205 protein-coding genes, 4 tRNA genes and 2 pseudogenes (2 of these 211 cut by a window edge) are annotated in these 230,686 nt (G+C 69.7%); 109 read left to right on the top strand and 102 right to left on the bottom strand.

Features of this window, described 5'->3' with window-relative positions:
• The 3 genes from F8566_RS33055 to F8566_RS33045 form a co-directional block, all read right to left on the bottom strand.
• Window positions 1-234, bottom strand: partial view of an endonuclease/exonuclease/phosphatase family protein gene (locus F8566_RS33055; protein ID WP_151565769.1) — the 5' portion only. 771 nt of this gene lie to the left of the window's left edge; 234 of the gene's 1,005 nt are visible here — the first part of the coding sequence; it begins with the start codon at window positions 232-234; its stop codon lies off the left edge, out of view.
• A 294-nt stretch (window positions 235-528) separates the two neighbouring features.
• The gene (locus F8566_RS33050; RefSeq protein WP_151565768.1) at window positions 529-2,814 is read right to left on the bottom strand and encodes a protein kinase domain-containing protein; all 2,286 of its coding nucleotides are present in this window, start codon (window positions 2,812-2,814) and stop codon (window positions 529-531) included.
• 19 nt (window positions 2,815-2,833) lie between these two features.
• A complete protein-coding gene (locus tag F8566_RS33045) occupies window positions 2,834-4,888 on the bottom strand; it encodes an outer membrane protein assembly factor BamB family protein (RefSeq protein ID WP_151565767.1) in 2,055 nt (684 codons plus the stop codon).
• Window positions 4,889-4,932: 44 nt separating this feature from the next.
• Here F8566_RS33045 and F8566_RS33040 point away from each other — a divergent pair, with 44 nt between their 5' ends.
• Entirely contained in the window at window positions 4,933-5,337 is a 405-nt protein-coding gene (locus F8566_RS33040; RefSeq protein WP_151565766.1) for a hypothetical protein, read from the top strand.
• A 143-nt stretch (window positions 5,338-5,480) separates the two neighbouring features.
• Here F8566_RS33040 and F8566_RS33035 read toward each other — a convergent pair.
• Both F8566_RS33035 and F8566_RS33030 read right to left on the bottom strand, forming a co-directional pair.
• A pseudogene (locus F8566_RS33035) lies at window positions 5,481-5,768 on the bottom strand (IS701 family transposase); the annotation flags it as partial.
• 738 nt (window positions 5,769-6,506) lie between these two features.
• Window positions 6,507-6,719 (bottom strand): hypothetical protein, encoded by a 213-nt coding sequence (locus F8566_RS33030; protein ID WP_151565764.1) that lies wholly within the window; start codon window positions 6,717-6,719, stop codon window positions 6,507-6,509.
• 1,496 nt (window positions 6,720-8,215) lie between these two features.
• Here F8566_RS33030 and F8566_RS33025 point away from each other — a divergent pair.
• Complete coding sequence (locus tag F8566_RS33025; protein WP_151565763.1) at window positions 8,216-8,530, top strand: hypothetical protein; 315 nt, start codon at window positions 8,216-8,218, stop codon at window positions 8,528-8,530.
• 317 nt (window positions 8,531-8,847) lie between these two features.
• Window positions 8,848-9,192: a hypothetical protein gene (locus F8566_RS33020; RefSeq protein WP_151565762.1), complete on the top strand. Its 345-nt coding sequence runs from the start codon at window positions 8,848-8,850 to the stop codon at window positions 9,190-9,192.
• A 122-nt stretch (window positions 9,193-9,314) separates the two neighbouring features.
• Here the strand turns inward: F8566_RS33020 and F8566_RS33015 are convergent, their stop codons facing one another.
• Window positions 9,315-10,148 (bottom strand): M23 family metallopeptidase, encoded by an 834-nt coding sequence (locus tag F8566_RS33015; RefSeq protein WP_151565761.1) that lies wholly within the window; start codon window positions 10,146-10,148, stop codon window positions 9,315-9,317.
• Between the two features lie 145 nt (window positions 10,149-10,293).
• Here F8566_RS33015 and F8566_RS33010 point away from each other — a divergent pair.
• Window positions 10,294-10,970: pseudogene (locus F8566_RS33010) on the top strand (IS5 family transposase).
• Between the two features lie 603 nt (window positions 10,971-11,573).
• Here F8566_RS33010 and F8566_RS33005 read toward each other — a convergent pair.
• The 5 genes from F8566_RS33005 to F8566_RS50280 all read right to left on the bottom strand — a co-directional run bounded on the left by F8566_RS33005 (window position 11,574) and on the right by F8566_RS50280 (window position 17,447).
• Window positions 11,574-13,028 carry an outer membrane protein assembly factor BamB family protein gene (locus F8566_RS33005; protein ID WP_151565760.1) on the bottom strand — a complete coding sequence of 485 codons (1,455 nt, stop codon included), beginning with the start codon at window positions 13,026-13,028 and terminating at the stop codon, window positions 11,574-11,576.
• A gap of 912 nt (window positions 13,029-13,940) precedes the next feature.
• Window positions 13,941-14,246, bottom strand: a complete 306-nt coding sequence (locus F8566_RS33000) for a hypothetical protein (protein ID WP_151565759.1) — start codon at window positions 14,244-14,246, stop codon at window positions 13,941-13,943.
• Window positions 14,240-14,383 (bottom strand): hypothetical protein, encoded by a 144-nt coding sequence (locus tag F8566_RS50285; RefSeq protein WP_192809980.1) that lies wholly within the window; start codon window positions 14,381-14,383, stop codon window positions 14,240-14,242. The genes F8566_RS33000 and F8566_RS50285 overlap by 7 nt, the downstream gene beginning before the upstream one ends.
• 508 nt (window positions 14,384-14,891) lie before the next feature.
• Entirely contained in the window at window positions 14,892-16,169 is a 1,278-nt protein-coding gene (locus tag F8566_RS32995) for a hypothetical protein (RefSeq protein WP_151565758.1), read from the bottom strand.
• Between the two features lie 45 nt (window positions 16,170-16,214).
• On the bottom strand, window positions 16,215-17,447 hold the full coding sequence (locus F8566_RS50280) for a hypothetical protein (protein ID WP_192809979.1): 1,233 nt from the start codon (window positions 17,445-17,447) through the stop codon (window positions 16,215-16,217).
• Window positions 17,448-19,017: 1,570 nt separating this feature from the next.
• On the opposite strand from F8566_RS50280, the gene F8566_RS32985 reads away from it, so the two are divergent.
• Window positions 19,018-21,297: a serine/threonine protein kinase gene (locus F8566_RS32985; protein WP_192809978.1), complete on the top strand. Its 2,280-nt coding sequence runs from the start codon at window positions 19,018-19,020 to the stop codon at window positions 21,295-21,297.
• On the opposite strand, the gene F8566_RS32980 is transcribed toward F8566_RS32985, so the two are convergent.
• Window positions 21,257-22,051 carry a serine/threonine protein kinase gene (locus F8566_RS32980; RefSeq protein ID WP_151565756.1) on the bottom strand — a complete coding sequence of 265 codons (795 nt, stop codon included), beginning with the start codon at window positions 22,049-22,051 and terminating at the stop codon, window positions 21,257-21,259. The two genes, F8566_RS32985 and F8566_RS32980, sit on opposite strands and share 41 nt — an antisense overlap.
• A 114-nt stretch (window positions 22,052-22,165) precedes the next feature.
• On the opposite strand from F8566_RS32980, the gene F8566_RS32975 reads away from it, so the two are divergent.
• The 6 genes from F8566_RS32975 (at window position 22,166) to F8566_RS51710 (ending at window position 27,792) form a co-directional block, all read left to right on the top strand.
• Window positions 22,166-23,722, top strand: a complete 1,557-nt coding sequence (locus tag F8566_RS32975; protein ID WP_225993722.1) for an AfsR/SARP family transcriptional regulator — start codon at window positions 22,166-22,168, stop codon at window positions 23,720-23,722.
• Between the two features lie 458 nt (window positions 23,723-24,180).
• A complete protein-coding gene (locus tag F8566_RS32970; protein WP_151565755.1) occupies window positions 24,181-24,798 on the top strand; it encodes an RNA polymerase sigma factor in 618 nt (205 codons plus the stop codon).
• Complete coding sequence (locus F8566_RS32965) at window positions 24,791-25,909, top strand: CU044_5270 family protein (protein ID WP_151565754.1); 1,119 nt, start codon at window positions 24,791-24,793, stop codon at window positions 25,907-25,909. Before F8566_RS32970 ends, F8566_RS32965 begins: the two co-directional genes overlap by 8 nt.
• Window positions 25,910-26,467: 558 nt before the next feature.
• A complete protein-coding gene (locus tag F8566_RS32960; RefSeq protein ID WP_151565753.1) occupies window positions 26,468-27,112 on the top strand; it encodes an Lsr2 family DNA-binding protein in 645 nt (214 codons plus the stop codon).
• A gap of 222 nt (window positions 27,113-27,334) precedes the next feature.
• Window positions 27,335-27,661: a nitroreductase family deazaflavin-dependent oxidoreductase gene (locus tag F8566_RS51715; RefSeq protein ID WP_264159483.1), complete on the top strand. Its 327-nt coding sequence runs from the start codon at window positions 27,335-27,337 to the stop codon at window positions 27,659-27,661.
• Window positions 27,658-27,792: a nitroreductase/quinone reductase family protein gene (locus F8566_RS51710; protein WP_225993721.1), complete on the top strand. Its 135-nt coding sequence runs from the start codon at window positions 27,658-27,660 to the stop codon at window positions 27,790-27,792. Before F8566_RS51715 ends, F8566_RS51710 begins: the two co-directional genes overlap by 4 nt.
• Here the strand turns inward: F8566_RS51710 and F8566_RS52430 are convergent.
• On the bottom strand, window positions 27,779-27,901 hold the full coding sequence (locus F8566_RS52430) for a hypothetical protein (protein ID WP_264159487.1): 123 nt from the start codon (window positions 27,899-27,901) through the stop codon (window positions 27,779-27,781). The two genes, F8566_RS51710 and F8566_RS52430, sit on opposite strands and share 14 nt — an antisense overlap.
• Window positions 27,902-28,405: 504 nt before the next feature.
• Here F8566_RS52430 and F8566_RS52720 point away from each other — a divergent pair.
• Complete coding sequence (locus F8566_RS52720; RefSeq protein WP_318836452.1) at window positions 28,406-28,552, top strand: hypothetical protein; 147 nt, start codon at window positions 28,406-28,408, stop codon at window positions 28,550-28,552.
• 151 nt (window positions 28,553-28,703) lie between these two features.
• Here the strand turns inward: F8566_RS52720 and F8566_RS32940 are convergent.
• Window positions 28,704-28,776 (bottom strand) — tRNA-Arg (locus F8566_RS32940).
• 581 nt (window positions 28,777-29,357) lie between these two features.
• Between F8566_RS32940 and F8566_RS32935 the strand changes: the two genes are divergently transcribed.
• A complete protein-coding gene (locus tag F8566_RS32935) occupies window positions 29,358-30,386 on the top strand; it encodes a D-alanyl-D-alanine carboxypeptidase family protein (protein ID WP_151565752.1) in 1,029 nt (342 codons plus the stop codon).
• Here F8566_RS32935 and F8566_RS32930 read toward each other — a convergent pair.
• The 5 genes from F8566_RS32930 to F8566_RS32910 all read right to left on the bottom strand — a co-directional run bounded on the left by F8566_RS32930 (window position 30,383) and on the right by F8566_RS32910 (window position 35,366).
• Window positions 30,383-30,799, bottom strand: a complete 417-nt coding sequence (locus tag F8566_RS32930) for an MscL family protein (protein ID WP_151565751.1) — start codon at window positions 30,797-30,799, stop codon at window positions 30,383-30,385. The genes F8566_RS32935 and F8566_RS32930 overlap by 4 nt on opposite strands.
• A gap of 412 nt (window positions 30,800-31,211) precedes the next feature.
• Window positions 31,212-31,613: a large conductance mechanosensitive channel protein MscL gene (gene mscL / locus F8566_RS32925; RefSeq protein ID WP_151565750.1), complete on the bottom strand. Its 402-nt coding sequence runs from the start codon at window positions 31,611-31,613 to the stop codon at window positions 31,212-31,214.
• Between the two features lie 35 nt (window positions 31,614-31,648).
• Window positions 31,649-32,260, bottom strand: a complete 612-nt coding sequence (gene cpaB / locus F8566_RS32920; protein ID WP_151565749.1) for a Flp pilus assembly protein CpaB — start codon at window positions 32,258-32,260, stop codon at window positions 31,649-31,651.
• Complete coding sequence (locus F8566_RS32915; RefSeq protein WP_151565748.1) at window positions 32,257-33,081, bottom strand: S-methyl-5'-thioadenosine phosphorylase; 825 nt, start codon at window positions 33,079-33,081, stop codon at window positions 32,257-32,259. The genes cpaB and F8566_RS32915 overlap by 4 nt, the downstream gene beginning before the upstream one ends.
• Before the next feature lie 221 nt (window positions 33,082-33,302).
• Window positions 33,303-35,366: an MMPL family transporter gene (locus tag F8566_RS32910; protein ID WP_225993720.1), complete on the bottom strand. Its 2,064-nt coding sequence runs from the start codon at window positions 35,364-35,366 to the stop codon at window positions 33,303-33,305.
• A 1,311-nt stretch (window positions 35,367-36,677) separates the two neighbouring features.
• On the opposite strand from F8566_RS32910, the gene F8566_RS52715 reads away from it, so the two are divergent.
• Complete coding sequence (locus tag F8566_RS52715) at window positions 36,678-36,878, top strand: hypothetical protein (RefSeq protein ID WP_318836454.1); 201 nt, start codon at window positions 36,678-36,680, stop codon at window positions 36,876-36,878.
• A gap of 353 nt (window positions 36,879-37,231) precedes the next feature.
• Here the strand turns inward: F8566_RS52715 and F8566_RS32900 are convergent, their stop codons facing one another.
• From F8566_RS32900 to F8566_RS32890, 3 genes are all read right to left on the bottom strand, one after another.
• Window positions 37,232-38,719: a potassium/proton antiporter gene (locus tag F8566_RS32900; RefSeq protein WP_151565745.1), complete on the bottom strand. Its 1,488-nt coding sequence runs from the start codon at window positions 38,717-38,719 to the stop codon at window positions 37,232-37,234.
• 114 nt (window positions 38,720-38,833) lie between these two features.
• Window positions 38,834-39,835: an NAD(P)-dependent oxidoreductase gene (locus tag F8566_RS32895; protein ID WP_151565744.1), complete on the bottom strand. Its 1,002-nt coding sequence runs from the start codon at window positions 39,833-39,835 to the stop codon at window positions 38,834-38,836.
• Between the two features lie 60 nt (window positions 39,836-39,895).
• Complete coding sequence (locus F8566_RS32890; protein WP_151565743.1) at window positions 39,896-40,465, bottom strand: 5-formyltetrahydrofolate cyclo-ligase; 570 nt, start codon at window positions 40,463-40,465, stop codon at window positions 39,896-39,898.
• A gap of 15 nt (window positions 40,466-40,480) precedes the next feature.
• On the opposite strand from F8566_RS32890, the gene F8566_RS50275 reads away from it, so the two are divergent.
• From F8566_RS50275 to F8566_RS32830, 13 genes are all read left to right on the top strand, one after another.
• Window positions 40,481-40,627 carry a hypothetical protein gene (locus tag F8566_RS50275; RefSeq protein WP_192809977.1) on the top strand — a complete coding sequence of 49 codons (147 nt, stop codon included), beginning with the start codon at window positions 40,481-40,483 and terminating at the stop codon, window positions 40,625-40,627.
• Between the two features lie 75 nt (window positions 40,628-40,702).
• A complete protein-coding gene (galU, locus tag F8566_RS32885) occupies window positions 40,703-41,611 on the top strand; it encodes a UTP--glucose-1-phosphate uridylyltransferase GalU (RefSeq protein ID WP_151565742.1) in 909 nt (302 codons plus the stop codon).
• Between the two features lie 113 nt (window positions 41,612-41,724).
• Window positions 41,725-42,948 carry a molybdotransferase-like divisome protein Glp gene (glp, locus tag F8566_RS32880; protein ID WP_151565741.1) on the top strand — a complete coding sequence of 408 codons (1,224 nt, stop codon included), beginning with the start codon at window positions 41,725-41,727 and terminating at the stop codon, window positions 42,946-42,948.
• Window positions 42,949-42,953: 5 nt separating this feature from the next.
• The gene (gene moaC, locus F8566_RS32875) at window positions 42,954-43,442 is read left to right on the top strand and encodes a cyclic pyranopterin monophosphate synthase MoaC (RefSeq protein ID WP_151565800.1); all 489 of its coding nucleotides are present in this window, start codon (window positions 42,954-42,956) and stop codon (window positions 43,440-43,442) included.
• 55 nt (window positions 43,443-43,497) lie between these two features.
• Window positions 43,498-44,010: a MogA/MoaB family molybdenum cofactor biosynthesis protein gene (locus F8566_RS32870; RefSeq protein ID WP_151565740.1), complete on the top strand. Its 513-nt coding sequence runs from the start codon at window positions 43,498-43,500 to the stop codon at window positions 44,008-44,010.
• Between the two features lie 573 nt (window positions 44,011-44,583).
• Window positions 44,584-46,032, top strand: coding sequence for an N-acetylglucosamine-6-phosphate deacetylase (gene nagA / locus F8566_RS32865; protein WP_151565739.1), 1,449 nt, complete (start codon window positions 44,584-44,586; stop codon window positions 46,030-46,032).
• Between the two features lie 162 nt (window positions 46,033-46,194).
• Entirely contained in the window at window positions 46,195-46,833 is a 639-nt protein-coding gene (locus tag F8566_RS32860) for a GNAT family N-acetyltransferase (RefSeq protein WP_192809976.1), read from the top strand.
• A 229-nt stretch (window positions 46,834-47,062) separates the two neighbouring features.
• Complete coding sequence (sepX, locus tag F8566_RS32855) at window positions 47,063-47,623, top strand: divisome protein SepX/GlpR (RefSeq protein ID WP_151565738.1); 561 nt, start codon at window positions 47,063-47,065, stop codon at window positions 47,621-47,623.
• A gap of 56 nt (window positions 47,624-47,679) precedes the next feature.
• Window positions 47,680-47,753, top strand: a tRNA-Ala gene (locus F8566_RS32850).
• Between the two features lie 115 nt (window positions 47,754-47,868).
• Complete coding sequence (locus F8566_RS32845; RefSeq protein WP_151565737.1) at window positions 47,869-48,108, top strand: hypothetical protein; 240 nt, start codon at window positions 47,869-47,871, stop codon at window positions 48,106-48,108.
• A 300-nt stretch (window positions 48,109-48,408) separates the two neighbouring features.
• On the top strand, window positions 48,409-49,917 hold the full coding sequence (locus F8566_RS32840; protein ID WP_151565736.1) for an FAD-dependent oxidoreductase: 1,509 nt from the start codon (window positions 48,409-48,411) through the stop codon (window positions 49,915-49,917).
• A gap of 15 nt (window positions 49,918-49,932) precedes the next feature.
• Window positions 49,933-51,060, top strand: a complete 1,128-nt coding sequence (locus F8566_RS32835; protein ID WP_151565735.1) for a hypothetical protein — start codon at window positions 49,933-49,935, stop codon at window positions 51,058-51,060.
• Between the two features lie 4 nt (window positions 51,061-51,064).
• The gene (locus F8566_RS32830) at window positions 51,065-51,688 is read left to right on the top strand and encodes a TetR/AcrR family transcriptional regulator (RefSeq protein ID WP_151565734.1); all 624 of its coding nucleotides are present in this window, start codon (window positions 51,065-51,067) and stop codon (window positions 51,686-51,688) included.
• 143 nt (window positions 51,689-51,831) lie between these two features.
• On the opposite strand, the gene F8566_RS32825 is transcribed toward F8566_RS32830, so the two are convergent.
• Together F8566_RS32825 and F8566_RS32820 are read right to left on the bottom strand one after the other, a co-directional pair.
• Window positions 51,832-52,269: an STAS domain-containing protein gene (locus F8566_RS32825; RefSeq protein WP_151565733.1), complete on the bottom strand. Its 438-nt coding sequence runs from the start codon at window positions 52,267-52,269 to the stop codon at window positions 51,832-51,834.
• 131 nt (window positions 52,270-52,400) lie between these two features.
• Window positions 52,401-53,405 (bottom strand): helix-turn-helix domain-containing protein, encoded by a 1,005-nt coding sequence (locus F8566_RS32820; protein WP_151565732.1) that lies wholly within the window; start codon window positions 53,403-53,405, stop codon window positions 52,401-52,403.
• A 117-nt stretch (window positions 53,406-53,522) separates the two neighbouring features.
• Between F8566_RS32820 and F8566_RS32815 the strand changes: the two genes are divergently transcribed.
• Window positions 53,523-54,275, top strand: coding sequence for a class I SAM-dependent methyltransferase (locus tag F8566_RS32815; protein WP_151565731.1), 753 nt, complete (start codon window positions 53,523-53,525; stop codon window positions 54,273-54,275).
• Window positions 54,276-54,311: 36 nt separating this feature from the next.
• Here F8566_RS32815 and F8566_RS32810 read toward each other — a convergent pair whose 3' ends face one another.
• Window positions 54,312-54,968: a response regulator transcription factor gene (locus F8566_RS32810; RefSeq protein WP_151565730.1), complete on the bottom strand. Its 657-nt coding sequence runs from the start codon at window positions 54,966-54,968 to the stop codon at window positions 54,312-54,314.
• Complete coding sequence (locus F8566_RS32805; RefSeq protein WP_151565729.1) at window positions 54,959-56,089, bottom strand: sensor histidine kinase; 1,131 nt, start codon at window positions 56,087-56,089, stop codon at window positions 54,959-54,961. The genes F8566_RS32810 and F8566_RS32805 overlap by 10 nt, the downstream gene beginning before the upstream one ends.
• A gap of 137 nt (window positions 56,090-56,226) precedes the next feature.
• Between F8566_RS32805 and F8566_RS32800 the strand changes: the two genes are divergently transcribed.
• On the top strand, window positions 56,227-57,750 hold the full coding sequence (locus F8566_RS32800) for an alpha/beta hydrolase (RefSeq protein ID WP_151565728.1): 1,524 nt from the start codon (window positions 56,227-56,229) through the stop codon (window positions 57,748-57,750).
• 350 nt (window positions 57,751-58,100) lie between these two features.
• Here the strand turns inward: F8566_RS32800 and F8566_RS50270 are convergent, their stop codons facing one another.
• Both F8566_RS50270 and F8566_RS32795 read right to left on the bottom strand, forming a co-directional pair.
• Complete coding sequence (locus F8566_RS50270) at window positions 58,101-58,274, bottom strand: hypothetical protein (protein ID WP_192809975.1); 174 nt, start codon at window positions 58,272-58,274, stop codon at window positions 58,101-58,103.
• 101 nt (window positions 58,275-58,375) lie between these two features.
• Window positions 58,376-58,831: an Lrp/AsnC family transcriptional regulator gene (locus F8566_RS32795; protein ID WP_151565727.1), complete on the bottom strand. Its 456-nt coding sequence runs from the start codon at window positions 58,829-58,831 to the stop codon at window positions 58,376-58,378.
• A gap of 123 nt (window positions 58,832-58,954) precedes the next feature.
• Between F8566_RS32795 and F8566_RS32790 the strand changes: the two genes are divergently transcribed.
• Window positions 58,955-59,503 (top strand): RBBP9/YdeN family alpha/beta hydrolase, encoded by a 549-nt coding sequence (locus F8566_RS32790; RefSeq protein WP_151565726.1) that lies wholly within the window; start codon window positions 58,955-58,957, stop codon window positions 59,501-59,503.
• A 24-nt stretch (window positions 59,504-59,527) separates the two neighbouring features.
• Here F8566_RS32790 and F8566_RS51705 read toward each other — a convergent pair whose 3' ends face one another.
• Window positions 59,528-59,782, bottom strand: a complete 255-nt coding sequence (locus tag F8566_RS51705) for a hypothetical protein (RefSeq protein WP_225993719.1) — start codon at window positions 59,780-59,782, stop codon at window positions 59,528-59,530.
• A gap of 46 nt (window positions 59,783-59,828) precedes the next feature.
• A complete protein-coding gene (locus F8566_RS32780; RefSeq protein ID WP_225993718.1) occupies window positions 59,829-60,188 on the bottom strand; it encodes a sigma factor-like helix-turn-helix DNA-binding protein in 360 nt (119 codons plus the stop codon).
• Window positions 60,189-60,688: 500 nt separating this feature from the next.
• Between F8566_RS32780 and F8566_RS32775 the strand changes: the two genes are divergently transcribed.
• Together F8566_RS32775 and F8566_RS32770 are read left to right on the top strand one after the other, a co-directional pair.
• Window positions 60,689-61,051, top strand: a complete 363-nt coding sequence (locus F8566_RS32775) for a YciI family protein (RefSeq protein ID WP_151565725.1) — start codon at window positions 60,689-60,691, stop codon at window positions 61,049-61,051.
• A complete protein-coding gene (locus tag F8566_RS32770; RefSeq protein WP_151565724.1) occupies window positions 61,048-62,253 on the top strand; it encodes an RNA polymerase sigma factor in 1,206 nt (401 codons plus the stop codon). Before F8566_RS32775 ends, F8566_RS32770 begins: the two co-directional genes overlap by 4 nt.
• Before the next feature lie 125 nt (window positions 62,254-62,378).
• Here F8566_RS32770 and F8566_RS32765 read toward each other — a convergent pair whose 3' ends face one another.
• A complete protein-coding gene (locus F8566_RS32765; protein ID WP_151565723.1) occupies window positions 62,379-63,221 on the bottom strand; it encodes an alpha/beta fold hydrolase in 843 nt (280 codons plus the stop codon).
• A 111-nt stretch (window positions 63,222-63,332) separates the two neighbouring features.
• Between F8566_RS32765 and F8566_RS32760 the strand changes: the two genes are divergently transcribed.
• The gene (locus tag F8566_RS32760; protein WP_151565722.1) at window positions 63,333-63,794 is read left to right on the top strand and encodes a MarR family winged helix-turn-helix transcriptional regulator; all 462 of its coding nucleotides are present in this window, start codon (window positions 63,333-63,335) and stop codon (window positions 63,792-63,794) included.
• Between the two features lie 28 nt (window positions 63,795-63,822).
• Here the strand turns inward: F8566_RS32760 and F8566_RS32755 are convergent, their stop codons facing one another.
• The 3 genes from F8566_RS32755 to F8566_RS32745 are packed head-to-tail and all read right to left on the bottom strand — an operon-like array spanning window position 63,823 to window position 65,396.
• Window positions 63,823-64,107: a DUF6510 family protein gene (locus F8566_RS32755; protein WP_151565721.1), complete on the bottom strand. Its 285-nt coding sequence runs from the start codon at window positions 64,105-64,107 to the stop codon at window positions 63,823-63,825.
• A 1-nt stretch (window position 64,108) separates the two neighbouring features.
• Window positions 64,109-64,804, bottom strand: a complete 696-nt coding sequence (locus F8566_RS32750) for a ferredoxin reductase (protein WP_151565720.1) — start codon at window positions 64,802-64,804, stop codon at window positions 64,109-64,111.
• Window positions 64,797-65,396 carry a sulfite oxidase-like oxidoreductase gene (locus tag F8566_RS32745; protein WP_151565719.1) on the bottom strand — a complete coding sequence of 200 codons (600 nt, stop codon included), beginning with the start codon at window positions 65,394-65,396 and terminating at the stop codon, window positions 64,797-64,799. Before F8566_RS32745 ends, F8566_RS32750 begins: the two co-directional genes overlap by 8 nt.
• A 184-nt stretch (window positions 65,397-65,580) precedes the next feature.
• Between F8566_RS32745 and F8566_RS32740 the strand changes: the two genes are divergently transcribed.
• Together F8566_RS32740 and F8566_RS32735 are read left to right on the top strand one after the other, a co-directional pair.
• On the top strand, window positions 65,581-65,985 hold the full coding sequence (locus F8566_RS32740; RefSeq protein WP_151565718.1) for a VOC family protein: 405 nt from the start codon (window positions 65,581-65,583) through the stop codon (window positions 65,983-65,985).
• 185 nt (window positions 65,986-66,170) lie between these two features.
• Complete coding sequence (locus F8566_RS32735; protein WP_151565717.1) at window positions 66,171-66,419, top strand: SCO4226 family nickel-binding protein; 249 nt, start codon at window positions 66,171-66,173, stop codon at window positions 66,417-66,419.
• A gap of 95 nt (window positions 66,420-66,514) precedes the next feature.
• On the opposite strand, the gene F8566_RS32730 is transcribed toward F8566_RS32735, so the two are convergent.
• Window positions 66,515-67,339: an SAM-dependent methyltransferase gene (locus F8566_RS32730; RefSeq protein WP_151565716.1), complete on the bottom strand. Its 825-nt coding sequence runs from the start codon at window positions 67,337-67,339 to the stop codon at window positions 66,515-66,517.
• Between the two features lie 181 nt (window positions 67,340-67,520).
• Window positions 67,521-68,951 (bottom strand): argininosuccinate synthase, encoded by a 1,431-nt coding sequence (gene argG / locus F8566_RS32725; RefSeq protein WP_151565715.1) that lies wholly within the window; start codon window positions 68,949-68,951, stop codon window positions 67,521-67,523.
• A gap of 202 nt (window positions 68,952-69,153) precedes the next feature.
• Here argG and F8566_RS32720 point away from each other — a divergent pair, with 202 nt between their 5' ends.
• From F8566_RS32720 to F8566_RS32700, 5 genes are all read left to right on the top strand, one after another.
• Window positions 69,154-69,798, top strand: a complete 645-nt coding sequence (locus F8566_RS32720) for a class I SAM-dependent methyltransferase (protein WP_151565714.1) — start codon at window positions 69,154-69,156, stop codon at window positions 69,796-69,798.
• Window positions 69,799-69,903: 105 nt separating this feature from the next.
• The gene (locus F8566_RS32715; RefSeq protein ID WP_192809974.1) at window positions 69,904-71,193 is read left to right on the top strand and encodes an alkaline phosphatase family protein; all 1,290 of its coding nucleotides are present in this window, start codon (window positions 69,904-69,906) and stop codon (window positions 71,191-71,193) included.
• Window positions 71,194-71,324: 131 nt separating this feature from the next.
• Window positions 71,325-71,747, top strand: coding sequence for a YciI family protein (locus tag F8566_RS32710; RefSeq protein WP_151565712.1), 423 nt, complete (start codon window positions 71,325-71,327; stop codon window positions 71,745-71,747).
• Window positions 71,748-71,755: 8 nt separating this feature from the next.
• Window positions 71,756-73,012, top strand: a complete 1,257-nt coding sequence (locus F8566_RS32705) for an RNA polymerase sigma factor (RefSeq protein ID WP_151565711.1) — start codon at window positions 71,756-71,758, stop codon at window positions 73,010-73,012.
• Between the two features lie 106 nt (window positions 73,013-73,118).
• Entirely contained in the window at window positions 73,119-73,934 is an 816-nt protein-coding gene (locus tag F8566_RS32700) for a class I SAM-dependent methyltransferase (protein WP_151565710.1), read from the top strand.
• Between the two features lie 9 nt (window positions 73,935-73,943).
• Here F8566_RS32700 and F8566_RS32695 read toward each other — a convergent pair whose 3' ends face one another.
• The 5 genes from F8566_RS32695 to F8566_RS32680 form a co-directional block, all read right to left on the bottom strand.
• Window positions 73,944-75,281, bottom strand: coding sequence for a sensor histidine kinase (locus tag F8566_RS32695; RefSeq protein WP_151565709.1), 1,338 nt, complete (start codon window positions 75,279-75,281; stop codon window positions 73,944-73,946).
• A gap of 127 nt (window positions 75,282-75,408) precedes the next feature.
• Complete coding sequence (locus tag F8566_RS50265; protein ID WP_192809973.1) at window positions 75,409-75,654, bottom strand: hypothetical protein; 246 nt, start codon at window positions 75,652-75,654, stop codon at window positions 75,409-75,411.
• A 17-nt stretch (window positions 75,655-75,671) separates the two neighbouring features.
• Window positions 75,672-76,229 (bottom strand): pentapeptide repeat-containing protein, encoded by a 558-nt coding sequence (locus tag F8566_RS50260; protein ID WP_192809972.1) that lies wholly within the window; start codon window positions 76,227-76,229, stop codon window positions 75,672-75,674.
• A gap of 43 nt (window positions 76,230-76,272) precedes the next feature.
• Window positions 76,273-77,124, bottom strand: a complete 852-nt coding sequence (locus F8566_RS32685) for an NAD(P)H-binding protein (protein WP_151565708.1) — start codon at window positions 77,122-77,124, stop codon at window positions 76,273-76,275.
• Window positions 77,121-78,143 carry a saccharopine dehydrogenase NADP-binding domain-containing protein gene (locus F8566_RS32680; RefSeq protein WP_151565707.1) on the bottom strand — a complete coding sequence of 341 codons (1,023 nt, stop codon included), beginning with the start codon at window positions 78,141-78,143 and terminating at the stop codon, window positions 77,121-77,123. The genes F8566_RS32685 and F8566_RS32680 overlap by 4 nt, the downstream gene beginning before the upstream one ends.
• 156 nt (window positions 78,144-78,299) lie before the next feature.
• On the opposite strand from F8566_RS32680, the gene F8566_RS32675 reads away from it, so the two are divergent.
• On the top strand, window positions 78,300-78,902 hold the full coding sequence (locus F8566_RS32675; protein ID WP_151565706.1) for a TetR/AcrR family transcriptional regulator: 603 nt from the start codon (window positions 78,300-78,302) through the stop codon (window positions 78,900-78,902).
• Between the two features lie 47 nt (window positions 78,903-78,949).
• On the opposite strand, the gene F8566_RS32670 is transcribed toward F8566_RS32675, so the two are convergent.
• The 10 genes from F8566_RS32670 to F8566_RS32625 form a co-directional block, all read right to left on the bottom strand.
• Window positions 78,950-80,206: an ADP-ribosylglycohydrolase family protein gene (locus tag F8566_RS32670; RefSeq protein WP_151565705.1), complete on the bottom strand. Its 1,257-nt coding sequence runs from the start codon at window positions 80,204-80,206 to the stop codon at window positions 78,950-78,952.
• Between the two features lie 56 nt (window positions 80,207-80,262).
• Window positions 80,263-80,586 (bottom strand): PGPGW domain-containing protein, encoded by a 324-nt coding sequence (locus F8566_RS32665; protein WP_151565704.1) that lies wholly within the window; start codon window positions 80,584-80,586, stop codon window positions 80,263-80,265.
• Complete coding sequence (locus tag F8566_RS32660; RefSeq protein WP_151565703.1) at window positions 80,519-81,349, bottom strand: phosphatase PAP2 family protein; 831 nt, start codon at window positions 81,347-81,349, stop codon at window positions 80,519-80,521. Before F8566_RS32660 ends, F8566_RS32665 begins: the two co-directional genes overlap by 68 nt.
• Window positions 81,350-81,843: 494 nt before the next feature.
• Window positions 81,844-83,469 carry a toprim domain-containing protein gene (locus F8566_RS32655; protein WP_192809971.1) on the bottom strand — a complete coding sequence of 542 codons (1,626 nt, stop codon included), beginning with the start codon at window positions 83,467-83,469 and terminating at the stop codon, window positions 81,844-81,846.
• A gap of 51 nt (window positions 83,470-83,520) precedes the next feature.
• Window positions 83,521-86,184: an AAA family ATPase gene (locus tag F8566_RS32650; RefSeq protein ID WP_151565701.1), complete on the bottom strand. Its 2,664-nt coding sequence runs from the start codon at window positions 86,182-86,184 to the stop codon at window positions 83,521-83,523.
• 111 nt (window positions 86,185-86,295) lie between these two features.
• Window positions 86,296-87,738 (bottom strand): RDD family protein, encoded by a 1,443-nt coding sequence (locus tag F8566_RS32645; RefSeq protein WP_151565700.1) that lies wholly within the window; start codon window positions 87,736-87,738, stop codon window positions 86,296-86,298.
• 22 nt (window positions 87,739-87,760) lie between these two features.
• Entirely contained in the window at window positions 87,761-89,338 is a 1,578-nt protein-coding gene (locus F8566_RS32640) for a serine/threonine-protein kinase (protein WP_192809970.1), read from the bottom strand.
• Window positions 89,335-90,912: a serine/threonine-protein kinase gene (locus F8566_RS51695; RefSeq protein WP_151565698.1), complete on the bottom strand. Its 1,578-nt coding sequence runs from the start codon at window positions 90,910-90,912 to the stop codon at window positions 89,335-89,337. The genes F8566_RS32640 and F8566_RS51695 overlap by 4 nt, the downstream gene beginning before the upstream one ends.
• Window positions 90,913-90,982: 70 nt before the next feature.
• The gene (locus tag F8566_RS32630; RefSeq protein ID WP_151565697.1) at window positions 90,983-91,900 is read right to left on the bottom strand and encodes a serine hydrolase; all 918 of its coding nucleotides are present in this window, start codon (window positions 91,898-91,900) and stop codon (window positions 90,983-90,985) included.
• Complete coding sequence (locus F8566_RS32625; RefSeq protein WP_151565696.1) at window positions 91,897-92,853, bottom strand: LysR family transcriptional regulator; 957 nt, start codon at window positions 92,851-92,853, stop codon at window positions 91,897-91,899. The genes F8566_RS32630 and F8566_RS32625 overlap by 4 nt, the downstream gene beginning before the upstream one ends.
• A 123-nt stretch (window positions 92,854-92,976) precedes the next feature.
• Here F8566_RS32625 and F8566_RS32620 point away from each other — a divergent pair, with 123 nt between their 5' ends.
• On the top strand, window positions 92,977-94,626 hold the full coding sequence (locus F8566_RS32620; RefSeq protein ID WP_151565695.1) for a penicillin-binding transpeptidase domain-containing protein: 1,650 nt from the start codon (window positions 92,977-92,979) through the stop codon (window positions 94,624-94,626).
• A gap of 60 nt (window positions 94,627-94,686) precedes the next feature.
• Here the strand turns inward: F8566_RS32620 and F8566_RS32615 are convergent, their stop codons facing one another.
• Together F8566_RS32615 and F8566_RS32610 are read right to left on the bottom strand one after the other, a co-directional pair.
• Window positions 94,687-95,745, bottom strand: a complete 1,059-nt coding sequence (locus F8566_RS32615; RefSeq protein ID WP_151565694.1) for a magnesium transporter CorA family protein — start codon at window positions 95,743-95,745, stop codon at window positions 94,687-94,689.
• Between the two features lie 29 nt (window positions 95,746-95,774).
• Window positions 95,775-96,791 (bottom strand): LacI family DNA-binding transcriptional regulator, encoded by a 1,017-nt coding sequence (locus tag F8566_RS32610; RefSeq protein WP_151565693.1) that lies wholly within the window; start codon window positions 96,789-96,791, stop codon window positions 95,775-95,777.
• A gap of 78 nt (window positions 96,792-96,869) precedes the next feature.
• Here F8566_RS32610 and F8566_RS32605 point away from each other — a divergent pair, with 78 nt between their 5' ends.
• Window positions 96,870-98,078 carry an MFS transporter gene (locus F8566_RS32605; protein WP_151565692.1) on the top strand — a complete coding sequence of 403 codons (1,209 nt, stop codon included), beginning with the start codon at window positions 96,870-96,872 and terminating at the stop codon, window positions 98,076-98,078.
• 6 nt (window positions 98,079-98,084) lie between these two features.
• On the opposite strand, the gene F8566_RS32600 is transcribed toward F8566_RS32605, so the two are convergent.
• Window positions 98,085-99,719, bottom strand: a complete 1,635-nt coding sequence (locus tag F8566_RS32600) for a dolichyl-phosphate-mannose--protein mannosyltransferase (RefSeq protein WP_151565691.1) — start codon at window positions 99,717-99,719, stop codon at window positions 98,085-98,087.
• A 116-nt stretch (window positions 99,720-99,835) separates the two neighbouring features.
• On the opposite strand from F8566_RS32600, the gene rsmI reads away from it, so the two are divergent.
• Together rsmI and F8566_RS32590 are read left to right on the top strand one after the other, a co-directional pair.
• Window positions 99,836-100,699 carry a 16S rRNA (cytidine(1402)-2'-O)-methyltransferase gene (gene rsmI / locus F8566_RS32595; RefSeq protein WP_151565690.1) on the top strand — a complete coding sequence of 288 codons (864 nt, stop codon included), beginning with the start codon at window positions 99,836-99,838 and terminating at the stop codon, window positions 100,697-100,699.
• A gap of 58 nt (window positions 100,700-100,757) precedes the next feature.
• A complete protein-coding gene (locus F8566_RS32590; protein WP_151565689.1) occupies window positions 100,758-101,087 on the top strand; it encodes a hypothetical protein in 330 nt (109 codons plus the stop codon).
• On the opposite strand, the gene F8566_RS32585 is transcribed toward F8566_RS32590, so the two are convergent.
• From F8566_RS32585 to F8566_RS32575, 3 genes are read right to left on the bottom strand one after another with little or no spacing between them, the layout of a single operon-like run.
• Entirely contained in the window at window positions 101,046-102,524 is a 1,479-nt protein-coding gene (locus F8566_RS32585; RefSeq protein ID WP_151565688.1) for a phospholipid carrier-dependent glycosyltransferase, read from the bottom strand. The two genes, F8566_RS32590 and F8566_RS32585, sit on opposite strands and share 42 nt — an antisense overlap.
• Window positions 102,521-104,068, bottom strand: a complete 1,548-nt coding sequence (locus F8566_RS32580) for a hypothetical protein (protein ID WP_225993716.1) — start codon at window positions 104,066-104,068, stop codon at window positions 102,521-102,523. The genes F8566_RS32585 and F8566_RS32580 overlap by 4 nt, the downstream gene beginning before the upstream one ends.
• Before the next feature lie 11 nt (window positions 104,069-104,079).
• On the bottom strand, window positions 104,080-105,663 hold the full coding sequence (locus tag F8566_RS32575; RefSeq protein WP_151565687.1) for a phospholipid carrier-dependent glycosyltransferase: 1,584 nt from the start codon (window positions 105,661-105,663) through the stop codon (window positions 104,080-104,082).
• Window positions 105,664-105,909: 246 nt separating this feature from the next.
• On the opposite strand from F8566_RS32575, the gene F8566_RS32570 reads away from it, so the two are divergent.
• The 3 genes from F8566_RS32570 to F8566_RS32560 are packed head-to-tail and all read left to right on the top strand — an operon-like array spanning window position 105,910 to window position 109,992.
• Complete coding sequence (locus tag F8566_RS32570) at window positions 105,910-107,223, top strand: glycosyltransferase family 2 protein (RefSeq protein ID WP_151565686.1); 1,314 nt, start codon at window positions 105,910-105,912, stop codon at window positions 107,221-107,223.
• Window positions 107,224-107,236: 13 nt separating this feature from the next.
• The gene (locus F8566_RS32565; RefSeq protein WP_151565685.1) at window positions 107,237-108,532 is read left to right on the top strand and encodes a glycosyltransferase family 87 protein; all 1,296 of its coding nucleotides are present in this window, start codon (window positions 107,237-107,239) and stop codon (window positions 108,530-108,532) included.
• Window positions 108,529-109,992 (top strand): hypothetical protein, encoded by a 1,464-nt coding sequence (locus F8566_RS32560; RefSeq protein WP_151565684.1) that lies wholly within the window; start codon window positions 108,529-108,531, stop codon window positions 109,990-109,992. Before F8566_RS32565 ends, F8566_RS32560 begins: the two co-directional genes overlap by 4 nt.
• Here F8566_RS32560 and F8566_RS32555 read toward each other — a convergent pair.
• Window positions 109,989-111,698, bottom strand: coding sequence for an ArnT family glycosyltransferase (locus F8566_RS32555; protein WP_151565683.1), 1,710 nt, complete (start codon window positions 111,696-111,698; stop codon window positions 109,989-109,991). The genes F8566_RS32560 and F8566_RS32555 overlap by 4 nt on opposite strands.
• A gap of 198 nt (window positions 111,699-111,896) precedes the next feature.
• Between F8566_RS32555 and metG the strand changes: the two genes are divergently transcribed.
• Together metG and F8566_RS32545 are read left to right on the top strand one after the other, a co-directional pair.
• A complete protein-coding gene (gene metG, locus F8566_RS32550) occupies window positions 111,897-113,690 on the top strand; it encodes a methionine--tRNA ligase (RefSeq protein WP_151565682.1) in 1,794 nt (597 codons plus the stop codon).
• On the top strand, window positions 113,687-114,514 hold the full coding sequence (locus F8566_RS32545) for a TatD family hydrolase (RefSeq protein ID WP_151565681.1): 828 nt from the start codon (window positions 113,687-113,689) through the stop codon (window positions 114,512-114,514). Before metG ends, F8566_RS32545 begins: the two co-directional genes overlap by 4 nt.
• 16 nt (window positions 114,515-114,530) lie before the next feature.
• Here F8566_RS32545 and F8566_RS32540 read toward each other — a convergent pair whose 3' ends face one another.
• Together F8566_RS32540 and F8566_RS32535 are read right to left on the bottom strand one after the other, a co-directional pair.
• A complete protein-coding gene (locus F8566_RS32540) occupies window positions 114,531-115,367 on the bottom strand; it encodes an MOSC domain-containing protein (protein WP_151565680.1) in 837 nt (278 codons plus the stop codon).
• 35 nt (window positions 115,368-115,402) lie between these two features.
• Window positions 115,403-115,846 (bottom strand): MarR family winged helix-turn-helix transcriptional regulator, encoded by a 444-nt coding sequence (locus F8566_RS32535; protein ID WP_151565797.1) that lies wholly within the window; start codon window positions 115,844-115,846, stop codon window positions 115,403-115,405.
• A 112-nt stretch (window positions 115,847-115,958) separates the two neighbouring features.
• Between F8566_RS32535 and F8566_RS32530 the strand changes: the two genes are divergently transcribed.
• The gene (locus tag F8566_RS32530; protein WP_225993715.1) at window positions 115,959-116,933 is read left to right on the top strand and encodes an SMP-30/gluconolactonase/LRE family protein; all 975 of its coding nucleotides are present in this window, start codon (window positions 115,959-115,961) and stop codon (window positions 116,931-116,933) included.
• A 67-nt stretch (window positions 116,934-117,000) separates the two neighbouring features.
• Here the strand turns inward: F8566_RS32530 and F8566_RS51690 are convergent, their stop codons facing one another.
• Entirely contained in the window at window positions 117,001-117,795 is a 795-nt protein-coding gene (locus F8566_RS51690; protein WP_225993714.1) for a VOC family protein, read from the bottom strand.
• Window positions 117,796-118,027: 232 nt separating this feature from the next.
• Here F8566_RS51690 and F8566_RS32515 point away from each other — a divergent pair, with 232 nt between their 5' ends.
• The 6 genes from F8566_RS32515 (at window position 118,028) to F8566_RS32485 (ending at window position 124,776) form a co-directional block, all read left to right on the top strand.
• A complete protein-coding gene (locus F8566_RS32515; protein ID WP_225993713.1) occupies window positions 118,028-118,831 on the top strand; it encodes a resuscitation-promoting factor in 804 nt (267 codons plus the stop codon).
• A 42-nt stretch (window positions 118,832-118,873) separates the two neighbouring features.
• Window positions 118,874-119,983, top strand: coding sequence for a 16S rRNA (adenine(1518)-N(6)/adenine(1519)-N(6))-dimethyltransferase RsmA (gene rsmA, locus F8566_RS32510; RefSeq protein WP_151565679.1), 1,110 nt, complete (start codon window positions 118,874-118,876; stop codon window positions 119,981-119,983).
• Window positions 119,913-120,995, top strand: a complete 1,083-nt coding sequence (locus F8566_RS32505) for a glycoside hydrolase family 26 protein (RefSeq protein WP_225993725.1) — start codon at window positions 119,913-119,915, stop codon at window positions 120,993-120,995. The genes rsmA and F8566_RS32505 overlap by 71 nt, the downstream gene beginning before the upstream one ends.
• A gap of 57 nt (window positions 120,996-121,052) precedes the next feature.
• Entirely contained in the window at window positions 121,053-121,973 is a 921-nt protein-coding gene (locus tag F8566_RS32500) for a 4-(cytidine 5'-diphospho)-2-C-methyl-D-erythritol kinase (RefSeq protein ID WP_225993724.1), read from the top strand.
• Between the two features lie 59 nt (window positions 121,974-122,032).
• On the top strand, window positions 122,033-122,527 hold the full coding sequence (locus F8566_RS50250; RefSeq protein ID WP_192809969.1) for a hypothetical protein: 495 nt from the start codon (window positions 122,033-122,035) through the stop codon (window positions 122,525-122,527).
• 467 nt (window positions 122,528-122,994) lie between these two features.
• A complete protein-coding gene (locus F8566_RS32485) occupies window positions 122,995-124,776 on the top strand; it encodes an ABC-F family ATP-binding cassette domain-containing protein (protein WP_151565676.1) in 1,782 nt (593 codons plus the stop codon).
• 1 nt (window position 124,777) lies between these two features.
• Here F8566_RS32485 and F8566_RS32480 read toward each other — a convergent pair whose 3' ends face one another.
• Complete coding sequence (locus F8566_RS32480) at window positions 124,778-125,278, bottom strand: MarR family winged helix-turn-helix transcriptional regulator (RefSeq protein ID WP_151565675.1); 501 nt, start codon at window positions 125,276-125,278, stop codon at window positions 124,778-124,780.
• 77 nt (window positions 125,279-125,355) lie between these two features.
• Here F8566_RS32480 and F8566_RS32475 point away from each other — a divergent pair, with 77 nt between their 5' ends.
• Window positions 125,356-126,141 carry a trans-aconitate 2-methyltransferase gene (locus tag F8566_RS32475; RefSeq protein WP_151565674.1) on the top strand — a complete coding sequence of 262 codons (786 nt, stop codon included), beginning with the start codon at window positions 125,356-125,358 and terminating at the stop codon, window positions 126,139-126,141.
• Between the two features lie 199 nt (window positions 126,142-126,340).
• Here the strand turns inward: F8566_RS32475 and F8566_RS32470 are convergent, their stop codons facing one another.
• The 3 genes from F8566_RS32470 to F8566_RS32460 form a co-directional block, all read right to left on the bottom strand.
• Window positions 126,341-126,658, bottom strand: coding sequence for a hypothetical protein (locus F8566_RS32470; RefSeq protein WP_151565673.1), 318 nt, complete (start codon window positions 126,656-126,658; stop codon window positions 126,341-126,343).
• Between the two features lie 120 nt (window positions 126,659-126,778).
• A complete protein-coding gene (locus tag F8566_RS32465; protein WP_151565672.1) occupies window positions 126,779-127,588 on the bottom strand; it encodes a TetR/AcrR family transcriptional regulator in 810 nt (269 codons plus the stop codon).
• Between the two features lie 17 nt (window positions 127,589-127,605).
• Window positions 127,606-128,562, bottom strand: a complete 957-nt coding sequence (locus tag F8566_RS32460) for an acyl-CoA desaturase (protein ID WP_151565671.1) — start codon at window positions 128,560-128,562, stop codon at window positions 127,606-127,608.
• A gap of 486 nt (window positions 128,563-129,048) precedes the next feature.
• Here F8566_RS32460 and F8566_RS32455 point away from each other — a divergent pair.
• The 11 genes from F8566_RS32455 (at window position 129,049) to F8566_RS32405 (ending at window position 141,124) form a co-directional block, all read left to right on the top strand.
• Window positions 129,049-129,123 (top strand) — tRNA-Gln (locus F8566_RS32455).
• Between the two features lie 185 nt (window positions 129,124-129,308).
• Window positions 129,309-130,829, top strand: coding sequence for a bifunctional UDP-N-acetylglucosamine diphosphorylase/glucosamine-1-phosphate N-acetyltransferase GlmU (gene glmU, locus F8566_RS32450; protein WP_225993712.1), 1,521 nt, complete (start codon window positions 129,309-129,311; stop codon window positions 130,827-130,829).
• A 183-nt stretch (window positions 130,830-131,012) separates the two neighbouring features.
• Window positions 131,013-131,993, top strand: a complete 981-nt coding sequence (locus F8566_RS32445) for a ribose-phosphate diphosphokinase (RefSeq protein ID WP_151565669.1) — start codon at window positions 131,013-131,015, stop codon at window positions 131,991-131,993.
• 392 nt (window positions 131,994-132,385) lie between these two features.
• Window positions 132,386-133,009 carry a 50S ribosomal protein L25/general stress protein Ctc gene (locus F8566_RS32440; RefSeq protein ID WP_151565668.1) on the top strand — a complete coding sequence of 208 codons (624 nt, stop codon included), beginning with the start codon at window positions 132,386-132,388 and terminating at the stop codon, window positions 133,007-133,009.
• 161 nt (window positions 133,010-133,170) lie between these two features.
• Entirely contained in the window at window positions 133,171-133,746 is a 576-nt protein-coding gene (gene pth, locus F8566_RS32435) for an aminoacyl-tRNA hydrolase (protein ID WP_151565667.1), read from the top strand.
• Window positions 133,747-134,018: 272 nt separating this feature from the next.
• Entirely contained in the window at window positions 134,019-135,533 is a 1,515-nt protein-coding gene (locus tag F8566_RS32430) for a sugar transferase (protein WP_151565666.1), read from the top strand.
• Window positions 135,534-135,702: 169 nt separating this feature from the next.
• Complete coding sequence (locus tag F8566_RS32425; protein WP_192809968.1) at window positions 135,703-136,575, top strand: 3'(2'),5'-bisphosphate nucleotidase CysQ; 873 nt, start codon at window positions 135,703-135,705, stop codon at window positions 136,573-136,575.
• A gap of 85 nt (window positions 136,576-136,660) precedes the next feature.
• Window positions 136,661-137,575 (top strand): sulfate adenylyltransferase subunit CysD, encoded by a 915-nt coding sequence (gene cysD / locus F8566_RS32420; protein ID WP_151565665.1) that lies wholly within the window; start codon window positions 136,661-136,663, stop codon window positions 137,573-137,575.
• A 17-nt stretch (window positions 137,576-137,592) separates the two neighbouring features.
• Window positions 137,593-138,855, top strand: coding sequence for a sulfate adenylyltransferase subunit 1 (locus tag F8566_RS32415; protein WP_151565791.1), 1,263 nt, complete (start codon window positions 137,593-137,595; stop codon window positions 138,853-138,855).
• A gap of 96 nt (window positions 138,856-138,951) precedes the next feature.
• The gene (gene rfbB / locus F8566_RS32410) at window positions 138,952-139,932 is read left to right on the top strand and encodes a dTDP-glucose 4,6-dehydratase (protein ID WP_151565790.1); all 981 of its coding nucleotides are present in this window, start codon (window positions 138,952-138,954) and stop codon (window positions 139,930-139,932) included.
• A gap of 46 nt (window positions 139,933-139,978) precedes the next feature.
• Window positions 139,979-141,124 (top strand): glycosyl hydrolase, encoded by a 1,146-nt coding sequence (locus F8566_RS32405; protein WP_151565664.1) that lies wholly within the window; start codon window positions 139,979-139,981, stop codon window positions 141,122-141,124.
• Here F8566_RS32405 and F8566_RS32400 read toward each other — a convergent pair.
• Both F8566_RS32400 and pssD read right to left on the bottom strand, forming a co-directional pair.
• On the bottom strand, window positions 141,103-141,651 hold the full coding sequence (locus F8566_RS32400) for a glycosyltransferase (RefSeq protein ID WP_151565663.1): 549 nt from the start codon (window positions 141,649-141,651) through the stop codon (window positions 141,103-141,105). The genes F8566_RS32405 and F8566_RS32400 overlap by 22 nt on opposite strands.
• Window positions 141,648-142,118, bottom strand: a complete 471-nt coding sequence (pssD, locus tag F8566_RS32395) for a PssD/Cps14F family polysaccharide biosynthesis glycosyltransferase (protein WP_225993711.1) — start codon at window positions 142,116-142,118, stop codon at window positions 141,648-141,650. The genes F8566_RS32400 and pssD overlap by 4 nt, the downstream gene beginning before the upstream one ends.
• Window positions 142,119-142,287: 169 nt before the next feature.
• On the opposite strand from pssD, the gene F8566_RS32390 reads away from it, so the two are divergent.
• A complete protein-coding gene (locus F8566_RS32390; RefSeq protein ID WP_151565662.1) occupies window positions 142,288-143,184 on the top strand; it encodes a glycosyltransferase family 2 protein in 897 nt (298 codons plus the stop codon).
• A 71-nt stretch (window positions 143,185-143,255) separates the two neighbouring features.
• Here F8566_RS32390 and F8566_RS32385 read toward each other — a convergent pair whose 3' ends face one another.
• On the bottom strand, window positions 143,256-145,172 hold the full coding sequence (locus F8566_RS32385; protein ID WP_151565661.1) for a tyrosine-protein kinase domain-containing protein: 1,917 nt from the start codon (window positions 145,170-145,172) through the stop codon (window positions 143,256-143,258).
• A 156-nt stretch (window positions 145,173-145,328) separates the two neighbouring features.
• Window positions 145,329-146,432 carry a right-handed parallel beta-helix repeat-containing protein gene (locus tag F8566_RS32380; protein ID WP_151565660.1) on the bottom strand — a complete coding sequence of 368 codons (1,104 nt, stop codon included), beginning with the start codon at window positions 146,430-146,432 and terminating at the stop codon, window positions 145,329-145,331.
• Window positions 146,433-146,719: 287 nt separating this feature from the next.
• Between F8566_RS32380 and F8566_RS50245 the strand changes: the two genes are divergently transcribed.
• The 4 genes from F8566_RS50245 (at window position 146,720) to F8566_RS32365 (ending at window position 153,175) form a co-directional block, all read left to right on the top strand.
• Entirely contained in the window at window positions 146,720-148,096 is a 1,377-nt protein-coding gene (locus F8566_RS50245; protein ID WP_192809967.1) for an O-antigen ligase family protein, read from the top strand.
• A complete protein-coding gene (locus F8566_RS32375) occupies window positions 148,093-149,685 on the top strand; it encodes a lipopolysaccharide biosynthesis protein (protein ID WP_192809966.1) in 1,593 nt (530 codons plus the stop codon). Before F8566_RS50245 ends, F8566_RS32375 begins: the two co-directional genes overlap by 4 nt.
• The gene (locus F8566_RS32370; RefSeq protein WP_225993710.1) at window positions 149,682-150,581 is read left to right on the top strand and encodes a sulfotransferase domain-containing protein; all 900 of its coding nucleotides are present in this window, start codon (window positions 149,682-149,684) and stop codon (window positions 150,579-150,581) included. Before F8566_RS32375 ends, F8566_RS32370 begins: the two co-directional genes overlap by 4 nt.
• Before the next feature lie 209 nt (window positions 150,582-150,790).
• A complete protein-coding gene (locus F8566_RS32365) occupies window positions 150,791-153,175 on the top strand; it encodes a fibrinogen-like YCDxxxxGGGW domain-containing protein (RefSeq protein ID WP_151565658.1) in 2,385 nt (794 codons plus the stop codon).
• A gap of 123 nt (window positions 153,176-153,298) precedes the next feature.
• Here F8566_RS32365 and F8566_RS32360 read toward each other — a convergent pair whose 3' ends face one another.
• Entirely contained in the window at window positions 153,299-154,234 is a 936-nt protein-coding gene (locus tag F8566_RS32360) for a hypothetical protein (protein ID WP_151565657.1), read from the bottom strand.
• 322 nt (window positions 154,235-154,556) lie between these two features.
• Window positions 154,557-155,378: a phosphatase PAP2 family protein gene (locus tag F8566_RS32355; protein ID WP_151565656.1), complete on the bottom strand. Its 822-nt coding sequence runs from the start codon at window positions 155,376-155,378 to the stop codon at window positions 154,557-154,559.
• Between the two features lie 156 nt (window positions 155,379-155,534).
• On the opposite strand from F8566_RS32355, the gene F8566_RS32350 reads away from it, so the two are divergent.
• The gene (locus F8566_RS32350) at window positions 155,535-156,068 is read left to right on the top strand and encodes a hypothetical protein (protein ID WP_151565655.1); all 534 of its coding nucleotides are present in this window, start codon (window positions 155,535-155,537) and stop codon (window positions 156,066-156,068) included.
• A gap of 176 nt (window positions 156,069-156,244) precedes the next feature.
• On the opposite strand, the gene F8566_RS32345 is transcribed toward F8566_RS32350, so the two are convergent.
• The 5 genes from F8566_RS32345 to F8566_RS32320 all read right to left on the bottom strand — a co-directional run bounded on the left by F8566_RS32345 (window position 156,245) and on the right by F8566_RS32320 (window position 162,031).
• The gene (locus F8566_RS32345; protein ID WP_151565654.1) at window positions 156,245-157,237 is read right to left on the bottom strand and encodes a sulfite exporter TauE/SafE family protein; all 993 of its coding nucleotides are present in this window, start codon (window positions 157,235-157,237) and stop codon (window positions 156,245-156,247) included.
• Window positions 157,238-157,332: 95 nt separating this feature from the next.
• On the bottom strand, window positions 157,333-158,805 hold the full coding sequence (gene cysC, locus F8566_RS32340) for an adenylyl-sulfate kinase (protein WP_151565653.1): 1,473 nt from the start codon (window positions 158,803-158,805) through the stop codon (window positions 157,333-157,335).
• Between the two features lie 155 nt (window positions 158,806-158,960).
• Entirely contained in the window at window positions 158,961-159,803 is an 843-nt protein-coding gene (locus F8566_RS51685; RefSeq protein WP_225993709.1) for a class I SAM-dependent methyltransferase, read from the bottom strand.
• A 105-nt stretch (window positions 159,804-159,908) separates the two neighbouring features.
• Window positions 159,909-161,465, bottom strand: a complete 1,557-nt coding sequence (locus tag F8566_RS32325; RefSeq protein ID WP_151565652.1) for an MFS transporter — start codon at window positions 161,463-161,465, stop codon at window positions 159,909-159,911.
• Window positions 161,462-162,031 (bottom strand): TetR/AcrR family transcriptional regulator, encoded by a 570-nt coding sequence (locus tag F8566_RS32320; RefSeq protein WP_151565651.1) that lies wholly within the window; start codon window positions 162,029-162,031, stop codon window positions 161,462-161,464. The genes F8566_RS32325 and F8566_RS32320 overlap by 4 nt, the downstream gene beginning before the upstream one ends.
• 220 nt (window positions 162,032-162,251) lie before the next feature.
• Between F8566_RS32320 and mfd the strand changes: the two genes are divergently transcribed.
• The 6 genes from mfd (at window position 162,252) to F8566_RS32285 (ending at window position 171,689) form a co-directional block, all read left to right on the top strand.
• Complete coding sequence (gene mfd, locus F8566_RS32315) at window positions 162,252-165,785, top strand: transcription-repair coupling factor (RefSeq protein WP_151565787.1); 3,534 nt, start codon at window positions 162,252-162,254, stop codon at window positions 165,783-165,785.
• Between the two features lie 159 nt (window positions 165,786-165,944).
• The gene (locus F8566_RS32305; protein WP_151565650.1) at window positions 165,945-166,592 is read left to right on the top strand and encodes a SurA N-terminal domain-containing protein; all 648 of its coding nucleotides are present in this window, start codon (window positions 165,945-165,947) and stop codon (window positions 166,590-166,592) included.
• 42 nt (window positions 166,593-166,634) lie between these two features.
• The gene (locus F8566_RS32300) at window positions 166,635-167,612 is read left to right on the top strand and encodes a MazG family protein (protein WP_151565649.1); all 978 of its coding nucleotides are present in this window, start codon (window positions 166,635-166,637) and stop codon (window positions 167,610-167,612) included.
• Window positions 167,613-167,766: 154 nt separating this feature from the next.
• Entirely contained in the window at window positions 167,767-170,130 is a 2,364-nt protein-coding gene (locus tag F8566_RS32295; protein WP_192809965.1) for a transglycosylase domain-containing protein, read from the top strand.
• A 105-nt stretch (window positions 170,131-170,235) separates the two neighbouring features.
• Complete coding sequence (locus tag F8566_RS32290; protein ID WP_151565648.1) at window positions 170,236-171,192, top strand: NADP-dependent oxidoreductase; 957 nt, start codon at window positions 170,236-170,238, stop codon at window positions 171,190-171,192.
• A gap of 140 nt (window positions 171,193-171,332) precedes the next feature.
• Window positions 171,333-171,689, top strand: a complete 357-nt coding sequence (locus tag F8566_RS32285; RefSeq protein ID WP_151565785.1) for a tetratricopeptide repeat protein — start codon at window positions 171,333-171,335, stop codon at window positions 171,687-171,689.
• A gap of 27 nt (window positions 171,690-171,716) precedes the next feature.
• Here F8566_RS32285 and F8566_RS32280 read toward each other — a convergent pair whose 3' ends face one another.
• From F8566_RS32280 to F8566_RS32265, 4 genes are all read right to left on the bottom strand, one after another.
• Entirely contained in the window at window positions 171,717-173,075 is a 1,359-nt protein-coding gene (locus tag F8566_RS32280; protein WP_151565647.1) for a sensor histidine kinase, read from the bottom strand.
• 78 nt (window positions 173,076-173,153) lie between these two features.
• Window positions 173,154-174,029 (bottom strand): ABC transporter permease, encoded by an 876-nt coding sequence (locus tag F8566_RS32275; protein WP_151565646.1) that lies wholly within the window; start codon window positions 174,027-174,029, stop codon window positions 173,154-173,156.
• A complete protein-coding gene (locus F8566_RS32270; protein ID WP_151565645.1) occupies window positions 174,019-174,861 on the bottom strand; it encodes an ABC transporter ATP-binding protein in 843 nt (280 codons plus the stop codon). Before F8566_RS32270 ends, F8566_RS32275 begins: the two co-directional genes overlap by 11 nt.
• On the bottom strand, window positions 174,858-175,898 hold the full coding sequence (locus tag F8566_RS32265) for an ABC transporter substrate-binding protein (protein ID WP_151565644.1): 1,041 nt from the start codon (window positions 175,896-175,898) through the stop codon (window positions 174,858-174,860). Before F8566_RS32265 ends, F8566_RS32270 begins: the two co-directional genes overlap by 4 nt.
• A gap of 178 nt (window positions 175,899-176,076) precedes the next feature.
• Between F8566_RS32265 and eno the strand changes: the two genes are divergently transcribed.
• From eno to F8566_RS32245, 4 genes are read left to right on the top strand one after another with little or no spacing between them, the layout of a single operon-like run.
• Window positions 176,077-177,360, top strand: coding sequence for a phosphopyruvate hydratase (gene eno, locus F8566_RS32260; RefSeq protein ID WP_151565643.1), 1,284 nt, complete (start codon window positions 176,077-176,079; stop codon window positions 177,358-177,360).
• A gap of 32 nt (window positions 177,361-177,392) precedes the next feature.
• On the top strand, window positions 177,393-177,836 hold the full coding sequence (locus tag F8566_RS32255; RefSeq protein ID WP_225993708.1) for an FtsB family cell division protein: 444 nt from the start codon (window positions 177,393-177,395) through the stop codon (window positions 177,834-177,836).
• A gap of 51 nt (window positions 177,837-177,887) precedes the next feature.
• Window positions 177,888-178,403: a DUF501 domain-containing protein gene (locus tag F8566_RS32250; RefSeq protein WP_151565642.1), complete on the top strand. Its 516-nt coding sequence runs from the start codon at window positions 177,888-177,890 to the stop codon at window positions 178,401-178,403.
• Window positions 178,400-179,341: a Ppx/GppA phosphatase family protein gene (locus tag F8566_RS32245; protein ID WP_151565641.1), complete on the top strand. Its 942-nt coding sequence runs from the start codon at window positions 178,400-178,402 to the stop codon at window positions 179,339-179,341. Before F8566_RS32250 ends, F8566_RS32245 begins: the two co-directional genes overlap by 4 nt.
• A 28-nt stretch (window positions 179,342-179,369) precedes the next feature.
• On the opposite strand, the gene F8566_RS32240 is transcribed toward F8566_RS32245, so the two are convergent.
• Window positions 179,370-180,101, bottom strand: coding sequence for a DUF2510 domain-containing protein (locus F8566_RS32240; protein WP_192809964.1), 732 nt, complete (start codon window positions 180,099-180,101; stop codon window positions 179,370-179,372).
• A 196-nt stretch (window positions 180,102-180,297) separates the two neighbouring features.
• Between F8566_RS32240 and F8566_RS32235 the strand changes: the two genes are divergently transcribed.
• The 7 genes from F8566_RS32235 (at window position 180,298) to F8566_RS32205 (ending at window position 186,600) form a co-directional block, all read left to right on the top strand.
• Complete coding sequence (locus tag F8566_RS32235; protein ID WP_151565639.1) at window positions 180,298-180,633, top strand: PadR family transcriptional regulator; 336 nt, start codon at window positions 180,298-180,300, stop codon at window positions 180,631-180,633.
• Entirely contained in the window at window positions 180,630-181,631 is a 1,002-nt protein-coding gene (locus F8566_RS52425) for an HAAS signaling domain-containing protein (RefSeq protein ID WP_151565638.1), read from the top strand. The genes F8566_RS32235 and F8566_RS52425 overlap by 4 nt, the downstream gene beginning before the upstream one ends.
• A gap of 27 nt (window positions 181,632-181,658) precedes the next feature.
• Entirely contained in the window at window positions 181,659-182,477 is an 819-nt protein-coding gene (locus F8566_RS32225) for a uracil-DNA glycosylase (protein ID WP_151565637.1), read from the top strand.
• A gap of 299 nt (window positions 182,478-182,776) precedes the next feature.
• Window positions 182,777-184,135 carry an NAD(P)/FAD-dependent oxidoreductase gene (locus tag F8566_RS32220; RefSeq protein ID WP_151565636.1) on the top strand — a complete coding sequence of 453 codons (1,359 nt, stop codon included), beginning with the start codon at window positions 182,777-182,779 and terminating at the stop codon, window positions 184,133-184,135.
• A gap of 27 nt (window positions 184,136-184,162) precedes the next feature.
• Window positions 184,163-185,446: a class I SAM-dependent methyltransferase gene (locus F8566_RS32215; protein WP_151565635.1), complete on the top strand. Its 1,284-nt coding sequence runs from the start codon at window positions 184,163-184,165 to the stop codon at window positions 185,444-185,446.
• A 143-nt stretch (window positions 185,447-185,589) separates the two neighbouring features.
• Window positions 185,590-185,666 (top strand) — tRNA-Leu (locus F8566_RS32210).
• A gap of 148 nt (window positions 185,667-185,814) precedes the next feature.
• Complete coding sequence (locus F8566_RS32205) at window positions 185,815-186,600, top strand: Bax inhibitor-1/YccA family protein (RefSeq protein WP_151565634.1); 786 nt, start codon at window positions 185,815-185,817, stop codon at window positions 186,598-186,600.
• A gap of 184 nt (window positions 186,601-186,784) precedes the next feature.
• On the opposite strand, the gene F8566_RS32200 is transcribed toward F8566_RS32205, so the two are convergent.
• The 4 genes from F8566_RS32200 to F8566_RS32185 form a co-directional block, all read right to left on the bottom strand.
• On the bottom strand, window positions 186,785-187,012 hold the full coding sequence (locus F8566_RS32200) for a DUF4287 domain-containing protein (RefSeq protein WP_151565633.1): 228 nt from the start codon (window positions 187,010-187,012) through the stop codon (window positions 186,785-186,787).
• 182 nt (window positions 187,013-187,194) lie between these two features.
• Window positions 187,195-188,415, bottom strand: coding sequence for an acetyl-CoA C-acetyltransferase (locus tag F8566_RS32195; RefSeq protein ID WP_151565632.1), 1,221 nt, complete (start codon window positions 188,413-188,415; stop codon window positions 187,195-187,197).
• A 166-nt stretch (window positions 188,416-188,581) separates the two neighbouring features.
• A complete protein-coding gene (locus tag F8566_RS32190) occupies window positions 188,582-189,958 on the bottom strand; it encodes an outer membrane protein assembly factor BamB family protein (protein WP_151565631.1) in 1,377 nt (458 codons plus the stop codon).
• Between the two features lie 164 nt (window positions 189,959-190,122).
• Entirely contained in the window at window positions 190,123-191,157 is a 1,035-nt protein-coding gene (locus tag F8566_RS32185; protein WP_151565630.1) for an SGNH/GDSL hydrolase family protein, read from the bottom strand.
• A gap of 188 nt (window positions 191,158-191,345) precedes the next feature.
• On the opposite strand from F8566_RS32185, the gene F8566_RS32180 reads away from it, so the two are divergent.
• The gene (locus tag F8566_RS32180; protein ID WP_151565629.1) at window positions 191,346-192,722 is read left to right on the top strand and encodes a cystathionine beta-synthase; all 1,377 of its coding nucleotides are present in this window, start codon (window positions 191,346-191,348) and stop codon (window positions 192,720-192,722) included.
• Window positions 192,723-192,923: 201 nt separating this feature from the next.
• On the opposite strand, the gene F8566_RS32175 is transcribed toward F8566_RS32180, so the two are convergent.
• Complete coding sequence (locus tag F8566_RS32175) at window positions 192,924-195,092, bottom strand: MMPL family transporter (RefSeq protein ID WP_151565628.1); 2,169 nt, start codon at window positions 195,090-195,092, stop codon at window positions 192,924-192,926.
• Window positions 195,093-195,287: 195 nt separating this feature from the next.
• Window positions 195,288-197,444, bottom strand: a complete 2,157-nt coding sequence (locus tag F8566_RS32170) for an MMPL family transporter (RefSeq protein ID WP_151565627.1) — start codon at window positions 197,442-197,444, stop codon at window positions 195,288-195,290.
• A gap of 159 nt (window positions 197,445-197,603) precedes the next feature.
• On the opposite strand from F8566_RS32170, the gene F8566_RS32165 reads away from it, so the two are divergent.
• The gene (locus F8566_RS32165; protein ID WP_151565626.1) at window positions 197,604-198,752 is read left to right on the top strand and encodes a cystathionine gamma-synthase; all 1,149 of its coding nucleotides are present in this window, start codon (window positions 197,604-197,606) and stop codon (window positions 198,750-198,752) included.
• A 109-nt stretch (window positions 198,753-198,861) separates the two neighbouring features.
• A complete protein-coding gene (locus F8566_RS32160) occupies window positions 198,862-199,998 on the top strand; it encodes an alpha/beta hydrolase (RefSeq protein ID WP_225993707.1) in 1,137 nt (378 codons plus the stop codon).
• Window positions 199,999-200,042: 44 nt separating this feature from the next.
• Here the strand turns inward: F8566_RS32160 and F8566_RS32155 are convergent, their stop codons facing one another.
• The 3 genes from F8566_RS32155 to F8566_RS32145 are packed head-to-tail and all read right to left on the bottom strand — an operon-like array spanning window position 200,043 to window position 204,042.
• Window positions 200,043-200,597, bottom strand: a complete 555-nt coding sequence (locus tag F8566_RS32155) for a hypothetical protein (RefSeq protein ID WP_151565625.1) — start codon at window positions 200,595-200,597, stop codon at window positions 200,043-200,045.
• A 9-nt stretch (window positions 200,598-200,606) separates the two neighbouring features.
• Entirely contained in the window at window positions 200,607-202,616 is a 2,010-nt protein-coding gene (locus tag F8566_RS32150) for a vWA domain-containing protein (protein ID WP_151565624.1), read from the bottom strand.
• Window positions 202,617-202,629: 13 nt separating this feature from the next.
• Window positions 202,630-204,042 (bottom strand): sigma 54-interacting transcriptional regulator, encoded by a 1,413-nt coding sequence (locus F8566_RS32145; protein ID WP_151565623.1) that lies wholly within the window; start codon window positions 204,040-204,042, stop codon window positions 202,630-202,632.
• A 229-nt stretch (window positions 204,043-204,271) separates the two neighbouring features.
• Between F8566_RS32145 and F8566_RS32140 the strand changes: the two genes are divergently transcribed.
• The 3 genes from F8566_RS32140 to ilvA all read left to right on the top strand — a co-directional run bounded on the left by F8566_RS32140 (window position 204,272) and on the right by ilvA (window position 207,710).
• A complete protein-coding gene (locus tag F8566_RS32140; protein WP_151565622.1) occupies window positions 204,272-205,456 on the top strand; it encodes an FIST signal transduction protein in 1,185 nt (394 codons plus the stop codon).
• Complete coding sequence (locus tag F8566_RS32135) at window positions 205,449-206,414, top strand: ROK family protein (RefSeq protein WP_151565621.1); 966 nt, start codon at window positions 205,449-205,451, stop codon at window positions 206,412-206,414. The genes F8566_RS32140 and F8566_RS32135 overlap by 8 nt, the downstream gene beginning before the upstream one ends.
• Before the next feature lie 72 nt (window positions 206,415-206,486).
• The gene (gene ilvA / locus F8566_RS32130; protein ID WP_151565620.1) at window positions 206,487-207,710 is read left to right on the top strand and encodes a threonine ammonia-lyase; all 1,224 of its coding nucleotides are present in this window, start codon (window positions 206,487-206,489) and stop codon (window positions 207,708-207,710) included.
• A 22-nt stretch (window positions 207,711-207,732) separates the two neighbouring features.
• On the opposite strand, the gene F8566_RS32125 is transcribed toward ilvA, so the two are convergent.
• The 7 genes from F8566_RS32125 to hppD all read right to left on the bottom strand — a co-directional run bounded on the left by F8566_RS32125 (window position 207,733) and on the right by hppD (window position 216,733).
• On the bottom strand, window positions 207,733-209,157 hold the full coding sequence (locus tag F8566_RS32125; protein WP_151565619.1) for a M1 family metallopeptidase: 1,425 nt from the start codon (window positions 209,155-209,157) through the stop codon (window positions 207,733-207,735).
• A gap of 159 nt (window positions 209,158-209,316) precedes the next feature.
• Window positions 209,317-210,768 (bottom strand): M1 family metallopeptidase, encoded by a 1,452-nt coding sequence (locus F8566_RS32120; protein ID WP_225993706.1) that lies wholly within the window; start codon window positions 210,766-210,768, stop codon window positions 209,317-209,319.
• Complete coding sequence (locus F8566_RS32115; protein WP_151565617.1) at window positions 210,765-212,216, bottom strand: M1 family metallopeptidase; 1,452 nt, start codon at window positions 212,214-212,216, stop codon at window positions 210,765-210,767. Before F8566_RS32115 ends, F8566_RS32120 begins: the two co-directional genes overlap by 4 nt.
• 349 nt (window positions 212,217-212,565) lie before the next feature.
• On the bottom strand, window positions 212,566-214,134 hold the full coding sequence (locus F8566_RS32110) for a M1 family metallopeptidase (RefSeq protein WP_225993705.1): 1,569 nt from the start codon (window positions 214,132-214,134) through the stop codon (window positions 212,566-212,568).
• Between the two features lie 60 nt (window positions 214,135-214,194).
• The gene (locus F8566_RS32105) at window positions 214,195-214,761 is read right to left on the bottom strand and encodes an RDD family protein (protein ID WP_151565616.1); all 567 of its coding nucleotides are present in this window, start codon (window positions 214,759-214,761) and stop codon (window positions 214,195-214,197) included.
• 61 nt (window positions 214,762-214,822) lie between these two features.
• Window positions 214,823-215,446, bottom strand: coding sequence for a DUF4190 domain-containing protein (locus F8566_RS32100; RefSeq protein WP_151565615.1), 624 nt, complete (start codon window positions 215,444-215,446; stop codon window positions 214,823-214,825).
• A gap of 192 nt (window positions 215,447-215,638) precedes the next feature.
• Complete coding sequence (gene hppD / locus F8566_RS32095; protein ID WP_151565614.1) at window positions 215,639-216,733, bottom strand: 4-hydroxyphenylpyruvate dioxygenase; 1,095 nt, start codon at window positions 216,731-216,733, stop codon at window positions 215,639-215,641.
• Window positions 216,734-216,855: 122 nt separating this feature from the next.
• On the opposite strand from hppD, the gene F8566_RS32090 reads away from it, so the two are divergent.
• The gene (locus F8566_RS32090; protein WP_151565613.1) at window positions 216,856-217,374 is read left to right on the top strand and encodes an Lrp/AsnC family transcriptional regulator; all 519 of its coding nucleotides are present in this window, start codon (window positions 216,856-216,858) and stop codon (window positions 217,372-217,374) included.
• Between the two features lie 99 nt (window positions 217,375-217,473).
• Here F8566_RS32090 and greA read toward each other — a convergent pair whose 3' ends face one another.
• A complete protein-coding gene (greA, locus tag F8566_RS32085; RefSeq protein ID WP_151565612.1) occupies window positions 217,474-217,974 on the bottom strand; it encodes a transcription elongation factor GreA in 501 nt (166 codons plus the stop codon).
• Window positions 217,975-218,101: 127 nt separating this feature from the next.
• Window positions 218,102-218,482 (bottom strand): DUF4307 domain-containing protein, encoded by a 381-nt coding sequence (locus tag F8566_RS32080; RefSeq protein WP_151565611.1) that lies wholly within the window; start codon window positions 218,480-218,482, stop codon window positions 218,102-218,104.
• 124 nt (window positions 218,483-218,606) lie between these two features.
• On the opposite strand from F8566_RS32080, the gene mca reads away from it, so the two are divergent.
• Entirely contained in the window at window positions 218,607-219,482 is an 876-nt protein-coding gene (gene mca / locus F8566_RS32075) for a mycothiol conjugate amidase Mca (protein ID WP_151565781.1), read from the top strand.
• Window positions 219,482-219,742 (top strand): hypothetical protein, encoded by a 261-nt coding sequence (locus tag F8566_RS32070; protein WP_225993704.1) that lies wholly within the window; start codon window positions 219,482-219,484, stop codon window positions 219,740-219,742. The genes mca and F8566_RS32070 overlap by 1 nt, the downstream gene beginning before the upstream one ends.
• A gap of 57 nt (window positions 219,743-219,799) precedes the next feature.
• Here the strand turns inward: F8566_RS32070 and F8566_RS32065 are convergent, their stop codons facing one another.
• On the bottom strand, window positions 219,800-220,276 hold the full coding sequence (locus F8566_RS32065) for a pyridoxamine 5'-phosphate oxidase family protein (RefSeq protein WP_151565610.1): 477 nt from the start codon (window positions 220,274-220,276) through the stop codon (window positions 219,800-219,802).
• Between the two features lie 103 nt (window positions 220,277-220,379).
• Here F8566_RS32065 and F8566_RS32060 point away from each other — a divergent pair, with 103 nt between their 5' ends.
• The 4 genes from F8566_RS32060 to F8566_RS32045 all read left to right on the top strand — a co-directional run bounded on the left by F8566_RS32060 (window position 220,380) and on the right by F8566_RS32045 (window position 225,686).
• Window positions 220,380-221,315 (top strand): ribonuclease Z, encoded by a 936-nt coding sequence (locus F8566_RS32060; protein ID WP_151565609.1) that lies wholly within the window; start codon window positions 220,380-220,382, stop codon window positions 221,313-221,315.
• A 291-nt stretch (window positions 221,316-221,606) separates the two neighbouring features.
• On the top strand, window positions 221,607-222,236 hold the full coding sequence (locus F8566_RS32055; protein WP_192809963.1) for a glycoside hydrolase family 16 protein: 630 nt from the start codon (window positions 221,607-221,609) through the stop codon (window positions 222,234-222,236).
• A 119-nt stretch (window positions 222,237-222,355) separates the two neighbouring features.
• On the top strand, window positions 222,356-224,347 hold the full coding sequence (locus tag F8566_RS32050; protein WP_151565607.1) for a thioredoxin domain-containing protein: 1,992 nt from the start codon (window positions 222,356-222,358) through the stop codon (window positions 224,345-224,347).
• Window positions 224,348-224,510: 163 nt separating this feature from the next.
• A complete protein-coding gene (locus tag F8566_RS32045; RefSeq protein ID WP_151565606.1) occupies window positions 224,511-225,686 on the top strand; it encodes a C40 family peptidase in 1,176 nt (391 codons plus the stop codon).
• Window positions 225,687-225,743: 57 nt separating this feature from the next.
• Here F8566_RS32045 and F8566_RS32040 read toward each other — a convergent pair whose 3' ends face one another.
• Window positions 225,744-226,385, bottom strand: coding sequence for an acyl-CoA-like ligand-binding transcription factor (locus F8566_RS32040; RefSeq protein ID WP_151565605.1), 642 nt, complete (start codon window positions 226,383-226,385; stop codon window positions 225,744-225,746).
• Complete coding sequence (locus F8566_RS32035) at window positions 226,366-227,898, bottom strand: DHA2 family efflux MFS transporter permease subunit (RefSeq protein ID WP_151565604.1); 1,533 nt, start codon at window positions 227,896-227,898, stop codon at window positions 226,366-226,368. Before F8566_RS32035 ends, F8566_RS32040 begins: the two co-directional genes overlap by 20 nt.
• 115 nt (window positions 227,899-228,013) lie before the next feature.
• Between F8566_RS32035 and F8566_RS32030 the strand changes: the two genes are divergently transcribed.
• From F8566_RS32030 to F8566_RS32015, 4 genes are all read left to right on the top strand, one after another.
• On the top strand, window positions 228,014-228,535 hold the full coding sequence (locus F8566_RS32030; RefSeq protein WP_151565603.1) for a hypothetical protein: 522 nt from the start codon (window positions 228,014-228,016) through the stop codon (window positions 228,533-228,535).
• Between the two features lie 88 nt (window positions 228,536-228,623).
• Window positions 228,624-229,181 carry a hypothetical protein gene (locus F8566_RS32025; protein ID WP_151565602.1) on the top strand — a complete coding sequence of 186 codons (558 nt, stop codon included), beginning with the start codon at window positions 228,624-228,626 and terminating at the stop codon, window positions 229,179-229,181.
• Between the two features lie 130 nt (window positions 229,182-229,311).
• Window positions 229,312-230,130, top strand: coding sequence for an isoprenyl transferase (locus F8566_RS32020; protein ID WP_151565601.1), 819 nt, complete (start codon window positions 229,312-229,314; stop codon window positions 230,128-230,130).
• Window positions 230,131-230,258: 128 nt separating this feature from the next.
• Window positions 230,259-230,686: the 5' end (the start) of a PhoH family protein gene (locus tag F8566_RS32015; protein ID WP_151565600.1), read on the top strand. 922 nt of this gene lie beyond the right edge of the window; the window shows 428 of its 1,350 coding nt (coding positions 1-428); its start codon is at window positions 230,259-230,261; its stop codon lies off the right edge, out of view.

Below are 230,686 nucleotides of genomic sequence, written 5' to 3'. Positions count from 1 at the left end.
TTGACGCAGTACCAGTGTCGCCACCAGGACGATCAGCGAGAGCGCTGCCACGTAAGGCGTGAACGCCACCAACTGCTTCCACAGGAACGCCGGCTCCCAACCGGATGCCCGCAACCCCGCCCATCCCCCGAACGGCACCACGGCCGCCCAGAGGATCGCCCCCACCCAGACTCGCCACCTGCCCTCCCGGTCGCCAACCCCAGCCTCCGCCTCATCCTCCGTGTGAACACTCACGGTCCATCACCTATCGCACATGATTCACCGGTGCACTATCTTGATCACTTATTGGACAGCACTTCGGCGCCGCGGTTCGCGGTGGCGTGCAAAGGTAGGCGTTTTCGCCCGCCCGGTTGAGGCAGGAATTCCGGTCGTCACCCCACCGATCCCAAGCGGTGCACGTCTGGGAACGCGCCGGGCCCGTAGATCCGGACGTTAAGCCGGTCGAACAACGGCTGTGCCGTTCCGTCGACACACCCTCATTCATCCGATGCCTCAGGGCCAGAGGCGCGAGCGAAACCGTGTACTGGGTCAGGCGCGTACAGCGTAGACGGTGGTTGGCAGCGTCTCATCCTGTGGGCCGCCGGCGAAGTAGAGGATGCCGTTCGCGGTAATCAGACGGGAGGTCCTCAGACCGTTGATTCGCTGGACGACCATGCCGGATCTCGGCGCGATGGCCAGGACGCCCGTGTTTGTCGCGAGATGGACGGTATTGCCGGCTGACATTGCAAGCGCGGTGTCAGTGGCGTCGACGGTATGCCGCCACTTCTGCGTACCGGTTTCGGCGTCCAGACCGATCAGTTCGTTGGCTCCGTTGAAGACGCATGCGATGCCCTCGGCGACAGTCGGCGCAAGGAAGCGGGGATTGGGGCCGTTGACGGGGGAGCGCGTGCCGCCGGTCTGGAAACTCCACAGCGTCCGGGCAGATCCCCGGGACGTCGCGGCGAGCGCGCGGAGAGTGCCATCCGCGCTGGCCAGGTAGACCTTCTGACCTGCGACCGTGGGAACCCATCCGCCGGTCATAGCCTTGATTCCGGAGTTCAGGACGCTCCAGAGGACCTCACCGCTGGTGACGTCGACCGCGTTCAGGCCGCGCTCGCTGGAGTAGTAGACGGTGTTACCGGCGATCACCGGAGCGCCGGTGGTGCGGCTCTGGCCTTCGATCGTCCAGCGTCTTCTACGGGTCGCGACTTCCACGGCCGTGAAGCGCCTCTCGCTGCCGAAGTAGAGGACGCCGTCGGCGAACGCGGGATCCGGGAACAGCGAAGTGGTGGTGGGCAGATGCCACTGCGGCTTGCCGGTGGCGACGCTGACGGCAAGTAGGCCCGGTCGCTTGGTCGTGGAATCCGCACCGGGCAGGAAGAGCAGGCCGCCACCCGTCACAAGGCCCCCGCCCATCGCAGGCGCCGCCAGCCGCCATCGTTCCTTGCCGTCGCGGGGATCGAACGCCAGGATTTCACGCGTGGTCGTGTAGACGTAACCGGTGCCGCTGTCGATGCCCAGGATTCGAACCAGGATTCGGGTCGGATCATCCGGGAGAGGCACTTCCCAGCGCCGCTGCCCGTTGTTCGCGTCAAGAGCGACCAGTGTCTGTTTGCCCTCGTACGTCGTCACCACGAGCGCGACACCACCGGAGACGATCGGGCCTGCGTTGAGGTGACCGCGGGAAAGCGCCCACTTCCACAGGAAGCTCGGTTTACGCTGACCGCCGCGGCCTTGCTCGGCCTTGCCGCTGTGTAGCCAGTCGGCTCCCCATGCCGCTACCAGGCCGACCGTGCTGGCAGTGGCCAGGCCGATGCCGAGCAGCTGGCGGCGGCTCGGCCCGCGTCGTCCGTCCGCAGGGCTTCCCGAGATGGTGGGGGCGACCCGTACCGGGCCTTGCGGGATTTGTGCGGTGCGTTGGGCCAGGTCGGCCGCTACGGGAGCGGGCAGCCACCAGGTGCCCTGGGGCGCCGTATGCTCCGCCAGCCCGTTCAGTAGCCACTGCAGCAGCCGGTCGAGCGTGGGCCGCCGAGCGGGCTCCTTGTCGAGACAGGCGACGATGATGCCCTGCAGGCCAGGGTCCGTGATGCCGTCGAGGCGCGGTGCCTCGTTCAGCACCCGGTAGACCATCGCATGCATGGCGCCGGTGCCGAACGGTCCGCTGCCGGTGCCCGCGAAGGTCAGCACCGCGCCCAGGGAGAACACGTCCCCGGCCGGTCCGGCGGCCCGCTCTCCGGTCTGCTCCGGGGCCATGTATCCCGGCGAGCCGACCAGCATGCCCGACCGGGTGATCGCGCTGCCGTCGGTGGCCCGGGCGATGCCGAAGTCGATGACACGGGGGCCGTCCGGGGTGAGCAGCACGTTGGCGGGTTTGAGGTCCCGGTGCACGATTCCGGCCCGGTGCACGGCCGCCAAGCCCTCGGCCAGCGAGGCGCCGAGCGCGGTCACCGCGTCCGTCGGGAATGGGCCGTGCGCGTCCACCGCTGTCTGCAGCGACATGCCCGGCAGGTACCCGGTGACCAGCCAGGGGCTGGGGGCGTCAGGGGCGGCGTCGATGACCGGGGCGGTGAAGGCGCCGCTGACCGCCCGCGCGGCGACCACCTCGCGCCGGAACCGGGCCCGGAACTCCGGATCGGCGGCCAGCGAGTCGTGCACGACCTTCACGGCGACCAGGCGGCCGCTGCCGGAGCGCCCCAGGAACACTTTCCCCATCCCGCCCGCGCCCAGCTTGGCCAGCAGCTGGTATGGGCCGAACGCCGGGGGGTCTTCAGCCTGTAGTGGTTCCATCGGGCCTTCCGTACATTCGTACGCTCCAAGGGGTTTCGGAGGCATCATCAGGGGCCTTGGGGAGGCATCATCGGCCGCGTATGGCGTAGAGGGCTCCGTCCTGGCTACCGACGAAGACGACTCCGCTCGACACCACGGGAGCGGACGGGCCGATGGGCCCACCGGTCGGGAAGCGCCATCGAGGCTCGCCGTCCGTCGCGCCCACCGCGTACAGGTGCTTGTCGGCGCTCCCTACGTAGGCCATCCCGTCGCCGACGAAGGGCGTCGCCTGAATCTGCCCGCCGGTCGTGAATCGCCAGCGCTCGGTCCCCGTTCGCGCATCGATCGCGTAGAGGATGCCGTTGGCATCGCTCAGGTAAAGCGAGCCGCCCGAGAGAGCCGGGGCAGCGGTGGCGCGCTCGGCCGATCCGCTTGCCCCTGGTAGTCGCCGCTCCCAGCGGCGGCTGCGCGTGGCGGTGGCATATGCCCACAGCCGTCCGCTCTCGCTCATCCCGTACAGCACCCCACGCTGGACGACGAAGGGGCTGCCGTCCTGTGCCGGAATCTGCCCCTTCTGCTGCAATGTCCCCGGGGTGTAGAGCCGGATCGAGCCGCTGCCGGACAGGTAAAGACGGCTCTGGCCGCTGTCGTCGGTACCGATCGCGGGTGGACCGTTGACGTTGGTGATCTCACGCATTCGGGTGCCGCCGAAGTCGTACGCGACAACGGTCTTCTGCTGGTTCGCGCTGTTCCCGGTTAGCACATACAGGCGCCGGTCGCCGATCGCGGGCGGAGAACCAGTGGACGCATCGGCAGCATGGTTCCACCGTGATTGGCCCGTTGCCAGCTCCACGGCGTGCAGGGAGCCGTCACCGCCGACGGCGAAGAGCATGGCCCCGGCGATGACGGGCTTGGCGGAGAACGGACTGTTCAGCGCAGCAGCGGGATAGCGCCAGCGTTCCGCGCCGCTCACCGCGTCGAAGGCGACGAGTTGCCCGGTGTTGGTGCCGACGATGACGAGACCGTGGCCGAGGACCGGGCCCGAGGCGACTGGGGCCCCGACGGCCAGCTTCCGCACCAGCGTGCCCTGCGTGATAGCCCGCAACGCCCGCGCGGACGCCTCGCCATTGTTTCCGCCGGAACCGCCCGTCCCGCCAGAGACTCCGCTGGTGCTCGCCGCCACGGCCGCCACCGCCCCACCGGCGACGAGTGCGATCGCTCCGCCCGCGCCGAGGAGAAGGCCGCGGCGGCTCAGCGGTCTCCGGTGAACCGGCACCCGCCGGGTGGACTGGAAGATGCCGGCCGAGACGGGCGGCGGCAGCCAGGCGGTGCCCTGCGGGGCACCGGTGGCGAGCCAGCGCAGGACCTGGTCCGGGGTGGGCCGCCGGACGGGATCCTTGTCGAGACAGGCGGCGATGAGTTCGCGCAGGCGAGGATCGGAGACACCGTCGAGTCGCGGCGCCTCGTGCACCACCCGATAGATCATGACCTCCATCCGGGACCGGCCGAAGGGACCGCTTCCGGTGGCGGCGAAAGCGAGCACCGCGCCCAGCGAGAAGACGTCTCCGGCCGGACCGGTCTCGCGGCCCTGGGCCTGCTCCGGCGACATGTAGCCAGGGGAGCCGACGACGGCCCCGGCCCGAGTGATGGCACTGACATCGGTCGCGTGGGCGATGCCGAAGTCGATGACGCGCGGCCCGTCCGGGCTGAGCATGACGTTGTGCGGCTTGAGGTCGCGGTGAACGACACCGGCCTGGTGAATCGAGATGAGAGCCTCCGCCAGACCGGCTCCCAGCGCAGCGACCGCCAGGGGCGGGAACGGCCCGTATCGCTCGACGGCCTCATTCAAAGGCAGGCCCGGCAGGTAAGCGGTGACCAGCCAGGGACTCGGGGCGTCGGGGTCGGCGTCGATCACGGCGGCGGTGAAGGCGCCGCTGACCGCCCGCGCGGCCGTCACCTCACGCCGGAACCGAGCCCGGAATCCCGGATCATGGGCGAACTGCTCGTGGACGACCTTGATCGCCACGGTGAGCCCGGCCTGGGAGCGGCCGAGGAACACCTGTCCCATGCCACCCGCCCCGAGGCGGCCAAGCAGCCGATAACCACCGATCTCCGATGGATCCCCCGGCTCCAGCGATGCCATCAACGCTCCCGTAATATCGCCCGGCCCCGCCGGAGGGTAACCGCGTGTCTTATCTGATCGTTATCGATCGAGCGGCACCACTCATGAACACGGGGGCAGATGCGTCCTGGAGGGCTGAGGGGCATGTCGCTGCGGCGCGGGAGGCGATGGTTGAGAATCGCGTGGTGGAGGGTGCCCGCGCCGCCCTGCACCAGGGTGCCCAAGCCCATGGTTTCGAGGCCGAGGTGTGGACGCTGGAGCTGGCCGGTCTGGTGGTCAAGCGCATCACCGGCGTGCGGGCGCCCACATCGGTGTGGTGGCTGTTGACTGGGCGGCTGGGCTGGAACCTGCAAGCGCTGCGGCCCGCACGGCAGCCGGCCGAACGGATCTTGGCGGCGTTGAAACCCATGTGGCCAACACCGCCACCGATTAGTACTGCAACGGCCAATCGTGACTACGGCGGTGGGTGACCGCGCCGCTTATAGTGGCAGGGGCGGGCCTGAGCCTGGCGCCGCCGTCGCCAATCAGACCAGTCACGGACGTGGTCGGGTTGTGGCCGTTGGGTAAAAGCGCAGTGCTGCGAGCAGGCACCGGATTTCATTCACGGTGAGCGGTAGCAGGCGTCGTGGCGGCGGATCTGGTAGTGATTCAGCCCGGCCTCGTTCTTGGCGGCTTGGAGGCATTCCTCGATCTGCCATCTGCGTCCGGCGACGCTGATCAGTTCGTCCAGGGCGGTGCGGGCGGGGCCGTAGCACTGGTAGTAGGCCAGTTCGCCGTCGCTGATGCGGCGGCGGGCCAGCACCCAGCGGCCTCGCCCGGGCGCCGGTGGCCGCAGGGTGATGCGGGCCCAGTCATACAACCGTTGGCCGTGGGCGCCCGCTCCGGCCGAGCGGCGATGCCAAGATCGAAGGCCCAGCGCGGTGACCAGGTCATCGAGTTGGCTCTCGGCGATCGCACCCGGGACCGGGCGGTGTCGTTGCGCTTGGTTGCCTGGACGTCTGGGCGTCAACAAGTACCAATAAACTGGGGGCTAGAGGGGGATCGCATGCCATACATCCGGCCGAACAGTCTCTGATAAGAGAATTGCGAACAAATATTCTTATTACTTTCTGAGCTGCAAAATCCTTTCCACCGTCATGGAGGGCAGGTGGTCTCCGATGGGCGAGCCCCAAGACTCAGGTAGGTAGCCTTGATGTTCGACTCGAACACTGAACGCTCAACGAACACACTCGCAACCAGCGTGTCACGCCATTTGTGACGTGCCCTCTCGATCTGGGGAACGGAATTGTAGGAACTCCCATCCTTCCAGATCAGAGGGCAGCGCCATCACCGTCAGGCACGTAGATACAGGCTCAGCCCCAGTCGGTCCCGGCCACTGTGGACCCGCCTGATCGCTCGCCATCGTAGTAACCGCCGGTGGATAGTACGGCGGCCAGGATGAGAGCGGCCCCAGCCAGAAGGATGGTCGCGGCTGTGCTCAGAGCGGTCTTCCTAATCGACATCATGTTCCTTTCGCCAGTGGCTCGAAGCGCCGCTTCGTCGGATGGGGAGAGTGTACCGGGCCGTATTATCGATTCGTTATCGTCGTGCCCAATGCATCCGGGACTGCTGAATCCCGGCAAGGCCGGTTCAAATGGGATCACCATCTTTCTTCTTCGCTGCGGGTGCCGGTTGCTGACCGACACGCCTTCTCGGTCATGTACGACGACATGCCGTCGGCCAAGAGGACAACCCAATCGGCCACCTCATCTCCGGGCTCGACCGGGTGGTCGAACGCCTCACGGCTGGTCAGCTCATCGAGCAGGTCCCGGCTGACCGTCTTCTTCAGGAATGGGTGCATAACCAGGCTCATTACGATGGCGTTGACCCGGCCCCGAGGGCCGGCCGGGCTCCCGCGGAGCTGCTGGAAGACGCCGATTGCTCCCCATGGTCACTTCCCCAGTCTGGTGGCTGGACCGCCCCAGGCGCAGCCCGGCAGTGGTCCGGCCGATAACCGATCGATAGCGCGGCGCCGGAGAATGTCTGCCGGATCGATCCGTCACACGGTCTCCCCCGGGAGTGAGCATGTCCGAGCCCGATCTTCCTAGCCATCTGATCGCACGGACACCGCCGGTGCGGATTCCTCGCGATCGTGGTGGCACAGACGGCTGGCCGCCGGGGCCGGTGTGGTGTTGGTGGCCGTGCTGACGGTCGTCCTCCTCGGAGAATCCGGCCTGGCCAAGGCGAGGCTGGTCGCTCCGGCAAGCGGGCCCGATCCCGGGCCCAGCGGGCTGATCGTTAAAAGATCCCGGATCGGTGCGGGTGTCGGCGGCCACGGTGCGCGCTTGCGCCCGGGGGAGGGTGAGGAGGAACAGGAGGGACACTGCTCGTAGTCTGGCGCAGTCGACTACTCGGGGTCGGATTTGACGTTTCCAATGCTCCCAGGCTGGATAGTGAACGGTGCTTACATCGCCGCTCTCCAGGTGGCCAAGACCCTATCCGGCTGTCACGACACAAACGACCGATGCGCCAGGCCTGCCTGATGAGACTTTGGGGTCTTGTGGCATTGGCGAAAACTGATTGATATCGGCCGCTTCCACATTCTTTGCCGGCGATCCAGAGTCACGCCTGGCCGAGCCGCGACAGCGGGTGGAGGCAGCAGGAGACGAGGTCATTTATGGGAGAAGAGACCGATAGTGTAGATCAGGGGACTGTTGGTTGTTTGCTGGTCTGCGTTCTATGCACATCCCTACTGGCAATGAGCTCGATCGCCATCACCGTGCTCACCGGGACGCTCGCTTGGGATTATCGCCAGCTTTCACACGGTAGAGATGGGATAGCCGGAACGGCGATCATAGAGTCGGAATATCGCTACGGGAATCGAAGTAGAGGAAAGCGTGCTAGAGGGAAGCGTAGCGTACTAGTAAAATGCGAGGGCACCTTCCGGTCGGACGATAAAGGCACGGAGTATTCGAATTTGCCTGTGCGGCTCCCGTCGGGGAAACCCTGCGTCCAGGGGGAGCGGATGCCCGCGCGGATGCAGACCCCAGGAAAACAGGAAGATATCTGGGTGCGCGGCGCGGATTGGAAGGGGCCGCTCTGGCCCGCCGGGATCTGCGCGGCACTGAGCGTACTCTTCGGCCTGCTGCTCGCCGTCTTCGTCCACCATTGGCGGCGCGCTAAGCGGCGATTGAGGGCCCAAAATTCGTCCCAGGGGACCCCTGCACGGTCTTGACGACGAAGTGCGTGCTGTGGCGGTACGGCTGCGAGCCGATCATTCCTGGATGGGAGTGCTCGTAGACTTCTTTGCAGCGGACGACCGGCAGCTCAGCCAGATGAATCTTGCCGGAGGTCCGGTCGACAGGTCGCGTGCCGTACTTTGACTGCAGGGGCTGGCTCGACGGCCTGGTGTGGCTCGACTGGCTTGCGGCGGAACTGACCGGCCGGGATTGCAGCGCGTTCGGCGATAACGCGCTGTTTCAGGACCCCTATGAGCACTTGGTGTTCCGTGTACCGGTTGACGTGACCGCGGTGCTGGCAGGTGTCGATGAAACGCGACTCCAGCAATACGCCGACGATCAGCTCATGGACGAGCACGAGATCAAGATGTACCGGCAACTGTGTGCCCTGGCGCGCTTGGCGACGACCGCCGGCAAATCCGTCTACTGCTGGTCAGCCCTCTAATTGCCCGCTCCCGCCAGGGTGCCAGCAGGCCATGCAGTGATCAGTGTGACTCGGTGGTGGGCCGTGAACGAGCAGGGAGAAGATTCGGCGCGGATCCCAGGTGATGGTTCTCGCCGCGTCGGACCTGGTCGATCAACGTGTCTCCGCCGGCGAACTCGTCGGCTCTCTCCGCGAGGAACCGCAGGCCGGACTCGCCCTGCCGTCTCAGTTCGGGGTCCGGCCAGTCAGGATGACCGCCGGAGCAGCGGCGACCCGTTCAGCGGTCCGGTCGATCAGGGCGTACCGGGGCGGTCTTGGTTTGCCGTTAACCTGTCGCCTTGCCCGAGGTGATGGACGTGGGCGTAGCGTGGGGGCCGTATGAAGGTCGGGCGGTATCCGTGTTTGGTTCAAGTGTTTCCGGGGCTGCTGCCGACAGCGTTCACCTGCTGCGCGCTGATGGCGATGGTGACTCGCTTGCCGACACAGTCCAGGATCTGTCCTTCCTGGACCGGTGTACCTGTTCTGCGACGTGTACCAACCTGCTGACCGCACCGGTGGGCTCGCCGTGTCTCTACCTGGTCGAGCTTGGGCACGGCGACGAGGTCGCCATCTGGCTGAGCCTGCCGGCCAGGTTGGGGTTCCCGTTCTGTGGTGAGCTGAGCGTTTGGTGCGCTCGCCGGTGAGCTCGACTTAAGGCCGACCTTCACTTACGGCGTCTTACCTTGGCTTTCTACTTCGTGGCAAGAGGGTGGTGGAGGAGCAGGGGTCTCTGCTCCTCCACCACGCTGCGGGTCAGCTCAGAAGGTCAGGCGTCCCAGCACTGGCCGATGCGCTTGAGCTTGGAGGCGATGACCCACGGGCCGCGGTTGTCCGCTCCTCCGGATACGAGAACTCGCTTGTAAATGTCGCCGTTGGCGCGGAGTTCTCCGTTGTAGCCGGCGGTGACCGTCTTGCCGCGCTTCAGGGTGCCTTCGGTTTCGTTCTTCTTGCCTGTCCACTTCCAGCTGTGCTTGGCCGCGTCGGTCCGCAGGCTGTAGCGGCACTTGATCGTCGGCTTGGCCTTGCTGCAGTTATGGCTGACCAGGTTCTTCGACCAGGGCTGGCCGGGGGCGGACAGCTTGTAGGTCCGGCCGTTGAACCTCGGGTGGACGATCTTGCCCTTGTGATGCAGCTCGTAGTGCAGATGCTTGGCTCCGGTGCCCTCGTTGTCGACCTTGCCGATCTTCTGGCCGCGCTTGACCTTCGTGCCGTTCTTGACGCGGCCGCTCATGTGGGAGTACATGCTGGCCCAGCCGTCGCGGTGCTTTACCCAGATGGTGTTGGTGCTTTGGTCGCTGTCGTACTTGACCGTGCCACCGTACGCGGCGACGACCGTTGTGCCGGCCTTCGGCGGGTCGTACATGTCGAGCGCCTTCTGCCGACCGCCCGGGCCGTTGTCGTCGTGCGTCGGGCCGGTTGAGATCCGCACCTTGGTCCCGCACGCGAAGGGCAGCTGGAACTTCGGTGTGCTGGCGGCGATCGAAACTCCGGGTTCCGGTACGGCGGCAAGGGCCGGGGCCGTTTCCAGCGTGAGGGCGACGGCGGGGAGGGCAGTCGCCGCGAGCAATCCGGTCAGACGCTTTGCTTTCTTGCGGTCCATCGAGTGGTCCCCATTCCTCTAATTTGACTGATAGTGACCGTACAAAGCGTCGTTATCCAGGCGCTATCGACCGGTTATCCGCCGGGGTCGGACGGCTCAGAGGCCATCTCATTTGGTGGGGCGGCGGTAGCCTGCGGTCGTGGAGATGGTTGAACGCTTGGGGCCGCAGGAGTTTTGGGAGCTGTTCCAGCGGGTGGTTCCGACTGCTCCGACGCGGCCGCAGGGTGGTGGTCGGCGTCGGTACGGGGATCGGGCGGTGCTGGCGGCGATCATCTTTGTGGCCACCACCGGCTGCACCTGGCAGCAACTGCCGCCGGTGTTCGGCCCGTCCGGCCCCACCGCGCACCGCCGCTTTGCTGAGTGGAGTGCGGCACGGGCCCGAATCCTGTCGATCGCGGCAAACGTGGGTCGAAGATCCATCTGCTGGTCGACCGTGCCGGACTGCCCCTGTCTGTCGGAGTCTCGGCGGCCAACACCCACGACAAACTCGCCCTGCAGCCGCTGGTGCGCGGCATCCCGCCGATCCGGTCTCGACGCGGACCGCGTCGGCACGGCCCGGAAAAGTCGCACGGCGACGAGGTTTATGACTTCGCTGATCTGCGGCACTGGCTACGCCGACGCGGCATCACGCCACGCATCGCCCGCCGTGGCGTCGAGTCCTCGACCCGGCTGGGCCGGCATCGCTGGGTGGTGGAGCGCACGGTGTCGTGGCTGAACGGCTGCCGCCGTCTGCACCGCCGCTACGAACGCAAACCCGAGCACTTCCTGGCCTTCTTTGGCGTCGCCGCCGTCCTCATCTGCCACCGCCGACTCACCAAATGAGATGACCTCTTAGCAGTCGCTCGGCGCGGAGATCGATGTGCGTGAAGCCGACCTCGTCGAGTTTCGCGGCGGTGAAGTCATTGCATCGGAAGGCATTGAAGCGACGCTCGATCAGTCCGCTGCGTTGCGGCGGCTGCAGAAGCCCACGGCGCGGATCGTCCCGGCAAGAAATGTAGTCGATGAATTCGGTGACGTATGGAGCCCGCGCAGCCTGGCCCGATCGAACAAACAGCGCTCGAAGCGAGCGTTATCGAATAGCGTGTTGCCGGGGGAGCGGGTAAGGCGGATGGCGCAATCGCGGTACACCGACTGCAGTCATCTGGAGCGGGACGCGAGGGGGCCATCATCTAGCCTGCCGAAGTTGCCCAGAGTAAATGTTCAAAGGAAATCTCGGAGATGTCACATTCCTCGTGGATCAACGTGTTGACGCGCAGTCCGGCGAACCGCTGATCGGAGAAGTCGATGCCCGTGAAGGGGCCCTTTCGAAGGCCGCTTCCGGGGTGTCACCCTGGCAGGAGGAACGGTTGCCACACAATTCACCTTCGACCAGCCAGCCGCTACGAGGGTCGATCCGCACCGACTCGACTCGATACCGTTCGCCCCTCAGTCTTCGTGCGTGCTATGGACGGCGAGGTCGGCGAACCTGTGAGGGTCGCCGTTGCTGGGGCGGACGAAGAAGGCGGCATGGTGGTCAGAGAGCGCGATCGCCCGTCCGGGAAGCCACGAGGCAAGCCGGTTGCCCGCGCGATCGACCATGGCAAACAGGGTGGTCTCGTCCGCCCTGCGGGTGCCGCTCACGAAGATCCGGTCCTCCCAGACCGCATCGATAGACAATCGGGAATACAGCCTGTCGCCGAAAAGCCTTTTCTTGGCGACCGCCGGTCGGCTGTGGGCGCTGGCGCGGATCGTCACCAGCTCCGGATCACTGGTCTCCACGCAGGCGATCAGGTCCCGGCCATCGCTGCCGCAGTTGTAGAGGTTCTCCGGCAGAATTCCCTTCACCTGGCCGGTGGCGGTGTCGACGACCAGCGTGCGAGTGGCGCCGCGAGAACCCGCCTGCCCCATCTCCTCCGCTCTGATCACGGCCAGCCCACCGGCTGTAGCTTGCAGGTGAGATGCCTGGTAGCGGTCGTCGAATCCCCATTTCTTCTTTCCGGTCCCGGCGTCCAGAGCGATCACGTTTTCGCCATCGTGCGGTCCCTCCTCCTCCCACGGCCTCCGAGACCGGTCCGTGGAGGGCTGCCCGAGCACCACATTCCCGGTGATCTGGTATGCCCAGTCATCGTCGCGCTCCCACAGCTTGCGGCCACTCGCCGTGTCGAGAGCCACCGTCTGTCCTCGGGCGGTGGACGACCCCATGTTCACCAGGACGACATGGCTGTCGGCCGCCGGGACGTTCACTCGCTGTCGGGGATTTGATCGGCCTTTCGGGCCAGAACGCGGCCGGATGAGCGGGCTCTTCCACCTGACGCTGCCGTCCGCACCAGACAGCGCGGCCACTCCCCGCTCCGTCTCCTCAGCCTCCCCGCCGATCACGTACTGGACGAACACCGTCGAGTCGTCGCCGGCCCCGATGTGGACGGGTTTCCCTGATGAACCAAGCAACCCTCCCACCCCTCCGTCATGCGCGGTGGCGCCGTCACCGCCCTTGAGTGGCTCTCCAGGGAGCTCCTTGGACGGGTCCTGGGTATCGAGGGCCCAGTGCGGGGTACCCGTCCTGACGTCGACCACGGCCAGCCGGGTCCTGTCGGAGAGGAACCGCCCACCGACCACAATGGCCGTCGCACCGAGGAATTCGACGCCCTCGATGTAGAGGCCGAGCCTGCTTTCATCCCACGATGATCTGCCACTGAAGGTGACCGGACGTGGTGGCTTGTCCCCGTCCGGGAGCGACTCTTTTTCCGGACCACCTGCGTGGCGTATCACCAGTGCCATACCGAGCAGCAGTAACCCTGCCAGCGGCAATGCCAGCCGACGCAGCACCGGCCGTTTCGTCAGCACGACCCTGGGAGCGGCCAGTGCCGCCGCGATCCGTGTACTGAGCGCCTCCTCGCGCACATGGATGCTCCTGAATCGCAGTGGATGGGGCTCATCGAGAGGGACGGTACGGAGCGCCGTTATCGATCCCTTATCACTCGCTTAGTCGGAGTCAGCGGCGGTGAGTGGACGTTCGGGGCGGGTAGAGCCGCGACTCGCTCAAACCGTCGTCGCCGATCTGGTAGTCGACGAATGCCCGCCGGACCTGCCGGCGACGGGCAGCTCGACGAGTTCAGGCTCGGAGGGGCCTTCCACGGTGCGGACCGGGCGTGGGCGCGATTTGTGCATAGCGGGCCAGCCGTCGGGGAGGAGTCCCGGCTTGGGGCGACGTTCAGGCGCGTACCAATGCTCTGCGCCGAGCAGCCGCAGCGGCAGATGGTCCAGCGGGTGTCCCGTGTCGCGTAGCCGGTGCGCGAGATCGACCGCCCCGATCGTAAGCCGAGGTCACCGTGGCGCGGCCTGCCTCCTGCAGCAGGCAGGCCGCCAGGGCGCCTGGTGGCGCGTCGGCGAACAGTGGGGGCCAGGACGTCGAGATGGCTGACCATCGGCCAGCCATGCGGCGATGTCGCGCTCGCCGTTGCGCAGCCACAGACCGGCGAGGCGCCCCTGCGGTCGGCGACGGTTCCCGTGGTTCGAGCCACGACCCGGAGTACGACGGCGACGGGGGCCTGGCCCGGGGCGCGTGAGCCGTTGGTCAGCGGCGGAGGCCCGGAAGCTCCGGGCCTCCGCCGGAGCGGTTAGCGAATGATAAGCCGCTACATGACTGTGCTAACTACTGCGGTGCTGATCGTGGTCCCCGCCGCTTGAAAACCGCGCTTGCAGGCGTCCACCCAACCGCCCTCCTCGCACGCCGAACCCGGATCCAGGAGTAGGCCGCGGCCTACTTTCAGCAGGTGTATCTGGAGGCGACTGGCGGACGGGTGGCCGACTTTGTCAGGGCTTGCCGCCGCCTCTGTTGGTGTAGACGGTTTGCCATGGTCCGGCCTTGCCCCAGATCTTTCCCTTCTCGGTGAGGTACTCGCGGGCGAGGATCTTGTACATGTTTTCGAAGCTGTCCGGGGAGGTCTCGTACTTGGCGGTACCAACGCCCCAGGTATTGGTGACGGACCTCCACGGCACGGGCTTCTTGTGGCCAGCCCACCACACCGCGTACTGAACTGTGGCGGAGTGGCCGTCGCTCTTGGTGTCCTTGACGTAGAGCTGGGGGGTGACGTACTTGCCCGAGGTACTGATCACCACGTGGCCCTCAACGCCGCGACGCCGGTGACCTTGCGATCCACCGTGGCTGCCTGGGCGGGCTGGGCCGTGAAGATGACGGCGGTGGCCGCGGTCATGGCGGCGATTCCTACTCCGCCGAGCTTGGTGCGATGCGACATCCGTTGCTCCCCGATGCCTCGATTCCACTGGGTACGGCGAGCGTAGAGGTGACTGTTATTGATTCCTTATCGAAGCGTAAGACCGTGGCGTCATCCGCCTCGAATGCGGTGATCTTGGGCGCGCGACGATCGACGCTTAGGCGCCCTCCACAAGTGCGTCATCAACCGGTAGGGGCGATGGCCGGAATCTGCCGATATGGATATGTTGGCTCTTGCATGGCGTTGTGGCTGGCATAGTCTCGCTGCGAATCGGCCCACCTCGTAGGCACGCCACCTCTTCGCAGAGAGGATCTCAAGGACGACATGAGCCAGGTGGAGTTCCGGGTCCTGGTCGTGCACCACAACCCACGTGTACCAGGCGCCCAGGAGAGCGGCTGATCGACGCGCATCTGTTCCCTTCTCGGGCCGCGACGCCTCCGGGCACGCGTGGTAGGCCGTCGTGGACCTCGTCCGCCTGTTCCACGCCGAATGGGCGCCCGCGAGGAGGGCGCCGCCGACGTGCGGTGACTTACGTTCGCAAGGCTTTCGCGACGTTGACGGCGGCCGCGTAGGCGCCGGCGACGGCCTGGTCCTTGGTGAGCGGCTCAGCGTCGTCTTCCCCGGGAGGGGTCGCGTCGTCGTACACCACCTCGACCACGACGTCGCGTACCCGGAACACGACCCGCGGGGCCGAGCCCTCCTCGACCCATGCGGCGAACGCCTCCTCACCGGGCCCGGTCAGAGCGCTGAAGTACTTCTCAGCGTGGACGCTGATCGGCTCCTCGGCACGTGCGTCATGGTGCCGCATGAGATATCGGTTGGTGGCCGTCCGGACTGCGCCTCCTGCCTGAGGTTTCGGTTCGGAGACCAGCGTCACTTGGAGGGTCCGCTGTTGGGACGTCCAGGTGCATCGAGCCTCTGGCTCCGATGAGGAGGTTGGGCTCTCATGGTGGTCAGGGGCGTCCTTGAAGAGCTTGTCCAGCGTCGGTGCCGTCACCGTGGCACAGGGCTTGGGGAGCCGCGTCGGCTGGCGTGATGTCTGGCTGACGAACGCGGGCGCGGCCGACGAGGATCCCAGGCTCTGGGCGGTCTCGGCCGCCGCCTTGAACGCGCCGTGGAACGCTTTCTGTCGCGACAACCCCTTCTCGGAGGAAACCAGGCTGCCGCCGTGTTGGACGGTCACCACGGCATTTCCGACGCGGAAGATGACCTTCGCTCCGTTGGAGGGCGTGTACGCCGCGAAGGCGTCGTCTCCCAGACCGGTGACCGCCGTCGCCTTGAGGTCCGGGTCCGCCTTCTCCAGGAAGGCCTCGATGGCGGTCGACATCAGTGAGGTCGGCACGTGGTGGGACGAGGACGGGCCAGCGAGCGGGACCACCAGCACATCGATGGTGATAGTGAGGCGACGACTGTCCGATGTCCACTGACAGCCGCCGAAATCGCCGCTCCCGTACCTCCTCGCTCGAGGGACAAGTGTGGCGATCGTGCCGGTGGACAGCCCGCATACGGCGGGCAAGCGGGAGACGACCGGTCCGTGTGGAACGCGGTCCGGCCCGACCGGCGGAGCGGGCAATGCATCGCCCCGATCGGGCCCGTTCCCCCCAAGGACCACCGCCGCGCCGACGGTCAGCGCGAGCCCGGCGATGCCCGCGGTGATTCCCGCCGTCGGCCGCGGTCCCAGCCGCCACCGGAACAGGCGACGCCCGGCGGCTCCGGCCGCCGGATCCGGAAGAACGGCGGGGCGCGGGTCGCGATCGTTCGTCATGTGCTCCCCATCGGGCGTCATGTGCTCCTCACCGGATGTCATGTGCTCCTCATCGGGCTCGTCGGCGTGCCCCGGTCGCGCGCCGTCTCAGCCCGACAGTGCCTTGGCCACCCACACCGCCACGGTATGGGCGCCTTTGATCGCCTGGTCAGGCGGCATTCGCGCGTGCTCGCCGGAATAGCCGACGGCGACCAGCACGTTGCGGACCCGGAAGGCCACCAGACCTGAATGGGCTTGGACGATGAAGTCGGTCTGCGTGAAAACGGCGAACGCCTGGTCGCCCAGCCCGGCCAGCGCCGTGAAATGCGCCCCCGCGGAGCGCGCCCGAAGGTGCGTCTGGACGTACTGCCGTGTCGCGGTCTGTGTTCCATGACCTGGCCGCTGATCCGGCACCGACGCGATGGTGACGGTCAGATACCGCTTGCGTTCGCCGTCCATGGAGGCGTCCGCCGGGGCCCACCGGCAGGTGGCGAACCGGGCGTCCGGGACCTCGTCGACCAGCGAGCTGACCCACCGGCCGCGCTTGGTCCCCGGGGCCACAAGGGCGATCACGTCGGCGGGCACCGCGTCACAGGGCTTGGGCACGCGTCGCAGCGCCGGCGCTGAGGTCGTGGACGCCTGGTCCGCCAGGACCGGACGCGCGGGCGCCTTCAGACTGCGGGCGACCTCGGCCGCCGCCGCGAGTGCCCCCGCTGTCGCGGTCTTCTGCGAGATCACCTTTCCGACGGGGTCGTCGGTGTCGTCCCGCCCACTGTATTGGATCGTCGCGATGACATTGTGAGCGCGCAGGACGACGAACGCCCCCTTGACCTGCAGATCCGCGGAGTAGTAGGTGGTCGCCTCGTCCCCCAGTCCGGTGACCGTCTTCGGCGGGTTCGGGCTCAGCAACCTGGCGAGCGGCGACGCGATGAACCACCGTTCCCTGGGGAAGTCCACCATGGCGTCGCCGATGGTCCCGCGAACCACGACGTCGACGGCCAGTGAACGCACACGCCCGCCGGGACCCGACGAGTACCAGTCGCACCCGCCGTCGTGATTTGGACCGCCGCCGTCGTCCCCGAGGGCGAGCCTGCGCACCGTCGCAGCCGACACCCCACAGTCGCCGGGTGTCGCGGTGATGAGCGGCTCGGCCGGAACAGGATCGACCTTTCCCCGCGGAGGGATCAGCGTCACCCCGGCCTCACCGCGCGGCCCGCTGAGCACCACGACGACGGCCGCTCCGAGCACCAACGCGGCGCCCCCGGCCACGGCACCGGTGGTCCGGCGCCTGCGCCACCACGGCCGGACGGCGGGCCGGTCCGTCGGATCGGGCTCGGACATGTGCACTCCTGAAACGAGACGGCGATTCAGTGGCCAGTCTCAGCCATCGCGTTATCGTCCGGTTATCCACGGCTCTCACCGCCGCGGGACCAGACCGCATGGCTCGCGTTGCGGTCAGTTCGGTCAGCGGGTCGTCGGGAAACAGTTCGTAGAGATCTCCCCACCAACGGCGGGCCTTGGCGTCCCGGATCTGGTAGCCGCCCGGAACTCCTCTAGCCACGCACCGTCTCCTACTCATGCCGCCCCGCCGAGTTGTTCTGGCCGGGTCGTTCGAGGACGATCGCTGCGCTCACCCCGTTGTTCTGACCTGCGGAATCAGTCCCTGGCGTTACTACCCGCTAGTAGAGTCCCCGAGCCCCAGAGTGGCGAGGGGCCACCCGGATTCACTCCGGCGCAAGCCCATCGGCGCACCCTCTCGGTAAATATCACCTCTCAAGCGGGCGCTCTCCGTCCTCTCCGGTGTAGTGATAGTCGATGCCAGCACATTACGTACTCGGAAAATGACCACCACGTGTCCGGACATGAGACCGGCAGAGGCGAACGCCTGCTCAACCAAACCGGCCACGGAGACGAACAATTTCCCGGAGGCGCGGGCCTGTACATGCAGCCGGGTATAGTCCCGAGTCGCTGTCCATATCCCTAGGCCCGGTCGCCGGTCCGGCACGACTCCCTCGGTCACTGTCACCAGCCCATCCAAATTATTTTCTTTGTCCTCACTTCCGAGGCTGATGTTCCGTTGGCAGCTGTCAGTGATGATGCCGGGGACGCCCCTCAACAGGAAGGCGCCAGGCCACCTTCGAAGGCCGGTGCCGGGGCCGACCGGCTCCCGGATGCCCCCAGGCCGACGACCACGTCTGAGGCCGCTTTGAATACCCCGGCCATCGCCTGCTTCTTGGGAATCTCACTGGCGCTCCCGCGGTATTCCAGCTCGGCAATAGCATTGCCCGCCCTGAAGACCAGGGAGGCCCCATCCCTCCCTTCAACTGGGGCGGAGCGTAGGACACCGTTGCCTCCTCCCCAAGCCAGATCACGGTTTGCCGGATCGCGGTTCACCAGCGCCTCTTCGATCCACTCCGTCCTATTGGTGAAAGCACCCATGGCGTCGGCCGTACTGTCGTTGAGGCTGATCTGGACCTTCAGCGCCTTTGTCGGATCATCGTCGGAGAACCACGCACATATGTCCTCCCCTGACCGAAATGCCTTTTCTCCTCGCCTCCGGGAGTGAGCGCATGTACGGTGGGCGCCGACACTCCACAGTCGGCAGGAATCTCCTTGACGACTGCCGACACGATAGCCATCAACAGCGCACCAGAGCTGGCGGCCACGCTCAGGGGCAGGCGCCTGCGCCACCATGGCGGAGCACTAGCCGGAGCGACCGCCGATTCTGCCCTCGACGATGGCTGCGGCACAGGCTCGGACATGCGGCCTCCACGGGGATGCAACGGATCGATCCGCCAGGCATCTTCTGTCACCGCGATATCGATCAGTTATCGACTCGGGCCAGACTTCCGCCATGTCAGGAACACAGCGGGCCGACGGCCGGGACCGTCAGAGGGGTGAGGGTGTGTCGATGGAACGGCTTGGCTGGGCGGTTCGGGTTCCGGCGGGCTACCGGCTGGCTGGGTGGGAGGTCCTCGCCGGAATCGCCAGCGGCGGCTGGAGCAGCGTGTACAAGGCCCGGCGGGTCGAAGGCGCGGACGGTGACATTCCTGAACGGGCCGCCCTCAAGTTCATACCGACCGGGACGCTGACCCCGCGCCAGCTGAGCCATCTCGCCGACATGGCGCGCCGCGAGGTGAGATTGCACGAAGGGCTGGAGCATCCCCGTCTCATCAAGATGTTCGGCACGCTGACGGTCGACGACCCCCGCGATCCCGAGCTGGACGGAGCCACCGTCCTGATCATGGAGCTGGCGGCGCGGTCCCTCGCCGACGTGCTCCGCGAAACCCCGGCGAGCCCGGTTCCGGACGCGCCACGCCTCATCGCCGAGATCTGCGAGGGCATGGCCCATATGCACACCAGGGGATGGGTGCACGGCGATCTCAAGCCGAGCAACATCCTGATCATGCCCGACGGCTCTGCACGGCTCGCCGACTTCGGCCTGGCCACCGAGATGGAAGGCACGCACGGCTACATGCCGCCGGTGGGTTCGTCCGACTACGTACCGCCGGAACGCTGGACCGAAGCACTGAGCGAACGCGGCACGGCGGTCCGGACGACGGCCGACATCTGGGCGTTCGGCGTCACCGCCTACCAACTGCTCACGGGCGGCCCGCCATTCCCAGGGCCGACCGTCCGCAGCCGGGCTGCCGCAGCGGCCGAGTACGCCATGGGAAACAGAGAACTGGTCTTGGACCCGAGGCTGTCACCGGGGTGGCGGGAGCTGGTGGCCGACTGCCTGTCGCCCAGGCACGCCGAACGCAACGCCTTCGATGCCGTCACGCTCCTGGCCAGGATCAGAAAACTGAACGGGTGGCCGGTGCCAGCGGAACCGTTCGGCCCACCGGCCACCGCGGGACGGCAACGCATGCGCATACCGGCCACGCTGGCCGCTACGGCGGCGATACTCCTGGCCACAGTCGCCACCGACACACCCGCCGTCGATGTGTCCCGGCCAGTGTCGTCACGGACCGCCGGCGCCGTGGCACAGCGGGCATACGGGCCCATGTGGACCGCGGACCGCCCCGTGCCCGCCGACATGTTCGGGGTGACGATGAACAGCAGCTCTGGAGCGATGCCGTCCTTCCGGGTGGGGAGCGTGCGGCTCTGGGACAGCGAGACTCGCTGGGCGCAACTGCAGCCCAGAAAGGGCCAGTTCCAATGGGCGACGCTGGACCGCATGGTCGAGGGCGCTCGCCGGGCCGGACTTCCGGCGCTGTTCGTGTTCGGTGGCACGCCGGCGTGGGCGGCGCCGGACGGGCCGAAGGCCGCCTACCCCGACGGATCGCGGACGGCTCCCCCCGACGATCTGGCGGACTGGAGCACTCTGGTACGGGCCCTCGTCCAGCGTTATCGCGGCCGGCTCGGAGCCTATGAGCTGTGGGTCAACGGTAACGACGGCCGCTACTACTCCGGCAGCGTCGAGACGCTAGTGGAGATGGCTCGCCGTGCAGGTGCCATCATCCGCGACATCGACCGCGGGGCAACCATCGTCTGTCCTTCCATGGGGCGGCTCTGGCAGCCCGACGCCCAGCGGTTCCTGCGGCGGTTCGCCGAACTCGGCGGCTACGAGCACTGCGATGTGGCCGGTGTGAAGCTGCACCAGCGGCGCGCGTCCGATCCGCCCGAGACCATGAGCGACCTGCTGACCACCATCAACCGGACGCTGCATCAAGCGGGAAAGCATCCCGAACTGTGGAGCACCGGCACCACCCACGACTACGCGATCGAGGACGCGCTGGACCAGGAACGCGCCACCCGCTACTTCGTGCGTTTCTACCTGATGGGCATTTACGGCTCCTACATCGGCCTGCGGAACATGTACTTCTACGCTTGGGGCAACGGCCGCCTCCCGATCGTCTTGCAGGCCGAGGGCGGCGCTCCGACCCCGGCCGCACTCGCTGTCGAACGGCTTCAGCGGTGGCTGGTGAACGCCAGGGTCCGTTCCTGCGGCCCCGGGACCGCCATGAACATTGCCGGGAACGTCTGGCAGTGCCGGTTCACCTTCTCGGAGAAAGCCGCAAGCGAGCACGCCGACATCATCTGGACCGACACCGGCACCGCCGCCCTCACCGCGGGACCGGGCGCGACGTCCCTGCACCGGCTCGACGGCACCACCGCCCGCGTTGGTACGGGAGACACAGTCCACATCACCGAAAGCCCGCTGATGATCCGCTATGCGGACCGGTGAACCGAGCCGGCGCGGCGGGCGGCGGGAGGAGCGCGAGATGCTCCTCTCTGACCAGGTCGAACCGAAGCGCCAGCGAGACCAGCGCCTCTCGTCGCCAATCTGCCTTGATCCCAGACCGTTCGAGCGCCGGATCCCTGACCTGCAACTTGGTGCCGGCGAGATAGTCAATATGGAACTTGACTGCCGAGCGTGTGAGGTCCCGACAACCCTCGATCGGGCGTATGCGCTCGATAATCTCCGGAATGGTGGGGATCATCACCGTCGAGGGGTTGCGCAGCCGGGGCTCGCACAGGGCCACCAGGACGAGGAAATACTTGGCGCTCTCGTCGAGCGCGAAGGCCGCCGCAGTCACTTCGCCCGAGTCCGGTTCCAGACCGGCATGCTCGGCATAGCGGTGCTGGGATGCGAACACCAGGAAGTCCACAGATCCCTGGCGTACGGGCAGCGCGACACGGGAGAACTCGAACGGCACCGGCATGTCCAGTCGTCGCGGCGAGACCTTGACGAACTCGCCGCCGCCCTCCGGATTCTCGATCACATACGTCGAATGGCGGCTGAGATTACTGATGGTCCAGTGATCTTCCACCGCGCGGACGACTCCTGCCCACCGCGGCACACCGGCGTCCGACAACTCAAGATCGACTGGGTGCTTCGCGGTTCCGCGGCCGAAGGACGCCTCCTGACCCACGGCGAGCCGGATTACTGCCGCGTCCGTCCGACCTGCCGCCGGTAGCTGCACGATGACGCCTCGCATGGGTGTCGCGCTCCGCCTCAATCCACTGTGTTCGGTCGCACCCTACAAGCTGACAGGTTCCGCAATCTCCCATCAAGTTCCACCATTACCACCCGATGGGGGGGCACCGGCTGCATGTCCGAACACGTGGAGTTCCGAATCCTGGGAACGCTTGAGGCCGCCTTCCAACGCCGCCCGGTCCGTCTAAGGGGCGGGCGGTCTCAGCTGATCCTGGCGGCATTGCTACTGAACGTTGACCGCGCGGTATCGGCGGGTCGGCTCGCGGAGACGGTCTGGGGAGAGCATCTGCCGGAGTCCGCACGAACGCAGGTCGCCATCTGTGTGTCCGGGCTGCGGCGCGTCGTCAGGGAGGCCGGCTGCGGCATGGACTGGCTCCAGACCGCCGGGTCCGGCTACCGGGTGCGAGCGGAGGCCGTCCGGCTCGATGCGCAGACGGCCGAAGAGCTCCGGGCCAGGGCACAGGACGCCACGACCGAAGGGCGCACGGAGGAGGCGGCGGCGCTGCTGCGCCAGGCGCTGGGACTCTGGCGTGGGCCGGTGCTGGCCGGGCTAGACGGAGAGATCATCGTCGCGAGTGCGCGGCGCTTGGAGGACCTCCGCGTCACAATGGCCGAGGAACTGGCCGATGCCGAACTTTCGTTGGGACGCCACCGGGAAGTGGCCGACGAGCTCACAGCGCTGGTACTGGAGAACCCTTTCCGGGAGCGCCTGCGAGGTCGGCTCATGACTGCGCTGGCGCGAGCGGGCCGCAAGGCCGAAGCGCTGGAGGTCTACCAGGAGGGCAGGCGGACGCTCGTGCAGGAGCTCGGCCTGGAACCCGGCCGGGCCCTGCGGGAACTGCATGGAGCAATCCTGCGGGACGACTCGTCCCTCCACGCCGCGTCGGCGGCGCGGTCGCGGGGGCGACGACCCGCACAACTGCCCCCGGCGGCCTCGGCCTTCACCGGACGCGCGGCGGAACTGCGAGTGCTCGACGATCTGCTGGAGGGCCAGGACGAGACCAACCGGCACCTGCCGATCTGCGTGATCAGCGGCGTCGCCGGAGTCGGCAAGACGGGGCTCGCCCTGCACTGGGCTCATCGAGCTGCCAGCCGGTTCCCGGACGGGCACCTCTTCGCCGACCTGCATGGTAACGGCCCGCGGGCACGGCCGACGCCTCCCGAAGCGGTGCTCGCACGCTGGCTGCGAGCCCTCGGCGTCCCCGACCACGAGATCCCCCGGGATCGAGAGGAACGGGCCGCACTGTATCGCAGCACGCTGGATGGGCGACGTATGCTAATCCTTCTCGACAACGCCGAATCCGCCGCCCAGGTGCGGCCGCTTCTGCCCGGCTCGCACCGCTGCTGTGCGATCGTCACGGCGCGGCAGCCGCTGCAGGAACTGTTGGCCGCCGAGGGAGCCCAAGCGCTGCTGCTGGAGAGGCTCTCCCCGGACGAGTCGGTGGATCTGCTGGGCCGACTGGCCGGCCTCGTCCGAGTCGCCGAGGACCCCGCCGCCGCCCTGCGCCTCGGCGAACTCTGCGGCCATCTGCCGCTGGCGGTGCGCACGGCCGCGGTCAGTCTGGCGACCCACCCTACATGGACACTGGCCGATCTCACCGACCGCCTGAACTCGGCCCCAAGGCCACCACATTCCCCGGACAGCGGCTACTCCGCCCTCCGCCGTCCTTAAAGCGCCTGATAAGAGATCGATAACCCGTCCCGTTAGATTTTGGTCAAGACCCGCGATCGACATGAACAGCTCGACGACATGGTCAACGCCATGGACGCCTATCGGGGACGTCACTACCTGCGGGCGGACACGACCCAGCTGAGCCACCCGGGCATCTGGTCATTGCACGTCCAGCCTGGCCTGCCGCCGATCCGCGAGTACTGACGGCGCGGTCAGCGCCGAGATCCGCGATCCGCTCCGTGGTGTCGGGGCCGGGATGGAGCGCACTGGTGGCCGCGCGAACCGGCCGCGGCGGATCCCGCACGCTCACGGCATCGGGGCGACGCGGCACGTACGTGGTCGGAACGGCCCGCTGACCAGCAAGATTAATGGGTCGCGAAAGCGGATGGCGGTCGCCGGTGATACACCTGCGACCGCCGTTCGCGCCACGAAAGGCCACTCATGACAGGAAGCCGCTCATGACCGCTCTTGCCCGGCCCAGCGGTCCGGAGCCGTTGCACAGGGCGGCCGACTCGGCCGTGATCCATCGGTCTCTGGCGGATCCCGAACGGTTCGCCGAGATTTTCGACACCTACTTCGACGAGATCCACCGGTATGCGGTGAGCCGGGTCGGTCTGGCCGCCGCGGAGGACGTGGTGTCGGAGACGTTCCTGGCCGCGTTCCGCAAGCGCGCGCGGTACGACCCGGAGCGGGGAGCGGTCCGCACCTGGCTCTACGGGATCGCCACCAATCTGGTCGGCAAGCACCGCCGGGCCGAGGGACAGACGCTGCGGGCGCTCGGCCGGCAGGGCGTCGAGAGGCCTGCCGAAGGACATGAGGACCGGGTGCTCGGCCAGGTCAGTGCGGCACAGGTGCGCCCCGAACTGGCCAGGGCCATCGGGAGGCTGTCCGACGGCGAACGGGACGTGCTGCTGCTGATGGCCCTGGCCGGGCTGCGGCACGAAGAGATCGCCGCCGCGCTGGAGATTCCCTACGGGACCGTCGGATCCCGGCTGTACCGGGCCAGACAGAAGCTGCGCGAGGTGCTGGGCGGGACCGATCCGATGCTCGATGTGAAGGAAGACGACCGTGGATGAGATCACGATGGTGCGCGAGCTGTACGGTCGGCCGTCGCCCGACCCGGCCATGAAGGAGCGGGTCCAAGCGCGGCTGGCCGCCGAGCAGCGGAGCCGGCGGCTGCCGCGGAACCGCCGCCGGACGGGCCTGGGGGCCGGGTTCGTGGCCCTTGCCGCAGCGGCTTCGGTGGTGGGCGCCGTTCTGATGGACGGGGACGCGGCCAGAACGCAGCCGGGCACAACGAACCCGGATACGCCGGGCATGGTGCTGCTCGCCGCCGCCGACAAGATCGAGAAGGCGCCAGTGGGCCGGTACTGGTTCAACGACACGTTCAGCGGCCAGTCCTACGTCATCAAGGCCAGGACCGGCACGTACGCCATCGTGGGCGCGCACACCGAGAGTTTCAGCTGGGCCGGAGCCAAGCCCGGGGACGGCGTCTCGTTCTACAGCCGCGACCTGCCCGCCAGACCGCTGACGCGGGCGGACGAGGCAGCGTGGCGGAAGGCGGGCTCGCCGCGCAGTTTCCCGCTGGCCTACGAGGACAAGAAGGTGACCTACACAATGAAGGCGGGCCGCTGGTCGCAGGACGGCTCCTACCCTGAGCAGGGCGGTGAATTTCTGCTCCTCCGCTCCACCGGCAAACCGGTGAAGATGACGTTCGAACAACTGCAGAAACTGCCGTCCGACCCGGACGCGCTCGCCAAGCTCCTCTTCGCCCCTGAAGAGAACCCGCGGTTCGGGCCGGTCACCGCCATCCAGAAGATCTCCAGGGCGAAGGCGGCCCTGTCGGCGCCGATCACCCCCCAGGTCCGGGCCGCGGTGATGCGCGCGCTGGCCAAGCAGCCGGGCGTACGAGCAATCAACGACGTGACCGACCCGCTCGGCCGCCGGGGTGTCGCGCTGACCGCCGACTACGACTTCGTCGGCCCTGACAAACCGCAGTACGGCTCCCGGCAGGAGGTTATCTTCGATCGGAACACCGGTGCGCTCCTGGGTTCCCAGACGGTCCTGACCAAGCCGGGCGGGCCCTACAGCACCCAGCGGCCCGGCTTCGTCATCTTCCACTCGCTGGTCCGCGACTCGGGCTGGTCCGACACTCGCCCGACGCCCCCGTCCAAGCTCCCCTTCTGACGCCGCAGAACCGCTGCCGGCCCGCCCAGGGCACCTGGACCCGGCAGCGGTTCCACGGTGGTTCCGCCGTGGTTGCGCGGTGGTTCCCTCCAAGAGGCGTTCGCGTACGTCGTCGTCCAGGAGCTTGAGGGGCCGCCCGATGCGGGGGTGGGTGGTGTTGCTGATCATGACGGCGAACGGTAGGACGATGCAATCGTTTGCGTCTCACCGAACGTGCGTGACGGCGCCTGGGCGGGGTTGAGACCTAGGATCACCTTCAGATCGCTACGTAGCGAATAAGGAAAGAAACACACAGTTACGACCCATCCCACAAAGGCCTGACCGACGCGAACCTCACCGGCGCGCACCTAAGGACATGTTCTCCGCCCTCCCAGTGCACCGTGACCACAACGGCGCCACAGGCAACGTCCTCAAGCTGTGGTACCACTGGGGCCGGATCATCTACACCAACCCCTTCTACATCAAGGTGCAGTAACACCCTGGCGTGAAAGCGCAGCAGGGGCCGCCGTCACCTGGCCGGCCGCCCCTTGCTCTTATCGGATCCCACTGGATGGTCTAATGCCCGCTCAAGAGCTTTCCCGCGCCCACGCCAGGGACTGGCTGGTCAACCCCTGGTACGGAGCGGTGACGATCGATGGACAGGGACCGCCGTCTGACGCCGTCCCAGGCAGACCGGCGCAAGGCTTCACTGCCTACCAGGGCACCAAGCTAGTGATCTTCACCGGCGGCGAGGACAACCTCCGCGTACGGGTACGTGTGGAAAGCTGGAGCAGCGAACCACCGATCGCCGATGACCACTCCGAGATCGGCCCCGAAACCAGCGAACTTGCAGCACCGTCAGGCCTCATCACCATCAGCGACGGCGATGCGAGCGCTGACCAGTTCGAACTTCCAAGCCCCGGAACCTACCGCGCCCGGGTCACCGGTCACGGCCAGGACGCAGCGCAGCTGTACCGCGAGGCCGTGGCCCGTTCAACAGACCTCAACGATCCCCAGTTCCAGGCGGAATGGGCTCAGCTCCATGGCCGGGAGGAATACGTCATCCAGCTCTGGCCCACCGCCGACCGGCCACAGACAACAGAGCCCGGACAAGACGACCACCTTGAGGCCATCAGGGCCTGGGCTAGGAGCAGGGGCCTGAAGGTCAACGTCCAGGGGCCCGTCCCCGAAGCGATCAGAGCCATGTACGACGCTTCCCACTGACCGTGCAGTGCCCCCAAGACCAATCCCGGCCCCTACACAGCACCGCCACCAAGGGATACATCGTCCAGCCCCGCCGCTGGGTGGTGGAGCGCACTTTCGGCTGGCCGCCGAGCGGCATCTAGCGTTGCCGGCATCACCATTCACTCGACCTTTGTTCCGCGTAACGGTCGCCCTACCGGCCATCGGTGTCGCGGGACGGATGGGACCGACTGGAGGTAGGCAATGGCGCAGGAGCAGCAGGCCGGTAAGCGCAAGAGCGGTACGTCCGCGTTCTCCCGGTGGATGCAGCATCGGATGAACAATCGTCTGATGCGCAAGATGCGGCGGGGCCGTGACAAGTTCATGGGGATGGACGTGCTGGTCCTGCATACGGTGGGGCGCCGTAGCGGGCAGTCGCGGGAGACGCCGGTGGCGTGGTTCGCCGACGGGGAGGATGCCCGGCTGGTCGTCGGGTCGGGTGGGGAGATCAGCACCCGGATTGGTACGTCATCTGATGGCGCACCCCGAGCCGTCGTCGATGGAGCTGCCGGGGCAGGACCAAGCCGGTGACGCCGCAGCGGCTGGAGGGCGCTGATCGTGAGCGGGCGTGGGAGCGCATCGCCAAGGCTCAGCCTCGGATCGCCACGTACCAGAGCAAGTCTGACCGCGAATACCCGGTGGTCCGGCTTACCCCGCGGTAGCCAGCATCGGGCGCAGGTGGGCGTAGGCCCAGGCCACGAGGGTCGTGGGTGTCGTGGTCACGAGGTCGCGTTGTTGCTCGGGGACGAGGTCGCGTGGCCCGGTGGTCATGCCCACGGCTGGCCGCCCCGCCCAGAAAATGTCAGCTGGGGCCGCCGAGGTCTTCTCCGCAGTCGCCTTGAGGCTCTACCTGAGATGGCAGGGCGAAATATGATCTTCAGAATAACTTTTCTGAAGATCATTCTGGGGGAAGTGGTCCTACACGGGGTGCCGGTAAGAAACATGTCATGAGCCCCAAACGGGGTTGATCTTGTGTTGAGTTGCCTGGTCGTTGGAATCCCGTGACGGCTGCCCTCTGGTGACAAGCTATTAGACCGTGGCGGCCTTGTTCGTCTTGATGATGAGGCCGCGGATCATACCGACTAGGCGATCGGTGCCGTACCGCCCGGTGTACTGCGATGCGCCAGCGCCTACGGCGTGCGTGGGGGGAGAGTTGTCCAACATCACCTACCGTCGCGCGTGGCGAAAGGCCCGGAAAGACGTACTTTCGGCTGCTCAGGTGGCGTCGTCGCTGGCCGAACGGCCCTATGACCTGCGCCATGCGTGCGTGTCCACATGGCTGAATGCGGGCGTGCCGGCGCCCCAGATCCCGAATGGGCCGACCACAGTGTCGAGGTGCTGCTCAAGGTCTACGCCAAGTGCATCGTGGGCCAGGACGAGGTCGCCAAACGCCGCATCACCGACGCACTCAACGATCAGTAGGGCCCTGCCCGGCAAGCCCGGTCCCGTGGGACCGTATTGGGACCGATCAACCGCAGTCGCCCGCACACGACCGCATGGAGCTGCACACACGACTAAGCCCCTGACCGGCGTTCGTGCTGGTCAGGGGCTTTTTTCGTGTGGTCAGACTGGGCGCCCCCGGCAGGATTCGAACCTGCGACACCCGCTTTAGGAGAGCGGTGCTCTATCCCCTGAGCTACGGAGGCATGCCGTTGCTTGCCGGAAGAGCCTAGCGGACGGCACGTACAGGGTAGAGGAACCGGGGCCCCGATCGCTCCTCTTATGAGGTGCTATAGGCCGGAGCGGGGTCGGATCGGTACGCTACGTTGCCGTGACGGGACGCCATCGAGGAGACCTATCGGCTCTGAAGCGTGCCTCGTGGTGGGTGCTCGCTGTTGTTGCGATCGTTGGCGTTGGGCTTGTCGTGGGCATCGTGGTGCGGAGCGGTGGTGCGGAGGAGCCGGAGCGGCCTCAGGTCGCGGCGCCGGTCAGGCCGACGCCGTCGGTGGCTGATCCGACGTATCGGGAGTACGTGCCGCCACGGCCCGTGAAGACGCGGGCACCACAGGTGCGCAGGGCGCCTCGGCCGAAGGTCACTCCGAGCCGGCGGCCGTCTCGGCCGCCGGTGGTGCGGCGGTGCCCGCAGGGATGGGCCGAGGTCCCGTTCCTTCGCAGGTGGTGCCAGCGGCACGGGTACGACGTCCGGTGAGGCCAGATCCGCTCAAGTCACTCAGAAACCTGTAGTAGCGTGCCTGCGGACTGCTCTCAGGGCATCAGGAGGAAAGAATTGCCAACCCCTCGGTCGGCGGGGCTGACCGCGGTTTTCCTGGTGATGACGACGCTGGGCGCGCCCGTGGCGCAGGCCGCGGTCAGGGACCCCCTTGAGGCACTCCAGCGACAGGCTTCTGCGGCTCGTACGCAGTTGGAGAAGGCCACCAAGCAGATGGAGAGCCGTAAGAAGGATTTGGCACGCTCCCAGGACAAGCTTCGCGTCACCCTGAAGGACCTTGGCAAGGCAGAGGCGGAGCTCAACCGCATCCGCGAGCCCCTGGCAAGGCTGGCGAACGCCTCCTATCAGCAGCCGGGCGCCGCTGGGACGATGGCGATTTTCGGGGCTGGGAATCTGGATGACGCTCTGCGGGCGACTGCGGATGTCACGCATATGGCGAACGGGCAGGACGCGCTGGTACGGAAGGCCGACGAACTGCAGAGTCGCAGGTCCCGGTTGACGTCAGAGGCGCAGGAACTGCAGTCGAAGAACGCGGTCGAGCAGACACGGTTGCAGCAGGAGATCGACGGGCTCAAGAACAAGTCGGCGCAGCTCACCAAGCAACTGACGTCGATGCTCAACCGGATGCGGATCGACCGTGACCGGCGCCTGGAGCTGGGCTGTGACAAGGGCCTGGCCAAGAACGCGCGGAAGTTCCCGAACGGGCTGATCCCCAGCAAGTACCTGTGCCCGCTGCCGCAGAAGGGCGAGCAGCTCCGGGCGGATGCGGCCCTGGGGTTCTACAAGCTGAACTCCGCGTACAAGAGACGTTTCGGCCGCGACATATGCGTGACCGACTCGTACCGGAGCTTGGCTGACCAGAACCGCGTGTACGGGCAGCGGCCCGGGTTTGCCGCCGTTCCGGGCACGAGCAATCACGGGCGCGGCCAGGCGGTCGACCTGTGCGGCGGCGTGCAGAACTCGGGCTCCACCCAGTTCAACTGGATGGAGGCCAATTCGAAGAAGTACGGGTGGCTGCATCCGTCGTGGGCGTACTCCAACCCGTTCGAACCGTGGCACTGGGAGTACGGCACCGAGGAGGACTAGGTGGCCGGCGCCTCGGTGGCGGGCACGACCTCGACGGTGCAGTAGCGGCATCGGCGGGCCTTCACCGGGATGTCGCTGAGACACTGCGGGCACTCGCGTTCGGTGACCTCCTTGTGCCGGTCCAGGCGTTCGATGAGCCTGGTGGTCGGCAGGACGACGATGAAATAGACGATCAGGGCGGTCATGATGAACGCGATCGCCGAGGTGAGGAACACCCCGTACGGGAACCTCGTCCCGTCGATCGTGACTGCCAGCCGCGTGTAGTCGGGCTTGCCGCCGAGCAGAGAGATCAGCGGCGCGATGAACGCCGTCGCGAAGTCCTTCACAAGGCTTGCGAACGCGGCGCCCACGACGAACGCGACCGCGAGTTCGACGAGGTTGCCGCGGATCAGGAACTTCTTGAAGCCACCCATGGAGAGCTCCTGCGTAGGGGGAGTCGTTCAAACCGCCCGTACCCACCCGCGACTTCTTTATTGATCAGGTGGGGCGCCCCCCGGACTGCTCGACCAGGCGATCCGGCTCGCCTGGCTGCGGCCCGGCGCGATGACGTTGGCGTCCATTCGGTTTGGCATGAGGGCGCCCATCGTGTGACGGCGGGGCACTGGCGGCTGGTCGCAGGGGACGGCGCCAGTGGCGATTGTGGCGGCGGAGGCATGCGGTTGGGAGCACGTTCGTGTACCTGAATGTGCGGCCGACCCCAGGACGTTTGGCCCGTCACCGGATGACGATTCGGTTGCCTGCGGAGATGAAGGACTCAGGGTGGCAGGCGACGAGGCGGCGTTCGCCGACCACGCACATGTGGGTCGGTCAGGATGCGTTGGGCGGTCAGGGGGTGGTGGCGAGCTCTGTTGTGCAGAACTTGCAGCGGGTGGCTCTGATGGGTATCTCGCTCAGGCAGGCCGGGCAGTCGCGTTCGGTGGCCTCCTTGTTGCGGTTCATTCGGATCAGGAGGGCGGCGACCGGCTGCACGACCAGGAAGTAGACGACGGCCGCGATGATCAGGAACGAGATCAGGGCGTTCAGGAAGACGCCGTAGGTGAACTTCGAGCCGTTCACCGTGAAGTAGAGCGAGGCGAAGTCGGGCTTGCCGCCGACAGCGGCGATCAGCGGGGTGATGAACGAGGACACCAGCGCGGTCACGAGGGCGCCGAACGCGGTGCCGATGACCACCGCCACGGCCAACTCGACGAGATTGCCGCGCAGAAGAAACTTCTTGAAGCCGTCCATGGGAATCCTGTGTTCGATCTACTACTGACTGTCAGCTATCCCACGATAGTGAGCGACAATCTTGATCGGGTGGAGGCCGCGACGAGCGCTGACGCTTGTCGGCTTGACGTTGCGACTACGACCACGGCTCCCTGATCTGGCGTCTCCGGTGGGGGCAGTGCGAGCACCGTTACGCCGGTGACTATCAGGCGTGCCCATGGAGGGCCGGCGTTTTCTGATAGAGGGCCGGTGGCCTCTGAGGGCGTGGCGAGGACATCGATGCGGTCGCCGGTCCGGAGCAGGCGCACGGCGGCCGCGTCGGCGATCCGGATCGGCGTCGCCACGGTGCCCGGTGGCTGGCCTCGCAAGAGGCCGGGGCTCATCAGACGGGCGTCGGTCAACGGCTCGCCGCGCCGGACCGGGCCGGCCAGCAACCGGCCTGTGGCGGGACCGCGCAGGGCTCCCTCGGGCACCAGTCCGGCGGGCAGCGCGATGGTGTGAAGGTCGCCCGGCCGGAGAGCCGAGCCCCCTGGCAGGTCGCGGGTGGCGGCGACCACCGTGACCGAGGGCGGCGGGCCGGGCCTGAGCGCGAGCAACGCCAACCCGGTGGCGGCCGCCGCGGACAACGCCGCCAGCGGCCGCCGCCATCGTGCTAACCACCCGGTCATGGGAGCTCTAGGGGGAGGGTCATGCCGTCCAGGGTGCGGGCGCAGGGGCAGGTGCGGTCGGCGGGCAGAGAGCTGACCACGTCGGAGACCACGGCGCGGAGGCGGTCGATGTTCTGGGCGAAGACACGGTAGACCTCCTCCATCGTGACGCCCTCGCCCTCCTCGATGCCGGCGTCGAGATCGGTGACCAGACAGAGAGGCGTGTAACAGAGGGCCAGCTCACGGGCCAGGACGGCCTCCGGGTGGCCGGTCATGCCGACCAGCGTCCAGCCCTGCGCCGCGTACCACCGCGACTCGGCGCGCGTGGAGAAGCGCGGGCCCTCGATGACCACCAGAGTGCCGCCGTCGACCGGCTCCCACTCGGCCTTGCGCGCGGTCTCCACGGCGACGGTGCGGCCGACGGGGCAGTAGGGATCGGCGAACGAGACGTGGATCGCGGCGTTCTCGTCGTAGTAGGTCTGCGCGCGGCCGGACGTGCGGTCGACGAACTGGTCGGGCACGGCCAGCGTCCCCGGGCCGTAGGCGGGGGTCAGCGAGCCGACTGCGCTGGGGGCGAGGACTTGGCGGACGCCGAGGGAGCGCAGCGCCCACAGGTTGGCCCGGTAAGGGATCTTGTGCGGTGGATAGCGGTGGTCGCGGCCGTGGCGGGGCACGAACGCGACGCGCCGGCCGCCGAGGTCGCCGATCGCGATCCGGTCGCTGGGCAGGCCGTAGGGCGTGTCGACCTGCACTTCCTCAATGTCGTCGAGGAACGAGTAGAACCCGGAACCGCCGATCACACCGATCTCGGCGGCGGGGAGGGATGCGGAAGGCGTTGTCATGCCGCTGACATTAACCACCGAATGGAGGTGCCCGAGAGGCCTGCTCACATCTGTGGATAACTTCGGCTCCGGACACGGCGAAGGGGCCCGGCGGGGGGTGCCGGGCCCCTTCTCGTGGGGGGTTGGGGGTGTTAGCGGTGTGCACTGGGCGGCCCGCCGGGGCCTCGGTCGGCCGGTTGGCGTTCAGCCGACCGGCCGACCGCCAACCGGCGGCCGATCGGTTAGCCGATCGGGTCTAGGACCTTGGGCGGTTCGGGCGCGGAGGCCTTGGTGGGCGGTGCCTGCTTGGCGAGGCGGCCCGGGGTCCAGATGCGGCGGCCGAGGTCGAACGACAGCGCGGGCAGCAAGAGCGACCGCACGATGATCGTGTCGAGCAGGACTCCGAAGGCGACCACGAAGCCCATCTCGGCCATCGAGACCAGCGGCAGGGTGGCCAGCGCGGCGAACGTGGCCGCCAGCACCAGCCCGGCCGAGGTGATGACGCCGCCGGTGACGGTGAGGCCGCGCAGGACGCCGCGGCGGGTGCCGAGGTGCTGCGACTCCTCCCGGACGCGGTGCATCAGGAAGATGTTGTAGTCCACGCCGAGGGCCACCAGGAAGATGAACGCCAGCAGCGGGAATCCGGCATCGGTGCCCTCGAACCCGAACGCGTGCTTGAAGATCAGCGCGCAGGCGCCCAGCGAGGCGAGGAACGACAGCACCACGGTGGCCATCATCAGCAGCGGTGCGACCAGAGCCCGGAGGAGGGCCACCAGGATCAGGAAGACCACGGCCAGCACGATCGGGATGATCACCTTGTTGTCGCGGGCGGAGGCCCGCTGGATGTCCAGGTTGGTGGCGGTCATGCCGCCTACCTGGGCGTCGGCGCCAGGCACCCCGTGGACGGTGTCACGTAGCCGGTCGATGGTGTTCTGCGCGGCCTTGCTGTCGGCCGAGTCCTTGAGCGTCGCCTCGTACTGCACCAGCCCGTTCGCGGTGACGGGCTTGCTCAGTTCGGCGACACCGGGCGTTCCGGAGATCGCACGGGCCACCTGGTCGGAGGCGGAGGCCTTGGTGATGATCACGGCCGGCGCGCCGGAGCCGGCGGGGAAGTGCCGGGAGACCGCCTCGGCGCCGACGATCGAGTCGGGCTTGTCGACGAACTGGCCGGCGTCCGAGAGCCCGTCGGCCTTGAGCGAGCCGAGGCCGAGGGTCATGGCGACCAGGCCGATCGAGGTGACTGCCCAGAGGAGACGGGGCTTGGCGCTGACGAGCCGGGCCACCTTGCTCCAGATGCCGTGCTCCTTGTCGTACGACTCGGGGTCGAGGTACTTCACGTCGTAGCGCGGCACGAGCGGCCAGAAGAGCCAGCGGCCGAAGATGACCAGCAGCGCGGGCAGGAGGGTGGTCATGGCGGCCAGGGCGGTGATGACACCGGCCGCGGCGACCGGGCCCATCCCCTTGGTGGAGTTCATGTCGGCGACGAGCAGGCACAGCAGGCCGACCGCGACGGTGGCGGCAGAGGCGATGATGGCGGGCCCGGCACGGTGCAGTGCGAACGCCATGGCCTCGTGGCGGTCCTCGTGGCGGTGCAGCTCTTCGCGGTAGCGGGCCACCAGCAGGAGCGCGTAGTCGGTGGCGACTCCGAAGACGAGAACGGTGAGGATGCCCGCGCTCTGCCCGTTCACGGTCACGCCGCCGTTCTTGGCCAGCAGGTAGACCACGGACTGCGCCAGGCCGAGCGCGAAGACGGCGCTCAGGACGGGGACGAACCACAGCACCGGGCTGCGGTAGATGATCAGCAGCAGCACGATCACGACGAGGCCGGCGGCCATCAGCAGGAAGCCGTCGATCGTTTCGAACACCTTGAACATGTCGGCGCCGGCGCCCGCGGGACCGGTGACGTGCGCGTCCAGTCCGGGCGGACCGCGCTTGGACAGGTCGCGTGCGTCCTCAACGGCCTTGGTGACGTCGACGTCGGTCAGCGGAACGAGGGTCTGCAGTGCCTTGCCGTCCTTCGATGGGAACGGGCCCTGCACGCCCTGCGCACCTGGCAGTTTGCCGAAGGTGGCCGTGTCGGCCTTGGCCTTGGCCGTGTCCGCCGCCGTGATGGAACCGCCAGAACGTTCGTAGACGATGACAGCGAGCATCGTCTCGTCCTTGCGGAACTGCTCCTGCAGCTTGACGACCTGGGTGGACTCGGCGCTCTTGGGCAACCAGCTCGCCGCGTCGTTCTTCTCTACGTCGCCCAGCTTGCCGGCGAGCGGTCCAAGGGCCACCAGTGCGATGACCCAGAGGGCCAGCACCGCCCATTTAGTGCGTCTGCCGGATATCAGGCTTGCGAGTCGGTAAGCCCAACCCGTGGGGGGAGCCTGGCTCGGTGCACTCATTGTTCCTCTCCTACCTAAGCGCTCGTCGAGATATGTCGCGTCGATCCAGATTGTCTCTATGTTGGAGACTTGTCAAGTAGTATCTCGACTTCGTCCCATCACCCTGCAGCGTCCATGTCAGAGTCCGTGGCGAAGGGTCCAGACCGGAATCAGGGAGCGCCCCGAGTCGGCCCTGGCCCGTCCCTGATGGCCCGTCGGGGTGTTCCTCCGCCACCGATCGGCTGCTCATCACCACGTTCATCGCCATGACCTGATGCTCGCCGGACGGTTGCCGGACGCGCGTCGGGCTCGAGAGGTGACCGGGGCTACATCTTTGGAGTGAACGGGCCGATCCGGTCTACGCCCGGTGAGGTATGGGCAGGTCGAACGCTCGGCCGCAAGGAGGGTGGGGTCGTCCTGCGGGCGGAGGGTCACGTCGCCGCAGGCACCAGGGTGGATGAAAAGCGGTCGCAGAGCCGCTCCGTCGTGACGGGCCATGACCGCTGTAAGGATCACCTGGTCGCTCCTGGGGAAGCGGCGCACATCGGCGGACGGCGGTCAGCGGCACTGCGGCTGACCAGCGGTTATGCGATGGGGATCGATGTTGGGGGCCTGGCGGTGGAGGGGCCCGGATGTGTCCGTGGCACGCCCTGCTCACCGACTTCCCCGCTCATGTAGGCCGGGACCGCACCTGTACACCTTGCGGCGCATCCTCCGGAGGTTGGCTGATGCCGCAGGCTCCGCCTTAGGTAACACGGGGGCGCGACGGCGAACGGCACGCTCAGGCGCAGCCCCCGACTCGCCGACCTCGACCGCGTGGCAACCGGAGGTCGGAGGAGGTCTGGCTTGCCGAGCTTTGCCGCGCGGCCGACCGGAGGTCGGAAGAGGGCACGGAACGGGCTTCCTGCCGGTCATGCTGGACAACGGCGCGCTGCGCACCGAGGACTGGCTGCTCTTAGAAACCGCGTCGGCATCGAATGGCTGCCAGCAGGGTCTACCCGACCCAGCGCGCGCCGTACGCGTTGTGCAGCCCTAGGAGCAAGCGGCACCCCATATGCGTCGTGCCCGTATGCATCGCGCAGGCGTACGGGGGCCTAGGGCATCCTTACTCCGCGGTCGGCGACACCGTCCGTCTCAGCCCGGCCGACCGAGTTTGGGGACGCCGAAGAGGGCCATCGCCGCTATCCGCTGGCTGGCGGACCTGGCCATGGCCCTCTGAACGTTGTGGATCTCGTTCAGGCGACCTTGGTGCTCGAGCTGCTCCCGGAGCCGCTCGACGACCCGCTGGAACTGCCGGAGCCGCTGGAACCGTTGGACGAGGAGGAATCGCTGCTCGACGAGCTCGTGGTGTCCGACGTCGATTCCGACTTGCCGGACGAGCCGTTGGACGAAGCACCGGCGCCCACGGTGGACGACGACTTGCCGGAGCCCCTGCTGTCGGTCCGGTAGAAACCGCTGCCCTTGAAGATGATGCCGGCGGCGGAGAAGACCTTTCGCAGATTCCCGCTGCAGCTCGGGCACTCGGTCAGCGCGTCGTCGCTGAACTTCTGCACGACCTCGAGAGGCTCGCCGCACTCGGTGCAAACGTACTGATACGTCGGCACGGTTCCTCCTCGCTGACACAGCCCCAGGGTGGGGCTGGCACTCCTCTAGAACGACTGCTAATGGTACCCATGACTGGAACACGATTCGCCCTCGGCATATTTCCACGGCGTATCCCACGGCCGGGTGGGGCCATCCCTGGCCGGTTCCGTTGCCCCGCTCCGTCTCGGCTTGCTGCTCGGCCTTGCCAGAGAGGCTGGTCAGTGGCCGGTTTCGCCGAACCAGCCGGCCAGTTTGCCTCGGCGGCTCACGGCGCGGAGGCGGCGTTCGGCGGCGTCGCGGACCTCGGCGGTGCTGACGACGAGGAGCGTGTCGCCCGCGCGGAGGGTGGTGGTCGGCTCCGGGACGAAACTGCTCCCATCCCGGACGATCAAGGTGACCAGGGCGCCGGCGGGGAGGCGAAGCTCGAAGATCTCGACTCCGTTCAGCCGGGAGTCCGCCGGGATCCGGACCTCCAGCAGATCGGCGTGCAGCTCTTCCAGCGGCGCCGCTTCCACGTCGAGCTCGCGGGCCTGCTCGTCGCTCTTGAGGCCGCACCAGCGCGCCACCAGCGGCAGGGTCGGCCCCTGGAGGATGGTGAAGACCACCACGATGTTGAAGACGATGGCGAAGAGCCGTTCCGAGTCCGAAACCTCCTCCACCATGGGGATCGTGGTGAGAACGATGGGCACCGCGCCGCGCAGGCCGGCCCACGAGGCGAAGATCTTCTCGCCCCAGCTGAGTTTGAAGCCGATCGTGGACAGCACGACCGAAAGCGGCCGCGCGATCAGGAGCAGGACGAAGCCGATCAGGAGCGCGGGCACGATCTGCCCAGGCAACTCGCTGGGGGAGGCCAGCAGACCCAACATCACGAACAGCCCGATCTGGGCCAGCCAGGCGATGCCCTCCGCGAAGCCGCGCGTGGCGGGGCGGTGGGGAAGGCGCGAGTTGCCCAGCACCAGCGCGCTGACGTACACGGCGAGGAATCCGCTGGAGTGCAACAACGCCGCCGCGCCGTACGAGCCGACCGCCAGTGACAGCACCGCGATCGGGTAGAGGCCGGAGGCGGGCAGGGCCACCCGGCGCAGCGCGTACGCGCCCAGCCAGCCGATCGCGATGCCGATCAGGCCACCCGCGATCAGTTCGTAGATCATGACCCCGGCGAGCTCCAGCAGGTTGGGCATGCCTGCCTGGGTCGTGCTGAGCGTGATGACGACGATGACGACGGGCGCGTCGTTGAAGCCCGACTCGGCCTCCAGCAGCCCGCTCAGCCGGGACGGCAACGGCAGCCTGCGCAGCACTGAGAACACCGCCGCGGCGTCCGTCGGTGCGAGCACGGCGGCCAGCAGGAAGGCCAACTGCCATTCCAGGCCGATCAGCCAGGCGGCGGCGACCGCCACCACGAGGATGCTGATCAGCGTCCCGAGGGTGGAGACCGCCAGGGCGGCCGGGGCCGACGGCCGTACGTTGCGCCAGCTGGTGGTGATGCCGCCCTCGGCCAGGATCAGAACGAGGGCGGCAAAGCCAAGTGTCTCGGCGACCATCGCGTTGTCGAACTGGATGTGCAGGGGGCCGGCCTCGCCGATGAACAGGCCGAGCCCCATGTAGGCGAGCAGCGACGGAAGGCCCGCCTGATGGGAGAGACGGACCGCGATGATGGCACACAGTACGAGGGTGGCCCCGAAGAGTAGCCAGAGGTCGAGCTGCACATCCCACCCTTCGGGGTCGCGGAAGCCTGATCGTTAAGAGATCCTACATATTCGTATACGGATCACCTATTTGCGACTGACCGTTCGCGGTCCCGAAGGGGCGGGGAGAGTGAATCAGCGGCGCTTGACCTGCGGGTTCACGCCGTTCACGACGTTCGTCACCGGATGACCGGAGACCGCGGCGGCGACGTTGTCCTTGACCATCGTCACCAGCTTGATCTGGGACATCGAGGTTCCGCCCGCCGTGTGCGGCGACACCAGAACGTTCTCGTGCGTACGGAGGGGGTGGTCGGCGGGAGGCGGTTCCTGCTCGAAGACGTCGAGCGCGGCCCCGGCCAGGTGTCCCGATTCGAGGGCGGCGAGCACGTCGGCGTCCGGTGCGATCCCGCCGCGGCCCACGTTCACCAGCAGGGCGTCGGGCGGTAGCAACGCGAGCTTCTCCGCGTTCAGCAGCCCGGTGGTCTCCGGCGTGAGCGGTACCGCGATCACGAGGATGTCGGAGTTCGCCAGCAGATCGTCGAACTCGCGGTACGTGGCGGACGCCTCGGGGCGGCGGCGCCGGGACCAGTAGGACACCGGGCTGCCGAGCAACCCGAACAGCCGGGCGGCCTCCTCGCCGATCGGCCCGTACCCGATGATCCCGACCCGCTGCGTGTGGATCTCCCGCGGGCCGCGGGCGAGCAGTTCCATCTGCGGCCACCCGCCCGCCCGGACCAGCCGGTCACCCAGGACCAGCTGCCGGCAGAGCGCGAACGCGGCGCCGACCGCCCATTCCGCCACGGCCCGCGCGTTGAACCCGGCAGCGTTGGCCGCGGGGACCTCGGCGGCGGCGAGAGCGCCGAGGTCGAGGCTGTCCGTCCCGACCGACGGCATCTGCACGAACGCGAGGCGGGGGGCGGCCGCCACGGCGTCGGCGTCGAGCGCCAGCTGACCGGTGAAGTCCCCGATGATCAGCTCGGCCGTCGGAAGCGCGGCGTGGAGCCCGGCCTTGTCACGGGTCTCCGGAAAGGTGATCTCCACCGCGTCGCCGAGCGGGGCGAACAACCCGCGGACCAGATCATGGTCGAGCGGAGGCAGGGAAAGGATCCGCCACGGCGTCGGCGTCGGCGTCGTCATGTCGTACCTCCAGGCGGCGTTCGGCCGACCGCGGGCGGGCTGGCCGTGATCTTGTTCGGGTCAGCGTAGGGGCCACTGGGGGAATCGGAGTAGCCCGCCTTCAGGGGTCACCACGGCGCGGACGCGCCGGTCGTGCGGCTCGGCGGGAACCTCGTCCACCAGTTCCGCGTCGTACACCAGGCCGACGGTGAGGATCGCCGGGCCGACCCTGGCCAGGGCACGGTCGTACGAGCCTCCGCCACGGCCAAGGCGAAGCCCCGTGCGGTCGATCGCCACAGCCGGGACGAGCACCACGTCGGCGCTGGCCACGGCCTCCGGGCCGCGAGGCGGCTCGGCCGGTTCCAGCAGGCCCATCGGGCCGGGGACGAGCGAGTCGGGGCCCTCGTACGACGCCCAGTCCAGGTCGCCGTCCGGCAGCAGCCGGGGCAGGAGGACGTACGCCCCGCGCTTCCACAACCCGAAGATCAGCCCACGGGTGTCGGGCTCGGCGCCGAACGAGACGTACGCGGCGATCGTGCCGCCCATCTCCAGCTCTGGCGCCGAAAGCAGGGCATCCCGCATCGAACGGGACGCGGCGGCGCGTTCGTCGGGGCCCATTTCTCCCCGAGCGGCAAGCAACAAGCGCCGCAACTCCCGCTTAGCAACATGCGCAGCACCCTCGGAACCCCCCTGCGCAACGCCCTGCGCGGCCTCCTGCGCGGCCTCCTGCGCAGTGCCCTGTGCGGCGGGCTCTGCAGGCTGGGCGGCGGGCTCTTCTGGGGGCGTGCCAGGCTCGGTCACGCTTTTCGCTGAGTTCGTTATGGAGATTTCAGCCTCCTGCTCAGGGTGCTGCACGTTTTGCTCGCTCTCGATGGCTAGGGTCTCTGCATGGCCGACTTCGCACCTGTACTAAAGGCGGTCGTCCCGGCGGCCGGTCTCGGTACCCGATTCTTGCCCGCCACCAAGGCGACTCCCAAGGAAATGTTGCCCATCGTCGACAAGCCGGCGATCCAGTACGTCGTCGAGGAGGCGGTCGCCGCCGGTCTCAACGACGTTCTGATGATCACTGGCCGGAGCAAGCGGTCCATCGAGGACCACTTCGACCGGGCCTACGAGCTGGAGGACGCGCTGCGCGCCAAGGGCGATGAGGATCGCCTGGCCGCCGTGCACGAGTCCAGCGACCTGGCGATCATGCACTACGTCCGGCAGGGCGAGCCGCGCGGCCTCGGGCACGCGGTGCACTGCGCCCGCCAGCACGTCGGCAACGAGCCGTTCGCCGTGCTGCTCGGCGACGACATGATCGACGCGCGGGACCAGCTGCTCACCCGGATGATCGAGGTCCGGCAGAAGCACGGCGGCAGCGTCGTGGCCCTGATGGAGGTCGAGCCGGACCAGGTGTCCGCGTACGGCTGCGCCGCCATCGAGGCGACCGACGAGCAGGACGTCGTCAAGATCACCGACCTGGTCGAGAAGCCGTCGGTGGAGGAGGCGCCGAGCAACTGGATCATCATCGGGCGGTACGTGTGCGACCCGGCGGTCTTCGACGTCCTGGAGAAGACCCCGCCCGGCCGCGGTGGCGAGATCCAGCTGACGGACGCCCTCCGCACCCTCGGTGACATGCCCGCCGACCAGGGCGGTGGCGTGTACGGGGTGAAGTTCCGGGGCCGCCGCTACGACACCGGCAACAAGCTGGAGTACCTGCGTACCGTCGTGCAGTTCGCGTCCGAGCGCTCTGACCTGGCGCCGGAGTTCATGCCGTGGCTGCGGGAGTTCGTGCGGCGGAACGACGGCGAGTAGCCGGTCCGGGTCGCGCGAGCTTCGGGGGAGAGTGCCATGGGGACGGTCAACGGCGTCATGAGGACGATCATGGACGTCATGGGGACGGTCAAGGGCGTCATGAGGACGGTCGCATGAGGACGGTCGACGAGCATCTGGCGGACATCCTGGCCAACGTGCCGGTGCTGCCGCCGCTCGACCTGGCGCTGCTGGAGGCGGCGGGCAGTGTGCTCGCCGAGCCGGTGACCGCGCCGGTGTCGCTGCCGCCCTTCGACAACTCCGCGATGGACGGGTACGCGGTGGTGTCGGCCGACGTCGCGAAGGCCTCGGAGGCCGAGCCGGCGGTGTTGCCAGTGATCGGTGACATCGCCGCTGGCGACTCCGGGGTGACCGCGATACGCCCTGGCCTGGCCGCCCGGATCATGACGGGCGCTCCGATGCCCGCCGGTGCCGACGCGGTCATCCCGGTCGAGTGGACGGACGGCGGCGCCGCGACCGTCCGGATCAACCGTTCCGCGCCGCCCGGCCACTACATCCGGCGGTCCGGCGAGGACGTTCGGGCAGGTGAGATCGTCGCGGGTCCGGGGACCCGGCTGGGCGCCGCCCAACTGGGCATGCTCGCGGCGGTCGGTCGTGCTCGCGCCGTCGTACGGCCCAAGCCGCGCGTCGTCGTGCTGTCCACGGGCAGCGAACTGCGGGAACCGGGCTCCGAGCTGGCGCCGGGGCAGATCTGGGACTCCAACAGCTTCATGCTCACCGCCGCGGTGATCGAGGCGGGCGGAGTCGGGTACCGGCAGACCATGGTCGAGGACGATCCGCGCAAGGTGCTGGAGACCCTGGAAGACCAGCTCATGCGTGCAGACGCCCTTGTCACGTCCGGCGGTGTGTCCATGGGCGTGCGTGACGTGGTCAAGGAGGTGCTGACAGGAGTCGGCACCGTGCAGTTCCACAAGGTGCGGATGCGGCCTGGCAAGCCCCAGGGGTTCGGCCTGTTGGAGGGCACACCCATCTTCACGCTGCCTGGCAACCCGGTCAGCGCGTACGTCTCGTTCCAGGTATTCGTCAGGCCAGCCCTACGCGCCATGCAGGGCCTGGCACCGGAACCACTGCCCACCGTTACCGCGGTACTGGCCGAGGACCTGAAGTCCCCGGCCGGGCTCACACACTTCCTGCGTGCGACCCTCGCGCATAACCGGGGTACACATATGCAGCAGAGTTACACCGTCACTCCGGCGGAGGGACAGGGATCCCATCAGTTGGCCGCGCTGTCGTCGGCGAACGCGCTCATCGTGTTGCCAGAGGACGCCGTGGACGTGCCCGCCGGTTCGCCTGTCGAGGTCTTGAGGTTGCCGTCATGAGCGCCATGGGTTCGGAGTTCACCGGTTTCACGCATCTGGACTCGTCGGGAGCGGCACGCATGGTCGACGTGTCGGCCAAGAACGTGTCGTCCCGTACCGCCACCGCCACGGGTTTCGTACGGCTGTCATCCAACTGCGTCGTCGCGCTGCGTTCCGGCGACGTGCCCAAGGGCGACGCGCTGTCGGTCGCGCGGATCGCTGGGATCATGGGCGCCAAGCGCACCCCCGACCTGGTGCCGCTCTGCCACCCGATCGCCCTCCACGGCGTCTCGGTCGACCTGGTGGTCCAGGACGGCGGCGTCGCGATCAGCGCGACCGTCCGTACCGCCGACCGCACCGGCGTGGAGATGGAGGCGCTGACCTCCGTCACCGTCGCAGGCCTGGCGCTGATCGACATGGTGAAGGCCATCGATCCGGCCGCGATGATCACCGACGTGCGGGTGGAGGAGAAGACCGGCGGCAAGACCGGCGTCTGGCGCCGCGGCGAGTCCTGAGCGCCCGCATGCCGAATACGCACCGAACCGGTCCGGACGGACCATGGAGGCGACGATGATCCGGACGATGGCCGTCACGGTGTCCAACCGGGCGGCGGCCGGCGTGTACGCCGACAAGTCCGGGCCGGTGCTCGTCGAGCTGCTGCAGAACCTCGGCTGCCAGGTGGACGGCCCGGTGGTGATCCCCGACGGCGATCCGGTCGCGGAGGTCCTGCGGGACGCCGTGGAGTCGGAGTACGACCTCGTCGTCACCACCGGCGGCACCGGGCTCACCCCCATGGACCTGACCCCCGAGATGACCCGCCGCGTGATCGAACGCGAGATACCGGGCATCGCCGAAGCCATCCGCATGCAGAGCCGCGACGCCGTCCCGACCGCCATACTGTCGCGCGGCCTGGCCGGAGTCGCCGGCCGCACGCTCATCGTCAACCTCCCCGGTTCCACAGGCGGCGTCCGCGACGGCATGGCCGTCCTGGCCCCGGTGCTCTACCACGCCATAGACCAGATAGGCGGCGGCGACCACCCCACCCCCGGCACCGGCGACCCACTCACCCCCCACACCCCCTGAGCACCAAACGCCGACACGCCCGCCGGCGTGCCGCCCTACCGCTCGGCGACGCCCTCCAAGATGGCCACCCGCTCCCGACACCCCCAACCTGGCCACCCGCTCCCGACCCCACACTCTGATCAGCAACACCTCCCGGCATGCCTGCCAACTCCGGCCGTCGGGCGCCTGATCGGGCTGGGTGGCGCGGCTGGGCAGGGTGGGTGTGCCGCCGTTGCTGCTACTCCGAGGCGTAGCGGGCTCTCTGGATTGCAGCGGCTGCACGGGGCTCACGCTCTGGGCGACGGCGCCGCCGCGTATGCAGATGAGCACCTGCTGCCGGGCCGACAGGTAGAAGGCGCGGCGAGACATCCCCTCAGGATGGTCTGGACATTCGGCGAGCGGCGTTGGCGGAGCTGTCCGCCCAGGTGACAGAGGGTGGACGGAACTATGATCGTGAGTGACCTGGACCCGCTGGCCGACCTGATCCGCATATAACGGCTCGCCGTCGAGATCGCTCGCAACTGCGGGCTGGATCCCGACACCCGCGCAACCTGACCCGGTCGGTCATCCTCGACGCCGAGGTGTGAACCTGCCATGACCGTCCTTGCCAATGCCCGTCTCGTTCTCCCGAACGCCGTCCAACACGGTTGGCTGCGCATCGACGACGGCCGGATTGTCGGCCTTGGCACAGGCGACCCTGCCCATGGCCCAGGCGATCCCGCCCTGAGTGCGGGTGCATCCGACCTCTGCACGGCCGCACCCGACTCCGGCAAGGCCGCACGCGACTTCAGCGCGGGCGCATCCGGCCGTGGCCCAGGCACGCCCGGCCGTCGCCAGGGCTCCTTCGACCTTGGCGCGGGCTCCTCCGGCCATGGCGCGGACTCCTCTCGCCTCGGCGCGGGCGCGTCCAGCAGTGGCCTGGGCTCCTCCAGCCTTGGCGGAGGCGATTCTGGCCGTGGCCCGGGTTCCCCCAGGGCTGGTGTGGGCGGCTCCGACCGCAGCGCGGATGGCTTCTCCTCACCCGACGAAGCCGATGTTCTGGACTTGGGCGGGCGGTACGTGGTGCCTGGATTCGTCGACATGCACTTGCATGGTGGCGCGGGACACTCGTACCAGAGCGGGCGGGCCGAGGACGCGCGGCAGGTCGTGAAGTTCCACCGTGCCCACGGCACGACGACCATGACCGCCGGGCTGGTCACCGGCAGCACGGACGAGATGATCAACGCGGTGTCGAGTCTGGCCGAGCTGGCCTCCGAGGGACTCATCGCGGGCATCCATCTTGAAGGCCCGTACATCGCGGTGGGCCGGTGCGGCGCCCACGAGCCCTCGCTGCTGCGCGACCCCGATCTCTCCGAGTTCCGGCGGCTGATCAAGGCGGGCGGCGGCCACGTCCGCATGATCACGTTGGCGCCCGAGCTGCCCGGTGGCCTGGATCTCGTACGAGCCGCCGTGGACGAGGGCGTCGTCGCCGCGATCGGGCACACGGACGGCACCGCGGCGCAGGTCAAGGAGGCGTTCGACGCGGGCGCGCGGGTGGCCACCCACCTGTTCAACGCGATGCGTCCCCTGCATCACCGCGAGGGCGGCCCCATCGTCGCCGCGCTGAACGATCCGCGGGTCACCGTCGAGCTGATCAACGACGGCGTGCACATCGACACCGAGGTCGCGCGCCTCACGTTCACCACCGCGGGCGCCGACCGCGTCGCCCTCATCACCGACTCGATGGCGGCGGCCGGGATGGGCGACGGTTCGTACACTCTGGGCGTCATGAACGTCGAGGTCAAGGACGGCCGCGCCATGCTCGCCGGCGGCACGTCCATCGCGGGCAGCACGATCACGATGGCCGACGGCTTCCGCCGCGCCGTCACGGTCGTGGGCGTGCCGATCGAGGACGCCGCCCGTTCGGCCGCGTTGATCCCGGCTCGCGCGCTCGGCCTGGACGACCGCATCGGCTCGCTGGAACCGGGCAAGAAGGCCGACCTCGTCGTGCTCAGCGACGACCTTGAGGTCGAAAAGGTCATGAAGGACGGCCGCTGGTCATGACCGCCCGCTGTCGTACTCCGTGCCACATGACGCTATTTCTCCGGGTCTGATGGCACATCATCGGTTTCGGGAGGGTGTCACCAGGCTCCGGACCTGCACTCCGGCAGAGTTGTCGGCGACAATTGATGGCGTCCGGATACTTCACCAGGGAATCATGGAGCTGTGGAACGACTGCGCGGATGGCCGGTCACCCTGTCCGAGGGCCCGGTTGGGCTGCGCCCACTGCGGCATCGGGACGCGGCAGTCTGGCGAGAGCTCCGGGTACGCAACGCCGAGTGGCTGCGGCCATGGGAGCCGACCAACCCCGAGACACCGCTGTTCCGCAGCGGCCTCGGTCCGTACCTCAGCATGGTGCACACCATGCGCCGGGAGGCGCGGCAAGGCCTCGCGCTGCCCTGGGTGGTCACCCACGAGGGCAAGTTCGCCGGTCAGTTGACCATCGGCGCGGTCGTCTGGGGTTCCGCCCGTTCGGCCCAGATCGGTTATTGGGTGGACCGCAACGTGGCGGGCCGAGGCGTCATCCCGACCGCCGTCGCCCTTGCCGTCGATCACTGTTTCTTCACGGTCGGACTCCACCGCGTCGAGGCGAATATCCGTCCGGAGAACACCGCCAGCCGCCGCGTGGTCGAAAAACTGGGATTCCGTGAAGAGGGAATTCGCCGCCGTCACCTTCACATCGACGGGGCCTGGCGTGACCACATCTGCTACGCCCTCACGGTCGAGGACGTACCGGGCGGCCTTCGCTCCCGCTGGCTGGCCAGCACCAAACAGGCATTTCCGCGTTCGTCCTCGTCGCCGTGACACTTGGGCCCGTGCTGACTTTCCAGTTTGTGCGGGTCGTAAGAATCCTGCGATCGAGAAGAGTTCGCAAACAGAGAGTAACCGCGAGATCGATCTCGCGACACACCGCCCCTTATGCTCGTCAACATCTAACAGTGACTCGTACCGTGCGGGTCGTGGCCCTGCTCCCAATGCACGTGCGCGCGCCGAAAGTCGGCCCGCCTGTTCAGCGTGCCCGGGCGGTGGGCCGGTGAGCAGCACCGTTCTCTACCTGGCCATCGTCGCGGTCTGGGCCGTCGTCCTCGTCCCCATGTGGCTCCGCCGTGATGGCGAGGCCGGATTCAGGCTCCTCCACAAGAAAGCCGACGACACCCAGGAGCTCACGCTCGAGGAGCCCACCCTGGAGGACGCCGAGGAGACCCTCGACGAGGACACCGACACGGCCCCGGCACCTCGCCGCCGCCCCGGCCGCGCCGCCGTGATCGCCAGGCGCCGCCGCCGCACCACGGGCCTGCTCCTCCTCACCCTGACCTCGATCGTGGTGATCGCCACAGGCCTGGCCCCCTGGTGGGTCTCCGTGCCGCCCGTCCTCCTCCTGGCCGGCCACCTCTCCCTCCTCCGCGTCGCCGTTCGCATGGACGCCGCCCAGCGCCGCGCCGAGGCCGAAGATCGCGCCCGCGCCCGCGCCGAGGCCCGCCGGGCCGCCGCCGAAGCCGCCGCCGAGGACGCCGAGGTGATCGAACTCGTGCCCCACGCCGAGGAAGAGGTCTTCGACCAGTACGCCGACGACCGCCGCGTAGTGGGAGGCTGACCCCCTCCGCCGATGCGCGAAGCACCCCCAATGTTTGCTAACCTTGCGGAGTCCTTGGGGCTGTAGCGCAGTCCGGTAGCGCACCTCGTTCGCATCGAGGGGGTCAGGGGTTCAAATCCCCTCAGCTCCACCCAGGAACGCACGTCAGAGGCCTGATCGGAGATCGTCCCGATCAGGCCTTGATCGTTTGTCATCTAGATGTCATCAGGATTCCGCAGCACCAGATAACACTTCCGGACATTCTCGTGTGGTGTCGCACTCGGCACGGGCCATCCGATCCACGCGGCAACAAGTACGACCGGATGGGCTTCTCCTGGGGCGCTCTGGACGGTGCCTGCACCCAGTACAACTCGGCGCCCGCACCGTTCAACTCCTACGTCTCCGGCGCGGGCTACACCGTCAAGCACGCCGAACTCCCCCCGATTCCCGCCGACGCGACCGGCGATGACGTGGTCATGCCCAAGCCCGGCTGCCCCAACTTGTAACGCCAGCCACTGGCCCCGACCATCAACACGGTCCGGGGTCAGTGGCTCGCGTTGACCGGCCTGGCGACGTCCCACCATGGTCCCCGGACCGGTCGCGGCCCTGCTCCTTGAACTGGCCGGAGACCGCTCGAACGTGACTGGCGAGGCACGCCCCGTCGCCCTCATCCACGAATACGCGCCGGACGATTACGCGAGCTCACAGCGTCAGCCCCGGTCCTGTGGGCTTGTTCGGATCGCACCTGTTGACCCCCGCTTCCTTTGATCATACATTCACTCATGGTTTGTATGAATGGAGGGTGCATGCGGGGAAAGACGGCCGTGGTGCTCGGTGGCAGCGTGGCGGGGCTGTGCGCCGCGGGAGTGCTCGCGAGGCATTTCGACGAGGTGATCGTCCTTGAACGGGACCGGCTCCCGCCGGACGCGCAGCATCGGCGGGGCGTGCCGCAGAGCAAGCACCCGCACTTCCTCCTCAACTCCGGGCGCCGTGCGATCGGTGAGATCTTCCCCGGGTTCGAGGAGGCACTGATCGCCGCGGGCGGGATGCGCCTGATGCCCTCGATGGACGCGGCGTACTGCGAGAACGATGGCTGGGCCCCGCGCAAGTCCGGGTCGATGACGATGGTCTACAGCTCACGGGTGCTCATCGAGCGGGTCCTGCGCGACAAGGTCCGCGAGCTCCCGGCCGTCGAGATCCGCGAGGGGGTGACCGTCACCGGGCTTCGTTCCAGCGGGGGCGGCACCGCGCGCGGGCGCGTCGAGGGAGTCGAGTACCGCACGGGCGACGAGTCGGGGTACCTGGCCGCCGAGCTCGTCGTGGACGCGCTGGGGCGCGGCTCGTCGGTTGTCGGCTGGCTGAGCGCGGCGGGATGGCCGGCGCCGCTGGAGAAGACCCTCGACGCCAAGGTCACCTACACCTCGCGGTGGTACGACCTGCCGCCCGCCGACCGGCGTCCGGAGTCGTGGTGGTGGAAGCACCTGGTCATCACTCCGACCCAGGACACCGGCGACCATCCCGAGGAGCACGAGTTCCTCAGCAACTTCTTCCCGATCGAGGGCGACCGCGCCATCGTGTGCATGGGCTCGTGGGGCGTCCGGATGCCGCGCGAGGCCGACGCCTTCGAGGCCGCGGTGGACCGCGTACGGGCCCCGACCTTCGGGCAGGCGGCGCGTGCCTGCACTCCGACCTCCGAGGTCCACCTCACCCGTGCGACCGGCAACAGGTGGCGCCGCTTCGATCTGCTCGACCGGCCCCCGCTCGGGCTGGTCTGCGTCGGTGACTCGATCTGCGCGTTCAACCCGTTCTACGCCCAGGGGATGAGCTCGGCGGCCCGCTCCGCGCTGATCCTCGCCGAGATGCTGCCGGGCCGCGACGTCCTCGACCCGCCCTTCTTCCGCGAGTTCCTCGCCCGGCAGAAGAAATCACTCGACGTGCCCTGGATGCTCGCGATGGCCCGTGATCAGGCCTATGACTTCGCGACCGGGAGTGAGGTCGTCGCTCCCTGGCGCCGCAGGCTGGCCGCGCGCCTCAGCTGGCCGATCTTCAACGCCATCACCGCCGCGAGCCGCGAGGACGCCCACGTCGAGCGGACGTTCGCCCAGGTCTTCAACCTCGACCTGTCGCTCAAGGAGATGGCCACCGATCCGCGGTTCTGGTTCGGCATCGTGCGCTACAAGGTGCGTCAGCGGCTCGGACGCACGGTCGTGCCCGGCGGGTTCGACGACCAGCAGGACCCGCCCGGCACCGACTTCACCGGCTACACCCGCGCCGGCAGATCGCCGTCCGCCGGGACCGACCTCGTCGACGCCTGACCCGAGGAGCAACGAATGGGCTATTCATGCGACTCAGCGGCCGAGCGCCTCGCCGAAAGGCTCGGCTACTCCTGCCAGGACGCCGATCCCATCGTGGACTTCCGCAACCCGTTCGGTCTCGAGAACGCCACCATGCCGTTCCTTGAGCTGCTCATCGTCGGCGGCGCGGTGTTCGCCCTCATCCATGCGTGGCGGCGGTGGCGGCGCGACGGCGACCCGATCAACATCTCGCTGTGGTTCGCCTCGGTCGTCTACCTGGCGGTGATCGAGCCGCCGCTCTACTTCCCGGGCTGGTTCGGCCTGGAGGAGCACGTCGGGTTCATCTTCTCCCACAACGTGTTCACCGTGCAGTTCATGTACGACCGGCTGCCGCTCTACATCGTGGCCTTCTATCCGGCGCTGTCGCAGCTCGCCTACGAGGTGGTCCGCGTCCTTGGTGTCTTCGCGCGGCGCGGGCCCCTGGCCGGTTCGCTGGCGGTCGCGTTCGCGTGCCAGGCGTTCTACGAGATCTTCGATCAGCTCGGACCCCAGCTGAAGTGGTGGGCCTGGAACACCGACAACGAGATGATCAACAAGCCGGCGCTCGCCTCGGTCCCGATGAACAGCATGTTTCTGTTCGCCTCGGTGTCCTTCGGCGCGATGACCTACCTCGTGGTCCGGCTGGTCGGCGCGAAGGACGGCCGGGGCACGCTCACCGGCCGGCAGATCAGCCTGCGCACCCTCGGCGCCGGCGTCATGACACCGTTGGCGATGGTGGTCGCCGGCGCGCCCAGCGGCGCCTTCCGCGGTGAGGACCAGCTCGGGATCCAGCGGGCCGTCCTCGGCGTCGAGCTCGCCCTGGTCTGGATCGTCGGCCTCTACCTTCTCGCGGACGCCTGGCGCGCGCCGCGAACAGACCCGGCTCCGGTGGCGTCGCCGCTGTTCGCGCGGACCTATCCGGCGCTGTACCTCGGCGTCCACCTCGTCCTGTGGCTGGTCGCGTTGCCGGCCTACTTCGCGGCGGCCGACGGCATCACCGAGCAGGGCACGCCGATCGGCAGCCTGTGGTACGCCTTGCTGTGCACCATCGCCGCGACCGGGCTCATCATGGCCGCACTCCGCGCGACCATGTCCCAACGGACCGCAGAGCCTGTGCGATCCTAAGGCCATGGGGCACCACGGCTGGGGAGGGCGGCCTCCCGCATCGGACGCCGAGGCCCGGCAGCGCATCATCGACGCGACCGTCCGCTGCATCGACAGGCACGGCGTCACGAAGACGACCCTGTCCGACGTCGCCGGCGAGCTCGGCGTGACCCGCCAGACCGTCTACCGCCACTTCGGCCGCATCAGCGACATCATCGGCGAGGTGGCGGCCCAGGGAGCCGAGTCGTTCGTCGAGCTGCTGATCGCGCACCTGCACGGGATCACCGACCCGGCCGAAGCCGTGGTCGAAGGCATGGTCTTCTGCGTACGGACCATCCCCACCGAGCCACGGCTGAGCCTCCTGCTGCAACTCGGGGACACCACCGCCTTCGGCCGTGGCGCCACCACCAGGGACACCATCGCCTACGGCGCCAAGATGCTGCAGCGCTACCCCGTCGACTGGGCCGCCGCCGGCATCGGTGAAGACGACCTCAACGGCCTCGCCGAGATCATCATGCGACTCCTGACGTCGCTGCTGCAGCACCCGAGCGAGCCGCCGCAGGACGAAGCCCGGCTCCGCACCCTCCTCAACCGCTGGCTGGCCCCAGCGCTGTCCCGGACATCGGCATCCGCGCACCCGCATTCCTGAACGCTCACCCGGCGACCGGCCGGTCTGGGGATGTCGGTACGACGGTGGCCCTCCGCCCGGTCCGTGTGAACCAGATGAAAAGTAACTCTGTGTAGTTGCATGCGGTTCAGCCGGTGGTTCAGCCGGTGGTTCAGCCGGGTGGTTCAGCCGGGTGGTTCAGCGGGTGGTTCAGCGGGTGGTTCAGCGGGGTGGGGCGCGATGGTGAGGCGCTGGTCCAGCCCGGATAGGCGCAGCATGGCGGTGATCCGGGGGTGAGGCCGTAGCAGGATCAGCTCGCCGCGCAGACTGGCGGCGCGTTTCCAGCCATGCAACAGGGCGTTCAGGCCTGAGGAGTCGCAGAAGCTCAGGGCGGCAAGGTCCAGTGCGACATACGGCGGCTCCAGGGTGGCCCAGGCGTGCTCCAGGGCGGCCAGCAGATCGGTGGCGCTGGCCATGTCGAGTTCACCGTCCAGGGCCAGGATGTGCCAGTGGCCGTGCTGGCTGAGAGTGAGGGTCAGCAGCGGGTGCGGCGGCCAGTGCAGCCGCGGTCGGCCGTCCGCGGGCGGTGGGTTCACTGACTCCGCGCCGGAAGGTGTGGTCATAGGCGGCCCTTGCCCTTCCGACTACTCACAGGACCGAGAGAGATACTGTGCGTGCATCCTCATGGTCTCACGGACCGGACCGTCCGCGACCGGTGGCTTCTCATATTCCTGAGGCTTGTATCCCTCTGTCGTCATCGGCGTTGAGCTGGCGTGGCTGTGGCGTCACAGGTCAGTGGTGTTGTGGCCGATGTTCGCGGAGGCTCAACGCGAGCTCGCTCGGTGCGGCGCCATCGCTGCGGGGTGATGCCGTAGCGGTCGCGGAAGCGGCGGACGAGATAGGTGGCGTCGCGCAGGCCGGTTCGGGCGGCCACGGCGTCGAGCGGCAGGTCGGTCTCGCGCAGCAGTCGCCGGACCTCGGTCATGCGCCGTTCGGTGATCCATTCGAGCAGTGGGCGGCCGGTGCGTCGGCGGAGCACGGTGGTGAGGTGTCCAGGGGTGTAGCCGAGCGTGCGGGCGATGTCCGCGGCGGAGACCGGTTCGCGGAACCTCGCCTCGATCTCGGCGAAGACCCGCTCGACGAGTGGATCCGGCGTGCCCGGGGCGCAGGGTGCCAGTCGCGCGGCCGCGACCAGGAGCCGGGTGAGCAGTGCGGTGACGGCCTCGTGGGCCCCCAGATGGCCTGGGTCGGCGAGCTCTGCGGCCAGGTCCGCCAGCCACGCCGACCAGTTCGCCCGGTCGGGTTCGGCGACCCGACCGTGTCCGGCGGTGGAGGAGAACAGGGCCAGTAGGGGATGGTGCGTCCAGGTCAGTGGGGAGACCGAGGCCAGGGCGGGGACGGCGTCGGGTGTGAACGCGACCGACCACGCGCGGCCGCGGGCGAGCTCGGCGACGGTCGCGACGCCGATGACCTGCCCGGGGGACACGGCGTGGACCTCGCCGGCGCGTAGCGGCCGTTCGGCGCCATCGATGGTGAACGAGCCCGTGCCTTCCTCGACGTAGGCCAGGACGTGGAAGTCATGGGCGTGCCGGTGGTTCGGCGGGAGGCCGGCGTGGGTGGCTTCGGTGTCGAAGTGGATCACCGAGACCGGAGGCAGGCCGGGGCGCTGCTGGTAGCGGTAGACCGGCGTCCCGTCGAGCCGTACCGTACGCAGCCTCGACGGGACGCCCGGCGAGTCACTGACCGAAGAATGTCCCATGGTCTCCAAGCTATGTCCTGCTCGGCAGCCGCAAAATGTCCAAGACTCGAGGTGATGACACCAGGTCTGTCACGGGTCACCGAGGCAGACCCGCCACCGAGTGCACAGAGGGCACCCATGGCAGATTCGACCCGCATACGCATCCTCGACCAGCGAACCCCGCAGGAGCGGGACCGCCCGTTCCTGCCGGGCGCGGGCAAGACCTGGCTCCTGCCGTTCTACGACACCTTCACCCGGGTGGCCGGCGTCCGCGCACTGCACGAGCGCGCGGTCGAGCTCGCCGGCATCGAGCCCGGCCAGGCGGTGGCCGACGTCGGCTGCGGCACGGGCAACCTGTCGTTCGCCGTGCTCGAGGCCCAGCCGGACGCGCGGGTGACCGGCCTGGACCCCGACAGAGACGCCCTGCGCAGGGCCGCACGCAAGGCGCGCCGCCGCGGCGTCGCTCTCACCCTCGTTCAGGGATATGCCGACCGGATCCCCGCCGGCGACGCCTCACTCGACCATGTGGTCTCCTCATTGGCCCTGCACCACATCGATGACGACGGCCGGAACGCGTTCGCGCGCGACGCGCTGCGTGCCCTTCGGCCAGGAGGCAGGGTCACCATCGTCGACTTCGGCGGCCCGACCTCCAACGTCGCAGGTGCTGACCACCCCACCCGCGGCCATGGCCATGGCCTGGCCCACGTCCTCGGGCACCTGCCCCGCCTCATACGTTCCCGGGTGGCGCACAGCCCGATCGTGGCCCGCAACCATGGCGACGGCATCGTCGCGCTGCTGGCCGACGCCGGGTTCGGCGACGCGCGAGAGGTCGCGCACGCCGACCAGAGCTTCGGCCGGGTCACCTTCGTGCAGGCAACCCGCGCAGCCTAGATGTTCTGGCGCCCCGTACGTGTTTCGTGGCCTTCGTCATAGGTGGCCGGGGGTGCCGTTCAGGTAGGTGAGCACTGCTTGCACTCGGCGGTGGCCGGAGTCGTCCGGGGCTAGGCCCAGCTTGGCGAAGATGTTGCCGATGTGCTTGTGGACGGCGTTGTCGGAGATGCGCATTCGTTCGGCGATGGTGGCGTTGTCGTGGCCCTGCGCCATGAGGGCGAGTGACTCTCGTTCGCGGGGGGTGAGGGTGTCGAGGGGGTCGCCGGTACGGCGCGCTAGGAGCTGGGCGACCACTTCGGGGTCCATGGCGGTGCCGCCGGCCGCGACGCGGTGCAGGGCGTCGATGAACTCGGCCACCCGGCCGATGCGGTCCTTGAGGAGGTAGCCGATGCCGCCGCGGCCGTCGGAGAGGAGCTCGCCGGCGTACTCGCGCTCGACGTACTGCGACAGCACCAGGATCGGCAGCGCGCCGTGCTCGCGGCGGGCGCGCAGTGCGGCGTGGATGCCCTCGTCGCGGAACGACGGTGGCAGCCGCACGTCGACGATGGCGATGTCGGGGCGGTGCTCGGCGACGGCGTCGAGGAACGACTCGGCGTCGGGGACGACCGCCACGACCTCGCAGCCCTTCGCCGCCAGCAGCAGCTCCAGGCCGCTGGACAGCAGGACGTTGTCCTCGGCGATCACTACCCGCATGGCATCTGGACGGCGAGGCTGGTGGGGCCGCCCGGCGGGCTGTCGAGGCGGATGGCGCCGTCCAGGGCGGCGACCCGGCGGCGTATCCCGGTGATCCCGGTGCCGCGCGCCTCGTCGGCGCCGCCCTTTCCGTCGTCGGTGACCTCGATGGACAGCACGTCGCCGGCGCGCTCGACCCGGAGGGACGCCCGCGTGGCGGCGGCGTGCTTGGTCACGTTCGTCAGCGCCTCGGCGATCACGTAGTAGGCCACCGCCTCCACGCTCGCCGGGAGCGCGCCGAGGTCGGCGAGCTCGATGCGGACCGGCACGCTCGACCGGGCGGCCAGCGCCGTCAGTGCCCCGTCGAGCCCGCGGTCGGCGAGGATCGGCGGGTAGATCGTCTGGAGCACCGTGCGGAGTTCGACCATCGCCTCCTCCGCCGTCTCGTGCGCTTGCTGGAGGAGCGTCGCCACCGTGTCCGGGTCGTCGGCGAGAGACTCCCGCGCGATGCCCAACTGCATCGCGATGGCCACCAGGCGCGCCTGCGTGCCGTCGTGCAGATCGCGTTCGATCCGCTGGAGCTCCGCGCCATGGGCGTCGACCACTCCGACCCGGCTCTTGGTCAGTACGTCGACCCGCTCGGTGAGCTGTTCGCGGGCCGACTGCGCGAGCATCGCCAGGCACAGCCGTGCGTGAAGTCGCGCCAGCGCCGGGAGCACCCACCAGGCCGCCGCACCGAGGACGGCGATCTGAACGGAGCCCCCGGCGAGCGCGGTCGCCCAATCATCCACTTGGACATCGAAGAACGAGAACAGGGTGGGACGCGCATCGGCGGGAAACGCCCACCACAAGGGCAACGCCACTGCGGCGACCAGGATGTTGCCCAGGCACAGCAGGGCGGCTAGGCCAAGTGGGAATCCGACGGCGACGTGCGCGAGCGCCCAGGCGAGGTTCCGCCGCCCGGCCGCCCGTTCGCCGGCCGGAACGCCGAGCAGCCTGCCGGCCCGCGAACGGTGCCAGTCTGCCCAGGCCCGAGCCGCCGGCGGCGCGAGCAGCAGCACCGGCAACGCGAGCGCCGTGACCACGGCGGTGGCCAGCGTGCCCAGCAGGTAGGCCGAGCCGGAGAGAACACGGTCACGCATACGCACCTCCTCGCGACGCCGGTATGGAGATCATTATCCGCCGCCGGTCCCCGTCGGGCACTACAGCGGGCTGTACCAACACGCGTGCGGTCGGCTGTATCGTGCCGGACGTCCGGCCGGAAATAGCGTCCTCGGTCATGAAACCGACATTTGCGCGGACCCGCAGACGCCTGGTCCTGGTCCTCGTGCTGGTCGCCCTGTCGGCCGCCGTTGCACCCCTGGCCATAGCAGACGGCGGCTCGCCCCCGCCCTCACCGCTCACGTGGAAGTCCTGCTCGCAGGTCTCCGACGACGACGTCGGCAAGGAGCTCGACGAGGCAGGCGCACGGTGCGCGGAGCTCACCGTCCCGCTCGACCACTCCAGGCCCGGCGGACGCACCATCACGCTCGCGCTGTCCCACCTGCCCGCCACCGACCGCGCCCATCGCATCGGGACCATGGTCCTTAACAGCGGCGGCCCTGGTGAGGGCACGCTGGGCATGCCCGTGCAAACGCGGGCGGCGATGAAGGACGTCGCCGCCCGTTACGACCTCGTCGGCCTGGACCCGCGCTTCGTCGGGCGCAGCACGCCGCTCGACTGCGGCTGGCCCATCGGCCTGTGGCTCCGCTCGGCCGGCTCGACCCGCGCCCGGTTCGATCACCAGGTGGCGGTGCAGCGTGATCTGGCCGAGCGCTGCTCCCAGCGCCACGCCGACGTGCTCCCGTACGTCAACACGCGCGACACGGCCCGCGACATCGACCTCGTGCGCCGCGTCCTCGGGGAGCGCCGGATCTCCTTCCTCGGCTACTCCTACGGCGCCTACCTGGGCGCGGTCTACACCCAGATGTTCCCCGGTCGCACCGACCGAGTGGTCCTGGACAGCGCGGGTGACCCGCGCAAGTGGGGCCCCAGGGCGACGCAGGGCACCGAAGACGAGGCGGAACGCGCGCTGCGCGGCTGGGCGGGCTGGGCCGCCAAACGTCACGGCACCTATGGCCTCGGCGCCACCCCCGCCCGCGTGCTCGCCACCGTGAACGCGATCGTCGCCGCTGCGGAGGACCGGCCGCTGCGTGTCGGATCCCACGAGGTGGACGAGCAGGCTGTCCCCTACATCGTCTCCGTCGGCTCCGGCAACGACCTCCCCGCGGCCCGCGCGGAGTTCGCCTCCACCGTCCGGACCCTGAACGAGGCGGCGCACGGCCGCCCGGCCGACCCCGGACCCAGACTCGACGGACTCCTCACGGCCATCCTGACCAGCGCCGGCTCCTCTTTCGGCAGCCAGGTCGCCGCGGTCACCTGCGGCGACCGCGCCGCGCCACGCGAGCCCGACACGTACTGGAACGACATCCAGCGCAGCCGCGCACGCCACCCCCTCTTCGGCCCCCTCAAGAACAACATCTGGCCCTGCGCCTTCTGGCCGAACCAACCGCGCGAGCCCTTCACTGCCGTCGGCAACCCCACCCCGGCGTTGATCGTGTCCGCCACCGGCGACCCCGCCACCACCTACGAGGGCGCCAAGGCCATGCACCGGGCGCTGACCGGCTCCCGCCTGCTCACCCTGCGCGGCACCACCGCCCACGCGATCTACGGCCTGTACGGCAACGCCTGCGTGGACGCCAAGGTCAACGCCTACCTGGCCACCGGCACCCTCCCCGCCACCAACCCGACCTGCCACCCCTGACCCGACACCCCAACACTCCGACACCCGAACGCCCCGACGCCCGAGGCCGCGATGCTCCCCATCGCGGCCTCGCGCATCAAACAGGGCGCCGGCCTGCTCCCAGCTCCTCGTACACGACCAGACGCGCCCGGCGTACGCATGGACGTCCGCACGGACCAGCAACATCCCCGCATCCACGCCGGTCCCCGGTTTCAGGCGAGGCAACACGCCGCTCCGCAGCGGTTGGCGTCAGCAAAGGGCCTAAGCCGTCGGCTTGGCCCTTTGCGGCTGCTAGGCCTTGAGGAAGGCCAGGAGCGCCTCGTTCACTTCTTGAGCGTGTGTCCAGAGCAGGCTGGGAGGCCTCGCCGATCTCAACGTGGGTGGTGCTTGGGGTGGATCTTGCGGAAGGCGCCGGCGGTGGCGTCGGTCTGCAGGATGCGGCCGTGCCGTGTCATGCCATTCAGGAGCGGGGCCGGGACGCCCGAGGCGTTCGCCCGCAGCGCGTACTCGCCCTCGTCATGACCGTCTTCCGCGGGTTCGGACATGGGGACTCCAGACGACAGACGGCCGGGCGGATGGGCGCATCGCGCCGAAGGGTCATGCAGCTTGCCGTAGCTTCCGCGCCTTACGCCCTGGGTGTTGCGGGTCATGACGTTGTTGACGTGGCGTCGGTCAGCGGCTTGTGGGGGTAGGCGCGGAGCACGAGGGATGTGGTGACAGGGCCGTAACGGGCAAGTGCGTCGACGACTTCTTCGAGTCGTTCTGCCTGCGGGCAGTAGACGTCGAAGATGAGGCAGTCTTCCCCGGTGACTCTGAGGGTGGAGGCGATCTCGGGGGTCCGGGAGGCGAAGTCCAGAGCGCGTGAGAGCTGGGCGTGCGTGCTGCGCAGCCGGATGACCGCGTGAATGTTCAGCCCCAGGGCCGCCGGGTCGACCACGGCTCGGTAGCCGGTGATGACGCCGTTCTTCTCCAGCCGTTGGATGCGCGCGCTGGCAGCGGGCTGCGAGAGCCCGACACGGCGCCCTACCTCTGCGCCGGTCAACCGGCCGTCGGTCTGGAGCAGGGCAAGGATGTCTCGGTCTATCTGGTCGAGTGATTCCATTGTTGCCCGCACTACTTTCTTTGAGATCACTTGTGCCGACGCCGTTGTCCTGATGAATCCAACAGAATATGCGGCAGGTGCCCCCGTGATCGCCGGGAGCGACGAGTGAAATGGTGGTGGGCGGTGGCTGCGTACGTCATCATCCCGGGTATCGACGGCTCGGATGGACAGCACTGGCAGACCTTGTGGGAGCGGCAGTGGGGCACCTCAGCGGTGAGGATCTCCCCAGCCTCGTGGTCCGCTCCTGATCTGGATGACTGGGTGGACGCGGTCCAGAGGGCTTACGACGATGCTTCCCAGCAGGACAGCCACGTTGTGTTGGTAGCCCACAGCCTGGGCTGCTGGGCTGCGTCCACCTGGCTCAACAAGAACCCCTCCAGCCCGGTAGGCGGCGCATTCCTGGTCGCGCCGCCCGACCCGCACGGGCCGGCGTTCCCGCGCCAGGCGGCCGCGACGTTCATCAAGGTGTCGGCACAACCGTTGCCGTGCCCGGCCTTGGTGGCGGGCAGCGCCAACGACCCGTACTGCACACCCGAGGCGGCCGCCGGCTTCGCGGCGCAGTGGCAGGCGCGATGGCACCTGGCAGGCGCGTGCGGACACATCAACTCCGCCAGCGGCCTGGGCTCGTGGCAGCACGGCCGTGAACTCCTGGACTCGCTAACCCAGCAGTGATCAACCACCGCATGGGACGTATAGTCACCAGATACGGCCCTGCGGTTCCGGCTCGACGCCGCCGAGGGAGTCCAGGACGAGGTCATAGTCGTGCAGCACCGTCTCGAACGCCTGCTTCTTGTAGTCGACGACGACGTCCGCGCCCAGACGCTTCACCAGGTCGCCGTTGGCGCGGGTGACCGTCACCGGGATCAGATCGAGACGGCCACCGGCGGGGACGGTGGCGAAGAATTCCACGATCGGTTCGCGGTCCTGGATCACGATGTCCTCGGGCGGCATGCGCAGCTCGGCATCCTCGTGCAGCAGGTCGGCCAGCGCCGCGAAGTCACACCGTTGCCAGGCTTCGACGCACCCGGCCGAGCACGGCCTCGTCCCGGTGGTCGAGCGGGCGCCGTGGCCCGGGGGAGGTGAGCGTGCCGCGGGCGCGCTGCGCCATGCTGTTGATCGCCGTTGCGGTGGTGCCCAGCAGGTCGGCCGCCTCGGCGGAGGTCCAGCCGAGCACGTCTTTGAGGATCAGCGCGGCGCGCTGGGTGGCGGGCAACCGTTGCAGCGCGACGATGAACGCCGGCGCCACACTCTCCCGGCCCTCCACGACCGCGGCGGGATCGGCCTCGGCGAGCTGATCGAGGAGCCTGTCGGGTGCCGCAACGGCGCGCGCTCCTCGAAGGATCCGAGTGATCGCCATGCGCGCAGGAGGGTCTCCTGCAGCACCTCTTCGGCGTCGTCGAACGAGCCGAGCATCCGGTAGCAGTGCACATGGAGGAGTCGGCGATGCGGCTCGACCAGGAGGCGGAAGGCCTCCCCATCGCCCTCGCGAGCCGCGGCCAGCAGCTCTCCAGTGGCTGGATCGGCCACGGGCGCAGCTTCCATGAAGCCAGAGTAACCACCGGCGTTGGCGTGACACTCCGGCGAACCCGGAGGCGGTCTTGATGAAAGAGGATCGTCGATGATTGGGAGACCCATCGATTCCTCTTCGACGTCAGCGCGCCGCTTCTGACCTGCGGACGTGGTGGCCGGGATGATGGTGGGCTTTCCTTGTTTGCGGGTGTCGGGGCTGGAGCAGGTGGGGGGAGCGCCCTGGACTCGGCCTTTGGAGATTTCTTAGCGATCGGTGTCGATTCCGGCGGATTCCGTTCGTAGTGGAGTGAGCGCGGGAAGAGCCCGCCCGGCACAAGGAGCGTCGCCATGACCAAGTACATGCTTTCGGCACACAGCGGTGAGGACCGGACCCCGCCTCCGATGAGCCAGGAGGACATCGAACGGGTCACCAAGCAGGTGCTCGCCCTTGAGCAGGAGATGAAGGAGGCCGGCGTCTGGGTGTTCGGTGGGCGTCTGCACGCTCCTGACACCGCCACGGTGGTGCGTGTGTCCGGGCACGAGGTGATCACCACGGACGGGCCGTTCGCGGAGGCACGTGAGCATCTCGGCGGCTTCTACGTCCTGGAAACCGACGACCTGGACGCGGCGCTCGCCTGGGCCTCGAAGGTCACCTCGATCGTCGGAGCACCGATCGAGGTCCGGCCGTTCGCCGACCTGCCCGGGGAGTGACCCTCGACGAGGCCGCCATCGGCCGGATCTTCCGCGTGGAATCCGGCCGGTCGGTGGCCGCCCTGATCCGCCTCTTCGGCGACATCGACCTCGCCGAAGACGCCGTTCAGGAAGCCTTCGCCATCGCCCTGCGCAAGTGGCCGGACGAAGGGCTGCCGCCCAACCCGGGCGGCTGGATCACCACGACCGCGCGCAACCACGCCCTCGACCGGCTGCGCCGACGGACCAGGGAACGACACCTGCTCGGTGAGGCCGCCGTCCTCACGCACTCCGGACCGGAGGAGGCGACAACGGTGCCCGACGACCGGCTTCGGCTGATCTTCACCTGCTGTCACCCCGCTCTGTCGATCGAGGCGCAGGTGGCCCTCACGCTCCGGCTGCTCGGTGGCTTGTCGACCGCGGAGGTCGCGCGCTCGTTCCTCGTGGCGGAGCCGACCATGGCGCAGCGCCTCGTCCGCGCCAAACGCAAGATCAAGCATGCGCGGATCCCGTACCGCGTTCCCGGCGACCACGAGCTGCCCGGCCGCCTGCCTCCGGTCCTGGCCGTCATCTACCTCATCTACACCAGCGGCCTGACCAGCGGCGACGCCGACCTGTGCGGTGAGGCGACACGCCTGGCACGCACACTCCTGGAGCTCATGCCCGATGAGCCCGAAGTCGCCGGGCTGCTGGCCCTGCTGCTTCTCACCGAGTCCCGCAGGCCGGCGCGCGTTCGCCCCGACGGCTCCTTGGTGTTGCTGGCCGAGCAGGACCGCAGCACGTGGGACTCAGCGCTCATCGAGGAAGGACACGCACTCGTCCGGCGGTGCCTGCGCCGGGATCGGTCAGGGCCCTACCAGATCCAGGCTGCGATCCAGGCAGTGCACACCGACGCTCCGGAGGCCGAGCAGACCGACTGGCGGCAGATCGCCGCGCTCTACGACCAACTGATCGTCTTCACGCCGACCCCGGTCGTGGCGCTCAACCGAGCCGTCGCCATCGGCGAGACCCAGGGCCCTGCCGCGGCGTTGGCTCTGGTCGACGACTTGGACCTGGTGGAATACCACCTCTTCCACGCTACGCGCGCCGACCTTCTGCAACGGCTAGGCCGTGTGGACGAGGCCATGGTCGCTTACGAGCGCGCAGCTGACCTCGCGCCCACCGAGGCCGAACGCGAATACCTGAGAATCGGCGGCCGCGCCGCTCGACGAGACCAGCGCTGATCCGAGCTTCGGATTCATGTGAATGCCGGCCTTTGCCGGCTCTGCCGCCTGCGATTCGCCTGAGGTCGGCAGAAGGGCCCAAGCCGTCGGCTTGGGCCCTGTGCGTCCGCTGGGCCTTGTGGCTGCTAGGCCTTGAGGAAGGCCAGGAGTGCCTCGTTCACCTCTTGGAAGTGTGTCCAGAGCAGGCCGTGGGGTGCTCCCTCGATCTCGACGTAGGTGGCGCTTGGGTGGATCTTGCGGAAGGCGCGGGCGGTGGCGTCGATCGGCAGGATGCGGTCGGCCGTGCCGTGCAGGAGCAGGGTCGGGACGCCCGAGGACGCGACCGCGGCGCTGTCGGCGCGGAAGTCGGTGATCCAAGTGGGGACAGCGGCGGCCGAGGCGTAGGCGGAGGCGCCGGCCGCGACGTTCCAGCTGGCGCGGAGCGCGGCCTCGCTGAGGCGGGTGCCGAGGTTCTCGTCGGTGTTGTAGAAGTCGGCGTAGAACGCGTCGAAGTAGGCGTACCGGTCGGCCTTGACGGCGGCGAGGATGCCGTCGAACACGCCCTGGTCGAGCCCGCCGGGATTGTCGTCGGTCTTGAGCAGGAACGGCTCGAGCATGCCGAGGAACGCGGCCTTGCCGACCCGTTCGGTCCCGTAGGTGGAGATGTAGCGGGCCACCTCGCCGGTGCCCATCGAGAAACCGACCAGAACGGCGTCGCGCAGGTCGAGCGTGCGCATCAGGATGTCCAGGTCCGAGGCGAAGGTGTCATAGTCATAGCCCTTGGTCGGCTGGCTGGACTGGCCGAAGCCGCGACGGTCGTAGGTGATCACGCGGTGCCCGGACTCCAGCAGCGCCGGGACCTGCTTCTCCCAGGAGTGCCCGTCCAGCGGGTAGCCGTGGATGAGCACCACGGGACGGCCGGAGCCGTGGTCCTCGTAGTAGAGCTCGATCGGTGTGGTGTTCTCGGTGCCAACGGTGATGTACGGCATCGTCTGCCCCTCTGCTCCGTCGCGGGTGTCTCCCGCACTGAGGAGGAGAGTACGCGATTAAATCGTGCGCGATGTAGTCGCTTACGATGTGTTTTGGATTACACTGTCTCCATGGATTCCGAGTCGCCGCTGTCGGAGCTGCTCTGCTTCGACCTGTACGCCGCCTCCCGCAGCGTCACGTCCGTGTATCGCGTGCTCCTGGACCCGCTCGGGCTCACCTATCCGCAGTACCTGGTGATGCTCATGCTGTGGCGGCACGGCGACCGTACGGTCCGTGAGCTGGTGGACGAGCTCAGGCTCGACTACAACACGCTGTCACCGCTGCTCAAGCGGTTGGAAGCGCGCGGTCTGCTGGAACGGCGGCGCCGTCCGGACGACGAACGTTCCGTCACGGTTCTCCTCACCGACGAGGGCCGGGCCCTGCAAGAGAAGACCCGCGACGTCCCCAAGGCCATCAGCGACGCCATCGGCCTCGACGACGCCGTGATCGCCGATCTGCAGGAAGCCCTGCGTACCCTCGCTTCCAATGCCACCGCCCACGCCGCCCACATGAGCACCAACACGGCGAAATGACCGGCCCCGCCATGCGCGGTACTTCGCGTCAGGGGCTGTTGCCCTCGGCGCTTTCCATGGGGATGCGCAGGCACGCGGTGCCGCACAGGTCGAGCCAGGCTGCGTCCGGGCTTCGCACCAGGCGCAGCATCACCTCGTTGCATCCTGGGCAGCGGGCGACCAGGCCGGGCGCCGGGCCATAGACCCGGAGCGAGGCGACCGGGCCGGTCAGGCCGCAGGAGGCGCAGCGGCCCACGGCCGCCGAGACATCGGTGGTGAAGATCTCGGCCAGTGGGCCGGCAAGGGCGTTGCCATCGAGGTAGTCGGCGCTCATGTCAGTCTCCGGAAGGGCCGAAGCGTTCGGTCTTGATGCGGGCAGGGTCGTGTCCGAGCTCCACCAGGAGCGCCGCGGCGGCTTCGACGAAGCCGGTCGGGCCGCACACGTAACAGTCAGCCGGGACGTACGGGCTGAAATCGTCGGCGGTGAGGCGGCCGGGCGACCGCTGGTGGCCCTCCGGGGCGCTGCGCGTGTAGGCGAGCGTGACGGCCACGGCGGGATCGGGTCGTAGCAGCTCATCGGCGTAGTAGAGCTGTTCAGGCGAGCGCAGTGCGTGCACGAGCCTGAACGGGGTTTCCACCTGGGCGGCACGGCGAGCTCGGATCATGGCCATCAGCGGGACGATGCCCGCACCTCCTGCCACCAGCAGCACCGGCGCGGGAACGGCAGGTCGCCAGACGAACCAGCCGCCTACTGGGCCGCGCAGTTCGAGCTCGTCACCGGGCTCCATGTGTTGGGTGAGGTATGGCGAGACCTCACCGTCGTTCACGCGCTGAACGGTGAGCTCCACGCCGTCTGGGGAGGCCAGGGAGTAACTGCGGCGGGCGGTGTAGCCGTCTTCGGCGGTGAGCTTGACGTCGACGTGCTGGCCGGGAAGATGTCCGGGCCACCCGGGCACATCGAAGACCAGCGTCCGGGCGGTGGGGTTCTCGTCGCGCACCTTGACCAGCCGCGCGGCGCGCCACCTAATCATCGGCGTAGCGCTGCTCGCGCCAAGGGTCACCGTAGTTGTTGTAGCCGGCGGTCTCCCAGAAGCCCGGCGAGTCCTCGTTCAACAACTGGAGGCCGCGCACCCACTTGGCGGACTTCCAGAAGTACAGATGAGGCACCAGCAGCCGTGCGGGTCCGCCGTGCTGGGGATGGAGCTCCTCGCCGTCGTAGCGGTAGGCGATCCAGGCCTTGCCGTCCAGCAGGTCTTCCAGCGGCAGGTTCGTGGTGTAACCGCCGTAGGAATGGACCAACGCGTACTCCGCCGCCGTCTCGACGTCCTCCAGCAGCACGTCAAGGGACACGCCCTGCCACGTGGTGTCGAGCTTGGACCAGGTGGTCACGCAGTGGATGTCGACCGTCGGGGTCTCAGACGGCAGGGCCATCAGCTCCTGCCAGCTCCGCCGGTGCACCTGCCCGGTCTCGGTCTCGACGGTGAACTCCCACTCTGACGGCAGTATTTGCGGCGTGGGCCCGGCGGAGAGTACGGGGAAGTCGTCAGTGAGGTACTGGCCGGGCGGGAGCCGATCGTCCCCGCCACGGCGTTTGCCGTGGAATCCGCGGGTGAAGGTGGCCATGTCTCCCTCCTTGGTCTGTCAATGGTCGGCTGACCGGTGCAGACGGCTTCGGAGGACCAGCTCGCCCGGTCCACAGCATCGCAGACCGACGGTGACTCACGTCAACCACCGGCCGCGCGTGAGGACACCTGGGTCATCACTGAACGATCGGCATCGCCCGCCGGGGTGGCACTAGTCTTCCGGCATGCGGATGCTGCACCTGGGGCTGCGCGTCACCGATCTGGAACGTTCGCTGGCCTTCTACACCGCCCTCGGATACGCCGAGCTCGGCAGTGTCCCGGAGACGGAGTTCGGCAGCCTGACCATGCTCCAGCTGCCCGACGATCCGTTCGTCAGCCTCGAACTCGTGCACGACCCCGCGAGACCGGTGAAGGACGTCAGCGCCGTCAACCACCTCGTCGTCCAGACGGACGATCTCGATGCCACGATCGCCGATCTCGCGGTCAAGGGCGTCGCGGCCGAGCCGCCGACAGAGCCGGGGCCGGGGATTCGGACGTCATGGTTGACCGATCCCGACGGCTACAGGATCGAACTCGTGCAGTGGCCACCCGGTCATCCAGCCGGCATGACAGCAGCCGATTTCGCCTGACGCGGCGACGATGTGGCCCGCACCGACAGGCGCGGCGACAGGTCGATGATCTTTATCCGCCGACCGTCGATGTTTGCCCAGTAATTGCGTGCGGATCCCTTTTCTGGTGGTTTGCTGAGTGGTGGACTTGGAGGCACGTGGACCTGGATCGGGTCCACGCGACCTCACGGGGGGAGGAACGCGCCATGGCGAAGTTCATGGACGTACACCACGGATTCCAGAACATCACCCGCGAACAGCTCCAGCAGGCGCACGACGCCGATCTGGCGATCCAGGCAGAGGAGGGCGTGACCTTCGAGCGCGCTTGGGCGGACCCCGAGTCGGGCCTGGTCTACTGCCTCTCCGAAGCGCCGTCCGCGGACGCGGTGCAGCGCATCCATGAGCGGGCGGGCCATCGCGCCGACGAGATCCACATGGTTCCGCTCAGCCTGTGACGCGACGAGCATTTCCCAAGCGAAGACGTCGAGGCTGAACGCCTGCTCTGGCAAAGCCTCCGGCGGGGCGCTCTGGGCTCCGGGCGAATAGTGGGTCAGGGCTTCCGTGCGACTGCGCCGAAGGCGTCGACTTCTTCTGGTTCGCCCCAGGGGGTGGCTTCCGGGCGCCAGCGGGAGACCGACACCACTCCGGGCTCCAGGATTTCCATGCCGTCGAAGAAGTGGCGGATCTGGTCGGGAGTGCGCAGAGTCAGGGGAGCGTTTCCGGAGTTGTTCCAGACCTCGACGATCTGGTCGGAGGCTTCCCGGTGGACGACGTTGGTGCCGTCGTAGAGGGTGAGGAAGCTGCCAGAGCAGAGCCTGTCCTTGAGGCGGTTGACGATGTCGTAGGCCTGCTTGTCGTCGGTGATGAACTCCACGATTCCCATCAGGATCAGCGCGACGGGCTGGTCGAAGTCGAGCATTCCGGCGGCCTTCGTCAGGATGGTCTCGGGATCGCGCAGGTCGGCGTGGATGTAGGCGGTCTCGCCTTCGGGTGTGCTGGTCAGCAGCGCGCGGGCGTGCGCGAGGACGAGCGGGTCGTTGTCGACGTAGACGACCCTGGAGTCGGGGGCGACCCGCTGCGCGACCTCGTGGGTGTTGTCGACGGTGGGCAGGCCCGTGCCGATGTCCAGGAATTGGCGTACGCCGGCTTCGCCTGCCAGAAACCGCACGGAGCGGCTCAGGAAGGCGCGTGAGGCACGGGCCAGTATGGCGACGTCGGGGAGCATCTCCAGGATCTGGTCACCGACCTCGCGGTCTACGGGGTAATTGTCCTTGCCACCCAGCCAGTAATTCCAGATACGCGCCACGTGGGACACGGTGGTGTCGATCTCTTCTGCTTGTCCCCCTGTGTCAATAGGGGTATCAGCCGACCGCATCAGTGACCTCCAAAAGGAATTAACGCTCGGCTGAAGGTAGGTCCCATTGGTCGGATCTTCAAGGCAGGCCACGTCCTAAAGCCCTCGTTCGGGAAGCCGGATTGCTTACAGATTGATGGTTCGGACATGACGAAGCCGACGGCCGTGTTCTCCTACGGCCGTCGGCTTCGAATGAGCTGGGTCAGTCGGTGCCGGATTCCATGGCGGCGTTGTCCAGGAGTTCGTCGGCGGGGACCTCGCCGCGGGATGCGATCGCTTCGGCGCCTCCCTCGGGCATCGCGCCGATGAGGGCGGTCTGGGCCGTGCCGATCATTGGCTGGGGGCCGACGATGCCGTGCTGGGCGTACTGCTCCAGCTTGGCGCGGGAGTCGGCGATGTCGAGGTTGCGCATGGTGAGCTGGCCGATGCGGTCGACGGGGCCGAAGGCGGAGTCCTCGGTCCGTTCCATGGACAGCTTGTCGGGGTGGTAGCTGAACGCCGGCCCCGAGGTGTTGAGGATGGAGTAGTCCTCGCCGCGCCGGAGGCGGAGGGTCACTTCGCCGGTGACGGCCGAACCGATCCAGCGCTGGAGGGACTCGCGGAGCATGAGGGCCTGGGGGTCCAGCCAGCGGCCCTCGTACATGAGGCGGCCGAGGCGGCGGCCCTCGTTGTGGTACGTGGCGAGGGTGTCCTCGTTGTGGATCGCGTTGACGAGCCGTTCGTAGGCGGCGTGCAGCAACGCCATGCCCGGGGCCTCGTAGATGCCGCGGCTCTTGGCCTCGATCACGCGGTTCTCGATCTGGTCGGACATCCCCATGCCGTGCCGGCCGCCGATCGCGTTGGCTTCCAGCACCAGGTCGACGGGGGAGGGGAACTCCTTGCCGTTGATCGACACGGGGCGGCCCTGCTCGAAGGCGATCGTGACGTCCTCGGCGGGGATCTCGATGGAGGTGTCCCAGAACCGCACGCCCATGATCGGCTCGACGGTCTCGATGCCGGCGTCGAGGTGCTCCAGCGCCTTGGCCTCGTGGGTCGCGCCCCAGATGTTGGCATCGGTGGAGTAGGCTTTCTCGGCGCTGTCCCGGTACGGGAGGCCGCGGGCGAGCAGCCACTCGGACATCTCCGTGCGCCCGCCGAGCTCGCTGACGAAGTCGGCGTCCAGCCACGGCTTGTAGATCCGCAGGGAGGGATTGGCGAGCAGGCCGTAGCGGTAGAACCGCTCGATGTCGTTGCCCTTGAAGGTGGAGCCGTCCCCCCAGATCTGCACGTTGTCTTCGAGCATCGCGCGTACGAGCAGGGTGCCGGTGACGGCCCGGCCGAGGGGCGTGGTGTTGAAGTAGACGCGGCCGCCGGAACGGATGTGGAACGCCCCGCAGGCCAGCGCGGCCAAGCCCTCCTCCACGAGGGCGGCCCGGCAGTCGACCAGCCGGGCGATCTCCGCGCCGTACGCGGTGGCACGGCCGGGGACCGAGGCGATGTCGGGTTCGTCGTACTGGCCGAGGTCAGCGGTGTAGGTGCAGGGCACGGCACCCTTCTCGCGCATCCACGCGACCGCTACCGAGGTGTCGAGACCGCCGGAGAAGGCAATCCCGACGCGTTCGCCGACAGGGAGGGAGGAGAGCACCTTGGACATGAGCAAGAGTATGCACTGTTATGCATGATCATGCAACCTGAGGTCGGAAATCCTCGTGGAAAGTGGATGACAGGCGGGGTGAGGGGACGCACTCTGGTGGTGTCGAGCGGCGTTCCGGGCGTCGCGCTGGGTGGTGGGCGGGTCCAATGATCGATGAAGGCACGGTGGGGCGGCTGGGGTTGATGCGCGATGACGCGGGCGCATGAACGGCTATGGCGAAGATGCGGATGTACTGGCCCGGCAGTACGAGAGCCTGAAGTTCGCGGACGTGCACGGGGCCGTACTGCATCTGTTCCCGGAGGTGCCTGGACTGGTGCTGGACGTCGGTGCCGGAACGGGGCGTGACGCGGCGGCCTTGTCACGCCTGGGGCACCGGGTCGTCGCGGTGGAGCCCACGGCGGAGCTCAGGGCGTTCGGTCAGGCGGTCCACTCCGAGCCCACCGAATGGATCGACGACGCCCTTCCGGAGCTGCCCCGCGTCTCGGAGCGGTTCGGAACGGACGGATCGTTCGACCTGATCCTGCTGTCGGCGGTGTGGATGCACCTGGACGAGCAGGAGCGGGCGGTCGGGATGAAGCGCCTGGCGGGCCTGCTCGCCGCGGGCGGACGGATCGTCATGACCTTGCGGCATGGCCCGGCGCCGCGGAACCGCCGCATGTACGAGGTGACCGCGCGGGAGGCGGTCGCCGATGCCCAGCAGGCCGGTCTCACGTGCGTTCACCAGAGCTGCGGTGGAGACCTTCTGGGGCGTCCGGAACTGCGCTGGAGTTATCTGGCCTTCGAGCTGCGCTGGCCGGTCGTGGACAGCCGATCTTGGGGGCCTCGTGGATGTCCCGGGAGTTCATGAGGAAGCTTCATCTTCTGCGTCCTGATTTGTCGTTTCTTGTGCTATCCGCTGGTCCCAGATGTCGTCATGCTCCCCACGCATCCCCTGCGTGAGAGGACCGGTGGCATGGACGATCTGACCAGGCGTGGGTTCATCGCCGGCTCCGCGGCCACGGCGGCCGTCACGGTGGCGGGCGGTCCGGCGGAGGCCGGGGCGGCCTCCCGGCGGGCACCGGTGTCCGAGCTCCCGCGGCCGGACGAGTCGGGCATCGACCACATCGTCGTCGTGATGATGGAGAACCGGTCGTTCGACCACTACCTCGGCTGGCTGCCCGGCGCCGACGGGAAGCAGGCGGGGCTCACCTTCACCGACAAGGAGGGCAAGGAGCACTCGACCCATCACCTCAAGGTCCCGCACGGCTGCGGCTTCCAGGATCCCGACCACGGCTACGTCGGCGGCCGCGTCCAGCTGAACGGGGGCAAATGCGACGGATGGCTGCGGTCGGGTGACAGCGACGTCTTCGCCATCGGGTACTTCGAGGGCCCCGACCTCAATTTCTACGGCGGCGCCGCCCGGGACTGGACGGTGTGCGACCGGTACTTCCCGGCGATCATGTCATCCACGTTCCCCAACCGCATCTTCCAGCACGCGGGGCAGACCGACCGGATCAGCAACGCGTTCGAGTTCTGCGAGCTGACCACGATCTGGGACCGGTTGGCGGCGAGAAAGGTCCCGCACAGGTACTACTTCAGTGACGTCCCGTTCACGGCCCTGTGGGGACTCAGGCACCTCGGCATCAGCCGGCACATCACGGAGTTCTACGGCGACGCGGCGCGGGGCAGGCTTCCCGCGGTCTCGTTCGTGGAGCCGGGCTTCGTCGGAGAGCTGGTCCCCGGTCTGGCGGAAGACGAGCACCCGCTCGCCGACATCCGCTTCGGGCAGCACTTCCTCAACAAGGTGTACGAGGCGATCACCAACAGCCCGAACTGGCGGCGGACGTTGCTGATCATCAATTACGACGAGTGGGGCGGCTTCTTCGACCACGTCGTCCCGCCGGAGGGGCCGGACCCGCGCCCCGACCTCGGCACTGGCCTGCGCGGATTCCGGGTGCCGTGCCTGCTGATCTCTCCGCGCGCCCGCCGCGGCGCGATCGCGCACGAGGTGTACGACCACACGTCGATCCTCAAGGCGATCGAATGGCGCTGGGGGCTGGAGCCGCTGTCCGTGCGCGACGCCGCCGCCCGCAACATCGCCGAGACCCTCGACTTCGACGGCGAGCCGAATCTCGACGCGCCCCGCTACAAGGCCCCGCGCCCGATCACACTGGGCTGCATAGCCCCTGGCCACGTGCACTATGGCGACGACTGGGACCAGCTCCGCCGGTACGCGATCAAGAAGGACTTCGGCAGGCGCTGAGGCGCCCTTCGGGTATCACCACCAGAACGCAGGAAAGAATTTCGGGAGCCGTGTCCGGCCGGGGGCTGCGGCTCCGACGTCTCTGGTGAAGGCGCCAGAGAGCAGAGAGGCGCCGCCAGAGAGGAGCGGTCATGAAGTACATGATCATGATGTACGGGTCGCAGCAGGACTACGACGTCCTGACGGGCAAGGAGGGCGCCACGCCCGCCTGGGACGAGAAGGACGTCGCGGCCATGCACCAGTTCATGGCGGACTGGAACAACGCACTCGTCGAGTCCGGCGAGTTCGTCGAGGGGCACGGCCTCACCGCGCCGGTGCACGCCCGCCGGATCGGCGTGCGGGACGGGGTTCCGGTGGTGACCGACGGGCCGTACGCCGAGACCCAGGAGGTCCTCGCCGGATTCACGATCGTCGAGTGCGCCAGCTTCGACCGGGCGACCGAGATCGCCGCACAGCTGGCGAACACCCCGCACCCTCCGGACGCCGACCTCGGCCGTGACTGGTACGTGGACGTCCGGCCGGTCGCCGGCGGCGCCGGTGACTACGACCTGTAGCCACCGACGTGACCGGTACTGGGACGGCGGCCGAGGATCTGCTGCGCACGCTGGCGCCGCAGGTCCTCGGCGCGCTCGTCCGGCGCTACGGGAACTTCGACACCGCCGAGGACGCCGTTCAGGAGGCCCTTCTCGCCGCGGCGACGCAGTGGCCGGTGGACGGCGTCCCGGACAATCCGCGGGGCTGGCTGATCACGGTCGCCGCGCGGCGCCTCACCGATCTGCTGCGCGGCGAGCAGGCCCGGCGGCGCCGCGAGGACACGGTCGCCCAGTGGGAGCTGCCCGGCCAGTGGATGGCGCCCGCCGCCGACCAGCCGGTGACGCCGTCCGACGACACGCTCATCCTGCTGTTCATGTGCTGCCACCCGTCGCTGTCACCGGCGTCGCAGATAGCACTGACGCTGCGGGCCGTCGGCGGCCTGACCACCGCCGAGATCGCCCGCGCGTTCATGGTGCCGGAGGCGACCATGACCCGGCGCATCAGCCGGGCCAAGCAGAGCATCAAGAGCAGCGGCATCCCGTTCGGCATGCCGGTCGACCGCGTCGAGCGGCTCGGCGCGGTGCTGCACGTGCTCTACCTGATCTTCAACGAGGGGTACGCGAGCACGTCCGGTCCCGCGCTGGTCCGCACGGAGCTGTCGACCGAGGCGATCCGGCTCGCCCGCATGCTCTACCGGCTGCTGCCCGATGACGGCGAGGTGGCCGGGCTGCTCGCGCTCATGTTGCTCACCGACGCCCGCCGGCCCGCGCGGACCGGACCGGACGGCGCGCTGATCCCGATGGCCGAGCAGGACCGCTCACGCTGGAACGCCGCCTTCATCGCCGAGGGCGTGGAGCTGATCAGCGCGGTGCTGCCGCGGGGGAAGCCGGGGCCCTACCAGCTCCAGGCGGCGATCGCGGCCGTCCACGACGAGGCGCCGTCCGCCGCGGAGACGGACTGGCCGCAGATCAAGGCGCTGTACGAGGTGCTCCTGCGGATGTCCGGCAACCCGATGGTGATGCTGAACCACGCGGTCGCGGTCGGCATGGCCGACGGCCCGCGGGCCGGGCTCACCCTGCTCACCGAGCTGGCGTCCGACGAGCGCGTGTCGAACGATCACCGGCTGTTCGCGGTCCGCGCGCACCTGCTGGAGATGGCGGGCGAACGCGAGGCGGCGCGGACGGCCTACGCGGAGGCCGCGCGCCGGGCGACCAGCCTGCCGCAGCAGCGCTATCTCAACACCCGCGCCGCCCGCCTGTCCGGAGAGAACCCGCCCCACGGCTGATCCGCTCCTTGTGCCGATCCGCTCCTTGTCTTGAACGCACGGAGATGATCTATTTTGAGTTCTTCACCCCGGCGGGGTATCCGCGCGCGATCGAGGAGACCGCGAGATGATCGAGCAAGAGGACGGCCTGACCGACCGGTACAGCAGCGGTGTGCTGAGCCATGACATCCCGACCGAGCTGACCCGGCTCCAGCTGCTGGAGGAGCATCTCGACCCCGTCACCCTCGGCGTGCTCGGCGCGCGGGCCGAGGATCTCCCCGATTCCGCGCGGTGCCTGGAGCTCGGCGCCGGTGCCGGATCGGTGGCCCGCTGGCTGTCCGGTCGCTTCCCCGCCGGAACGGTGACCGCCGTCGACATCGACGTGCGCTACCTGGACCCGAGCTGGGCACCGAACCTGGTCGTCCAGGAGGGCGACCTCCGGCTCCTCGACTTTCCCACCGGCTCCTTCGACCTCATCCACGCCCGCGCGCTCCTCATGCATCTGCCCGAACGCGAGGAGATCGTGAAGCGCCTCGCGAGCTGGCTGGCGCCGGGCGGCTGGCTCGTCCTTGAGGACATCGCGCACTTCCCGAAGGCCACCTCACCGAACCCGGCCTGGCGCAAGGCCATGACGGCGGTCGTCGACCTCCTCAGCAGCCAGGGGGAGGACACCGAATGGGCCCGGCGCAGGCAACCCGCGATTCTCGCCGACGCGGGACTGGCCGATCTCGGCCTGGCGCTGGAGGTCTTCACCGTCGGCGACGGAGGCGTGGCCGAACGGTTCTGGAGGGTCTTCCTCAACCAGCTCCGGCCGGCCCTCGTCGACCGTGACCTGATCACCGACGGGGAGCTCGACGCCGCGCTCGCGCTCTTCGACGATCCGCGCTTCGTGGACGCCGCCGAGGCCATTGTCAGTGCGTGGGGCCGCCAGCCCACGCCCTGACGCCCGTCCTCAGAGGAGCGGGAGGCGCAGGACGAATCGTGCGCCCTGCTGGCTGTCCTCGATCCGGAGCGAGCCGCCGTGGGCGAGCGCGATGTCGCGGGCGATGGCCAGCCCGAGCCCCGCGCCGCCAGAGCCGCGGCTGCGGGCCGGGTCGAGGCGGGTGAAGCGGTCGAAGACCCGTTCCCGGTCCTCCCGCGGGATGCCGGGGCCGTCGTCGGCGACGATGAGCGACGCCAGCCCGAAATCCTCGTTGTCGCGGCCGACCTCGACGTCGATCGTCTGCTTGGTGTGCCGTTCGGCGTTGTCGAGCAGGTTGCCGAGCAGCCGGGCCAGCTGGAGCCGGACGCCCGTGACCGTCAGGCCGGGGGTCAGGCGGGTGCGCACGTCGGCGCTGCCCGTCCGGGTGGCGACCTCGGCCCGGACGAGCTCGGCGAGGTCGATCTCCTCCTGCACGGCCGCGCCGGTGCCGATCCGGGCGAGCAGCAGCAGGTCGGCGACGATCGACTCCAGCCGGTCGGTGGCGCGCAACGCGGCCTGCGTGGCGGCGGGGATGTCGGTGTCGTCCGGGTACATCGCCAGGTCTTCGAGGTTGACCCGGAGGCCGGTGATCGGCGTGCGCAACTCGTGTGCCGCGTCGGAGGCGAACTGGCGCTGGCGGGTGACCGACTTCTCCAGGCGGTCCAGGGTCTCGTTCGCGGTACGGGCGAGATGGGCGATCTCGTCGGCGCCGGGAGGCTCGGGTACCCGCCTGGCCAGGTCGCTGCCGCTGATCTCGGCCAGTTGCAGGCGGATCTCCTCGACCGGCCGCAGCGTCCTGCCGACGACCTGCCACGTGGTCCAGGCGACCAGCGCGGCCAGCGCCAGCACGGTGAGGGCCAGCAGCAGTTCGAGGAGGCCTGACGTCATCACCCAGGGCAGCCTGCCCGCCCCGTACACCGTGGGGGAGTCGGGCGCCGTCGTCACCCGGATCGCCCACACGGCGTAGCACTCGTCGTCCAGGCACGTGGTCACTGCCTGAACGCGCGACTCAGGACGGGGACGCAGGTCGGCGAGCGGCGGCTGCCCGGCCGCCTTCACGCTGGCCTTCAGCACACGGCCCTCGGGGGAGACGAGCTGCACGAGCGCGGCCCCGTTGGCGTCCTCCTGGATGGGATTGCCCAGCGTGCCCTCACGGACCGCCGCGCTCGCCTGCCGGGCGACGAACTGCGCGTCCTCGAGGGCCCCCTGGGTGAGCATGTTGCGGAGAAGCACGTCGGCCGCGGCGGCGAGCGCGCTCAGCACCAGCACGGCCACCACGGCGGAGATCACGGTGTCTCTCCCGCGGATCGACCGAGGCAGCAGGCGCATGACGACCTCGCTCCGACAAGCCGGATATGTCCGGCAGATTCCGCGGGGAGATCAGCTTAGATCGCTGTTGACCTTGCCGGTGCCGCCTCGCAACAAACCAGGCCACATCCGGCACACGCCGTCATTTTCAGCGGCGAGCCAGAACACGTGCCACGGCGGCCGCGATCACGGTGACCAGGATCCACCCGGCGGCGATGAGCGCGTACGAGAACCACTGGTAGAGGCCCACGGGATCGTACGCGCGCTCCTGGTTGAGGTCGACCAGCGGCAGCAGGAGATCGAGGGCGTAGCTCACCGGATTGAAGTGCGGTGCCTCGCCACGTTTGACGGGTTCTGGTGGCGCCGCCGCGAACACCGCCGCGCCCAACGTCATCAGCAGCCCGAGCCAGATCAGCGGACGCCAGGGCTGATAGCCGTAAGCGACCGTCGCGTCTTGGAGCAGTTCCCGTCCACGACCAGGCCTTCGGCCGCCAGGGCCACGCCCTCGGCGTCCGCGCCCACCTCGGTGCCGATGAGGACGATGTCGCCGGCGATCGTGGCGCGATCGAACCGCAGACCGCCGTCGACCCGGCTCCGATGAAGGTTGACGATCCCCCTGGCGTTCAAGCGCGCGGCGTTGACGCTCGGCATCTCGCAATCGACGAGCCGCACGGTCCCGGTGGTCGCCTCGACGAAACGCAGCGGATTCTCGAAGTGGCAGTGCTCGCACACCAACGGGCAGACCGCGGTGCTGCCCATCAGGTCGAGCCGGCCGGTCACGACGGCGCCGCGTACGCGGACGGCCGGACGGCGACCTGGCTCGTCGCCCGCGGCGCCTAGCAGGAGCGCGGTGAGCACCTCGCCGCGTACGGCCCGTTCAGTGTCGCCGGAACGCAGGTCGACCCACTCCCCGCTGGGGAAGGCCTCCCACAATCGCTGTTCTGGCTCGGTGAGATCCCAGTCGACCATGCCCCCATCCTGGGGCGGCCCGGGCAGGTCGGCCAGGGCCCCGTCAGGGAGCGGTGTACTCGCGCAGGGTGGTGGGCGGGCGGCCGCCGTACTGCTCGATCGCCTCCGTCACGCGGTAGAGCGGATGGTCGTTCGGGCCGAGGAAGCGGAAGATCTCCCACAGCTTCGTCAGGTGGCGGACGGTGTCGGGGTCTCCGTAGGAGGTGAGGGCGCTGCGTTCCCAGTCGTCGGGCGGCACATCGACGTAGGGGACGCCGAAGGCCGCTGCGGCTTCGGCGACGGTCAGCATTTCGCCGGTCAGGCGGATGACGGAATCCGCTTCGGGGACGGGCTCGTCCAGGAGACCAACCGCGACTCTCGCGACGTCGGCGCCCGCGATGAGGGGAAGCAGCGTGTCAGGACCGCCGAAGGGCGCGGCGAGCTCGTTGCGGCCACTGTGGCGGATCAGCACGTCGAGGTTCTCGAAGAAGACCGCTGCTCGCAGGTGGACGGCGCCGACGTTCGCCCAGTCGAAGACCTGCTCCGCCACCCAGTGCTGGCGCATCCGGTGGGTGTTGGCGTCGGGCTCGGCCGCGAGCTGCGAGACCTCGACCACGCGTTCCACCCCGTGCTCGCGGGCCGCCGCGGCGAACGCGGCCGTGGCGTCCAGCAGGCCCTCGGTCACCGGATAGGTGAAGAACGCCCGGCGGACCCCCGCGAGGGCCGGGCGGACGTCGGCGATCTCACGCAGGTCGCCCGTGACGACCTCCGCCCCGAGCTTGCGCAGCTCAGCGGTGCGCTCGTCGTCGGTGCGGACGAAGGCCCGTACGGAGTGGCCGCGTTCGAGCAGAGCCTGGGTGACGAGGCGCCCCGTCGAGCCCTGCGTGCCGCCTGCGGCGCCGGTAACGAGGATCATCCGTCCCACCCCTCGATGATCACGGTGAACGCGCCGAGCCGTTCGAGCGTGCGGAGGAGCACGTCGGCCGGGAAGGCCTCGGCCGGGCTCAGCACGCCGGTCTTGTTCGGCACCTCCATCAGGCGGAGCGCGGCCTCGACCGAGGCGAGGGCGCCGGCGCGCCAGAGGTCGGTGCCGGTCACCCGCCCCGCGCGGCTGCCGTGCGCGGAGATCACCTGGGCGGCGACGGTGAACTCGCTGCGCGCCCGCTCGGCCATCCCGGCGTGCTCGCTGACGAAGACCTGCTCCTCGGTGAACGTCTCGGCGGTGAGCAGGGCCTCGACGGTACGGGCGGGCACGTGCCGCGGGATCATCACGATCTCGCAGGAGGGGAACGGGGCGATCATCGTGCGCGGGCCGAGCGGCGGCGGGAACGGGAAGACGACGTTGCGGGGCTCCACGTAGCCGATGTGGAACTCCCCGCCGGTGTAGGTGATGCGGTCGGTCTCGGCGAACAACTGCGCGGCGGTGTTCTTGGCGCCGGTGGTCATCCGCCAGCCGCTCACCGCGTAGGCCGTGGTCACGCGGTCGATGTCGGGCAGGCCCTCGGCCACGGCGTCGGCCAGGAGGTCGCCGACGCCGCCGTAGAAGCTCATGCCCGGCACCATCGCGATCCCGGCGCTCTGCGCCCTGTCCTGGAAGTCCTCGAAGAGATGCCGGACGTGGTGGGACTCGACCGCGTGGTCGACGTAGTGGCATTCGGTCTCGACGCAGACGGTGGCGATCGGCTCGCCCGTCACCTTGAACGGGCCGGCGCAGTGGATCAGCACGTCCGACTGCTGGGCGAGTTCGCGCAGGGCCGCCGGGTCGTCGAGCGGTGCCCGGAGGACGGGATAGCCGAACTCGGCACCCATGGCCTGGAGCGCGTCGGCGTCGCGTCCGGCGAGGATGACGTTCTGGTTCCGGGAGCGGAGCTCCGCTGCCACCAGGCGGCCGGTGTGGCCGTACGCTCCGTAGACGGCGATGAGCGGCGTGGACATGGCCGGCCCGCTTTCATACTGGGGGTATGTAACCTGATTCGGAAGTTACATACCCCGGGTATGGCCGTCAAGGGAGTTGTGGAAATCCGTTCGAATCCATTCGAACATCGCAGGTGAGCCAGGTGACCCAGGTGGCCGGGTGGGAAGGGAGACGGGATGGCACGTCGGAGTCAGGCCGAACGTTCCGATGCGACGACGGGCCAGTTGACGACCGCGGCGCGGCGGTTGTTCGGTACGGAGGGATACGCGACCACCTCGATCGACGCGGTGGCCGCGGCGGCCGGCGTCACCAAGGGCGCGGCCTACCACCACTTCAAGGGCAAGGCCGACCTCTTCCGGGCGGTGTTCGTGCGCGAGCAGGAGGAGGTCGCCGCCGAGCTCGAACGGGTGGCGCTGGCGGCGCCGGACTCCTGGACCGCGTTGCGGCACGGGGTGCGGGCGTTCCTCGAACGATGCACCGATCCCGCGTTCCGGCAGATCGTGCTGCTGGACGGGCCCGCGGTGCTCGGCTGGGACGGCGTGCGCGAGATCGAGTACGACCACATCCTGCGCGTGCTGACGATGGGCATGCGCGCCGCGGCGGCCGACGGGCGGCTCGCCGACGGCGATCTGCCGATCCGCGCTCAGATGATCTTCGGTGCGCTCTGCGAGGCGGGCATGCTGCTCGCCCGGTCGGGCGACCCCGCCGCAGCGCTGCTCGCGGTCGAGGCCGAGGCCGAGGATCTGCTGAGCGCGTTCGCGCTGGCTCAGACCCGCTAGCCCGGCACGACCCGCCCCGAGCCCAAGCCCGGCGCCCGAAACTCTCCTCAGCCCCAGTAGCCCAGGAGGAGACTGTCGATCATGCCGTGCAGCACGCCACTCTCGTGTGCGTCGTCCCCGCCCTTGTAGATCTCGCCGTCGCGCTCGATCAGCGCCTCGGTGATCTGCCAGCCGCCCTCGACGGGCTGGAAGAACGCCTCGAAGATCTTGTAGCCGGTCCAGCTGCGATGGAAGTGGAGCCGGTCAGCCTCGACGTAGGCGAACCACTTCTCCTCCATCTCCGCCGGGATGACGCCCCGGCGGATCGTCTCCCACTCGTACGGCGCCCAGATCCGGTCGGGCGGCGGCAGCGGCGCGGGCCGCCGCATCGGCTCGGTCTTCCAGTCGCGGGCCGTCGCGGTGACCGGTCTGGTGAACGGCGGGACCACGAGCCATTCGGGCAGGTCCTCGGTGCCCCGCGCCCACCAGATGGGCAGCGCGCCGGGTTCCATCCCGGCCGCGACCATCCCGCCGACGATCGCGCAGGTGGTGTCGACGTCCCCACCGGCCTCGGCGGTCGTCCAGATCGCCTCCTCGAAGTCGCCAGCGTGCTTGGCGGCCGCCCAGAGGGTGAACGGGACCGTGTCCTGCGCGCTGACGTCGCGTCCGTTCCCGAGCTGCTCGGCCACGGCGCGCGCGTCGCTCAGCGGGAGCAACTGGCGGGCCCGCACGATCCCCTCGCGTACGCGGCTCTCGGCGACCCGGTCCAGGACCGCATCGAGGATCTTCCCGGGGGAGCGGTGGCCGGATGCGATCGTCGCGGCGGCGACGGCGACCGCCACCGCTCCGGCCACCGCCTCGGGATGGGTGTGGGTCACGGTGGCCGACCGTTCGGCCTGGTGGGCGGCACGGTGGGGGCTGCCTGCGTAGTACGCGCCGAGCGGCGCCACCCGCATCGCCGCACCGTTTCCCCAGGAGCCCTGGCCGTCGAAGAGGCCCGCGAGTTGCTCCCGCCAGTCGGCCCCCTCCCGGACGAGGCGCAGGAAGCGGTTGGTGGACGGCCCGTAGCCGCGATCGAAGTCATGGTGATGGGCGAAGCGCCCGACGAGCCGGTCCTGGTCGATGTCGCCTTTGGCGAAGGCCAGTTCCAGGACGAGGACGCTTGCCATCTCGGTGTCGTCCGTCCATCGCCACGGTGCGGGCGGCATCGAACGGGATTCCAGCAGGGGACGGTTGGCGGGCACGAAGAACTGGGAGCCGAGCGCGTCACCCACCGCGAGACCCTGCAGCGAGACGAGCGCGCGCTCAAGACGATCAATGGTCATCGGGGGACATTCTCGCACCTGGCGCCCACTCCGGGCGCGAGCGTCCGCCGTCCCGGTCAGTCCTGCGCGGATGCGTCGGCCTTGCCGGCCTTGGCGTGCCTGTCGTCCTTGTCACGGCCGACCCGCCCACGGACCTTCTGCCACTGCTCGTGGAAGCGGGCGCGGGCCCAGTCGTTCGCCCGCTTGGCCGCCTGGAACTCGGTGGCCAGCAGCGCCAACCCGGCGAAGATGGCGAGGATGCCGGGACCCGGCAGCACCAGCATCGCGACGCCCGCGACCATGAGCGCGGTGCCCGCGACGCCGACCGCGACCTTACGCAGCAGCCGTATCCCGGGATGGCGCGGGGATCCGGTCTCCGGCTGCTCCTTCTCCGCCGGCATCAGCTCGGCGTCCGGTAGGGAAGTCAAGTGTCCTCCTGTGGGCGTCGGGCACGGACCGCTTCGGCGGCCGCAGGGTCACAATGGTGACAACGAGCACGGCCGTCGCAACGATCCCGTCCAGCCAGTAATGGTTCGCCGTGGCGACCACCACGAACGTGGTGATCAGGGGATGCAGGACGATCAGCCAGCGCAGGCGGCCGCTGGTGGCCACGATGATCCCGGCCGCCACCAGTACCGCCCAGCCGACGTGCAGCGAGGGCATCGCCGCGAACTGGTTGGCCAGCTGGTCGCTCTCGGGCGATCCGTAGACGGCCGGTCCGTACAGCGCGCCCGTGTCGACGAAGCCCAGCCCGCCCAGCATGCGCGGCGGGGCGAGCGGCACCGCGAAGTGCACGGCGAGCGCCAGGCCGGTCAGCACCACCAGGACCCTGCGCGACCAGCGATAGTGGGCCGGGCGTTTGAGGTAGAGCCACACGAGGAAGGCCGCCGTGACCGGGAAGTGCGCGAACTTGTAGTAGACGTTGGCCGCCCGGACCGCCCGCGGCTCGGCCAGGAGCCAGTCCTGCACCCGCGCCTCGTTCGGCAGCCGCAACGTCCGCTCCAGCTCCCACAGGCGGTCCGCGTTCAGGAAGGCCGTGGCGACGTGATCGGCGGCCAGCACGCGTCCGAGCTTGTAGGCGGCGAAGAGGACGGCGATGAGGAGCAGCTCTTTGCCTGCGCGTCGCCCGGGGATCGGGAGGGTCGGTGCGAACGCGGAATGCATGGAGGCCTCACCCCGTTGTGAAGAACACTCTGCTCTTGTCGGTCACCTGCCTTTCCCTCAGCATTGACCCGTTCCTCGAAAAAAGGAATGGCCGTTTTATATGGTGCTCGTCACATCCGGCCGGCTCTGGTCCATGTCGACCCTTGCCAAGAGAGTCGGGGCTGTGCGAGGGAGTCGGGGCCTGTGCGAGGGAGTCGCGGCGCCGGTGTGCGCCTCCGGCCGGACGCCGCGACTCCTTCCCCCGCTCCGTTCAGTGGATCGCCGCAGGCTTAAGGAACGGCCCCCGACCGTTCCTGCCCCCACTGGCCCTGCCGGCGAGTCCACGGAATTCGTTGAAGCTAACTGGGTACCGCGCAGTAGGTTCACCGGTCTGCCGGAGCAAACGACGAGCGGTACGGCGTGTGCGATGAGTGGCGACCCGTGTGCGACATGTGAATCTCGATCGGCTCGGAGACGCCGTTGCCAAGATGGCCCGTATGCGATGTGGTGGCCCGTCACCTGATATTGCTGACCGTCTCGGTCAGGGCCTCGGTGACCGTGCCGGGAGGTACACCGGTCCGGGCGGACACATGGGCCACCTGGCGGGCGACATCGACCGGGACCGCGCTGCTCGCGATGATCCGGACGGCGGCGCGAACGGCCGACAGGCGCTGCTCGTGAGTATCGAGCGCGCCCCCAGATCGTTCTATTGCGGCATCCAGGACACGATGGCTGAGCTCCTTCTCGGCTCGGAGGGCCTCACGTACCGCGACCCGGCCCTGAGACCGCAGGAGGTCGGCGGGGTCTTGGCCAGGGCCGAACGACACCGTGCCGATCGGGCCCCGGACCTGGGCATCCATCAGCGTGTGCCAGGCACGGAGACTGCCCGTTCTCCCGGCTTCGTCGTCGTCGAGGGCGATGACCAGCCCGGCGATGTCCAGATCGGTGATCTGGGAGAGGGCATGGATCTGCGCGGTCGTGACGGCGGCACCGCAGGTCGCGATGGCGGCGTGGGTACGGGCGGCGGCGACGTTGACGGCGATCGCGTCGAGCGGGCCTTCGACGAGGACGGGACGGGCGCCCCGGACCAGGCGGTCTCGGGTCTCGTGCAGGCCGTACAGCAGCTCACCCTTGTGGAACTGCTCGGTGTCCGGGCTGTTGAGGTACTTCGGCCCCTCCGCGCCGTCGGGGAGCCTGCCGATGAAGCCCGCGACCGCTCCGTCCGGAGCGCGAATGGCGAACATGACCCGATCCCGGAACCTGTCGAGCAGGGCACCGGAACGCCTGCGCCGTGCCAGCCCAGCGGACACGATCGCGTCGTCGGAATGCCCCAACGAACGCAGACGTGCGTGGAGAGCCTGCCCGCTCCTCGGCGCGTACCCGATCTGCCAGCGTCTTTGCACCGCACGGGAGAAACCGCGTTCGGCCAGGTAATCCGGGCCCCAGGAGCTCTCCAGGCAGGCACGGAAGAAACGGTGCGCCGCACGCATGACGTCGGTCGAACGGTCATGATGCTCGAGGCGCCGGCACGTCGCGAGGATGCGGTCACCGATCTCTGGCCCGGCCCAACCTGCGGTTGGCGGGAACGATAGGCGCGGCGGGTCAAGCCCGAGATGTACCAGCACGAGGTACGCGACAGAGTCGGCCTCCACCCGGCGGAGCCCGCGACATCCAGCCAGACCAGGTGGATCGGGACGGTCACCGCGACGCACCACATGGGCGAGCTGATGGGCCAGGTCGGCGAGATCCTCGTCGCCCTGGTAGCCGAGGCGGGCGGCGATACGGTGAAGCTGTTCCCGGCCGCCTTCCGATGCTTGCTCCTGGAGGGGAAGCCCGTCGGTCTGGGCCACGTCGAAGACCGCACGCAGCCTGCCGTCGGGCGTGATGAGGCGGATCCCGGCCTCGCCCTTGCGCACCTGCCGCCCGGCCGCGCGCCACGCCTCGTACGAACGAACGTCGCTCGCCGCACGCCACTGGGCGGCGATCAGCAGCGTGTTGGTGAACCCGTACCTGCCGTATCGCGCCGCGCGTTCGAGCCACCACGTCCAGGGCAGCGTGCCGTCGCGGAGCCGCGCGGTCTCCTGCTCGGCGATCCCGCGCAGCGCGGCCAGCAGCCGTCGCGCCTCCGCGTCGCTGCCCATTGAGCCGATAGAGCCCATGGAGCCCATACGGCCAGTCTCACTCGCGTCCCGCTACAGGTACAGGCCGATCAGCTCTGCCGGCTGCTCCCACAGGGGCGGCAGGTCGTCGGGCGTGAGCGTCACCAGGCCCCGCTTGCTGGGCTTCCGGCGGACGGTGGCCAGGCGCTGGGCCTGGTTGGCCACGGAGAGGTCGAGCAGGTTGCGCATCAACCGGCCGTTGCCGAACGAGGGGCCGCGCGGGACGCGGGACAACATCGAGCGGAGCAGCTCGGTCGTCCCGGGGTCGAGCCGGAAGCCGTCCGCCGTGGCGAGCCGTTCGAAGACGGCGACCAGCTCGTCATCGCTGTAGTCGGGGAAGTGCAGCTGCTTGGGGAAGCGCGAGTCCAGGCCCGGGTTGGCGGCCAGGAACTCGGCCATCTGCTGCTCGTATCCGGCGACGATCACGATCAGGTCGTCGCGGTGGTCCTCCATCAGCTTGACCAGCTCGGCGATGGCCTCGTGCCCGTAGTCGCTCTTCAGCGGCGACTGGGTGAGCGTGTACGCCTCGTCGATGAAGAGCACGCCGCCGAGCGCGCGTTCCACCAGGCGGCGGGTCCGGGGCGCGGTCTGGCCGATGTACTCGCCGACCAGATGCGCGCGGGACGCCTCGACGAGATGGCCGGACGACAGCACGCCGAGCCGCTTGAAGATCTGCCCGAGCAGCCGGGCGACCATGGTCTTGCCCGTGCCCGGATTGCCGGTGAACACCATGTGCCTCGTCGGCGTGCTCACCTTGAGCCCGGAGTCGCGGCGCAGCTGCGTGGCGCGGGCGGTGGCCACCACCAGGCCCAGCTCGTGCTTGACCGACTCCAGACCAGGCAGCTCGCGAAGCTCGGCCCGCGGGTCGTCGGCACCGCCGGACAGGTGCAGGACACGCGGGATGTCCGCCTTGCCGATGACGATCTCGCCGTCCGGGCGGGCCTCGGCGCGGCGCACAAGGAGGTCGGCCAGGTGAGGGGCGAGCCGGGCGTTCCGCAGTGTCTGTACGGGCGGGGTGGCGGCGAGGAGGTCACCGGCGGCGGCGACGGCCTGCCGGGTGCCGCGGGCACCGCGCTCCCGCAGGGCGCGCCGGAACAGCTCGGCGTGCCCCTCGGCGGTGAACGGGCGGGTCCGGGCCACCCGGAAGCGCTGGGGCAGCACGGGGTTGACCTCGCCGATCCGCTCGTCGCCGGTGGCGTCGCACAGCGCCACGACGTTCAGCTCCTCGTGCACGGCCAGCAGCCGGTGCAGTTCCTCGGCCAGGGCCTCGCCGTTGCCCGGATCGGTGATGATCTCGTCCAGACCCTCGATGATCAGCAGCCGTTCCCCGGTGCAGTCGCGGGCGTCGGCCTGCAGCCGCGCCACCGCGTCGGACAGCCGCTGGCCGGCGAACAGGTTGCCGGTGAGCCAGAGCGGATCGCGGCCCAGCGCCAGCGCCTTGCCGAGCTCCTGCGCGGCGTCCCGCTTGCCGGTGCCGTCCGGCCCGACGAGCAGCAGCCGTACGGGGGTCTTGACCGAGGTCTTGCCGCCGTTCTTGGTGAGCTCGGCCAGGACGGCGGTCACCTCGGGCTGGTCGACCAGCTTGGTGACCAGGTCGGGCCGGGCGGGCTCGGACTTCTGCGCGCTCTCCTCGACCTTGAGCGTGTCGGTGAGCGGGTTGACGACGCGGCGCCGCGGCGCGTACAGGCGTCGCAGGTCGGTCTGGAACTGGCCGACCGGGATCCACTCGGTCTTGGGGAACCACGGGTCGCCCGGCAACCCCTGCACGGTCGCGACGAAGCGCATCGCCATGTCCAGCCACGCGCGGCACCCCTCGGCCGCTCCCGCGACGAGGGCGCGGACCAGCCACGCCCGGGTCCTCTCCTGCCACGCGCCCGGCTTGAATCCACGCTTTTCGGCGGCGAACCGTTCCTGGAGCTCCCCGTAACGGTCCTCGCCGAGCGCCAGCGTCAGCTCCGCCGGAACGTGCTCCATGCTGCCCTGCAACAGCAGATGGATCAGGTGCGTCTCGACCGTCTCGTCCCGCGGCGCCACGCTGGCCAGGTGCTCGTACGCCGCGAGCAGACCGGCGGACACCCACTCCAGATAGCCCACCGGACCCATGAGCTCGGGCACCGCCGCGAGGATCTCGTCGTCGGCGTGCCAGTGCCAGATCTCGCGCATCTCCATCTTGGGGAGGTTCACGTCGTGCACCGGCGGGTCGTCGTACAGCCTGATCAGGGCCTTCCGGCGCTGCTCCAGCGGCTCGATGCCCTCCAGCACGTCCAGGCACTCGCGGGCCAGGTCGATCGCCAGCCGCCGGTCGGGTGCCTCGATCAGCCAGTCCACCGGCGGCCGCCACCGGCCGCCGGGCGCGTCCCAGCGCGTCATCCGGGTGCTGATCGGGCCCGGGTTGACCAGGTGCTCGCGCAGCAGCCGCTCGGGCAACTGGGACCACGAGCCCGCCTTGATCGCCCCGCCACCGGGCAGGAACGCCAGCATGCCGAAGATCTCCGCGATCACCAGGGAGGCGGGCAGCGTCAGCAGCTTGTGCTCGTCGGTCGTCAGCCCGGCCGCGCGCGGGTCGCGCGCGAGCCCGTCGATGCGCGTGCTGATCTCCTCGAACAGGCCCGTGGGCACCCGCCAGGGGCCGTACGAGTAGACGTCCAGGACCGGCTCGTCGGTGAGCAGTAGCTCCAGATGCTCCGGAAGCCGCACACGTTCTCCCTTTTAGGCGATCAAAGCGGATAACAGCCTACGGTTCCGAAGGGGATGGACACTCCGTCATTTGGTGCCCGAGGGATTCGCGGGACCGTTGTGGCAGGCGTGTCAGCCGGTACAGGTGGTGCAGGCGAGCAGTGCGGCGGTGGCGGCACCGGCGAACTCGCGGGCGCCGCTGCGGGCCGCGGCCTCGGGCATGGCCCGCTGCTCACCGAAGACCTCGTCGCCGAACTCGTCGAGCCGGTTGCTGCCGCCCTTGAACGTGACCTCGATGACGGCGTTGCGGACGCGCACGACGACGGTACCGACGCCGCTGTCGCCGACCAGTTCCTGGACCGCGTACGTGCCGAACGCCTCATCGCCCAGACCGGGCAGGTCCCGGTAACGGACCGGTCCGCGCTGCCAGGCCCCGGCCGGGCTCTTGTCGGGGTTCTGGGCCCACCAGCGTTCCTGGGCGATCTGTTTCGCGGCGTTGTAGGTCGCCGACCGCTGCCCCACGGCCGCCTTGATCGTGATCGTCGCCGTCAGCTCGCGGGTGATGCGGGTCTTGGGGGCCTTGCCGGCGTCCCGGGTCGACTTCCAGGCGCAGGTCCACTTCTCGGTGCCCCGGCCCGGCCGTCCCGTCGCGGCCGGGACGAGGCGGCTCAGAACCGGTTTCGGGAACAGCGCGCAGGCGTCCTCGATCTGCCTGAACTCGGGCCCGGTGGGTGTCGTCATCCGGGGATCGGGCTGCACGCCGCCCATCTCGGCGGGCCAACTGGGCAGTGAGGTCGGCGGCATCGAGATCGAGGGAACGGCCCGTCCGGGAGTGGCGGCACCGGTGCCGCCCGGGCCCGTGGCCTTCGTGCTGCGTTCGGGGGCGGCCACCGCGACGGCGATGCCCGTGCCGCCCAGCAGCACGACCGCCGCCAGCACCGCCGGGATCATGAGCGGGCGGCGCGGCGGGGTCGCGTCGGCGACCACCACGGTGCGCGCGATCTTGTCGTGCAGGCACTGGCGAAGCGGCTTGTCCCAGAGCAGCCACAGGGTGTTGAGGAGGTTGACCACCCCGATCAGCGGCAGCACGCCCAGGAACATGAACAACACGGGATAGGCGGCGGCCCGCCCCAGCCCGCGCCCGGCGCCCAGCGGAGCCCAGAGCCCGGTCGCGGGAGCCACCCGGAGCTTCATGATCCGCTTGCCGAGGGTGCGGCCCCACAGCGCCAGCTGCAGCCCCTCGTAGAGGTACAGCGTGCCGAAGATGATCAGAAAGATCCCGGCGATGGCCGCTCCGGGCGGGTCGCCGTCGGCGTTCCGGGGCACCGCCTGGATCAGGCCGACCACCAGCAGGACCGCGACCGTCGTGGCGATCGGGATGTCGATGAGCCGGGCGACCAGGCGCCGCCCGGGCTGCGCCATGTCGCCGTCCACGGCGGGAGTGACGGGCGGCGTCCAGCCCGGGGCGGCGGGCTGCGCACCATGGGGTCCCTGCGGACCTGGCTGAGGCGCGTACGCCGGGTCGCTAGGCGCGTACGCCGGGTCGCTCCACGGCGACCGCTCCTGCTCCTGCACGCGTGCAACCCCTTCCCGCTCGTCAGGACGAGCGCTTGATCGACGCGGCCAGCAGGCGCGCCGCCTTGATCGCCTGATCGCGCACCTGGGTGGGCGTGCGGCCCCGCTCGGACCCGTACCGGACCTCCACGAGGAGGCTCCCGGACCGGAAGTACACCGTCGACTTGGGAGCCGTGGCCGGTTCGACCAGGACGAACGCCTCGTCGCCCAGGTTCTTGAGGTCGTTGAACGGCCGCCCCGGGTCGGGGCTGCCGTTGCGCGGTGCGTAGGTGTCCCGCGTATCGGCGAAGCGTGCCTGCGCGGACCCGGCGGCGGCCCCGGGCGCCTCGCCCTCGACCTTCACGTTGAGCTCGTCCCTGCCCGGTGACCCTCCGGCCGCGGATGGGCTCCAGATGCAGCTCTTGTTGGGCCTCTTCGTGGTCTGGTCGGTCGAGGCAGCGGGCTGGACGGTGAAGCCTGGGACCAGTTGCTCCGCTTGCGCGGGCGTGAGGAGCGTGCAGACGGAAGGCAGCTTCGCCGGGGCGGCCGCCGCGGGTGGCGCAGCCGAACGAGGTGGACCGGCCGAGGAGCCGCTCGCGTCTGGACGGGGCTTCTCTTCGGAGCCGGTCGGCCAGAACACGATCGTCAGGACGACCGCGAGGGCCGCGATCACGGCGGCGGCCGCTGCGGCGATCGGGGCTTTGCCGCGCCGCCCGGTGCCGGCGGGTTCGGTCGGCCGCTCGAGAGGACCTGCGGCGGGCGGCGGTCCGGGAGGCAGCCGTACGGGCTGGGTGGCCGGCAGGGGCCGGCCTGCGGCCACGGCGCCGAGCCATTGCTCCGTCCCCTGCGCGTTCAGCCGTACGGCCGGATCCTTGGCCAGCAGCGCCATCAGCACCGGCGCCAAGGGCCCGGCCTTGCGCGGCGGTTCGACGGGCTCGGTGAGCACCGCCCCGAGCGTGCCCATGACCGTGGTGCGGCTGAACGGCGTGCGCCCTTCGACCAGCACGTACAGCGTCACGCCCAGCGACCACAGGTCGGACTCGGGGCCGCCGTGTTCGTGCCGGACCCTTTCGGGTGCCATGTAGGCGGGCGAGCCGATCAGCGCGCCGGTCTCGGTCAGCGTGGTGTCGCCCGCAAGCGAGGCGATCCCGAAGTCGGTCAGCACCGCGCGACCGTCGTCCCGGAGGAAGATGTTGGCGGGCTTGACGTCGCGGTGGAGGACGCCGCGTTCATGCGCCGTCCGGAGCGCCGCCAGCACGTCCAGGCCGATCGCGGCGGCGCGTTCCGGCGGCAGCGGCCCGTCCTCGGACAGCACCGCGTCCAGCGAACGGCCGGGGAGCAGGTCCATGACGATGCACGGCCGCCCGTTCTCGTCGACCACGTCGTGCACCGTGACGATCGAAGGATGCCTGAGCAGGGCCGCCGCACGCGCCTCGCGCATGGCCCGCTGGGCCGCCATCGCCTGCCGGTCCGGGGTGAGGCCGGCGGGCAGGAGGAGCTCCTTGACCGCGACGTCCCGGCCGAGTGCCTCGTCCCGGGCCTGCCAGACCACGCCCATGGCGCCCTGGCCGAGCCGCCGCACCAGGCGGTAGCGCTCGGACAACACCCGTTCGCCGGTCATGCCCGCCTGGCCAGCGCATGCGCCGTCCATCGCGCGGCCTGCAGCGCGTCACCCGGGCCGCCCGCTCCCCGGAAATACGCGTACTCGACGTGCACGACGCGCGTCTTGAGCCGGTAGACGACAGTTGCCTTGTCCATGGGCTTGTCCACGCCCCGTGTCTCGAACGAGTAGGCCTCGTCACCGAGACCGGAGACCTCCTGCGCGGGAGTCGTGCGCCCACGTCCGCCCGTGAAGCCGAACTCGGGCCACCCCCACATATGCGTCGAGGGCTTCGTGTCATTTCTCTTGGCGCTCACGAACGTCAGATGCGCGTCGGCAGGAGTCTCCGGTTTGACACTTCGCTCGTAGCGCGGCTCCAGTTCGACGGACAGGCCGCGGCGCTGTACGCCCCAGGCACAGCCCAGCACGCCCTGCTCCTGCTGGCGCTGGGGTGTGCCGTTCGGCAGCAACCGCCGCAACTGCTCAGGCGTCAGCACCGTGCACAGATCGAGCTTGGCCGCGGTCGGCGTGGACTTTTCCGTTGGCGTGCCCGCGGACGCGCCCGTCGGCGTCGCCGACGTGGTCGGCTGCCCGGTCGCGCCGCCGCCTCCCTTTCCGTCGTTCTGGGAGAACGCGACCGCCGACGTCGCGACCACCGCGACAAGGGCGACCGCTCCGACCCCCGCCAGGACGAAGCCTGTCTTCCCCCGGTTTTGGGGTCCCGCAGGTGGTGGAGCCAGAGGTGACGCGGCTACGGGCGGCGCTGGATCCCGGAGACCGGAAGGCCGTCCCTGCGCCACGTTCTGCAGCACCTGGCGCGTCTCCTCGACCGACAACCGCGCCGCGGGATTCTTGTTGAGGAGGTACCACAGCAGCGGCGCCAGCGAACCCGAGCGGCTCGGCGGCCTCGGCTCCTCGGTGAGAACGGCCCCGAGCACGGCCATCGAGCTCTCGCGTTCGAACGGCGCGCGGCCCTCGACCGCCGCGTACAACGTCGCCCCCAGCGACCACAGGTCGGACTCCGGCCCGGCCGCCTCCTCCCGCAGCCGTTCGGGCGCGATGTAGCCGGGCGACCCCACCAGTGCCCCCGTCCTGGTCAGCGACGAGTCGGTCTCGATGTCGGCGATGCCGAAGTCGGTGAGCACCACCCGGTCCCCGGCGAGCAGCACGTTGCTCGGCTTGACGTCGCGGTGCAGCACGCCGCGCCTGTGCGCCGCCTCCAGCGCGTCCAGCAGCCGCAGTCCGATCCGAGCAGCCTCCGCCGGTGACCGCGGCCCGTTCTCCCGGATCACCTGATCGAGCGAGACGCCCTGGACCAGCTCCATGACGATCCACGGCCGGCCGTCCTCGATGACCACGTCGTGCACCGTGATGACGCTCGGGTGGTCGATCAGGGCGGCCGCCCGCGCCTCCCGCTGCGCCCGCTCGCCCATCACCCGTCGGTCATCGGGGGACAGCCCCTCGGGCAGCTGGATCTCCTTGACCGCCACTTCGCGCCGGAGCACCTCGTCCACGGCCGCCCACACCGTTCCCATGCCGCCGCTGCCGAGCCGCGAAACGAGGCGGTACCGGCCGGCCAACACGAGATCAGACATCTATGAATCCCTCCAAGCGCCCATACGATACCGAGACAGCCCAGATGGGACGTTCCGCATCTGCACCGGATCACCCCGGGCGGCGGAGGGCCTCGACGGCCAGGCGGGCGGAGACGCCGATGACCGCGTCCGCCTGGGGGAGGACCGCGGTCGGCAGGAGCGAACGGGTGAAGACGGCCACCGCGTAACGTCCGCCGTCCGGGTACTCGACCACGCCGATCTCGTTGCGGATCGTGGGCAGCGTGCCGGTCTTGCCGCTCACCCGGACGTCGTCGTACGGGAAGCCGGACGACAGCCGGTGCGGCCAGACCTGCAGGCCGAACAGCCGCCGCATCTGGGCGCACTCGCCGGGCGGGGCGGCCTCGTCCCGCCAGATCATGCCCATGAGCCGGGCCATCTCGCGCGGCGTGCTGCGGCTCGTGGTCAGCGGGTCGAGGGCCCGCAGCCGGCCGAGCACGCCGGGTTCGTCGAGCATCCCCCACAGCTCGCCGAGGCTCTCCACCCCGCCGTCCCGCAACATCGAGTCGAAGAGGTCACTGCCGGTGCCGGCGACGTGGGTGCGGTGGAGGCCGAGCTCGGCGACGGCGTCGTTGACCGCGCCGACCCCCACCCGATCCATGATCGTGTCAGCGGAGGTGTTGTCGCTCACCGTGATCATGAGGCAGGCCAGGTCGCGCAGGGACATCCGTACCTCGTCGAGCATCACCGAGATGCCGGTGGGCCCGTCGCCGCGGTCCTCGGGCCGCAGGGTGACCGGCTCGCGGGGGTCGAGGAGCCCGGCCGCCGCCTGCCGGTAGAACGCGACCAGCAGCGGCACCTTGAAGACCGAGGCCAGCACGACCGGCTCGTCCGCCCGTACGCCGATCTCGCGGCCGGTGTCCAGGTCGGTGGCGTGCAGGAAGCCGGTGACCCCGGCGTCCTGGAACGCCGCCTCGATCCGCGCCGTCGCGTCCGGACGGCGGGCGGAGCGGTTGCCGACGGGGGTCATGCCAGGAAGCCCGACGCCGGCCGGGGGACGACGCGCCGCACCGGGCCGGGGGTGAGCGGCGCCATGCCCGCCTCCCGCTTCAGGACGGCGGTGGCGACGGCGGTGAACTCCTTGACGGCATGCTGGTCGCCGGTGCCCTGCTGCCAGGCGCAGGACGTCCGCCACATCAGCGGCGCGCCGATGAGCGGGCGCCAGGTGACCCCGGCCGTGTCCTCGGCGCGGGCCGCGAGCGCCACCGCGGTGCCCGCGAGCACAAGGCCGAGCGCGAACTGCGGATGCCTCGCCTCATGGACCACCGGCGGATCGTAGCCGTTCCGGCGGCAGCCCGCGATGAGCTCGTCGTACGTCCCGGGGGCGTCCTCGCGGGGTGGGACGACCAGCTCGTGACCCGTGAGGTCGGCGAGATGGAGGTCGGCGGCCGCCGCGAGCGGGCCGGCGGCGGGCACCAGCACGCCGACCTGCTGGCTCAGCATCGGGCCGAAACCGAGATCGCGCGCGTCGCACGGGTGCCGGACGACACCGACGTCGAGGGCGCCCTCGGTGAGGGCGCGCACCTGCTCGGCCGAGCCGATCTCGCGCAGGTCCAGGCGCAGGTCAGGGCACCGGTCGCGGAACGCGGAGATCAGCGCGGCGACCACGGCGCCGCCCAGGTCGGGCGGGAGACCCGCACGCACGGTGCCGATCTCGCCTAGCCTGGCCCTCTCGGCGAGGGAGTGCACACGTTCCACGCGGGTGAGGATCTCACGCGCCTCGTCGACCAGCAGCCGGCCGGCGGCGGTGAGCTCCACGCGGCGGCTGGACCGGTCGAAGAGCCGCACGCCCAGCTCCTTCTCCAGGCGCTGAATCCGCTGGCTGAGCGGGGGCTGGGCCATGCCGAGCCGTTCCGCCGCCCGGCCGAAGTGGAGTTCTTCGGCGACGATGACGAAGCAGTTCAGGTGCCCGACCAGATTCACGACCAGGAACTATATCAATCTTCATATCCCACCGAAATCGATACTCATCTTGGACTTTTAGCTGGTCAGATGGTGTCCTGTCGGCGTCGCAACCTTGTGCCGCGGCGTTGAGGAGGAGTGTGGATGCGCCGATCGCGTGTGGTCATCGCCCTGGTGGCGGCCTTCGCCGTGCTGCTGGGAGGGGGAACCGCCTGGTGGCTCCTGACGGGCGACGACGGACCGGAGGACACCGCGAAGGGCTACCTCGCCGCCTGGGAACGCGGTGACGTCGCCAAGATGCGCGCTCTCACCGCCGACCCGCCTGCCGACTTCGACAAGCGTTTCGCGCAGTTGCGCGAGGATCTCGGCGTGGTACGGCAGAAGTACGAGCCGGGCTCGATCGGCAAGCCGGACGGGGACGAGGCGGGCGGCTCCTACAAGGCCACGCTCACCCTCGCCGGCAACCGCGACTGGTCGTACGTCGGCATGCTCCCGTTCACCAAGCGGGACGGTGAATGGCGGGTGGCCTGGTCGCCACAGGTCATGTACCCGACCCTCAAGGAAGGGCAGCGGCTCAAGGCCGCCCGCACCTGGCCGACCCGTGCGGGGATCACGGCCGCCGACGGCAGCAGCCTGGCGGACTCCTCGTCGGGCTCCGTCCAGCAGCTCGCCGGACCGGTGGGGCCGGCCACCGCCGACGCCGCCAAGAAGCTGGGCGCCCCGTACCGTACGGGTGACCCGGTGGGCGCCGATGGGCTCCAGCGGCAGTACGAGCGGCGGCTGGCAGGGACCCCCGCCCTGGCCGTGCAGATCGTCGGGGCCGACGGCAAGGCCGTGAAGACGTTGCAGCGGTTCGGCGGCGCAGACGGCCAGCCGGTCCGCACGACCCTGGACCTGAAGGTGCAGAAGGCCGCGGGTGACGCCCTCGCCGACGTCCGCAAGCCCGCCTCGATGGTCGCGTTGCGCCCGTCCACCGGCGAGATCCTCGCGGTCGCCAACAAGCCCGGCGGCTACAACCGGGCGCTGATGGGGCGCTACCCGCCGGGCTCCACGTTCAAGGTGGTCACCGCCGCGGCGCTGGTGGCCGACGGGCTGGACGCCCGCAGCCGGGTGCCCTGCCCGGCGACCACCAACGTCGGTGGCCGCCAGTTCAAGAACTACAAGAACGAGGACTTCGGCACGGTCACGTTCCGCGACGCGTTCGCGCACTCGTGCAACACCACGTTCGCGCGGCTCGCGGTCGACAAGCTGGGCCAGAAGCGGCTGACGCAGGTGGCCGACCAGTTCGGCTTCAACGTGCCGATCATCACCGGGCTCCCCGCCGTCCGGGCCTCGTTCCCCCAGGCCAAGGACGACACGGCGTTCGCGTCCGCCTCGTTCGGGCAAGGTGAGGTGCTGACCAGCCCGCTCAACATGGCGAGCGTCGCCGCGGCCGCGGCCAGCGGCACCTGGCGGTCGCCGCGCCTGGTCGACGCCGCGCTGGCGTCGCAGGCGGTGGACGCGGGCGGGCGCAAGCCCGAGCAGCCGCACGCTCTGGAGCCGGGGGTGCGACGGGCCCTGCGCACGCTGATGCCCGCGGTGGTCAAGGAGGGCACGGCGGCGGACGTCAGGTTCCCCTCCGGGACCGCGGGCAAGACGGGGACCGCCGAGTTCGGTTCCGGCGCCGAGCCGCCCACCCACGCCTGGTTCATCGGCTACCGGGGCGACGTCGCGTTCGCGGTGATCGTCGAGGACGGCGGCACCGGTGCCGGGGCCGCCGCCCCCATCGCCGCCAAGTTCCTGCGCGGCCTGTGAAGCTGTGACTCCTTGGTCGTATCGGATCCAGTTGGTCGGTATCAGAGCCGGTGGCCGGTCTCAGAGCCAGTCGCGACGCTTGAAGACGACGTAGAGCCCGACGCTGCAGATGATCATGATCGCCGTGCTCACGACGAAGCCCCAGTGCGAGTCATATCCGGGATACGGCACGTTCTGCCCGTAGAAGCCGGTGACCGCCGTCGGGACCGCGATGATGGCCGCCCAGCTGGTGACCTTCTTCATCACCTCGTTCAGCCGGTTGCCCTGCAGCGCGATCCGCGTGTCCAGCAGGTTTCCGACCATGTCGCGCAGGCCGTCGGTGAACTCCGCGACCCGCATCGCGTGGTCGTAGACGTCCTGGTAGTAGGGGACGAGCGGGGTCTCGACGATCGCCAGGTCCCGGCGCAGCAGGGTGTTCACGAGCTCGCGCATCGGCAGCGCGACCCGGCGGAGGCTCGCCAGGTTGCGGCGGAGGTTGAAGCTGCGCCGCTGGACCTCGCGGACCGGATAGGTGTCGTCGAACACCAGGTCGCCCAGCTCGTCGGCCTCGGCGTCGAGCATCTCGACCGCGTCCAGCTGGGCGTCCACCACCATGTCCAGCAGGTTGTAGAGCAGGTAGGGCACGCCGTGCGCGGTCAGTTCGGGCCGCTCGATGGCGGGTGTGTCGTCCCAGCGCCGGATGAGCGCGTCGACGTCGAAGCCGGTGTCCTGCCGGACCGTGACCAGGGCCCGGCCGGTCACGAACGCCGACACCTCGTGCAGTACGAGATCCCCTTCGGCGGAGCACTCGGCCGAGTAGACGTTGAGGAACGCGTAGTCGCCGTACCGGTCGAGCTTGGTCCGTTCATGCCGGGAGACCGCGTCCTCGACCGCGACCGGGTCCAGGCCGAGCTCGTCGGCGACGCGCCGGAGGCCCTCGTGGTCCGGCCCGCACAGATCGAGCCAGACGACGTGGTCGGGCTTGCCGAGATAGTCGCTGATCTCGGCGACCGGGAAGCCCTCCGCCTCGACCTTGCCGTCCCGCCAAGCCCGGGTGCGCGGTGGCCGGACGCCGATCCGGTCGCCGGCGTGCGCCGCCGGATCGACCTCAGTGGGGATAACGGAGGGGATCTCAGCCATGGGATCTATCTAGCCTTGGCACGCGCCGCCTAACCTGACGTCCGGGGGCGGGCGGTCGAGCCGCGGACGACCAGCTCACCAGGGAGGGGACTCGGGCGCGGGTCGCCGCCCTTGAGGAGCGCGAGCAGGGAGGTCATGCCCTCGGCGCCGAGACCCTCGGCGGGCAGCCGCACGGTGGTCAGCTCCGGCTCCAGCGCGGTGGCCAGCTGCACGTCGTCGAAGCCCGTGACCGACAGATCGCCCGGAACGTCCAGGCCGCGCGCCCGGGCGGCCTTGTAGGCGCCGGCGGCGATGAGGTCGTCGTCGCAGACCAGCGCCGTCGGCCGGTCCGGGCCGTCGAGGAGCAGGCCCGCCGCGTCGCGGGCCGAGCCCACCTCCAGGGCGCCGCTCGCACGGGTGTAGGAGCCGCCCGGCAGCGCCTTGACGGCCGTGGCGAGCGCCTCGCCGCGGGCGTGGAACGTCCACTGGTCGATCGAGGCCGCGACGTGCCCGATCCGGCGGTGGCCGAGCTCCGCCAGATGTGCGGCGACGGCCCGCATGCCGTTGGCGACGTCGAAGACGACCGTGGGCACCGGGTGATCGGAGCCGTCGCCCGCCGGGTCGCTGTCGAGCATCACGACCGGCGTGTCGCGGAACTCGCTCGCCACGTCGGTGGCCAGCGAGGACGCGATGATGCCGTCGATCGCCTCGTGCGGCGCGGCGAACGGGCTGTCGGCGGGGCCCGCGTCGTCGGGCCACGGATAGGCCACGATCCCGAAGCCGTGCTCGGCGGCGACCCGCGCCGCCCCTCGGTAGACCTCGCCGAAGAACGGGGCGGTCAGCGTGGGAACGATCAGGAGCACGGTCCGGGTGGAGCCGAGCCGCAGATTGCGAGCCGCCAGGTTGGGACGGTAGCCGAGCCGTTCGGCGGCGTCCCGCACCGCCTGGGCGGTGGCGGGGGAGACCCGGCCCGCCGCCTTCCCGCCGAGCACCAGGGACACCGTGGACTGCGAGACCCCGGCCTCGTGCGCAACGTCCCTGCTCGTAGGGCGTCCGGTAGCCGACACGGAAATCAGGGTAGAGGGAGACCCCTCCTTAGTGGTACGTATGACGGAACAAGTAATACGTATGACTTCGGAGAGCGGATGCGCGCCTACGGCGAATTCCTGCGGCTGCCCTACGCGGGGCGGCTGCTCGGCGGCACCCTGCTGGGACGCCTGCCCAACGGCATGGGCATGCTGGCGGTGGTGCTGCACGTACGGGCCGAAGGCGGTGGCTATCCACTCGCCGGGGCCCTCGGGGCGGTGCTGGGCCTGGCCACCGCGGCGGGCCAGCCCGTACTCGGCCGCATCATGGACAGACTCGGCCAGCCGCGCGTCCTGCTGCTGTCCGCCTTGGCGTCGGCGGCGGGATTCACCCTGCTCGCCGTGGTCGGCGCGGATCCGTTGCCGCTCGCGATCGGGGCGGTGGTCCTCGCCGGGTTCGCCACCCCGCCGCTGGAGGCCGGACTGCGGGCGCTCTGGCCCGCGGTGCTGCCCGGCCCGGCCCAGGTGCAAGCCGCCTACGCGCTGGACGCGGCCGCACAGGAGATCCTCTTCACCATCGGCCCGCTGCTGGTCGTTGCCGCCGCCGCGCTGTCCACCGAGACCGCGCTCGTCCTCACCGGCGCGATCGGGATCGCCGGGACGCTGGTCATCACGACGTCACGTCCCTCCCGCGAGTGGCGCGGCGAGCCGCGCGCCGCCGACTGGGCAGGCCCGCTGCGTTCGCCCGGCCTGCGCGTCCTGCTGCTCTCGCTCACCTTCGCGGGGGTGGCGCTGGGGGTGTACGCGGTCGCCGTGGTGGCGTACGCCGAACGGCTGGACGATGACCTGGCTTCGGGGCTGCTGCTGGCCGCGATGTCCGCCGGGGCTCTCGCGGGTGGCCTGGTCTACGGCGCACGGCCGTGGCCGGGCGAGGCGCACCGCCGCCTACCCTGGCTCCTCGCCGCCCTCGCCGCGGGCTACCTCCCCCTGATGTGGGCGCCCGGCCTGCCCGCCATGACGGTTCTCGCGTTCCTCAGCGGGATCTTCCTCGCGCCCGTGCTGGCGTGCAGCTTCTCCCTGGTGGACCGGCTGGCGCCGACCGGCACGGTCACCGAGGCCTTCGCCTGGGTGGTCGCCGCGGTCGGCGCGGGCACTTCGCTCGGCGCTGCGGTCTCGGGAGTCGGCCAGGACCTGGCGGGAGTCCCGGGCGCGTTCGCCGGAGCCGGCGCCGGGGGCGTCCTCGCCCTGCTGGTCTGCCTCCTGGGCGTGCGCAGTCTCCGCCCAGCCCCGGCCCGCCCGCCGTCGGTGCCCGTCGCGGTGGAGGCGTGACGGGCGTCAGATCCAGGAACCGAACCAGATCCGGTCCTTCCACTGGTCGTACGTGATCACCTTCGCGGCCAGGATCGGATAGAAGTACGCAAAGTTGACCAGGACGAGCAGCACGAAGGCCCCGGCGGCAGCGGAGCCGACGATGCGGCGGGTCCCCACCACGGTGGCGGCGCCCGGCTCGGGCGCCGGTCCGGGTTCCAGCGCGGGACCGGGTTCTCGCGCGGGACCGATGAGGTAGCCGAGGACCAGGACCACCGCCAGCACCATGAACGGGATCATCGGCGTGGCGTAGAAGAGGAACATCGTCCGGTCGGAGAAGGCGGGCACGAACCACGGCACCCAACCTGCCACCACGCCCAGAAGGATGGCTCCGGCACGCCAGTCGCGCAGCACCGCCCAGAGGCCCACGCAAACGACGAGGGCAACCAGGGCACCCCACCACAACACCGGCGTGCCGATGCCGAGGATCTCGCGCGAGCATTTGGCGGCGCCGCATTGCCCCTTGGGCTCGGTGTAGAAGAACGCCACCGGGCGATGCAGGATCGGCCAGTCCCACGGCCACGACTGGTAGGGGTGCTTGGCGTCCAGGCCGGTGTGGAAATTCCACATCTCCCGGTGGTACTTCCACAGGTCCGGCATCGCCTCGACCAGCCGCCATGGAGCGAAGCCCGCGACCTCGCCGCGCCCCCAGCCGCCCGGCCGGAAGATCCAGCCCCACCAGGAGGCCAGGTAAGTGATCACGGCGATCACGACCAGCTGCAGGAACGCCGGCCCCGCCTCGAGCGCCAGCGCCCCGGTGAACGGCCGCTCGACGCGGGCGGCGCGGCGGGCGCCGTAGTCCCACAGCACGACCATGATCCCGAAAGCGGCGATGTAGTAGACGCCGGTCCACTTGGTCGCGAGCGCCATGCCCAGGCAGAGGCCCGCCGGGATCCGCCACCAGTGCATGACGAACGGCCCGAACGCACCCGCGGGCGCGCCGTGGGCCCGTTCGACGGCGTCCGCGAGGCGGCGCCGGGAGACGTCCCGGTCGGCGACCAGGCAGGCGAAGGCGGCCAGGACCCAAAACATCACGAAGATGTCGAGCAGCGCGGCGCGGCTGGTCACGAACATCAGCCCGTCCAGCGCCAGCAGCAGCCCGGCGGCGCAGCCCAGCAACGTCGAGCCGGTCATCCGGCGCGCCACCCGGCACAGGATCAGCACCGACAGCGTGCCGGCGAGCGCGGGCATGAACCGCCAGCCGAACGGCGTCGCGCCGAACATCCACTCGCCGAGGGCGATCATCCACTTGCCCGCGGGCGGATGGGCCACGAACGACGGGCCGTCGGCCCAGATGTCGGCGTTCTGGTTCGCGAGCAGCAGCTTGTCGGCGTCCTTGACGGTGCTGTGCTCCCAGCCGAACTTCAGCAGGGCCAGCGAGTCCTTGGCGTAGTAGGTCTCGTCGAAGACCACCGCGTGCGGATTGGCCAGCCGGTCGAACCGCAGGAAACCGGCGAACGCGGTCACCAGCAGCGGCCCCAGCCAGCCGATCAGGGCGCTGCCCGGGATCGGCGGGGCGAGCCACTCGCGCAGGGTGCCGGTCCGGCGTCCCTGGAGCCGCCCGTCGAGCGTGTCTGCCGGCGCGTAATCCGTCATCGCCATCCAGCCATCGTAGGGGCGTATCCGATTCATGTTGGGCCACGGGGCACGGACGACGCTTGGTCGGGTGTGGTGGGGGTGTGGGCCCAGGCGCGCTGGGACAGCGGGAGAATGGCGTGGTGACGGGCGACGCGACACATGACGGAACCGGGACCCTGCTGCTCGGAGGGGCACCGATCGGCCGTCCCGACGACGCCTCGGCGCGGCTGCGCGCCGCTCTGGCCGAGGCGGAGATCATCGCGGCCGAGGACACCCGGCGGCTGCGGCGGCTGGCCGCCGACCTCGGCGTCGACCTGCGGGCCCGGGTGGTCTCGTACTACGACCAGAACGAGCGGGCCCGCGCCGAGGAGCTGCTCGGCGAGCTCCTCGCCGGGCGGAACGTGCTGGTGATCACCGATGCCGGGCTGCCGGGCGTGTCCGACCCCGGTTACCGCCTGGTCGTGGCCGCCGTGGCCGAGGGCGTGCCGGTCTCGGTTCTGCCGGGCCCGTCGGCGGTGACCACGGCGCTGGTCGTCTCCGGGTTGCCCACCGACCGGTTCTGCTTCGAGGGCTTCCCGCCGCGCAAGCCGGGCGACCGGAGCCGCCGGCTGGCCGCGCTCGCCGACGAGCCGCGCACCATGGTCTTCTTCGAGTCGCCGCGCCGGCTGGCCGCCACGCTCGCGGTGATGGCGGAGGCCTTTGGAACTGACCGGCCCGCCGCGGTCTGCCGCGAGCTCACCAAGACCTACGAGGAGGTACGGCGCGGCCCCTTGGGCGAGCTGGCCGGCTGGGCGGACGAGAACGTCAAGGGCGAGATCACCCTGGTGGTCGGCGGCGCTCCGGAACCCGAGGGACTGTCCGAGCCCGCCGACCTGGCCGCGGCGGTCGCCGCGCGGGAGGCCGCCGGGACCCCGCGCAAGCAGGCCATCGGGGAGGTGGCCAAGGAGAACGGCGTGCCGAAGCGCGTCGTCTACGACGCCGTGGTGGCCGCCAGGAATCCGTGACCGTCCCCTGTTGTACTGCCTGGTCGTGCGGGAGGACACTGGAAGGTGAGAGCGCGATGTGGCAGTCACCGAGGGGGTGGGGGCCGTGCGCGACGCATGGTCGAGCCACGAGAGCTGGGTCTACGAGTGTCTGTGCTGCTCCACCACGTGGGAAGAGCAGTTCGAGGCCCGGCATACCGCCGATGGGCACGGCGGAGAGGCGGTGGTGTACGAGCATGACGGCCATCGCTGCACGACGCCCTGGACCGATCATGTGTGCCCCAACTGCGAGAGCCAGAACGTCAAGGCCCTCCCGGCACCGTGGGCCAAACGATCGGACGTCCCGCTGGCGCACCGCGGTGACGATCTAGAACTGGTGTTCCGGCTCCGGCGTCTGCACGCCTGGTAGCGGGGCTACGGACGGCCCCGCGGATCCCGGACGGCCGGTGGCGAAGGCCAGCCCGGTGGCGAGGCATGCCAGCGGTACCGCGACGAGCACGTACCGGTAGTCGAAGTCCGTGGTGATCGGCGGTACCGCCAGCAGGGCCACCGCCCCGCCGAAGGGCATCAGGACCCGCGATCTGCCCGGACGGCCGGCTTCCGCGCCGCCGTCGGCGCCGCCGCGCCGCCGTCGGCGCCACCAGGGCACCGCCGGTAGCAGCAGGATGCCCGCGAGCACGATCCCGGGCAGGTAGGCGACCTGCTGGTAACCGCGCATGACCGTGGCGAACGGCTCGACCGCGTGTGTGGCCGCCGGCCCTTGCTCGTATTCGGCGGTCACCGAGGCGGGAGTCCCGCCGCCGTACACCGCCCAGCCCGGCGGCGGCTTTGGATGCTCGGGGAACTCGTAAAGGTCGGTGACGTACGCCGTGGGATAGGGCGAGCGGGTCACCCAGAAGGTCCGGACGGTCGCGCCGTAGAGCACGGCCTGCACGTAGTCCAGCGGTTGCGCCTTGATCGCGTCGAGCGCGAACCGCATCGCCCGGTCGTTGAGCTCGGGGGAGAAGACCTCGCCGTAGGTCCATCCGATCGGGGAGTGTTCGTGCCAGACCTGGTTGGAGGAGGCGCGGCGCTTGCCGGGCTCGCCCGGCGGGCAGAGCGCGGCCAGGTCGGGCGGCGGCTTGATCTTCGCGCACTCGGCGAATTCGGCTGTGCGTCCCCACAGGAAGACGCCGTCGGTGCGCGTCAGCGCGTACTGCCCGTTCTCCGCGTGGAACCAGGCCGTGTACGCGGCCAGCGGCAGCATCCCGGCGACCGCGACCACCCCGAGCCTGCGCCAGCCGACCCGCCACAGCACCAGGACGCCGAGCGTCAGCAGCAGGACGGGCAGTCCGATCGCCCGCGTCAGCGTCGCCAACGCCAGCAGCAGCCCGGCCAGTGCACACCAGCCAAGGGCCGGTGGACGGTGCTGCCGTGGCCACATCAGGATTGTGAACGCGCAGACGACCAGGAAGAGGAACAACGTGTCCGACAGGGCCATCTGCTCCAACTGGATCTGGTAAGCGTCCAGGAGCACGGGCGCGGCGGCCAGAGTCGCTCCCCAGGCGGGCAGCCCGTAGCGCCGCAGGAGCACGTAGATGGCGACGCCGATCCCCAGACCCATGAGGTGCTGCAAGGCCATCACCAGCGTCAGGCTGTGGAACGGCTTGAGCAGCCAGAGGAAGATGCCATAGCCCGCCGGGCGGATGGGGTGCGGGAACGGATCAAGCGCGATCCGGACATAGTCGTAGCTGTCGTTGAACCACAGGGTCGGCGCGAACCCCACCATCGTGATCACGCGCAGCACCGCGCCGAGGCTGAACACGACGAGGAACGACCGGTGTGCGACCAGGTGGCGCGACGTCACGGCGCCCGTTCGGCCGATCGGGACCGGCGCAGAGCGCGCAGCCGCCCACGCGTGTTGGGAGAGCACGCGGCGGCCGCGGCGATGCAGGCCAGCGGCACCGCGGGGAGCACGTAGCGGTAGTCGAACTCGGCGGTCGCGGCGGGCGCCAGCAGCAGCCCGGTGGCCAGAGCCCATGGCAGCAGCCCTGCACCGCCCAGGCGCCGCCACATCGCGCCGATCCCGGCGAGGCCCACGAGCAGGATCATGGCCACCATGGTGCCACGCAGGTAGAAGACATTCTGGTAGACGCGGAGGAAGCCCGCGAACGGCTCCACCGCACGCGGGCTGACCCGGCCGTCCTCGTAGTGGACGGCCTTGTCGGCGGTGGGACCGTGCATCCACTTGGGCAGGTCGCTGGTCTTCGAGCCGAACTCGTACTGCTGGTAGGTCGCGCGGTCGGGGAAGACCGTGCGTTCCCATGCGAAGACGCGCAGGAAGTCCTTGGCCACGACGCGGGCGTAGTCGCCCGGCTGCGCCATGATCACTCGTTTGGAGAAGTCGTTGGCGGTGGCGTTGGTCTCCGGGCTGAACTTCTTGCCCGTGTAGCGAGCCAGCGGCGAGCCCGCGTTCCAGATGCCGTCCTGGGAGTTGGGCAGCCGGTTGACCAGCTCGGTGCAGAGCGGCATCTCCTCGACCGGCAGATCCTTGATCCGGTGGCAGTCGGCGAACTTGTAGACCCGCGCGTACAGGAAGATCCCATTGCTCTCGGTCATGGCGAACTTGCCGTGGTCGATCTTGTACCAGCCCATGTAGGCCACGATCGGCAGCAGCGCCGCGGCCAGCATCACCATGATCATCCGACGGTCCGCCCGGCGCATGATCATGAACGTGAGCAGACCGAGCAGCACCAGCAACCCGACCGAACGGGTCAGCCAGGAGAACCCCGCGAGCAGGCCCAGCGCGGCGGCCAGCCGCCAGGTGAGCCGGTCGTGCCAGAGCAGCAGCCAGACCGCGGTGACCGCCAGGAAGGTGAACAGCGTGTCGGAGAGGATCAGGTGCTCGAGCTGGATCTGGTACGCGTCGAGCAGCACCGGGAGCGTGGCCAGCGTGGCGCCCCACCCGGGCAGCCCGAAGCGCCGGCGCGCCAGCGCGTAGATCATGACTCCCATGGCCAGGCCCATCAGGTGCTGCAGGCCCGTCACCAGCGCGAAGCTGTGGAACGGCCGGAGGATCAGCAACATCAGGGCGTAGCCGTCGGGCCGCAGTGGATGCGGATAGGGCCGCATCGCCACTTCGATGTAGTCGTAGCTGTCGTTGAAGAACAGCGCGGGCTGGTAGCCGATCATCGCGATGATCCGTATCAGCGCGGCGACGGCGAGCACGGCGGCGAAGACCGGATGGCGCCGGACCAGTGCGGCCAGCCGCTCCTTCACCGGCGGGCGCGGCGCCGCCGGGTCCAGGATGGCGGTCCACCACGCCGGCGCCGCCGGCCTCCGGGTGGACCGGGGCGCGGCAGGGCGGCCGGTGGACTCCGGCTCGACGGGCGGTGCCTCGGTGGACGTCATGCGGCGGGCCGTCAGCTCGACGCCGACTCGCGCCGCGCCCGCACGGAGCGGCCGAGGCGGGAGCTGGAGGGGGCGGCGTTGGCGGCGCGGCGGCCGGGAGTCCAGGCGAGCGCGGCGGCCAGGCAGGCCATCGGGATCGCGGGTATCACGTACCGGTAGTCGAACTCGGCGCTGGCGGCGGGGGTGACCAGAAGCCCGGCCACGGCGCCGAGGGGCAGCAGAGCGCGGCCGAACCAGTCACGCCGGCGGATCAGGCCCGCCACCGCAACCAGAAGGATCATGCCCAGCAGCGTGCCGCGCAGGTAGAACCACTTCTGGTAGAAGCGCATCACACCGGCGAACGGCTCGACCACCCGGGTGTCGGAGGCGCCGTGCTCGTAGGCTTCGGTGAAAGGCTCGGCCCAGTCGGGATTGGGGTCTGCCGTGGTGCGGAACTGGTAGAGGTCGTAAGTGAACTTGTCTGGAAAGACTGTTCGGTTCCAGAAGAAGACACGTACGACGTCGTACGCCATCGCCTGCAGATAGTCGCCGGGCTGGGCGAGGATCGCGCGTTTGGCGAACCGGCCGGCCTCGGCGCTCTTGTCATTGTTGAACATGTCACCCGGAAGGCGGAGCAAGGGCGAAGAGTTGCCCCACACATAGAACTGCGACGACGGCCGGTCGGTGGCCGGGACCTGTGTGCAGAGGGGCATCTCCTCGACCGGCAGGTTCTTGATCTTGTGGCAGTCCGCGAACTTCATCACCCGCGCGTACAGGAACGGGCCGCTGCTGTTGCTCAGCCCGTACTTCCCGTGCTCGGACTTGAACCAGGCCGCGTAGCCCATGAGCGGCAGCGCGCAGGCGATCAGGGTGGCCGCCAGCGCCGTCCAGCGGACCCGGCGAATCACCAGATAGACCAGCACGACCAAGACCAGGGCCAGGCCGACCGACCGGGTCAGCACGGTGAGGGCCAGCAGCGTGCCCAGCGCGGCGCCGCGGACGATGGTGATGTCCCGCCACCACAGGATGAGCGTCACCATGCCCGTCATCAGGAAGGTGAACGGCACGTCCGAGAGGACCATGTGTTCGAGCTGGATCTGGTACGCGTCCAGCACGACGGGGGCGGCGGCGAGCGTGGCCACCCACCGGCGCGCGCCCAGGCGCCGCCGCAGCAGCGCGTAGATCATGACCGCGATGCCCAGCCCCATCAGGTGCTGGACCGTCGTGACCAGCGCGAACGAGTGGAAGGGCTCCAGCGCCTGCAGGAAGAAGACATAGCCGTTGGGCCGGACGATGTGTGGCTCGTTCTCGATCGCGGTCTGCACGTACTGGAACGCGTCGTTGAACCACATCGCCCAGCGGTAGCCGAGCATCGTGATCACACGCAGTGACAGGCCGACGGCCAAGATGATCAAGAACGGCCAGTGCCCGGAGAGGAACGGCTTGACCCGCGCGCCCGCCGCGGAAAGCCCCCGGCGGCGTGGCGCGGCATCGGTGCCGTGGTGCTCGCGGCCCTTGGAGGAGTCGTCGACGCCGAGGTCTTCGGCCTGCTCAGGCGTGTCGAGCAGGTCCGTCGGGCCCGAGGCGCGCGCGTCGGCATCAGCGGCGAACGTCAAGGCGCCAATACCTCCCCCGGGAAACCCGTAGCATGTTACTCAGCCTGTCGGCCGCGGACCGGGCCGCGCTCGTCTTCGAGTTGCGGCTTGACAACAAGATGGCGGGATTCGTCGTTACTCGCGGTGTACCGCGGTCCAGAACAGGTGATACGGGTACCCTCATTGGCCCTGAGTCCGTCCGCGCGCCGTGCCAAGATTAGTCGAAATCCCCAGATCCCGTATCCGAGGGGATAATAAGGAGTCGACATGGAACTGACCGTAGTGATGCCGTGTCTCAATGAAGCCGAGACCGTCGAGACTTGCGTGCGCAAGGCGGTCGAGTGCCTCAAGGAGAACGGTATCGACGGTGAGGTCGTCGTCGCCGACAACGGCAGCACCGACGGCAGTCAGGCGCTGGCCGAGGCCGCGGGCGCCCGGGTCGTCCATGTCGACCGCAAGGGATACGGCAACGCCCTGATGGGCGGCATCCGCGCAGCCCGCGGCGAGTACGTGATCATGGGCGACGCCGACGACAGCTACGACTTCACCTCGCTGCAGCCGTTCGTCGACGAGCTGCGCAAGGGCGCGGACCTGGTCATGGGCAACCGGTTCAAGGGCGGGATCGCCCCCGGGGCCATGCCTCCGCTGCACAAGTACCTCGGCAACCCGGTGCTCAGCTACATGGGCCGGCTGTTCTTCAAGAGCAAGATCGGCGACTTCCACTGCGGCCTGCGCGGCTTCCGCCGTGACGTGGCGCTGTCCCTGGGCCTGCAGTCCAGCGGCATGGAGTTCGCCAGCGAGCTGGTGGTGAAGTTCACCCTCTTCGGCTACAAGATCAGCGAAGTGCCGACCACGCTGGCCGTGGACGGCCGGTCGCGGCCCCCGCACCTCAACACCTGGCGGGACGGCTGGCGGCATCTGCGCTTCCTCCTGCTCTACAGCCCGCGGTGGTTGTTCTTGATTCCCGGCCTCGTCCTTATGACGCTCGGACTGGGCGCGGGGATCGCACTGTCCTTCGGGCCGGTGACGGTCGGCGAGATCGCGTTCGACGTCGACACGCTGGTCGGTGCCTCGGCGATGATGGTGATCGGGTTCCAGGCGGTGCTGTTCGCGCTGCTCACCAAGGCGTACGGCGTCGCCGAGGGTTTCCTGCCGCCGACCGCCCGGGTCGGCAGCTTCCTCAAGTCCTGGTCGCTGGAACGCGGCCTGGTGATCTCCGGCGTGCTGGCCGTGCTGGGCCTCGCGGGCCTCGTGGCCTCCCTGGCGCACTGGCAGCTGCGCAGCTTCGGCGAGCTCGACCCGCGCGAGTCGCTGCGGCTCGTGGTGCCGTCGGCCACCGCCCTGATGATGAGCTTCCAGGCGCTGCTGGGCACCTTCTTCCTCTCGATCCTCAACATCCGCCGCTCCTCGCACCCGGCGACCGAGCCCGGTACGGAAGACTCGACCGTGCAGGACGCGATGCTTGCCCGCGGCAAGGCCGAGGGCAAGGTGGAGGCCGTCGACCAGACCAAGGCCGAGGACGCGAAGGCCGAGCAGCCGAAGACCGAGCAGGCGAAGGCCGAGCAGGCCCACCGCGACTGACCACCCCTGACACATGTCAATGATCGTCGACCCCCTGGATCTTGCGGCCCGGCTCGCGGTCTTCGCGCTGTGCGCCGCTCTGCTCCTGGTCGGCTGGCGGCGTGGCTGGGGGCCGTCGCTGAAGATCACCCTGCTGGTGGCGCTGGGCCTCCGGGTCCTGATGTTGCTGGTCGCGGGTGACTTCAAGCCGTACGACCTCAACATCGACTTCCACCGGGCCGGCGTCAACGCGCTGGAGCACCGCGATCCGATCCTGAACGCGCCGCAGACCGGCTGGAACTACCTGCCCACCTACGCGCTGTTCCTTGCGGGCAACGTCTTCGTCGAGCGGCAGTTCGACGTGCCGTGGATGGTGGTCAGCCGGATCGGGCCGATCCTGTTCGACCTCGGCGTGGTCGCGCTGGTCGGGCTGCTGGCCGCGCCCTCGTTCCGCTCCACGGCGCGGTTCCTGTACGCGGTCAACCCGCTGACCGTGCTGGTCTCGGCGGTGCACGGGCAGATGGAGCCGCTGTGCCTGCTCTTCGCGCTCGGCGCGTTCGTGCTCATCCTGCGGGGCGAGCGAGCGGCGTTGACCACCCGCCGGGTGCTGCTGGCGGGAATGCTCATCGCTCTCGCGATCTCGGTGAAGACCTGGCCCGCGCTCTTCCTGCCCGCGCTGCTGATCGCTCTGCCCACCTGGCGCCATCGGGTGCAGCTCGTCGGGGCCATGGGCGGGGTCCTCGTGGCGCTCTTCGTCACCATGCCGCTGACCGTCGGCACGCCCGTGTCGAAGCTCCCCGACGTGATGAGCGTCATGCTGGGCTATCACCCCGTCGTCGGCACCTTCGGCTGGAGCTCGGTGCTGCTGTGGCTCAACCCGGTGCCCAAAGCCGAGCTCCTGCACGACCCGTTCACCCAGACGATCGGCACCATCGGCACGGTGCTCACCCTGGCCGCGATCTCGGCGGCCGTGTGGTGGTGGCGCCGAGCCCATCCGGTCGACATCGCCATGGTCAGCGCCTCGGCCTTCCAGGTGGCCACCGCCTCGCACGGCGTGCAGTACCTGGAGTGGGCGATGCCGTACGCGACCGCCCGGCCCGCCCGGTGGACCTGGCTGATGAGCATCGTGATCAGCCTGTACGCGGGGGCCGGCTATCTGGTGATGACGTTGCTCCGCAACTGGAACGACATCGCCCCGTACTACTACATGAGCGGCCTGATCGTCGTCGCGGCGATCGTGATCGCGCTGCCCTGGGCTCGCCGCCAGTGGGAGCCTGAAGGGGACCGGCCCGGATCCGCCGAGCCCGCCCTCGTTGGAGCCGCCCCGTGACCGATGTGCTGACCGGCTCCGAGCAGGCCACGGAGCCGGAGCCCGGACGCGGCCGGCTGCTGCGCCTGCGGGCCTGGCTGGGCCGCCACCGGCTGTTCGCCGGGGTGATCGCGCTGGCCGTGGCGGTCCGGGTGCTGGCGCTGCTGGGGCAACGGCCCGGCGAGATGTACTGGTACGACTCGTACGAATACCTGCGGTTCGCGCTCGAACCGCATCCCGCGCAAAACCTGCACCCCGGCGGCTACGGCTTCTTCCTGTGGCTGCTCAAGCCGTTTCACAACATCCCGCTGATCATCGTGCTCCAGCACCTGATGGGCCTGGCCGTGGGAGTGCTGGGGTACGCGGTGCTCCGGCGCCGGGGCCTGCCCGCGTGGGGCGCGTCGCTGGCCATGATCGCCCCGCTGTTCGACGTCGAGCTGCTCCACCTGGAGCACGCGGTGTTGTCCGACACCCTGTTCATGCTCCTGGTGACCGCCGCGGTCATCGTCCTGCTGTGGTCGCCCGAGATCACCTGGCGGGCCGCGACGGGCGCCTCGCTGCTGCTGGCGTTCGCCGCGCTGGTCCGCACGATCGCGCTGCCGCTGCTGGTGCTGGTGCTGATCTGGATGGCGGTGCGGCGGGTGGCCTGGCGCTCGCTGGTCGTCGCGGCGCTGCTGGCGGCCGTTCCGATCGTCTCGTACGCGACCTGGTACCACTCCGAGTACGGGCGGTTCAAGCTCGCAGGCGGTGACGGCGCCTCGCTCTGGGCGCGGACGCGGACGTTCGTGGACTGCGACAAGGTCAAGCCGCCGCCGGCCGAGGCGAAGCTCTGCCCGGACGGCGTGAAGACCGACGCCGCCTCGGAGTACTACTGGATCGGCGAGATCAACCGGCCGCCCGGCCGGACCGCCAACGAGGACCTGGCCCGGTCGTTCGCGATTCGCGCGATCATGGCGCAGCCGCTCGACTACCTGTGGGCCGTGACCGTGGACGTGTCGCGGACGTTCGCCTATCCCGCGGTCGCCCACCCCAAGCGCCTGCCGCCGGTCTACTACTTCACGACGGGCACCGTCCCGCTGTCGGACGAGCCCGGCGCCAGGGACACCGCTCTCGCCTACGATTCCGGCGTCACCGAGGGCACCCGCTCGGTCGAGCCGTACGCGGGCTGGCTCGCGGCGTACAAGGTCCACATTCCCGGCCCGGCGCTTCTCATCGTGCTCCTGCTGGGAGCCTGGGGCGTCGTCAGTCGCCGCGGCGGCTCGCCGGGCATCCGGCGCACCCTTCTGCTGCCGTGGGGAATGACGGTCGCGCTGCTCGTGGCGCCGGTGGCCGTGCTCGGCTTCGACCACCGGTACGCGATGCCCGCGCTGCCGCTGGCCTGCCTGGCCGCCGCCCTCACGTTCGTCCGCCACCGGAAGGCGGAGACCGAGGAGCCCGCCGGTAGGCAGGAGCCCGCCGAGCAGGAGGCGGCGACCTCCTAGCGGCGGTCCCAGAGCTCCAGCACGTCGTCAGAGGAGCGCCACTCCAGCTCCCAGCCGCTCGCCGTGCTGGGCCGGACGCCGTTGGAGCTGGGCGGCTCCTGGCCCTTCCACTCGGTGTAGAGCAGCGGCCCGTTCACCGCGGCGACGGGAAGTTCACCGTCGATCTGGCGGAACGTGCGGATCTCGCCGTCCCACACCTGCTCGCCCCATACGTCCTGGGTGTAGAACGTCAGCGTCTGCCCGAGCCGTTCGTCGGCCCAGATCGTCTCCACCTGGGACTTCTCCCGCGATTCCGCGTCGGCCAGCCAGACCCGGAGCTCGTTCCAAGCCCGGTCGCGCGGCTGCTCGGCGATCTGCAGCCCGGCAGGCACGAGGTAGGCGGCGGCGACGGCGACCGCGAGCGCACCGGCGGCCACCGCTCCGGCGCGGCGGGCCAGCACGCGGCGGCCTTGCTCGGGGAGGCCCAGGCGGTCGGCCAGCGGGGTGCAGGCACGGCCCGCCAGCGGGACGACGAATCGCCTGGCGGCGGGCAGCGCGAACTGCCGGGTCAGCAAGATCAGCGAACCGAGGCCGCCGGCCGCCAGGGCGGGCAGCACGGCGAACCAGTAGCGGACGAGCCAGGCGCGCAGCGAGATGTCCGTCGGATCGACGGTGCCCGACATCAGCGTCAGCGGCATCCAGAGCGCGGCGAACCACACCAGCGTGAACGCCAGCCGCCGGTCCCTGGTGGCCAGCAGGCCCACGAGGTTGAGCGCCAGCGCCACGATGAAGATCGTGCCGAGCGGGTCCCACTCGTACATCGCGCGGGGGAACGAGCTCAGCGAGTCCAGCCGGGTGATCGGTTCGGCGGGCATCCCGCCGTGGCCGGCCGCCGACCGCAGCTCGGTCAGCGGATCGCCGAACACCAGGGCGTTGTGGATCAGGTTGGCGGCGAGCACGCCCAGCATCGGCGCCGCGATGAAGGTTACCTTGCGCAGCGGGAGGCGCAGGAGGACCACGAAGACCGGGATGGCCAGGTACAGGAATGCCAGGAACTCCCGCGCCAGGAACGCGCAGCCGAAGCACAGCCCCGCCAGGACCAGGAACTGGGTCTGGCGCCGGCCCGTTCGCCGGCTCGCGCTGACCAGCGCCGCCACGCCCATCGCGAAGAGTCCCGCGCCCGGCATGTCGGGGAGGATCGCCCCGGTCGCCCAGGTGACCTCGCTGCCGTACGGGTTGACCAGGATGAAGAACGGGTGCACCACCAGCACCAGTGCGGCCACCAGCCCGGCCGTGTCGCCGAAGAGCGACCGGACGGCCAGGAAGGCGCCCACGAAGAACATGCAGCCGCCGAGCGCCGCGACCGCGTTGTAGGCGGCCTGGCCGTCGCCGAGCAGCCGTTCGGCGACCATGGTCGGCAGCACCAGCCCCATCCGGGTGATCTGGTGTGGAACGTCGAGAAAGGGCTCCTGGCCGAGCGGGATGTGCGGCCAGAGCTTCCCGGCCGTGAAGACGTAGAACGGGTCCGCGTACAGCGGCGGCGGCATGATCATCCACTGCACGAGCAGGCTGGCCGCGGCGACCAGCAACGACTTCCAGACCGCGCCGCGGCGCAGCAGGCGTACGGGCAGCGACCGCCAGGGAGGAACGGGCCGCCGCGGCGCCTCAGGGGCCGCCGTTGCGGCGTTCCGACCGGTGTCGGGCGTGCGCAGTGTGCTCTGTGTCATGCCTGCCGGGGTCTCGACGGGTCGGAGGGGGGCGCTCGTCAGCGTACGGCCTCGATCTGCCCATTCGGTGCTTGATGATGTCAGCAGCCCAGGTCAGAGGCCAGTGGCCAGGAGAGACTCTCAGGAAATTTTCAGGGAACATGCGCCCTGGGCGATATCGGTTCGGCGGTGCCGGAGGCTCCCTCTACTCTTGACTTCATGTCCTCGTCGAGCCGACACATCCTGACCGCGCCCGCCTGGCCGTACGCCAACGGGCCCCGCCACATCGGGCACGTCTCCGGATTCGCGCTGCCCGCCGACATGTTCAGCCGCTACCAGCGGATGGCGGGCAACAAGGTCCTGATGGTCAGCGGCACCGACGAGCACGGCACCCCGATCCAGGTGCAGGCCGACAAGGAGGGCCTGACCGCCCGCGAGCTGGCCGACCGCTACAACCGCGTGATCGCCGAGGACCTCCTCGGGCTGGGCATGACCTACGACCTGTTCACCCGCACCACGACGCTCAACCACTACGCGATCGTGCAGGAGCTCTTCAAGGGCCTCTACGACAACGGCTATGTCTTCGCCAAGACCACCATGGGCGCGATCTCTCCGTCCACCGGCCGGACGCTGCCGGACCGCTACATCGAGGGCACCTGCCCGATCTGCGGCTACGACGGCGCGCGCGGCGACCAGTGCGACAACTGCGGCAACCAGCTCGACCCGATCGACCTGATCAACCCGGTCAGCCGGATCAACGGCGAGACGCCGAAGTTCGTCGAGACCGAGCACTTCATGCTCGACCTGCCCGCGTTCACCGAGGTGCTGGGCCGTTACCTGCGTTCGAAGCAGGGCGACTGGCGGCCCAACGTGCTCAAGTTCGCGCTCAACCTGCTGGACGACATGCAGCCGCGCGCGATCAGCCGCGACCTCGACTGGGGCGTGCCGATCCCGCTCGACGGCTGGCGCGACAACCCGGCCAAGAAGCTGTACGTGTGGTTCGACGCGGTGATCGGCTACTTCTCCGCCTCGGTCGAGTGGGCCCGCCGGTCCGGCGACCCGGAGGCGTGGCGCGCCTGGTGGCAGGACCCCGACGCCCTCTCGTACTACTTCATGGGCAAGGACAACATCGTCTTCCACGCCGAGATCTGGCCCGCGATGTTGCTCGGATACAGCGGCGAGGGCGACAAGGGCGGCACCCCCGGCTCGCTCGGCCGGCTCAAGGTGCCCGACGAGGTCGTGTCGTCGGAGTTCCTGACCATGGAGGGCCGCAAGTTCTCCTCGTCCCGCCAGGTCGTCATCTACGTGAAGGACTTCCTGGAGCGGTACGACGTCGACGCGCTGCGCTACTACATCGCGGTCGCCGGCCCGGAGAACCAGGACACCGACTTCACCTGGCAGCACTTCCGCGAGCGCAACAACAACGAGCTGGTCGCCCAGTGGGGCAACCTCGTCAACCGGTCGATCAACATGGCGGCCAAGGAGTTCGGGGCGATCCCCGCGGCCGTCGACCTGACCGACGCCGACCGTGCGCTGCTCGAACGCTCGAAGGCCGGATTCGCCGCGGTGGGCGCGGAGCTGGGCCGGTCGCGGTTCAAGAACGCGGTCACCGAGGCGTTCGACGTCGTCCGCGAGGCCAACGGCTACCTGTCCGCGCAGGAGCCCTGGAAGATCAAGGACGACCCGGCGCGCAAGGGCACCGTGCTGCACGTGGCCCTGCAGGTCGTGGACGACGCCAAGTCGCTGCTCACGCCGTTCCTGCCGGAGTCGTCGCAGAAGGTCTTCGAGATGCTCGGCGGCGAGGGCGAGTGGAGCGGCAAGCCGCGCCTGGAGGTCGTCTCCGAGTCCGGCGGCCCCGACTACCCGATCCTGACCGGCGACTACGACACCAAGGCGCGCTGGGAGTCACAGCCGATCAAGCCGGGCGTGCCGCTGGCCAAGCCGACCCCGCTGTTCAAGAAGCTCGACGAGTCCATCGTGGACGAGGAGCTGGCCCGGCTGGAGGGCGAATGACGGCGGAGGAGGGGGGCGGGCTGGCCGCCAGGGCGGTGCCGCCGCTGCCGGATCGCCTCCCGGTCGACGTCCTCGACAGCCACTGCCACCTCGACATCGTCGAGACGCCCGTGGCCGAGCAGGTGGCCGCCGCGCGGGCAGCGGGCATCACGCGGATCGTCACGATCGGCTGTGACCTGCCCTCTTCCCGCTGGGCCGCCGAGACCGCCACCACGCACGACGCGGTCTACGCCGCCGTGGCGATCCACCCCAACGAGACCACGGGCATCGACGACGCCGTGATCGAGGACATCGCCAGGCTCGCCGAGCTGCCCAACGTCCGGGCGATCGGTGAGACCGGCCTGGACTACTACCGCGACTGGGCGCCCAAGGACGACCAGCACCGCTCGTTCCGCGCCCATATCGAGATCGCCAAGCGCACCGGCAAGGCCCTGGTCATCCACGATCGCGAGGCTCATGACGACGTGCTGCGGATCCTCCGCGAGGAGGGCGCCCCGGAGACGGTGGTCTTCCACTGCTTCTCCGGCGACGGCGAGATGGCCAAGGTCTGCGCCGACCTCGGCTACGTGATGAGCTTCGCGGGCAACGTCACCTTCAAGAACGCCGAGCCGCTGCGCGACGCCCTCCGCGTCGCACCGCTGGACCTCGTCCTGGTCGAGACCGACGCCCCGTTCCTCACCCCGATCCCGCACCGCGGCAAGCCCAACGCCTCGTACCTGATCCCGCACACCGTGCGCTTCATGGCCGAGGTCAAGGGCGTCGAGGTCGCCGATCTCTGCACCGCGATCGCCACCACTGGAGAACGCGTCTTCGGCCCCTGGTAGACGGGCCCCGGCGCTGTCAGAGCAGGGTGACGCCGTCGTCCTGCCGTACGCGCCCGGAGCGGACGACGTCGGCGTAGACGCCGGCGCAGGCCCGCAGGCCGAGGCCCTCAACAGGTTCTACGCGGTTGTGCGCGGCGGGGACGCGCAGGGCGGCGGGGTCGCGGGGAAGCTCGCCGTGTTCGAGGGTGGGGATCGCGCACCGGGGGGTCGGAGCCAGCACCCGGAGGATCACCTCGTCGCCGATCGCGAGTTCGCGCCCCGTCCAGCCGTTCTCGCCATAGGCGGCACCGGTGGTCTCGATGATCAGGTTGGGCCGGTAGCGGACGGGCTCCACGGTGCCGCGCGGGCTCGCGGCGGCGATCGCCGCCAGCGTGGCGGTGCCGATCAAGTGGACGGGTGCGAAGTCGACGAACCCGCCGGGCGGGGCGCCCAGCCCGAGGGTGATCTCTTCGGCCTCGACCTCGGCGGTGACGCCGGCGGCGAGCACTTCCTCGGGAACTGCCCGGTCGAGCGTCGCGGCTGCCGGCGGTGTGCTGGTCAGCGTGACGGGACGCCCAAGAAACGCGGACAGGACGTCGTCGATGTCGGCGTCGGTGCTGTGCACGGTCTTGCCGCCGGGGAGAACGATCCGCACCGCGCCGTCGTGGAGCGTCGCTGAGAGCGTGAGCAGGGACCGCCACAGGCGCGGGTTCTTCGCGCTGGCGACCTTGCCGGTCTCCCGATCGATGAGTGCCCATGCCCGATCGCCGGTGACGCCGCCGGGCGAGACGTCCGCCGCCGTGATCTCTTCGCCGAGCATCGACTTGACCGGATGGCGGCGAATCGCCGCCACCGTGCCGAGGTGCGTGGGCATGCTTCTCCTCCCGAGGGGCGAGACTCCATGATCCACTACTCCTGGTCGGGGTGGCGGGCGGATTCCAGGAAGCCGACGCAGCGCTCCAGGAGGTCGATCAGCGTCTGGCGTTCCGCCTCGGTGAACTCGGCCGAGAGCCCGCGTTCGACCTTGACCGCGCGGGCGTCGGCGTCGGCCAGGGTCTTCTCGCCCTTGGCGGTGAGCCGGGTCTCCAGGACGTTGCGGTGCCACTCGTGCGGCGTGCGTTCGACCAGGCCGCGCTCCTGGAGGTTCTTGAGCACGGTGTTCATGGTCGGCGGGGTGACCGCGCACAGCCGGGCCAGGCCGGCGGCCGAGATGCCGGGGTTCTCCGACAGCGAGAGCAGCGCCGCGTACTGCGGCACCGTCAGGCCGGCCGGCTTCAACACCGAGTTCTTGGTCGCGTTGAGCGCCTGCTCGGCGCGCTTCAGATAGGAGCCCAGGCGCTCGCGGGCCGGCATCGACGTCACCTCCGCATGATAACGGGCTTCTCGGTTAGGCCCTTGACGAGCATTAGAGTTCTAATTATCGTTCGTATGCGTTCTAAGGAAAGTAGCGAATGATGGAGTTGAGATGCTGATGCGCCGATTCGTCGCCCTCGGGGCAGCCGCCCTCGCCGCCGTGTCCCTCCAGGCGCCTCCCGCCGCGCAGGCGGAGTCGCGGGTGCGGGTCTCCGCCGCGTACGAGTTGCCCGGCGCGAAGGTCTACCCGGAGGGCATCGCCACCGACCCACGCAGCGGGGCCCTCTACGCCGGTTCGTACGCCGACGGCACGATCTACCGGACGACGCCGGGCCGCCGGGTCGCGGAGGTCTTCCTGCCCGCGGGGACGGACGCGAGGCACACCGCCAACGGCCTGCGGGTCGACCGGGCCGGGCGGCTGTGGGTGACCGACTCGACGGCGGGCGTCACGGTGTACGACACCCGGACCCGCCGCCTGCTGGCCCGTTTCGACGTTCCCGGCGCGGGCCCGAGGTTCGTCAACGACGTCGCCATCGGTCCCGACGGGAGCGCCTACCTGACCGACAGCGTCCGCGCCGTGGTCTACCGCGTCACCCCGCGGGAGGTCGCCCGGGGCGGGCGGGCCACGTTGACTCCGCGCTTCGACCTGGCCGGGGCCCTGGAGCCGCACGCGCCCGACGCGTTCACCCTGAACGGCATCGTCGCCGACCCGCGCGGCCGGTACCTGCTCACCGTCGACCTGACGGGCGGCGACCTCTACCGTCTCGACCTGGCTTCGAGCGCCATCCGCAAGGTTCGCCTCAGTGGCGGCGACATGTTCCACGCCGACGGACTGGAGATCCAGCACGGCCGGCTGTGGGCGGCCCACAACACCGCTTACGCGATCAGCCGGTGGCGGGTGACCGCCGACGGCTCAGCGGCCCGCCTCGAACGCCGGGTGGCCGACAGGGCACTGCAGTTCCCGACCACGCTCGTCCGCCGGCACGGCGTTCTGTACGTGGTGCGCTCGCAGTTCGACAAGGGCGGCCCGCTGGGCCCGGGGACCCCCGAGGTGCCGTTCACCATCGCGGCGGTGCGCGGCATCTGACCGTCCAGGGCGAGGGCCGCGGATGCCATCCGCGGCCCTCGCCGTCAGGCCGTGTCTCGACACACCGCTAGATCGACTGACCGACGCCGATGAGATTGCCCTCGCTGTCACGGAACCAGAAGCCGCGCTCACGGGTGCCCTTGGACGGGTAGTTGCCCTCGACCTCCACGATCCCGTCGACGGTCGTGAGCCCGGGAACGTCGAACTCCTCGAACTCCACGCCCCGGTCCCGCAGCTCGGCGACGACGGCATCGAGGTCGTCGACGCTGAAGGCCATCTGCGTGAACTCTCCGGCCGACCGCCCGGTGCTCTGGAAGACCACGAAGCTGCCCTGCCGGAGGTTGTACAGCAGGCCGCCAGGACGTTCCTCGGCGACCTCCAGCCCCAGCTTTTCGGCGTAGAAGCGCCGTGCACGTTCCAGATCCTGCGCGGGCAGGCGTGTCGCCACGGCGGCGGCGCCGAGCAGCCCGGTGTGCCCGTGGCCCAGCCGCTCGCGCCGGAGCCGCATGTAGTCCGGGCCCAACTCGATGAGCTGCAGGATGTTGCCGTCCGGGTCGGCCAGCGTCGCGAACCACGCCCCGCCCGTCTCCCGGTACTCCAGCTCGGCGATCCAGGTCACGCCCAGCCCGTCGAGCCGCTCCACCAGCGCGTGGGCGTCCTTCACATGCAGGTTGAGGATCATCCGCGCCGGCTCGGCCGCCCGCGCGGCCACGTCGTCCCGCCCGTCGATGAGCACGCCCACCCCACCGAAGTGCAGGAAGCCGTCCCCATCCGCCTTCATGTCGAAGGCTTGCTCGTACCATGCGCGCAGCCGGTCAGGCTCGGCGCTCGCCAGCAGAATGCTCCCGATAGGCAGATCCACACGTCCTCCAAGGTCGGATGTTCACCAATGGAGACCCGGAGCAAGCCCCGAACTCATCGCAGGTCGTCCCGACTCGCCTTCAATGCTCACACGCGACCGAAACGATCAGGGTTCAGCGCGAATTGTCGGGACTGAGCTTTCCAAGTGGCTGGTGTGCCGCTTGGGAAGCCATTAAGGTCTGGCCGTTGAGCAAGGGCACCCCCGGGCCCTGCCGGCGGTCCTGGAGGACAAGGTGCGTTCCACTCCCCCCGCGATTTCCCTGCTGGTCGCCGCGGCGCTGCTCGTCGCTGGATGTGGTGGCGGCGGTGGCGCGAAGGCCGCGCCGACGGCGCCCGTCGCCGACGCGCCCAAGGTCAGCGCCCCGACGCCGCGCAAGGTCGTCCTCGTGGTCGACGGGAAGCGTTCCGAGACGATGACGACAGGCGCGACCGTCCAGGAGGTGCTCGCCCAGGCCAAGGTGCAGATGGGGAAGCACAACCTGGTCAAGCCTCCGCTGGAGGCGCCCGCCGCCACCACCAAGATGATCAAGGTGCTGCGGTTGCTGTCGGCGCCGGTCACCAAGAACGTGAAGACGCCGCCGCCCACGGTCAAGAAGAAGAGCTCCAAGCTGCCGCCGTGGAGCCAGAAGGTGCTGCGCAAGGGCAAGCCGGGCATCAAGGTCGTCCAGACGGCCTGGGTCAAGCGTCGCGGCAAGAAGGTCAAGATCATCATCGACCAGAAGGTCAAGCGCAAGCCGGTCGCGGAGATCGTGGCCGTCGGCCCGCAGTCGGCCTCCGCCGGGTCCGCCGCCCGGCTCAACTGGGCCGGCCTCGCCAAGTGCGAGTCGGGCGGCAACCCCAAGGCGGTCAACTCCGCGGGCGGCTACTACGGGCTCTACCAGTTCTCGCTGGCGACCTGGGCGTCCGTCGGCGGCACGGGGCTGCCGACCAACGCGAGCCCGGCCGAGCAGACCTACCGTGCCCAGATGCTCTACAACAAGGTGAACGGCAGGTGGCAGGGCCAGTGGCCGCACTGTGGCAAGTTCCTCTTCACATAAAGGGGACCTTCATCGGCCACGGGGACCTGAGAGACTGATCAGGTGGGGGACACAAGGGACACGGACGCGCTGCTCGGACCCGCGGACGTGCGCGAGCTGGCCGGACGACTCGGCATCAGGCCGACCAAGACGCTCGGGCAGAACTTCGTCATCGACGCCAACACCGTCCGCCGGATCGTCCGCGCCGCAGAGCTGACACCGGAAGACGTGGTGATCGAGGTGGGTCCCGGCCTGGGGTCGCTCACCCTGGCGCTCCTCCCGGAAGTACGCCGCGTGACCGCCGTCGAGATCGACCCGGCGCTGGCCGCGGCACTCCCCGAGACCGTCGCCCGGCGCGCCCCCGAACTCGCCGCCCGCCTGGAAGTGGTCCAGGCCGATGCCCTCCGGATCACTGCCGCGTCCGGGACCGCCGAGTCCGGGACCGCCGCGTCCAGAACCACTGTGCCCAAGCGGGGCGGCCGGGGCTCCGCGCGGGGTGAGGCGGTGGTGTTGCCGGGGCCGGAGCCGACGGCGCTGGTGGCCAATCTGCCCTACAACGTGGCGGTTCCGGTCGTTCTGCATCTGCTGGCCGAGTTGCCGTCGCTCCAGCGCGTCCTGGTGATGGTGCAGGCCGAGGTCGCCGACCGGATGGTCGCGGCGCCCGGCAGCAAGATCTATGGCGTGCCGTCGGTGAAGCTGGCGTGGTACGGCGACGCGCGACGGGCCGGACCGGTGGGACGCGCGGTGTTCTGGCCGGCGCCGAACGTGGATTCGGGCCTGGTCGCGTTCACGCGCCGGGAGCCCCCCGCCACGACGGCGAGCCGGGAGGAGGTGTTCGCCGTGGTCGACGCCGCGTTCGCCCAGCGCCGGAAGACGCTGCGCGCCGCGCTGGCGGGCTGGGCGGGCTCCGCGGCCGAGGCCGAACGGGCGCTGCGCGCCGCAGGGCTTGATCCCCGGACTCGTGGCGAGACTCTGGACGTGGCCGCATTCGCCTGCCTTGCCCAGTATGGTCCTGGGGGCGCTAAGGATCAGAATGAGGCGGAGGAGCATGGTGAAGGCGCGCTCGCGGGCGACCAAGGTGACGGCGCCCGCGACGAAGGCGATGATGCCCGCGGTGACGGCGCTGGGCGGGATGGCCGTGGTGGGCGCCCTGGTGGGGGCCGGGTGCAGTGAGGACAGCACCGCGACACCGAAGATCACGGTGACGGCGCGGGCCGGGGTGGCCCCGACACCGCCGGCCCAGGGCGCGTACTTCGGTGCCTGGGTCCCGCCGCTCCTCGGGCCCGCGTACGCCACGCCGACCAAGCGCCCGTCCGCCAAGGCCTCGCCGTCCACCACCGGCTCCCCGGAGCCGGACGAGCTCGAGGCCAAGGACGGCATGACCGCGCTGACCGGCTTCGAGCGCGATCTCGGCCGCCGGGTGGACATCGTGCAGAGCTACCTCGGCTGGAAGACCGACTTTCCCCGCAAGGTCGACACCGCCCTGCTCGAAGGCGGCGACCGGACCATGCTGCTCACCTGGTCGGGCACGGACACCCGCGAGATCGTGACCGGCAAGCACGACGCGCTCATCCGCGAGCGGGCCCGAGCGATCAAGAACACCGGCAAGCCGATCTTCCTGCGCTGGCAGCGCGACATGGACAAGACGAGCCTGCGGACCAAGGTCCACTCGCCGGAGGCCTTCATCGCGGCCTGGAAGCATCTGCGCACGATCTTCAAGCGCGAGAAGGTCGACAACGTCGCATGGGTCTGGTGCCCCACGGCCCGCGGCTTCACCTCGCGCGGCGCGCAGCCGTTCTATCCGGGCGACGACCAGGTCGACTGGATCTGCGTGGACGCCCAGCCCGGCGGCGACTTCGAGTACCGGGACATGTCCGAGACGCTGAAGATCTTCATGGAGTGGGTCCGGGAACATCCCAAGCCCGTCATGGTCGCGGAGTTCGGCGTGCCGCAGTCGTACGGCACCCGCCGGGCGGAGTGGCTCCGCAAGGCCGCGCAGACCCTGCAGAACCCGCAGATCAAGGCCGTGGTCTACTTCAACTCCAACGAGCAGGCCCAGGAGCAGCGCGACCGGCGCCGCAAGTACGAGGTGACCGGCGACCGCGCCGCCGTCTCGGCGCTGCGCGAGTTCGCCACCACCCCCTACTTCAACCCCCGCAACCTCCCGGTCACCAGCGGCGGCTGAGCGCCCCGTTTCGGCCATCCGGCGTCCGGTCCCGTACGCTTCGGTCTCGTGACAGCTGTGACCGTGCGCGTGCCCGCGAAGGTCAACCTCCAGCTCAGTGTGGGGCCGCTTCGCGACGACGGGTACCACGACCTCGTCAACGTCTTCCACGCCGTCTCGCTCTTCGACGAGGTGACGGCCGTTCCGGCGGACGGGCTCGCGCTGACCGTCGAGACCGCACGCGGCTCCCTGGTGGCGGTCGACGGAGTGCCGACCGACGGCGGCAACCTGGCCGCCCGCGCGGCCGTGCTCGTCGCCGACCGGCTCGGTGTGGAGCCCGCGGTGGCGATCCGCATCCGCAAGGCCATCCCCGTCGCCGGCGGCATGGCGGGCGGCAGCGCGGACGCCGCGGCCGCCCTGCTGGCCTGTGCGCGCCTGTGGGATTCCCCGGACGAACCCCTGCTGAGCCGCGACGATCTCATGGAGCTCGGCGCCGGCCTGGGCAGCGACGTGCCGTTCGCGCTGCTCGGCGGTACGGCGATCGGGATCGGCCGAGGGGAGCAGCTGACCCCCGCGCTCGCCCGGGGCACGTTCCATTGGGTCTTCGCGACCGCCGACGGCGGTCTGTCCACCCCGGCCGTCTACGCGGAGTGCGACCGCCTGCGTGACGCGCAGGGCGAGGAGGCACCCTGGCCGGAGGTGTCCGAGGAGTTGATGGCCGCCCTCGCCACGGGCGACGCCAAGGCCCTCGGCGCCGCCCTGAGCAACGATCTCCAGGACGCCGCGCTGGTCCTGCGCCCCTCGCTGAGCCGGACCCTCACCGCCGGCCAGGACGCCGGCGCGATCGGCGCGCTGGTGTCCGGGTCCGGCCCCACCTGCGCCTTCCTCGCCGAGAACGTGGAGCACGCGGCCGACTTGGCGGCCGTCCTGGCCGGTGAGGGCGTGGCCAAGTCCGTCGTCCGAGCCAGTGGCCCCGTCCCCGGAGCCACCGTCATGTGACCCTCGGGCGCGACGGTCGCGCACCGGTCATGAAGAACCCCCGACAGTGAGGTGGACCCATGGGTTATGTCGCGCTCCTCATCGTTCTTGCCCTTCTCGTCGTGATCATCGCTGGAGTCGGCGTGCTCATCGCCGTCGTCAAGTCCTCCAAGCGCACCTCGGGGCCCTACCGCCCGCCCGGCCATGGCCCCGTACAGCAGGGCCATGGCCAGCCGCAGCTGGGTCAGGGCCACCCGCAGCCCGGCTACGCCTCGCCGCAGCCCGGGTACGGTCACCCGCAGGCCGGTGGGCACCCGCAGCCCGGATATGGGCACCCACAGCCCGGACATGGGCAGAGCCCCTACGACGCAGGGAACCCGTACGACGCCCCGTACAACCACGGCGGCCACCACCCTTCACCGGGGAGCAACGATCCGTACGGCGGCGCCTCCAGCTACGACAGCGGCGGTTCATCGAGTTACGGCGGTTCATCGAGTTACGACAGTGGCGGCTCGTCGTCTTCGAGCTCGGACGGCGGTGGCGGTTCGAGCGGGGGCGGTTCCTCCAGCGACTGAGATCCGCCGGCCCTCCGGCCCCTGAACCACCTCGACCGCACGTGCGTCCTATGAGCACTGACGCGGCGGGCGGGCCGCCGCGCCGGAGGGAGGCCGCTGTGTTTGGCTTCGTCGTATTCGTCGTGAGCGCCCTGGTCGTACTGGTGCTCATCGGTCTGGCCATGACCAGCAACCGCAGCGGCAAAGGCGCCGGTGCTGCCGGCCGGCGCCGAGGCAGGGGCAGAGGCCTTGGCAGCAGCGGCGCTGGCGGCGGCTATTTCGGCGCCGGTGGCGGTGACACGGGCGGTCACCACTCCTGCAGTGGGGGAGGCTCGTCCTGCGGTGGTGGTGGCGGAGGCTGCGGCGGCGGTGGCGGCGGCTGACCACTCAGGCAGCCGGTCTCCCGGGCGCGGCGAGCAGCGATCGCGCCTCGGGGGACGGGTTGCTCGTACGGGGTGCGGCCGGCGGGCACTAGCCTTGATGGCGTCGTGAACCTCATCAATGTTGAGAATGTCAGTAAGGCCTACGGGCCTGCACCGCTGCTCGACTCGGTGTCCCTCGGGCTGGACGCCGGCGACCGCATCGGCGTCGTCGGCCGGAACGGCGGCGGCAAGAGCACGCTGGTGTCCATCCTCGCCCGCCAGACCGAGCCCGACAGCGGCCGCGTGACCCACACCGGCGGGCTGCGGCTCGGTTTCCTCACCCAGCGGGACGAGTTCCCCGACGGGGCGACCGTGCGTTCGATCGTTCTCGGCGACCGGCCCGAGCACGAGTGGGCCGGCGACACCCGGATCCGCGACATCCTCGGCGGGCTCCTCACCGATCTCGACCTGGACGCGCCGCTGGCCGGGATGTCGGGCGGCGAGCGGCGCCGGATCGCGCTGGCCCGGCTGCTGGTGCCCGAGTCCGACCTGCTGATCCTCGACGAGCCGACCAACCATCTGGACATCGAGGCCATCGACTGGCTGGCGCGGCATCTGAAGGAGCGCAGGGTCGCGCTGCTCGTCGTCACCCACGACCGGTGGTTCCTGGACGAGGTGACGGACCGTACGTGGGAGGTCGTCGACGGCGGGGTCGAGCGGTACGAGGGCGGCTACTCCGCCTATGTGCTGGCCAAGGCCGAGCGTTCCCGCATCGCAGCCGCCACCGAGGCCAAGCGGCAGAACCTCCTCCGCAAGGAGCTGGCCTGGCTGCGCCGCGGCCCGCAGGCCCGGACGTCCAAGCCCAAGTTCCGGGTCGACGCCGCCCAGGCGCTGATCGCCGACGAGCCGCCCCTCCGCGACTCGGTCGAGCTGACGCGTTTCGCGACGGCCCGGCTCGGCAAGACGGTGTTCGACCTGGAGCACGTGGACGTCGAGGTCGGCGGCCGGCACATCTTCGAGAACCTCACCTGGCAGCTCGGACCCGGTGACCGGATCGGCCTCGTCGGCGTGAACGGCAGCGGCAAGAGCACCCTGCTCCGCCTGCTCGACGGTGCCGTCACCCCGTCCGCCGGCAAGATCGTCCGTGGGAAGACCGTCCAGCTGGCACATCTGTCGCAGAATCTCGAAGACCTCGATCCGTCCCGCCGCGTGCTGGAGTCGGTGGAGGAGATCCGCCGCCGCATCACGGTCGGCAAGCGTGACTGGACCGCCAGCCAGCTGCTCGAACGCCTCGGCTTCCGCAGCGACCGCCAGTGGACGCCCATCGGTGAGCTGTCAGGCGGCGAACGGCGGCGCCTGCAGGTGCTCCGGCTCCTCATGGCGGAGCCGAACGTCTTCCTGCTGGACGAGCCGACCAACGACCTCGACATCGAGACGCTGACCGAGCTGGAGGACCTCCTCGACGGCTGGCCGGGCACTCTCGTCGTGGTGAGCCACGACCGTTACTTCCTGGAGCGTGTCACCGACCGCGTCGCCGCACTTCTCGGCGACGGCCGCGTCTCGATGCTGCCGGGTGGCGTGGACGAGTACCTGGACCGCCGACGTAGCGGTACCGCCGTCAAACCCGGCCAGGCGGCGGCGCCGGCGCAGGCACCGCGAGCAGCGGCCCCCGCGGCCAAGCAGGGCAAGGGCGGCGGCCAGGACTGGAAGGCCCGAAAGGAGCTCGACAAGCTCGAACGCCGGCTCGAAAAGCTGGGCAGGCAAGAGGCGGAGCTGCACGAGCGCCTGGCCGAGCACGCCACCGACTACGAGAAGCTCCAGCAGCTGAACGCGCAGCTCAAGGACATCCAGAACGAGGCGGCACAGGTCGAGGAGGAGTGGCTCCTGCTGGCCGAAGACCTCGGCTGACTCAGAGGCCGTCGGGGCTGTCGAAGGGGACGAGCAGGGTCCGCAGCAACCCGGCGAGGGACTCGCGTTCGGCGGCGCTGAGGCTGTCGAGAATGTCGTGCTCGCGCCGCAGGAGATCGGCGAACGCCGCGTCCACCCGGGTCTGACCGGCATCGGTGAGCCGCACTAGGACGCCGCGCTTGTCCCCAGGGTCCGGGTGCCGTTCCACCAGCCCGGCCGCGGCGAGGCGGTCGATCCGGTTGGTCATGGTGCCGGACGTCACCAGGGTCGCGCGCAGCAACCGGCCGGGGCTGAGCTCGTAGGGCGTCCCGGCCCGGCGCAGCGCGGTCAGCACGTCGAACTCCCACGGCTCCAGATCATGGGCGGCGAACACCGCGCGCCGGGCACGGTCCAGATGCCTGGCGAGCCTGGAGATCCGGCTGAGGACGTGCAGGGGCTGGACGTCGAGGTCCGGCCGCTCCGTGTGCCATGCCTCGACCAGCCGATCGACCTCATCCTGCATGCGCGACAGCCTACCTGTCTTGATATCGAGAAGACTTTCTTGACATCAAGATAGAGTCGGGGCCATGATGTCTCTTGATGTCGAGACAAGCAGGCGCCGTCTGGGACCCCGTGCAGTACGGGGTTTTCGCCGACGAACGCGCACGGCCGTTCGCCGAGTTGCTCGCCCGGGTGGACCTTGAGGCCCCCGGCCACATCGTCGACCTCGGCTGCGGCAGCGGCGAGCTGACCGCATCCCTCCTCCGCCGCTGGCCCGGCGCCCGGATAGAGGCGCTCGACTCCTCACCCGAAATGATCGCTGCGGCCCGGGGCATCCCTGGCAAGCTCACCTTTTCCGTGGGTGATGTCACCACCTGGCGACCGGAACGACCCGTCGACCTGATCATCTCCAACGCCGTCCTGCAGTGGGTGCCGACCCACCAGGACCTGCTCCCGCGCTGGATCGAGGCGCTGGCTCCAGGCGGCCGGCTGGCCTTCCAGGTGCCCGGCAACTTCGACGCCCCCAGTCATGCCCTCCTCCGCGAGGTCTGCGAGTCTCCGCGCTGGCAGGCCAAACTGGGTGACGCCCTCCGCCGGGATCCGGTCCTGGACCCGTCGGGCTATCTCGACCTCCTGTCCCGCCACGGCTGCACGGTCGACGCGTGGGAGACCACCTACGCCCAGCTCCTCAAGGGCGACGACCCGGTCCTCGAATGGGTCAAGGGCACCGCCCTCCGACCCGTCCTCACGAGGCTCGACCCTGCCGAGACCACCGCGTTGCTGGCCGAGTACGGAGCACGCCTCCGCGAGGCGTATCCGCCGGCCCCGTACGGCACCGTCTTCCCCTTCCGGCGCATCTTCGTCGTCGCCGGCGGAGGTCCATAGATGCCCATGGACACCGCCTATGGGCAAGGTGCCGCCCCCATGGACAGGGTGCCGCCCGCTGCGCGAGAGAAGCCAATCGTTCCCCTGCGGTGTGCCCTCTCGCGCAGCGGGCGGCGTCCATTGCCCCGGCGTCGCGACCCGAGCCGGTGACCCCGGCCGGTGGCCGCCCGGGAAGAACTCCGGACGGCCACCGGCTCACTCATCCGAACCCGAAACCCGCACCCCTTCCGAGGCCCGGGCCCGGCCCTGGGCGGCCGCGCGGGCAGGCCGACAGTGTCTCGGCCTCCCATTCGACGAGGGTGTGGTGGAGGCGGTAGAGGACGCGGCGCAGCTCGTCGACGTGGTCGGACTGGCGGGTCGCGTTGCGAAAGGCGTTGGGATCCGCGCGGCGGGCGTCGTCGTAGATCCAGAGCGACTCATCGAGGTCGCAGAGGAGGTCCAGGGCGCAGTCGTCGGCCGGGGAGTCGCGGTCGGCCAGGGAGTCCCGGCCGGCCTGGGGGTCGCGGCGGGCGATCATGGGGTGGTGCCCGGAGGGTGTAAGGCGCAGGGCGTTGACGGGTCCATCGGCTTCCTCCTTCTCGGGGGTGGGACCGAGATTAGAGGAGGGGTGTGACAGTTCGTCGATGGACCGTCACGCTCAGTAGGTTGCTTCGTCGATCCGCTCGGGGAGGTCCTCGTCGGCCGGGCGGCCCTTCCGCTGGGCCTTGGCGGCGGCCTTCTCCTCCTTCGCGGCCTCCTTGGCGGCCGCCTTCTCTTCCTTGGCCGCCTCCTTGGCGGCGCGCGACTTCATGCGTTCGAGCTCTTTGCGGCGGCGCCTGGGGTCGAGGGACGGGCGGGGCTCCAGCCCGGACAGGCCGTTCCAGGCGAGGTTCACCATGTGGGCGGCGACCTCTTCCCGTTTGGGCTTGCGCGCGTCCAGCCACCACTGGCCGGTGAGGGCGACCATGCCGACCAGCATCTGGGCGTACATGGGCGCGAACTTCTCGTCGTAGTCATGGCGGTCGAGCTCCTGTGCCATGACGTGCTCGACCTCGCCGGCGATCTCGGAGAGGAGGCTGGCGAAGCTGCCCGTGCCCGTGCCGCCGTGCGAGTCGCGGACGATGATGCGGAAGCCGTCGGGGTTCTCCTCGATGTACTCCAGGAGCGCCAGGGCCGCCTTTTCGAGCTTGCCGCGGTAGTGGACCGCGGAGTTGAGCGCCTCGGTGATCAGGCCGAGGAGCCGCTCGAACTCGCGGTCGACGACGACGGCGTAGAGCCCCTCCTTGCCGCCGAAGTGCTCGTACACCACGGGCTTGGAGACACCCGCCGCGGCGGCGATCTCCTCTACCGAGGTGCCGTCCAACCCCCGCTCGGCGAACAGCGTGCGGCCGATGTTCAGCAGCTGCTCGCGTCGTTCCTTGCCGGTCATGCGCTTCCTACGTGACCGTGGCGGGGCGGGTTCAGTCATGGGATCAATTGTGACGCTCACGCGGCGACGTTCGTACGCTTGCTGGCGAGACGCTCGGAATTCGGCCACCGGACATCGTGTGCCCAGCCCGCCTTCTCGAAGGTCCAGATGATCCGGGCGCTGATGTCGATCTGGCCCTTCAGCACGCCGTGCCGAGCGCACGTCGGGTCGGAGTGGTGCAGGTTGTGCCACGACTCGCCCAGCGACGGGATCGCCAGCCACCAGACGTTGCGGGACTTGTCGCGCACCTCGAAGTGCTCCTTGCCGAACGTGTGGCAGATCGAGTTGATCGACCAGGTGACGTGGTGCACGAGGGTGATGCGGACCAGGCCGGCCCAGAACAGCGCGGTGAGGGCGCCCTGCCAGGACATGGTCAGCAGGCCGCCGAGGACGGTGGGGAGGAGGAACGAGACCGCGACCAGGCCGGGGAACCACTTGTGGATGCGGACGATGTCCTTGTCGTTCAGCAGGTCCTTGGCGAACCGCTCCTTGGAGGTGCGGTTGCCGTCGAAGAGCCAGCCGTAGTGGGCCCAGACGAGGCCCTTGGTCAGGGCCTTCCAGTCGTTGCCGAAACGCCACGGCGAGTGCGGGTCGAACTCCTTGTCGGAGTGCTTGTGGTGGCGGCGGTGGTCGGCGACCCAGGTGATCACCGGGCCCTCCATGGCCAGGCCGCCGGCGAGCGCCATGAAGATCTTCAGACCGCGGTTGGCCTTGAACGAGCTGTGCGTGAAGTAGCGGTGGTAGCCGACCGTGATGCCGGCGGCGGAGACGAAGTAGAACACCGCCATGAGAGCGAGGTCGGTCCAGCCGAGGAACCGGCCCCAGGCCAGCGGGATCCCGGCGATGAGGGCGATGAACGGGACACCAGTGAAGACCCCGACGAGGACCCGCTCGGAAACGCTGGTCGGCTCGGGCTCGATCTCCGGGCGCGCTGGCCGACTTGTCGAGGGTTCAAGGACGGGGGCTGTAGTCATGTGTCACCACTTCTTCCTGCGGATGAGGCTTACCTACGCTAACGTAACCTACGCAACCGTAAGTTGGACAGTGTCAGAACGTAAAATCAGTGGGAGTCCGTCCCAGGGGGCTCAGAGCTCACTTGCGAGTCAGATGCATCTCACCTCGCCGAGAGCCAGCCGTGTGACCTGCCGCACGACGTCCTTGGATCGGCACGTCGAAAGCCTCCGCGCGATGCTTCTCCCAGCATCAACGCTCCAGGCTTGACAATCGTTCGCTGTACGCACTTTCTGTGTGACCAGGTCTTCCTCTTTTGTGATGCTTGCTCGATTGAGGCCGTCCTAAACAGCCGCCCGAATCGATCAGAAGGCCCCGTGGAGGACTCGGACGGGGGTGGGTGGCCTCGGGCCGGGGGCCGCTGCGGGCAATAGAGGTGAAGGCTGCGTCGTCGGCTCGGTATCGTTGAGCCCGACAGATCGACCATGCGGCTGGTCTGTCGTCTTCGATCCGGCGTGGTGTAATTGGCAGCACAAGGGTTTTTGGTGCCCTTAGACAAGGTTCGAGTCCTTGCGCCGGAGCCATCCTGTTCGCCGGATGCTGCCTGGTGGGTGACAAGGCGGAGCTGGGCGGTATCCTTCGGATGTCGGGCGAGTTACGGCCTGCCGTCCCTTCATCGCAGCAGGTAGACAGCAGGTTGGACCCCGGGGTCAGGACACCGGGCCTCGCCCGTGACCGATCCAGTCCGCGACGCCGAGGAGACTCCCCTGTGAGTGTCGGCCGTGCAGGGAGCTGGGCGAGCCGCCCGGCCGCCGTCATCGTCCTCGCCGCAGGCGAGGGCACCCGGATGAAATCCCGCACTTCCAAGGTCCTGCACGAGCTGTGCGGCCGCACCATGCTCGGCCACGTCCTGGCCGCGGCCGGGGAGCTCGAACCCGAGCGCACCATCGTGGTGGTGGGGCACCGGCGGGAGCAGGTGGTCGCCCATCTGGAGGGGAACGCCCCGGCCGCCGAGGCGGTCGTGCAGGAACGCCAGGGCGGCACAGGCCATGCCGTACGGATGGTCCTCGAGCAGGTCGGCGAGCTCCGGGGGACCGTCGTCGTCACGAACGGCGATCATCCGCTGCTGCGCGGCGAGACCCTCGGACGCCTCGTTCAGACCCATGAGAACGAGGGCAACGCGGTGACGATCCTCACCACCGAGATGCCCGACGCCACCGGCTACGGCCGGATCCTCCGGGAGGGGGAGGGCGGCGCGGTCACGGCGATCGTGGAGCACAAGGACGCCCACGACGAGCAGCGGGCCATCCGCGAGATCAACGTCGGCATGTACGCGTTCGACGGCGCCCTGCTGGCCGACGCGCTCAAGCGGGTGACGACGGACAACGCCAAGGGTGAGGAATACCTCACCGACGTCGTGGCCATCCTGCGCGGCGACGGCCACCGGGCCGGCGCCTTCCGGGCCGCGGACTGGGTGGAGACCCAGGGCGTGAACGACAAGGTCCAGCTGGCGCAGGCGCGCCGGCAGCTGAACGACCGGATCCTCGAGGCCCACATGCGCGCGGGCGTGACGGTCGTCGACCCGCAGAGCACCTGGATCGACGTGACGGTGACCGCCGACGCGGACGCCGTCGTCCACCCCGGCACCCAGCTGCACGGCCGGACACATCTGGACGAGGGCGCGCAGGTCGGGCCGGGCTGCACGCTGACCGACACCCGCGTGGGCGCCGGGGCGCGCGTGATCAACGCTGTCTGCGACAGCGCCGAGATCGGGCCTGAGGCCTCGGTCGGCCCGTTCGCCTACCTGCGGCCCGGCACCAGGCTGGCGCGCAAGGCCAAGGTCGGCGCGTACGTCGAGACCAAGAACGCCGAGGTGGGCGAGGGCGGCAAGGTCCCGCACCTCACCTATGTGGGGGACGCCACGATCGGGGCCGGGGCCAACATCGGCGCCGGAACGATCTTCGCCAACTACGACGGCGTCAACAAGTTCCACACCGAGATCGGCGAGCACGCCTTCGTGGGCAGCAACTCCGTGCTCGTCGCTCCGGTCACGGTCGAGGACGGCGGTTTCACGGCGGCCGGTTCGACCATCACCAACGACGTGCCGCCCGGGGCGATCGCGGTCGCCCGCGGAAAGCAGCGCAACATCGAGGAGTGGGTCGAGCGCAAGCGCGCCGGCACCCGATTCGCCGAAGCGGCTGCCAAGGCCAAGGCCAAGGCGGGAGCCGAGGCCGACGACGTCAACGACGCCGATGACAAGGGCGACGACAAAGGCGACGACGCCGAATGAACGAGCTCCGGGGGCGCCCGCCCCCGGCAAGTCCGGGAGTGATCCTTCCGGGACAAACGCTCGGAGGACTCCCTCCGGGGCATAAGAGACCACTGCGGGCCGGCCATGGTGCTTCTTCGGCCTGCGGGGAGTGGGGTGAACCCGCGCGATGTGCATAGTTCCGTTGAGGGGGAGTTGTCAGAGGTGAGTGGGATCAAGGCGAGCGGCCAGAAGAAGCTGATGCTCTTCTCCGGCCGGGCCCACCCGGACCTGTCCAAGGAAGTAGCCGACAATCTCGACGTCGAACTCACGCCCACGTCGGCCTACGACTTCGCGAACGGTGAGACGTTCGTGCGGTTCCTGGAGTCGGTCCGTGGCTCCGACGCCTTCGTGATCCAGAGCCACACCGCTCCCATCAACCAATGGATCATGGAGCAGCTGATCATGGTGGACGCGCTCAAGCGCGCGTCGGCCAAGCGGATCACCGTCGTGGCGCCGTTCTTCGGGTACGCCCGGCAGGACAAGAAGCACCGCGGCCGCGAGCCCATCTCGGCCCGGCTCATGGCCGACCTGTTCAAGACCGCGGGCGCCGACCGGCTCATCACGGTCGACCTGCACACCGCGCAGATCCAGGGTTTCTTCGACGGCCCGGTGGACCACCTGTTCGCGCTGGACATCCTGGCCGACCACTTCGAGCAGCGGCTCGACCTGACCCAGGTCACCATGGTCGCGCCCGACGCGGGCCGGGTGCGCGTCACCGAACGCTGGTCCGACCGGCTCGGCGGCGTGCCCATGGCGATCATCCACAAGAAGCGCGACCCCGACGTGGCCAACGAGGTCAAGGTCTTCGACGTCGTCGGTGAGGTCCGGGGCCGTACCTGCGTGATCGTGGACGACATGATCGACACGGGCGGCACCATCGTGAAGGCCGCCGACGCGCTCTTCGACCAGGGCGCCACCAAGGTCGTCGTCGCCGCGACGCACGGCGTGCTCTCGGGTCCCGCCGTCGACCGCCTCAAGAACTCGCGGATCTCCGAGGTCGTCCTCACCGACACCCTGCCGATCCCCGAGGAAAAGCGGTTCGACAAGCTGACCGTCCTGCCGATCGCCCCGCTGGTGGCCCAGGCCATCCACGAGGTCTTCAGCGACGGGTCCGTGACCAGCCTCTTCGGCGGTCACAGCTGAGCCGTTGAGGCCGGCGTTCCGCGCGGGACGCCGGCAGGCGCTCCACGGGACGCCGACCTGAAACAAGCATGTGGAACGCTCCGCACCCTGATGGGCGCGGAGCGTTCCGGCGTTCGGGGCCGGGTCCTGTGTCACAGTTCTACGGCCGGGTGTCCCGGTCCTACGGCCGGTCTCCGCCCCTATGGCGCTTGCTGTTGCGACGATCGGCTAGACTTGGTGAATCCGCGTATGCCCCGGGTCGTTCAGTACGGCTCCGATCGGACTCGCACTCCCCGGGGAACGCAAAGAATCTTCGAGGCGCCTGACGCGTCGAGCACCGCCTGATTCGCTTATGTCCGTAGCGGACGTCCATGACGGACGGCCGTGGATCGCAACAACAAGGAGTTTTCGCCGTGTCCGAGGTACGCATTGCCGCCGAGCCGCGCACCGAGTTCGGTAAGGGTGCCGCGCGGCGCACCCGCCGGGCCGGCAAGGTGCCCGCCGTCCTCTACGGTCACGGCACCGACCCGGAGCACATCTCGCTGCCCGGCCATGACCTGATGCTCGCCCTCAAGACCCCCAACGTGCTGCTGCGCATCGAGGGCCTCGGCGACGGCGCCGAGCTGGCCCTGCCCAAGGACGTGCAGCGCGACCCGATCAAGGGCTTCCTCGAGCATGTCGACCTGCTGCTGGTCAAGAGCGGCGAGAAGGTCACCGTCTCCATCCCGGTCAACGTGACCGGCAACGTCGTCGCCGGCGGCCGCATGGTGCAGGCCGAGGTCGAGATCTCGGTCGAGGCCGAGGCCACCCACATCCCGCAGGGTGTCGACCTCGACATCGAGGGCCTGGAGATCGACAGCCAGGTGCTCGCCAAGGATCTCAAGCTGCCCGCCGGCGCCACCCTGGCCGCCGACGAGGAGCTGCTGATCGTCCAGATCGTCGACGCGACCGTCTCCACCGAGCCGGCCGAGGCCGTCGCCGAAGAGGGCGCCGAAGGCGAAGGCGAGGCCGCCGCCGAAGGCGAGTCCGCCGAGTAACTCCGCCGAATCAACGACGACGCCCGCCGGCCGTCCCTGGCCGGTCTGCCGTCTCTCAGTTCCAGGCGGAACGGCCCCCGGCCCGGTGCTCGCACCGCCGGGGGCCGTTCGGCTGAACGAGGAGCCGGCCGGGTGGGGCCGGCGTGGAGGAGAGAGAGTTCGTGAGCGCTGATCTCTGGCTGGTCGTGGGGCTGGGCAATCCCGGGCCGTCGTATGCCGGAAACCGCCACAACGCGGGCTTCATGGTCCTCGACACGCTGGCTGCGCGTACCGGCGGCAAGTTCAAGGCCCACAAGAGCCGGGCCGAGGTCGTTGAAGGGCGGCTGGCGGGCGCGCGCGCCGTCCTGGCCAAGCCCCGCACGTACATGAACGAGTCGGGCGGTCCGGTGAAGGGCCTCCAGGACTTCTACAAAGTGCCGTTGGAGCGGGTCATCGTCGTCCATGACGAGCTGGACATCCCGTATGGGGCGGTCCGGTTGAAGCAGGGCGGCGGTGACAACGGCCACAACGGGCTGCGCTCGATCACCAAGTCGGTGTCCGCCAAGGACTACCTGCGGGTGCGGTTCGGCGTGGGCCGCCCGCCGGGCCGCATGGACGCCGCGGCCTTTGTGCTCAAGGACTTCTCGGCGACCGAGCGCAAGGAGCTCGACCTCAACGTGGAACGCGCGGCGGACGCGGTCGAGGCCTTGGTCGCCGAGGGGCTCGCGGTCGCCCAGAACACTTTCCACACCACCTGAACGACGGCCGCCGCTGGTCGGAGGCATTTTCGACCAAGACACACTGCCTCGACTGGTCTGGCCGATTCGGGTGCTGAGCGTGGTAATTGGTCCCACATTGCCGGAGTTGTGCTTCTGAAGTGCGGCTTTGCTCTGCGGTTTGGACCCCTGCGATCGTAAGATGCGCAGGAACGAGGTTCGTGGGACATGTGAACCTAGAGTGCCTTTCCGGCGTCTTGCGTGTGTGAGTACACGCATGCGACGCGTGTTGCAGGGTGGTTAGGTAGGCGTTCATGGCCGTCGTTGACAAGCTCCGGGTAGATGCCTCACCCAGAGACCAGCAGCGGCGCGCCCATACCCTGAACTGGACGGGATCGTACCGGCGCCGCGCGATGGGCGTGGACTTTCTCAGCATGCTGCTGGCGGGCGTGGTCGCTTTCGTGCTGCGTTTCCCCGGCACCCCCAACGCCCTCACCGCGCCCTACATCGCACTCACCGTCGCCCTGCCCGTGCTGTGGCTCCTCATCCTGACGATCAGCCGGGCGTACGAGCCGCGCTTCATCGGGGTGGGCTCAGAGGAGTTCCACCGCGTGCTGCGGTCCGGGTTCATCATCACCGCGACCGTGGCGATCGCCGCGTACGCCACCAAGACCGAAGTGGCGCGCGGCTACGTGGTGATGGCGCTGCCGCTGGCCACCGTCCTCAACGTGTTCGCCCGATATCGCCTGCGCAAATGGCTGCATGACCGGCGCTGGAAGGGCGAGTGCATGCGCCGGGTCGTCGCCGTCGGGCACCGGGCGGCGCTCGCCGACCTGATCCGGCTGCTGCGCCAGAAGCGGTACCACGGCATGGACATCGTCGGCGTCTGCTTGCCCCCGGTCCTGTTCGAGAGCGACGACGCGCTGCGGGCGGAGCTGGACGACGACGAGAGCTTCCTGGACGTGAGCAGCGTCGAGGGCGTTCCCGTGCTGGGCGACTTCGGCCAGACGGCGAAGGTCGTCGAGCAGATCGGGGCCGACTCGGTCGCCGTTCTGGCCTGCCCCGAGATGGACGGCCTCGCACTGCGCCGGCTGGCCTGGCAGATCGAGCGCGACGACGTCGAGCTCGTCGTCGCCCCCGCGCTCATGGACGCCGCCGGGCCGCGGATCTCCATCCGCCCGGTCGCCGGGCTGCCACTGCTGCACGTGGAGCATCCGGAGCTCGACGGCGGCCGCAAGTTCCTCAAGAGCATGTTCGACCGTGTCGGCGCGCTGGCCGGGCTGGCCCTCCTCAGCCCGCTGGTGCTCGCGATCGCCGTTGCGATCAAGGTCACCAGCAGCGGTCCGGTGTTGTTCCGCCAGGTGCGGGTCGGCCGCGACGGCAGCGAGTTCACCGTGCTCAAGTTCCGCACGATGGTCGTGGACGCCGAGGCCCGCAAGGTCGACCTGATCGAGCACAACGAGAACGACGGCGTGCTCTTCAAGATGAGGCAGGATCCGCGCATCACCCGGGTCGGCCGCTGGCTGCGCCGCTACTCGCTGGACGAACTGCCCCAGCTGATCAACGTGGCACGCGGCGACATGTCCCTGGTCGGTCCGCGCCCGCCGCTCCCCGAGGAAGTCGCCAAGTACGGGGACGACGTCCGGCGCCGCCTGGTCGTCAAACCCGGCATGACCGGTCTGTGGCAGGTGAGCGGCCGGTCCGACCTCACCTGGGAGGAGTCCGTCCGGCTCGACCTGCGCTACGTGGACAACTGGTCGCTCGCCCTGGATCTCCAGATCATGTGGAAGACCTGGTCCGCCGTTTTTCGCGGCTCCGGCGCCTACTGACGCGGCGACACGCCTGCGCTCCCGCCTCCGCCTGGCGGAAAGGCATGGGGCGGCGACGTGCATGGCAAGGTGGAAGGTGAACGCCGCGGGCCCCGGCTGGAAGCCTGGAGGGGGCGGCGTGAGAATGTATACCGAACAGATCAACCGAGTCGGGAATGTGGGTCGAGCGATGACGGAGAGCGGCGGCGTGTCCGCGGTGACCGACGACCACGCGTTGGCGGCGGAACTCGCCGGGACCGCGGGCCGGATCCTGCAGGGCGTGCGCGAGGAGATCGGGTTCGCCGACTCCCGCCTCCTGAAGGACACCGGGGACCTGCGGGCACATGAGTACCTCATGGCCGCACTGGCCGAACGCCGTCCGGATGATGCGATCCTTTCCGAGGAGGGCCGCGCCTCCGTCGCGGGCAAGGGGGCGACGCCCCCCACGGCGAACACGGCCGACGAGGTACGGCTCCAGGCGGATCGGGTCTGGATCGTCGACCCGCTCGACGGGACCCGGGAGTTCTCGGAGGAAGGCCGCCGGGACTGGGCTGTGCACGTGGCGCTCTGGGAGAAGGGCCGGTTGACGGCGGGGGCGGTCGCGCTTCCGGCGCAGGGCAAGACCCTTGTCACCGATCCGGCCGGAGCAACTGTGGTCAACGTCACAGGGGTCGAGCCGTTGCGGGTCTCAGAGCCCGCCGCGGGACGGCTGCGCATCGCCGTGAGCCGCACCAGGCCGCCCGCGTTCGTCCAGCGTCTGGCCGAGACCCTGGACGCGAAAGTCGAACTGGTGCCGATCGGATCGGCGGGTGCGAAGATCTCCGCGGTGCTGCTCGGTGAGGTCGACGCGTACGTCCACGCGGGCGGCCAGTATGAGTGGGATTCGGCCGCTCCGGTCGCGGTGGCGCTGGCCGCCGGGGCCCACGCAAGCCGGATCGACGGGTCCGAGGCCGTCTACAACCAGAAGGACCCCCGGTTGCCGGATATCCTGGTCTGCCATCCCGTGTCGGCATCGACGCTGCTGACCGGCATCCGGGACGTGAGCGACGCCCTGCCGGAGTGACCCGTCCGGGGTACACAACCCAGCCGGTGGGAAGAGCGTTCCCCCGGAGCATCTGCCAGAAAGCGTGTGGAGAGAGCCCCAGACCATGCAGCGCTGCGATTACCTGTTGTCCCAGTTGGACGTGCTTGAGGCCGAGTCGATTCAGATCATCCGGGAGGTGGCCGCTGAGTTCGAGCGGCCGGTCCTGCTGTTCTCGGGCGGTAAGGACAGCATCGTGATGCTGCGGCTGGCCGAGAAGGCGTTCTGGCCGGCGCCCATCCCGTTCCCGGTGATGCATGTCGACACCGGCCACAACTTCCCCGAAGTCATCGAGTATCGGGACCGCCGCGTCGCCGAGCTCGGTGTCCGGCTGGTGGTGGCGTCGGTGCAGGACTCGATCGACCAGGGCCGGGTGGTGGAGGAGACCGGACGCCGGGCCAGCCGTAACCGGTTGCAGACCACCACGCTGCTGGACGCGATCGAGGAGCATCAGTTCGACGCCGCGTTCGGCGGTGCCCGCCGCGATGAGGAGAAGGCCCGCGCCAAGGAGCGGGTGGTGTCCTTCCGCGACGAGTTCGGGCAGTGGGACCCCAAGAACCAGCGCCCCGAGCTGTGGAACCTGTACAACACCAAGATCCGTCGTGGTGAGCATGTGCGGGTGTTCCCGCTGTCGAACTGGACCGAGCTGGACATCTGGGACTACATCCGGCGCGAGGGTCTGGAGCTGCCGCCGATCTATTTCGCGCACACCCGGATGGTGTTCGAACGCGACGGCATGCTGCTGGCCGACATCTCCTATGCCAACCGCGGCGAGGACGAGCCGGCGTTCGAGGCGACGGTGCGCTACCGAACGGTCGGGGACGCCTCCTGCACGGGTGCGGTGAAGTCGAGCGCGGCGACGCTGGATGAGGTGATCGAGGAGATCGCAGCGACCCGGATCACCGAACGTGGCCAGACTCGCGCCGATGACCGCACCAGCGAGGCCGCGATGGAAGACCGCAAGAAGGAGGGCTACTTCTAATGACCACCTCCAAGCAGATGGACATTTTGCGGTTCGCCACCGCCGGCAGCGTCGATGACGGCAAGTCCACCCTCATCGGCCGCCTGTTGTACGACTCGAAGTCGATTTTTGAGGATCAGCTGGAGGCGGTGGAGCGCACCAGTGTCGATCGGGGTGAGGATTACACCAATCTGGCGTTGCTGACCGACGGGCTGCGGGCCGAGCGGGAGCAGGGCATCACCATCGATGTCGCCTACCGGTACTTCGCCACGCCGCGGCGTAAGTTCATCATCGCCGACACTCCGGGCCACATCCAGTACACCCGCAACATGGTCACCGGCGCCTCCACCGCCGACCTGGCGATCATTCTGGTGGATGCCCGCAAGGGCATCCTGGAGCAGTCGCGGCGGCATGCGTTCTTGACCACGTTGCTGAAGGTGCCGCACCTGGTGGTGGCGGTGAACAAGATGGACCTGGTCGGCTACGACCAGGCCGTCTACGAGCGGATCATCGACGAGTTCACCGCGTTCGCCTCCAAGCTGGCCGTCACCGATCTGACGTTCATCCCGATCTCGGCGCTGCACGGCGACAACGTGGTGGACCGCTCGCCGAACATGGGCTGGTACGAGGGGTCGTCGCTGCTGCATCACCTGGAGCATGTGCACATCGCCTCTGACCGCAACCTGATCGATGTGCGGTTCCCGGTGCAGTATGTGATCCGGCCGCACAAGTCCACCGATCCCGAGCTGCACGACTACCGCGGGTATGCCGGGCAGGTCGCCGGTGGGGTGCTCAAACCCGGCGATGAGGTGGTGCATCTGCCGTCCGGGCTGACCACCACCATCACCCACATCGACGGCCCGGGCGGGCCCGTCGCCGAGGCGTACGCGCCGATGTCGGTGACGTTGCGGCTGGCCGACGACATCGACATCTCCCGTGGTGACATGATCGCGCGGCCGCACAACCGGCCCGAGGTCGCCCAGGATCTGGACGCGATGGTGTGCTGGATGACGCCGGATCGGGCGTTGTCGCCGCGGATGAAGCTGGTGATCAAGCACACCACCCGGACCGCCCGCGCGCTGGTCAAGGAGCTGCACTACCGGCTGGACGTCAACACCCTGCACCGTGACGAGACCGCCACCGCGCTGCAGCTGAACGAGATCGGCCGCGTCAGCCTGCGCGTCACCCAGCCGCTGTTCGTCGACGACTACAGCCGCAACCGCCTCACCGGCGGCTTCATCCTGATCGACGAGGCCACCCACAACACCGTCGCCGCCGGAATGATCACCGGCGCCAAGTAGGCCGGGCGCGTGGTGGACATCGACCGCGATCATCAGGGCGGGCGCCCGGCCTGCGGGCGCCCGCCCCGATCGGGGCGTCCCGCCGGCGAGGAGGTTCTGCGCGTTCTGGTCACCGGCGGGGCGGGGTTCATCGGGTCCCACTACGTGCGTTCGCTGGTCTCGGGCGAGTACCCGGCCTGGGCCGGGGCCCACGTCACCGTCCTCGACAAGCTGACCTATGCCGGCAACCTGGCCAATCTGGAGCCGGTCGCAGGCGGCTTCACGTTCGTGCACGGGGACATCTGCGACGAGGGCCTGCTCGCGAGGGTGGTCCCCGGCCATGACGTCGTGCTCAACTTCGCCGCCGAGTCGCACGTCGACCGGTCCATAGCCGACCCGGGCGACTTCGTGCGCACGAACGTCCAGGGCGTGCAGACCCTCATGCAGGCGTGCCTCAACGCCCGCACCCGGCACGTCGTCCAGGTCTCCACCGACGAGGTGTACGGGTCGATCGACAGCGGCGCGTGGGACGAGTCCGCCCCGCTCGCGCCCAACTCCCCGTACGCGGCGAGCAAGGCGGGCGGCGACCTGATCGCGCGAGCGTACGGGCAGACCCACGGCCTGCCGGTCAGCATCACCCGCTGTGGCAACAACTACGGCCCCTACCAGTATCCCGAGAAGATCATCCCGCTCTTCGTCACCCGTCTGCTGGATGGCCATGACGTCCCGCTCTATGGCGACGGCGATCATGTCCGCGACTGGATCCATGTGGACGATCACTGTCGCGGCGTCCAGCTGGTCGCCGAACGAGGCGCGCCGGGGGAGATCTACCACGTCGCGGGCACCGGCGAGCTGACCAACCGGGAGCTCACCCGCCGTCTCCTGGACATCCTGGGTGCCGCCTGGGAGCGGGTCCGGCACGTACCCGACCGCAAGGGCCACGACCGCCGCTACGCCCTCTCCGGCGCCAAGCTCCGCGCCCTGGGCCACCGCCCGCGCGTCGGCCTCGCCCAGGGACTCGCCGAGACCGTCCGCTGGTACGAGCGAAACCGCGCTTGGTGGGAGCCCCTGAAGGCGCCTTCCCAGGACGCGGCCTGACGGCTCCCGTTAAGGTGAATCCTCCCCGGCAAGGAGGTGGCACCCCATGGACAGGCGTGGGCAGCGCAGGCGGCTTGTCGTCATCTCCGTGATCGCCGCGACGGCGGGTGCGGCGTCCGTGCTGACCGCCTACGCCGCGACCGGCGGGGGATCGAAGGACGCCTCGCCGGGTGGGCACCGCCCGGCCGCTTCGGCGCCCGAGACCGTCAACACGGGGGTCCCGCAGACCTCCCCGGCGGAGAGCCGCCGGCAGGCCTCCGCGGCACGCAAGCCGAGCAAGAAGTGCGGCGTCAACTCCAAGCTCGTCCCCTCCTGCGGCGCGTTCTGGGGGATGTACTCGGTCAAGGGCCGCACGCTCACCACCTCCATCACCGATCTCGAGAAGCGCTTCGGCCGGCGCTTCGACATCGTGCTGCGCTTCCACGACTTCTCCAACGACCCGCCCGGGCGCTTCCCCGACGCCTCAGAGCAGGAGCTGGGTCGTTCCCGGCTCCTCTTCTTCGCCTGGGAGAGCAAGTCGTACAAGAGCCGGACCAGCTACAAGTGGCGAGACGTCGCGGCGGGCAGGTACGACTCGTCGATCATCGTGCCGGCGGCCAGGCGGGTCCGGGCGTACGGCAAGAAGGTCTTCATGTCCTTCGACCCCGAGATGGACCGGCACATGACCAAGGGCGAGCTGAAGGGGAACGAGGCGGAGTACGTGGCCGCCGCCCGGCACGTGCACCAGGTCTTCCAGCGGGCGGGGGTCAGGAACGTGGTGTGGGTCTGGACCACGACCGGCAGCCTCGGCGGCGACAACGCCCAGCGGATTCTGAAGTCCTATCCCGGGCACGCCTACACCGACTGGATCGGCTTCGACCCGTACAACTTCTACCAGTGCCACCGGGCGCCGTGGACGTCGTTCGAGGAGGAGGTCGGCGTCCCCTACCGCTGGCTGCAGCGGAACGGCTTGGGCGACAAGCCGTTCATCCTGCCTGAGTTCGGCACGCAGTTCGACTCCGCCGATCCCGAGCGTTCCCGCCAGTGGTACAAGTCGATCCCCGGTGTGATGGAGCGCGAGTTCCCCAACCTCAAGGGCCTCATCCGCTTCAATTCGGGTGAGGAGTGCGATGTCCAGCTGGACAACGGCCCGGGTATGGCGAACGCCTACGGTCAAGCAGGCAAGGCCCCCTACCTCAACCCGCCCCGCTGACGCAGCCGGAAGCGGCGGCGGCGAGGAGTCGCCACCAGGGCGTCCACCAGCTCGGTGAAGCGGGCGATGGCGGGGGCTGTTTCGTCGACGGAATGTTCCACCAGATAGGCCGTGGGATCGGCCAAGGCCTTGTTGAGGTGGTCGTGGAGCTCCTCGGCCGATTCGGCCAAGGCGATCTTTCCGATTCCGGCCACGTGGCGGGAGAAGCGCACCTGGTGGTCGTCGACGACCTCCTTCAGGGCGGCCAGGCGGGGGATGACGATGGGCAGCCGGCCCGCCTGGCGGCTCTCCATGATCGAGCCTGGGCCGCCCTGGCAGACGACCACGGTGGCCTCGCGGAAGAGGGCCTGCATCTCCGGGTGTGGCAGGAACTCGTGGCACTCGGCGCGGGCCGGGGCGCGCGCGGGGCCGTGCTGGACCACGCACCGGACGTCTCCGGCCGTTTCGAGCCACCGGTCGATCCAGTCCATCAGGCGGTCGAAACGATGATGGTCGGTGCCGACGGTGACGAAGATCAGCGGCTTCACAGGAGCTGTCCCACGACGGTGCCCTTCGGGTAGCGAGCGAGCTGCTCCTCCCACTGGACCAGGAAGAGGTCCGCGATCGGGTAGCAGAGCCGCCCTGTGAGGGTGCCGGAGTCGATCCGGTCGTAGACCTCCAGGTAGACGGTCCGTATGCCGAGCAGGCGGCCGAGGAGGAAGAACGGGAAGGCGACCCCGGCGCCGGTGCTGACGATCACGTCCGGGCGGAAGCGGGGAAGCAGCCGGACGGCGAGCCACAGGTTGCGCAGCAGGTTGGGGATGTTGCGCGTGGTGGGATGGAACGCCCAGGTCACCTGCTCGTCCGCGAGCAGCGAGCTCGCGTCGGCCTTGTCGAAGGTGACCCACATCCGCTCGTACGCCGACCACCAGGGCTGGAGCCGGTGAAGCTGGGTCAGGTGCCCGCCCGCAGAGCAGACCAGCAGCGCCTTCCCGGCAGTACCTTCGACCTTCACAGCCCCTCCAGCGCAAGTGCGCGAAGCACCCGGCCCCCCGGTGTGGATTGTCGAGACCGGCTCGTGTGACGAGCGGTATCAATGTGCCCCGACACTTTACAGTAGCCATACCTTTGTTCGAGGTCAGAAAGCACCTCACCTCACCTCACTCCCAGGGCAGGTCCACTCGATGTCCCCATCCGTCGGAGTCGTACTCCCCACGCACAACCGGCCTGAGCTGCTGCGGAAGGCGCTCGCCTCCGTGCTGGCCCAGGAGTACGACGGGGAGCTGCGCGCGGTCGTCGTGTACGACAAGGCGGAGCCCGATCTGACGCTGGTCTCCGAGCGGGTGGAGGTCATCGCCAACACGCGCACACCGGGACTCGCGGGCGCCCGCAACAGCGGCGTCCAGGCGCTGGACACCGATCTGGTGGCGTTCTGCGACGACGACGATGTGTGGCTGCCGGGGAAGATCGCGGCGCAGGTCACGGCGCTGGAGGCTGAGCCGGACGCGGTGCTGTGCAGCTCGGGCATCCTGATCGACTTTGACGGGCGCGAGCTGCCGCGCCTGGCGGAGACCGACCGGGTGACCTACGACGCCCTCATCAAGGACCGCGTGATGAGCGTGCACTCGTCGACGTACCTGGCCCGGCGCGCGGCGCTGGTCGAGATCGGGATGGTGGACGAGACGATCCCGGGCAGCCAGGGCGAGGACTGGGACCTCGCGCTGCGGGCCGCCCGCCGGCATGCGATCGTGAACGTGGACGAGCCGTTCGTCCGGGTGCTCTTCGGCTTGACCTCGCACTACGCGCAGGCGTGGGAGACCAAGGTCGACGCCCTCCAGTGGTTCCTGGAGCGCTATCCGGAGATCGCTCGCGAGCCCGGTGCCGCAGGGCGGGTGTACGGGCAGATCGCCTTCGGCTGCGCCACGATCGGCCGCCGCCGCGACGCGGTCCGCTGGGCGGGCCGCGCGTTGCGGGCCAACCCGCGCGAACGCCGGGTGCCTTTCGCCTTGGCGGTGGCGTCCGGAGTGGTCTCGGGCAAGCGCGTGCTGCTTGCGCTGCACACGCGCGGGCGCGGCATCTGACCCCGTGGTGCCCGTCGTGCCCGTTGTGACCGTCGTGCCGGGCGGCACGGCCTCAGCCGTGCCGCCGCAGCTCAGGGGCGATTGCTCTTGCTGTCGCGGTCGCGCAGGGTGTCGGTGGGATTGCCGTCGTCGTCGGCGAACGCGGCCGCCAGATCATCACTGATCTTGCCGATGATCATGGTGGAGGCGTCCGGCGGCTCGTCGTTGGACCCCGGCCCGTGCTTGCCGCGCCCCGGGCGCCAGTCGTCGTCCGCGCCGGAGGCCGACCCGCCGCGGCTCGGCTGCCACTCGTCGTCGGTGAGAGCGCCGTGCTTGCCGCGGCTCGCCGCCGTCCGCTCCTCGCTCTTGCCGGCGTCGCCGATGAGATCGGAGTCGTCCAGCTCGTAGCCGGTCGGCTCGCGGCGCGTACTCGACCGTGCGGAGGACGGCGAACGGGACGTCCCGCCGGCGACGAGATTCTGGGCGGCCGCGTGGTCGCCGGCCGAGTGGTGATGCCGGGCCGGAAGGGTGGGCGGCGGCGCGACGACGGTTTTGTCGTCCTGGTTGGGCAGCACGACGGCGCCGAGCACGGCGGCGCCCATGCGGTGGATCCGGCGGACGCCGTCCCGTACCTGGTTGTAGCGGGTACGCGGGACCTCGACCACGACGAGCGCGGCGTCGGCCAGGTCGGCCAGGGCCTGCGCGTCGGCGCCCAGTTCCGTGGAGGGCGCCTCGATGACGGTGAACCGCGCCTGCTTGCGGAGCGCCTCGATCAGATGCGCCATCTGCTCGCGTTGCAACATCTCGGCGGCCATCTCGCCGTCGGTGCCCGCCGTGATCGTCGCCAGCGTGGGCAGGCCGTGGTTCTTGCGGAACACCTCGCGGAGCTCGGCACGGCCGAGCAGCAGCTCCGACAGCCCCGGACCCCGGTCGAGACCGAGCAGCTCACCGGCGATCGAGGCGTTCAGGTCGGCCGAGACGAGCAGGACCTTCGATCCGGTGCGCGCGAGCGCCGCGGCGAGGTTGGCCGACACGATGCTGGCGCCCCGGCCGGGAGCCGCGCCGGTGACGAGGAGCACGTGGTTGCCGTGGCCCAGGGTCGCGGTGATCGCATGGGACAGCTCGTGGAAGCTCTGGCCGCTGCGGCTCCGGGCGGGCAGCAGGCCGAGCCCCTCCCCGCCGCGGTGTGGCGGGATGTCGAGCATGACCGGCAGATCCAGGACCCGTTCGACATCGCCGGCACCCCGTACGCGCGGGTCCATCCGGTCGTACACGATCGCCAGCAGTATGCCCAGCAGCAGCCCGCCGACCAGGCCGCTGGGCAGGAACTTGACGGGGTCGGGGCTGGCCGGCCCCTCGGGCAGCGGGGCGTTGGTGATGATCTCGCCGCCGCTGATGTTCGCCATCGAGACCCGGATCTCCGACAGCTTGCCGCTGAACGCGGTGAGCTGGCTGCCGATGACCCGCCGCTGCGCGGTACTGGCGGTGATCGCCTTCTCCTGCAGATCGTTGATCTGCAGCTGGAGCGTCTCGGCCTGCTTCTGGAGCCGCGCGAGCGCCTTGTCCTGACGATCCTTGAGGTAGGCCTGCGCGAACGCCTGAGCGCCGGCGCGCGCCTTCTCGGCGGACGAGGCGGGCCAGTCGATCACCAGGACGGCCGAGTCGGACGGCACCGTGACCTTGACCGCCCGGCCCAGCTCCAGCGGCGAGGCGGAGGTCTTCAGCTCCTTCTGCACCAGGGTGGCGACCTCGGCGGAGCGGATCCGCTGCGCCTCCGTCTCCAGGTTGATCGTCTGGTTGGTCCGGCCCGCGACCGGGGTCTCGCCGGGGCCCGTCGCCATCACCTGGACCACCGCCGTCGAGACGTAGGTCTTGGGCATGAGGAAGAGGGCGGCAGTGGCCAGGCCCAGCCCCACCAGCGCGCCGGTGACGACGAGCCACCACCGGCGCCGGAGCATGGCCGAGTACTCCGCGAGCTCTGTGGAGCCGGCCTTAGCGGTGGAGTCCATCAGGGGCGTTTCCTCTCGCGGCCGTGGTGGAGTGCGGGCCGATCAAGTGTTTCTTCCACGGATGAGCGTTCCTGGAAGGGGGTGCGCAACAAGATACCTTGACGTCGGCATGGTGAATCGGGCATGGCGAACCGGTGGCGACGGCGAATGGCGTGATCATCGTTTGTTCAGCAGCCCGGCGACGTTGTCCCAGCCCGTGTGGCCGCTGACCCTCCCCTCGTCCGCCATCGTGGCGGGCACGTTGAATCCGTACCGCTGCTGCGGGGGCTCGCCGCCGACCCTCCGGTCGAACGCCTGGCAGCCCACCAGGGACGTCTGGTCACCCTGGACGACGTGGAAGCCGTCCGCCGTGCCGGCCGTGCCGCCCACGTCCCGCATCCCGGCCGTGTCGGCCACGCAACCTGTGAAGACGTTGCGATCGGACTCGATGAACCAGCCGTGGCTGCGGATGTCCTGGGCCTCGCAGCCGATGAACTTGTTGCGGCTCGACTTGATGTGCCAGCCGTAGTCGCGGCAGTACCAGGCCTTGCACGCCTCGAAGAAGTTGTTGGTCCCGCCGATGCCGTTCGAACCCGGAATGGCGGCCCCGACGTAGAAGCCCGCGCTGGAGCCGGTCTGCCGGCGGGTCGTGGCCTCACAGGCGATCCACCAGTTGTCGGGTGCCTCGACCCGGAACCCGTACCGGCCCGCCTGCCGCACCCGGACCCGGCTGGTGACGCATGCCTGGGTGTCCCGGCCGCGGTAGGCGACGCCGTCCAGCACGGGCTGGTGGATCGACATGTTGTCGAGGCGGCAGACCGAGTCGGGCTCGCCCTTGTAGAACCGGTCCGTCCCCGAGATGTCGAGGTCGATGCCGATCGCGGCACGGTCCGCGCAGTCGAGGACGAGGTCGCCGATCATCACCCCGTCGACCGACCGCCCGTTCCCGATGGCGATCATCGTGGGCATCCGGCTCGTGGCGAGCAGGCGCGTCTGCTGGCCGACGCCGCGGATCGTGCATCCGCCGGTCGGCACGATCGGCTGTGTCATCCGGTATTCGCCCACCCCCAGCAGGACGGCCTTGGCGCCGCCCTCGATGGCGTCCTGGATCGACCCGCCCGGAGGCACGTACGTCCAGGGGCCGTCCCCCGGCCTGACAGCGCCGGGCCGGTCGCCGCCCCGGGAGAATCCCTCGTCGGCCATGGCACCGGCCGTCACCCCCGCCGCGGCGATGGCGGCGCCCCCGAGCACCGACCGCCTCTGGTACCAGCGTTCCTCCACCGACCAAGTCCTCCCCGAATGTGGTGACGTCCCGATGCGACGCCTGATGTGACATCCGGTGTTGGACGCGCACCGAGGTGCTGAAGATGTCCTGAGCGCCGCAAACACAGGTGACGGCAACCTGGGGGCAAAGGAGCGGTAAGCTCGGGCCTCCGAGTGTACGGGCGGTGGAGGCATCCGCGCGGGGCCTCGCACGCCGCCGCGAAGCAAGGCGTGATGGGGAAGTCCCGGGGGTCTGGGGGTCGTCCCCCAGAAGGAAGGGAGTCGGGCATGGGGGCGCACAGGCGGTGCTGACGGTCGCGTCGCGGTCTGAGGCGCCGGCCGATCCGCCCGAGTCCCAGCACCACGCCGCACCCGAGCGGATCCGCGTCGAGCCCATCCGCCGCGATCTTCCGGTGTGGCCCCTGACGTTGCTGTTCGCCGGCTTCCCGATCTTCTGGCTGCTGGGTCTCGGCGCGTTCGCGGCGCCCATCGCCGGCACCGTGATGGCCGCGCACATGATGTTGCGCGGCGGCATCCGGAGCCCGCGAGGCTACGGGGTCTGGCTGCTGTTCCTGATCTGGATGTTCTTCGCGGGGACGCAGATCGACTCGTTCGGCCGCGGGATCGGCTTCGTGTTCCGTTCGCTGAACTACGGCGCCGCAACCGTGATCTTCCTGTACGTCTTCAACTGCTCGCGTGAGCGGCTGCCCGTGCGCCGGATGGTCGGGCTCGTGACCGTCTTCTGGGTGTGGGTGGTGATCGGCGGCTATCTCGGCGTCCTGATGCCCAAGTTCGGGCTGACGACGCCGTTCGAGATGGTGCTTCCCAAATCCATCTCCTCCAACGACTACGTCCGTGATCTCGTGCATCCGCGCATGGCCGAGATCCAGCAGCCCTGGGGCGCCCCCGCCCCCTACAACCGGCCACGCGCCCCGTTCCCGTACACCAACGCCTGGGGCAGCCACTACGCGCTGCTCTTCCCGTTCGTGGTGCTCATGATCACCTGGGCCCGGCCGGTGGTGCGGTTCCTGCTCCTCGGGCTGATGGCCGCCTCGCTGGTGCCCGCGTTCGCCACGCTCAACCGGGGGATGTTCCTCGCGGTCGTCGCAGGAGTCCTCTACACGGCGGTGCGCTACCTGCAGCGGGGCCACGTGCGCTGGCCCGCCGCCGTGATCGCGCTGATGTCGCTCGGCGGCATCGTGGCGCTGCTCGGCGGCGTGGTGTCCGGTGTCTCCAGCCGGACCACCTACAGTTCGACCAGCAGCGACCGCATCGGCCTCTATGTCGAGACGTTCGTGCGGACCCTCGATTCGCCGATCCTGGGCTACGGGGCGCCGCGACCGTCCGAGCAGTATGTGGTCTCGGTGGGCACGCAGGGCCAGTTCTGGAACGTGATGTTCTCCTACGGCTTCCCGGGGCTCGCGCTGTTCTGCGGATGCCTGTGGCTGCTCGCCTGGCGTACCCGGCGCGTCCGTGCCGACAGGCTCCTGTGGTTGCACGCGGTCCTGGTGATGTGCTCGTTCATGCTCTTCTACTACGGGCTGGACCAGACCGAGCTCGTTCTGATCTTCGTCGCGGCGGCCCTCGTGCTGCGCGAACCGCAGAGCGTGCGTCCCGGTCTCCCCGGTGTCCGCAGGATCACCGGCGTCCGCGCGGCCGTACGGCAGGGAGGCCGCGGGTGACGACGGCGATCGGGTCGCCCGCGCAGCCAGGCCGGCCCGGGGGGCACCCCCGGCGAGACCTGCGGGACTTCGCGCGCGGCGGGGCGATGGGCCTGGCCAGCTCGATCATCGCGGCCGCGTCGGGGTTCCTGCTGACGGTCGTCGTCGCCCGGACGCTGGGCGCCGCCGAGGCCGGCGTCTTCTTCGTCGTCGTGGCGCTCTTCACGATCGTCGCGGAGATCGCCGAACTCGGTGCCGACACCGGTCTGGTCCGCACGGCCGCCCGGCTGCGCGCCCTGGACCGGGTCGCCGACCTGCGCCGGGTCATGGTGGCCGCGCATGTCCCGGTGGTGATCGCGGGTCTGGCCTGTTCGGTCCTCGGGTTCGTGGCGGCCCCCTGGATCGCCGGCACGTTCGCCGACCCCGGCCATCGCGACACCGCCGAACTGCTGGTCCGGATCGCGGCCCCGTTCGTCGGCGTGATGGCGCTGGCGCGGGTGTCGCTCGGCGGCACCCGGGGGCTGGGCAGCGTCGCCGCCTACTCGCTGATCAACAACGTGGTGCTGCCCGGTGCCCGGCCGCTGCTGGTCGGGCTGGTGTTCGTGCTCGGCATGGGCGCGGCGGGTGTCATGGTGGCATGGACGGTACCGGTCGCCGTCTCCTTCGCCGCCGCGACGATCGTGCTCTGGCGGATGCTGCGCCGTGTCGAACGCGCCGAGTCGGCCGGAGGCGCGTCGGAGGAGTCGGGCTCGGCGGCGGTACGGGAGTTCTGGGCGTTCTCGGGACCCCGTGGTTTCGCGGCGGCCGTGGAGATCGCACTGGTGTGGGCGAACGTGCCGCTCGTGGCGGTGATGGTCTCCAGCCAGGACGCCGGCGTCTACGCCACGGCCAACCGCTTCGTGAGCACGGGCACGCTGGTCTTGCAGGCCGCGCGCATCGCGGTGGCGCCGCAGGTGGCGGCGATGCTCGCCCGCGAAGAGAACGACCGGGCCGAACAGCTCAACTCCCTCGCCACCCGGTGGGTCGTCCTCGCATCCTGGCCGATCTACCTGGCGCTGGCCTGTTTCGGGCCGTTCCTGCTCGCCCTCTTCGGTGAGGACTTCACCGGCGGCGCGGCCGCGCTGATCGTGCTGGCGGGGGCGATGCTCCTGGCGCTGGGCGCAGGGAACGTGCAGACCGTCCTGCTGATGGGTGGCAAGAGCACCTGGAGCCTGGCCAACAAGGTCGCCGCCCTCACGATCAACCTCGTGCTGACGCTGCTCCTCGTCCCCCCGTTCGGCATCGTGGGGGCGGCGGCCGCCTGGGCGGTCGCGATGCTCGTCGACACGGTCGCCGCCGCCGTCCAGGTTCGCTACCTGCTGGGACTGCGGCTGGACCTGCGGAAGATCACCGTCACCGGGCTGTGGGCGCTGGTGTGGTTCGGCCTGACCGGCGTCGCGCTGCGGCTGGCGTTCGGCACCTCGGCCCTGGTCTTCGGCGCGTACATCGTCATCGCCTGCGCTGGTTACGGCGCCACGCTGTGGCGCCTGCGCGGCAGCCTCGAAGCAGGCGCGTTCCTCGGCGCCATCAAGAACCGCGGCCAGAACGGGAAAGAGAAGGAGAAGGCGTGAGCAAGGACCTCGTCGCCAGGATGAAGGACCGTTCGCCGCGGGCCCTCAAGGACGTGGCCAACACGGTGACGCGGGCCTACGGCATGCGCACCGCGGAGCGGCGGCACCTGCCCGACTTCATGGTCATCGGCACCAAGCGGGGTGGCACGACCTCGTTGTGGAACTACCTGGTCCAGCACCCGCTGGTGATGCCGATGTATCCCGCGTCACGCGGGCTGAAGAGCCCCTGGTACTTCTACGTCAACTACGCCAAGGGCGACACCTGGTACCGGTCGCATTTCGCGACCGAACGCCAGCTCGACGAGGTCGAGGCCGTGCACGGAACGCGGCCGGTGACGGGCGAGGCGTGCCCGTACTACCTCTACCATCCGGCCGCCCCGGAACGGATCGCCGCACGGATGCCGGAGCTGAAGGTGATCGTCGTGCTCCGGGACCCGGTCAAGCGGGCCTACTCCCACTACTGGGAGGCGGTCGGCAAGGGCGTCGAGGACCTCGGCTTCGAGGAGGCCCTGGCAGCAGAGCCGGAACGGCTGCGGGGCGAGCGTGAACGGATGGCCGCAGATCCGCTCTATTACAGCAAGCCGCACGACTTCCACAGCTATCGTGATCGCGGAATCTATCTGCCGCAGTTGGAGCTGTGGACCAAGCACTTCCCGCGCGACAACTTTCTGATCATGTCGGCGGACGAACTGTACGGGGATGAGCAGGCGGCCGTGGACCGGGTCTGCGGTTTCCTCGGCCTGCCCCCGCACCGCATGAAGAGCGCCGAACGCCACAACCACCTTCCCGCGCCGCCGATGGATCCCGCGACCAGGCAGGAGCTCACCGAGTTCTACCGGCCCCACAACCGGGCGCTCTTCGACTGGCTCGGGGAGGACTACGGCTGGCCGAGTTGACCGGTCTGATCAGACCGGGCCAAAGCGACGACGCATGGATGTCGCTGTTGGTTTACCTCGGAAATCACTAATCCGACTTTGTGCTTTTCGTTGACCACAAGTTGCGATTTGCACTAGCGTAACTCCGTTCTCAAATGTGTGCCCTTGGGCGAAGTGTGGACTCATCCACTCGCCGGGCACATCTCGCCTCCGCATCTTCCCGGGGAGTCATGGCTGTTCGATCGAGCATCGTTCGCGGGATCCGAGGGCGTTCCCGCGCGTTGACCATCGGCGTCACCACGGCGGCGGTGGTGGGAACGGGAGCCGTCGTCTTCACGACGCAAGGCGCCCAGTCCACCGCCGTCTCGCTGAGCGCCGCCGCCGTCACGCGCAATGGCACGTCGGCCGCCACGGCCGCCGCCTCCTGCTGGGCGATCAAGCAAAGCAACCCCGCCGCCGCAGACGGCATCTACTGGCTCCAGACGCCCACGCTGGTCGCGCCAGAGCAGTTCTACTGCGACATGACGACCGACGGCGGAGGCTGGGTCCTCATCGGCCGTGGCCGCCAGGCGTGGAACTTCGCCTACCCCGGCCAGCAGGGTGCGGCCAACGTCCGCAACACCCCGACCGGCCCCGCCGCCTTCAACCCGGCGGCGCTGCCCGGTGACACCATCAACGGCCTGCTGAACGGCGCGAACGTCAAGGACCTCCCGGACGGCGTGCGGATCAAACGTGCCACCAACGTCGACGGCACCAAGTGGCAGGAGGTGCGCTGGAAGTTCGCCAAGCCCACCAAGTGGTCGTGGACCTTCGACGCCGACCCGGCGCACCCGCTCACCTCGGTGAGCTTCGACGGCACCTCGTTCAGTGGCGGCGACACCGGCGACACGGCGCGCGACTCCGCCCTCAACCCGACGCGGCGCATCTACACGCGCGAGCGCAAGGAGAACGGCTGGGCGCGCGGCTTCGCCTACGGCGGCTACGTCACGGCGGGCAGCAACAGCCCCACCAGCTACCTGTGGAAGTCGGGCAACCTGGGCGGCGACGCGATCCCCTTCGCCCAGGTGTTCATCCGGCCGAAGATCACCAGCGTGACGTATCCGGAGATCCCCCAGGGCGGGACCCCGGCCGACACCAAGCCGCCGCTCATCAGCAACGCGACCTCGGCCACGCCGTGGGGCGTCACCGAGACCATGACCGGGCTGCCCGGTGAGGCGCACCTGGAGGTGCAGGGCTTCGCGGTCAACGGCAACACGATCTACGTCGGCGGCGAGTTCAAGAACGTGCAGAAGGGCCCCAACCCCGCCGCGGGGGAGAAGGTCGCGCAGCCCTACCTCGCCGCGTTCGACACCCAGACCGGCGAGTGGAAGCCCGACTTCCGGCCCAAGCTCAACGGCAGCGTCTGGGATCTCCAGATGGTCGGCGGCAAGCTCGTCGTCGGCGGCGAGTTCACCAAGGCCAACGACGCCGCCAACACCGCCGGACTCGTCGCGCTCGACCCGGTGACGGGCAAGAACGCGCCGGGCTGGCAGGCGAACGTGACCGCCACCAACGGCGGTGCCGCGGTCGTCCGCACGCTCGACCTCCAGGGCGACTGGCTGTACGCGGGCGGCACGTTCACCAAGGTCCGCGGCGGCAACCCGATCACCGCCGATGTGACCCTCGGCCGCGCGGCCCGCTTCCGGGCCTCCGACGGCAGGCCGGACGGCACCTGGAAGCCCAACTTCAGCGCCATGGTGATGGAGCTGGACGCCACGGCCGAGCGGGTCTACTTCGCCGGTCACTTCACCTCCGTGAGCGGCCAGCCCGCACGCAAGATCGCGGTCCTCGGCACCGCCTCGCCGGCCGCCAAGGTGCCCGGTCTGAACGACCAGAACTGGCAGCCCAGCGACCCCGACATCCAGAAGCAGTACCAGCAGATCATCCGCGCGTACGGCGACAAGGTCTGGGTCGGCGGCTCCGAGCACGTGTTCCAGTCGTACACCGCGAGCGCCTTCGACCGGATCCGCGGCGTCATCACCAAGCCGGGCGGCGACTTCCAGGCCGCCGCCGAGATCAACGGTGTCGTGTACGGCAGCTGCCACTGCTACAAGTTCGTCTACCACGACGCCGACAAGTGGCCGACGCCGAGCACCTGGTCGCAGATCCAGACGTCCAACGCCGTCATCGCCTTCGACGGCAAGACCGGCGAACCACTGCCCAACTTCTGGCCCAGCCTCGCCACGCGCGCCGGCAACGGCCCGTTCGAGCTGACCCGTGACAACCAGGGCTGCCTGTGGGTCGGCGGTGACGTCAACCGCGGCTCGTGGGCGGGCAGCGGCTACCAATGGGCCGGTGGTTTCGCCAAGTTCTGCGCGAGCGACGCGACCGCACCCGGCAAACCGTCCAACCTCAAGGCCACAGCGGTGGACGGCGGGGTCAAGCTGACCTGGACGGGTTCCACAGACAACTCCGGCGCGGTCAAGTACGAGATCCTGCGGGACGACCGGGTCGTCGGTGTCACGACCAGCACGACGCTCACCGACCTCGTCGCGGGCGCTCACCGCTACTACGTGCGGGCGGCCGACTGGTCGGGCAACCGTTCCGCCTCCACCGCCGCGGTGACCACCCCGTAAGAGTCACCCCGGCGAAAGTCACCTCGTGACATACGTGGACGGCCCGGGTCAGGCATCAGCCTGATCCGGGCCGTTCAGTCGTCGTTCGGTTGTGCTGGGGACCTCTGCGGGAGCTGGCTCCGGTCACGTGGTTTCCGCGTGCTCCCAGCGCGCCAGGACGTCCAGCATCGCGGGGTAGAGCGCAGGGTTCCAGCCGCCGCCGCCACGCTTGAGCCGGTACGTTCGCACGAACATCTCCAGCAGGTAGAGACGCGACAACAACTCCCTGGCTTCGGGAGCGACGCCCAGTGGGGTGAGGTCGTTCTGTGCCGCAGCCTCGACGGCGGCGACGGCAGAGTCGAGTGGAGCGCCGCGCAGCACGAGGGCGACCTGGAAACGCCAATGCAGCAGGTCGAGGCCCACCGGGACGTCCGGGGCGCTGTGCTCCCAGTCCCACACGTGAAGCTCGTCTGTGCCGTCGCTGGTTCTGTGGTGACCGACGTTCCAGGGGACCCAATCTCCATGCCAGCGGCCCACACGGAGCTTGAGATCCCCGTAGCGGCGTACCAGCGACTCCAGGACACCCGACATGCTCGTGGAGAGCCGTGGTTCGTCGTCCATGGCCGCGATCTCGTCCCGGAGATGTCGCAGGAACAACGACTCGTCGAACCGGTAGACCCGCGCGCCGGGGCTCTCCGCGACGGCGAGCAGAGCCGCCGGATCGGGGAGGGTGTCGGGATCGGCGTGCCCTCGTACGCCCAGGGGAAGCGGAGCCGTGACGGTGACCACCAGGTCCCGCCATGCGCCATGGTGCAGGACGCGGGGCACGCGCAACGGCCCCGGCTCGCCGATGGCGGCGGCCGCTTCGGCCTCGGTCGCCGCCATCGCCCGGGTGGCCGGACTCCAGCCGACCTTGGCATAACCGGCAGGGGTGCCGTCGCCCGCGAAGAGCTGCAGGGTCGGCTTGCCGTTGGGATCGAGCGGCCTCACACCGAGTCCGATGACGATCTCCGGCAACCCGAGGACCTCGCGCAGATGCTCGCCCAGCAGATGGTCGGCTGGCGCCACATCCTCCCGCACGCCCACCGTCAACCGATGCCGGATGAGTCGTGGAGCCAGACCGATGCGGAAGCCCGCCCCCAGCACCGCCCTGGTGGCGCGAATCTTGCCGGAACGAAGACGGTTGTAATGCGTCAGGCTAGCCGCGGCAGCGGCCGACCCGGCGAGTGGTACGAGAAACTTGGCAGAGGCCGGATTGGGCACCACGGCATAACGTTCAGCCGCGCGATACCCGGCGGGCAGATCTCCCAGCGTTACGTGGACCTCCGAGGAGTCGCCCCACAGGCGGGAGATGAGCTCGCGCAGGGACGGGGACGCCGTCAGGGTTCCTCCAGAGCAGGTGCTAAGTCAGGACGTCCGACTTTATCGCCCGCTCATCTCCCACAGGGCTCGTAGCGGCAACAGCCGGAGCTAGAAGCGGGCGTACGGCGAAGGCGAGCGTCACCAGCAGTACGGCCCCGTACAACCAGCCAGCCGGGATGTCGGTCAGCCAATGCTTGCTCACGTACAGGCGGGTGAATCCCTCCACATACGCAAGCGTGGCCAACAGGGCCCAGCAGATGCCACGCACCCGTTTGCTCACCTTGACGTATGCGAAGAGAAGGAACATCGCCATGCCCGTGATGCAGATCAGCCGGGCACAACCCCCGGAAGGGAACGTGCCGGTCGTGTTCGGTGGATGGCCGCGATCCACGATGCGGCTCATCCCCATCTGCTGGAAGTGCTCCACGACGATCGTCGTCAGCATGACCGTGACCGGCACCCAGCGCCGTCCCGCCGGAGCCAGGAAGGTCAGCAGCGCGCCGGCGATCAGGCCGAACGACCAGATCTGGTACATGTCGCCCATCTGGCCGATGGCCAGCAGGGCGTCGTACCAGCCGTCGGTCTGGTGGCGCTCCACCCAGCGATAGACCGAATGGTCGACCGGCCCGTCCAGAAGAGCGATGGCCTCCCCGAACGGAATCGCCACCACGGTGATCACGAAGACGCCGGCCCCCATGAAGAAGACGAAGGCGCCGAAAGGCCCCACCGTCTCGGTGGCCTGGCCCTGAAGGGTCCGCAACTTGCCCGGTGCGAACTCCGCACGGCCACGGAACGACAACGCGAGACTCGCCGCCAGCACCACGACTGTGCCGACGATTCCCCCGATGATCCCTAGAAGCATTCAGGGAGTATCCCATGCGTTATGCCCGTTATGGACCCTAAAGTATGTCGTCACTCAGGGTGATTCAGGGGTCCTGTTACCCCGAACCGGTCATCGCATCCGCTACGCACCCATAGGATTCCAACGCTGCACATGAGGAGAAACAGGGGGCCTCTTATGGCGTTCCGGCCGCGTACCGCATGCGTCCTGACGGCGTTCGCGCTCTCGACCCTTGCCGCCTGCGGCGGTGGAGACAAGGACTCCCCGCCCGCCGCCCAGAGCCCGTCCACTCCCGCGCAGCAACAGGCATCGTCCCCGTCCAACCCGGGGACCGCGCCCAAGGCCCAGCCGAAGGTCCAGCCCAAGGACAAGGCCGCGCCCCCCACCTCCCGGCAGGCCCCGTACCTGAACCCGCCCGCCGTGGGTCGGACGGGCGCCGTCTGCGGTACCGCCGTGAACGACGCGTCCGCCGAATACGCGCTGAAGGTCGCCCGCGGCCAGGTCAAGTGCAGCGAGGCCCGCACCGCTTTCACCAACTACTTCGGCTATGTCCGCGCCCGTGAGGCCGCCGGCTACGGCTACGACGGCCGGGCCGTCAAGATCAAGGGTGGTTGGATCTGCCGCCCCCACGCCAAGGGCGACGTCACCGGACGCTCCATCGACTGCGTCAAGAGCGGCTCACTGGTCAACGCCACCGTCATCCGTACCTGACCACGGCATTCACCGTCGCGTCGGTCATGCATTTCTCTTGGCTGGATATCTCTCTTGGCTGGATGTCGCCCTATCGCCTGACCGTAACTAATGGCCTGTTCTCAGGCATACCTGCGCCGGGAATTTCGGCTCTCCCGGCCCGGGGACATGCTCATCGGAAACGGTGACGGCTTCATTCACGTGCGCTGGGGGGCGGGTTCGGGCTGGTCGTCGGGGGTGCGTGCGGGTGCCCGTTCGGGGGTCCGTGGGAGGGCGGGGAGGCCGTGGTGGCGGCGCACCAGCATCCATGCGACCGCGGTGCCGGCGACGAGGCCGATGAGGGTCCAGGCGAGCGGGACGGCGCCGAGGCCGAACATCTTCAGTGCTGAGGCGACGAGCACGAAGCCCAGCGCCCGGCGGATCAGCCCGCCCGGGGCGCGGGAGGAGATCTTGGAGCCGAGGTAGACGCCCGGGATCGAGCCCACCAGGAGGGCCGTGGTGACCTCCATCCGGAAGTCGCCGAACAGGAGATGGCCCACGGCGGCGGCGAAGACCAGCGGGACGGCTTGGAGCAGGTCGGTGCCGACGAGCTGGTTGGCTTTGAGCGTGGGATAGAGCGCCAGCAGCGCGACGATGATGAGGGAGCCGGAGCCGACGGAGGTGATGCCGACCACCAGGCCGCCGATCGCGCCGACGAGCACCGTCGGGAGCGGCCGGATGGTGATGTCCGGTGTCTCGCGGGCGGCCGGTTCGCCGGGCGCGGCGGTGCGGCGGTCCGTGCCGGTACGCCGTGCGGCCCGATCGACGAGTGCCTGGTAGCCGCGGACGACGAGCCCGGCGGCGGCGATCAGGAGCGCGACGCCCATCGCCTTCTGGATGACGTTCTCGACCTCGGCGCCCTCGCCGAGGGCCCGCGCGATCAGCACTCCGGAGAACGCGGCGGGCACCGATCCCACGCACAGCCAGGCGACCAGCCGCATGTTGATCGTGCCCTGGCGGTAGTGCACGGCGCTGCCGACCGGCTTCATCACGGCGGCGGCCACCAGATCGCTGGAGACCGCCGCGAGGGGGCTGACGCCGAAGAACGTCACGAGCATCGGCGTCATCAGCGCGCCGCCGCCCATGCCGGTGAGGCCGACGACGATGGCCACGAGGAACGAGCCGAACGCCATCGTCCAATCGAAGTCCATTGGCATGACCTACCAGACATATAGGAAAACTAGAGCACCAGGGTACGGGGAGCCCGAGCCAGGTTTGAACCCCCAGCCCTAGTGAGTGACCTGCGTCACTCGCCTCGTATCCAGCCTCCGGCGACCAGGAGGTCCAGGACGTGCCGCACGGCCTCGCCGGGGGACATCGTGGAGGTGTCCAGGGACAGATCGGCGTCTGCCGGCTCCTCGTAGGGGTCGGAGACACCGGTGAACTCCGGGATCTGCCCCGCGCGGGCCTTGGCGTACAGCCCCTTGCGGTCGCGGCGCTCGCACACCTCCAGCGGAGTGGAAACGTGGACGAGGATGAAGTCGCCGACGGCCGAGACCATGCGCCGGACCTCGGCACGGGTCGCCGCGTAGGGCGCGATGGGCGCGCAGATCGCGACGCCGCCATGGCGGGTGACCTCGGCGGCCACGTAGCCGATGCGGCGGATGTTGAGGTCGCGGTCGGCCTTGGAGAACGTGAGGCCCGCCGACAGGAGGCGCCGGACGACATCGCCGTCCAGCAGGCTGACCGTGCGGCCGCCGCGTTCGACCAGGGCGTCGGCGAGGCCGCGCGCCACCGTCGACTTGCCCGAGCCGGACAGCCCGGTGAAGAACACGGTGAGGCCGCGCTCGTGCTTGGGCGGCCGCGCGACGGCCAGCTCGGCGGCCACCGCGGGCGTGGTGAACCAGTCCGGGATCAGCTCGCCGCGGTCGAGCAGCGCGTTCAGCTGGTTCTGGGAGAGCTCGGCCTGGACGTGGTCGGGTTCGATCCGGGCCACCGGCCGCCACACCTCGACGTCCGCGTCGTAGGCCCAGGGCTCCGGCGTGACCACCGGGACCGCCGTGCCCTCCACCTCGGCGTCCGCGAGGAGATGGGTGGCGCCGTACGCGGCGGCCACGTGCGAGCGCAGGAGGGTGTCACGGTCGTCGTCGATGTCGTGCCGCACCAGCGGGACGGGGATGATCTGCGTCCCCTCGGGCAGCTCCTTGCGCACGGCCAGGAGTGCCCGGACGAGGGCCTCGTCGTGCTCGCCGCCCAGCAGCGGGAGCAGGAGCACCTGGGCGTTCAGGCCCTCGGCGACCTGCCTGAGCTGGCCGAGCTGCTTGCGATGGAGCGGATCGCGGGTGGCCACGGCCAGCACCGGCCCGTCCGACTTGGTGATCTCGTCGGGGCGGCGGCGCATGGAGTGGAACGGTCCGTGCGCGGGTGCCCGCAGCGCCTCCAGCGGACCGGCCAGCTTCCAGGCCTGCGTGGTGGGATCCTGCCAGGCCTCGGCGACCTGCAGCACGGCCAGCGGGACGCCCTCCGGGTCCTGGAGGACGAGTCGTTCCTCCGCCGTCAGCTCCTTGGGCACCGAGAGCGTGACCGGGACGGGCCAGGGAGTGCCGTCGGCCAGCCGCCCACCCGCGATCACCATGGCCGTGTCGAACGAGCCGAGGAAGCCGGTGAGCGGCCGGTAGACCCCGGCCAGCAGGAGCTCCAGGTCGGCCAGCTCGGCCGGCCCGGGGGTCCAGGTGGGCAGGTCGCGCAGCGTGTCGGGAAGGCCGGCTTCGGCGGTCACCGCGGTCTCCGATCCTGCCCGGTGACGATGCCGGGCTGGTGCAGGTCAGTGTCTCCTGGGATGTCCCCAGGCCTCGCAAAAAATACTGCTGCGTGACCAGTGCTTGCACCTCGGCGGGCCGTGGCCGGCAGCGGCGTGCCTTGGATGACCCTGCTTCAGATGACTCTGGCGAACCGGTTCTCCGGCTTGCGGATGACCAGCGTCGTCTCGCTGTACTCGGCAGTGAGACGGCCGCGGCTGAGCGTCGCGACCAGACGGCAGAGACGGCCGGCGAGGCCGGTTCCGGCCGCGAGGGCGTTCAGCGAGTCGCGCGACGTGTACTCCTCGGCGATCACCAGGCCGCGCATCACGCAGTACCACTGCATGCCCTGCCGCGACGCCACTCGCTCGTAGACGCCGCGCGGCGGCACGTCGGCATGCCCTCTCGCCTCCTCGTCCTTGTTCTCCGCCTTCTCCTGTGCCTTCTTCTCTGCCTTCTCCTCGTTCTGTGCCTGTTCTGCGTGTGCCTGTTCCGCGTGTGCGAGCCGTTCTCGGGCCGGGAGCCGGCTCCAGATCGGGCCGCTCAGCCACCGGGGCAGCGTGCGGTCCAGGAAGCCGAACGCGGTGTTGCGGTCGCGGATGCGGATCAGGAGCAGGCCGCCCGGTTTGAGCGCGGCCACGAACCGGTCGAGCACGAGCTCGGCGTTCGGGACCCGTTCGATGAGGTAGGTCGCGTGCACGATGTCGTAGGCGCGGGGCGGCATCGGCACCGTCCGCAGGTCGCCGAGGTGCCACGCGTCCAGGTCGGTGCGCCGGCTGGTGTGGGCGCGCAGCGCGGGCGCGTCCAGGTCGACCCCGGTGACCTGGCGTTCACGGTCACCGAGGTCCAGGCCGCGGCCCCACCCGCAGCCCGCCTCCAGGATGTGGAGGCGCTGCAGGGGCTTGTCCTGCGCGTACTGGCGGGCGCGTTCGGAGAACAGATCGCCGTCGTTGACCGGCGGCCTACGCAGATCGGTCACAAGTACTCAGCGTAATCGCATGACTGCGTACTGTCCGCTATTTACCCCATTCTTTGGCATGGCGCGTGTCGGACCGGCAGAACGGTTCTCAGTCCTGGCGCCGTCTCAGTTGTGGCCCGAGGACACGTCCAGGTCACGCGGGGTCATGAGCCAGACGACCGTGGCGGTGGCGATCAGCAGGGCGCCGCCCGCGAGGCCGGCCCACTGCAGCGACTCGGTGAAGGCGGCCTGGGCCCGTGCGGCCAGCTCGGCTCCGGCGGTCCCCGCCTCCCGCGCGACGTCCATGGCGCCGCCCAGCGATTCGCGGACCGTCCCCGCCGCCGGCCCGGAGACGCCTTCGGCCGCGAGCTGCTCGGTGGACAGGTCACCGCGGTAGACGGCCGCGGCCACGCTGCCGAGCACCGCGACGCCGAGGGTGCCGCCGAGCTCGTAGCTGGTCTCCTCGATGGCCGCCGCGCTGCCCGACTTCTCCGGCGGCGCGCCCGCCATGATCACCGCGGACGCGATGGCGAGCGAGCCGAGGCCGATGCCGACCAGGAGCAGCGAGATCGCGACCGCGAGGTAGTTCAGCGGCTCGGGCCAGAAGAAGATCACCAGATAGCCGGCGCCGGTGACCGCGAGCCCGCCCGCGAGCACCACGCGTGCGCCGATCCGGGATGCCAGCGCGGGCGCCAGCGGCGACGCGATCGCCGCGCCGACCGCCTCGGGCAGCAGCCGCAGCCCGGTCTCCAGCGGAGAGTAGCCCTGGACGAGCTGCATCCACTGCGCCATGAGCAGCATGGTCGCCGCCATCGCGATGCTGACCGTGAGTGCGGCCAGCACACCGGCGCTGAACGCCGGGCGCCGGAAGAACCGGATCTCCAGGACGGGATCGGGCCGCCGCAGGCAGCGGCGCAGGAACCAGCCGAGCGTCACGACCGAGACCGCCGCTGACACCAGGGCCCCGGTGTCGCCGAAGCCGTCCTTGCCGAAGTGTTTGATCGCGTACACCAGCGCGACCATGCCGACGATGGACAGCGCGGTGCCGAGCGCGTCCCAGCGGCCCGGCCGGGGGTTGCGCGACTCCGGCAACAGGATGAGCCCGGCGATGATGGCGACGACCATGACCGGCACGTTCACCAGGAAGGCCGAGTGCCAGGAGAAGCTCTGCAGCAGGGCGCCGCCCAGGATCGGGCCGAGCGCGCCGCCGAGTGCGGCCATGGTGGCCCAGACGCCCAGCGCCGTCGCGCGCTCCTTCGGATCGGTGAACAGGCTGCGGATCATCGACAGCGTGGACGGCATGATCATCGCACCGCCGACGCCGAGCAGCGCCCGGAGCGCGATGACCTGGCCGGTGCCGTTCACGATCAGAACTCCGGCGGAGGCGAGCCCGAATATGGTGAAGCCGGTCAGCAACATGCGCTTGCGGCCCCACCGGTCGCCGAGGTTGGCGGCCGTGACGAGCAGTCCGGACACCACGAGCGCGTAGACGTCGACCATCCACAGCAGCCCGACCGAGTCGGGTCGCAGGTCGGCCGAGATCTCGGGCAGCGCCACGTTCAGGATGGTCATGTCCATGACGACGAGCAGCAGGCTCGCCGACAGGACCGCCAGCCCGGCCCAGCGCCGCGGATGCGGCGGCGGTACCGAGGCGGCGTCGACGGTGGTCTGCGCGATGCTCATGGGATGCCTCCGGCTCCGTTGCCGTTCAGGAAGGTCTCGAGGACGAGCTTGTCCAGGTCACGGCGGGCGACGTTGCCGTAGCGGAGGCTGTCGCGGGCCGCGATGAGCAGGCCGTAGACCGCGTAGGAGATCCAGCGGACGGGCACGTCCGAGCGGAGCACGCCGGCCCGTTGGGCGGCCGTGTAGAAGACGACCTCGCGTTCTTCGAGCTCGTTGGCGCGGGCCACCAGATCGGGCAACTCGGCCAGGAAGTGGTCGGTGAGCGTGAAGCCGTACTCGTCCACGTCGAGGACGAAGAGGTGGATCGCCGTGCGCAGTGCCGCGGCGATCCGCTCCGGGTCTCCGGAGGCGGCGGCCTCCGCCAGCCCCGCCTCGTTCTGGGACGCCTCCCAGCGGTCGAGGGAGCGTTCGCCCAGCTCATGGATGAGGGCTTCGCGGCTGGCGAAGTGGCGGTGCAGGGTCGCGCGGCTCGTGCCGATCGCCTCGGCCAGCCGGGCCATCGAGGCCGTGGGCTCCTTGTTCAGGTGCTTGATCGCCGCAGCGATGATCTTCTCTCGATTAGACATTCACGTTCCAAGTGAGACGATTTTGTCTCATGCTACACGAAACCGTCTCACGCATCGATCCTGAGGTCGCCCGCGCGGGGTGTCGGTGCGGGCGCGTAGGCTGGTAGGTGCTACCGGGGATCACTGGATTTCCCCGGATTTCGGGCTGCCCCGCGGCTGGGCGGGGGGATGTCCGCGCGGGCCCGTGTGGCCCGGCGGCGTGGACGAGTAACGGGCGATGATGACGCTTTCTGGACTTGTTGATCTGGCGTGTACCGACCCTGGGCTGGAGCGCGCTCTCTCGCAGGCGCGAGACGACCACGAGATCGTGGCGCCGCCCTCGTTCTGGCCGATCCTGGGCGCGGCCCTGGCTCGTGCGAGTGACGATGGAGGGGTCGTCCTGGCGGTGACCGCCACCGGGCGGGAGGCCGAAGACCTCGCGGCGGCGTTGACGAGCCTGCTCGACCCCGAGCGGGTCGCCCACTTCCCGGCGTGGGAGACGCTGCCCCACGAGAAGTTGTCGCCCCGTTCTGACACGGTCGGCCAGCGGCTCGCGGTGTTGCGACGACTCACGCACCCGACCGCGGACGATGGGTCCGCCGGGAGGTCGGACGGGGCGGAATGGTCGGGTGCGGGAGGCCCTTTGGATGTGGTGGTCACGCCGATCCGGGCCGTTCTGCAGCCGATCGTGTCGGGGCTCGGCGAGCTGGAGCCCGTGCGGCTGCGCGGCGGCGAGGACGCCGAGCTGGAGGACGTCGTGCGGCGGCTCGTCGACGCCGGCTACCACCGGGTCGACCTGGTGGAGAAGCGCGGCGAGATCGCCGTGCGCGGCGGCATCCTCGACGTCTTCCCGCCGACCGAGGAGCACCCGCTGCGGGTCGAGTTCTGGGGTGACACGGTCGAGGAGATCCGCTACTTCAAGGCCGCCGACCAGCGATCGCTGGAGGTCGCGCCGGACGGGCTGTGGGCGCCGCCGTGCCGCGAGCTGCCGCTGACGCCCGAGGTGCGCGAACGCGCCAAGCTGCTCGCCGAGGAGCACCCGGCGCTGGAGGAGGTCCTCGGCCGGATCGCCGACGGTGACACGGTCGAGGGGATGGAGGCGTTCTCGCCCGTCCTCGCCGACCGCATGGAGCTGCTCACCGACCTGCTGCCCAAGGGCTCGACCCTCCTGGTGTGCGAGCCCGAGCGCATCCGCACGCGGTCGGTCGAGCTTGTCCGGACGAGCCAGGAGTTTTTGGAGGCGAGCTGGGTCAACGCGGCCGCCGGGGGAGAGGCGCCGATCGATCTGGGTGCCGCCGCGTTCCGTTCGCTGGAGGAGGTGCGCGAGCACAGCAACGAGCTGGGCCTGCCGCGCTGGTCCATCACCGCGCTCAACCCCGAGGGCGAGGCGCTTCAGCTCGGGGTGCACGCGGCCGAGGCGTATCGGGGCGACACCGCGCGCGTGATGGGCGACCTCAAGGGATGGATCTCCGACGGCTGGCGGGTCGCGCTCGTCACGCCCGGCCATGGTCCCGCCGAGCGCCTCGTCCAGCTGATGGGTGAGGAGGGGCTGGGCGCCAAGCTCACCGACCTGCCGCAACCGCCCGCGCCGTCGCTGGTCAACGTGGCCACCGGCCTGCTGGAGCACGGCTTCACGATGGAGTCGGTCAAGCTGGCGGTGCTCACCGAGTCCGACCTGTCCGGGCAGAAGTCGTCCACCAAGGGCCTGCTGCGCATGCCGTCACGGCGGCGCCGCGGCGGCATCGACCCGCTGCAGCTGCGCACCGGTGACTACGTGGTGCACGAGCAGCACGGCGTCGGACGGTACGTGGAGATGGTCAGCCGCACCGTCCAGGGTGCGACGCGTGAATACCTGATCCTCGAATACGCCAGAGGAGACCGGCTGTTCGTCCCGACCGACCAGCTGGAGGAGCTCACCCGCTACGTCGGCGGCGAGGCGCCCAGCCTGCACCGGCTCGGCGGCGCCGACTGGGCCAAGGCCAAGTCCAAGGCGCGCAAGGCCGTCAAGCAGATCGCCGGGGAGCTGATCCGGCTCTACTCGGCGCGGATGGCCTCACCGGGGCACGCGTTCGGCGCGGACACCCCGTGGCAGCGTGAGCTGGAGGACGCGTTCCCCTACGTGGAGACGCCCGACCAGCTCGCGGCCATCGAGGAGGTCAAGGAGGACATGGAGAAGCCGATCCCGATGGACCGGCTGATCTGCGGCGACGTCGGCTACGGCAAGACCGAGATCGCGGTGCGCGCCGCGTTCAAGGCGGTCCAGGACGGCAAGCAGGTCGCGGTGCTGGTGCCGACCACGCTGCTGGTGCAGCAGCACCTGTCGACGTTCGCCGAACGGTTCGGCGCGTTCCCGGTCACGGTCAAGCCGATCAGCCGGTTCCAGACCGACAAGGAGATCGAGGAGACGCTGCGCGGCGTCGCCGAGGGCAGCGTGGACGTGGTGGTCGGCACCCACCGCATCCTGTCCTCGCAGACCCGTTTCAAGAACCTCGGCCTCGTCGTCATCGACGAGGAGCAGCGCTTCGGCGTCGAGCACAAGGAAGAGCTCAAGCGGCTGCGGACGCAGGTCGACGTGCTCGCCATGTCCGCCACCCCGATCCCGCGCACGCTGGAGATGGGCCTCACCGGCATCCGCGAGATGTCGACCATCCTCACCCCGCCCGAGGAACGGCACCCGATCCTCACCTTCGTCGGCCCGTACGAGGAGAAGCAGATCGCCGCGGCCATCCGCCGGGAGCTGCTGCGTGAGGGCCAGATCTTCTTCGTGCACAACCGGGTGCGGTCGATCAACAGGGTCGCCGCCACGATCCAGCAGCTCGTGCCGGAGGCCCGGGTCGCGGTCGCGCACGGCCAGATGAACGAGCACGAGCTCGAAAAGGTCATGGTCGACTTCTGGGAGAAGAACTTCGACGTCCTGGTCGCGACCACGATCGTGGAATCGGGGCTCGACGTCCCCAACGCCAACACGCTCATCGTGGACCGTGCCGACATGTACGGCCTCTCGCAGCTGCACCAGCTGCGCGGCCGGGTCGGGCGCGGCCGCGAGCGCGCGTACGCCTACTTCCTCTACCCGCCGGAGTCGCCGCTGACCGAGACCGCGCACGAGCGGCTCGCGACGCTGGCCCAGCACACCGAGATCGGCGCCGGCATGTACGTGGCGATGAAGGACCTGGAGATCCGCGGCGCGGGCAACATCCTCGGCGCGGAGCAGTCCGGGCATGTCGCAGGCGTCGGCTTCGACCTCTATGTGCGCATGGTCGGCGAGGCGGTGCGGGATCTCAAGGAGGGCGGCGGCGTCCGGGAGATGCCCGAGACCAAGGTCGAGCTGCCCGTGGACGCGCATCTGCCGCACGAGTACGTGCCGGGCGAACGGCTGCGCCTCGACGCCTACCGGCGGATCGCGGCGATCACCTCCGACGACGAGATCGGCGCCGTGCACGAGGAGCTTAAGGACCGGTTCGGCCCGCTGCCGGTGCCCGTGCTCAACCTGCTGGAGGTCGCGCGGTTCCGGGCCAAGGCGCGCAAGGCCGGGCTCACCGAGATCACGCTGCAGGGCAACTTCGTGAAGTTCGCCCCTGTCGACCTGCCGGATTCCAAGCAGGTACGGCTGCAGCGGCTCTACCCCAAGAGCATTCTGAAGCCCGCCACCAATACGCTGCTTGTGCCCACTCCCAAGACGGCGCCGCTCGGTGGGCGTCCGTTGCGAGACCAAGAGCTGCTCAAGTGGGCCACAGACCTGGTCGAAGCCCTGTTCCTGGAGCCCGCTCGGGTCTAGGGCGGGTTTCGGCCCCGGCTGTAGGGTGGCGAACTCGGAAGTGATCACGAACGACGTGGCCACGGATCGGATGGGACTGCTGTGCTCGGTACAACTGTAAAGGTCGTGGCGAAGCCGCGGCGGGGGGTGTGGGGCGTCGTCCCCCCTCGGGCGGCAGGGATGGCGCTCGCTGGGGCGCTGCTGACCGGGGCCCTGGCAGGCTGCGGCGACGGGCCGGTCAGGATGGGCGCCGCGGCGGTCGTCGGCGACGACCGCATCAGCACCGCCAAGCTCGACCAGGCGGTGCTCGACTGCCAGCGGCAGTTCAAGAACGACCAGGTGGCCAACCAGGTCCGGGCGGCACTGGAGAGCCAGCGGCAGCAACAGCCCATGTCGGGTGAGCCCGCCGACTGCAGCCCGCGGTCCGCGCTCGACACGATGGTCAACTTCGAGGTCGCCGAGGCGGCGGCCAAGACCGCCGGGGTGTCGGTGACCGAGGGCCAGGTCGATCAGATGATCGGTCTGATGGGCCGGCAGGCCCCGGCCGAGTCCATCGTGGTGGCCCTCGGGATGCCCAAGGAGTACACCCGCGACGTCGCCCGGATGAACGCCGCGCAGAGCCTGATCCTGCAGAAGCTCGGGGCCGACGGCAACCAGCAGAGTCCGGCGTCGCTCCAGGCGAGGCAGCAGGCCCTGTCGCTGTTCCGGCAGGCCGCGGGCAAGCTCGACATCCGGATCAACCCGCGCTTCGGCTCGTTCGACGAGAACCGGATGACCGTCAGTCCCGTCACCACGCGCCTGTCCGCCACCGAATCGGGTGTGCGCTGACCATGAGCTTGACACCTTGACGATGAGACTGGCGCTGTGACCATGAGCTTGACACTGCTGGCCACCACCCACCGGGTCGCGCCCGGGTTGCTCAGCTGGAAGGCGTGGGAGACGCTGCGTTCGGCCACCCGGGTGCTGGCCCGCAACGACCATCCGCTGCTGCCGTATCTCCAGGAAGCAGGCGTCCGGGTGGAGCAGGTCGGCGCTCCGGATCCAGCCGGGCTGGTCGCGGCGGCCCGTGCCGAGGGCGGCGTCGTCTGGGTGGCGGACCCGGACGGCGACGAACGGCTGATGCGTGAGATCGGCCAGCTCGTGCTCAACGACCCGGTCGACATCGAGGTCCTGCACGGTTCGTACGACCTGCCGGGGGCGCGGCTGCTCGACCTGGTCTCGGTCATGGACACGCTGCGTCGCGACTGCCCCTGGGACGCCAAGCAGACCCATGCCTCCCTCGTCCCGTACCTGCTGGAGGAGGCGTACGAGGTCGCCGACACGGTCGAGGACGGTGACCTGGGCGCGCTGCGCGAGGAACTGGGCGATGTGCTGATGCAGGTCGCGTTCCACTCCGTGGTCGCCGCGGAACGCACCGACGAGACGGCGTTCACCATCGACGACGTCGCGGCCGGGATCGTCGACAAGCTCGTCCGGCGGCACCCGCACGTCTTCGGCGACGTGACCGTGTCGGGCGCCGACGAGGTCAATGCCAACTGGGAGCAGATCAAGGCCGCCGAGCGTGAGGCCAAGAGCGGCGAGACCGCCTCTGTCTTCGATGGCGTGCCGATGGGCCAGCCCGCGCTGAGCCTCGCCGCCCAGCTCCTGCGCCGAGCCGAACGTGCCGAGGCGCCCGCCGAACTGGCCGACCACATCGCGTCTGACGAGGTAGACGACATCGGGGTGCGGCTTTTCGGGCTGGTTCGTGAGGCTCGTGCGGAAGGCCGTGACCCTGAGGCGGAATTGCGCGCCGTCTCGCGGGTATTCCGCGAGCGTGTCCAGGACTGGGAGCGCGCGCAGAAGAAATGACGGCACGTTCACCGGGCGCCGGAGTTCCCGCCGGCGCAGGTGGACCGCGCGCGGGGCGCTCATCGCACGCGATCTGCTCGACCAATTGCGGGATGTCGCACGCAAGATCGTAGATGGGGTGGTCTTGCGAGGAACGTCCGTTTACGCTGAGCGCGTGCTGGCTGGGACCGGAGGGCGGGGTGGTCGTGGAGGCGCCGGGCAGAAGGCTCGTGCGATCCGGGGCCTCAGTGGTCTCGCCCTGCTCGCGGGCGTTCTGGTCGCGTTGATGATTCTGCCCACGGCGTGCACGGTCGGCGTCGGGGCGCGCGACACCTCGACGTGGTTCCAGAGCGAGCCGTACGACCTCAACACCTCGGGCGTCCCCCTGCGTTCCAAAATCCTGGCCGCGGACGGCTCGACGATCGCCACGTTCTTCTACCAGAACCGCGTCGACGTCCCGCTCAACAAGATTGCGCCGGTCGTCCGGCGCGCGGTGCTGGCCATCGAGGACAGCCGGTTCTACGAGCACGGCGCGCTCGACTCCAAAGGCACGCTGCGCGCACTGGCCAACAACCTCGGATCCGGCGAGGTCACGCAGGGCGGGTCGGGCATCACCCAGCAGTACGTGAAGAACCTGCTGCTCGCGCAGGCCGAGTCGCGGGAGCAGGCACAGGCCGCCAAGGAGATCAGCGCCGTCCGCAAGGTCCGGGAGCTACGGTACGCGGTGGCGCTGGAGAGGAAGTTCTCCAAGGACGAGATCTTCCGGCGCTACCTCAACATCGCCTACTACGGCGACGGCGCGTACGGCATCGAGGCGGCGGCCCGGCATTACTACAACAAGCCTGCGTCCCGGCTGAACCTGAACGAGGCCGCGACGCTCGCCGGTGTCATCCGCTACCCGTACGCCTACGACCCGACGCGCTACCCGGGCCGTGCCAAGGAACGCCGCAACATCGTCCTGCAGCGGATGGCCGACCTCGGCTGGCTCGACCGCCGTACCGCCGCCGCCACCGCCGCCCAGGACCTGAATCTCAACCCGCACGACACCCCCAACGGCTGCGTCACGAGCAAGGCGCCGTTCTTCTGCGACTACGTGCAGCGCGAGATCCTGACCAACCCCGTGTTCGGCGCGACACCGAAGGCACGGGAGCGGCTGCTCAAGCGTGGCGGCCTGACCATCCACACCACGCTGGACTGGCGGACGCAGAAAGCCGCGCAGCGCGCCGTCGACAGTCATGTCCCGCGGAAGAACTCGGCCCGCAAGGCCGCCGCCGAGGCGCTCGTCGAGCCCGGCACCGGCGAGATCAAGGGCATGGTCGTGGACCGCCAGCTCGGCTCGGACAAGGTGCGCGGCAAGACGTGGATCAACTTCGCCGCCGACGCCAGCCACGGCTCCAGCATCGGCATGCAGGCCGGGTCCACGTTCAAGGCCTTCACGCTGGCCGCCGCGCTCGAGGACGACATGCCGTTCGGCACCCGGCTGATGGCGCCGCGCCGCTTCACACCGACCGGCTACCGCAACTGCAAGGGTCAGCGGATCGGTGACCCGTCGGCCTCGCTGCGCAACAGCGCCGACGGTGAGGGCGGCCGCACCTTCAGCCTGACGACGGGCACGCAGCACTCGGTCAACACCTTCTTCCTGGCGTTGCAGCGCGAGGTCGGCCTGTGCGACACGGTCAAGATGGCCGAACGGCTGGGCATGCGGCAGGCCAGCGGCAAGCCGATGGAGCAGTTCGCCTCGTTCACCCTCGGGTTCAACACGGTGTCGCCGCTGCGGCTCGCGGCGGCGTACGCGGCGTTCGGCGCGCGGGGCAAGTACTGCTCGCCGATCGCCATCAAGCGCATCACCGACGCCGCCGGCAAGCCGGTCAAGGTGCCGGGTGCCGGATGCAAGCAGGTCATGGACAAGGGCGTCGCCGACGCCGTCAACTACGTGCTGCGCGGCGTGCTCACCAAGGGCACCGCGCGCGGCATGGGCATCGGCCGCCCCGCCGCCGGCAAGACAGGCACGGTCGACAACTTCTCTGCCGCCTGGTTCGCGGGCTACACCCCCGACCTGGCTTCGGCGGTCTGGGTGGGCGACCCGCGCGGCGGCTACCGGTACCCGATGACCAGCCTGTGCATGGACGGCACCTGCTACGGCTCGGTCTTCGGGGCCACGATCCCGGCGCCCATCTGGCAGGACAGCATGGCGGGCGCCCTGGCGGGCCGGGACGCGACCTCGTTCCACCGGCCGCCGTCGCACTACTTCAGCAAGGGGACGGGCGAGGACAAGGTCAAGGTCCCCGACGTGCGCGGCATGAAGCTCAGGGCTGCGATCGCCAGGCTCCGGGCCGCCGGGTTCCGCGTCAGCATCGGCCGGCCGGTCGCCTCCGACAAGTACGAGCGCGGCACCGTCGCGGAGATGGAGCCCGGCCCGGGTTCGGCCGAGCCCGGCGACACCATCACGCTGCGGGTCAGCAAGGGCGGCAAGAAGAAGCCCCCCGGCCGGGACCCGAGACGCCTGGAGCCGCCGGACTTCCCCGGTCCGCGAGACTGAGCCCGCGGGCCTGAGCCCGCGGGCCTGAGTCCGCGGGACTGACCTGCCGATTCGCTGGGTAGATCATTCGGCGGGGCAGAGAGCACGTTGATCGGGGGGATCGCCATGCGCGCCATCGCCGTGTCCGAATTCGGCGCCACCCCGGCGCTGATGAACCTGCCGGTGCCGGCACCCGGCCCGGGCGAGATGCTGGTCAAGATGGTCGCCGCCGGGCTCAACCCGACCGACTGGAAGATCAGCGACGGAATGCTCAAGGACGAGGTCGACCACGCGTTCCCGTTGGTCATGGGAATGGACGGGGCCGGCGTGGTCGAGGCGGTCGGCGAGGGGGTGACGCCCTTCCGGCCGGGCGACCAGGTCTACGGCCAGTTCTTCCTGCCGCCGCGCGGGCTGGGCAGTTTCGCCGAGTTCGCCATCGCGGGCCCGGGGGCGGCCGTGGCCAAGATGCCCGACAGCATGATCTACAGCGAGGCCGCGGCCGTGCCCACCGCGACGATGACCGCGTTCAACATGGTCGAGACGGCCGGGGTGGGCGTGGGCCACACCGTGCTGATCGTGGGCGCGACCGGCGGTGTCGGCCAGTCCGCGGTCCAGCTGGCGGCCGGGCGCGGTGCCAAGGTCATCGCGACCGCGCACGCCGACATGGCGGACGAGATGCGCCGTCTCGGTGCCGCCGAGACCGTCGACTACGGCGGAGCCGATCGGCCCGGTGACGTCAGCGAGCAGGTGCTCCGGGCGCACTCCGCCGGCATCGACGAGATCATCGACCTGGTGAGCGACCAGGCGGGCGTGGAACGGCTCGCGGGCCTGCTCCGCCTCGGCGGTACGTACATCAGCTCGGTCTGGGCGGTGCACCCGGACAAGATGGCGGCCCAGGCGCTGCGCGGGCTCAACTTCGACAACGAGGCGAGCCCTGCGCTGCTGGCGGAGATCGCCGGTCTCATCGACGCGGGCAGTCTGCGGATCACGGTGCGGGAGGAGGTCTCGATCGAGGACGCGCCCGCCACGATCGCCCGCGCCCGCGCCGGCGGTTCCCGCGGCAAGATCGTGATCCGCCCCTGACATGGCAGTGGTCTGGCACGGCAGCAGTGGTCTGGCACGGCAGTGGTCTGGCACGGCAGTGGTCCCCGCCAGGGCGGAACAAAAGGTGTCGCGGGCCGGTTGTACGGGCCGTTCCACATGATCGAGGGGAGGCCGCCATGATGACGACCTACGAGGACTACCAGCGCGCGACGATGTTCTTCGACGCGAAGGACTACATCTCGGCCGCACGGATCCTGACCCCGATCGTGGCCGCCGACCCGTCCAACCGCGCGGCGGTCGAGCTGCTCGGCCGGGCCTACTTCCACAGCGCCCAGCTGAGCCGCGCCGAGGAGGCCTTCCGCCGGCTGGTCGAGCTCGACCCCGGCAACGGCTGGGCGTACGAGGCGCTCGCCCGTTCGCTGGAGCGCCAGTCCCGGCATGACGAGGCCGCCCGCCACCGCAAGCTCGCCCAGGCCATGGGCGCCGACACCTCGACGGAGATAGAGGTCTCCGTCACCGCCGGCAACCTCGCCTGACGACGTCAGGGCGTGGCGAGACACGCCCTAACTCTTTGGAAGGCGGAGGAGGAAGCGGGCGCCTTCGACGTCGTCCTCACGGTCGGTGATGGTGAGGCTGCCGCCGTGGGCGGTGGCGATGTCGCGGGCGATGGCGAGGCCCAGGCCGGTGCCGCCCGCGTCGCGGTGCACGCCCTCGGCGAGGCGGGTGAAGCGTTCGAAGACGCGCTCGCGGTCGCCGGGGGCGATGCCGGGGCCGTCGTCGATGACCTCGACCTGGGCCCAGTCCGGCATGTTGCGGACGGTGACGGCCAGGGTGGTGGACGCATGGCGGTCGGCGTTGTCGATGAGGTTGGTGAACAGGCGGGCGAGTTCGTTGCGGCCGCCCTGGACGATGACGGTCTCGTCGCCCTCGATGGTGACGTGGGTACGGCGGGGACGGCGGAGGATCTCCTGGTCGGCGAGCTCGTGCAGATCGACGGGCTCGCGCCGGAGACCTTCCTGGGAGTCCAGCCGGGCCAGCGCCTGCAGGTCGTCCACGACGGCCTGGAGGCGTTCGGTGTTCTTGAGGATGGCCCGGAGGGTCTCGGGGACATCGGTCCCGTCCGGGTCGGAGAGCGCGAGCTCCAGCTCCGTGCGCAGGCCGGTGAGGGGACTGCGCAGCTCGTGTGACAGATCGGAGACGAACGCGCGCTGTTTGGCGACGGCCCCTTCGAGCCGGTCGAGGGTCGCGTTGACGGACCTGGCGAGGCGGGAGATCTCGTCGACCCGGGGCGGCACCGGAACGCGGCGTTCGAGATCGGAGGCGGTGATCTCGTCCAGCTCGCGCCGGATCTCGTTCACCGGGCGGAGCGTGCGGCCCGCCGAGCGCCAGGTGCCGTAGCCGATCAGGCCGGCGATCAGCGGGACACAGAGCGCGAGGACCGTGCCGAGCACGGGTTCGGGCATCAGGCCGGGCCGCCGGGCCAGGGAGTAGACCACGCGTGGGGCGGGCCCGTCATCGACCCGGATGGCCACCACGAGATAACAACCGTCGCCCCGCGCCCGGCAGGTGACGCCGTCGCGCCGGTCGTCATCCCAGGCCGGAGCGGGGAAGTCGACCGCGGGACGGCCCTTCATCCCCGGGGTGGCCGCGAGCACACGGCGCCGGGCGTCCACGACCTGGACCAGGTCCACGTTGCCGGTGATGGTGCTCTCGGTCGGCCGGCCCAGGCGGACCAGGGCGGCCACGCGGCGTCCGGTCCGGGCCAGGATCCGTTCCCGGTCGCTCACCTCTTCCTGGCGGACCAGCGCCATCACCGCCGCGTAGAGCGCGCTGGAGAGCAGCCCGGAGACGAGTACGGCCGAAACCGTGACCCGGACCCGGATCTCGGGCTCCCTCCGGATCCATCGCCACAGCGCGTTCATCGCGCTGATCACTACCCTGAGCCGGGCAAATGCCAGCCGTTCAACGGGTCAAGGTTGGCTGCCGATCCGAGGTGAGGGTCAGTCCGAGTTGAGCCCCCAGCGGCTGCGGAGGGAACGGTCGGCGGCGCCGAAGGCCATGTCGACGACGATGCCGATGACCAGGATGACGATCATCGTGGCGAGCAGGCCGGCGGCGTCGTTGACGTCGCGGTCGGTGCCGAGCTGGGCGCCGAGCGACTTCTTGCCGAAGTTCACGATCAACTCACCCGCCATCAGGCTGCGCCAGGCGAACGCCCAGCCCTGTTTGAGGCCGGTGACGAACGACGGGAGGGACGCGGGCAGGATCAGATGCCGGAAGCGGTTGACGCCGCGCAGGCCCATGACCTTGCCGGCCCGGAGCAGGATCGGCGGCGTGTAGTCGACCCCGGCGATCAGGCCGATGGCGATCGAGGGGGCGGCGCCCAGCACGACCACGAACATGATGGCCGTCTCGCTCGTGTTGAACAGCAGCACGGCGAACGGCAGCCAGACGATCGACGGCAGGGTCTGCAGTCCGGTGATCAGCGAGCCGACCGCGGCGCGCAGCACCCGGACGCGGGCCACCGCGGCGCCGATCAGGCCGCCCACCACGACCGAGATCGCGAAGCCCACCAGCGCTCGCTGCATCGTGGTCGCGACCTCTTCGGCCATCGTGCCGTTGTCGATCCGCTTCCACAGCTCGGGGAAGACGAGGTCGGGGCCCGGGAGGACGTACTCCTCCTTCCAGCCGCTCCACACGACGAGCTGCCAGGCCAGCACGCCGAGGGCGATCGCGGCGAGCTTGGGCCAGAGCGACGCCCAGGCGCGCCGTGGCCCGCTGCGCCGGGTGCGGCCGCCGAGCTCCAGCGCGTCCAGGCCGGTGATCTGCCTTTCGATCGCGGGGTCGGCGTCCCGCCTGCGGGTCTCAACCGCCATGACGGCCGACCTCCTCGCGCAGCCGGTCGGTGATCGACGCGGCGAGCGTCGCGACCTCGGGTGAGTCGATGCGCCGGGGACGTTTCATCGGCACGGGGAATTCCTCGACGACGCGGCCGGGACGGCTGCTGAGGAGGACGACGCGGTCGCCGAGGCGGACGGCCTCGCGGACGTTGTGCGTCACGAAGAGCACGCTGAGGTTGCGCTCGCGCCAGATCCGTTCGATCTCGTCGTGCAGGAGGTCGCGGGTCATGGCGTCGAGCGCGCCGAACGGCTCGTCCATCAGCAGCACGGTGCCCTTGGACGTGTCGTTCTCGTCGATGGTCAACGCCAGGGCGCGAGCGAGGGCGACGCGTTGCCGCATGCCGCCGGAGAGCTGGTGCGGGCGCTTCTTCTCGAAGCCGTTGAGATGGACCGAGCCGAGCAGCTCGGCGGCCCTGGAACGGCGCTCGGACCGTGGCACGCCGCGCATCTTCAGGGCGAGCTCGATGTTGCCCGTGACCGTCAGCCACGGGAACAGGGCGGGCTCCTGGAACATCAGCGCGATCCGCGCGTCCCGGGTGTCGATCGTGCCCGCGCTGGGCCGGTCGAGGTCGGCGACCAGGTTGAGCAGGGTGCTCTTGCCGCAGCCGGAGGCGCCGAGCAGGCAGACGAACTCGCCGGGCGAGACGTCCAGGGAGACGTCGTCGAGGGCGAGCAGGGCCCCCGTTCCGGATCCGAACGCCTTGGAGACGCCACTCAGCCGGACCGCGGGAGGCCGGTCGGAGTGGGGTGGCTGGGTGCGACTCGGGGCGGTCAGGCCGGAGGCAGCCTGGGCGATCGGTGACGTCATGCGTTGACCTGTGCCTTTCCGCCCGCCTTCAGGATCTCGTTGAGGGTGGTGAGGTCGTAGATCCCGTTGAGGTCGGTCTTCTCCAGGAGCCCGACCTCCTCGGCGTGCTTCGCGCCCTCGATCAGCGAGCTCGCGACGGGGTCGTTGGTGAAGGTGACGTTCTTGAACGTGGCGTCCAGCACGGCGGGCTTGAGGGGCTTGCCGGTGAGTGCGTTCAGCTCGTCATTGGCGACCTTGGCGGCGGCGGCCTTGTCCTTGTTGATGAAGGCGTTCACCTCGACGTGCGCCTCGAGCAGCTTCTTGACCAGGTCGGGGTGTTCCTTCTGGAATTCGGTCCGCACGATGAGCTGGGTGATGACGAACTTGCCCCCGGGCCAGAGGGTCTTCTCGTCGACGAGGACCTTGCCCTTGCTCTCCTGCTGGAGGCGGCTGGCGAACGGCTCGGGCACCCAGGCCCCGTCGATCTGGCCCTGGCTGAACGACTGCAGGGTCACCGAGTTCTCCTGCGGGACGACCTTGACGTCGCCACCTCCGGCGAGGTCGGTCTTGAGCCCCTGCTCCTTGAGCCAATGGCGCAGCGCGACGTCCTGCGTGTTGCCCTTCTGCGGGGTGGCGATCTTCTTGCCCCTGAGGTCGGCCGCGGAGTCGATGCCGGGCCGTACGACCAGGGCCACACCGCCGGAGGCGGCACCTGCGATGATCTTGATGGCCTTGCCCTTGGACTTGGCCCAGGCGTTGATCGCCGGGTTGGGGCCGACGTACGTGGCGTCCACCCCCTTGGCGAAGAGGGCCTCCACGGCGGCCGGACCCGCGTTGAACGACTGGGTCTTGAGCTTGACGCCGGCGCCCAGGTGCTTCTGGAAGGTGCCGTTCTTGATGCCGACCAGGGCGGTGGCGTGCGTGATGTTCGGGAAGAAGCCGAGCTTCACCTCGGAGCCGCCGCTGCCGGAGCCGTCGCCACAGGCGCTGAGCGTGCCAGCCCCAGCCAGGACGATCAGTGTTGTGGCGGCGATCCGGCCGCGGAACCTGCGATGCATTGTCCCCATTCCCTACTTATCAAGTGTGTTTGATGTGCACAGTAGACAAGGTAGGTAATGTCTTCGTCAAGCCGCAGACCCGGCACGGTTCAGTGACGGGGACCAGGCTTCGATAGGCTCGGGTCCGGAAACCGCTCGCACCTGCGGACCGTCCGTAGTGAAACCAAGGGAGTTGCCCGTGTCGTCGATCGAGGCCGTACTCGCCCGGGAGATCCTTGACTCCCGAGGCAACCCGACCGTCGAGGTCGAGGTGCTGCTCGCCGACGGGACCGAGCAGCGCGCCATGGTGCCCAGCGGCGCGTCCACCGGCCAGTTCGAGGCCGTCGAGCTGCGGGACGGCGGCGAGCGGTACGGCGGCAAGGGCGTGCGCGACGCCGTCCGCGCCGTGAACGAGACCATCGACGAGAAGCTCGTCGGCTACCCGGCGTCCGAGCAGCGGCTGATCGACCAGCTGCTGATCGACCTGGACGGCACCCCCAACAAGGCCGCGCTGGGCGCCAACGCGATCCTCGGCGTGAGCCTGGCGGTCGCGCGCGCCGCGGCCGACTCGGCCGGTCTGCCGCTGTTCCGCTACGTGGGCGGCCCCAACGCGCACCTGCTGCCGGTCCCGATGATGAACATCCTGAACGGCGGCGCGCACGCCGACACCAACGTGGACGTCCAGGAGTTCATGATCGCGCCGATCGGCGCGCCGACCTTCTCCGACGCCGTCCGCTGGGGCGCCGAGACCTACCATGCGCTCAAGTCCGTGCTGAAGAGCCGCGGACTGGCGACCGGCCTGGGCGACGAGGGCGGTTTCGCGCCCGACCTGCCGAACAACCGCGAGGCGCTCGACCTGATCATCGAGGCGATCGGCAAGGCCGGCTTCGCCCCGGGCCGCGACATCGCGCTGGCGCTGGACGTGGCGGCGACGGAGTTCCACGCCGACGGCTCGTACGACTTCGAGGGCACCAAGCGCAGCGCCGAGCAGATGGCCGCCTACTACGGCGAGCTGGTCGACGCCTATCCGCTGGTCTCCATCGAGGACCCCCTCGACGAGGAGGACTGGACGGGCTGGAAGGACCTCACCGCCGCGATCGGCGCCAAGGTCCAGCTCGTCGGCGACGACCTGTTCGTCACCAACCCCGAGCGGCTCCAGCGCGGTATCGACACCGCCACCGCCAACGCGCTGCTCGTCAAGGTCAACCAGATCGGCACGCTGACCGAGACGCTCGACGCCGTGTCGCTGGCGCAGAGCAACGGCTACAAGTGCATGATGAGCCACCGGTCCGGCGAGACCGAGGACACCACGATCGCCGACCTGGCCGTCGCCACCAACTGCGGCCAGATCAAGACCGGTGCCCCGGCGCGCAGCGACCGCGTGGCCAAGTACAACCAGCTCCTGCGCATCGAGGAGCTCCTGGACGACGGCGCCCGCTACGCCGGTGCCGCCGCCTTCCCGCGCTTCACCTGGGAAGGCTGACCCGCTTCTCGCAGGACGGCAGGGGGCTCGCTGTGGCGAAGGACGACGACCGCCAGGCCGCCCGGGGAGGGAAGGACTCCGCCCCGGGCGGCAGTACGCGTAAGAACCCGGCGCTGACCAGCCGTGCCGCGATCCTGGCGATCGTGATGTGCGCGATCGCGCTGAGCCTGGCCTATCCCGTGCGCGAGTACATCGCGCAACGCCAGGAGATCGCCGACCTCGAACATAAGGAGCGGGTGGCGCAGAAGCGAGTGGAAGAACTCGCCCAACGCAAGCAACGACTGGGGGATAAGTCGTACATTGAGCGTGAAGCCAAGCGAAGGCTCCACTATTGCAATCCGGGGGAGAAGTGCTTCATCGTTCTTGACGGTGGCGGGGGAGGCGGCCAGCAGGCCCAGCAGGGCGGCCGGTCCAGCAGGCCGCCCTGGTACGAGTCGCTCTGGCGGTCGGTGGAGGCCGCGGACAGACCACGCTGACGCCCTGGAGTGTGGGGAGACACTCCTGGGCAGGCTCGGGTGGGGACGGAAATGATCAGCAAGTCAGACCAGGCCGCGGTCGCGGCCCAGCTCGGCCGCGAGCCGCGCGGCATCCGGCGGGTGGCCTACCGGTGCCCGTGCGGCCTGCCCGCGGTCATCGAGACCTCGCCGCGGTTGCCCGACGGCACCCCGTTCCCCACGCTCTTCTACCTGACGTGTCCCAAGGCCGCCTCGGCCATCGGCACCCTCGAAGGCAGCGGGGTGATGCGCGAGATGCAGGAACGCCTCGCTCGCGATCCGTCGCTCAAGGCCAAGTACTCCGAGGCGCACGAGGACTACCTGCGACGCCGTGACGAGGCGACCCGCGAGGACGGCGTCGAGCCGCTCCCCGCGGGAATGCAGAGCGCCGGCGGCATGCCCGAACGTGTCAAGTGCCTGCACGCGCTCGCCGGGCACGAGCTCGCCGTTCCCGGCGTCAATCCGTTCGGCCGGGAGACCCTGGACGCGCTGCCCGAGTGGTGGCGTTCCGGCCCCTGCGCCTGTATCGACCCTGAGGAGGCCCAGTGACGCGCGTCGCCGCGATCGACTGCGGGACCAACTCCGTCCGCCTCCTGATCGCCGACATCGTCGCGGACGGTGCGGACGGTACCGGCGGGACGCTCACCGACGTCGAGCGGCGCATGGAGATCGTCCGGCTCGGGCAGGGGGTCGACAAGACCGGCCGCCTGGCGCCCGAGGCGCTCGACCGGACGTTCACCGCGATGCGCGGGTACGCCGAGCTCGTCGAACGCCACGGGACCGAGAAGGTGCGCGTCGTGGCGACCAGCGCGACCCGTGACGCCGACAACCGGGCCGACTTCGTCAGCGGCGTCGTCGACATCTTCGGCGTGGTGCCCGAGGTGATCAGCGGCGACGAGGAGGCCTCGCTGTCGTTCCTGGGCGCCACCCGGGAACTGGCCGCGCTGCGTCCGGCCCGCCCCTACCTGGTGCTCGACATCGGCGGCGGCTCCACCGAGTTCGTGCTCGGCGGCGACTCGGTCGAGGCAGCCCGTTCGATGGACATCGGCTGTGTGCGGATGACCGAACGGCACCTCAAGGACGGCGACCCGCCGTCGCCCGATCAGATCACCGCCGCGGCCGCCGACATCGACACGGCGCTCGCCGAGGTCCGCAGGACCGTCCCGGTGGACGAGGCGCGCACGCTCGTCGGGCTGGCGGGCTCGGTCACCACGATCTCCGGGATCGCCCAGGACCTGCCGGAGTACGACCCGGCACGCATCCACCTGTCCCGCATCACCGCCACCCAGGTGCACGAGGTCACCCGCAACCTGCTGCACGCGACGCGCGCGGAACGCGCCGCGATCGGCGTCATGCATCCGGGCCGGGTGGACGTCATCGGCGCCGGCGCCCTCATCCTGGACCGTGTCATGCGCGAGTACGGCTTCGGCGCCGTGGTGGTCAGCGAGCACGACATCCTCGACGGCATCGCCTGGTCACTGGCCTGATCCGGCCTGCCGCCGACCCGGCGCGGCCCTACTGCTTGAGGGCGGCGAGCAGGGCGGGGATGAGGACGGCGTTCGGGTTCTGCTGCGGAACGTACAACACCGCGGCCGAGCCGCTCGCCTGCTGGATCCAGACACGGCCGTTCTCCACGGTCGCGCCCGAGATCGCCGACCAGCTCAGCGAGACCCGGTTGCCGCGGACGCCGCCGGGGTGGACGGTCAGCCCCTGCGCCACGTCGATCGACTCGCCGTCGCGCACCTGGCGGGCCAGCTCCCCGACCAGCCGCGGCTCCACCAGCCGGCGGCACGCCTCGACCAGCTGGAGCCAGAGCTCCTCCTGCTCGATGACCACCTCGACCCGCGGCCCGCCGTGGAACGGATGGCGGCCGACCTGGAAGATCCATTGAACGCCGCCGGGCTGCTGGCCGTATTCACTCCCGGTGGGGATCGCAGGCCAGTAGGCGACCCACTCCACGTGGCCCCAGGCGAGCGAGGTGTTGCCATAGCCCACCAGCTGCTCGTCCGCGTGCAGATGGAGCCCTCGCACGTTGGCGTCGAGCGGTTGCGGAGCCGCAGGCCGGCCCCATCCTCCGGGCTGCTCGTGCTGCCCCTGCTGTTGCGGGACGTGCTGCGGCTGCTGCTGGAGCGTCAGCCGGGGTGGCGTCGCAGGTTGGGGATTCAGGTTCTGCGTCCAGTTTTGGCCGTCCCACCAGCGCAGGCTGCCGCTGCCATAGGGGTCGGGATACCAGCCCGGTTGCGACAAGGCATGCCTCCGCTTCGCACGGTGCGCCGGATACCCACCGCCCCCGACCGGCAGCGCGAGTCGCATCGTACCGAGCGGAACGTGGCGGGCGATATGACTTGACCATTGCGACGCGCGCCACATGCGGTCCGTTCCGGATGGATTTGGGTTGGGCGGTGGGTAGTACCGCGCAATGCGTAGTACTGTGTATCGCACTATGGACACCACCCAGCTGCTCAAGGGAGTGCTCGACCTCGCGGTGCTGGCCGTCCTCGATCGAAGCGACAGCTACGGCTACGACGTGGTCAGACGGCTGCGCGAGGCCGGGCTCGACGATGTCGGCGACGCGTCGGTGTACGGCACGCTGCGCCGGCTCTTCAAGGCCGGCGCGCTCAACTCCTACGTCGTCCCCTCCGAGGAGGGGCCGCACCGCAAGTACTACGGCCTGAATGACGCGGGCCGTGCTCAGCTCGCGGGATCGGCCAAGACCTGGGCCGCCTTCGCTCACACGATGAACGACCTGCTGGACGACGTCGACAAGGGGACGCCATGAGTTCGCCGATCGAGAGACAGGAAGAGATCGCGCAGTACGCCCAGGACGTGCGCGCCGCCCTCGCCGACGTTCCGGAGGCCGACCGCGCCGAACTGCTGGAGGACCTGGAGGATCACCTGGCCGAGGTGGCCGCCGAGTCGGACGAGCCGCTCGCCAACCGGCTGGGCACCCCTGCGGCGTACGCCACCGAGCTTCGCGCCGCGTACGGCACCGGAACGGTACGGACCCGGCGGTCGGTCCGGGCCACCGCCACGGGCACCTACCAGTCGATGGAGTCCCGGCTTCGCGCGAAGGTCGAAGGCTCCCCGGCCTTCGGCGCCGTGTGGAATTTCCTCAAGGAGTTCCGCTCGCTGTGGTGGATCGTCCGGGCCTGGGTGGCGGCCCTGCTGCTCTGGCGGTTCTGGGACGACGACTGGCACGCCCGCCCCTGGGGCGCCGCCCAATGGATGGTCCTGGTCGTCTTCGTGGTGGCCTCGATCGCCCTCGGCCAGTGGTCGCGCGCACACCCGGACCGGTCGCCGCGAGCCCTGATCATCGGGCTCAACGGCCTGGCGGTCCTTCTCCTCGTCGGCATCCAGGTGAATCTCGGCCTCACCCATCTGGCGTCCAGGGGCATCGAGAAGATCGGGGTCATGGCGGCGCCCTCCGTCGCCGAATCGCCATCCGCGGCACCGGACGTCGCGAACCTCTACCCGTACTCCAAGGACGGCAAGCCGCTCAAGGACATCCTCCTCTACGACCAGGATGGCCGCCCCCTACAGCTCGACTACGAGGCGCACGGCTACCAGCTGGATCGCTGCGGAAGCCCGCCCCCGATCGCCAATTCCTACCCATTGCCGCTCCGCCAGCAGGACGATCCAGATATGGAGCCGACGCCCGGCCCCTCGTGCGTCCCTGGCAGCCCGATGCCCGCGCCCAAGTCGTCGGACGGTCCGACGTTCACGCCGACTCCCACCCCGGCCCCCACGTCCACGCCAACCCCCACCCCCACTCGCTGAGCTGAAGGGCATGCGAGGATCGTTGGCATGACCAATGCGCCCTTCGTGCCGCCGGGAACCGGGTGGCCGGAAGACCCGGCCACCCCGGACACACCTGTGGCGCAGGACGCGCCGCAGGTGGTCGCGCTGGCGGAGAAGGCACCCGATCTGACCGGGCTCTGCGCGCGCCAGTCGGTGTGCCGGGCCTGCGACCGGCTGGTCGAGTGGCGGGAACGGGTGGCCGTCGAACGGCGCCGGGCGTTCGCCGACGAGGAGTACTGGGGCCGCCCGATCGCCGGCTGGGGCGAGGCCGAGCCGCGGATCCTGCTGATCGGGCTCGCCCCGGCGGCGCACGGCGGCAACCGGACGGGGCGGATCTTCACCGGAGACCGGTCGGGTGACTGGCTGTTCGCCTCGCTCTACCGGGTCGGCCTCGCCGCCAAGCCCACCAGCGTGCACGCGGGGGACGGCCAGCGGCTCATCGGCGCCCGGATGGTGGCGACCGTGCGCTGTGCGCCACCGGACAACAAGCCCACGCCCGCCGAACGCCTGACCTGCCAGCCCTGGCTGGCACGCGAGATCGAGATGGTCGCGCCGAGCGTGCGGGCCGTCGTGATGCTCGGCGGCTACGCCTGGCAGGGGGCATGGCCCGCGCTGAGGCAGGCCGGATATGTGCTGCCGAGGCCACGGCCGTCCTTCGGCCACGGGGTGGAGATCGAAATCACATCTCCGGCGGGCGGCCCGGTGGCGATGATCGGGACGTACCACCCGAGCCAGCAGAACACGTTCACCGGCCGGGTCACCGAGGCCATGCTCGACACCGTCTTCGCCCGGGCCCGTGAGCTTTCCGGACTAGGTGGCCGTTAGCGGCTGAAAGCGGCCTTCGGCGGCCGATCGCGGTCAGCGTGACCGCGAAGACCCCGCCTGAACAGGTCGAACGGCGGGGCAGGGCCGTGGCCAAGCGGATGGAGCGGGTATTCGCACCCCCGTGTCCGCTCCAGCCGCTTGGCGCCCCCGTCGGGCCCTGTCCCGCCGCCGTTCTTGCGATACATCCAGTGAGATGCCGGAGAGTGCGAAGATGTTCGCCCGATTTCCCAGAACCTGGTGATTCTTCGGCGGAGTGCTTCCCGGGTGACGTCCGGCCAGTTCCGGGTACCCCTCCGGATATGCCAGCTACCCGTACACCGGACCATGCCAAGAAGATCCTTATCGTCGGCGGTGGTTACGTCGGCATGTACACGGCGCTGCGCCTCCAGAAGAAGCTGCGCGGTGACCTGCGCCGCGGCGACGTCACGATCACGGTGGTGGACCCGCAGTCCTACATGACCTACCAGCCGTTCCTGCCGGAGGCCGCGGCCGGCAACATCGAGCCGCGGCACGTGGTGACGCCGCTGCGCAAGGTCCTCAAGCGCTGCACGATCGTGAACGGGCACGTCACCAGGATCGACCACGCCGAACACCGGGTGACCGTGCGGCCCGCCGGTGCCGACCTGGCGGGGGAGAAAGAACGGGAGTTCGCCTACGACCAGCTCGTCGTCGCCGCAGGCTCGATCTCACGTACGTTGCCGATCCCCGGCCTGGGCGAATGCGGCATCGGGTTCAAGACCGTCGAAGAGGCCATCTTCCTGCGCAACCATGTGCTGCAACAGCTGGACGTCGCATCCTCGATCGACGACGACAAGGCGCGCCGCAGGGCCCTGACCTTCGTCTTCGTCGGCGGCGGCTTCGCGGGCGTGGAGGCGCTGGCCGAGCTTGAGGACCTGTCCCGCGACGCCGTCAAGTGGTATCCGACCATCGACCAGAGCGAGCTGCGCTGGATCCTGGTCGAGGCCGCCGACAGGATCCTGCCGGAGGTCGGCCCCGAGATGGGGCGGTGGACGGTCGAGGCTCTGCGCCGCCGCGGCATCGAGGTACGGCTGGAGACGCTGCTCAAGTCCGCCGAGAACCGGCACATCGTGCTGAGCGACGGCGAGGAGTTCGAGGCCGGCACGCTGGTGTGGACCGCGGGGGTCAAGGCGAGCCCGGTCGTGCGCGACAGCGACCTGCCGATCGACGGCAAGGGGCGGGTCAAGGCGACCGCCGAGCTGACCGTGGAGGGCCTCGACGGGGTCTACACGGCGGGCGACAACGCGGCCGTGCCCGACCTCACAAAGCCCGGCGAGTTCTGCGCTCCGAACGCCCAGCACGCGGTGCGCCAGGCCAAGGTGCTCGCCGACAACATCGTGCGTGACCTGCGGGAAAAGCCCCGCAAACCGTACAAGCACGCCTATGTCGGGTCGGTTGCAGGGCTCGGCCTGCACAAAGGTGTGGCCAACGTTTACGGCATCAAGCTGAAGGGCGTGCTCGCCTGGTTCATGCACCGCACATACCATCTCTCTCGGGTGCCGACGGTCAACCGCAAGATGCGCGTCACCGCGGACTGGACCCTCGCGCTGTTCTTCCGGCGTGAGATCGTCTCGCTCGGCGCGCTGGAGCGGCCCCGGCGGGAGTTCGAGCTCGCGGCCGGACGGCGCCACGACGACTAGCCCGATGACCGGGAGGAGGCACGCTTCGTGCAGGACGGTGTCGCCTCCCGGCTCGCGCCGCTGCTCACCCGGATCATGCTCGGAGCCGAGGACGGCGACGGCCCGGCCGCCGCCGACCTGCCGATCCGGGTGCGCGCCTGGGACGGCAGCACGATCGGCCCCGCCGCCGCGCCCGCGTTCGTCATCCGGCATCGCCGCGCGCTGCGCCGGCTGCTGTGGAAGCCCGGCGAGATGGGACTCGCCCGCGCCTATGTCGCGGGCGAGCTGGACATCGAGGGTGACGTCTTCGCGGCGCTCGGCGCCGTGCAGCGCGTCATGCGCAGTGGCGACGAGCCGATCCGGCTCAGCAGCGACGACAAGCGCGAGATCGTCCGGATGGCGGTCACGCTCGGCGCGGTGGGGCCGGAGCCCAAGCCGCCGCCCGAGGAGTTCCGATCCGGCCGGCGGGGAGCCGACGAGGAGTCCGGGCCGCTCGGGGCCTCGGCGGCCTTCTTCAGCAGGCTGTTCGGTTCCGGGATGGCGCACGGCAGCGGGCTGTGGGACGGCGCGGTCGACCTCCAGGAGGCGCAGCAGGCCGCACTCGACTCGGTCGCCGAACGGCTCGGCCTGTTCCCCGGTGCCCGTGTCCTCGACCTCAACTGCGCCTGGGGAGCCCTCGCGTGCCATCTGGCCGGGCAACACCGCGTGCGCGTCGTCGGCCTCACCCGTTCACCGCTGCAGGCCGAGCACGTCCGCGAACGGGCGGCCGCCGCAGGGCTGGCTGACCGGGTCGAGCCGCGCGACCGCGATCTGGCCGCCGCGGGCGGCGGGCCGTACGACGCGATCGTCGGGCTGGCGGGCCTGGAGGCGCTGGGCCGGGACATGCCCCGGCTGTACGAGCTGCTCGCACCTGGCGGCCGGCTCCTGATCCAGGAGCCGGTGCGGCGGCCCGGCACGCACCAGATCCGGCGGACGTTCACGACCAGCTACATGTTCCCCGACGACGGCGAGCTGCGCCCGCTCGGCGAGATCGTCGCCGAGGTGGAGGACGCCGGTCTGGAGGTGCGCGGCGTCACCGCGCTGCGCGAGCACCACGCCCGCACGCTCCGTGCGTGGGCGGCCAACCTCCAGCGGCACTGGGCCGAGTGTGCCGACCTCGCGGGAGCGGGCCGCGCCAGGGTGTGGCTGCTCTATCTCGCCGCCTCCGCGCTGGCATGCGAGAGCGGGCGGATCGGCGTCCACGAAATCTGTGCAATTCGGCGTGATCGCGATGGGCGCGCGGGCGCCACTATGGTCGAGGCCTTCGCGGTCCATGCCGATGGCGCGCCGTAATGCGCGCCTGAGCCGTTCCCATTCCGGCGTTCCGTCCCGTGTTGGGGGGTCTGACCTGCGAAGAGGAGGGATTCGGGAGAAATGTGATCCCGGTCGAATAGCGGGCAGGTGGGATGAGGAAAGAGGCTGGGTATGATTGCGCCGCCCCTGTAGCCCAACGGCAGAGGCGGGCTCCCTAAAAGAGCCTCAGGTGTCGGTTCAAATCCGACCGGGGGCACCATCGCGGCCGGCGCCCAAGGAAGAACGCGTGCAGTGGGCACCGGCCTGCGGGCCGCGTTCCGATACCGAGCCGTCACGCTCCGGGAGCACCGGAACACGCCCGCACGTTCTAGAATGATCTGACGAGGTACGCCTGAGTGGAGGCAGCAATGGAGAGCAGGAACCCGGCGTTCCGGGGCAATGCCTTCGGTGGGCAGGGGGGCGGCTACGGCGCGCCGCCTCCGCAGCAGCTCCAGGACATGTACGACGCGCCGTCCTACACGCCCCCGGCCCAGCGGACGATGACGTACGACGACGTCGTCATCCGGGGTTTCATGAGCCTCGGCGCCCTGGTGGTCGCCGGCGCGCTCACCTGGGCGTTCGTGCCGGTCCAGACGGGATTGGCGATCGCGGTGGTCGCCTTCCTGCTGCAACTGGGCATCGGCCTGTTCATCAGCTTCTCGGGCAAGGCCAACGCGCCGCTCGTCATGACGTTCTCGGCGGTCTACGGCGTCGGCGTCGGCGCGATCAGCCACTACTACGAGACGCTCTACAACGGGATCGTCTTCCAGGCGGTCATCGGCACCGCGCTCGCGTTCGCCGCCGTGCTCGCGGTGCACTCCCTGAAGATCATCCGGGTGACGCCCAAGCTCGCCAGGTTCGTGGTCGCGGCCGGGCTCGCCATGGTCGCCCTCATGCTGGTCAACCTGGTCGTGGGGATGTTCAACGACACCGGCATCGGCATCCGGGAGAACGGCCCGCTCGGCATCGCGTTCAGCGTGATCGCCATCCTGGTCGGCTGCTTCTTCCTGCTGCTGGACTTCGACTCCATCGAGCAGGGTGTGCGCGCCGGCGCGCCGGAGAAGTTCGCCTGGTACTGCGCGTTCGGGCTCACGCTGAGCCTCGTGTGGATCTACCTGGAGATCCTGCGGCTGCTCTCGTACTTCCGCGAGTAGCGAGTGCGCCCGTGAGATGGCGCGACCGATGATGCGACGCGGACGCTGACCGCGGACATGACTCGCCCCCCACCGGACTTGGCTCCGGCGGGGGGCGAATCAGTTGCGGGATCTCTGCACCAGAGTCGTACTGCGTAGCGGTACGACGGCGGGGGGCGTCCCGTGGTGGGATCCCGCGAAGTCCTCAGTAGTGGCGCGCCCGGCGGGTGCGCTCGTGCTCGCGGACCAGTGCGGCCGCGTAGCCGTGCGAGAGCCCGTGTTCGTCGGCGAGCCAGTTGCAGCGTTCCTCACATCGGAGGAAGGCCGGTCCGTTTTCGATGGCGGTGAACCACTCGGGGATGTCACGTCCTGTGACTTGCGGGATGCGGGCGATCAGCTTGCTGTGCGTCTCCGGCGAGTGGTTCAAAGACAATTGGCACCTCCAGGAAGCGGGGCTCTTCCTGCCGACTCTGCAACAGCAGCCTGGATGTGACAACCCCCTAACGCGGACCTATCCATTACGTAACGTAGATCATTCATAACGTAACGATCATTCATATAAAAAAGTTACGGCCCGCGCGTTGTCGCGCGGGCCGTGAAGAGGGGGCGAAGGCCTCAGCTGAGGCGCTCCAGCACCATCGCCATGCCCTGGCCACCGCCCACGCACATGGTCTCCAGGCCGAACTGCTTGTCGTGGAACTGCAGCGAGTTGACCAGGGTGGAGGTGATCCGGGCACCGGTCATGCCGAACGGGTGGCCGACCGCGATGGCGCCGCCGTTGACGTTCAGCTTGTCCATGTCGACGCCCAGGTCCTGCGCGGACGGCAGCACCTGCGCGGCGAACGCCTCGTTGATCTCGACCAGGTCGATGTCGTCGATGGTCAGCCCCGCCAGGGCCAGCGCGCGCTGGGAGGCGCCCACCGGGCCGAGGCCCATGATCTCGGGGGACAGGCCGGTGACGCCGGTCGAGACGATGCGGGCGAGCGGGGTGATGCCCAGCTCGGCGGCCTTGGTGTCGCTCATGATGATGACCGCGGCGGCGCCGTCGTTCAGCGGGCAGCAGTTGCCCGCGGTGACGGTGCCGTCGGGGCGGAACACCGGCTGCAGCTGCGACACCTTGTCGTAGGTGGTGCCGGGCCGCGGGCCGTCGTCCTTGGAGACGACCGTGCCGTCGGGCAGGGTGGCGGGGGTGATGTCCTTCTCCCAGAACCCGTTGGCGAGGGCCTTCTCGGCGAGGTTCTGCGAGCGGACGCCGAACTCGTCCTGGGCCTGGCGGCTCACGCTGCGGATGCCCGCCACGTTCTCGGCGGTCTGGCCCATCGCGATGTAGATGTCGGGCATCGCCCCGTCCTCGCGCGGGTCGTGCCAGAGACCGGCGCCGCCCTCGGCGGCCTTGGCGGTGCGGGCCGCGGCCTCGCCGAACAGCGGGTTCTGGGTGTCGGGCAGGCCGTCGCTGCTGCCCTTGGCGAAGCGGCTGACCATCTCCACGCCCGCCGAGATGATGACGTCGGCCTCGCCCGCCTTGATCGCGTGGAGCGCCATCCGGGAGGTCTGCAGCGAGGAGGAGCAGTAACGGGTGATCGTCGCGCCGGGCACGCTGTCCCAGCCGAGCAGCGTGGCGACCACCTTGGCCTGGTTGTAGCCCTGCTCGCCGCCGGGCAGCCCACAGCCGAGCAGCAGGTCGTCGATCTGGCTCGGGTCGAGCTGCGGCACCTTGGCCATGGCCGCGGTGATCATCTGGGCGGTGAGGTCGTCCGGGCGCAGGTCCTTGAGCGAACCCTTGAAGGCGCGGCCGATCGGCGAACGCGCGGTGGCGACGATGACTGCCTCGGGCATGTCGGATCTCCCTGTCTGAGCGGCCGGTGGCTGACCCGGCGACGGTGTTACTCACCGGTCACAAGCAAATCTAGCTGCTGCCCGCGCAGCCGTACACGCCGGGGCCGCGACCTTATGGACATTGAGTCCAATAAGTGCCCGCTTGCTCACCCGGGAGCGAACGCGGTCAGAGGCCGTACATGCCGGGGGTCGTTCCCTTGGCGTCCTTGACGGCGTGCAGGACGCCGGCCTCGTCTCGCCAGACGCGCCACCCGTCCACGGCGCCGGTGTACCAGCCGGGAGGCGGGCCGGGCTCGCTGATCTTCTTGCCGGCGGCCAGGTCGTAGGCGCAGAGCGGGGCGACCGGGAAGAAGCCGCGCTGGCCACTGATCTTCAGCTCGGCGGGGTCGACCGTGCAGAACGACCAGGCGCGCATGCCCTTGGGCTTGGTCTGGGCTGCGTTGCGCAGGTCGTACGCGGCGCCGGCGCGGCCCTGTGAAAGGAAGCCGAGCTTGGTCAGATCCGCGGGGAACGCCAGCCACCAGGCGGATTTGGGCGCCTTGTCCGCGCTGATCGTGCCGGTCGTCCGGCCCGTCCTGGGGTCGAGTTGCTCGAAGCCGCCGTAGCCGCCCGCCTGGGTGACCTGACGGGTGATCAAAGCGACCGCCGGATTGGCACTGGGGTAGACGCGCAGCAGCCGCTTGCGCGCCCAGATCGGCTTGCCGGTCGCCATGTCCAGTCCGAAGAAGCCGAACGCGGACAGCGGTTGGCCCTTGCGTGCCTGGTACGGGGCCATGTAGCCGACGAGCACGTCGCCGAGCGAACCGAACGCCCAGCCGCCGGAGAGATTGACGCCAGCGCCGACCGCGCGTTCCACCGGGAAGCTCCACAGCGGCTTGCCCGTCTTGAGATCGTGGGCCTCCAGCGTCGGATGCTTGGCCATCCGGAACGCCACGAGCTTGCCGGCATCGGCCCACTCGACCTCGGCGATGCCTGGCATCTTCCACAACTGCCTGCCGCCGGCCTCAGGATCGAGCACGACGAACCGGGCGTTCCTGCGGGCGGTGAACTCGGACATGCAGATGTACGGGCCGCAGCGCACCGGGCCGAACGTCGAGTCGACCGGGCGGACCCACTTCTGCGCGCCGGAACGGGCGTCACGGGCGACCAGTGTCGCCTTCCACTTGCCGGTCTTCTGCGGTTCGAGCGAGACCACCACGCCCTTGCCCTGCGGGCCCACCACCGCGGGCGGCTGGACGCCCATTCCGGACAGCCGGCCGACCATCGTGGCGGGACGCGACCACAAGCTCCGGCCCTTGGGCAGGTCGAACACCGACGTCTCCAGCGTGCCGTCGGGCCGCAATCCCGTGACGGCCGTGACGCCCGCGCCCGCGACAGGCCGGCTGACCGCGTTCACGCCCTTGCCGGACCAGCCCTGCGCGGCTGCGGCGCCGCTCGTCCCGGGGCCGCTGGAGCAGCCCGCCGCCCCCAGAAGGAGCATGGCCGTGGCGATGCGTGCCGGAACGATTGCGGAAAGTGGTCGTTGTCGGGTGTGCGAGGCCATGGTTCAGCTCCTCAGCGAGCGCTATGGGATTTCAAGGGAAGGCCGACTGAGAAGCGTCGGCCCGCCTGCCACTCGGGCCCTGAGGCGCGTTTGCGGCGCCCCGTCCGCAAAAACAGAACGTAACAGAGGGACTACAGATCCGGAGCCGTTTCCGTCACGCCGGGTCAGGCGGCACCCGCGGCACCTGGGACGGCTCCTGCGGACGGCGGTTCCTCCACGCCCTCGTCGGCGGCCGGGCGACGGCGGCGCAGCAGCGTGGCCCAGGCGCCCCGCGGGCCGCGTTCGCGACCGGCGACGCTGGTGCCCGCGACCTCGGTGCCGGGCTCCTCGGCGGCCTCGGCGGCCGCCAGGTAGACCGGCAGCACGCCTTCGCCCCGGCGGGGGTCGGGCAGCGCCTCGGGGTCGGGCTCCAGACCGAGCGCGGCGGCCATCGAGGGCAGCATCGCCATGGCCGCCGCGGCGTAGCCATGTGCGGAAGGGTGATAGCGGTCGTCGCTGAACATCGCGAGCGGGTCGGCGGCGAACTCGCGGCCGAGGAGGTCGCCGAGCGAGACCGACCGGGCGCCGTGTTCGACCACGGCGATCGTCTGGGCGGCGGCGAGCTGGCGGCTGGTGCGGCGCGCGATCCACCGCAGCGGCTGCATGAGGGGCTTGACCGAGCCCAGATCGGGGCAGGTGCCCACGACGACCTCGCAGCCGGCGGCGCGAAGGCGCTGGACCGCGGACGCCAGATGGCGCACGGACTCGGCGGCGGGCACGCGGCCGGTGACGTCGTTGGCGCCGATCATGATGACGGCGATCTCGGGCTCCGCCTCCAGCGCCCGGGTGACCTGCCCGTCCAGCGCCTCCGAGCGGGATCCCGACTTGGCCACGTTCGTCAGCCACACCGGGCGGGCCGCGATCGCCGACAATCCGGCGGCGAGCAGGGCGGCGGGCGTCTCATCGGGCGCCGCCACGCCGAGACCGGCCGCGGTGGAGTCGCCGAGGACGACGAAGGAGATGGGCTCGCCGGGCAGCCGCCCGCCGTATAGATCGTCGGCCACGGGCGGCTCGCCGTAGGGCGTGGCCTGGATGATCCGCCGGGCCATCTTGGCCTCCACGATGATCAGCCCGAACGTCAGCCCGCCCAGCGCCGTGATCCCGCCGCCCCCGTAGGCGGCCGCGGTCGCGATGCGCCGCGCGGTCAACGCTCTCAGCATCGTCGCTTACCCTCCGTCATTATCAAAGGGTGTACCCCGTCCCACCACGGATGCCTCCGACGGCAGATGTGGGCTACCGTCGGAAACAGGAATCTATCCGAATCCGCATCCTGCCCAGCCGCAGTACACACCGAGTACTCGCGGTTCGATTCCGGATGCACCATCTTGAAACCCGACAAGGACGTCGCGTGCACGTACACGATTCGCTCGTCGAGCTGATGGGCAACACCCCGCTCGTGCGATTGCGCAAGGTGACCGGAGGCTCCGCGCCGCAGGTGCTGGCCAAGGTCGAGTACTTCAATCCCGGCGGCTCGGTCAAGGACCGCATCGCCGTCCGGATGATCGATGCCGCCGAGGCATCGGGAGAGCTCAAGCCGGGAGGCACGATCGTCGAGCCGACCTCGGGCAACACCGGGGTGGGGCTGGCCATCGTGGCGCAGGAGCGCGGCTACCGCTGCGTCTTCGTCTGCCCCGACAAGGTCGCCAAGGACAAGATCGACGTGCTCCGCGCGTACGGGGCCGAGGTGGTCATCTGCCCGACCGCGGTCTCGCCGGAGCACCCGGACTCCTACTACTCGGTCTCGGACCGGCTCGCCGCCGAGATCCCGGGGGCGTGGAAGCCCAACCAGTACACCAACCCCAACAACCCGCGCTCGCACTACGAGACGACGGGACCGGAGCTCTGGGAGCAGACCGAAGGGCGGATCACGCACTTCGTCGCCGGCATCGGCACCGGCGGCACCATCAGCGGCACCGGCCGGTACCTCAAGGAGGTCTCCGGCGGCGCGGTGAAGATCATTGGCGCCGACCCGGAGGGTTCGGTCTACTCCGGCGGCAGCGGCCGCCCGTACCTGACCGAGGGCGTCGGCGAGGACATCTGGCCCGAGACCTACGACCGCGAGATCTGCGACGAGGTCATCGCCGTCTCCGACCGCGACTCGTTCGTCATGACCCGGCGGCTGGCTCGCGAGGAGGGCCTGCTCGTGGGCGGCTCCTGCGGGATGGCGGTCGTCGCCGCGCTGCGGGTCGCCGCCGCGGCGGAGCCGGACGCGGTGATCGTGGTCCTGCTGCCGGACGGCGGCCGCGGCTACCTCTCGAAGATCTTCAACGACGAGTGGATGGCCGACTACGGCTTCCTCGCCCCGACCACCGAGGAGACCCCGGTGGGCGAGGTGCTGACCCGCAAGGGCGGCACGCTGCCGGAGTTCGTGCACGTCCACCCGCACGAGAGCGTACAGACCGCGATCTCGATCATGCGCGAGTACGGGGTGTCGCAGCTCCCGGTGATGAAGGAGGAGCCGCCGGTCATGGCGGCCGAGGTGGTCGGCTCCATCGTCGAGAGCGACCTGCTCGACGTGCTGGTCAAGGACCGGGCGAAGCTGTCGGACCCGCTGGAGGCGCACATGTCCGCGCCGCTGCCCACGATCGGCTCCGGCGAGCCGGTGAGCAAGGCCGTCGAGGTTCTGGAGAAGGCCGGCGGCGCCGTCGTCCTCGTGGACGGCAAGCCCAAGGGCCTCATCACCCGCCAGGACGTCCTCGCCTTCCTGGCCGGCAACTCTGTCTGACGGCAACTCTGTCTGAGGCGACTCTGTCTGACGGCGATTCTGCCTGACCGGCGACTCTGCCTGACCGGCCGCTCGCGGGCCTGAACGCGGCGAAGCGCCGGAGATCGGCTCGATCTCCGGCGCTTCGCCTTCTCACGAAGTTGAATTGCGGCGTGTGGTCGTGGGCGGCTATTTCAGACCTCCACGCCGCAATCCAACGTCTTAGGAGCGGTAACCCGACGGGACGAAGTCCTCGCGGGTCTCGCCCGGGCCCTGGGCGCCCGGCGGCACCGCCTTGGGCCGGTCGCCGTGTCCCGGCCACCAGGCCTTGTGGCCCAGCATCGCGGTCACGGCGGGCACCAGGAAGATGGCCATCACGAAGGCCGACAGTGTGATGCCCATCGCGATGGAGCCACCCATCTGCTGGAGCATCGTGACCTTCGCCACCAGCATCACCGAGAAGGTGGCCGCCAGGACCAGACCGGCCGCGGCGACGGTCGGGCCGCCGTGCTGGACCGCCAGGGCGGCGGCCTTGCGCGGCTCGTGGCCCTCCTTGGCCTCCTCGCGCAGTCGCGCGGTCATCAGGATGTTGTAGTCGGTCCCGATGGCCAGCACGAACAGGTACAGCATGATCGGCAGGTGGAAGATCTCACCCGGCTGCCCCATCGCGCCCTGGAAGACGAACACCGCGGAGCCCATCGTCGCGGCGAAGCCGAGCAGCACGATCGGCACCAGGTAGAGCGGTGCGACCACCGACCGCAGCAGGATCAGCAGGATGAGCGCGATCAGCACACCGGCGATCGGCAGGATCACCGAGAGGTCGCGGTTGACGACCTTGTTGATGTCCCCGTAGACCGCGGTGGCGCCGCCCACCAGCATCTTGGTCCCGTCCGGCTTGATCTTGTGCGCGGCCGGTCGCAGCTCGTCCTTGACCAGCGCGATGGACGCGTTGCTGTTCGGGTTGCTCTTGAGCAGCAGGTCGATCTGGACCACGTTGCCGCCCGTGCCCGGCTGGGCCGGCTGGACGCCGCCCACGCCCGGCAGGGACTTGGCCTGCGCGCTGAAGGCATCGATCTTGGCCTTGGCGATCGGCTGCCCGTCGGTGGACTCCAGGTAGACCTGGACCGGCGTGGTCAGGCCGGGCGGGAAGCCCTTCTGCATCTCCTTCATGGCCTGCGCGGACTCGGTGTCCTGCGGGAAGCTCGCCTGGAAGTCGTAGTCGGCCTTGAACCCGAAGGCGCCGGCGGCCAAGGCGACCAGCAGGGCGCCGGAGCCGAGGGCGACCAGCGCCGGGCGCTTGCCGACCATCCGGCCCATCCCGGCCGAGACCTTGTCCTTGGGCTGCTTCTTCCAGGACTTGGACGGCCAGAAGATCGCCGTGCCGAGCAGGGAGATGAGCGCGGGGAACAGCGTCAGCGAGGTGATGCCCATGACGATGACGGCGATCGCCAGCGACGGGCCCCAGGCGGAGAAGATGCCGAACGCGGCGAACATCAGTACCAGGAACGTCACGGCGATGGCGGCCGCGGCGGAGGTGATGACCTCGCCGACCCGCTCCACTGTGACGATCATGGCGGTCTTCTTGTCGTCGCCCGCCCGCAGCCGTTCGCGGAAGCGGAAGAGCAGGAACAGGTAGTAGTCCGCGCCGATGCCGAACAACACGATCGTCAGGATGATCGAGAGGCTGTCGTCACCGGAGAAGTCCAGCAGCTTGGACGCCGCACCGATCACCTTCATCGACACGACCTCGGTCGCGAAGATGACGATGATCGGCAGGACGGCGGCGATCGGCGCCCGGAAGATCAGCAGAATCAGGCCGATGATCAGGATGAACGTGCCGCCGGTGACGAGCGCCAAGGACTGAGTGAAGGAGTCCTCGTTGTCGACGAACGCCGCCGTGTCACCGCCGACCTTGGCGTTCAGGCCGCTGCCCAGCACCCCGGGCAGGTCCTTGCGCATGTTCTTGATCGCCTCGCCCTGGTCCTTCTGGGCGGTCTGATCCGTGCCCTTGAGCGACACGTTGATCAGTTGGAAATCCTGGTTGGGAGCCACTGACTGCTGGCCGGTCTGCAGGTTCACCACGGTCTTGTACTTCTTGGCCGTCAAAGCCTGCGTGGCTTGCGTGATCTTGGTGCTGTCGGCCGGTGTGATCTTCCCGCCGTCGGCCCGCTGGACCACGACGAACGCGGTGGCGTCCGCGGCCTGCGGGAACGACTTCTCGGCCAGCTTCGCTGCCTGGATGGACTCGTACTTGGAGGGCAGGAAGTCGGCCTGGTCGGACTTGGTCTCGATACTGGGCGCGAGCCCGACGATGGCGACGGCGGCGGCGACCCACGCCAGAATCGTCCACCACGGGTGTCTCACGACGAACCGCGCAAGCCGTGCGAACATTCAAATTCCTTCAATGTGTGATTTGTTCTGCGATACCGGTCAACCGTATGGAACGTTCTGTCGTTTGTGGTCAGCCTGAGCGCCGAACTCTCACCTGTACTTCCGGGGGAGGATCTCCTCCTCCAGGAGGGTGGACCTAGGTCCACCCCCCAGGTGCGAGATCTCTCTGACCAGGCATGACGCTCTTACGGGGCCCTAGCGGGCGTGTCGCCCCGAGCGGGCGAACTGCTCCTCCAGCGGGTCCGGGCCCTTGCGCACCGGCGGCTCGTCGCCGTGGCCGGGCCACCACGCCTTGTGTCCGAGCAGCGCGGTGACGGCGGGCACGAGGAAGATCGAGACCACGAACGCCGACAACACGATCCCGATCGCCACCGCGAAGCCGATCTGCTGGAGCATCGAGACCTTCGCCAGCATCATCACCGAGAAGGTGCCGGCCAGGATGAGCCCGGCGGCGGCGACGGTCGGGCCGCCGTGCTCGACGGCCAGGGCGGCGGCCCGGCGCGGGTCGTTGCCCTCCTTGGCCTCCTCTCGCAACCGTGCGGTCAGCAGGATGTTGTAGTCGGTCCCGATCGCCAGCACGAACAGGTAGAGGATCGTCGGCAACTGGAACGTGAGGCCGGGTTCGCCCAGCGCGCCCTGGAACGTGTAGACCGCCGCGCCGAGCGTGGCCGCGAAGCCGAGGAGCACCACCGCGACCAGGTAGATCGGCGCCACCAGGCTGCGCAGCAGCAGGGCCAGGATGAGGGCGATGAGGACCGCCGCCACCGGCAGGATGACCGACAGATCGCGGTTCATGACGTTGTTGATGTCGGCGAACGTGGAGGTCTCCCCGCCGACGTAGGCCCAGGTACCGGGCGGCGCGGCCTTGTGCACCGCGTCGCGCAGATCGCCGCGGACAAGTTCGATCGACTCCGCCGAGAGCGGGTTCTGCTTCAGCAGCAGATCGACGCGGGCGACGGAACGGTCGGCCTTGCTCGGCTCCGGCTGCTGGACGCGTCCCACACCGGGCACACCCTTGGCCTTCTCACTGAAGGCGGCGAGCTGTCCCTGCTCAAGGGCCTGGCCGTCCGCACGCTTGACGTACACCGAGACGGGTGTCGTCAGCCCCGGCGGGAATCCCTTCTGCATGTCCTTGTTGGCCTGCGCCGACTCAGTGTCCTGCGGGAAACCGGCGAAGAAGTCGTTGTTGCTCTTGAAGGAGAACGTGCCGACCGCGAGGCCGACCAGCAGGGCGCCGGACACGAGGGCGACCACCGCGGGACGCCGTCCGACCAGCCGGCCGAGCGCAGCGGCCTGCGAGCCCTTGGGACGCTTGCGCCAGGCCTTGGACGGCCAGAAGACAGCGGTGCCGAGCAGCGAGACGATCGCCGGGACCAGGGTGAGCGCGGTGACGGCCATGACGGTGACGGCGATCGCCAGCGCCGGGCCCATCGGCCCGAAGCCGCCGAACGCGGCCAGCAACATCACCAGGAAGGCGACGGCGACGGCACCCGCCGCGGAGAAGATGACCTCGCCGACGCGCTCCATCGAGATGATCATCGCGGTCTTCTTGTCGTCCCCGGCGCGCAGCCGTTCGCGGTAGCGGAACAGCAGGAACAGGATGTAGTCGGTGCCGATCCCGAACAGCACGATCAGCATGATGATGCCGAGGTCCTCGCCGACCTCCCAGTTGAAGGCGTTCGCCGCGAACGCGATCAGCCCGTTCACGACCTGCATCGTCGCTGTGATCACCAGCAGCGGCAGCAGGGCCGCGAGCGGCGCCCGGAAGATCAGCAGGATCAGGCCGATGATCAGGACGAAGGTCGCGATCCCCACGATCTCGAACGACTGGTCAAAGGACTTCTGGTTGTCGACCCACGAGGCGACGTTTCCGCCGATCTTGGCGTCGAGACCGCTGCCCGACAACTGGGCGGGCAGCTGCTCGCGGGTCTTTTTGACCGCCTCGCTCATCTTGTCGTCGTCGTCGCCGATCATCGGCATGCCGATGATCTGGACAGCCTTGTTCGGCGCGACCGTGTCCGGCCCGGTGGTGAAGGCGCGGACCACCGGGGGCTTACGGCTCTCCAGCGCCCTGGCGACCTGGGTGATCTTGGCGCCGTCGGCGGCCGTGAGGGGTGCCCCGTCGGAACGTTTGACGACGATCAGCGCGGATTCCTCGTCCCGCTGCGGGAACGCCTTTTCGGCGATTTTCGCGGCCTGAATCGACTCGTACTTGCTCGGGAGGAAGTCGGCCGTGTCCTCCTGTGTGGAGATCGCCGGAGCCGTCATGATAATGGCCGCGGCGGCGACGAGCCAGGCCAGGATCGTCCACCACGGATGTCTGACGACGACGCGCGCGAGCCATGCGAACATGCGTCTTTTCCTTCAGCTGAGATGAAATGGGGGGAATGACAAAGACGCTAAAGATGGGATTTCTCGTTGTGGTCCCGCTGCGAAGCCAACCCTGACCTGATACCTGCGGGGTGGGTCCCTCGTCCTTCGGTACCGCTGCGGGTGGGTAGCCTCGTCCTCATGGACAAGGACGTTCACCAGGGATTTGAGACGCTGGCCATCCACGCCGGGCAGGAGGCCGACCCCACGACGGGCGCGGTCGTCCCTCCGATCTACCAGGTCTCCACGTACAAGCAGGACGGCATCGGCGGGCTGCGGGGCGGCTACGAGTACTCGCGGTCGGCCAACCCGACCCGCACCGCCCTGGAGACCTGCCTGGCCGAGATCGAGGGCGGGTCACGCGGGCTGGCGTTCGCGTCCGGCCTCGCCGCCGAGGACGCGCTGCTGCGCACGGTGCTCAAGCCCGGTGACCACGTCGTCATCCCGAACGACGCGTACGGCGGCACCTACCGGCTCTTCGCCAAGGTCGCCGAGCCGTGGGGCGTGACGTTCGACCCGGTGCCGCTGAACGCCGTCGCCGCCGTCCGCGCGGCGATCCGGCCGGAGACCAAGCTGATCTGGGTCGAGACGCCGACCAACCCCCTGCTGGGCATCGCCGACATCGCGGCGCTGGCCTCCGTCGCCCATGACGCCGGGGCGTTGCTGGCGGTGGACAACACGTTCGCCTCGCCCTACCTTCAGCAGCCGCTGGCTCTGGGCGCCGACGTGGTCGTGCACTCCACCACCAAGTACATCGGCGGCCACTCCGACGTGGTCGGCGGTGCGCTGGTCGTCACCGACCCCGGACTGGGCGAGCGGCTCACCTTCCACCAGAACGCGATGGGCGCGATCGCCGGCCCGTTCGACGCGTGGCTGACCCTGCGCGGCATCAAGACCCTGGCCGTACGGATGGACCGGCACTGCGCCAACGCCGAAGCCGTCGCCGGCATGCTGAGCCGCCACCCGGCCGTCACCGAGGTCATCTACCCGGGGCTTCCCACCCACCCGGGCCACGAGGTCGCCGCCAAGCAGATGAAGGCCTTCGGCGGGATGGTCTCGTTCCGGATGGCGTCCGAAGAGGCGGCCGTCCGCGTCTGCGAGCGCACCGAGCTCTTCACGCTCGGCGAGTCGCTCGGCGGCGTGGAGTCGCTGATCGAGCACCCGGGCCGCATGACGCACGCCTCCGCCGCCGGTTCGCCGCTCGAGGTCCCCGCCGATCTCGTCCGTCTCTCGGTGGGCATCGAGGACGTCGACGATCTCCTCCGTGACCTGGAGCAGGCCCTCGCCTGAGCGCCCGGCGAGCCCGCGGTGTGCGAGGGGTCTGTGGGGTTCGGGGGGTCATGGGCGTGATCGAAGCTTTATGATGTGCGCGCCAGATTCCGCCGAGAAAGGGGTCCGAGTGCGCAAGGTACTGGTGGCCGGGGCGGCCTTCGCCGCGACCTGCCTGTCGGCTGTGGCCGTGCCGACGGGAGCGCAGGCGGACCCGCCCGCGCCCGTGCTGGAGGGTGCCGAGACCTCGTCCACGACGACCAGTTCTCCGTCACGGCCCGCCCAGGCCGACTCCTCGGTGGTCTCCGCGCGCGCGGTCATCGTGACGCCGAAGCCGCCGAGGCAGCGCACCTACGCGTACGGGCGGCACCCGCGCCAGCGGGTCGACGTCTACTGGCGTACCCCGGCGAAACCCAAGCAGCAGAGCCGGCAGCCTCAGCAAGGGCAACAGCCTCAGCAAGGGCAACAGCCTCAGCAGGGCCAGCAAGGCCAGCAGGGGCGACAGAGCCAGCAGGGACAACAGACTCAGCAGGGACAACAGACTCAGCAGGCGCGGCAGCAGCCGGCCCGTCCGGGCGTTCTGCTGCTGCACGGCGGATCCTGGCGCCGGGGGAGCAAGACCGGCTGGAAGTACTTCGCGCGCCGCCTGACGACGCAGGGATTCACGGTCTTCGCGGCCGACTACCGGCTGTCCAGCATGGCGCAGTGGCCCGCGCAGCGCACCGACGCGCAGGCCGCCCTCGCGTTCGTCAAGAAGCACGCCAAGACGTGGAACGTCGACCCGCAGCGGATCGTCGTGGTGGGCGCCTCGGCGGGCGGCCACCTGGCAACGCAACTGGGCACCGCCGGCACCGGCGCCCGGCAGGTGCGCGGCGTGGTGGCCCTGTCGCCGGTCAACACGCCCTACCTGGCCTACCAGGACGGCATAGCGGCGACGGCGTCCCCCATCCAGAGCGGCCTGCGCAACGCGGTCGTCAAGCTCCTCGGCTGCGTGCCGAGCCAGGCCGACCCGGCCTGCTGGGAGCGGGTGGACGACGCCAACTCCGCGACCCACGCCACCCCGGGCGACGCGCCCATGCTGCTCATGCACAGCGAGGGCGACTTCGTTCCGGTGACCCAGAGCACGGGCTTGGCCAGCGCTCTGCGCGGCGTGGGCGTGCCCGTCACGGTCAAGACCGTGCCGGGGGACATGCACGGTAACGGGCTGTTGAACGACGAGACGGTCTATCCGGCGCTGCTGTCCTGGATCAAGTCCCGGACGAGCTGACCAGGTCGAGTTGATCAGGTCGAGCTGATCAGGTCGCGGACGACCTAGTCGTACCAGACCATCAGGAAGAGGATCACCAGCCAGAGCAGCGCGACCACCCCTGAGAGGGAGACGATCCGGCCGCGTTCCACCTGCGCGATGTCGCTCCGCGCGGGGGCCGCCGGCGTGGCGCTCTCCGCGGCCTTGGTCTCGGCCCCGTCTTCTTCCCTGTCGCCGTCCTCGTCTTGGGCCTTGGTCTCGCTCTTGTCCGTGGCGGTGGCGGGAGCCGCCTCGGCCGCGGCGACCTCCAGCAGGTGGATCGCCCTGCGCTGGTCCCGTTCGATCAGGACCAGCAGGACGAGCGCCACGATGAACAGCGTCAGCGACGCCGTCAGCCAGACCCTCGCGAAGTCGCCGTCGGCGAGGAAGAGACCGAACAGCAGGATGCCGAGGGCGCCCAGCCCGTAGATCCGCGTCGTCCGGTTGAGATACCGGAGGACGACGGTGTTCTGTTTGCGGATGAACCGCGGTGTGGCCATCGTCGCGGCGGTCAGCGGGCCGAGAGTGAAGATCGCAAAGCCGATGTGCAGGATCAGCAGCAGGCGATCGGATTTCGACATGGGCCGACCCTAGCGGCGACCTCGCCGTACTCGCAGATAATCGCTCACGACATACTCGCCGAGTCGCTCGGCGTCGGGCGCGAAGACACGACCCCCGTTGCGCCGCGCGACCTCCTCCACGAACGACACCAGCCGCCGGTCGTCGGCCAGCATGAAGACGTTGAGCGAGGCCCCGCGCCGGGTCATCTTGTCCACCTCGGCCATCGTCAGCACGAGCGTGTCGGCGGACGGCGGGTAGTCGAAGACCGAGCGGCCGTCGGACCGCAGATGGGCGGTCGGCTCGCCGTCGGTGACCACCAGCACGATCGGCTCGAAGTCGGGGTGCTTGTCCAGATGACGGCCCGCGATCATCAGGGCGTGGTGGAGGTTGGTGCCCTGGACCATGTCCCAGTCGAGCCCGGTCATCTCCGTCGGGTGCAACACCCGGGCATAGTTGGAGAAGCCGATGATCTGGATGGCGTCCTGCGGGTATTTGCTGGTCACCAGGGTGTGCAGCGCAAGGGTCGTCTGCTTGGCGGCCGCCCAGGTCCCGCGCAGGACCATCGAGTACGACAGGTCGACGAGCAGGCAGACCGCGGCGGCCGTGCGCCGTTCGGTCTCGTGCACCTCGAAGTCGTCCACGGAGAGCCGTACGCCGTTGGAGCCGTTCGGCCGAGCCCTTTCCAGCGGAGTCTTGTCCAGCGAGAGGACCGGGCGCTCCATGGCGTTGCGGTGGATGGCGTTGCCGATCGTACGGACCACGTCGAGGGGCTGCTCGTCGCCGAACCGCCACTCGCGGCTGGAGCCGGTCAGCTCGCCCGCCTGCCCCGCGTCGCGCTGGTCATGGTCGCCCCGGCGGCCCGCCTCCAGCTGCGCGAACACCCGGCGCAGCGCCGTCTCGCCGAGCCGCCGCACGGCCTTGGGCGTGAGCTCCAGCTTGCCGCGCTTGCGCTGCAGGTAGCCCTGCCGTTCCAGCTCCTTCTCGATCCGGCGCAACTCGGCGAGGTCGTCGACCGCCTGGCGGCCGAGTGCGCGGCGGACGGCCGCCTCGTCGATGTCGTCCATCCGGGCGCCGGGGTAGTCCTGCCCGAGTGCCGCCTCAAGCTCGGCCAGGTCGGCGAGCTCGGCCAGCGCGGTCGTGGCGTCGCCCACGCCCAGCGGGTCCTCACCGGTCATCCGTTCCGGGGAGCCCCAGCCGAGCTCGGGTCGCCGGGCTCGGAGGGCGTCGTTCAGCCGCGACATCTCCATGGCCAGGCCCGCGTCCTGCATGGCCTGTTCCATCAGCCCGGCCAGCTCTTCGCGCTGCTCGGGGCTCAGGGAGGCCAGCAGCCGGTCCATGGCCGCCGCGCGGCGGGCCAGGGAGTCGACCAGCTCTTCGAGATCCTGCGGCTGGTCGGGGAAGAAGTCCCCGTACTCCTGCATGAACCGGTCGAAGTCATCCTGGGTGTGCTCTCCGCGCGCGTCCTTGTCCAGCATCTCGTTGAGCGCGGCCATCATGTCCTTGACCCGCTCCATCATCTGCGGGTCCTGGGTTTGGAGGGCCTGCTTCATGCCCTGGAACTGCGCGTCGAGGACGTCACGCCGCAGCAGGTCCTTCAGCCGCTCGAACGTCTCGCGGGCGGCGGCGGAACGCCAGTCGTAGTCCGACAGCCGCCGGATCGCCTGCGAGGTGTCGCGCGGCAGCGTGTCGAGCTCGGCTTCGCGCAGCCGGGCCTCGTCGCTCGGATCGGGGAACAGCTCCGCGCGCTCCTGCCCGATGGCGGTGTCGAGCAGCGCACGCGCCTGCTCCAGCGTCCCGTCGAGCCGTCCGCGATCGCGCAGCGCACGCTGGCGCTCGCGGACCTGCCGGAGCAGATCGTCCAGCCCGCGGCGCCCCTCGGCTCCCGGCAGCCCGCGGCGCAGCAGCTCGCGCAGCGCGTCGTCCGGCCGGTTGCCTTCGAGCACCGAGTCGCCCATCGCGTCGAGCGCGTCGCGGACGTCGTACGGCGGGGCGAGCGGGTCGGGCCCGTCGTGGTAGGCCCCGTACCGGTAACGGCTCATCAGCGGCCTCGACTCACGTTCGGTAGGTGGCGGTCCCGTCGGCGCGGCCGGACGAGGTGTCCTTGGACAGCCGGCGGGTGAGGAAGAGCCCCTCCAAGGCGAACTCCAGCGCGGCCGCGGCCTGGCCGGGGGACTCCCCGGACAGGTCCAGCCGTTCCATGATCTTGGCGAGCCCGGGCACCGGGCCGATCCGGCGCAGCAGCTCGGCCGACGAGACCAGCTCGCCGGACTCCACGATCTCGCCCGCGTCGAACTTGTCGAGCAGCCCGGACAGGTCGGCGGCGCCGAGGGTGCGGCGGTAGGTCTCGGCGGTCGCGCGGCGCAGCAGGTGTTCGAGCACCTCCTGCTCGCGGCCCTCCTCGCTGACCTCGAACTCGACCTTGCCCATGAGCGAGGGCACGACGGCGGGCAGGTCGCACACGCGCGCCACCGGCTGCTCCTCCCCGGTGAGCGCGGCCCGGCGCAGCGCGCCCGCGGCGACGGTCTCGGCGCCCGCGAGCGCGAACCGCGCGGACACGCCGGAGCGGGAGTCGACCGCGGTCGACTCGCGGGTCAGCCGGGTGAACCGGCCGATCACCTCCAGCAGGTGGGCGGGCACCTCTGCCTGGAGCTCGTCAATTGCCGCCTCCTGCCGGATGAGGTCGAGCTCGGCGTCCAGCTCCAGCGGGTAGTGGGTGCGGATCTCCGCCCCGAACCGGTCCTTGAGCGGCGTGATGATGCGGCCGCGGTTGGTGTAGTCCTCGGGGTTGGCGCTGGCGACCAGCAGCACGTCCAGGGGCAGCCGCAGCGCGTAGCCGCGGACCTGGACGTCGCGCTCCTCCAGGACGTTGAGCAGCGCGACCTGGATGCGTTCGGCCAGGTCGGGCAACTCGTTGATGGAGAAGACGCCGCGGTTGGTGCGCGGCACCAGGCCGAAGTGCACGGTCTCGGGGTCGCCCAGCGTCCGGCCCTCCGCCACCTTGATCGGGTCGACGTCGCCGATCAGGTCGCCGACGGAGGTGTCCGGGGTGGCCAGCTTCTCGCCGTACCGGTCGTCCCGGTGCTTCCACGTGACCGGCAGTTCGTCGCCGGCCTCGGCGGCGAGCCGCCGGCAGCGCACGCAGACCGGCTCGTACGGATGGTCGTTGATCTCGCAGCCCGCGATGACGGGCGTCCACTCGTCCAGCAGCCCGGTCAGCGTGCGGATCAGCCGCGTCTTGCCCTGGCCGCGCTCGCCCAGCAGCACCAGGTCGTGCCCGGCGAGCAGGGCGCGTTCGAGGTGGGGGAGCACGGTGTCGTCGAAGCCGACGATCCCGGGGAAGCGCGGCTCACCGGATCTCAGCCGGGTGAGCAGGTTGTGGCGGATCTCGGCCTTCACCGACCGCTGGATGTGACCGCTGGTGCGAAGCTCGCCCAGTGTGGTCTCGCGAGGTGTGGTTGGACGCACGCGATCGACATTACGTCGCGGATCCGGGGAATCGCACCCTGGTAGCCGGAATCGCCACCGAGGGAGGCAGGACGGGAGGCAGAACGGGAGGCAGGGGGAGAGGCAGAGCGGGAGGCCTGCGCGAGGCTTGGCGGAGGCTTGGCGGGAGGCCTATTTTGGCCAGCGCGATCGAGCAGGGAGACTGAGGGTGTGACCCCATCCGGTGTACGGCTTGAAGGAGGGGAGGCCGATGGCGCGCTTCGGTGACGGCCTGGCCCTCGGACCTGATCTTCCCAATGCCGCCGAAACGGCGGTGAAACAGGCGCTCTCGCCGCTGGACGCACCGCCAGACCTGGTCTGTGTGTTCATTTCCACAGGCGACCCCGACGAGCTCGAGGCGGCCGCGCGTCGCGCCATGAGCGCCGCCGAGGGTGCCGTGGTGCTCGGCTGCAGCGCCTCCGGGGTGATCGGCGCCGGCCGCGGCGTGGAGGAGGACAGCGCGGTCAGCGCCTGGGCGGCGGTGCTGCCCGGTGCCCGGCTGGAGCCCTTCCGGCTGGAGACCCTGAAGACCGATGACCGCCTCATCGTGGTCGGCATGCCCGAGGGGCACGACGACGACGTGGTGGGCGTGCTGCTCGCCGACCCGTACACCTTCCCGGTGGACGCGTTCGTCGAGCGCTCCGACGACGCGATGCCGGGCCTGCCCCTGGTGGGCGGCATGGCCGAGAGCGCCGGGCGCGGCCTCGAGCCCGGCGACGGCGGTGGCACCCGCGTGTTCCTCAACGGCGAGATCTTCGACTCGGGCGCGGTCGGTGTCGTGCTCGGCGGCGCTGTCACGGCCGCCACCGTGGTCAGCCAGGGCGCCCGGCCGATCGGCCCCGACATGGTCGTGACCAAGGCCGACGAGAACGTGCTGTACGAGCTGGCCGGCACGCCCGCGCTGGACAAGCTGGAGCAGATCGTGCTGGGCCTGCCGGAGGAGGAGCAGGAGCTGGCCGGGCGCGGGCTGCTGATCGGCGTGGCCATGGACGAGTACGCAGAGGAGCACGAGCACGGCGACTTCCTGGTCCGCGGCGTGGTCGGCGCCGACACCGACAGCGGCGCCATCGCGATCGGCGACGTGGTCGAGGTCGGCCGGACGGTGCGGTTCCAGGTGCGCGACGCGGGCGCCGCGGACGAGGATCTCGCCGCGCTGCTCGACCGTTTCGAGGTCGGCCCGGTCGAGGGTGCGCTGCTGTTCTCCTGCAACGGGCGCGGCCGGACGATGTTCCCCGACTCCGACCACGACGCGCAGGTCCTGAGCCGGACGTTCGGGGACGTGGGGGTCGGCGGCTTCTTCGCGGCAGGGGAGATCGGCCCGGTGGCCGGTCGCAACCACGTGCACGGCTTCACCGCCTCGATCCTGGCGTTCGGCCCGGCGGGCCGGAATGACTGACCGGCCGGCCGCCGGCCTGCCCGTGATGGCGATCGACGTCGGCGGGACGAAGATGGCCGTGGCGGTGGTGGAGCCCGGCGGGCGCATCGCCGCGTACGACCGGATCGCCACCCCGAACGACGGGGGCGTGGACGCGGAGGGGCTCTGGCGGACGCTGGAGTCGTTGCTGGACAAGGTCGCCGCCGACGCGGGCAGCCCCGATTTCGCGGGCGTCGGCGTGGGCTGCGGCGGGCCGATGACCTGGCCGGCCGCCGAGGTGTCGCCGCTCAACATCCCCGCGTGGCGCGACTTCCCGCTGCGGAGCCGGCTGCGGTCGCGGTACGCGGGCCTGCCCGTACGGGTGCACAACGACGCGATCTGCGTGGCCGTCGGCGAGCACTGGCGCGGTGTGGGCCGGGGCCGTGGCAACGTGCTCGGCATGGTGGTGTCCACCGGGGTGGGCGGCGGGCTGGTGCTGGGCGGGCATCTGATCGACGGTGCCACCGGCAACGCCGGCCACATCGGCCACGTGGTCGTCGACCCGGAGGGACCGCCGTGCGTGTGCGGCGGACGGGGCTGCCTGGAGGCGATCGCGCGCGGCCCGGGCCTGGTGGCCTGGGCGCAGGAGCAGGGGTGGCGCCCCGGGCGGCAGGACGTCACCGGTGTGGACCTGGCCGACGACGCGCGCCGTGGCCACCCGGTCGCCGAGTCCGCCATGGTGCGGGCCGGGCGGGCGCTCGGCATCGCGATCGCCTCGGCCACCCACCTGTGCGACCTGGAGGTCGTCGCGATCGGCGGCGGCCTGTCGCAGGCGGGCGCGATGCTCTTCGACCCGCTGGAGGAGGCGCTGCGGACCCACGCGCGGATGGGGTTCGCCCGCCAGGTTCAGGTGGTCCCCGCCGCCCTCGGCCAGACCTCCGGCCTCATCGGGGCGGCCGCGCTGATCTTCGCCTCCGATCGCTACTGGAACGCCGACTGAACGGTCCATGCGCTGTCCGTGCGCTGTCCGTGCGCTGGTCGGGGCGGTCGCCCGGGGTGAGAGGATGCGGGCATGGACCTCGTCAGCGCCGATGAGATCCGCGCGGCCCAGGAGCTGCTGCGCGGAGTGATCATTCCCACTCCGCTGATTCACTCTCGGGTGCTGTCCGAGATCGTCGGCGGGCCCGTCCATCTCAAGTGTGAGAACCTGCAGCGCACCGGCTCGTTCAAGATCCGCGGCGCGTACGTGCGCATCGCGCGGCTCAGCGACGACGAGCGTGCCCGCGGTGTGGTCGCGGCGAGCGCCGGCAACCACGCGCAGGGGGTCGCGCTGGCCGCCGCCACGCTCGGCTGCAAGGCCACCGTGTTCATGCCCGAGGGGGCGCCGCTGCCCAAGGTGGCCGCCACCCGCGGCTACGGCGCGGATGTGATCTTCCCGGGCCCGTCGGTCGACGCCTGCCTGGTCGCCGCGCAGACCTATGCGGACGAGACCGGCGCCGTGCTCATCCATCCGTTCGACCACAAGGACGTGGTCGCGGGGCAGGGCACGATCGGCATGGAGATCGCGGAACAGTGCCCGGACGTCCGCACCGTCGTCGGCGCGGTCGGCGGGGGCGGGCTGATGTCCGGCGTGGCGGCCGCGATGCGCGCGGTGTCGCGTGAACGCGGTGGGCCCGACATCAAGGTCGTCGGCGCCCAGGCCAAGCGGGCCGCCGCCTTCCCGCCGTCGCTCGCCGCCGGGCGTCCGGTCCGCGTCGAGGTCAACCCGACGATGGCAGACGGGATCGCGGTGGGTGCGCCCGGCGAGCTCACCTACGAGCTGGTGAACGAGCTGGTCGACGCCGTCGTCACGGTGACGGAGGAGTCGATCTCCCAGGCCCTGCTGCTCTGCCTGGAGCGCGCCAAGATGGTGGTCGAGCCGGCAGGCGCGGCGGGTGTCGCCGCGCTGCTGGAGCACTCCTACGCGGTCCGCACGCCCGTCGTCGCGCTGCTGTCGGGCGGCAACGTCGACCCGTTGCTGCTGGCCAAGGTGCTGCGCCACGGGCTGGCCGGGGCGGGCCGCTACATGGTCGTCCGCTGCCGCCTCAAGGACCGCCCCGGCGCGCTGGTGACGCTGCTCAGCGAGCTGGCCGAGCTGGGCGTCAACGTGCTGGACGTGATGCACGAACGGGTCGCCGCGCGCCTCCATGTCGAGGAGGCCGAAGTGCTGCTCCACCTGGAGACGCGCGGCTCCGACCACGGCGAGGAGGTCCTCGGGCGGCTCCGCGCCAAGGGCTACACCCTGACGCTCAGCTGACCCCCTCGCCGAAGGCGATCAACTACAGGGACGGCTTGCCGGAGGTGTAGACCCACTTCTGGAAGAGGTCGTCCAGCTGCTTGCCGGAGATCTTCTCGGCGAAGCGGATGAAGTCCGCCGTGCTGACGTTGCCGTACCGGTTGACGGTCGGCCAGGCCTTGGCCAGCTTGAAGAACTTCTCGTCACCGATCCTCTTGCGCAGCACGTGCAGAGTCATGCCGCCGCGGTCGTAGACCGTCGAGTGGAAGATGTTGTCCCGGCCGGGGTCGGCGGTCTTCGGCTTCCAGAGGTCGTTGTCGGCAGGCGTGGCGTACACCTCGTCGAAGGACTGCTGGACCGGCTTGCCCGTGTACTTCTCGAAGTACATCCACTCGGAGTAGGTCGCGAAGCCCTCGTTGAGCCAGATGTCGGCCCAGCGCTTGGGCGTCACGCTGTCCCCGAGCCACTGGTGGGCGAGCTCGTGGATGATCAGGTCCGGCCGCGGGATGGTGCCCGGGCGCCGGGTGAGGTCGTAGATCGGCCGGCCTTGGGTCTCCAGCGCGTAGCCGACGCCCGCCTTCACCGCGATGCCACCGGTGGAGGTGAACGGGTAGCGGCCGTAGATCGTGGCCAGGTAGTTCTGGAAGTCGCCGGTCTGCTTGTTGAAGTCCTTGGCCAGCGCCGCCGAGATGCCGAGCTGCCGGTCGGTGGCCGTGATGTTGGGCATCGTGCCGTTCAACTTGGTCCTGAGCACGTCGTACTTGCCGATCGCGATCATGCTCAGCTCGCTGGCCATCGGCTGGCGCATCTTCCAGCGCGAGAAGGCCAGCCCGCCCTTGGTCCACGAGCCCGCCGGGTCGCCGTTCGCCAGCGACGTCAGACCCTTGGGCGCGGCCAACGTGATGGTGTAGGTGGCCTTGTCGAGCGGCGTGTCGTTCACCGGGTAGACCGTCGCGGCGCCGATCGGCTGGTTGACCATGAGGGCGCCGTCGGCCGTCGGCACCCAGCCGGAGACGCCCAGCGCCGGGTCGTTGACCGTCTGCGGCACGCCTGAGTAGGCCACCGTGACCGCGAAGCGCTTGCCCTTGCGCAGGCCCTTCGGCGGCGTGATCTCAAGCTCCTGGGCGCCGGTGCGCTTGTAGGCGGCCTTCTTGCCGTCCACGCGCAGCGCCGAGATCTTCAGCGGGCCCAGGAAGTCGAGGTTGAACCGCGAGAGGTTCTTCGTGGCGCGCGCCTTGATCTGGGTGACGGCCTTGATGCTCTTGGTCGCCGGGTCGTACTTGAGCCCGATGTCGTAGTGGGCGACGTCGTAGCCGCCATTGCCCATGTCGGGGAAGTACGGGTCACCCGCCCCGGGCGCGCCGGGGGTGAAACGGGCGGCCGTGGCCTGCGCGGGGGCCGCTGACACAAGAAGGCCCGCCGTGGCGGTCAGCGCCACGGCGGCCAGAGCCTTGGGGGATTTGCTCATCGACCTCGTCCTCGAAGGAGTCGTCTCAACAGCCCCAAGAATTTCGGGAGATCATTGGGCGTGCAAGCGCGTTTTGGTCTCAAATCGGCCAGTTCGGGCCAGCTTTTCTGGTCGACGACACCACCCGGCGAGGCGGTCCTTCGTTCAGTGGTCCTTCGTTCAGCGGAGGCTCGGCTTGCCCTTGGTGGACAACCACGTGTCGAACAGCTTGTCGAGGTCGCGACCCGAGACGCGCTCGGCGAGCTTCCGGAAGTCCGCCGTGGTGGCGTTCCCGTGCGCGTGCTCGGCGGTCCAGGCGCGGAGGATCTGGAAGAACACGGTGTCGCCCACGGTCTTGCGAAGCATGTGCAGAGTCATCGCTCCGCGGGTGTAGACCGGGAAGGCCGCGAAGAGCTTCTTCCGCCCCGGCTCACCAGTCGGGACCTTCCAGCCTGCGAAGTCGCCGGTCTTCGAGTACGCGTCGGTGAAGTACGCCTCAGCCTTGCGGCCACCGTGCTGCTCGCTCCACAGCCACTCGGCGTAGGTGGCGAAGCCCTCGTTCAGCCAGATGTCCTGCCACCGGCTGATGCTCACGCTGTTACCGAACCACTGGTGAGCCAGCTCGTGAACGATCAGCGTCATGTTCGCGCCGCCGGGGTACACCGGCCGGTTCTGCGTCTCCAGCGCGTACCCGACCCGCACGTCGTCGACGACCCCGCCGGTGGAGTCGAAGGGGTACGGCCCGAAGAGGCGGACGCCCCAGTCGGTCACCTTGTCGGTGAGCTCCTGGAGGCGTTTGGGGATGCTCGGGTTGGCGCGGTCGACGGCGACGAACGAGCGGACGCCGCCCGGTGACTGGCTGTCGAGCGTCTTGAACCGCCCGATCGCGATCATGGCCAGGTAACCGGCCATCGGCTTGCTGGAGCTCCACTTGAACGTGCTCGTCCGGCCGATGTTCGCCGAGCCTTCGAGTTCGCCGTTCGCCACCACCTTGAGCCCCTTGGGGACGGTGATGGTGTACGCGTAGGTGGCCTTGTCCGCCGGGTGGTCGTTGAGCGGGAACCAGGACGCCGAGCCGACCGGCTGCGACAGCGTGACGGCGCCGTCGCCGGTGGGGATCCAGCCGGTCCGGCCGAGCCCGGGATCGTTCAGTTGCCGCGGCGACCCGGCGTAGGCGACCGCGACCGAGAACCGCGCGCCCTGCGCGATGCCGCCGCGCGGCGTGATCTCCAGCTCCTGGCCGCGCCGCGCGAACGATGCCGCCGCGCCGTTCACCTTCACGGAGCGGACCTTGTGGCCGCTGAAGTCCAGGTTGAACCGCGCGAGGTTCTGGGTCGCGTGCGCCGTGATCGTCGTGGTGCCGGCGATGCGCTGGCCGCGCGGCGTGTAGCGCAGCCTGATGGCGTAGTGCGCGACGTCGTAGCCGCCGTTCCCGGCGTTCGGGAAGTACGGGTCACCGATGCCGGCCGCGCCCGCCGAGGACTCCTCGGAGGCGGCCTGTTCGGGCACCGTCGTGCGGCCCGGGGCCGGACGTCCGGCGGCACGGTCCGTTGCACGGTCGGGCAGGGCGGCGGCGGCGAGCGCCGGTGTCAGGAGCAGCGCGGCCGTACGGGTCGCGGCGGTCTTCTTCACCACTTCTTGGGCTTGCCCTTCGTGTAGAGCCATACCTTGAACAGCTTGTCGAGCTGCTTGCCGGAGACCTTCTCGGCGTGCGCGACGAACTGCGGCGTGGTCGCGTTGGAGTCGCGGTACGTCGTGGCCCAGCTTCTGAGGATCGTGAAGAAGGCCTTGTCGCCGACCCTCTGGCGGAGCGCGTGCAGCGTCATGGCGCCGCGGATGTAGACCGAGAAGCTGAACAGGTCACGGCGGCCCGGCTTGCCCGGCGGCGGATTGAAGATGGGTGACGAGCCCGGCTGCCGGTAGTAGCGCTTGAATATCTTCTTGGCCGAGTCCTTCTTGTCCCGCTCGCGCCACAACCACTCGGCGTATGTGGCGAAGCCCTCGTTCAGCCAGATGTCCGGCCAGTTCTTGAGGCTGACGCTGTTGCCGAACCACTGGTGCGCCAGCTCGTGCACGATGAAGGCGTCGTCGGGCGCGAACCCGGCGTACACCGGCCGCTCCTGCGTCTCCAGCGCGTAGTCCAGCCGCGGATCGTCCACGATGCCCCCGGACGTGGCGAACGGGTACGGCCCGAAGACCGAAGATCCCCACTTGAGGGCGCTGATCGTGGTCTTGTGCAGGGACGCTGCGGACTTCTTGAACCGCGGGTCCACGGCGGTGATGACCGGTGTCTTCCCGGCCATGCCGCGTTTCACCCGGAACTTCCCGATCGCGATCATGGCCAGGTACGGGACCATGGGCGACTTCTCGGCCCACTCGTACGTCGTGGTGGCGCCCTGCCGCACGGTCCGCCCGGGAGTGCCGTTGGCGAGCGCCCGCAGGTTGCGGGGCACCGTGATCCGGTAGGAGTAGGTGGCCTTGTCGCTCGGATGGTCGTTGACCGGCAGCCAGGTGGGGGCGCCGTCCGGTTCGGCCACGACGAGCGCGCCGTCCCTGCTCGGCACCCAGCCGTACGTGCCGAGGGAGCCATGACGCATCGGGCCTGGCCGTCCCGAGTAACGGACGACGGTGGTGAACCGCGAGCCCGAGGCGAGCGGCGAGGCGGGCGTGATGATGAGTTCCTGGCCCTTGCGGCGGTGCGCGGCGCGCCGGCCGTTGACGGTGACGTCGAGGATCTTGGGGCCGCGGTAGTCCAGGTTGAAGCGTGACAGGTCCTGCGTCGCCGTGGCGGTGACGGTCACGGTCGCGTCGGCCTTGCCGCCCTTGGGCGTGTACCTGAGCGCCACGTCGTAGTGCTGCGCGTCATAGCCGCCGTTGCCCGCGCCACGGAAGTACGGGTCGCCCAGACTGGAAGAACCGACCTTGCCGGTGGACGGCTTCTTCACCACCGGGCGCGGAGTCGCGTTCGGCGCCGGGTCGCACTCGCCCAGCGCGGCGCTGGCGCCCGGGGTCGTGTCGGGGCCGGGCTCCGCCGCGGGAAGGGGAGCCGGGACCGCGGCCCCGGGCGGCGGGACCGCCATCCGGCGGAACCGCCGTTCACCAGCGGGTGCCGGTGGCGCCGCCGGTGCCGCCGAAACCGGTGCCGCCGAAGCGGGCGCGGGCGACGACGTCGGCGGACAGGGCGTGGCGTCCTGCGGAGCTGCGGATCCGGAAGCCGTCGCAGTCTCACTGCCGTTGATCGATACCAGCACGGCGGCGGCGGTGGCCGCCGCGGTCATACGTCCCCAAGGCCCGTTCACCCGGCCAACACTGCTGGTCACACCGGCACGACGTCGCGCCACTTGCCCGGGCTTTTCCGAGCTCTTGCCGCCCGTTCACCCGCAGAAGACGAACCGGATCAGGATGCGGGGCGGATCACAGGGGGGCGGATCACAGCGCGGGGCGGCCCCGCTTGAAGACCCACGCGTCGAAGAACGAGTCGAGCTGCTGGCCCGACACGCGCTCGGCGACCTCGATGAACTGCGGGGTCGTGGCGTTGGAGTGGCGGCGCTCCTTGGCCCAGGTCTTGAGGATGCCGAAGAACTTCTGGTCGCCGACCTTCTTGCGCAGCGCGTGCAGCGTCATCCCGCCGCGGTCGTACACGGAACGCCCGAACATGTTGGCGCGACCGGGGTTGCCGGGCGGGACGTTCCAGAGCTCCCGGTTGCCGGCGTCCGCGTACATGCCGTCGAACTTCTCCTGAAGCGTCTCGTTGCCGATGCGCTCGGCCCAGATCCACTCGGCGTACGTCGCGAAGCCCTCGTTCAGCCAGATGTCCTGCCACTTGGTGACGCTGACGCTGTCGCCGAACCATTGGTGCGCGATCTCGTGCGCGATGATCGTCTGGTCCGCGCCGAGCGCGCTGTAGACCGGCCGTGTCTGCGTCTCCAGGGCGAAGTTGACCGCCGCGTTGTCGACGATGCCGCCGGTGGAGGTGAACGGGTAGGGACCGAACAGCTTCACCAGCTCGTCGGTGACCTCGGCGTTCTTGGCGTGGAAGGTGTCCAGCGGCACGGCCGACACCGAGGGGTCCACGGCCGAGATGATCGGGATGCCGCCCGGGGTCTTGCCGGTCTTCACACCGAACCGGCCCACCGTCACCGTGGCGAGATAGGTGGCCATCGGATCCTTGACCCGCCAGGTCGTCGTGACCGCGCGCCGCCCCCTGGCGGTGGACGCCGTGGCCGATTCCGCTGCCGGGGCCGCCGCCGGGATGACGTCCGGGCCGTCACTGGCGCCCGGAGTGGCCGAGCCGCCACCGCTCGGCACCTTCGAGGTCGGCTCGCCGTTGGCCACCGCCGTGAGCCCCTCGGGCACCGTGACCTCGAAGTCGAACGTGGCCTTGTCGCTGGGGTGGTCGTTGCTCGGGAACCAGGTATGGGCGCCGCTCGGCTGGCAGGCCACGAAGACCCCGTCCGAGGTGCGGATCCAGCCGTACCGGCCCAGGATCGGGTCCACGACCGGCTGGGGCGTGCCCGAGTAGCGAACGGACACGGTGAACTTGGCGTTCTTCTCCAGCGCCTTGGCCGGGGAGATGATCAGCTCGCTGCCCTGCCGCTGCTGCTGCGCCGGAGCGCCGTCCACCGTGACCTGGGAGACGTCGAGGCCGGTCAGGTCCAGGTTGAAGCGGCTCAGCCGCTCGGTCGCGGTGGCGGTGATCTCGGCTGTGCCGTCGAGCTCCTTGGCGCCGCCCGGCGTGATGGCGAGCTTCAGTTTGTAGTGCTGGACGTCGTACCCGCCGTTGCCGTCACCCGGCACATAGCGATCACCCGCGCTGCCCGGCCCGCTCGGCCCGTTCGTCTGGGACGTCGGGGCGACCGGCGGGCTCGGCTCGGCGGCGTCCCTGTCGCCGATCGTGACCTGGCAGCCCGTCAACGCGCCGGCGACGGCCAGCGCGGCCAGCCCACGTGAGGCAGGGCTGCGAAAAAGCGGGCTGCGGAAACGTCCGGCCGAAGTCACGTTGCCCAGCCTGCCTTCGACTAGGCACTCTGGGCAACTTGGATCAACCGCCCAAGGCGCTCAGCGGCTGACATACGGGTCGGGCGTACCTGGCCGGGCCCTGACCACGACCGTGCGCGCGACCTTGTCGTGCATCGCCTGCCGCCGCGGATCCCACAGGATCCACGCCACATCGACGATCCCGCCCACGCAGCAGCAGATGACGACGAGCACGGCATAGAGACCCGCACGGCTGAGGGCCTGGCTGTTGTCGACGGTGCCGCCGTCCTCCTCCCGCACGACCCGGATGCCGAGGGCCTTCTTGCCCAGCGTCTGGCCGTACTTCCAGGTCATGAACCAGAAGTAGAGGAACACCAGGGCCACGGCGATGAGGTTCGCGATGCCCTCTCCGGCCGAGTACGTCACCGTCTCTTCGCTGTCGGGGTCGAGCACGCGGTCCCAGTCGACGAGGGGCAGCGAGACGACGCTGGTCACGACGGAGAGCAGCAGCACGTCGATCAGACCGGCGCCGAGACGCCGGCCGAGGCTCGCCGGCCCCGCGACGGGAGGCCCGGCAGGCGGCCGCGATGGCTGGTCGTCCGGCTGCTCTCCGGGTACGGGATCGTGCGGCGGCGGCGGTTCGCTCATGCCGAAAAGGTCGGCGTACGAGGACGCCCGCAAACGCACGGAGTTCACATATGGACGGCCGTTAACCCGATCTTGACCCCGTCAGCAGGGCGGAGCTGTCGTCGGTCGCCACGAGCACCACGAGGATCAGGTAGGCGATCCACGCCAGGATCGCCAGATACCCCAGGATGAGGCCCGTGATCGCCAGCCCCCGCCCGGCCTCGCCGGTCTTCTTGATCTTGCTGAGGGCGAGGTGGCCCAGCACGATCGCCACGATGGACCCGACCCCGCACACGATTCCCACGATCCCCGCGACCAGGCTCCCGATCGCCAGGGCGTTGGTCCTTCCCGATGCGGCCGCCTGACCAGGGGGGAACCCGCCCTGCGGGTAGGGAGGCATCCCGGTGGGCGGGTGCTGTGCGTATGAGGGCGGCTGCCCGTAATCCCGCTGTTCCTGGTACGAGGGCGGCGGCTCGGGGAAAGGTGGCAGCTCCTGGGGAGCTGTCTGCCCGTAGGCCGGGGGCTGCGGCGCCTGCTCGCCTCGGTCCCCCGGCTTTTCCAAGGACGGCGGCTCGTCCGGCTGGGGCCGGCGCTTGTAGGGAAGCTGCTCTCCGTGCGGGGGCGGCTCGCTGTACGCGGGCTGCCCGGTATCGGGCTTGTCGTCCGGCTGCTCCCCGGGCGCGCGATCGTGCGGCGGTTGGCTCATGCCGACAAAGTGAGCCCGCGTCCTGCTGCGCAAACACCGCCACGCCTGGTCAAGGGCAAAGTTTTCCCGAACGAGGACCAGAAGTGGATCAGTCCCGGGCGGCGGAACCCCGGTTCCCCGGGAGGGAGGGGGGTCCCGGGGAACCAAGGCCGGCTCAGGAGGAGTCGGGGAGTCAGGGCACAGGAGGCGGGCTCACAGGTTGCCGCGGCGCTCCTGCTCGCGCTCGATGGCCTCGAACAGCGCCTTGAAGTTGCCCTTGCCGAAGCCCAGTGAGCCGTGCCGTTCGATCAGCTCGAAGAAGACCGTCGGGCGGTCCTGCACGGGCTTGGTGAAGATCTGCAGCAGGTAGCCGTCCTCGTCCCGGTCGACGAGGATCTTGCGCTTCTGGAGCTCCTCGACGGGGACGCGCACCTCACCGATGCGGGAGCGGAGCTCGGGGTCCTCATAGTAGGAGTCGGGGGTGTCCAGGAACTCGACGCCGGCGGCGCGCATCTGGTCGACCGAGGCCAGGATGTCGCCCGTGGCCAGGGCGATGTGCTGGACGCCGGGACCGCCGTAGAACTCCAGGTACTCGTCGATCTGCGACTTGCGCCGGCTCTCTGCGGGCTCGTTCAGCGGGAACTTGACCTTGCGGCTGCCGTCCGCGACGACCTTGGACATCAGCGCGGAGTACTCGGTGGCGATGTCGTCGCCGATGAACTCGGCCATGTCGGTGAAGCCCATGACGCGGTGATAGAAGTCGGCCCACTCGTTCATGCGCTCGACGTTGCCGACGCAGTGGTCGATCGCCTGGAAGTAGCGCTTGGTCGCCGGGGGCTCCACGATCGGGTCGGCGGCCTCGAAGCCGGGCAGGTAGGGCCCGGAGTAGTTGCTGCGGTCGACGAGAGTGTGCCGGGTCTCGCCGTACGTGGCGATGGCGGCGAGCACGACCTTGCCGTGGTCGTCCTCCATGACGTACGGCTCCGCCAGGCCCGTGGCGCCCTTGGAGAGGGCGTGCCGGTAGGCCGCCTCCGCGTCGGGGACCTCGATGGCCAGGTCCACCACGCCGTCGCCGTGCTCGGCGACGTGGCGGCCGAGGTCGGTGCCCGCCCGCACCGGGCCGCGGAGGACGAACCGGGCACTGCCGGACTCCAAGACGTGCACCGCCTCATCGGGGCTGCCGTTCTCGGGGCCGCGATAGGCCACCCGGCGCATCCCGAAAGCGGTCGAGTAGTAGTGCGCTGCCTGCTTGGCGTTGCCGACGGCGAAGACGACGGCGTCCATGCCCTTGACCGGGAACTCATCCATGCCCCCAATCTCGACAATCGCCTACAGACTGCGCAACAGTGGTCTGAATCACTAGGCAATCTGCCTAGTAACTCACGGGTATTGTCGGGCTTTCTGTACATGGTGACCATGGGAGGGCCGGGGTGGGGATCGACGAGCTGGACGCGCGGTTGCTGGAGCTGTTCTCCAGTGAGCCGCGGATCGGCGTGCTGGAGGCCTCCCGGCGGCTCGGGGTGGCGCGCGGCACGGTGCAGGCGCGGCTGGACCGGCTGGTGCGGGACGGCGTGATCCGGAGCTTCGGGCCGGAGGTCGATCCGGCCGCGCTGGGATACGGGGTGACGGCGTTCGTGACCCTGCAGATCAGGCAGGCGGGCGGGCATGATCCGGTGGCGGAACGGCTGGCCGGGGTCCCGGAGGTGATCGAGGCGCACACGATCACCGGCGGTGGCGACATGCTCTGCCGCGTCGTGGCCCGCAGCAACCAGGACCTGCAACGGGTCATCGACATGATCGTCGATGTGGAGGGGGTGGAGCGGGCGTCCTCGGTGATCTCGCTGGCCACCCAGGTCCGGCAGCGCACGCTCCCGCTGGTCAGGGCGGCGGCCAGAAGGCCGGGGAAAACCGGCGGTCCGCCGCCCCGGGTGGAGCGGCGGACCGTGTGAGGTTTGGACTGCAAGCGCAGCTTGTCCGCTCAATTCAATGGGCGGGCGGGTGGGGGCTGCGGATGGCCCGGCCTGGGATCCCTCCGGAGAGGGCAGAGATCATGCGCCCTGGTACGGCGTGGCGTCCAGGATCTCGACGGTCATGCTGCGACCGTTGGGCAGGGAGTACGACGCCTTCTCGCCCACCTTCTTGCCGTTGATCGCCGCGCCCAGCGGGGACTTGGGGGAGTAGACGTCGATGGGGGCGCCGCTCTCCTCGCGGGAGGCGAGCAGGAAGGTGACCTCCTCGTCGTCTCCCTCGAAGGAGATCGTGACGGTCATGCCCGGGCCGACGACCCCTTCGGTGCGCGGGGCCTCACCGACGCGCGCGTTCTCCAGGATGCTCTGCAGCTGGAGAATGCGACCCTCGATCTTGCCCTGCTCCTCCTTGGCCGCGTGGTAGCCGCCGTTCTCGCGCAGGTCGCCCTCTTCCCGCGCCGCCTCGATCTTCGCTGCGATCTCGATGCGGCCCGGGCCCGACAGATGGTCCAGCTCAGACTTGAGCCGGTCGTACGCCTCCTGGGTCAGCCAGGTGACGTTGTCAGCGCGGGTCTCGGTCACGGATACTCCTCATCCACATGAAATGCGGCCGGGTGAAACCTCTAGCCTATCCGGTGTGTGGAGGTAAAGGTTCCCCCTTGAAGCCCCGTGCAACCGGCCAATCACTGGTGGGCTTTTACCAGCCGTTTCACACCTTGTGACAGCTCTCGACACGGGCGCCGGTGGCGCGCTTGGACGTCGCCAGCAAATCCGTCCGCGTGATGGTCTTGGTCCCGGACGGCACAATGATCTCCCGCTTTCCCACGATGGCGAAATCGGTGTCGAACGCGTCCACGACACAACGCACCTCGTCCGACTTGCCTTTGGAGATCGAATACTTGATCTGCACGGCCGAGTCGCTCAGTACGCTGTAGGTGATCGTCTGCTTGGCGATGCCGGGCTGCCGCCCGGCGTTCGCCATGATGATCGCCCAGCCGCCCGCGCAGACGGCGGCCAGCAGGCCGATCGCCACCAGGCCGAGCCGGCCGCGGCGGGATGGGGTCGGTGCTGCTGGGGCGCTCGTGGCCATCGCGGGGAATCTCCGTGCGGGGTGCGGACGTTGTCAGGAACAATTCTCTTCCGTAGTGGCGCGTGCTCCGCACCGGGGTCCCGCCAAGAGCCTCCAAGAGGGAGATGCCGAGGTGCCCGAGCAGGTGTCCGAACCGTTGCGGCTCATGGCCGTGCACGCCCACCCTGACGACGAGTCGAGCAAGGGCGCGGCGACCATGGCCCGGTACGTCGCGGACGGAGTCGAGGTCCTCGTCGTCACCTGCACGGGCGGGGAACGCGGCGACATCCTCAATCCGGCCATGGACCGTCCCGAGGTCAAGGCGGACATCGGCAAGGTCCGCGAGGAGGAGATGGCGCGGGCGCGCGAGATCCTCGGTGTCCGGCAGACCTGGCTGGGCTTCGTCGACTCCGGCTTCCCGGAGGGAGACCCGCTGCCGCCGCTGCCCGAGGGCTGTTTCGCGCTGGAGCCGCTCGACGTCGCCACCGAGCCGCTGGTGAGGGCCGTCCGGGAGTTCCGGCCGCACGTGATGCTCACCTACGACGAGAAGGGCGGCTACCCGCACCCCGACCACGTGAAGACGCACGAGGTGTCGGTGGAGGCGTTCGAGGCCGCGGGCGACCCCGACCGCTACCCGGGGACCGGCGAGCCGTGGCAGCCGCTCAAGCTCTACTACCACATGACCTTCACCAAGGACCGGCTGGTCGCACTGGACTCTGCGATGCGCAAGGCCGGGATCGAGTCGCCGTACGGGGATTGGCTCAAGAACATGGAGGGCCGCCCGCAGCCGTGGGGGGTGACGACGCGCGTGCAGTGCGCCGACTACTTCGAGACGCGCGACCAGGCGCTGCTGGCCCACGCGACGCAGATCGACCCGAACGGCTTCTGGTTCGCGTGCCCGTTGGACCTCCAGCGTGAGGCATGGCCGACGGAGGACTACCATTTGGCCAGGTCCCTGGTCGACACCGAGCTGCCGGAGGACGACCTGTTCGCCGGTATCCGGGAGAAGGTGGCTTTGTAGTGTTCCCGCTGGCCATGCCGTTGAACGATGACACTGTCACGCCGGGCTTCCTCGGCTTCGGGGTCTTCCTCGCCCTGGTCGTCGCGCTGGTCTTCCTGATCCGCTCGATGAACAAGCAGATCGGCAAGATCCAGGCACCGCGCGAGGCCGACCTCAAGCAGCAGGAGTGGGAGGCGGCGCAGGCCGCCAAGCCCGCCGCGAAGCCCGCTGCCAAGGCCGACGCCGAGCCTGCCGAAAAGGAGAACGGCGCCACCGCCTGACCCGCCGCGTGCCGGAACATCTCACGCCGCGCAGCCGGCCACCAACCGGTGCGTCCCTCACACTTTCCGGTGATCCCAGCTGACGACCCGGTCGGGCTCCATCACGATGATGACCCGCTTGGCCAGCGACTGTTCGAGGGCCGCGGCGAACTCGGGGTCGATCGGCGCGCCCATCTCGGGGACCGGCATCCCCGCCAGGCGGGCGCCGACGACCGCGCCGACCTGGAGGCGGATCTCCGGATCCTCGATGATGCGGCCCTGCCCGTAGAGGGCGGCTCCGCGCAGTTCGCCGTACTCGTCGCCGTCCTCCACCAGGCATGTCATGGTGGGGTTCCGGCGCAGGTTGAGCACCTTCTGCGAGGACTTGTACGTGGAGAACGCGATCTTGCCGTCGAGCAGCGCGTAGAACATCGTGACCAGGTGCGGCTCGCCGTCCTTGCCGACCGTCGCCACCTGCACCTTGTACGAGGAGGCCAGGAAGTCCGCGGTCTCGGCGGGCGTCATCTTGATCTTGTCTCGCCTGTTGCTGCCCACGAGCGCACCTCCGATGTAAGGACCTGCTTGCGGCGGATCCCGGCAGAATATCCCTGCCCACCGCACCCCCCTTCACGGCGCCCCTGCGCGGCACCATGGGGAGATGTCCGTTCGCGATCTCGTCGTGCTCGGGTCCGCCAGCGCGGTGCCCACCAAGTCCCGTAACCACAACGGCTATCTGCTGCGCTGGGACGGGCACGGCCTGCTGTTCGACCCGGGGGAGGGGACGCAGCGGCAGATGGCCTTCGCCGGGGTGACCGCGACCGACGTGACGTGGATCTGCCTGACGCACTTCCACGGCGACCACTGCCTGGGGGTTCCGGGGATCGTGCAGCGCATCGCCCGCGACGGCGTCGAGCACCGGGTGGACGCGGCGTTCCCGGCGAGCGGCGCCGAGTACTGGGAGCGCCTCCGGTACGCGACGCCGTTCCGCGGCACCGAGGTCATCAAGGAGCAGCCTGTTTCGGGTGAACGGATGCGTCTCGACACCGGCGACGCGCCGTTCAGCCTGACCGCACGCAGGCTGTCGCATCCCGTCGAGGCGTACGGCTACCGGCTGGAGGAGCCGGACGGCGTGACGATGAAGCCGGGCCTGCTCGCGGCGCACGGGGTGCGCGGCCCGCTCGTCCGGCGGCTCCAGCAGGAGGGCGCCGTCGTCGCCCCGGACGGGCGCACGGTGACCTTGGCGGAGTGCAGCGTCCGGCGGCCAGGGCAGAAGGTCGCGTTCATCATGGACACCCGGCTCTGCGACGGCGTGCACGAGCTCGCGGCGGACACGGACCTGCTGATCATCGAGTCCACGTTCCTCGACCAGGACGCCGCGCTGGCGGCCGACTACGGTCATCTGACCGCGCGGCAGGCGGGCGAGGTGGCGGCGGCGGCCGGTGTGCGGCGCCTCGTGCTGACCCACATCTCGGAGCGCTACCGCATCGAGGACGAGCCGCGCTTCGTCGAACAGGCCGCCGCCGCGTACAGCGGTGACATCGTGCTCGTGCACGATCTCGACCGTGTCGTCATGCCACCACGGCGCCGCGGCTGAGCACTTGATCGGCTGTATGGCAAGCGGTCAGCGACTATCGGCATCTTTGGTGATTGGTTCATCACGCACTGTTGTCATGGATGCATGTCGCCGACCCGGAGTGCCGCCGCGATTCTTGTGGCTCTGACCATTGCGTCCTGTGATGCTGCGGAGACGGAACGGACGTCCTCCTCCGTACGGAGCGCACCGGCCGAGCCTTCCGTACGGTCGCGTCCCCGCGAGACCCCGCCGCCGAGCCCGCGTCCTGTCCGGAGGGCCGAGCCGCGGAGCTCCTGGGGCAAGCCGGTGCTCGTGGACGGATTCGACGGCGATCGTGTCGACACCTCGAAGTGGCTGGTCTACGACTACCCGGACGCCCGCGTCAATCCGCGCACCAAGGCGGCCACCAAGGTCGAGGACGGCACACTCAAGCTCACCGGCGGCGTCTACAAGGGCAAGGACCTGTCCGGTGGCATCGCCTCCCGCCTCAACCAGAAGCACGGGCGCTGGGAGGTGCGCATACGCGCCGAGAAAGGGGTCGGCTACTCGGCGGTCGCGCTGTTGTGGCCGAAGGTCTTCGGCAAGCCCGAGCACGCGGAGATCGACTTCGCCGAGGTCATCGACTCGGCCCGGCAGAACGTGGGGATCTTCATCCACCACGGGCCGGACAACCGCATGGCCCAGCGCAACGTGAGGCGCGACGCGACCCGATGGCACACGTACGCGGTCGACTGGCTTCCGCGCAGCCTGACGTTCTGGGTCGACGGCAAGAAGGTGTGGAGCTACCGGGGCCCGCTGACGCCCGAGCGCAGCACGATGGGCCTCGCACTGCAGAACGACCAGGTGTGCGACCGCGGGCCCGGCTTCTGCCGGACCCGCGGCACCCCTCGGTGGGTCACCATGCACGTCGACTGGGTCAAGATCTACAAGCGCCCACGCTGACGGTCACGCGCTCGGCGGCGGACGGCGGACGGCGGGCGGTGGGCGGCGGGCGATGCGGCGTTCACCATCGATCTCGGCTCGCTGAGTGAGGCCGGAGCCTGATGGGGCAGGATCGGGACATGAACCGCCTCAAGGATGCGACCAGCCCGTACCTGCTGCAGCACGCCGGAAACCCGGTGGACTGGTGGGAGTGGAACGACGAGGCGTTCGCCGAGGCGAGGCGGCGGGACGTCCCGATCCTGCTGTCGGTCGGTTATGCCGCGTGCCACTGGTGCCATGTGATGGCGCACCAGTCGTTCGAGGACGTCCAGACGGCGCAGCTCATGAACTCATTGTTCGTGAACATCAAGGTGGACCGGGAGGAGCGGCCGGACGTCGACGCCGTCTACATGGAGGCCACCCAGGCCATGACGGGCCAGGGCGGCTGGCCGATGACGGTGTTCATGACGCCGGACGGGCATCCGTTCTACTGCGGGACGTACTTCCCCCGGCCCCAGTTCCAGGCGCTGCTGAACGCCGTCCACAAGGCGTGGACGGAGCAGCGGGACGAGGTCGTGGGGCAGGGGCAGCAGGTCGTGACGGCACTCGGCGCCCAGCGGCCCGCTCTGGGCGGGGCGGAGCCGCCGGGGAAGGAGCTTCTCGGGGCGGCGGTCCGGTCACTGGCGGGGTCGTACGACAAGGCCCGGGGCGGTTTCGGGGGAGCGCCCAAGTTCCCGCCGTCCATGGCGCTGGAGTTCCTGCTGAGGCATCACGCGCGCACGGGCGACGACGAGGCCCTGGCGATGGCCGGGCACACCCTGGAGGCGATGGCCCGTGGCGGGATGTACGACCAGCTCGGCGGGGGCTTCGCACGCTATTCGGTGGACGACTCGTGGGTCGTTCCCCACTTCGAGAAGATGCTGTACGACAATGCGCTGCTGGCGAGGGTCTATGCGCATTGGTGGCGGCTGACCGGCAACCCCTTCGCGCGCCGGATCGCGCTGGAGACGTGCGAGTGGATGCTGCGCGACCTGCGTACGGAACAAGGCGGGCTGGCCTCGGCCCTGGACGCCGACAGCGAGGGCGTCGAAGGCAAGTTCTACGTCTGGACTCCTCAGGAGCTCAAGGTCCTGCTGGGCGACGAAGACGGCGGGTATGCCGTGGAGCTGTTCGAGGTCACGGGGACCTTCGAGCACGGGACCTCGGTCCTGCAACTGCCGATCGACCCCGAGGACCTCGAACGGTACGCGCGAGTCCGCCGGGAGCTGCTGGCGGCGCGGGAGCGGCGGGTGCCCCCGGCCCGGGATGACAAGGTCGTGGCGGCCTGGAACGGCCTGGCGATCGCGGCACTCGCCGAGTGCGGGGCGCTGCTCGACCGGCCGGACCTCGTGGCGGCCGCCGAGGAGGTCGCCCGGCTGCTCGAACGGCTGCACATCAAGGACGGGCGGCTCGTACGGACGTCGCGCGACGGTATCGCGGGGGCCAACGCAGGCGTACTCGAAGACCATGCGGATGTGGCCGAGGGGTTGCTGACGCTCCACGGTGTCACGGGCGACGCGAGATGGGTCCGGTTGGCGGGTGACCTGCTCGACACGGTGCTCGAACGCTTCGGGGACGGGGCGGGCGGGTTCTTCGACACCGCCGACGACGCCGAACGGCTGTTCCGGCGGCCGCAGGACCCGACCGACAGCGCGACCCCGTCGGGGCAGTTCGCGGCGGCGGGGGCCCTGCTGTCGTACGCCGCGCTGACCGGGTCGGAGCGGCATCGGGAGGCGGTGGCCGGGGCGCTGGGACCGGTGATGTTGCTGGCCGAGAAGGCCGCGCGCTTCGCCGGGTGGGGCCTGGCGGTGGCGGAGGCCTACGTGGAAGGACCGCTGGAGGTCGCCGTCGTGGGCGCCCGCGATGACGAACGCACGAGGACGTTGCACCAGACGGCCCTGATGGCGGTCTCCCCCGGCGCCGTGGTGACCGTGGGGGAGCCGGGTGAGACGGACATCCCGCTGCTCGAAGGGCGGGGCCTCGTGGACGGCGCGCCCGCCGCCTACGTATGCCGGGGCTTCGCCTGCCGCCTGCCGGTGACCACCGCCGCCGACCTGGTCCATGAGCTGCGCGGGCACTTTGTCATCGAGTGACCTTGATCTCACTGGCGCTTGGTGTTACCAATGGGTAACGGAGACAGAGGTGACTGTACGCGGCCATCCGCCTCAGGATGGTGCACGGTGCGCTGGGTATCTGGACGGTGGTCACGCTTCTGGGCCATAGTCGTTCAAGGTCGAGCTTTGAGGGAGTGTTGCCGTGCGCAGGCCGGACCGCCGGGTTCTTCCGACGATCATCGGCGTTTCGGTGCTGACCACGCTCGCCGCCAACACGGCGGTGCTGGTCGCGCACCGGCAGGGCGACGACCCGCAGGCCACCCCGCAGACCTCGCAGCAGCGGTTCGTGGCCGCCTCGGGCAGCTACCAGCTTTCACCGACCGCCATCGCGCCGCTCGGCAAGCGCCTCACGCCGCACGTGCTGGTCGCCGCGCCCGGCTCGCTGCCGCCCGCAGTGATCGAGAAGGTGCGCAAGGTCAAGGGCGTGCAGGGCGTCGAGACCGTCGACGCGGCCCAGGCGATGGTCGCGGGCAAGCGGGTGGGCCTGCTGGGGGTGAATCCGTCCACGTTCCGTAAATACACCCCCAAACCCACCGCCCAGTCGGACGCGCTGTGGCGCAACATCGCCGGCGGCGACGTGGCGATCTCGTTCACCATGGGCAATGACGGCGGCGTGCAGCTCGGCGCGCAGATCCCGGTGGGCAGCAAGCAGAAGCGGTCGACGGTGCGCGTCGGCGCCTACGCCACCATGGGCATCGCCGACGTGGACGCGGTGATCTCGCACGCCACCGCCCGGTCCCTCGGCATGCCGGTCTCCAACGCGCTGCTGATCAGCGCGCCGAAGGTCAAGACCGCCAAGCTCATCAAGGAGCTGCGCACACTGCTGCCCAAGCAGGCCCGTGCGGTCGAGGTCAGCCCGAAGATCGAATACCCCGAGGCGCGGAAGCTCCCGGACTCCAACGGCCAGGTGATGACCGCGCAGCAGGTGCAGACGGTGATCCGCGCCGCCCACACCCGCCTCGGCTGGCCGTACGTCTGGGGCGGCGAGTCGGAGTCCGAGGGCGGCTACGACTGCTCCGGCCTGATGCAGTACGCCTTCGCCCGGGCCGGGGTCAGGCTGCCGCGCGTGGCCGCCGACCAGGCGCGCACCGGCTGGGTGATCCCGTTCAGCAAGGCGCAGCCGGGCGACATGCTCATCTGGGCGAACGACCCGACCGCGCCGGGCTACATCTCGCACATCGCGCTCTACCTGGGCGACGGCAAGATGCTGGCGGCCCCGCGGCGCGGCACGGTCGTCCAGATCCAGAACGTCTACACCCGCAACATGCGCGGCGCGGTCCGCGTCAACCCGCGCCTCGCCGCCCGCGTCGCAGGCTGAGCCACGGACCTGAGCCGCGGACCTGAGCCGCGGACTCTCAGTCGCGGCTGGGCGGCGTCACAGCGGGAAGCCGGTGGCGACGAGCTCCAGGTTGTGGTCGATCAGGTCCGGGAGGTCCTCGATCTCGACCTTGCCGTCCAGCCACGCGTACATCGCCGACTGGAGGACGCCGAGAAGCGCCCAGGTGAACGTCTCGACGTCCAGGTCGTCCTGCGGGCGTCCGGTCCGTTCGGCGATGATCTCCTTGAGCACGGCGTGCGTGCCCTCCCGCAGTGACTCGGTGGTGCGGGCGCGCAGCGCGGGGACCTGGGCGGTCAGGCGCATCCGGGTGATGACGGTGTCCATGTCGCCGGCGAGCATCTGCGGCAGGATCTCGCGGAACGTGGCGCGCAGCGCCTCGATGACGCCCGTGCCGGCCGGCTGTGCCCGGAAGATCTCCGCCATGATCGGGTCGTACTCGTCGGTGATGACGACGTCTTCCTTGGTCCGGAAGTAGCGGAAGAACGTGCTGGGGGAGATCTCGGCCGCCTCGGCGATCTGCTCGACCGTGGTCTCGTCGTAACCCTGCTCGGTGAAGAGCCGGAGGGCGTGGTCCTGGATCGCCCTCCGGGTCTTCAGCTTCTTACGCTCCCGGAGCGGAAGCCGCTCCAGCCGGTCCTGGAGTCGGTCGAGGGCATGCTCAGGAAGCGACGTGCTCATGGTCCGATTCTGGGCTATCCACAGCCGCCCGCGCACGTTCCGGCGGCGGCTGGAAGATCCAGACCAGCAGCGCCACGATCAGAGAGCCGAGCGCGCAGACGGCCAGCGCCGCGTTCATCCCGTGCACGTAGGCGTCCTGCGCCGAGGCCAGCAGCCGGCCGTCGCCGAGCCGTTCCGCCACGGCGGCGGCCCCGCCGATCGAGTCGCGGGCCGTGCCGGCGGCCTCCGCCGGCAGGCCGTCGAGGTCGACGCGGTCCCGGTAGACGACCGACAGCAGGCTGCCCAGCCCGGCGATGCCGAGCGCGCCGCCCGTCTGGCGCAGCGTCTGGACCAGGCCCGAGCCCCGGCCGGCCTGGTCGTCGGGCAGGCGGGCGAGCACGACGTCCATCGCCGGGATCATGGTCAGCCCGACTCCGAGGCCCAGGACCGACAGCCACATCGCGGTCGTGGAGTAGGGGTCGCCGGTCTCGGTGAGCGCGCCCCAGCCGAGACCCGCGGCCAGCAGGAAGAGCCCGATGACGATGAGCGGCTTGTGGCCGGTGCGCGCGGTCAGCCGGTCGGTCGCCAGGCCGCCGACCATGAGGCCGAGCAGCATCGGGATGAGCCGCAGCCCGGTGTCGAAGACGCCGTTGCCCTGCACGACCTGGAGGTACTGCGGGAGGACGAAGAGCGTGCCCGCCATGACGACGGTCCCCAGCGTTCCGGCGATCACGGCCCAGGTGAAGGCGGGATCCCGGAACAGCCTGACGTCCATCATGGGCTGCTCCAGGCGCCGCTCCCACAGGACGAACGCGGTGAGCAGGACGAGACCGGCGCCGATCGTGCCGATGATGAGCGGGTCGCTCCAGCCGTCCGCCGGGCCCTCGGTGATCCCGTACACCAGGCCCGTGAGCCCGCTGACCGACAGCAGGGTGCCCACCACGTCCAGGCGGGGGACGCTCGTGTCGCGGGACTCGGGGAGCAGGACGGCGACGGCGATCGCGCCCACGGCGACCACGGGCACGTTGATCAGGAAGATCGAGCCCCACCAGAAGTGCTCCAGCAGCCAGCCGCCGAGCAGCGGACCGAGCGGCAGGCCCAGCGCCATGGACGCCGACCAGACCGCGATCGCCCGGGTGCGCTCGTGCGGGGGGAAGATCGCCGGCAGGATCGACATCGACAGCGGCATCATGATCCCCGCCCCGATCCCCATGAACGCGCGGGCGACGATGACGCTCCCCGGGCCGTCGGCGAGGGCGCCTCCGAGTGAGGCCAGGCCGAAGACGGCCATGCCGACGAGCAGCAGGCGCTTGCGGCCGAAGCGGTCGCCCAGCAGCCCGGCGGGGAGCAGCAACGCCGCGAAGACCAGGACGTACGAGTCCACGATCCACTGCAGCTGGCTGGTGCTCGCGTTCAGGTCCGCCGAGAGCGTCGCCAGCGCCACGTTCAGGATCGTCAGGTCGAAGCCCAGCGCCAGCAGGCTCAGCGCGAGCGCGCCCAGCCCCCACCATCGCCGCGAGCCGCCAACACCCATGACTGTCACCTCCAAATAGAAGTTACTTTTAAATGAGAGTAACTATCAAAAGATGGAAGGTGTCAATGTGAGCGGCCCCTTGGAGGGGGCGGCGACAGCATGTAATTTTGATTACATGAGTACGAGCGCAGCAGCGGAGACCGTGCGGGCCTGGTTCTCCGGGCGGCTTCCCGAGAACTGGTTCGAGGCGGCGCCCGAGATCGTCCTGGACCGGGAGGAGGTCAGCGTCGTCGGACGGCTGCCTCTCCCGGGAGCCGCCGAGAATCTCGCCGGCACCGAACGGGCCGCCGCCGTGGCGGGCCACATCCAGCGCTTCCGCGAGGAGACCCGCGACCAGCGCATCGCCATCGCCCGCGAAGCCGAGCACCGCTTCGGCCACAAGGTCTCGTGGGGCGTCGAGTGCGACGAGCAGCGGGAGATGTTCACCACGCTCTCGGTCCCGGTCATGACCCGGCTCCGGCAGCCCGAACGCCGCGTTCTGGACACCCTGGTCGACGCCGGCGTGGCGCGCAGCCGCAGCGACGCGCTGGCCTGGTGTGTGCGCCTGGTCGGCAAGAACACCGACGAGTGGCTCGGCGAGCTTCGCACCGCCCTGGAATACGTCGAACGTGCCCGCGCGGCAGGTCCGCAGGCCTGACCAGCACGTCCTCCCGCCGCGAATCATTGCGTGATCCCCAGCGCGGCTAGGTGTGATCATGGTGATCGCCTGGCCTAGGGTGCGGGACGTGGGGGGACTTCGCTGTCTGGACGGTTCGTCGCTCGCCGTGGTGCCGGTCGTGTCGCTCGACCGCGGCGGCACGCCGTTCGAGGTCACGTTGGAGCTGCGGCGCGACGGGGACTCGTTCGGCGCGGTGGGGGAGCGCTGCGGCTACTTCCTCGCCGGGCTCGCCGGGCGGGTGGCCGCCGCGCGTGCCGGAGAGTCGCCGCAGGCCGCCGAATGGCCCGACCCCGACGACCGGTTCCCCGACCCGCCACCGGGCGCGGGCCGGGTCCGCGAGCCCGAGCTCTTCGCCTTCCGCTACCGGGACCGCGGCGACGTGGCGAGTACGGCGGAGCTCCGCTGCGCGCTGCGCACCTCCTCGGTCTGGATCGAGCGTCAGGGCACCGGACAGGGCGTGTGGCGGGTCGCCCGCCGCGCGGTGATCGAGGCCTGGGGATCGGGTGGACGCGGCGTGCGCGCAGTCCTCACCTCGGCCGAGCTGCACGCCTTCCTCGCCGGCCTTCTCGCCGACGCCGAACGGGCCGGGGTCGGCTATCGCGAGCAGCTGCGCGCACACCGATGATCGTCTCTGCGCATCCGGGCAGGTGACCAGGCCTGGCCGTCCGGGTAAATACCGGAGACGGTGGGACAACCATCACGTCCAGGCCATAATTGAGCGGCGTTCTAGATGGACACGGCGGGACGGGGAGCACATGGGCACGGGGCGGCGCGCGAGGCTGACCGGCACGATCAAGAGCAGCGCCGTGTACGGAGTGGTGCGGGACGTCGCGTACCGGATGTACGAGCGCCGGGTGGAGTCGTCACTGCCCACCGACATCGTCCCCCGCCATGTCGGGGTCATCCTGGACGGCAACCGGCGCTGGGCGCGCTCGATGGGGATGGCCGACGTCAACACCGGCCACCAGCGCGGCGCCGACAAGATCTCCGACCTGCTGCACTGGTGCACCGAGGCCGGCGTCGAGGTGGTCACCCTCTGGCTGCTGTCCACCGACAACCTGAGCCGCCCGGCCAAGGAGCTCGACCCGCTCCTGGCGATCATCGAGAAGACCGTCCGCAACCTCGCCGCCGACGGCTGGCACGTCAAGCCGGTCGGCGCCCTCGACCTCCTGCCCGACAAAACCGCCTGTGTACTCAAAGATGCCGGCGAAGCAACATCCGGTGCTCCCGGGCTGATTGTGAACGTCGCGGTTGGGTATGGAGGTAGGCGTGAGATCGCTGATGCGGTGCGCTCTCTGCTCCTGGAGCAGGCGGGCAAAGGCACCAGCATCGAGGAACTCGCCGAGGTCCTCGACGTCGAGCACATCGCTGAGCATCTCTACACGCGCGGCCAGCCGGACCCCGACCTGGTCATCCGTACCTCGGGGGAGCAACGCCTCTCCGGCTTCATGCTCTGGCAGAGCGCCCACTCGGAGTTCTACTTCTGCGAGGTCCACTGGCCGGACTTCCGCAAGGTCGACTTCCTGCGGGCGATCCGCTCGTATGCCGCGCGGCACCGGCGCTACGGTTCCTGAAGATCATCCACCCCTGATCTCCACCCGCCTTCCCTCCCCCTGCATGGCCGCCTCGGCCGTACGGGGACGGGCAGACGGGCCGGGGGCCGGCGCGCCACGGGTAGTTCCCCCAGAAACAGGGAGATCGAGTGGCCACATCCTCCACGCGCCGTCCCGCCTCCGGGAACCCCGGACCCACCGGTCCGGACCGGCGCACGTACGTCCTCGACACCAGCGTCCTGCTCGCCGACCCGGGGGCGATGACCCGGTTCGCGGAGCACGAGGTCGTACTCCCCATCGTCGTCATCTCCGAACTCGAGGCCAAGCGGCACCATCCAGAGCTTGGCTATTTCGCCCGGGAGGCGCTGCGCACCCTCGACGACCTGCGACTGGAACACGGCCGGCTGGACGAGGCGCTGCCGATCGGCGCGCAGGGCGGCACCATCAGGGTCGAGCTCAACCACTCGGACCCGAGCGTGCTGCCCGACGGCTTCCGGCTGGGCGACAACGACACCCGGATCCTGTCGGTGGCGAGCTGGCTGGCCAAGGAGGGCCGCGACGTCGTCCTGGTCTCCAA

The organism is Actinomadura rudentiformis (genome assembly GCF_008923185.1).
GTDB classification, from domain to species: Bacteria; Actinomycetota; Actinomycetes; order Streptosporangiales; family Streptosporangiaceae; genus Spirillospora; species Spirillospora rudentiformis.
This window is presented reverse-complemented; position numbering and strand designations above follow the sequence as displayed.

Coding starts and splice junctions, on each gene's coding strand:
- F8566_RS32275 (WP_151565646.1), bottom strand. CDS start 174,029: ATGGCGGTTGAGACCCGCAGGCGGGACGCCGACCCCGCGATCGAAAGG.
- F8566_RS32715 (WP_192809974.1), top strand. CDS start 69,904: ATGGACGATCTGACCAGGCGTGGGTTCATCGCCGGCTCCGCGGCCACG.
- F8566_RS32615 (WP_151565694.1), bottom strand. CDS start 95,745: ATGGCTGAGATCCCCTCCGTTATCCCCACTGAGGTCGATCCGGCGGCG.
- F8566_RS32530 (WP_225993715.1), top strand. CDS start 115,959: ATGCTGATGCGCCGATTCGTCGCCCTCGGGGCAGCCGCCCTCGCCGCC.
- F8566_RS32930 (WP_151565751.1), bottom strand. CDS start 30,799: ATGGGTGGCTTCAAGAAGTTCCTGATCCGCGGCAACCTCGTCGAACTC.
- F8566_RS32345 (WP_151565654.1), bottom strand. CDS start 157,237: ATGGACTTCGATTGGACGATGGCGTTCGGCTCGTTCCTCGTGGCCATC.
- F8566_RS32825 (WP_151565733.1), bottom strand. CDS start 52,269: ATGACCACACCTTCCGGCGCGGAGTCAGTGAACCCACCGCCCGCGGAC.
- F8566_RS32660 (WP_151565703.1), bottom strand. CDS start 81,349: ATGCATTCCGCGTTCGCACCGACCCTCCCGATCCCCGGGCGACGCGCA.
- F8566_RS32655 (WP_192809971.1), bottom strand. CDS start 83,469: ATGGGCAGCGACGCGGAGGCGCGACGGCTGCTGGCCGCGCTGCGCGGG.
- F8566_RS32545 (WP_151565681.1), top strand. CDS start 113,687: ATGACGGCGGAGGAGGGGGGCGGGCTGGCCGCCAGGGCGGTGCCGCCG.
- F8566_RS32710 (WP_151565712.1), top strand. CDS start 71,325: ATGAAGTACATGATCATGATGTACGGGTCGCAGCAGGACTACGACGTC.
- F8566_RS32620 (WP_151565695.1), top strand. CDS start 92,977: ATGCGCCGATCGCGTGTGGTCATCGCCCTGGTGGCGGCCTTCGCCGTG.
- F8566_RS32805 (WP_151565729.1), bottom strand. CDS start 56,089: ATGCGTGACCGTGTTCTCTCCGGCTCGGCCTACCTGCTGGGCACGCTG.
- F8566_RS32105 (WP_151565616.1), bottom strand. CDS start 214,761: ATGAGCGAACCGCCGCCGCCGCACGATCCCGTACCCGGAGAGCAGCCG.
- F8566_RS32300 (WP_151565649.1), top strand. CDS start 166,635: ATGAGCTTGACACTGCTGGCCACCACCCACCGGGTCGCGCCCGGGTTG.
- F8566_RS32020 (WP_151565601.1), top strand. CDS start 229,312: ATGGGCACGGGGCGGCGCGCGAGGCTGACCGGCACGATCAAGAGCAGC.
- F8566_RS50265 (WP_192809973.1), bottom strand. CDS start 75,654: ATGACGTTGGGCGCGGCGGTGTTCGCGGCGGCGCCACCAGAACCCGTC.
- F8566_RS50280 (WP_192809979.1), bottom strand. CDS start 17,447: ATGTCCGAGCCCGATCCGACGGACCGGCCCGCCGTCCGGCCGTGGTGG.
- F8566_RS32040 (WP_151565605.1), bottom strand. CDS start 226,385: ATGAGCACGTCGCTTCCTGAGCATGCCCTCGACCGACTCCAGGACCGG.
- F8566_RS32050 (WP_151565607.1), top strand. CDS start 222,356: ATGAACCGCCTCAAGGATGCGACCAGCCCGTACCTGCTGCAGCACGCC.
- F8566_RS32540 (WP_151565680.1), bottom strand. CDS start 115,367: ATGCCCACGCACCTCGGCACGGTGGCGGCGATTCGCCGCCATCCGGTC.
- F8566_RS32135 (WP_151565621.1), top strand. CDS start 205,449: ATGACTGACCGGCCGGCCGCCGGCCTGCCCGTGATGGCGATCGACGTC.
- F8566_RS32665 (WP_151565704.1), bottom strand. CDS start 80,586: ATGCCGGCGGAGAAGGAGCAGCCGGAGACCGGATCCCCGCGCCATCCC.
- argG (WP_151565715.1), bottom strand. CDS start 68,951: ATGTCCAAGGTGCTCTCCTCCCTCCCTGTCGGCGAACGCGTCGGGATT.
- F8566_RS32175 (WP_151565628.1), bottom strand. CDS start 195,092: ATGTTCGCACGGCTTGCGCGGTTCGTCGTGAGACACCCGTGGTGGACG.
- F8566_RS51705 (WP_225993719.1), bottom strand. CDS start 59,782: ATGCCGCCCGAGGACATCGTGATCCAGGACCGCGAACCGATCGTGGAA.
- ilvA (WP_151565620.1), top strand. CDS start 206,487: ATGGACCTCGTCAGCGCCGATGAGATCCGCGCGGCCCAGGAGCTGCTG.
- F8566_RS50285 (WP_192809980.1), bottom strand. CDS start 14,383: ATGTCGCATCGCACCAAGCTCGGCGGAGTAGGAATCGCCGCCATGACC.
- F8566_RS33015 (WP_151565761.1), bottom strand. CDS start 10,148: ATGGACCGCAAGAAAGCAAAGCGTCTGACCGGATTGCTCGCGGCGACT.
- F8566_RS32755 (WP_151565721.1), bottom strand. CDS start 64,107: ATGAGCGCCGACTACCTCGATGGCAACGCCCTTGCCGGCCCACTGGCC.
- F8566_RS32125 (WP_151565619.1), bottom strand. CDS start 209,157: ATGAGCAAATCCCCCAAGGCTCTGGCCGCCGTGGCGCTGACCGCCACG.
- galU (WP_151565742.1), top strand. CDS start 40,703: ATGGCCGACTTCGCACCTGTACTAAAGGCGGTCGTCCCGGCGGCCGGT.
- F8566_RS32775 (WP_151565725.1), top strand. CDS start 60,689: ATGACCAAGTACATGCTTTCGGCACACAGCGGTGAGGACCGGACCCCG.
- moaC (WP_151565800.1), top strand. CDS start 42,954: ATGGGTTCGGAGTTCACCGGTTTCACGCATCTGGACTCGTCGGGAGCG.
- F8566_RS32685 (WP_151565708.1), bottom strand. CDS start 77,124: ATGATCCTCGTTACCGGCGCCGCAGGCGGCACGCAGGGCTCGACGGGG.
- F8566_RS32225 (WP_151565637.1), top strand. CDS start 181,659: ATGACCAATGCGCCCTTCGTGCCGCCGGGAACCGGGTGGCCGGAAGAC.
- F8566_RS32250 (WP_151565642.1), top strand. CDS start 177,888: ATGATCAGCAAGTCAGACCAGGCCGCGGTCGCGGCCCAGCTCGGCCGC.
- F8566_RS32730 (WP_151565716.1), bottom strand. CDS start 67,339: ATGCGGTCGGCTGATACCCCTATTGACACAGGGGGACAAGCAGAAGAG.
- F8566_RS32100 (WP_151565615.1), bottom strand. CDS start 215,446: ATGAGCCAACCGCCGCACGATCGCGCGCCCGGGGAGCAGCCGGACGAC.
- F8566_RS32555 (WP_151565683.1), bottom strand. CDS start 111,698: ATGACACAGAGCACACTGCGCACGCCCGACACCGGTCGGAACGCCGCA.
- F8566_RS32995 (WP_151565758.1), bottom strand. CDS start 16,169: ATGACATCCGGTGAGGAGCACATGACGCCCGATGGGGAGCACATGACG.
- F8566_RS51715 (WP_264159483.1), top strand. CDS start 27,335: ATGGCGCAGGAGCAGCAGGCCGGTAAGCGCAAGAGCGGTACGTCCGCG.
- F8566_RS32630 (WP_151565697.1), bottom strand. CDS start 91,900: ATGACCCCCGTCGGCAACCGCTCCGCCCGCCGTCCGGACGCGACGGCG.
- F8566_RS32115 (WP_151565617.1), bottom strand. CDS start 212,216: ATGGCGGTCCCGCCGCCCGGGGCCGCGGTCCCGGCTCCCCTTCCCGCG.
- hppD (WP_151565614.1), bottom strand. CDS start 216,733: ATGGATGAGTTCCCGGTCAAGGGCATGGACGCCGTCGTCTTCGCCGTC.
- F8566_RS32080 (WP_151565611.1), bottom strand. CDS start 218,482: ATGGCCACGAGCGCCCCAGCAGCACCGACCCCATCCCGCCGCGGCCGG.
- F8566_RS32960 (WP_151565753.1), top strand. CDS start 26,468: ATGCCCGCTCAAGAGCTTTCCCGCGCCCACGCCAGGGACTGGCTGGTC.
- F8566_RS32670 (WP_151565705.1), bottom strand. CDS start 80,206: ATGACCATTGATCGTCTTGAGCGCGCGCTCGTCTCGCTGCAGGGTCTC.
- F8566_RS32565 (WP_151565685.1), top strand. CDS start 107,237: ATGTCAATGATCGTCGACCCCCTGGATCTTGCGGCCCGGCTCGCGGTC.
- F8566_RS32140 (WP_151565622.1), top strand. CDS start 204,272: ATGGCGCGCTTCGGTGACGGCCTGGCCCTCGGACCTGATCTTCCCAAT.
- mfd (WP_151565787.1), top strand. CDS start 162,252: ATGACGCTTTCTGGACTTGTTGATCTGGCGTGTACCGACCCTGGGCTG.
- F8566_RS32290 (WP_151565648.1), top strand. CDS start 170,236: ATGCGCGCCATCGCCGTGTCCGAATTCGGCGCCACCCCGGCGCTGATG.
- F8566_RS32795 (WP_151565727.1), bottom strand. CDS start 58,831: ATGGAATCACTCGACCAGATAGACCGAGACATCCTTGCCCTGCTCCAG.
- F8566_RS32150 (WP_151565624.1), bottom strand. CDS start 202,616: ATGAGCCGTTACCGGTACGGGGCCTACCACGACGGGCCCGACCCGCTC.
- F8566_RS32720 (WP_151565714.1), top strand. CDS start 69,154: ATGAACGGCTATGGCGAAGATGCGGATGTACTGGCCCGGCAGTACGAG.
- F8566_RS32815 (WP_151565731.1), top strand. CDS start 53,523: ATGGCAGATTCGACCCGCATACGCATCCTCGACCAGCGAACCCCGCAG.
- F8566_RS32195 (WP_151565632.1), bottom strand. CDS start 188,415: ATGCCCGAGGCAGTCATCGTCGCCACCGCGCGTTCGCCGATCGGCCGC.
- F8566_RS32535 (WP_151565797.1), bottom strand. CDS start 115,846: ATGCCGGCCCGCGAGCGCCTGGGCTCCTATCTGAAGCGCGCCGAGCAG.
- F8566_RS32505 (WP_225993725.1), top strand. CDS start 119,913: ATGATGCCCGCGGTGACGGCGCTGGGCGGGATGGCCGTGGTGGGCGCC.
- F8566_RS32390 (WP_151565662.1), top strand. CDS start 142,288: ATGTCCCCATCCGTCGGAGTCGTACTCCCCACGCACAACCGGCCTGAG.
- F8566_RS32895 (WP_151565744.1), bottom strand. CDS start 39,835: ATGACGACGCCGACGCCGACGCCGTGGCGGATCCTTTCCCTGCCTCCG.
- F8566_RS32810 (WP_151565730.1), bottom strand. CDS start 54,968: ATGCGGGTAGTGATCGCCGAGGACAACGTCCTGCTGTCCAGCGGCCTG.
- F8566_RS51695 (WP_151565698.1), bottom strand. CDS start 90,912: ATGTCTGATCTCGTGTTGGCCGGCCGGTACCGCCTCGTTTCGCGGCTC.
- F8566_RS32350 (WP_151565655.1), top strand. CDS start 155,535: ATGGCGTTCCGGCCGCGTACCGCATGCGTCCTGACGGCGTTCGCGCTC.
- F8566_RS32165 (WP_151565626.1), top strand. CDS start 197,604: ATGGACAAGGACGTTCACCAGGGATTTGAGACGCTGGCCATCCACGCC.
- F8566_RS32415 (WP_151565791.1), top strand. CDS start 137,593: ATGGACATTTTGCGGTTCGCCACCGCCGGCAGCGTCGATGACGGCAAG.
- nagA (WP_151565739.1), top strand. CDS start 44,584: ATGACCGTCCTTGCCAATGCCCGTCTCGTTCTCCCGAACGCCGTCCAA.
- F8566_RS32605 (WP_151565692.1), top strand. CDS start 96,870: ATGCGCGCCTACGGCGAATTCCTGCGGCTGCCCTACGCGGGGCGGCTG.
- F8566_RS32285 (WP_151565785.1), top strand. CDS start 171,333: ATGACGACCTACGAGGACTACCAGCGCGCGACGATGTTCTTCGACGCG.
- F8566_RS52720 (WP_318836452.1), top strand. CDS start 28,406: ATGGCTGAATGCGGGCGTGCCGGCGCCCCAGATCCCGAATGGGCCGAC.
- F8566_RS32835 (WP_151565735.1), top strand. CDS start 49,933: ATGGGCTATTCATGCGACTCAGCGGCCGAGCGCCTCGCCGAAAGGCTC.
- F8566_RS32190 (WP_151565631.1), bottom strand. CDS start 189,958: ATGGCCTCGCACACCCGACAACGACCACTTTCCGCAATCGTTCCGGCA.
- F8566_RS32600 (WP_151565691.1), bottom strand. CDS start 99,719: ATGGCGATGACGGATTACGCGCCGGCAGACACGCTCGACGGGCGGCTC.
- F8566_RS50270 (WP_192809975.1), bottom strand. CDS start 58,274: ATGTCCGAACCCGCGGAAGACGGTCATGACGAGGGCGAGTACGCGCTG.
- metG (WP_151565682.1), top strand. CDS start 111,897: ATGTCCTCGTCGAGCCGACACATCCTGACCGCGCCCGCCTGGCCGTAC.
- F8566_RS32840 (WP_151565736.1), top strand. CDS start 48,409: ATGCGGGGAAAGACGGCCGTGGTGCTCGGTGGCAGCGTGGCGGGGCTG.
- F8566_RS32320 (WP_151565651.1), bottom strand. CDS start 162,031: ATGTCTAATCGAGAGAAGATCATCGCTGCGGCGATCAAGCACCTGAAC.
- F8566_RS50275 (WP_192809977.1), top strand. CDS start 40,481: ATGCGCAGCACCCTCGGAACCCCCCTGCGCAACGCCCTGCGCGGCCTC.
- F8566_RS32405 (WP_151565664.1), top strand. CDS start 139,979: ATGGACAGGCGTGGGCAGCGCAGGCGGCTTGTCGTCATCTCCGTGATC.
- F8566_RS32985 (WP_192809978.1), top strand. CDS start 19,018: ATGGAACGGCTTGGCTGGGCGGTTCGGGTTCCGGCGGGCTACCGGCTG.
- F8566_RS32915 (WP_151565748.1), bottom strand. CDS start 33,081: ATGACAACGCCTTCCGCATCCCTCCCCGCCGCCGAGATCGGTGTGATC.
- F8566_RS32030 (WP_151565603.1), top strand. CDS start 228,014: ATGAGTACGAGCGCAGCAGCGGAGACCGTGCGGGCCTGGTTCTCCGGG.
- F8566_RS50250 (WP_192809969.1), top strand. CDS start 122,033: ATGGGTTATGTCGCGCTCCTCATCGTTCTTGCCCTTCTCGTCGTGATC.
- F8566_RS32830 (WP_151565734.1), top strand. CDS start 51,065: ATGGGGCACCACGGCTGGGGAGGGCGGCCTCCCGCATCGGACGCCGAG.
- F8566_RS32365 (WP_151565658.1), top strand. CDS start 150,791: ATGGCTGTTCGATCGAGCATCGTTCGCGGGATCCGAGGGCGTTCCCGC.
- F8566_RS50260 (WP_192809972.1), bottom strand. CDS start 76,229: ATGGTCGACTGGGATCTCACCGAGCCAGAACAGCGATTGTGGGAGGCC.
- F8566_RS33050 (WP_151565768.1), bottom strand. CDS start 2,814: ATGATGCCTCCGAAACCCCTTGGAGCGTACGAATGTACGGAAGGCCCG.
- F8566_RS32695 (WP_151565709.1), bottom strand. CDS start 75,281: ATGCGCCTGCTGCCTCGGTCGATCCGCGGGAGAGACACCGTGATCTCC.
- F8566_RS32475 (WP_151565674.1), top strand. CDS start 125,356: ATGTCGAGACAAGCAGGCGCCGTCTGGGACCCCGTGCAGTACGGGGTT.
- F8566_RS32740 (WP_151565718.1), top strand. CDS start 65,581: ATGCGGATGCTGCACCTGGGGCTGCGCGTCACCGATCTGGAACGTTCG.
- F8566_RS32870 (WP_151565740.1), top strand. CDS start 43,498: ATGATCCGGACGATGGCCGTCACGGTGTCCAACCGGGCGGCGGCCGGC.
- F8566_RS32355 (WP_151565656.1), bottom strand. CDS start 155,378: ATGCTTCTAGGGATCATCGGGGGAATCGTCGGCACAGTCGTGGTGCTG.
- cpaB (WP_151565749.1), bottom strand. CDS start 32,260: ATGACCGGGTGGTTAGCACGATGGCGGCGGCCGCTGGCGGCGTTGTCC.
- F8566_RS33030 (WP_151565764.1), bottom strand. CDS start 6,719: ATGAGCCTGGTTATGCACCCATTCCTGAAGAAGACGGTCAGCCGGGAC.
- F8566_RS32680 (WP_151565707.1), bottom strand. CDS start 78,143: ATGTCCACGCCGCTCATCGCCGTCTACGGAGCGTACGGCCACACCGGC.
- F8566_RS32580 (WP_225993716.1), bottom strand. CDS start 104,068: ATGACGTCCACCGAGGCACCGCCCGTCGAGCCGGAGTCCACCGGCCGC.
- F8566_RS32750 (WP_151565720.1), bottom strand. CDS start 64,804: ATGATTAGGTGGCGCGCCGCGCGGCTGGTCAAGGTGCGCGACGAGAAC.
- F8566_RS32060 (WP_151565609.1), top strand. CDS start 220,380: ATGTCCGTTCGCGATCTCGTCGTGCTCGGGTCCGCCAGCGCGGTGCCC.
- F8566_RS32735 (WP_151565717.1), top strand. CDS start 66,171: ATGGCGAAGTTCATGGACGTACACCACGGATTCCAGAACATCACCCGC.
- F8566_RS32970 (WP_151565755.1), top strand. CDS start 24,181: ATGACCGCTCTTGCCCGGCCCAGCGGTCCGGAGCCGTTGCACAGGGCG.
- F8566_RS32305 (WP_151565650.1), top strand. CDS start 165,945: ATGGCGCTCGCTGGGGCGCTGCTGACCGGGGCCCTGGCAGGCTGCGGC.
- F8566_RS32675 (WP_151565706.1), top strand. CDS start 78,300: ATGGCACGTCGGAGTCAGGCCGAACGTTCCGATGCGACGACGGGCCAG.
- F8566_RS32745 (WP_151565719.1), bottom strand. CDS start 65,396: ATGGCCACCTTCACCCGCGGATTCCACGGCAAACGCCGTGGCGGGGAC.
- glp (WP_151565741.1), top strand. CDS start 41,725: ATGAGGACGGTCGACGAGCATCTGGCGGACATCCTGGCCAACGTGCCG.
- F8566_RS52425 (WP_151565638.1), top strand. CDS start 180,630: ATGAGTTCGCCGATCGAGAGACAGGAAGAGATCGCGCAGTACGCCCAG.
- F8566_RS32385 (WP_151565661.1), bottom strand. CDS start 145,172: ATGGACTCCACCGCTAAGGCCGGCTCCACAGAGCTCGCGGAGTACTCG.
- F8566_RS32980 (WP_151565756.1), bottom strand. CDS start 22,051: ATGCGAGGCGTCATCGTGCAGCTACCGGCGGCAGGTCGGACGGACGCG.
- F8566_RS32480 (WP_151565675.1), bottom strand. CDS start 125,278: ATGCAGGATGAGGTCGATCGGCTGGTCGAGGCATGGCACACGGAGCGG.
- F8566_RS32155 (WP_151565625.1), bottom strand. CDS start 200,597: ATGTCGAAATCCGATCGCCTGCTGCTGATCCTGCACATCGGCTTTGCG.
- F8566_RS32035 (WP_151565604.1), bottom strand. CDS start 227,898: ATGGGTGTTGGCGGCTCGCGGCGATGGTGGGGGCTGGGCGCGCTCGCG.
- F8566_RS32800 (WP_151565728.1), top strand. CDS start 56,227: ATGAAACCGACATTTGCGCGGACCCGCAGACGCCTGGTCCTGGTCCTC.
- F8566_RS32325 (WP_151565652.1), bottom strand. CDS start 161,465: ATGAGCATCGCGCAGACCACCGTCGACGCCGCCTCGGTACCGCCGCCG.
- cysD (WP_151565665.1), top strand. CDS start 136,661: ATGCAGCGCTGCGATTACCTGTTGTCCCAGTTGGACGTGCTTGAGGCC.
- F8566_RS32280 (WP_151565647.1), bottom strand. CDS start 173,075: ATGAACGCGCTGTGGCGATGGATCCGGAGGGAGCCCGAGATCCGGGTC.
- F8566_RS32205 (WP_151565634.1), top strand. CDS start 185,815: ATGGAGAGCAGGAACCCGGCGTTCCGGGGCAATGCCTTCGGTGGGCAG.
- F8566_RS52430 (WP_264159487.1), bottom strand. CDS start 27,901: ATGACCACCGGGCCACGCGACCTCGTCCCCGAGCAACAACGCGACCTC.
- mscL (WP_151565750.1), bottom strand. CDS start 31,613: ATGGACGGCTTCAAGAAGTTTCTTCTGCGCGGCAATCTCGTCGAGTTG.
- F8566_RS32265 (WP_151565644.1), bottom strand. CDS start 175,898: ATGCATCGCAGGTTCCGCGGCCGGATCGCCGCCACAACACTGATCGTC.
- F8566_RS32765 (WP_151565723.1), bottom strand. CDS start 63,221: ATGCCGTACATCACCGTTGGCACCGAGAACACCACACCGATCGAGCTC.
- F8566_RS32975 (WP_225993722.1), top strand. CDS start 22,166: ATGTCCGAACACGTGGAGTTCCGAATCCTGGGAACGCTTGAGGCCGCC.
- F8566_RS32170 (WP_151565627.1), bottom strand. CDS start 197,444: ATGTTCGCATGGCTCGCGCGCGTCGTCGTCAGACATCCGTGGTGGACG.
- F8566_RS32430 (WP_151565666.1), top strand. CDS start 134,019: ATGGCCGTCGTTGACAAGCTCCGGGTAGATGCCTCACCCAGAGACCAG.
- F8566_RS32425 (WP_192809968.1), top strand. CDS start 135,703: ATGACGGAGAGCGGCGGCGTGTCCGCGGTGACCGACGACCACGCGTTG.
- F8566_RS32270 (WP_151565645.1), bottom strand. CDS start 174,861: ATGACGTCACCGATCGCCCAGGCTGCCTCCGGCCTGACCGCCCCGAGT.
- F8566_RS32570 (WP_151565686.1), top strand. CDS start 105,910: ATGGAACTGACCGTAGTGATGCCGTGTCTCAATGAAGCCGAGACCGTC.
- F8566_RS32640 (WP_192809970.1), bottom strand. CDS start 89,338: ATGACCGGCGAACGGGTGTTGTCCGAGCGCTACCGCCTGGTGCGGCGG.
- F8566_RS32470 (WP_151565673.1), bottom strand. CDS start 126,658: ATGATCGCCCGCCGCGACCCCCAGGCCGGCCGGGACTCCCTGGCCGAC.
- F8566_RS33045 (WP_151565767.1), bottom strand. CDS start 4,888: ATGGCATCGCTGGAGCCGGGGGATCCATCGGAGATCGGTGGTTATCGG.
- F8566_RS32780 (WP_225993718.1), bottom strand. CDS start 60,188: ATGGCGATCACTCGGATCCTTCGAGGAGCGCGCGCCGTTGCGGCACCC.
- F8566_RS32235 (WP_151565639.1), top strand. CDS start 180,298: ATGGACACCACCCAGCTGCTCAAGGGAGTGCTCGACCTCGCGGTGCTG.
- F8566_RS32760 (WP_151565722.1), top strand. CDS start 63,333: ATGGATTCCGAGTCGCCGCTGTCGGAGCTGCTCTGCTTCGACCTGTAC.
- F8566_RS32185 (WP_151565630.1), bottom strand. CDS start 191,157: ATGCTGAGAGCGTTGACCGCGCGGCGCATCGCGACCGCGGCCGCCTAC.
- F8566_RS32460 (WP_151565671.1), bottom strand. CDS start 128,562: ATGACTACAGCCCCCGTCCTTGAACCCTCGACAAGTCGGCCAGCGCGC.
- F8566_RS32465 (WP_151565672.1), bottom strand. CDS start 127,588: ATGACTGAACCCGCCCCGCCACGGTCACGTAGGAAGCGCATGACCGGC.
- F8566_RS32700 (WP_151565710.1), top strand. CDS start 73,119: ATGATCGAGCAAGAGGACGGCCTGACCGACCGGTACAGCAGCGGTGTG.
- F8566_RS32220 (WP_151565636.1), top strand. CDS start 182,777: ATGCCAGCTACCCGTACACCGGACCATGCCAAGAAGATCCTTATCGTC.
- F8566_RS32820 (WP_151565732.1), bottom strand. CDS start 53,405: ATGGGACATTCTTCGGTCAGTGACTCGCCGGGCGTCCCGTCGAGGCTG.